138 protein-coding genes and 2 pseudogenes are annotated in these 170,308 nt (G+C 62.8%); 80 read left to right on the forward strand and 60 right to left on the reverse strand.

The annotated features are described in order from the left end of the window. The 3 genes from NF876_RS03065 to NF876_RS03075 form a co-directional block, all read right to left on the reverse strand. Positions 1–1,374: M10 family metallopeptidase (locus NF876_RS03065; protein ID WP_262267382.1), on the reverse strand; the 1,374-nt coding region annotated here is incomplete at its 3' end. Positions 1,375–1,625: 251 nt separating this feature from the next. Further along, entirely contained in the window at positions 1,626–2,714 is a 1,089-nt protein-coding gene (locus NF876_RS03070; RefSeq protein WP_262267383.1) for a calcium-binding protein, read from the reverse strand. Between the two features lie 115 nt (positions 2,715–2,829). After that, positions 2,830–3,060: a hypothetical protein gene (locus tag NF876_RS03075; protein WP_210805254.1), complete on the reverse strand. Its 231-nt coding sequence runs from the start codon at positions 3,058–3,060 to the stop codon at positions 2,830–2,832. Between the two features lie 963 nt (positions 3,061–4,023). Here NF876_RS03075 and NF876_RS03080 point away from each other — a divergent pair. Continuing rightward, positions 4,024–7,725, forward strand: a complete 3,702-nt coding sequence (locus tag NF876_RS03080) for a vitamin B12-dependent ribonucleotide reductase (RefSeq protein ID WP_262267384.1) — start codon at positions 4,024–4,026, stop codon at positions 7,723–7,725. Positions 7,726–8,372: 647 nt separating this feature from the next. Continuing rightward, entirely contained in the window at positions 8,373–11,549 is a 3,177-nt protein-coding gene (locus tag NF876_RS03085; RefSeq protein WP_262267385.1) for a metallophosphoesterase, read from the forward strand. Positions 11,550–11,893: 344 nt separating this feature from the next. Here NF876_RS03085 and NF876_RS03090 read toward each other — a convergent pair whose 3' ends face one another. Then, positions 11,894–12,139, reverse strand: a complete 246-nt coding sequence (locus NF876_RS03090; RefSeq protein WP_262267386.1) for a hypothetical protein — start codon at positions 12,137–12,139, stop codon at positions 11,894–11,896. A 193-nt stretch (positions 12,140–12,332) separates the two neighbouring features. On the opposite strand from NF876_RS03090, the gene NF876_RS03095 reads away from it, so the two are divergent. Together NF876_RS03095 and NF876_RS03100 are read left to right on the forward strand one after the other, a co-directional pair. Further along, positions 12,333–12,470, forward strand: coding sequence for a hypothetical protein (locus NF876_RS03095; RefSeq protein ID WP_262267387.1), 138 nt, complete (start codon positions 12,333–12,335; stop codon positions 12,468–12,470). A gap of 197 nt (positions 12,471–12,667) precedes the next feature. Continuing rightward, positions 12,668–13,150 (forward strand): hypothetical protein, encoded by a 483-nt coding sequence (locus NF876_RS03100; RefSeq protein WP_262267388.1) that lies wholly within the window; start codon positions 12,668–12,670, stop codon positions 13,148–13,150. A gap of 150 nt (positions 13,151–13,300) precedes the next feature. Here the strand turns inward: NF876_RS03100 and NF876_RS03105 are convergent, their stop codons facing one another. The 3 genes from NF876_RS03105 to NF876_RS03115 all read right to left on the reverse strand — a co-directional run bounded on the left by NF876_RS03105 (position 13,301) and on the right by NF876_RS03115 (position 15,542). Beyond that, positions 13,301–13,642 (reverse strand): HAD family hydrolase, encoded by a 342-nt coding sequence (locus NF876_RS03105; RefSeq protein WP_262267507.1) that lies wholly within the window; start codon positions 13,640–13,642, stop codon positions 13,301–13,303. Positions 13,643–13,645: 3 nt separating this feature from the next. Beyond that, complete coding sequence (locus NF876_RS03110; RefSeq protein ID WP_262267389.1) at positions 13,646–13,927, reverse strand: hypothetical protein; 282 nt, start codon at positions 13,925–13,927, stop codon at positions 13,646–13,648. A 1,333-nt stretch (positions 13,928–15,260) separates the two neighbouring features. Continuing rightward, positions 15,261–15,542, reverse strand: coding sequence for a hypothetical protein (locus NF876_RS03115; RefSeq protein WP_262267390.1), 282 nt, complete (start codon positions 15,540–15,542; stop codon positions 15,261–15,263). Positions 15,543–15,999: 457 nt separating this feature from the next. On the opposite strand from NF876_RS03115, the gene NF876_RS03120 reads away from it, so the two are divergent. Both NF876_RS03120 and NF876_RS03125 read left to right on the forward strand, forming a co-directional pair. Continuing rightward, a complete protein-coding gene (locus NF876_RS03120; RefSeq protein ID WP_262267391.1) occupies positions 16,000–16,365 on the forward strand; it encodes a TetR/AcrR family transcriptional regulator in 366 nt (121 codons plus the stop codon). Next, the gene (locus NF876_RS03125) at positions 16,256–16,567 is read left to right on the forward strand and encodes a hypothetical protein (RefSeq protein ID WP_262267392.1); all 312 of its coding nucleotides are present in this window, start codon (positions 16,256–16,258) and stop codon (positions 16,565–16,567) included. Before NF876_RS03120 ends, NF876_RS03125 begins: the two co-directional genes overlap by 110 nt. Positions 16,568–17,360: 793 nt before the next feature. On the opposite strand, the gene NF876_RS03130 is transcribed toward NF876_RS03125, so the two are convergent. Further along, on the reverse strand, positions 17,361–18,293 hold the full coding sequence (locus tag NF876_RS03130; protein ID WP_262267393.1) for a LysR substrate-binding domain-containing protein: 933 nt from the start codon (positions 18,291–18,293) through the stop codon (positions 17,361–17,363). A gap of 73 nt (positions 18,294–18,366) precedes the next feature. Between NF876_RS03130 and metC the strand changes: the two genes are divergently transcribed. From metC to NF876_RS03155, 5 genes are all read left to right on the forward strand, one after another. Next, a complete protein-coding gene (gene metC / locus NF876_RS03135) occupies positions 18,367–19,572 on the forward strand; it encodes a cystathionine beta-lyase (protein ID WP_262267394.1) in 1,206 nt (401 codons plus the stop codon). 234 nt (positions 19,573–19,806) lie between these two features. After that, the gene (locus NF876_RS03140; protein ID WP_373696616.1) at positions 19,807–20,793 is read left to right on the forward strand and encodes an amino acid ABC transporter substrate-binding protein; all 987 of its coding nucleotides are present in this window, start codon (positions 19,807–19,809) and stop codon (positions 20,791–20,793) included. Positions 20,794–20,859: 66 nt separating this feature from the next. Beyond that, complete coding sequence (locus NF876_RS03145) at positions 20,860–22,068, forward strand: amino acid ABC transporter permease (RefSeq protein ID WP_262267396.1); 1,209 nt, start codon at positions 20,860–20,862, stop codon at positions 22,066–22,068. 232 nt (positions 22,069–22,300) lie between these two features. Continuing rightward, on the forward strand, positions 22,301–23,170 hold the full coding sequence (locus NF876_RS03150; RefSeq protein WP_262267397.1) for an amino acid ABC transporter permease: 870 nt from the start codon (positions 22,301–22,303) through the stop codon (positions 23,168–23,170). 11 nt (positions 23,171–23,181) lie between these two features. After that, positions 23,182–23,925 (forward strand): amino acid ABC transporter ATP-binding protein, encoded by a 744-nt coding sequence (locus NF876_RS03155; RefSeq protein WP_262267398.1) that lies wholly within the window; start codon positions 23,182–23,184, stop codon positions 23,923–23,925. A 471-nt stretch (positions 23,926–24,396) separates the two neighbouring features. Here NF876_RS03155 and NF876_RS03160 read toward each other — a convergent pair whose 3' ends face one another. The 3 genes from NF876_RS03160 to NF876_RS03170 form a co-directional block, all read right to left on the reverse strand. After that, positions 24,397–25,719, reverse strand: a complete 1,323-nt coding sequence (locus tag NF876_RS03160) for an MFS transporter (RefSeq protein ID WP_262267399.1) — start codon at positions 25,717–25,719, stop codon at positions 24,397–24,399. A 224-nt stretch (positions 25,720–25,943) separates the two neighbouring features. Beyond that, positions 25,944–26,963, reverse strand: a complete 1,020-nt coding sequence (locus NF876_RS03165; RefSeq protein WP_315974989.1) for a 2-hydroxyacid dehydrogenase — start codon at positions 26,961–26,963, stop codon at positions 25,944–25,946. Then, the gene (locus tag NF876_RS03170; RefSeq protein WP_262267400.1) at positions 26,960–27,187 is read right to left on the reverse strand and encodes a hypothetical protein; all 228 of its coding nucleotides are present in this window, start codon (positions 27,185–27,187) and stop codon (positions 26,960–26,962) included. The genes NF876_RS03165 and NF876_RS03170 overlap by 4 nt, the downstream gene beginning before the upstream one ends. 322 nt (positions 27,188–27,509) lie before the next feature. Between NF876_RS03170 and NF876_RS03175 the strand changes: the two genes are divergently transcribed. The 13 genes from NF876_RS03175 to NF876_RS03235 all read left to right on the forward strand — a co-directional run bounded on the left by NF876_RS03175 (position 27,510) and on the right by NF876_RS03235 (position 43,471). Next, positions 27,510–28,613: an NAD(P)/FAD-dependent oxidoreductase gene (locus tag NF876_RS03175; RefSeq protein ID WP_262267401.1), complete on the forward strand. Its 1,104-nt coding sequence runs from the start codon at positions 27,510–27,512 to the stop codon at positions 28,611–28,613. Positions 28,614–28,635: 22 nt separating this feature from the next. Then, complete coding sequence (locus NF876_RS03180; protein WP_262267402.1) at positions 28,636–30,114, forward strand: aldehyde dehydrogenase family protein; 1,479 nt, start codon at positions 28,636–28,638, stop codon at positions 30,112–30,114. Positions 30,115–30,416: 302 nt separating this feature from the next. Beyond that, complete coding sequence (locus NF876_RS03185; protein ID WP_262267403.1) at positions 30,417–31,085, forward strand: haloacid dehalogenase type II; 669 nt, start codon at positions 30,417–30,419, stop codon at positions 31,083–31,085. Positions 31,086–31,394: 309 nt separating this feature from the next. After that, positions 31,395–32,672, forward strand: a complete 1,278-nt coding sequence (locus tag NF876_RS03190) for an NAD(P)/FAD-dependent oxidoreductase (RefSeq protein ID WP_262267404.1) — start codon at positions 31,395–31,397, stop codon at positions 32,670–32,672. Between the two features lie 24 nt (positions 32,673–32,696). Next, the gene (locus NF876_RS03195; protein WP_262267405.1) at positions 32,697–33,641 is read left to right on the forward strand and encodes an ABC transporter permease; all 945 of its coding nucleotides are present in this window, start codon (positions 32,697–32,699) and stop codon (positions 33,639–33,641) included. Further along, positions 33,631–34,542 carry an ABC transporter permease gene (locus tag NF876_RS03200; protein WP_262267406.1) on the forward strand — a complete coding sequence of 304 codons (912 nt, stop codon included), beginning with the start codon at positions 33,631–33,633 and terminating at the stop codon, positions 34,540–34,542. Before NF876_RS03195 ends, NF876_RS03200 begins: the two co-directional genes overlap by 11 nt. Positions 34,543–34,577: 35 nt before the next feature. After that, positions 34,578–35,273 (forward strand): GntR family transcriptional regulator, encoded by a 696-nt coding sequence (locus tag NF876_RS03205; RefSeq protein WP_262267407.1) that lies wholly within the window; start codon positions 34,578–34,580, stop codon positions 35,271–35,273. Between the two features lie 38 nt (positions 35,274–35,311). After that, on the forward strand, positions 35,312–36,379 hold the full coding sequence (locus NF876_RS03210; protein ID WP_262267408.1) for an ABC transporter ATP-binding protein: 1,068 nt from the start codon (positions 35,312–35,314) through the stop codon (positions 36,377–36,379). After that, complete coding sequence (locus tag NF876_RS03215; RefSeq protein ID WP_262267409.1) at positions 36,376–37,485, forward strand: ABC transporter ATP-binding protein; 1,110 nt, start codon at positions 36,376–36,378, stop codon at positions 37,483–37,485. The genes NF876_RS03210 and NF876_RS03215 overlap by 4 nt, the downstream gene beginning before the upstream one ends. 346 nt (positions 37,486–37,831) lie before the next feature. Continuing rightward, positions 37,832–39,331, forward strand: coding sequence for an ABC transporter substrate-binding protein (locus tag NF876_RS03220; RefSeq protein ID WP_262267410.1), 1,500 nt, complete (start codon positions 37,832–37,834; stop codon positions 39,329–39,331). 723 nt (positions 39,332–40,054) lie between these two features. After that, positions 40,055–41,554: an ABC transporter substrate-binding protein gene (locus tag NF876_RS03225; protein WP_262267411.1), complete on the forward strand. Its 1,500-nt coding sequence runs from the start codon at positions 40,055–40,057 to the stop codon at positions 41,552–41,554. Between the two features lie 119 nt (positions 41,555–41,673). Continuing rightward, entirely contained in the window at positions 41,674–42,399 is a 726-nt protein-coding gene (locus NF876_RS03230) for a cupin domain-containing protein (protein WP_262267412.1), read from the forward strand. Between the two features lie 16 nt (positions 42,400–42,415). Continuing rightward, a complete protein-coding gene (locus NF876_RS03235; protein WP_262267413.1) occupies positions 42,416–43,471 on the forward strand; it encodes a tartrate dehydrogenase in 1,056 nt (351 codons plus the stop codon). Between the two features lie 68 nt (positions 43,472–43,539). On the opposite strand, the gene NF876_RS03240 is transcribed toward NF876_RS03235, so the two are convergent. The 5 genes from NF876_RS03240 to NF876_RS03260 form a co-directional block, all read right to left on the reverse strand. After that, the gene (locus NF876_RS03240; protein ID WP_262267414.1) at positions 43,540–43,884 is read right to left on the reverse strand and encodes a RidA family protein; all 345 of its coding nucleotides are present in this window, start codon (positions 43,882–43,884) and stop codon (positions 43,540–43,542) included. 3 nt (positions 43,885–43,887) lie between these two features. Beyond that, entirely contained in the window at positions 43,888–45,399 is a 1,512-nt protein-coding gene (locus NF876_RS03245; protein ID WP_315974990.1) for an FAD-dependent oxidoreductase, read from the reverse strand. Next, on the reverse strand, positions 45,396–45,704 hold the full coding sequence (locus NF876_RS03250) for a (2Fe-2S)-binding protein (RefSeq protein WP_262267415.1): 309 nt from the start codon (positions 45,702–45,704) through the stop codon (positions 45,396–45,398). Before NF876_RS03250 ends, NF876_RS03245 begins: the two co-directional genes overlap by 4 nt. After that, complete coding sequence (locus NF876_RS03255; RefSeq protein WP_262267416.1) at positions 45,685–46,800, reverse strand: NAD(P)/FAD-dependent oxidoreductase; 1,116 nt, start codon at positions 46,798–46,800, stop codon at positions 45,685–45,687. The genes NF876_RS03250 and NF876_RS03255 overlap by 20 nt, the downstream gene beginning before the upstream one ends. Positions 46,801–46,914: 114 nt before the next feature. Next, complete coding sequence (locus tag NF876_RS03260; RefSeq protein ID WP_262267417.1) at positions 46,915–47,814, reverse strand: LysR substrate-binding domain-containing protein; 900 nt, start codon at positions 47,812–47,814, stop codon at positions 46,915–46,917. 160 nt (positions 47,815–47,974) lie between these two features. Between NF876_RS03260 and NF876_RS03265 the strand changes: the two genes are divergently transcribed. Next, positions 47,975–49,429 (forward strand): NAD-dependent succinate-semialdehyde dehydrogenase, encoded by a 1,455-nt coding sequence (locus tag NF876_RS03265; RefSeq protein ID WP_262267418.1) that lies wholly within the window; start codon positions 47,975–47,977, stop codon positions 49,427–49,429. Positions 49,430–49,552: 123 nt separating this feature from the next. Here the strand turns inward: NF876_RS03265 and NF876_RS03270 are convergent, their stop codons facing one another. From NF876_RS03270 to NF876_RS03285, 4 genes are all read right to left on the reverse strand, one after another. Further along, the gene (locus NF876_RS03270; protein ID WP_262267419.1) at positions 49,553–49,738 is read right to left on the reverse strand and encodes a DUF1127 domain-containing protein; all 186 of its coding nucleotides are present in this window, start codon (positions 49,736–49,738) and stop codon (positions 49,553–49,555) included. A gap of 666 nt (positions 49,739–50,404) precedes the next feature. Continuing rightward, positions 50,405–50,857, reverse strand: a complete 453-nt coding sequence (cueR, locus tag NF876_RS03275; protein WP_262267420.1) for a Cu(I)-responsive transcriptional regulator — start codon at positions 50,855–50,857, stop codon at positions 50,405–50,407. Between the two features lie 22 nt (positions 50,858–50,879). Next, positions 50,880–51,899 carry a 2Fe-2S iron-sulfur cluster-binding protein gene (locus NF876_RS03280; RefSeq protein WP_262267421.1) on the reverse strand — a complete coding sequence of 340 codons (1,020 nt, stop codon included), beginning with the start codon at positions 51,897–51,899 and terminating at the stop codon, positions 50,880–50,882. 14 nt (positions 51,900–51,913) lie between these two features. Continuing rightward, the gene (locus NF876_RS03285; protein ID WP_262267422.1) at positions 51,914–54,448 is read right to left on the reverse strand and encodes a heavy metal translocating P-type ATPase; all 2,535 of its coding nucleotides are present in this window, start codon (positions 54,446–54,448) and stop codon (positions 51,914–51,916) included. A gap of 185 nt (positions 54,449–54,633) precedes the next feature. On the opposite strand from NF876_RS03285, the gene NF876_RS03290 reads away from it, so the two are divergent. Continuing rightward, the gene (locus tag NF876_RS03290) at positions 54,634–54,894 is read left to right on the forward strand and encodes a heavy-metal-associated domain-containing protein (RefSeq protein WP_262267423.1); all 261 of its coding nucleotides are present in this window, start codon (positions 54,634–54,636) and stop codon (positions 54,892–54,894) included. A 114-nt stretch (positions 54,895–55,008) separates the two neighbouring features. Here the strand turns inward: NF876_RS03290 and NF876_RS03295 are convergent, their stop codons facing one another. Next, positions 55,009–55,509, reverse strand: a complete 501-nt coding sequence (locus NF876_RS03295; RefSeq protein WP_315974991.1) for a MerR family transcriptional regulator — start codon at positions 55,507–55,509, stop codon at positions 55,009–55,011. Beyond that, a complete protein-coding gene (locus NF876_RS03300; RefSeq protein ID WP_262267517.1) occupies positions 55,497–55,667 on the reverse strand; it encodes a hypothetical protein in 171 nt (56 codons plus the stop codon). Before NF876_RS03300 ends, NF876_RS03295 begins: the two co-directional genes overlap by 13 nt. A 24-nt stretch (positions 55,668–55,691) precedes the next feature. On the opposite strand from NF876_RS03300, the gene NF876_RS03305 reads away from it, so the two are divergent. The 6 genes from NF876_RS03305 to NF876_RS03330 all read left to right on the forward strand — a co-directional run bounded on the left by NF876_RS03305 (position 55,692) and on the right by NF876_RS03330 (position 64,483). Beyond that, positions 55,692–58,310, forward strand: a complete 2,619-nt coding sequence (locus NF876_RS03305; RefSeq protein ID WP_262267511.1) for a heavy metal translocating P-type ATPase — start codon at positions 55,692–55,694, stop codon at positions 58,308–58,310. 339 nt (positions 58,311–58,649) lie between these two features. Next, positions 58,650–59,495, forward strand: a complete 846-nt coding sequence (locus tag NF876_RS03310; protein WP_262267424.1) for a GNAT family N-acetyltransferase — start codon at positions 58,650–58,652, stop codon at positions 59,493–59,495. A gap of 36 nt (positions 59,496–59,531) precedes the next feature. Continuing rightward, positions 59,532–60,917 (forward strand): aminotransferase class III-fold pyridoxal phosphate-dependent enzyme, encoded by a 1,386-nt coding sequence (locus NF876_RS03315; RefSeq protein ID WP_262267425.1) that lies wholly within the window; start codon positions 59,532–59,534, stop codon positions 60,915–60,917. 126 nt (positions 60,918–61,043) lie between these two features. Further along, on the forward strand, positions 61,044–61,538 hold the full coding sequence (locus NF876_RS03320) for an Lrp/AsnC family transcriptional regulator (protein ID WP_262267426.1): 495 nt from the start codon (positions 61,044–61,046) through the stop codon (positions 61,536–61,538). Positions 61,539–61,876: 338 nt separating this feature from the next. Then, positions 61,877–63,007: an acetylornithine deacetylase gene (gene argE / locus NF876_RS03325; protein WP_262267427.1), complete on the forward strand. Its 1,131-nt coding sequence runs from the start codon at positions 61,877–61,879 to the stop codon at positions 63,005–63,007. A 147-nt stretch (positions 63,008–63,154) separates the two neighbouring features. Then, positions 63,155–64,483 carry an NAD(P)/FAD-dependent oxidoreductase gene (locus NF876_RS03330; protein ID WP_262267428.1) on the forward strand — a complete coding sequence of 443 codons (1,329 nt, stop codon included), beginning with the start codon at positions 63,155–63,157 and terminating at the stop codon, positions 64,481–64,483. Here the strand turns inward: NF876_RS03330 and NF876_RS03335 are convergent. Genes NF876_RS03335 through NF876_RS03350 form a run of 4 tightly spaced genes read right to left on the reverse strand, consistent with a single transcriptional unit; the run spans position 64,443 to position 66,613 of the window. Further along, complete coding sequence (locus NF876_RS03335; RefSeq protein ID WP_262267429.1) at positions 64,443–64,673, reverse strand: YqaA family protein; 231 nt, start codon at positions 64,671–64,673, stop codon at positions 64,443–64,445. The genes NF876_RS03330 and NF876_RS03335 overlap by 41 nt on opposite strands. A gap of 56 nt (positions 64,674–64,729) precedes the next feature. After that, positions 64,730–65,395 carry a transmembrane anchor protein gene (locus NF876_RS03340; protein WP_262267430.1) on the reverse strand — a complete coding sequence of 222 codons (666 nt, stop codon included), beginning with the start codon at positions 65,393–65,395 and terminating at the stop codon, positions 64,730–64,732. Positions 65,396–65,422: 27 nt separating this feature from the next. Then, on the reverse strand, positions 65,423–66,172 hold the full coding sequence (locus NF876_RS03345; RefSeq protein ID WP_444939746.1) for a HupE/UreJ family protein: 750 nt from the start codon (positions 66,170–66,172) through the stop codon (positions 65,423–65,425). Positions 66,173–66,229: 57 nt separating this feature from the next. Beyond that, on the reverse strand, positions 66,230–66,613 hold the full coding sequence (locus tag NF876_RS03350) for a hypothetical protein (protein WP_262267431.1): 384 nt from the start codon (positions 66,611–66,613) through the stop codon (positions 66,230–66,232). A 272-nt stretch (positions 66,614–66,885) separates the two neighbouring features. Between NF876_RS03350 and NF876_RS03355 the strand changes: the two genes are divergently transcribed. After that, on the forward strand, positions 66,886–67,101 hold the full coding sequence (locus tag NF876_RS03355) for a hypothetical protein (RefSeq protein ID WP_262267432.1): 216 nt from the start codon (positions 66,886–66,888) through the stop codon (positions 67,099–67,101). Here the strand turns inward: NF876_RS03355 and NF876_RS03360 are convergent. Together NF876_RS03360 and NF876_RS03365 are read right to left on the reverse strand one after the other, a co-directional pair. Then, positions 67,090–68,418, reverse strand: a complete 1,329-nt coding sequence (locus NF876_RS03360; protein ID WP_262267433.1) for a Mef(A)/Tet(V) family efflux MFS transporter — start codon at positions 68,416–68,418, stop codon at positions 67,090–67,092. The genes NF876_RS03355 and NF876_RS03360 overlap by 12 nt on opposite strands. Before the next feature lie 9 nt (positions 68,419–68,427). Next, positions 68,428–68,673, reverse strand: coding sequence for a DUF1289 domain-containing protein (locus NF876_RS03365; protein ID WP_262267434.1), 246 nt, complete (start codon positions 68,671–68,673; stop codon positions 68,428–68,430). Between the two features lie 86 nt (positions 68,674–68,759). Between NF876_RS03365 and NF876_RS03370 the strand changes: the two genes are divergently transcribed. Together NF876_RS03370 and NF876_RS03375 are read left to right on the forward strand one after the other, a co-directional pair. Next, a complete protein-coding gene (locus NF876_RS03370; RefSeq protein ID WP_262267435.1) occupies positions 68,760–69,038 on the forward strand; it encodes a metal/formaldehyde-sensitive transcriptional repressor in 279 nt (92 codons plus the stop codon). A 59-nt stretch (positions 69,039–69,097) separates the two neighbouring features. Further along, positions 69,098–70,249: a HoxN/HupN/NixA family nickel/cobalt transporter gene (locus NF876_RS03375; protein ID WP_262267436.1), complete on the forward strand. Its 1,152-nt coding sequence runs from the start codon at positions 69,098–69,100 to the stop codon at positions 70,247–70,249. 926 nt (positions 70,250–71,175) lie between these two features. Here NF876_RS03375 and NF876_RS03380 read toward each other — a convergent pair. Then, on the reverse strand, positions 71,176–71,535 hold the full coding sequence (locus NF876_RS03380; protein WP_262267437.1) for a hypothetical protein: 360 nt from the start codon (positions 71,533–71,535) through the stop codon (positions 71,176–71,178). Positions 71,536–72,140: 605 nt separating this feature from the next. Beyond that, entirely contained in the window at positions 72,141–72,725 is a 585-nt protein-coding gene (locus NF876_RS03385) for a cytochrome b/b6 domain-containing protein (RefSeq protein WP_262267438.1), read from the reverse strand. Positions 72,726–73,038: 313 nt separating this feature from the next. Between NF876_RS03385 and NF876_RS03390 the strand changes: the two genes are divergently transcribed. From NF876_RS03390 to NF876_RS03445, 10 genes are all read left to right on the forward strand, one after another. Continuing rightward, positions 73,039–73,440, forward strand: coding sequence for a hypothetical protein (locus NF876_RS03390; RefSeq protein ID WP_262267439.1), 402 nt, complete (start codon positions 73,039–73,041; stop codon positions 73,438–73,440). 200 nt (positions 73,441–73,640) lie between these two features. Then, entirely contained in the window at positions 73,641–73,898 is a 258-nt protein-coding gene (locus NF876_RS03395; protein ID WP_262267440.1) for a hypothetical protein, read from the forward strand. Positions 73,899–73,973: 75 nt separating this feature from the next. Continuing rightward, on the forward strand, positions 73,974–75,464 hold the full coding sequence (locus NF876_RS03400; protein ID WP_262267441.1) for a TolC family protein: 1,491 nt from the start codon (positions 73,974–73,976) through the stop codon (positions 75,462–75,464). Between the two features lie 19 nt (positions 75,465–75,483). After that, positions 75,484–76,893, forward strand: coding sequence for a multicopper oxidase family protein (locus NF876_RS03405; RefSeq protein ID WP_262267442.1), 1,410 nt, complete (start codon positions 75,484–75,486; stop codon positions 76,891–76,893). A gap of 33 nt (positions 76,894–76,926) precedes the next feature. Next, positions 76,927–77,418, forward strand: a complete 492-nt coding sequence (locus NF876_RS03410) for a cupredoxin domain-containing protein (protein WP_262267443.1) — start codon at positions 76,927–76,929, stop codon at positions 77,416–77,418. A 41-nt stretch (positions 77,419–77,459) separates the two neighbouring features. Beyond that, a complete protein-coding gene (locus NF876_RS03415; protein WP_262267444.1) occupies positions 77,460–77,750 on the forward strand; it encodes a copper-binding protein in 291 nt (96 codons plus the stop codon). Between the two features lie 77 nt (positions 77,751–77,827). Next, a complete protein-coding gene (locus NF876_RS43080; RefSeq protein ID WP_315974992.1) occupies positions 77,828–78,805 on the forward strand; it encodes a copper-binding protein in 978 nt (325 codons plus the stop codon). A 113-nt stretch (positions 78,806–78,918) separates the two neighbouring features. Then, positions 78,919–79,464: a hypothetical protein gene (locus NF876_RS03435; protein WP_262267445.1), complete on the forward strand. Its 546-nt coding sequence runs from the start codon at positions 78,919–78,921 to the stop codon at positions 79,462–79,464. Positions 79,465–79,508: 44 nt separating this feature from the next. Continuing rightward, a complete protein-coding gene (locus tag NF876_RS03440) occupies positions 79,509–80,810 on the forward strand; it encodes an adenylate/guanylate cyclase domain-containing protein (protein WP_262267446.1) in 1,302 nt (433 codons plus the stop codon). Continuing rightward, a complete protein-coding gene (locus NF876_RS03445) occupies positions 80,807–81,244 on the forward strand; it encodes a YqaA family protein (protein ID WP_262267447.1) in 438 nt (145 codons plus the stop codon). Before NF876_RS03440 ends, NF876_RS03445 begins: the two co-directional genes overlap by 4 nt. Before the next feature lie 163 nt (positions 81,245–81,407). Here NF876_RS03445 and NF876_RS03450 read toward each other — a convergent pair whose 3' ends face one another. Both NF876_RS03450 and NF876_RS03455 read right to left on the reverse strand, forming a co-directional pair. Then, a complete protein-coding gene (locus NF876_RS03450; RefSeq protein WP_262267448.1) occupies positions 81,408–83,972 on the reverse strand; it encodes a cation-translocating P-type ATPase in 2,565 nt (854 codons plus the stop codon). Between the two features lie 868 nt (positions 83,973–84,840). After that, positions 84,841–85,026, reverse strand: a complete 186-nt coding sequence (locus tag NF876_RS03455) for a hypothetical protein (RefSeq protein ID WP_262267449.1) — start codon at positions 85,024–85,026, stop codon at positions 84,841–84,843. 311 nt (positions 85,027–85,337) lie between these two features. On the opposite strand from NF876_RS03455, the gene NF876_RS03460 reads away from it, so the two are divergent. The 6 genes from NF876_RS03460 to cls all read left to right on the forward strand — a co-directional run bounded on the left by NF876_RS03460 (position 85,338) and on the right by cls (position 92,988). Next, entirely contained in the window at positions 85,338–87,344 is a 2,007-nt protein-coding gene (locus NF876_RS03460) for a DUF3141 domain-containing protein (RefSeq protein ID WP_262267450.1), read from the forward strand. A gap of 14 nt (positions 87,345–87,358) precedes the next feature. Next, positions 87,359–87,667: a DUF2933 domain-containing protein gene (locus NF876_RS03465; protein ID WP_262267451.1), complete on the forward strand. Its 309-nt coding sequence runs from the start codon at positions 87,359–87,361 to the stop codon at positions 87,665–87,667. A 3-nt stretch (positions 87,668–87,670) separates the two neighbouring features. Next, positions 87,671–88,336, forward strand: coding sequence for a methyltransferase family protein (locus tag NF876_RS03470; protein WP_262267452.1), 666 nt, complete (start codon positions 87,671–87,673; stop codon positions 88,334–88,336). A gap of 36 nt (positions 88,337–88,372) precedes the next feature. Then, positions 88,373–90,763: a heavy metal translocating P-type ATPase gene (locus tag NF876_RS03475; RefSeq protein WP_262267453.1), complete on the forward strand. Its 2,391-nt coding sequence runs from the start codon at positions 88,373–88,375 to the stop codon at positions 90,761–90,763. 115 nt (positions 90,764–90,878) lie between these two features. Beyond that, a complete protein-coding gene (locus NF876_RS03480; protein ID WP_262267454.1) occupies positions 90,879–91,391 on the forward strand; it encodes a hypothetical protein in 513 nt (170 codons plus the stop codon). A gap of 160 nt (positions 91,392–91,551) precedes the next feature. Continuing rightward, positions 91,552–92,988 carry a cardiolipin synthase gene (cls, locus tag NF876_RS03485; protein WP_262267455.1) on the forward strand — a complete coding sequence of 479 codons (1,437 nt, stop codon included), beginning with the start codon at positions 91,552–91,554 and terminating at the stop codon, positions 92,986–92,988. 205 nt (positions 92,989–93,193) lie between these two features. On the opposite strand, the gene NF876_RS03490 is transcribed toward cls, so the two are convergent. The 8 genes from NF876_RS03490 to glgP all read right to left on the reverse strand — a co-directional run bounded on the left by NF876_RS03490 (position 93,194) and on the right by glgP (position 105,358). After that, the gene (locus NF876_RS03490) at positions 93,194–94,450 is read right to left on the reverse strand and encodes an MFS transporter (protein ID WP_262267456.1); all 1,257 of its coding nucleotides are present in this window, start codon (positions 94,448–94,450) and stop codon (positions 93,194–93,196) included. A gap of 244 nt (positions 94,451–94,694) precedes the next feature. Beyond that, positions 94,695–95,735 carry a type II glyceraldehyde-3-phosphate dehydrogenase gene (locus NF876_RS03495; protein WP_262267457.1) on the reverse strand — a complete coding sequence of 347 codons (1,041 nt, stop codon included), beginning with the start codon at positions 95,733–95,735 and terminating at the stop codon, positions 94,695–94,697. Between the two features lie 70 nt (positions 95,736–95,805). Beyond that, positions 95,806–96,810 (reverse strand): hydroxyacid dehydrogenase, encoded by a 1,005-nt coding sequence (locus NF876_RS03500; RefSeq protein WP_262267458.1) that lies wholly within the window; start codon positions 96,808–96,810, stop codon positions 95,806–95,808. A 67-nt stretch (positions 96,811–96,877) separates the two neighbouring features. Continuing rightward, positions 96,878–98,116, reverse strand: coding sequence for an efflux RND transporter periplasmic adaptor subunit (locus NF876_RS03505; RefSeq protein ID WP_262267459.1), 1,239 nt, complete (start codon positions 98,114–98,116; stop codon positions 96,878–96,880). Between the two features lie 3 nt (positions 98,117–98,119). Beyond that, positions 98,120–100,483, reverse strand: coding sequence for an ABC transporter permease (locus tag NF876_RS03510; protein ID WP_262267460.1), 2,364 nt, complete (start codon positions 100,481–100,483; stop codon positions 98,120–98,122). 4 nt (positions 100,484–100,487) lie between these two features. After that, positions 100,488–101,195 (reverse strand): ABC transporter ATP-binding protein, encoded by a 708-nt coding sequence (locus NF876_RS03515; protein WP_262267461.1) that lies wholly within the window; start codon positions 101,193–101,195, stop codon positions 100,488–100,490. A gap of 52 nt (positions 101,196–101,247) precedes the next feature. After that, positions 101,248–103,641, reverse strand: a complete 2,394-nt coding sequence (locus NF876_RS03520) for a phosphoketolase family protein (protein WP_262267462.1) — start codon at positions 103,639–103,641, stop codon at positions 101,248–101,250. A 25-nt stretch (positions 103,642–103,666) separates the two neighbouring features. After that, a complete protein-coding gene (gene glgP, locus NF876_RS03525) occupies positions 103,667–105,358 on the reverse strand; it encodes an alpha-glucan family phosphorylase (RefSeq protein ID WP_262267463.1) in 1,692 nt (563 codons plus the stop codon). 141 nt (positions 105,359–105,499) lie between these two features. On the opposite strand from glgP, the gene glgX reads away from it, so the two are divergent. Further along, positions 105,500–107,629 carry a glycogen debranching protein GlgX gene (gene glgX, locus NF876_RS03530; RefSeq protein ID WP_262267464.1) on the forward strand — a complete coding sequence of 710 codons (2,130 nt, stop codon included), beginning with the start codon at positions 105,500–105,502 and terminating at the stop codon, positions 107,627–107,629. Then, entirely contained in the window at positions 107,626–108,807 is a 1,182-nt protein-coding gene (locus NF876_RS03535; RefSeq protein WP_262267465.1) for an acetate/propionate family kinase, read from the forward strand. Before glgX ends, NF876_RS03535 begins: the two co-directional genes overlap by 4 nt. Here the strand turns inward: NF876_RS03535 and NF876_RS03540 are convergent. The 3 genes from NF876_RS03540 to NF876_RS03550 are packed head-to-tail and all read right to left on the reverse strand — an operon-like array spanning position 108,777 to position 112,587. Continuing rightward, positions 108,777–109,688, reverse strand: a complete 912-nt coding sequence (locus NF876_RS03540; protein WP_262267466.1) for a ribose-phosphate diphosphokinase — start codon at positions 109,686–109,688, stop codon at positions 108,777–108,779. The genes NF876_RS03535 and NF876_RS03540 overlap by 31 nt on opposite strands. After that, positions 109,685–111,226, reverse strand: a complete 1,542-nt coding sequence (locus tag NF876_RS03545; protein WP_262267467.1) for a thymidine phosphorylase family protein — start codon at positions 111,224–111,226, stop codon at positions 109,685–109,687. The genes NF876_RS03540 and NF876_RS03545 overlap by 4 nt, the downstream gene beginning before the upstream one ends. Then, the gene (locus NF876_RS03550) at positions 111,223–112,587 is read right to left on the reverse strand and encodes an MBL fold metallo-hydrolase (RefSeq protein ID WP_262267468.1); all 1,365 of its coding nucleotides are present in this window, start codon (positions 112,585–112,587) and stop codon (positions 111,223–111,225) included. The genes NF876_RS03545 and NF876_RS03550 overlap by 4 nt, the downstream gene beginning before the upstream one ends. A 212-nt stretch (positions 112,588–112,799) precedes the next feature. Here NF876_RS03550 and ftsH point away from each other — a divergent pair, with 212 nt between their 5' ends. The 5 genes from ftsH to NF876_RS03575 all read left to right on the forward strand — a co-directional run bounded on the left by ftsH (position 112,800) and on the right by NF876_RS03575 (position 119,243). Beyond that, positions 112,800–114,650, forward strand: a complete 1,851-nt coding sequence (gene ftsH, locus NF876_RS03555; protein WP_262267469.1) for an ATP-dependent zinc metalloprotease FtsH — start codon at positions 112,800–112,802, stop codon at positions 114,648–114,650. Between the two features lie 146 nt (positions 114,651–114,796). Beyond that, positions 114,797–117,184, forward strand: a complete 2,388-nt coding sequence (locus tag NF876_RS03560) for a heavy metal translocating P-type ATPase (RefSeq protein ID WP_262267470.1) — start codon at positions 114,797–114,799, stop codon at positions 117,182–117,184. A 174-nt stretch (positions 117,185–117,358) separates the two neighbouring features. After that, positions 117,359–117,832: a hypothetical protein gene (locus tag NF876_RS03565; protein ID WP_373696617.1), complete on the forward strand. Its 474-nt coding sequence runs from the start codon at positions 117,359–117,361 to the stop codon at positions 117,830–117,832. Between the two features lie 134 nt (positions 117,833–117,966). Then, positions 117,967–118,209, forward strand: coding sequence for a DUF2933 domain-containing protein (locus NF876_RS43390; protein WP_262267472.1), 243 nt, complete (start codon positions 117,967–117,969; stop codon positions 118,207–118,209). Positions 118,210–118,526: 317 nt separating this feature from the next. Then, positions 118,527–119,243, forward strand: a complete 717-nt coding sequence (locus tag NF876_RS03575) for a Spy/CpxP family protein refolding chaperone (protein ID WP_262267473.1) — start codon at positions 118,527–118,529, stop codon at positions 119,241–119,243. Between the two features lie 136 nt (positions 119,244–119,379). Here the strand turns inward: NF876_RS03575 and NF876_RS03580 are convergent, their stop codons facing one another. The 3 genes from NF876_RS03580 to NF876_RS03590 form a co-directional block, all read right to left on the reverse strand. Continuing rightward, positions 119,380–119,901, reverse strand: a complete 522-nt coding sequence (locus tag NF876_RS03580) for a DUF305 domain-containing protein (protein WP_262267474.1) — start codon at positions 119,899–119,901, stop codon at positions 119,380–119,382. Positions 119,902–119,981: 80 nt separating this feature from the next. Continuing rightward, entirely contained in the window at positions 119,982–121,502 is a 1,521-nt protein-coding gene (locus NF876_RS03585; protein WP_262267475.1) for a calcium-binding protein, read from the reverse strand. A 140-nt stretch (positions 121,503–121,642) separates the two neighbouring features. Continuing rightward, positions 121,643–121,975 (reverse strand): four-helix bundle copper-binding protein, encoded by a 333-nt coding sequence (locus NF876_RS03590; protein WP_262267476.1) that lies wholly within the window; start codon positions 121,973–121,975, stop codon positions 121,643–121,645. Between the two features lie 703 nt (positions 121,976–122,678). On the opposite strand from NF876_RS03590, the gene NF876_RS03595 reads away from it, so the two are divergent. The 3 genes from NF876_RS03595 (at position 122,679) to NF876_RS03605 (ending at position 125,409) form a co-directional block, all read left to right on the forward strand. Next, positions 122,679–122,936 (forward strand): heavy-metal-associated domain-containing protein, encoded by a 258-nt coding sequence (locus NF876_RS03595; protein WP_262267477.1) that lies wholly within the window; start codon positions 122,679–122,681, stop codon positions 122,934–122,936. 10 nt (positions 122,937–122,946) lie between these two features. Then, positions 122,947–123,420 carry a DUF411 domain-containing protein gene (locus NF876_RS03600; RefSeq protein ID WP_262267478.1) on the forward strand — a complete coding sequence of 158 codons (474 nt, stop codon included), beginning with the start codon at positions 122,947–122,949 and terminating at the stop codon, positions 123,418–123,420. A 492-nt stretch (positions 123,421–123,912) separates the two neighbouring features. Continuing rightward, positions 123,913–125,409 carry a multicopper oxidase family protein gene (locus tag NF876_RS03605; protein WP_262267514.1) on the forward strand — a complete coding sequence of 499 codons (1,497 nt, stop codon included), beginning with the start codon at positions 123,913–123,915 and terminating at the stop codon, positions 125,407–125,409. Positions 125,410–125,472: 63 nt separating this feature from the next. On the opposite strand, the gene NF876_RS03610 is transcribed toward NF876_RS03605, so the two are convergent. Beyond that, the gene (locus NF876_RS03610) at positions 125,473–126,786 is read right to left on the reverse strand and encodes a type II restriction enzyme NmeDI-related protein (protein WP_262267479.1); all 1,314 of its coding nucleotides are present in this window, start codon (positions 126,784–126,786) and stop codon (positions 125,473–125,475) included. A 2,138-nt stretch (positions 126,787–128,924) separates the two neighbouring features. Here NF876_RS03610 and NF876_RS03615 point away from each other — a divergent pair. Beyond that, entirely contained in the window at positions 128,925–129,611 is a 687-nt protein-coding gene (locus tag NF876_RS03615; RefSeq protein WP_262267480.1) for a lytic transglycosylase domain-containing protein, read from the forward strand. A gap of 166 nt (positions 129,612–129,777) precedes the next feature. On the opposite strand, the gene NF876_RS03620 is transcribed toward NF876_RS03615, so the two are convergent. Further along, positions 129,778–130,122, reverse strand: coding sequence for a hypothetical protein (locus tag NF876_RS03620; protein ID WP_262267481.1), 345 nt, complete (start codon positions 130,120–130,122; stop codon positions 129,778–129,780). Positions 130,123–130,647: 525 nt separating this feature from the next. Here NF876_RS03620 and NF876_RS03625 point away from each other — a divergent pair. The 5 genes from NF876_RS03625 to NF876_RS03645 all read left to right on the forward strand — a co-directional run bounded on the left by NF876_RS03625 (position 130,648) and on the right by NF876_RS03645 (position 136,487). Further along, the gene (locus tag NF876_RS03625; RefSeq protein ID WP_373696618.1) at positions 130,648–130,989 is read left to right on the forward strand and encodes a FixH family protein; all 342 of its coding nucleotides are present in this window, start codon (positions 130,648–130,650) and stop codon (positions 130,987–130,989) included. After that, complete coding sequence (locus tag NF876_RS03630; RefSeq protein WP_262267482.1) at positions 130,989–132,515, forward strand: efflux RND transporter periplasmic adaptor subunit; 1,527 nt, start codon at positions 130,989–130,991, stop codon at positions 132,513–132,515. The genes NF876_RS03625 and NF876_RS03630 overlap by 1 nt, the downstream gene beginning before the upstream one ends. Next, positions 132,512–135,673 (forward strand): efflux RND transporter permease subunit, encoded by a 3,162-nt coding sequence (locus NF876_RS03635; RefSeq protein WP_262267483.1) that lies wholly within the window; start codon positions 132,512–132,514, stop codon positions 135,671–135,673. Before NF876_RS03630 ends, NF876_RS03635 begins: the two co-directional genes overlap by 4 nt. A 246-nt stretch (positions 135,674–135,919) precedes the next feature. After that, positions 135,920–136,042, forward strand: a complete 123-nt coding sequence (locus NF876_RS03640; protein ID WP_262267484.1) for a hypothetical protein — start codon at positions 135,920–135,922, stop codon at positions 136,040–136,042. Between the two features lies 1 nt (position 136,043). Then, positions 136,044–136,487, forward strand: a complete 444-nt coding sequence (locus tag NF876_RS03645) for a c-type cytochrome (RefSeq protein ID WP_315974993.1) — start codon at positions 136,044–136,046, stop codon at positions 136,485–136,487. Between the two features lie 97 nt (positions 136,488–136,584). Here the strand turns inward: NF876_RS03645 and NF876_RS03650 are convergent, their stop codons facing one another. Beyond that, positions 136,585–137,310: a cytochrome c biogenesis CcdA family protein gene (locus NF876_RS03650; protein ID WP_262267485.1), complete on the reverse strand. Its 726-nt coding sequence runs from the start codon at positions 137,308–137,310 to the stop codon at positions 136,585–136,587. A gap of 870 nt (positions 137,311–138,180) precedes the next feature. Here NF876_RS03650 and NF876_RS03655 point away from each other — a divergent pair. Continuing rightward, complete coding sequence (locus NF876_RS03655; RefSeq protein ID WP_262267486.1) at positions 138,181–138,849, forward strand: transglutaminase-like cysteine peptidase; 669 nt, start codon at positions 138,181–138,183, stop codon at positions 138,847–138,849. A 37-nt stretch (positions 138,850–138,886) separates the two neighbouring features. Here NF876_RS03655 and NF876_RS03660 read toward each other — a convergent pair whose 3' ends face one another. Beyond that, on the reverse strand, positions 138,887–140,029 hold the full coding sequence (locus tag NF876_RS03660; RefSeq protein WP_262267487.1) for a L,D-transpeptidase family protein: 1,143 nt from the start codon (positions 140,027–140,029) through the stop codon (positions 138,887–138,889). Between the two features lie 545 nt (positions 140,030–140,574). Between NF876_RS03660 and NF876_RS03665 the strand changes: the two genes are divergently transcribed. The 4 genes from NF876_RS03665 to NF876_RS03680 all read left to right on the forward strand — a co-directional run bounded on the left by NF876_RS03665 (position 140,575) and on the right by NF876_RS03680 (position 146,348). After that, a complete protein-coding gene (locus tag NF876_RS03665) occupies positions 140,575–141,309 on the forward strand; it encodes a hypothetical protein (RefSeq protein WP_262267488.1) in 735 nt (244 codons plus the stop codon). Between the two features lie 204 nt (positions 141,310–141,513). Next, positions 141,514–142,542 (forward strand): Vgb family protein, encoded by a 1,029-nt coding sequence (locus NF876_RS03670; protein WP_262267489.1) that lies wholly within the window; start codon positions 141,514–141,516, stop codon positions 142,540–142,542. A gap of 47 nt (positions 142,543–142,589) precedes the next feature. Next, entirely contained in the window at positions 142,590–142,934 is a 345-nt protein-coding gene (locus tag NF876_RS03675; RefSeq protein ID WP_262267490.1) for a c-type cytochrome, read from the forward strand. Between the two features lie 1,278 nt (positions 142,935–144,212). Further along, positions 144,213–146,348: a calcium-binding protein gene (locus NF876_RS03680; RefSeq protein WP_315974994.1), complete on the forward strand. Its 2,136-nt coding sequence runs from the start codon at positions 144,213–144,215 to the stop codon at positions 146,346–146,348. Positions 146,349–146,510: 162 nt separating this feature from the next. Here NF876_RS03680 and NF876_RS03690 read toward each other — a convergent pair whose 3' ends face one another. The 8 genes from NF876_RS03690 to NF876_RS03725 all read right to left on the reverse strand — a co-directional run bounded on the left by NF876_RS03690 (position 146,511) and on the right by NF876_RS03725 (position 157,987). Beyond that, complete coding sequence (locus tag NF876_RS03690) at positions 146,511–147,611, reverse strand: sensor histidine kinase (RefSeq protein WP_262267491.1); 1,101 nt, start codon at positions 147,609–147,611, stop codon at positions 146,511–146,513. Positions 147,612–147,927: 316 nt separating this feature from the next. After that, the gene (locus NF876_RS03695) at positions 147,928–149,568 is read right to left on the reverse strand and encodes a copper amine oxidase (RefSeq protein WP_262267492.1); all 1,641 of its coding nucleotides are present in this window, start codon (positions 149,566–149,568) and stop codon (positions 147,928–147,930) included. 479 nt (positions 149,569–150,047) lie between these two features. Next, positions 150,048–151,790, reverse strand: coding sequence for a hypothetical protein (locus NF876_RS03700; RefSeq protein ID WP_262267493.1), 1,743 nt, complete (start codon positions 151,788–151,790; stop codon positions 150,048–150,050). A 336-nt stretch (positions 151,791–152,126) separates the two neighbouring features. Continuing rightward, the gene (locus tag NF876_RS03705) at positions 152,127–154,748 is read right to left on the reverse strand and encodes a tyrosinase family protein (RefSeq protein ID WP_262267494.1); all 2,622 of its coding nucleotides are present in this window, start codon (positions 154,746–154,748) and stop codon (positions 152,127–152,129) included. A gap of 2 nt (positions 154,749–154,750) precedes the next feature. Continuing rightward, positions 154,751–154,987 (reverse strand): hypothetical protein, encoded by a 237-nt coding sequence (locus tag NF876_RS03710; RefSeq protein ID WP_262267495.1) that lies wholly within the window; start codon positions 154,985–154,987, stop codon positions 154,751–154,753. A gap of 929 nt (positions 154,988–155,916) precedes the next feature. Continuing rightward, positions 155,917–156,504, reverse strand: a complete 588-nt coding sequence (locus tag NF876_RS03715; protein WP_262267496.1) for an RES family NAD+ phosphorylase — start codon at positions 156,502–156,504, stop codon at positions 155,917–155,919. A 41-nt stretch (positions 156,505–156,545) separates the two neighbouring features. Next, positions 156,546–157,487, reverse strand: coding sequence for a hypothetical protein (locus NF876_RS03720; RefSeq protein ID WP_262267497.1), 942 nt, complete (start codon positions 157,485–157,487; stop codon positions 156,546–156,548). 272 nt (positions 157,488–157,759) lie between these two features. Continuing rightward, positions 157,760–157,987, reverse strand: coding sequence for a hypothetical protein (locus tag NF876_RS03725; protein WP_262267498.1), 228 nt, complete (start codon positions 157,985–157,987; stop codon positions 157,760–157,762). 172 nt (positions 157,988–158,159) lie between these two features. Here NF876_RS03725 and NF876_RS03730 point away from each other — a divergent pair, with 172 nt between their 5' ends. From NF876_RS03730 to NF876_RS03740, 3 genes and pseudogenes are all read left to right on the forward strand, one after another. Next, a complete protein-coding gene (locus tag NF876_RS03730; RefSeq protein WP_262267499.1) occupies positions 158,160–158,348 on the forward strand; it encodes a DUF1059 domain-containing protein in 189 nt (62 codons plus the stop codon). A 1,107-nt stretch (positions 158,349–159,455) separates the two neighbouring features. Then, complete coding sequence (locus NF876_RS03735; RefSeq protein ID WP_262267500.1) at positions 159,456–162,116, forward strand: galactose oxidase-like domain-containing protein; 2,661 nt, start codon at positions 159,456–159,458, stop codon at positions 162,114–162,116. A gap of 512 nt (positions 162,117–162,628) precedes the next feature. After that, positions 162,629–162,832: pseudogene (locus NF876_RS03740) on the forward strand (L,D-transpeptidase); the annotation flags it as partial. A 100-nt stretch (positions 162,833–162,932) separates the two neighbouring features. Here the strand turns inward: NF876_RS03740 and NF876_RS03745 are convergent. Then, positions 162,933–163,349 (reverse strand): ASCH domain-containing protein, encoded by a 417-nt coding sequence (locus NF876_RS03745; RefSeq protein WP_262267501.1) that lies wholly within the window; start codon positions 163,347–163,349, stop codon positions 162,933–162,935. 115 nt (positions 163,350–163,464) lie between these two features. Continuing rightward, positions 163,465–163,815 carry a DNA-binding transcriptional response regulator gene (locus NF876_RS03750; RefSeq protein ID WP_262267502.1) on the reverse strand — a complete coding sequence of 117 codons (351 nt, stop codon included), beginning with the start codon at positions 163,813–163,815 and terminating at the stop codon, positions 163,465–163,467. A gap of 907 nt (positions 163,816–164,722) precedes the next feature. Here NF876_RS03750 and NF876_RS03755 point away from each other — a divergent pair. The 5 genes and pseudogenes from NF876_RS03755 to NF876_RS03775 form a co-directional block, all read left to right on the forward strand. Further along, positions 164,723–165,715, forward strand: a complete 993-nt coding sequence (locus NF876_RS03755; RefSeq protein ID WP_262267503.1) for an ornithine cyclodeaminase family protein — start codon at positions 164,723–164,725, stop codon at positions 165,713–165,715. Then, positions 165,715–166,692, forward strand: a complete 978-nt coding sequence (locus NF876_RS03760) for a threonine/serine dehydratase family protein (protein WP_262267504.1) — start codon at positions 165,715–165,717, stop codon at positions 166,690–166,692. Before NF876_RS03755 ends, NF876_RS03760 begins: the two co-directional genes overlap by 1 nt. Before the next feature lie 770 nt (positions 166,693–167,462). Beyond that, positions 167,463–168,785: an NAD(P)/FAD-dependent oxidoreductase gene (locus NF876_RS03765; protein WP_262267505.1), complete on the forward strand. Its 1,323-nt coding sequence runs from the start codon at positions 167,463–167,465 to the stop codon at positions 168,783–168,785. 24 nt (positions 168,786–168,809) lie between these two features. After that, positions 168,810–170,039, forward strand: a complete 1,230-nt coding sequence (locus tag NF876_RS03770; protein ID WP_262267506.1) for an aminotransferase class V-fold PLP-dependent enzyme — start codon at positions 168,810–168,812, stop codon at positions 170,037–170,039. A gap of 33 nt (positions 170,040–170,072) precedes the next feature. Then, positions 170,073–170,308, forward strand: a pseudogene (locus NF876_RS03775) (GNAT family N-acetyltransferase); the annotation flags it as partial.

Genomic DNA, 170,308 nt, shown 5'->3' on the forward strand with positions numbered 1-170,308 from the left:
GTCATTGCCGGCGCCGCCGAAGAGATAATCGCCGCCGGCCTTGCCTATGAGGCCGTCGTCGCCGCCTTCGCCGTAGAGCTGCACGCCGTTGCCGTTGCCGCGATCGATGCCGATGAGCATGTCGTTGTGGTTCGAGCCCTGCAGCACTTCCACGTTCATGATCCTGTCGCCGGCGGCCGCGCCAGCATTGACGTTGGTGGTGAGATCCACCGTCGCGCCACTCGAAGCGGTCTTGTACGACACCACGTCCCAATCCGCGCCGCCATCCATCAGGTCGGCCCCGGTACCGCCATCGAGCCAATCGTTGCCCTCGCCGCCGATGAGCGTATCGTTGCCGGAAGCGCCCGACAGGCTGTCTTTGCCGTAATCGCCATCAAGACGGTTATCAGCGGCGTTTCCGATGATTCTGTCGTTTGCAAACGAGGCGATGACGTTCTCGATCAGAGAGCGGGGATCATCTTTGTATTGCAGCGCATTGAAAATATTGCCCTGGGCAAATTTATCATCGCCAAGCGGCGCGAGTTGACGGGTTGAAACGATCGACCACGCTCCAGGATTTAGGTCGATCGTCATCCCCTGATCGAAGCTGCTGAAGTCGTAAGTGTCGATGCCGCCGCCGTCCCACACCGTCATGAAAATATTATAGGCGTGGCCGACTTGGACACCATTGACGAAGGTTTCTCTCTCAGGCGTCCATTTGTAGACGGTGTCCGTGCTGTTGGTGTCGAAGTTGGCGCCATAGAGGTGTTGCAGGGCCGCGATGTCATACATCATCAAGGTTTGAGGAAAGATCGCGGCCTTGGTCCCCTCGGGAGTCTCGTCGCCGACATACTCTCTATAGGTCATGACGGAGAATTCTATAGAGTCGCGATCGGGGGTGAGAACGAAGGGATTGTTGGTATTAGCCTGTTCATGACCGTGCTTGAGCCCGAGCGCATGACCCAGCTCATGCAGAAGCGTGTGGTAACTATAGGTTCCTACCCCTCCTGACGTGACGCCGTCGTGCAGCCAAACGTCGCCGGCGTGCCCATCGGACGGGGCCAATTTCGGATAATAGGCTGTCGGCCGTTCCAGTTCTGACGATCGCCCGACCGCGATATCAGAGCGTGAACTGCCTGTTGAATAGAAAACGAGATTGGCCACGGCACTCGCGGAGGTGAGCGTCATGTAATCCCCGGATTGGGGCGCGGACGTAGGCCCTTCCAGAATGTTGCGGACGGCTTGCTGGATTCCGGCTCCGACGGGTGCGAAACCATCCATGAACGAATATTTGTAGCGATAACCGTCGAGGGAATCCGGGAAGTAATAGCCTATGACCGGCGTGGACCAGGAATAACCCGAGAGAAGGGCGTAGGTGTTGTTAAAGAGGGTCATGGGCGTTTCCTTGTGCGTCGTATCTCAGAATTTTACACATTATATCGTATCGTTTCCAGCACCTAATACGTGTCGGACCGCTATGTATCGTCAAGCCGATTCCGTTCACGCACAGGAAAGGCGCAGCTTTCGCTGCGCCCTCTCCGTCTCATACGTTTCCTATGACGAGACCATGAGGTCTCTGGCACTGAGGGCTGGGCCCGGTGCAACTGAGGCAAACCTCACCCCAGCCCCGCACCCTTGCCGCTCCCTTACCAGATCAGGAAGTTGGCGGCGCTCAGCTGCGCATGGTTGGCGAGCACCGCGACCTTGATCTGCGCCGCGCCGCCCACACCGTCGGCATCGTAGAACAGATCGCCCGTCGCCTGATCGTACACGATCCGGTGCGCCGTCGTCGTGGCCGCCGTGCCGAGCTTGAACGCCGTGCCGGCCAGGTTGTACGACCCGGCCTGCGCGAACACCGCAGAGCCGAGCGCGATGGTGTCGCCCGCAGCAAAGTCCTGGATCGTGTCGACGTTGCCGGTGCCCAGCGCGCTGGTGAAGGCAAAGGAGTCCAAGCCCTCGCCGCCGTTCAGGACATCACTGCCGAAGCCGCCGTCGAGCCAGTCGTTGCCGCTGCCGCCGAACAGGTAGTCGCCGCCACCCCAGCCGTACAGGGTGTCGTTGCCGCCCTCGCCGTAGAGCTGCGCCCCCGAGCCGCCGCCGCGATCAACACTCGTGAGCGTGTCGGCGTAGTTCGAGCCCTGCAGCACTTCGATGTTGAGGACTTTGTCGCCGGCGGCCGCGCCGGCATTGGCGTTGCTGGTGAGATCGACCGTGATGCCGCTCGTGGCGCTCTGGTACGAGGCCACGTCCCAGCCCTCGCCGCCGTCGATCAGGTCGGCCCCGGTGCCACCGTCGAGCCAGTCGTGGCCCGTGCCGCCGTTGAGAATGTCAGCTCCCGCACCGCCCGCAAGATCATCGTTGCCGGCACCGCCCTTGAACACATCGCCGCCGGCACCTCCATTGAGCGTGTCGCTGCCGTCATTGCCATTTAGGTAACCACTGCCATGAAGGACGTCGTCGCCGCTCGAGCCTGATACAATCTCTATCGCGTAATCGCCGGTATCATCGTGAACTTTCAGCTGGAGCCTGTAACCAGGATCTGGGAACTTGCCGTCCGGGCCCCTGGGCGCCCAGTAGGTATTTTCGTCCGGGCCCAGGACGAAGCCGAATTCGCGACCGTCCAAGAACTTTAGAATCCACTGACCATCCACTCTATCCAAAGTGTAGATGAGCTGATTGTTCTCGATGCCCGCGTAATGACTTAACCCGAGATACATAACTTCAGGGTTGGCCATCGCCCACCCCGAGGGAGGTTGCCAATTACCTGCCGTAGGCGGAGAGGCTGGGAACGGAAAGAAGCCCCCCTTGATCCCGTATGGTATGCCGTTCTCGGTCACGCCGTCGACTTCGTCACCGCTTGGCCTCGTAAAGAAGGTTTTGAAGATCATATTCGACGCCGTCATCCTCCCCAATCGAGGTGAAGATGGACCCGAACAGCCAGGTGGTGATTGCAGTCATCGCCTCATGGAGTTCCTCGTCGCTCAGCTCGTCCTCTTCATCATCCCCTGATCTCCCAGTGGAGCCGCCGCCCGAACTGCTGCCTCCTGAGCCGCCGCCCCATGCACCAACCTGAAACTCCAAGGAATTAACCTGAACCGCCGTAGCCCCCCGAGGACCATGGCCTCAAGCATCTCTATCGCTCTCGACAGATTGTCTGCCATTGATTTCTCCTGGTCTGCTTGCTGCAGTGGAGATCGCCCCCCATTCATGGACCCGTTGAACAGTCCTTCGAGCGTCCCACGGGAACAATGTTACAATATTCCTAGGTAGACGCAAGAGGCGCATGATGTCTCCGAGAGCACAAAGAATATTTCAACTTGTGAGGGAAAATACCGGTAAACTTTCACATGATTTCGAGAGCTTGAGGCAGGCGATTTAGGATCAAGTCTCCCGCCTCGACAGCCCTCTCCTCCACTAGACCGCTTCACGACTCACTCGCGTCTTCAAGCTTCGCGACTTGTCGGTTCGATTCGGACGGAAGCGCTGCAGTCACGAATTATCCCGGAAACCAGGGATTCCCTGGATTTCGGTGCTCTCAAGGACCTTTCCTCGGTTCCTGCCCCCTGCCCGCCCGATTGATGCGCCGGCACAACATCTGGGCTCCTTTTGACGGGACTCTCAGCCGGCGAAGCTTGGCCGGCCGAAAAACCCGGAACGGATTCTCAGAGGAGTCTCTGTGGCTTAGCTAGTTTTCCACATTCTTAACACTCTCCACACTATATATAGTTGGAACCGTGAGCCACGACACAAGTTCTTGACGTAAGGCTCGCAACACGACTAGCTTGCCGGGGTACCGACCAGAGACCGGTGACCGACCCGAATAGGCCGGTTGAAACTCCCCAGAGTGAGCGTCAGAGCCCCGTGGCAATCGCATTGCCGCGTGACCTGTGGCGCCTCGGGAAGGCCGTAACTCAGGCGTGTTGCGAGTGGCGATCCGGGAACAACGGATCGTTGGGGCGTCGAACAACAATTGTGGGCTGATGAGCTGCGGGGCAAATCGCGGCCATGGGGATGTTTTGTCCCCAGAACTTAGGAATGTGACCTATGCGGATCGAGCGGCGTTATACGAAAACCGGCCAATCGCCTTATTCCTCCCTCGCCTTCCGGCTCGCCACGAGCGAGATCCGCAATCCGGACGGCTCGGTCGTCTTCCGGCTCGAGAACATCGAGGTGCCGGAGACCTGGAGCCAGGTGGCGTCCGACGTGCTGGCCCAGAAGTATTTCCGCAAGGCCGGCGTTCCGGCCCGGCTGAGACGAGTCGAGGAGAACGACGTCCCGTCCTGGCTGTGGCGCTCCGTGCCCGACGAGGCGGCGCTGAGCGAGCTGCCGGAGGACCAGCGCCTCGGCTCCGAGATCTCGTCCAAGCAGGTCTTCGACCGGCTCGCCGGCTGCTGGACCTATTGGGGCTGGAAGGGCGGCTATTTCTCGTCCGAGGAGGACGCGCAGGCGTTCTACGACGAGCTGCGCTTCATGCTCGCCAACCAGATGGTGGCGCCCAACTCCCCGCAATGGTTCAACACCGGCCTGCACTGGGCCTACGGCATCGACGGTCCCGGCCAGGGCCACTTCTACGTGGACTACAGGACCGGCAAGCTGACCAAGTCGAAGTCGGCCTACGAGCACCCGCAGCCCCATGCCTGCTTCATCCAGGGCGTCGAGGACGACCTGGTGAACGAGGGCGGCATCATGGACCTGTGGGTCCGCGAGGCGCGCCTGTTCAAGTACGGCTCCGGCACCGGCTCCAACTTCTCCAAGCTGCGCGGCGAGGGTGAAAAGCTCTCCGGCGGCGGCCGCTCGTCCGGCCTCATGAGCTTCCTCAAGATCGGCGACCGCGCCGCCGGGGCCATCAAGTCGGGCGGCACCACCCGCCGCGCCGCCAAGATGGTGGTGGTCGACGTCGACCATCCGGACATCGAGAGCTACATCGACTGGAAGGTGAAGGAGGAGCAGAAGGTCGCCGCCCTCGTGACCGGCTCCAAGCTCGGCAACAAGCACCTCAAGGCCATCATGAAGGCCTGCGTGAACTGCGAGGCCGAGGGCGACGCCTGCTTCGATCCGGAGAAGAACCCGGCCCTCAAGAAGGAGATCAAGCTCGCCCGCCGGGTCATGATCCCGGACAACTACATCAAGCGCGTGATCCAGTTCGCCCGCCAGGGCTACACGGACATCGACTTCCCGATCTACGACACGGATTGGGATTCCGACGCCTACCTGACCGTCTCGGGCCAGAACTCCAACAACTCCGTGTCGCTCACCGACGACTTCCTGCGCGCCGTGGAGAACGATGCGGACTGGCACCTCACCGCCCGCAAGGACGGCAAGGTGGTGAAGACCCTCAAGGCCCGCGACCTCTGGGAGCAGATCGGCCACGCCGCCTGGGCGTCCGCCGATCCGGGCCTGCACTTCAACACCACCATGAACGACTGGCACACCAGCCCGGCCGGCGGCCGCATCCGCGCCTCGAACCCGTGCTCGGAATACATGTTCCTGGACGACACGGCGTGCAACCTGGCCTCCGCCAACCTGCTGCAGTTCTTCGACCGCCAGAACCACAAGATCGACGCCGAGTCGTTCGAGCATGCCTGCCGCCTGTGGACGATCGTGCTCGAGATCTCGGTCATGATGGCGCAGTTCCCGTCGAAGGAGATTGCGCAGCTCTCCTACGAGTACCGCACGCTGGGCCTCGGCTTCGCCAATATCGGCGGCCTGCTCATGACCATGGGCCTTCCCTATGACTCCGACGCCGGCCGCGCGCTCGGCGGCGCGCTGACCGCGATCATGACCGGCGTGTCCTACGCGACCTCCGCCGAGATGGCGGGCGAGCTCGGGCCGTTCCCGAACTACAAGGCCAACGCGAAGCACATGCTGCGCGTGATCCGCAACCACCGCCGCGCCGCGCACGGCGAAGCCGCGGGCTACGAGGGCCTCGCGGTCGACCCGGTGCCGCTCGATCACGCCTCCTGCCCGGACCAGGATCTCGTCGCCCACGCGAAATCCGCCTGGGACAAGGCCCTGCAACTCGGCGAGAAGAACGGCTATCGCAACGCGCAGGCCACCGTGATCGCCCCAACCGGCACGATCGGCCTCGTGATGGATTGCGACACCACCGGCATCGAGCCCGATTTTGCCCTGGTGAAGTTCAAGAAGCTCGCCGGCGGCGGCTACTTCAAGATCATCAATCGGGCGGTGCCCGATGCCTTGAGAGCTTTGGGGTATCGCGAGTCGGAGATCGCCGAGATCGAGGCCTATGCGGTCGGCCACGGGTCGATGAAGCAGGCGCCCGCCATCAACCCGGGCTCCCTGCGCGCCAAGGGCTTCACGGACGAGAAGATCGACGCGGTGGAGAAGGGCCTGAAATCGGCCTTCGACATCAAGTTCGTCTTCAACCGCTGGACCCTGGGCGAGGACTTCCTGACCGGCACGCTCAAGGTGCCGGCGGACAGGCTCAACGATCCGTCCTTCGACCTCTTGTCCTTCCTCGGCTTCTCGAAGGCCGACATCGAGGCCGCGAACATCCACATCTGCGGGGCGATGACCCTCGAGGGAGCACCCTTCCTGAAGACCGAGCACTACGCGGTGTTCGACTGCGCCAATCCATGCGGCAAGATCGGCAAGCGCTATCTGTCGGTGGAGAGCCACATCCGCATGATGGCGGCTGCCCAGCCCTTCATCTCGGGGGCGATCTCCAAGACGATCAACATGCCCAACGACGCCACCGTCGAGGACTGCAAGAACGCCTACATGCTGTCCTGGAAGCTGGCCCTGAAGGCGAACGCCCTCTACCGCGACGGCTCCAAGCTCTCGCAGCCTCTGAACTCCGCCCTCATCGCCGATGAGGACGAGGACGCGGAGGATGCGGCGGAAGCCGTCGCCGCGATGCCGGCCGCCGCGAAGGCCGCGCATGTGTCCGAAAAGATCGTCGAGAAGGTGATCGAGCGTGTGGTCGCCATCCGCGACCGCGAGAAGATGCCCGACCGCCGCAAGGGCTACACCCAGAAGGCCGTGGTCGGCGGCCACAAGGTGTACCTGCGCACCGGCGAGTACGACGACGGGCGCCTCGGCGAGATCTTCATCGACATGCACAAGGAAGGCGCTGCCTTCCGGGCCATGATGAACAACTTCGCCATCGCGATCTCGCTCGGCCTGCAATACGGCGTGCCGCTCGAGGAATACGTGGAGGCCTTCACCTTCACGCGCTTCGAGCCGGCGGGCTTCGTCCAGGGCAACGAGCGCATCAAGTCGGCGACCTCGATCCTCGACTACGTGTTCCGCGAGCTCGCGGTCTCGTATCTCGCCCGCAACGACCTCGCCCACGTCGACCCGTCGGAGGCCGGCCCCACCACCATCGGGTCGGGCGAAGCCCAGTCCAAGGCCCCGGAGCCGGCGCCCGCCACCGCGGTCGTCTCCCGCGGCTTCACCCGCGGCTCCGTCGACCGCCTCATGCTCATCCCGGGCGGAGCCGGCAGCGCCGGAAGCGCGACGCAGCGCTCGCCCGGTCTGACGGTCGGCGCGAATGCCCTCAAGGGCGAACTCGCCCCGGCCGGCGCCCCGGTGGAGGAGACGGTCGGAGAAGCCGAGATGGCCAAACTCGCCTTCGCGGCCCCGTCCGTCGCCGACCGGCGCGCCGAGGCCAAGATGAAGGGCTATGTCGGCGAATCCTGCCCTGAATGTGCGAACTTCACGCTGGTCCGGAACGGGACGTGCCTGAAGTGCGATACGTGCGGCAGCACGACCGGGTGCTCGTGATTATTCCGAGGGGTGTGGCTATGTGTGAAGACGGGCTGAGTTTGGCACCTCAGCCCGTAAAGTGGCAGCGCAGCGCGGAAAGTTTGTCACTTCGCTCTCACTCTTGCTGGATTTCTCATTGAGCTGGTTGTGGGTCTGATCCTCTGGGCCCTCGACCACAACGAGGTCAGACCGAGGGTTCAGCAGTGCAGGAAGGTGCATTGAGTGCCAGGCCTGAGGGAGCACAACTGAGATGAAGCGATCCGCGTTCAGACGGATTGTGAAACGTGAGGCGAAGCTCGGCCCAATTGAGCTTTGCCTTCCGCAAATCTGATGTGATGTCTCCGGAATTTTCCCACTTCGGGCGAGTTCCATGGGCCATATCCATCAAGGCACCGGGTTGCCGCAGCATCACTAAAGCTGCAGCACTATCACCTAGAGCACGCGTCTGGCGGCGAGCATGTTGTTCGCCGCCAGACGCCTAGCCGAACGAAGCATGAATCTCGGCCGCGCCCGGTCACTGGGTCGCCTGACCAGATTCTCAATCCTTCTCACAGGTTCGGTATTCAGCACCCAAGGGATTTCTCCCTCACCTGCGCTCGCGCCTCTCACTGACTGGCCAGTAGGGCCCATCCTCAGGAAGCGGCCACAGGAAAGCTATAGCCAATATGAACCGCCCCGTTAACATTCTGCACCTCACGGATTTCCACTACTCGAAGCGCAATGAGGATGATCAACGCATGATCATCGACGCGCTCCTGGCCGACGTAACGAAGCTAAGTGATGGCTCGTTGAAGCCTGACCTGATCGTGTTCTCCGGCGACCTCGTCGACCGGGCCGATGATCCAAACGTGTACGATTACTTCTATGACCTGCTCCTGGACCCACTCACCAAGGCTGCGCGGTGTGGGGATTCCCGCGTTGTTTTCACTGCGGGAAACCACGACACCCATCGCTCTGTGGTGCAAAAGCAGAAGCACCGCCATGATGGCCTCATCCGTGATCTGAACTCGCGCGAGAAGTTGAACCAGATCTATCGAAGTGGCGAGCTCGATGATTTCGTCGTTCCCCGTTTCAAGGGCTTCCTTGATCTGCGCGATTACATCGTCAGCGAGTCCGGCGTCGCCTTCCGGAACGCATTTGCCAGCGTGCAGACCTTCCCTGATCTCAGCTTGGCGACCGTCGACCTGAACAGTTCATGGATGGGCTATGCGGGTGTTGACAGTATCCGTGACGAGCGCAAGCTCCTCATCCCGGAAGCCGCCATCAACCAAGCCCTTAGCCATGTGCCAAATGGGTTTGCGGCGGTCTTGGTCACGCATCATCCCTCAGATTGGCTCATGGAATGGAACGAGGCTGACTTCCTGGCCACCGTGGATGGCAAGTTCAGCGCGAAGCTCTTCGGGCATATGCACGAGGCACGCCCGCACCACATCGGGTCCTTCAAGGGCACTTGCCTGTTCAGCCAAGGAGGTGCCCTCTACGCGACCAGAGAATGGTATATCGGCTACTCGCTTATTCGCCTGGACCCGGCCACAGGCCATGTCGAGGCTCACCTCCGCACGTGGTACGAGAAGCGCCGCGAGTTCGATGCCGCCGTAGACCTCGTTGACCGGGGTATCTTCCATTCCTCCGACGCGGCCAGGGCCCATTTCTATAAGTACGCGCGCGCCGTGGACCGGTCCGCATTGCGTATTTGGTGTCAGGACGTCGCCCGTCCGGCAATGGAAGCAGAATTCAATGAAGGGCTGACCAACCGCAAGCTGAGCGATATCTTCGTGGCTCCGCCTCTGTACACCAAGCCGACTTACGAAGAACGGGAGGGCGAGGACGTCGCCGAGCACGTCGAGATCAGCATCTCGTTCGAGGAGATCGCCAAATCGAATGGTAACTACGTTATTACAGGCAGCCCTGAATATGGGAAGACAACCCTGTTGCGGCAGATGGCTCTTAAGCTTGTCCAGGTGCCTGATCGAGCGGCGACCCCTACCGTTCCGGTCGTCATCAACTTCGGAAAGATACGTCCTGGCGAAGGCCGCATCGAGGCGCTAATCCGGGAGGCCCTTCCAGAGCTGCCGGCGGGTTGCCAGCTTCGGGAACTCCTGAGCGAAGGACTCATAACGCTTCTCGTCGATGATGTAATTATCAGCGACCCAATGCGCTACCCGGCCCTTCGCCGCTTCATCACGAACAATCCCAAGAACCGATTCATCTTTACGGCGCCGGCGAGCCGCAACGAGCGCTACCTCTCGGCGATAGACGCCGACCTGCCGGTTTCTCTCGAACGGGTCTCCATCCGTCCGCTCGGCCGTCGCGAGATGCGGACCTTGGTCGAACGCTGGGATTCGGAGCGGCGGTTCGACTGCGATGAGGTGCTCGACCGGGTGCTTGCGGAGATCCGAAACATCAACATCCCCGTCACCGCAGTGAACGGGACCATTCTGCTGAGCATCCTAGAGGACAACACCAATTTCACGCCGATCAACCGGGCGGTCCTGATCGAGCAGTTCATCGAAGTCCTGCTCGAAAAGCGTGCGCCGGAGGAATCAGAGCGCCGGCACTTCGACTTCACAAACCGGACCCACTACTTGTCCCATGTGGCCGCGCTGATGGCTCAGACGAACACCTACGTGTTCGACGTCGGCGAATTTCACAGGATCACCAAGGACTACCTGAACCAATTCGGATTGGCGCAGGATCCTGAAGATCTCATCACCCTGTGCCTCACGGCCCGCATCTTTGTGAAACGCCCAGACGGCAATATTTCGTTCGGCTATCGGGCATTTTTGGAGTTCTTCATTGCAAGGCACATGAAGGACAACGACGCGTTCAGGTCATGGGTGCTCGATGAAACAAGGTACCTCAGCTTCGTGAACGAAATCCAGTTCTACGCCAGCATTGGTCGCAACGATGAGGCGCTCCTTGACCTGATCGGGTCACGGCTCGACAAGCTTGCCGACGACCTCTTTGAGACGAAGCCCGACCTCCGCCTCGTTGACAAGTTCAAGGTAGAGGTGTCCGGGACGTCCGATGAGATCCTCGATGCGGTTGGAGCTCAGTTGCAGGCTCCGCCGCTGACGGACGAAGAGCGCGACGAGTTGCTGGAGGCAGACCTTCCACAGGACGTCGAAGGGCGGCAGGAGGTGTTTCGTCCCGTTCCAGGGGACGCCGCATCCCGCTATTTCACGTGCCTTGTCATCTATTCGAATGTCCTGCGGAACCTGGAACTCATCCCGGATCAGATGAAGCGGCATCACCTTGGCCGTGCATTGGAGGCTTGGGGCAACCTGTTCACGGCCTCGTTGATCGCAATCCCCCTTCTCGCGAGAAACAGGCGCATGCGGCTGAACGGGGTCGCCTATGAGATCGTCGTTCCAAAGCATTTCACCGAGTCCCAGGTGGCGCGGATCATCTTCCTCGATTTCCCAAACGCAATGAGCAAGCTGCTCTTTGCGACCGTCGGGACGGAGAAGTTGCAACGTCAGCTCACCGAACCTCAGCTAGCCGAGTCCGGTGAGCCCAAGCTGATCAAGTTCTTCCGCCACTCGCTGTGCATGGACCTCCGGCTGGGAGATTGGCCTACCCAGCTCGAAGCATTCGCGGCAGATCTCCGGGATAACCGCTATCTTCTCGAAGGCATGCTCTGGAAGGCAAACGAGATCTATACGCTGGGATCGATGCCGAAGCTAAAGCGGACAAAGCTGGCGCAAGTCATGGCTGGCATACTGGGTAGCATCAGGGGCGCCACCCGAGTTGATCGAGCCAAGATCGCGAACGATCAACTGAATGCTTACAAACGTCAGGACCTCGTGCGGCGTCTTCAAGCCAAGCAGGTTGCTGAATAGGTGCTCCAGAAACGCCCGCGGTTCCGACACTAGAAGAGAAGAGCCCAGGCTCCCGGGCGAACGGACAGGATGCCTTCGGGCCGCGCCCCTCGCCAACCTGTCCGCCCTTCCGGCGGCCGGGCGCGCCGGGATTCGTGAGGTAGCGTTATGAGTGCATCATCTTCCAGAACCACGGCTCCGCCGATCACCCTTTTCGAAGGGGCGAAGACCGTGGAGCCGATCAGGATCCGAAACCGGGGCGATCACCGCTGTCTTCACATTAGGCTGCACCATCGGTGTTCTTTACCTGCCGCTCTTCTTGCGCTGAGCGGCTGCTTGATGACGGCTCCTGCTTGGCCCCTGCCCTATCCGGTCGGCATTGTCACCGTCACATCCGTTCGGCCCATCCGCCGCTGCAACTCATTACAGTCCCGTGCCCTTAGCCCCTGAAGATACTCCAGGCCCTGCCCCTCCCGGCCGTCGGTGACATGCACGGTGAGACCGTCGGCCCCTCGCGCAACCGTGGCGATCGTCACAAGGCCGGTGAGCGTCTCCCGCTCGATCCGTCCACCCAGAAGGTCGTCACATTGCAGGCGCAGTATGACCGCCATCGGAGCCTCCTCAAGGTTCCTCAATGCTAATAAATGGAGACCTCACACGGGTCCGATGCGAACATCTCACGAGCGTTCTAATCGCCCATCAGCAGATATCCACGCATTCCACAGCTATAGAACAAACAGGGAGCAATTCTGTGGTGACTCAGGGCAGGAGGCCGTACCATTGCGACCTCCAAAGGAGGTTGCGATGACTGAACAGGAACAACCACATTGTAAGACCGATCCGATGGAAGCGGATGTCACGGCCGTGATCGAGGCCTGCGGTGGCGATCCCAGGACTGCCATCAAGGCTCTTCTCGTTGAGCAACTCATTCAGGAACAATGATTCGAACGCTCAGCCTCAGCCCTGTCATTCGGCTACGTCTGGGGACGGATCAGCGTGAGATGAGCGCGGCCCAATCCCACGCACCTTGAGGCAGGTCGCTCCCCTTGACCCAATTCCTGCCCGACCAATCAACTGAAGAACGTTTGAACTTGGAATATTTGTTGATGAAAGATGGCTTGATCGGTGAGGAGTAGCAGATGAACGTTCAGGCCCGCTTGGAAGCCAATGCGATCCTCGATCGTCTCGTTGCGGACGGCCATACATTCGCCCGGCATGACGCGCGCCGCCTGATCGAGCTGATTCCTGTCACTCCCGCTTCCCGGTTTTCGTTTACGGGGATCTTCAAAAGGCCAGGCTCCAGTCTCCGGGGACAAACGCCTGGCCTTGGCAACATCGAACTTCAGGAAGAGAGCAAGGAGAAGTCGATCACGCTCAACGTACCTGCCTCGCACAGGATCGGTGGCTATGTGGTGACGCACACTCCCGGATCAATCGACATTGAACTGATGTGGGCTGAAACGAAGATGGATCAGACAGGGCTGAGCTGCCTGCTGGTATACCACAGCACCAGCAAGGAACCTGAAGAATTGCGGATCGCCACGCAGAAGTCACTGTCGTTGCTCTTTCTCACCTTCAATTACATCTCCTACATTCCCTGGAAGCAGCCTGAGCCGGCCTGAGGACAGCGCCGGAAGCGACCCGAGTGTTCGTTGTTACGCTCACGTGGGCTACTGATCGTCCCATAACGCAGCTGACGGGCCATCATCGACTGTGTGATCGACTGTGAGTTCATCCAGCCAAGCCCTACCCTCCACCAGACTAAGCAGTGGTCAGAGGCTGGAGCCTTCGACGCGAACCATCATTTGGGAATTATGCGCCAGATTGTGTTTCATGGAGGCCTCTGATTCTGAAATCAACATGGCGGGCATCCCGATTGTACCGGGGCCTTCAATGTCGGCCGCCGGCGTGTCTCCCACGAACAGGATTTCGGCCGGCTGACATCCCAGTTGATGACAGACCAGACGGAAAATGGCTGGATCCGGCTTCACCAGCCCCACTTCGTAGGAGAGGATCACGGCGTCCGGAGTATCTGGCAAGGCAGACAGAAGGGGTGGCCCATACGGAAGCGCCAAGTTCGAGCAGACGCCAATCCGTAGACCTTTACCGCGCAGATCTCACCAGATCGCTGCAATCCCAGGTCGGAGACGGACTGAAGCGCACTCAGCCTGCAGATCTTGTTCCAACTCCAGGAGATCGCCCTCCCCGAACTCGTGGGTCAGCCTCGCCACGACTTCTCGCAGTTTGAGCGGCCGGGTCAGGATCTCCTCGGCCGAGATGCTCGTCACAGCTCCCTGCAGTAAGGTCCGGAATGGCTGCCGTTTGTCGGTGATCGCGACCAGCGTCCCGAAAGCATCGAAGCCTACTGCTCTGATCTCATGGATCGGAACTTGTGCCATGGCGCCTCTCGGTCAACGAGTGCGATGTCTGTTGCATGAACCCGAAGGGCCCCCAACAGGTAGGGAGCGCCAGACTCGAATCTGACGCTCCCTGGGATGTTATCCTAGACTCTGCAGGACCCGAGCAGGTGGTTGCAACACCTGTAGCGACCCGGGTATCCGCGATTATAGGACCATTTGGTCTTCAGTGTAGAGGTGTGCATGGAAGAGTCGGCTGATAGTCCCTTCAGAAAGATGCAATAACCGCAACTAAATTACAAATTTTGCGTAACAAACATTATGGAACTAAACCTCTCCTTTTCGGGCTCTAGCAGCTAGAAGGTTCCCAAACCGCTGTGCTCCTTGAGCATGGCCGACCCTGTCAAGAGTATCCTTGGCCAATCATAGCCCCAGCTTCGGCTCACCTTACCTAGACGCTGGATGAAGGCGCCGCTTCCAACGCTCGGAGCGCGGAAGTTGGGCGGCTTCGGCCAGCCGCTTCGTCCGTCTGCGCTGGATCGCGTCCGGTGACGGAGGCATCAAAACCTCAAGTATCACTGGCTCTCGCACTCGCTGCGGTCGTGATGTTGATTCAGGCGGTATCACCTGTTCAATGACTCCGGGGCTCCTCTTCCGAGGCTTTCGCTCCCTCTTCGAACTCTCCCCCAGCACGGGATGCACATCGTGGATGGGCGCCGTATTTGCCCCAGCGTCAGCCACATCGGCCTGCACCACAGCTTCGGCAGCTATCGGCACGGCCGAGTGCATATCTGACGCGGCTACGGTCAGATCCAGTTCCATCTGTTCCCGATTGTCCTGCTTTGGAGAAGCCTCGCGGCCAACAGGCTCAGTGCTGCCCCAGACGGGCTTGACGATGCTCTGCAGGATGCGCGGAGCGGGAGCTAATTTGGCCGGCGCTTGAGGCCCTTCTTTCTGGACGATCGTGGCTGGCTCAATCGATGTCAGCTCAAACAGGCGCCCGGGCGGAGGTTGATGACGCTGACCAGGAACGCGGGGTTTCTTGATCTCGACAGAAAAGGGCTTGGTGTTCCGTTTCATTTCATATGCTGAGTATAAACTGGAAAAGATGTTGCACTAAGATTTTGTGCGCAGGAGGTCAATATTAAGGGCACATAAGATGCGGCACCTGGAGTTTGCGAAAAGTTAATCAATTCTAGGATGGTTTCTGCACCACTATTTCTTCGAGGCGGCGCTTAAGTGATTAACGCATATCATGTGGTGAGCCAGTGGCGTTCGTTGGGAGCTGATCTGGCAGAATTTGCAGATCGTCATGTCCTTGCGGTCCCCCTCGCTGGTCGAGTTCGGTCACTGGAGCAGGCTCAGGAGCTTTGGGCTAAGCTGCCAGTTCCGCGCGCGCGTCGGTGATCTGAAACAGGTAGAACCCGTTGAACCGCACACCGGCTCGGGCAGCCCGTTCCTCAAAGCCCGGAGGGCTTTTGTCCGATGGTCGCAGCGCTCGCTCATACCGCCAGCCACCTGGATCAAGAAAGCCCGGGACCGGGCGGTCCTCGGGCACGGCACAGAGAAGTTCGGGCCGCAGCCTGTTGCGGAACAGGTTATAGGTGCAATCCCGTCCGCGTGCTCTGGCCGGAGCCAGGTACCGAATGGATGACATGAGGACCCCCGAGCCGGCGCCTGCAATCAATTGCTCATGCACCGTGTCTGAGGCCTGCTTTACACCAGACACAGGAATTTAATATTGCCCTTGCGGGGTATCGATTGCAGGCGGATCAGCCAGAGGCACAAGGTCCAAAGCCTCTGCAGAGGGCCGTCCAGCCAGTGAGTGCGATCTCTGAAACACTGATCTGGTCATAAAATCGCGAACTCGAATCCTCACGCAGATCATTTTTCCGCACTGGATCCGGCCACGGGTGGTCGCGCGTAAACCAGACGCCTATGCTAGGGGCACCAGCTCGAACCCTCCTGCGTCTCCCCTCCGCAAAAGACTGCTTTGGACTGATCGTCCGAGACGATGAAGCGGCATTGCCGAGCCGCTCTCGGCTCGACACTGAAAGGCTGGGCGCTATATGGCGGATGTGTTTCGGCTGGACGGGTTTATCGCAAGGATAGCGATGTCGGGACATGTTCGAGGCCGGAAGAGCTCCCGCGAGAGGATTCTCGACGCGGCTGCGGAGTTGGTAAGTGAGATCGGTTCCGGACGGCTGACGCTGGACACCGTGGCCGAAAGGGCGGGTCTCAGCAAAGGCGGGCTTCTCTACAACTTTCCCACCAAGGACGCGCTGCTCCAAGGCATGGTCCAGCGCATCGTCGACGAGGTTGCGGCAGAGCGGGGAGGCACTCCGCGCTCAGGCCGAGCCCGGTCACAACTTGGAAGCCCGCCTGTGTACGGCGGCGTTGCTCAAGCTGCGTCAGGGCAGGACGAAGGAGGTCGCCAATGGCATCCTGGCCGCCTCGGCCGAGAGCCCGCACCTGCTTGATCCGGTGCGCGAGGTCATCAAGGCGACCCTGGAGGACCTGAAGGCGACATCAGACGATCTGGACGCGGCGCTTCTCGGCTGGCTGGCCATTGAGGGCCTGAACAGCCTCGAGATGCATGACCTCAGCCCGTTCTCGGAGAAGGAGCACGAGCGGATCGTCGACGCGGTCAACCGCCTGCTCCTCAGAGGAATCGCTGAGTAGAGCCCCCAAGTGCACGGCGGACGAGCCGGATTGGAGTCGCGACACCGATCTTTCATGCTGCTTGAGGTGGCACAACGCGGTCTGCGTAACATCACGCCGGACGCCGAACCATCCAGGAGCTGAACACTGCCTGGAACAGCACAGCGATCCTCCACCAACTGCTCAGAGGTCAGTATAGCCCATGCGTCGCCGGGCTTCTGCCCAGCCTTCCAGCGCCTGCGCGGCGTGAGTCTCGTCGGAGAAGATTTCGACCTCTCCTGACCCTTGGAGCCCACCAGGCCCCAGTTCCGAACCAGCCGGTTGAATCGGGCCTGAAGCGGTTTGGCTCGGCTGTCCAGATCTTGCAGATTTAGCCCCAGAGGTGTTTGTTGGCTCACGTCCACATCCAGGCGAAGCAGTCGCTTCAGCCATCGATCTGAAATCCAAGCAACAGCTGAATATCTTCGTAGCACCCAATAACGGGTGGAGCTGCTGGTCTGCAGTTGAAAAAAGCCGGGCCAACGGCCCGGCGAAAGGTGAGGTCCGACAAAAGTCAAAACCTTCCAGAGAGAACGGCCGACACGGCAGTGCCGGGAGGAAGATGGCGACACCGCGTTAAAATCAGCCACTGCTGGTGATATCAGGCGCGATCCCTGCGTTCACAAGGCAGCGCTCCACATGAGAGACCTGCGCTCAAAACACGGCAATTAACCTGCGGCGCGGCCGTACTATTATCGGCGCGTGGTCGTGAACGAACTTGATGAGGAATTGGAAATCTACCGTCTCTCAACGCAAGGGATCCATCGATCTCTCGTTATACTCCGGCCCTGCCCAGCAGCTTTTCGCGGTATTGGTTCATCTCGACAATCAATTCGTCGACGAGCCTCGAGCGAACGCGCTGGGGAGGCAGGATCAGAATCGTCTTGAACCAGACCGGAGGCTCGAAGGGACGCGCTACCAGACCCCTCTGCGCGTAACCTTCAGAGAGAAATGTGACAGGATTGGCTAACCCAACGCCGACGCCCTCCAGCGCGAACTGGCAAACGGTCGCTGAGAACGGAGTTTCAATCAGGATTCGCGGCCTTACGCCCGCTTCAGCCAGCACCCGATCAAACGCCTGACGAGCGGTATCCTCAGGGGATAGCGCCACAAATGCAGTGCCATCAAGGTCTGTGGGGGCAATGGTGGTTTGGCTGCTGAGAGGATGGTCCTGCCGCATCACACATACGCCACGGCTACTGACAAAGGGCTCAGCGACAAGGTTGGACCTGTCAACCTCGTCCGCACACAACCCGATGTCGTACGCACCACTGACGATGAGGCTGCGGACGGTGGCCGACGAGGCGATCTCGAACTTGATCACCACGTTAGGATGCCGCTGGAGAAATCCTTCGATCACCTTTGGCAGAAAGGTCAGACCGAGAGCCGCGGAACTCGCAATCTTGAGGGAACCGCTTCCCACATCCCTAATCCTGACGACCGCCTGTTTAAGCCGATCCAAACCGACATGGATGTCGAGAATTTCCTGATAGAGGAGCTTGGCCTCGGGAGTTGGAGTCAGCTTGGGACCGGAACGCTCGAACAGCTTCAGCCTCGTCGTGTCCTCAAGCCGCCGCATCGCCCGGCTCACAGCAGGTTGAGAGATCCCCAGGATGGCAGCGGCCTTGGTGGTCGAGCCCGTCTTCATCACGGCACTGAAGGTTTCGATCAACGTGAGGTTCATCGATGGAGTATAACCGAAACGCATAGAAACTACATCTCTATGCAGTAGCGTATTACGCCCTGCCCCCAGTATTTTTCTGGAAATGAAGGGCTGACCCATGGACGACCAGACGAAGTGTGTTCACCTGACCGGAGATTGGGAGCGTGAGTTCCACAGTCTCGTTCCCCCCGTTCATCGCGGTTCCACAGTGGTGTTTCCCACCGTCGATGCGTACCAGCGGCGACGGGAAAGCTTTTATGATGGCTATTCCTATGGGCTGTATGGTACTCCCACCTCGCGAGCGCTTGAGGCTCAGATTGCCGCCTTGGATAACGGGAGCAGGGCGCTCCTCGTCCCCTCGGGTCTGGCCGCCATTGCCCTGACGACCCTCTCCTGTACCCGTTCCGGCGATCGCGTTCTCCTGCCGGACAACGTTTACGATCCGGTCCGGACGTTTGCGCAGACCTTCCTGGAGCCGTTTGGTGTCAGCGTGGCCTATTATGATCCGCTGATTGGCCGTGGGATCGCCGACCTCATTGACGACAAGGTCCGCCTTATCTGGGTCGAGTCCCCTGGCTCCGTCACGATGGAGGTCCAGGATGTCCCGGGCATCGTCGAAGCGGCACATGCCCGTGGCATCATGGTCGCAGCGGACAACACGTGGGCGACGCCGCTGCGCTTCAAGCCTCTCGCCTATGGTGTCGATTTCGCGGTCACAGCCATCTCGAAGTATTTCGCCGGGCATTCCGACGTCCTCATGGGCGCCATTGCCGTCCGGGACGAAGGCCTTTACCGCCGCCTGCGGGATGTCTCGCGTGTCTTGGGTTATGGGGTGTCCCCTGAGGATTGTTCTCTTGTTCTACGTGGGATCGAGACGCTGTCTGTGCGTCTCGATCGCGCCGAGGCGTCTGCCCTCATCCTCGCCCGTTGGTTGGAGCAGCAGCCGGAGGTCTTGGAAGTCCGTCATCCGGCTTGCGCGAGCCACCCCGGTCACGAGCAGTGGCTTCGTGATTTTAGCGGATCATCGGGTCTCTTTTCTGTCATCCTGCGCCCCGCGACCCGACCACGTTTGGCCTCCGTGATCGAAGCGCTTGAGTTCTTTTCAATCGGTGCGAGTTGGGGTGGCACCAAGAGCATCGTGGCCGTCATCGATCCGGCACCTCTGCGCACGGCGGTGGCGCCGGACGATCGCGGGCCTATCGTCCGATTCAGCCTCGGATTGGAGAGCATCGATGACCTGAAGCGGGATCTGGAGAATGCATTTCGTCTGTTTGCGGCCGAAAAACCTCCTGAGGCGTTGCCGCCGCTGCGCCAGAGAGCCTGACTGACAAGGAAAACGGCGATTGAGTTACAGCAGACCGGGAGGATCAACAGATTGGAGCAGCAAGGAGGGCGCAACGGTCCGCTCTCAGCACCAGTCGGTCACGTATCACAATCGTTGGGCTGTGCCGGGCCTCCACAGCTCAAATCGAAGCAGAACGAAGGCCACAAGAACCAGAGACGGGACAGGACAATGCGAGTTGGATCACCAATCATAGCGGCGCTTGTCGGCGCAGCGATGTCCACAGCATCGGCGTCTGCCGCTGAGGACGATACCCTAAAGGCCATCAAACAGCGTGGAGAGGTCACCTGCGGCGTGAGTACCGGCGCCACCGTCGGTATGAGCACCCTCGACGACAAGGGCAACTGGGCAGGGCTGGAGGTCGATTTCTGCCGGGCATTGGCTGCGGCGATCCTCGGAAGCCCCGAGAAGGTCAAATTCGTCCCTCTTGAGTTCAAGAACGCCTTTGCCGCCCTCACCTCAAGCAGCGTCGATCTTCTCGCCCGATCAGCGACGTGGACCTACTCCCGGGACTCCGAGATGAAACTCGAGTGGCCTGTCGTCTACATCTACGACGGGCAAGGCTTCCTGGTGCGCAAGGCGCTGGGCGTCAAAAGTGCGAAAGAGCTCGACGGCGCTTCGATCTGCGTCTCCGGCGGGACGACAACCGAGCTCAACCTCGCGGACTACTTCCGGACCAACAACCTGAAGTACACGCCGATCGTCGCGAACAGCCGGGAACAGAACCTGGCCAACCTGGAAGCGGGTCGCTGTGATGCCTACTCGAACGAGCGGGGTGGCCTCGCCGCCAACCGGGCGGCACTTCCCAAGGCCGACGAGTACGTCGTGCTGCCAGACGTTATCTCGAAGGAGCCTCTGGGTCCTGTCGTGCGCCAAGACGACCCCAAATTCCGGGATATCGTCGCTTGGACGTTCTATGCCTGGGTTCTCGCGGAGGAGTTCGGCATCACAAAGGCCAATGTGGCCGATGAAGCGGCCAACTCCAAAAACCCCGAGGTCCAGCGTCTCCTCGGCAAGACAGGAGACTTCGGGGCGAAGCTCGGCCTGGCAAACGATTGGGCCGCCCGTGTCATCGCCGCCACAGGCAACTATGGCGAGATCTACGAGCGCAACCTCGGCACAGGCAGCAAGGTCAATCTGACCCGGGGGCAGAACGAGCTGTGGAGCAAGGGTGGCCTCCTGTATGCTCCCCCAATGCGCTGAAGCGGTGCGAACTCACCCGAGCAGCCGAAGCCGGCTGCTCGGATCTGCGTCGAAAAGGGTGGACTGATGTCGCTTGCCGAAACCCTGGAACCCCGTGTGGAAGCTTCGTCGGAGGGGCGCACAGATCGTCCGCGTATCCCCCCTCGCCTGCGCCGGAACCTTGGCTCGATCTTCTGGCAAGGATGCACACTTATCGCCGTCGTCGCACTGCTGGCGTTTCTTGGACATAATATCGCGCTGAATCTGAAGGCCCGCGGCCTGGCTTCCGGATTCGACTTTCTCTCGAAAGAGGCCGGATTCGCGATCGGGTTCTCCCTAATTCCTTTCACCGAAACAGATACCTACGGACGCGCCTTCATCGTCGGCCTGTTGAACACGATCTTCGTTGCCTTCGTGTCCATGATCCTGGCGACTGTGCTGGGGACTATCATCGGGGTAGCCCGGGTGTCGAAGCATCCGCCGACGGCTGCCGCGGCTCTTGTCTACGTCGAAGGACTCCGCAACATCCCATTGCTGCTGCAGGTCCTGTTCTGGCAGCAGCTTCTGATCAACGGGCTGCCCAGTGTGCGTCAGAGCCTCGATCTCGGAGGATGGGTTTTCCTCAACAACCGGGGTCTCGTCCTTCCGGATGTTACGGCCGGGGCCCTTCCCGTGCCACCATCGTTGATGGCAGCCATCATGGCTGCAACGTTCATTGGTCTCACCGTGACCGCACTCCGGCGGGCTGAACCGTCACGTCAGCGGCAAGTCGCCGTCTGGGGGCTCGGGGCGCTGCTCGCCCTCGAGATCGGACTGGCAATGCTGACCGTTGCCTGGAGCCGCCCTGTCCTGACCGGTTTTAACTTTCGGAACGGGGTGGTTCTCATCCCCGAGTTCGTGGCGCTGGTCGTCGCACTGACGATTTATAATGCGGCCTTCATTGCTGAGATCGTCCGTGCCGGCATCGAATCGGTGAACAAAGGCCAGCGGGAGGCGGCCGCCGCACTTGGGCTCCCGCCGCGTCTGATAATGCGCCTGATTGTTCTGCCCCAAGCCATGCGCGTCGTCATCCCGCCACTCGCAAACCAATACTCGCATTTGCTCAAGGCATCCTCCCTCGCGACGGTGATCGGCTACCCGGATCTTGTGAACGTGTTTCTCGGCACGACACTGAACCAGACCGGGCGAGCCATCGAGATCGTCACGATGACCATGGCGGTGTACCTGGTTCTAAGTGCTCTCGTGGCTGGGTTCACCTCGTGGTTTAACGCCAGAATGGCCCTGGTGGAGCGGTAAAATGGCGATCGTGACGGACTTTTCCTCCAAGTCGGTTGCGCCCGGATCGGCCGTCTCGCCGCTGCTTCGGCGCTATTTCGGCACCCCGGGTCGAGGTCTCTTGAGTGTCCTGCTCACATTGTTTTGGGCCTGGGCAGCTTGGGCAGCCTTTAGGTGGGCGATCCTCGATGCGACCTGGATCGCCGACGACCGCTCCGGCTGTGCGCCCGGGGGAGCCTGCTGGGCCTTCGTGGTGGCACGGATCGACCAGTTCCTGTTCGGCTTCTATCCACCGGATGAGCGCTGGCGACCGGCACTCGTCCTCGTCCTCCCCTTTGTCCTGTTTGCGGTTGCGGTCTCTGATCGCTTCCAAAGCCAAAGGCCGATGATCGGTGGTGCGATCGTTCTCGTTCCCATAGCCAGCCTTACCCTCCTCGCCGGTGGCGTTCCGGGCGTGCCGCATGTGCCGGCCGACAAATGGGGTGGGCTGGCGCTGACGATCGTGATCGCGGAGACGAGCTTTGTCGCCTCGATGCCCTTCGCGGTCTCCCTTGCACTGGCCAGGCGCTCCCAGATGCCTGTGATCAGCATGCTTGCGACTGGATTCATTGAGCTCTGGCGCGGACTCCCGCTCGTGGCAATTCTCTTTATGGCTGTAATCTTGCTGCCGCTCCTTCTGCCGCCAGGGTTTCAGATCGGCCGGGTGGAAATGGCGATTACGGCTCTGACGATCTACTCCGCCGCCTATCTGGCAGAGGTGGTGCGGGGAGGACTGCAATCGGTTCCCGTGGGGCAGTCGAGGGCGGCAAGCGCGCTTGGATTCGGGTATTGGCGGACGCTGGCGTACATCACGCTGCCGCAGGCCCTGGGCAAGGTCTTGCCGGGCATTGTTAATTCTGCGATCGCGCTGGTCAAAGATACCAGCTACGTCATGATTGTCGGATTGTTCGACTTCATCAATATCGTGACCGCTGCGTTGTCGGATCCGAAATGGCTCGGATCGCCGACAGAGGCCTACCTGTTCGTGGCTGCTGTATATTGGCTTGTCTGCTTCGGGCTATCGCGCTGGGGCCGGAGCATCGAAATCAGGAGCGCAAGGGCGCGTGGCGTCGTCAGATCCTGAGGAGAACCGACATGTCTGGCTCGCCCTTAGTTCACGTCAGCAATGTGTGCAAACGCTATCGCTCGCAGGACGTGCTCGCTGGTGTCAGCTTCCAGGTTGCACGCGGCGAGTGCGTCGTCCTGTGCGGGCCGTCCGGATCCGGCAAGTCGACGTTGCTCCGCTGCATCAACGGTCTCGAGGAGTGGCATTCCGGCGAAGTGACCGTTGACGGTGTTGACATTGCTGCAAACGCACACCGGCGGGGGCACATTGGCCAGCTGGTCGGCATGGTGTTCCAGGACTTTAACCTGTTTCCTCATCTGACGGTCCTCGACAATGTTGCGCTTGGGCCGCGCGTCCTCCTGAAAGAGCCAAGCCCGAAAGCTGCCGCGATCGGACACGACCTGCTCGAGCGGGTCGGCCTCTCGGGCCAGATACACAAATTTCCCCACGAGCTGTCAGGAGGACAGCAGCAGAGGGTGGCCATCGCGCGGGCTCTCGCGATGAAGCCGAAGGTCATGCTTTTCGATGAGCCAACGTCTGCGCTCGACCCGGAAATGGTGAAGGAAGTGCTTGATGTGATGCGCGAACTTGCTGCCTCAGGCATGACGATGATCTGTGTAACCCATGAAATGGGGTTCGCGCGCAACGTCGCCGATCGGGTTGTCTTTCTGACGGACGGCTGTGTCTGTGAAACCGCTCAGCCCAGCGACTTCTTCTCCTGCCCCACGACGCCGCAGGCTGTAAAATTCTTGAGTCATGTGTTGGCGCGTTAACCTTATGCCGCAACGTTCCGCGTTCCCGGCATCACGTGCGAAGGCGCGTAGGTGTCTCGTCGGACATCTGGGCGAGCGCCGGGAGAATGACAGAAAGCGCTGAGCAGTCCCGTTGAGGTTGAGCCCATTGACGCCTCCGCCGGCTGGAAGTCATGGTCCGATGACTCGGTCCCGGATCCCTTCTCGAGCGCCGAACAGGCTTCCCCGTCAACGTCCTCAGCGGCGCGAGAGACGGCCTGCACGCATTCGTGATCGTAGTGAGGTGCGCTCGCCGTCCCCTCATGGCGCCTGCCGGGCCGACGGGCCACAAGCAAGCGTACGCCCACGGAGTGTCGCACCGCAGCGGCGTGGATTCGGAGCCGAGCGAGCCAGCCCTGCCCTTCCGTCAAATGCCGACGTCACCGTCGGTTCTGTGGGACCTGCCAGAAGACGCCGGAGCGTGATGCCCCTCGGCCCATCGCCGGACGCAGGTCACCGGTTGGCCGGCCAGCGCTCGTGGAGCTCGTCCAGCACGAACACATGGGCATGCCCGATTGTTCGGCCCTGCGTGCATCCATCGTGCAGGTGTTGGTGGTCTGGTGCGAGGTTGTCATGAACATGAGACAGGATATCTGGATCCTTCCTCGGCCAAAGCCGCAGGGCAGACACGGTTGCCACTAAGGCAAGACCGCCGAGCAACCAGAAGGTCCTCGGCAGGCCGATCGCCGCTCCGAGCCAGCCAGCCAACGGATAATTGATCAACCAGCACACGTGCGTGAATGAGAACTGCGCCGCGAAAACAGTGGCGCGGTCGGCCTCGCCGGACGAACGGCGGATGAGCCGTCCCGCCGGAGTTTGGATGAGGCCGTAGCCCATGCCAAGGATCAGCATGACCGCAAGAATCAGAGCGAAAGTTCCGATGAAGCCTGCTGCTAGCATCCCCACAATGATAAAGCTTGCCCCGATCAGCATGGCGGTCCGATCCTGGATCGCTTCGAGCAGACGCGGGACGCAGAGCGCGGCTACCATCGACCCTGCGCCGTACGTGGCGAGGGCGAGAGCGGTCGCGGTTTGGGTCAGTCCCATGTTCGCCTGAACAAGGACCACTGTGTTGACGATGATCATCGCACTGCCACAGGAGGCAACCAGCGAAAAGGCCAGTAGTCCTCTCAGCCGCGGGGTCCCGATATAGATGCGCATGCCTGTCAGGGTTCTTTTGGCAATCCTGTCCTGCGTGATGATCCGGCGCGACGGGAGGATCGTCACGGCAATGAACGCCGCCGACGCCAGGAAGCCAAGCACCGTCCCGGCGAAGAGCTCGTGAAAGTTGAAGAAGGTGAGCAGCAATGCTGCGATCACGGGGCTGGCGACACTTTCCAAATCATAGGTCAGCTGGGTCAGCGAGAGCGCGCGCGTGTAGTCGCGCTCATCCGGCAGTACATCTGGAATGGTGGCGCGCATCGTCGGCGTGAAGCCGGCGGATGCCGCTTGGAGCACAAAAATTAGGCAGTAGATCTGCCAGACCTCCGTCACGAAGGGAAAGGCGACCATGACGGCTGCGCGAAGCAGGTCGAGGCCCACGAGAATGTTCTTGCGCGAGAAGCGCTCGGCCAAAGCCGCGGCCACGGGCGCGAGGCTGACGCTGGCGATCATCTTGATGGCAAGCGCCGTTCCCAAAACAGACCCGGCTTGGGAGCCCGCGATGTCGTACGCCATCAGGCTCAGCGCAACCGTAGCAAGACCCGTTCCGAGCACCGCCACGAGCTGCGCGATGAAGAGGGAGCGAAAGGTTCTGTTGGCGAGTATCGAGAGCATGAGGGCGGATATTCCTCGGAATGAGTTTCACGCGGAGGGCCTAGGCGCTGGTCCGTGGCTGCAGCCTGAAGCCGGACGGTTGATCCCCGGCCGCGGTCTCGTTTCGGGGCGCCTGGCGTGGTTGACCGGCCGGCAATCCTGCCGCCGATGGCATGGGGCTTCGCCGGCACAGGTGAATGTCATGTTGACGCGAGTGGTTCCGGTCATCGTCTGGTTGGATCTCCTCAGTAACCCCGCCGGCGGTCGATCACGCCCTCCATCGGGAGCCCCGAGCGATGCCGCTCGATGAGCCCGCAGACACGCTCTGCGGCTGCCTGGGGAAGGGTTGCGCTCGCGATGTGCGGAGTGACGATGACCCGTGGGTGCCTGAGGAGGGCATGGTCCTCCGCAGGAGGCTCACTCTGCAGGACATCCAAAATGGCGCAATCGATCCGGCCACTCGCGAGCGCAGCAATCAAGTCGTCCTCGATAAGATGGCCGCCGCGGGCCGCGTTGAGCAGCCTTGCCCCCATGGGCAGCCGCTCAAAGGTGGCGCGGCAAAGAATTCCCCGTGTCGCGTCCGTGAGCGGCAGCAGGCACACGAGGATGTCGCAGCCCGCCAGGAAGGCCCCGAACTGCTCGGGACCGGCAAAGGTGTCCATCCCCTCGATGGTTTTGGGCGACGCGCTCCACCCCCTCAACGGAAAGCCGAAGGGCTTTAGAGACTCCGCCAAAGCCTGCCCGAGGATGCCGAGCCCCATGATGCCGACGCGGCGCTCCGCCGCTCGCTGCAGCCGGCGGTAGCTCCAGTGGCCGGCCTGCTGATCGGAAACGTAGTGCGGAATGTCCCTGTGCAGAGCCAAGACCCCGAAGGTGGCATATTCGACCATGCCCCGCGTCAGATCCGGGTCGAGCATCCGCACGATCGTCACGTGGGGAGGGATCGCGTCCAGGTTGAGCTGATCGATTCCTGCCCCGATGCTGAAGAGGACCTTTAGGTTGGGGAACACGCGCCCTAGTTCCGGAGGCGGCAACCAGGCGATGAGGTATTCCACCGTCTCGCCGGCCCCGATCTCCGGCCACATGCGGAACGAGGCCTGAGGCAGCTTCGATCGGAACACCTCGCTCCAGACCGCACCTCTGACAGGATCAGACTTGTAGCCCACCGCGATGGGTTGCGATGCGGCCTGTTGCCCCGGCTCAGGCCGAGGCCCGCCGGTCTGCTCGATATCGCTTTCGGCCATTCCGGTGCTCTGGCTCATCATGCTGCTTTCTGCTGGGCGAAGCGTCCGATGCGAAAGGCATCGAGCGAAAGGCCGGTGCGGCCCGTGTCAATGAGTTCGGCCATTACGTCGCCCGCCGCCGGCCCGACCTGGAAGCCGGCACCGCAGAAGCCGAATGCGTAGAACAGCCCATGGCGAACGCCATCGATCTCGATCTCGACGGGGCGCCGATCCTGCTCGGCAACCCGGACAAAGCGCGCGGGCATGGCACCTCTCATGACAACGGTGACGACAGTCTACGGAGAGTCGGCCGAGATTCTTCGCCTCTGTCGCGGGCTCAGCGAGGCGATTATTGCGGAGATCCCCGAACCGGCAGCAGTTTCTGCCGTACTGCCCTGCGACCCCTTGCCCTTCGGCGGAGCGCCCTTCCCGATGGATTTGCTCATCCTGCCGCCCGGTGAAGCAGAATGCGCTGTTGCCGCCACCCTTGCGAATATCTTTTGCCGAATGCCCCGGTCACCTCCGTAACATCTGCTCCGCGCCCGGGCTTACGGTTGAGGCTGTAACAGCGAAGGGGCAGGATCATCCATGGCGCGCATCGTCATCATTGGTGCAGGGATCGTTGGACTATCGGTGGCTCGGGCCGCCTTGAAGAAGGGCCATGAGGCTATCGTCCTGGAGCAGGGCCCTGTCCCGAACCCTCACGCCGCCTCCTTCGACCTGCATCGGATGATCCGGTACCAGTATGGGTCTGCCGAAGGCTACACCCGCATGGTTACGAGCGCCTTCGACGCGTGGGATCGGCTCTGGGACGATCTGGGTACCGATCACTTCGAGAATACCGGGAGCATCGCCATTTCCCTGGCACCCAACGACTACGCGGAAAAATCCCTGAAGACGTTCCAGGCCATCGGCCTCGATCACGAGGTGCTCGACCGCGAGGGTGTGGAGCGCCTGTGCCCACACCTGACTTTGCCGGAGGGCGCATGGGGCGTCGTCGCCGCGCGCGGCGGGCCGCTCTTTGCCAGCCGGATCGTCACCGACCTGGCGCAATGGGTGGTGGATCACGGAGCCGAAATCGAGGCGAACTGCAAGGTGGTTCGCGTCGATCCCGAGAACGGCATCGCCGAGCGGGCAGACGGGACGACTGTGGCGGGCGATCTCGTCGTCATCGCCGCGGGAGCCTGGCTTCCGGGCTTGCTGCCGGACCGCTACGGGGAGAACGCGGTTTACCGCCAGGGGCTGTGCTATGTGGAGCCGCCGGCGCGCTACAAGGAGTCGTGGCGCAACGCCCCCGCCATTGCCTCCTTAGGCGACCATACAGGCTACACCCTGCCCGATCGCCGCGGCGCCGGTCTGAAGATCGGCTACAGCGCTCATCGCAGGCTCGCGCGGCCGGAGCAGACCGGCTTCGACTCCGATCTGAAGGCTGAGAGCGGGGCGATCCTAGGGGCGTTCAAGCCCTATCTCAATGAACCGGACGGTTACCGACCCACGCGGATCCAGGTGGGCTTTTACGTTCTCGACCCCTCACGCCGCTTCAAGCTCGACCAGCTCGGCCGAGGCCTCGTGGTGACGAACTGCGATGGCCAGATGTTCAAGTTCGGCCCGCTTCTGGGCGAGCGCATCGTCGGCATGTTCGACGGGGCCGAATCCGCTGCAGACCTCTCCCGCTGGGCCGCCGGCCACTGAACTCCGCAATAGGATAACCGCCATGCTCGACTTCGATCCGAATACCGTTTCCATTCCCAACGGTCACTTCATCGACGGGACGCTCGTCCCCGATCGTGGCGACACGCTGCCGGTCCGCCGTCCGTCCGACAACCATGTCTATGCCGACCTCCCGATCGCCTCCGCCGAGATGGTAGACCAAGCCGTGTTGTCCGCGCAGCGCGCCTTCGAGACGTCAGACTGGGCCTCCGGCGCGCCACGCAACCGGGCCCGCATCATGCGGCGCTGGGCGGACCTCATGGAGGCTAACAGGGAGGAATTGGCCAAGCTCGAGGCATTGGGTTCCACACGGCCGATCAAGGATGTGCTCGCGGTCGACCTCCCCTATGGGGCAGATAGCCTTCGGTTCTTCGCTGAATGGGCGGACAAGCTCGGGGGCGACGTGGCGGCCACCCGCTCCGACCATCTGGGCCTCGTGATTGCCGAGCCCTACGGCGTTGTCGCTTGCATCGCGCCCTGGAACTTCCCCATCACGCAGGCTCTTACCAAGATCGGCCCGGCTCTTGCGGCGGGCAATGCCGTAATCCTCAAACCCTCCGAAATGACGCCGTTCTCGGCCGTGCGTCTGGCTGAATTGGCGATTGAGGCGGGCATGCCGCCGGGCATTCTCAATGTCGTCCACGGCACCGGCGCCGTGACGGGCGACGCCATGTGCCGTCACCCGCTGGTCGGCAAGATCTCCTTCACCGGGTCCACGCGCACGGGCGCCGCCATCATGGCGGCCAGTGCCGAGAGCGGTGTCAAACCCCTCACCTTGGAGCTGGGCGGCAAGAGCCCGCAGCTCGTCTATGCCGACGTGCCCGATCTCGGCCGGGTGGCGCGCGCCATCTCCAACTCCATTCTCGGCAATGCCGGACAGGTCTGTGTGGCGGGCTCCCGGCTGATCGTGCAGCGCAAGGTACAGGACCAACTCCTCGACCGGCTCATCGCCCTGGCGAAGGACGTGCGCCCCGGTCCGACCTGGCGCTCAGACACGTCTTTCGCTCCCATTATCTCCACGCCTCAGCTCGACCGCATCGACGGCATTGTCCGGCGGACCATCGCGGAGGGGGCTGAAGCGATCATCGGCGGGCGGCGTGTGATGTCGATCCAGGACGGCGCCTTCTACGAACCCACCATTCTCACCGGCGCTTCGTCCCAAATGGAAGCAGTGCGCGAGGAGGTGTTCGGCCCCGTCCTAACGGTCCAGAGCTTCGACGACGAGGAAGAGGGTCTAACCCTCGCCGACCATCCGGTGTACGGCCTTGCGGCTGGGGTCTACACCGGCGATGTGAGCAAGGCCCTGCGCGCAGTGCGCACCATTAAGGCCGGCACGGTCTGGGTGAACCGCTACGGACGCACCGCGGACTACATCATTCCGACGGGCGGCTACAAAAGTTCCGGCATCGGCAAGGACCTGGGCCGTCAGGCGGTGGAGGCCAACATGCGGCTCAAGAGCGCCCTCATCGACTTCGCCGCGTGACGTCATGAGCGAGACAGGCCATCCTATCCACCGACCAGTCGGTGTCGTCACGCTGAATACCGTACCAGCAATCCGTGCTGCCGAAGCCGCATCAATCGGCATGATGTTCCTCCGGACACGGCACAAAGCGCAACGCTGTCTTCTTCGACGATTCTACAGTGCAGGGGATGCCACTGGGTGTGCCACTTCCAAGGCCTCGGCTGCAGCGAGCGCAGCCGTTCCACGAAAGCGGGTGTCCAGGGGCAAGTGCCGCTCAAACTGATTCATTCCACGCCGCCAGGAACAAACAAGGGCTGATCCTCATGACCACACTCAGGCCAAAGTACATCTCGTTCGACTGCCACGGCACGCTCATCTACTTCGAGATGGCTCCCGTGGCGCGGAAGGTTTATGCGGACCGGGTAAGCGCAGACAAGTTGGATGCCTTCACCCGTGACTTCTCCGCCTACCGGCTGGACGAAGTTCTCGGGGCATGGAAACCCTATTCCGAGGTGGTGCGTAACTCGATTGCCCGGACCTGCAAGCTCTGGAATGTCGAATTCCGGGACAGCGATGCCGAATTCATCTACAACTCGGTGCCCACTTGGGGACCTCACCCGGACGTGCCTGTCGCGCTCGCTCAGGTCGCCAAGCACTTTCCCCTGGTCATTCTCTCGAACGCCGACAACAGCCAGATCCGCTCGAATGTGGAGAAGCTCGGAGCCCCCTTCCACGCGGTATTCACGGCCGAGGATGCACAATCCTACAAGCCGCGCATGCGTGGCTTCGAGTACATGATGGACAAACTGGGCTGTAGTCCGGAAGACCTGCTGCATGTCTCGTCGAGCTTCCGCTACGACCTCATGACCGCACACGATCTGCACATCACGAATAAGGTGTGGGTGAACCGCGGGCACGAGCCGCCAAATCCATACTACGGCTACCACGAAATCAAGGACATCTCCGGATTGCCGGGGCTGCTCGGCCTCTAAGGAGCGCAGTCCGCTTTGAGGCCGAGCGAAGCGGAGCTTTGTTCGTGCAGAGGGCGAGACGGCTCGCTCTGCCCTGGTTAAACGGGGCAGGTCATTGATACAGTATATCCTATCGATGACCTGCCGAAAGCCGCGATCTGCTTAGATACTGCGCAAAGCTGGGCCGAAAAAACAAGCAATTGTCGATTTTATGATTGTTGACAATCATACAACTGGGTTCATGATGACAGCATGGATGACATCCGCAGCGCTCCTCGGTGCCTTGCCCACGCCGACAAAGGCATGGGCCGATCCTCAGAAGGCCGGATCATGAAACTTGCATCATATTGGCTCGAGACGGCACCACCCTTCAGCGGCGACACCTCAGGCGCCCTCGCCGGCCGGGCTGACGTTGCGGTTATCGGCGGCGGCTTCACCGGGCTCTCGGCAGCCCTCGCGCTCGCCAAGAACGGTGCCGACGTCGTTCTGATCGACGCAGGCCGCGTCGGCGCCGGTGCCTCGGGACGCAATGGTGGGCAGTGCAACAACGGTCTCGCGGCTGATTTCCGCAGCACCGTCGAGCGGCTTGGGCTCGCCCAGGCCCGCACGCTCTATCGCGCCTATGACGCTGCGGTTGACACGGTCGAGCGGCTCGTCAAAGAGGAAGGCATCGAGTGCGACTTCGGCCGCACGGGCAAGATCAAGCTTGCGGCCAAGCCCGAGCACTATGAGAAGCTGGCCCGCACCCACGACGTGCTCGTCCGGGAAGTGGATCCGGACACCAAGCTGGTGCCGGCCGCGGCGATGCGCTCGGAAGTCGGAACGGATCGCTATTACGGCGGCCTGGTCTTCGAGAAAAGCGCCAGCATGCACATGGGGAAGTTCGTGCATGGCTTGGCCAGCGCAGCCGCGCGCTACGGCGTGCGCATCTACGAGAACGCTCCCGTCACGAAACTGAACCGCATCCGCGGATACGAGCATGACGTCGTCACAGGCCGTGGCACGGTCCGGGCCGCGCAGGTCCTGCTCGCCACCGGCACCTCGACGGTCGGCCCCTTCTTTCACTATCGCCGGCGCATCGTTCCGATCGGCAGCTTCATCATCGTGACCGAGCCGCTGCCGATTGAAACCATCAATGCCCTCATGCCGACCCGGCGGATGGCCACCGACTCGAAGAACGTCGGCTCCTACTTCCGCATCACGCCGGACAATCGCCTGTTGTTCGGAGGACGGGCCCGCTTCGCCATGTCGAACCCGCTCTCGGACGCCAAGAGCGGCAAGATCCTCGAGCAGACCATGCACACCGTATTCCCCAGCCTGCGCGGCGTGCGCATCGATTACTGCTGGGGCGGCCTGGTGGACATGACGGCCGATCGCCTGCCGCGCGCCGGCGAGCATGACGGCGTGTTCTACTCGATGGGCTACAGCGGCCACGGTACCCAGATGTCCACGCATATGGGTGTCGTGATGGGCGAGGTCATGAGCGGCCGGCCCGAAGCCAACATCTGGCGTGACATGGACTGGCCGGCCATCCCGGGGCACTTCGGTCCGCCCTGGTTCCTCCCCTTCGTGGGAGCCTACTACCGCTTGCAAGACATCCTGCACTGAGGCGAACGGGGAGAGGACGAGACCATGTGGATGATAGCCCTGCAACGCTTCCTGATCCTCTGCCTGACTTTGGTGTTCATTTCACTGCTGGCCTTCCTGGTCCCCTACATGAGCGGGGGCGATCCGGTGCGCACGATCGTGCAGTCGCGCGTGGGCGACATGGCCATCGATCCGGCCTCCGTCGAAGCGATGCGGGTTCAACTCGGCCTCGATCGGCCTCTCTCCGTGCAATACCTGAGCTGGCTGTGGAGCGCGATCCACGGGGATTTCGGCTACTCGTTCGTCAGCCGTTCTCGCGTTGGTCCCGAAGTGGCGCGTGCCCTGGTGGTCTCGTTCACCCTGGCCATGAGCGCGCTGGGTATCGCACTCGCCGTTGCCTTGCCGCTCGGAACGCTGAGCGCCATGTGGCCCGGCAAGACAATCGACACCGTGGCGACTTTCGTCACTCAGACTTTCGTGGCGGTGCCTGAGTACTGGTTCGCGCCGATGGCCGTCCTGATCTTCTCCCTTTACCTCGGCATTTTGCCCTCCGCCGGCTGGGACGGACCCGCCTCGCTGGTCCTCCCGGCTGTCGTGCTCAGCCTGCGTCCGCTGGCCTACTTCACCCGGGTGAGCCGCGCGGCCATGCTGGATGTGCTGCAGGCCCCCTACATCACGGCCGCGCGCAGCCGCGGCCTGAACATGAATCAGACGGTCGTTCATCATGGGATCCGCAACGGAGCGATGCCGGTCGTGACCCTCTTTGCCCTGTGGCTCGCCGGCCTGCTGGGCGGGTCCGTTGTGGTCGAAGTGATCTTCGCCATTCCGGGCATGGGCCGGCTGATCTACGAGGCCGTCGTCAACAACGACGTGCCGGTGCTACAAGGCAGCTTTGTCTGTATCGTCGCCCTTTCGGTCCTGATCAACACGCTCGCCGATGCTCTCTACATCCTGCTGAATCCAGCCGTGCGGATCCGCCATGTCCATTAATCACCTCGTCCCCTCGGCCCCAACGATTCTCGAGCCGGCCCGTTCAATCGAACCGTCGGCCGTGGCTCAGGCCATCCGCTTCATCCGCCAAAGGCACTGGTCGTTCGCGGTCGGGTCGCTGATGTTCCTGACCATCGCCCTGCTGCTGATCATCTCGCCGTGGATCATCCCGCATGATCCCGCAGCGCAGAGCTTGCTGCGCCGCCTGGCGGGTCCCAGCGCCGAGCACTGGCTCGGCACCGACCATCTCGGGCGTGATCTGTTGAGCCGGTTGTTGATCGGCGGGCGCTTTTCCGTCGTGATTGCTGCGGTCACCCTCATCTTGGGCGCGGTAATCGGCACCCTCCTCGGTGTCATCAGCGCTCGCAAGGGCGGGATCACCGACGAGATCGTCATGCGCGTCGTCGACCTGCTGATCTCGTTTCCAGACGTGATCGTCGCAATCTTCATGATCGCGATTTTCGGCCCCGGCTACGGCACGCTGATCGCCTCGCTCACAATCGTCGGCTGGACGCCGTTTGCCCGTATGGCTCGCGGCTTGACGCTCGAAATCAACTCGCGCGAGTACATCAAGGCGGCAGAGGTTCTCGGGTGCACGAAGACGTTCATCATCTTTCGCCATGTCATCCCGAACGCGATCCGTCCGATTGCGGCCATCAGCTTCCTGCGCTTCGGCCATAAGCTGATCACGGTCGGCGGTCTATCGTTCCTAGGTCTCGGCGTGCAGCCGCCGAATGCAGACTGGGCCCTCATGCTGGCAGAGTCCCAGCCCTACGTGGAGCGGGCGCCGCTGTTGGTCTTCGCCCCGGGGCTTGCGATTTTCCTGACCGCGCTCAGCGTGACCTGGATCGGCCAGGGACTCGAGATGAAGGGACGCAACGCATCCAAGGTGGCTCAATAATGGCTATCAGGGCCATAATGATGAAAGATGAATCCATGAAATCTGACAGCAAGGGGATCAAGCGCCTGCCCCGCGTGACCTTGTCCGGCCGCATCGCTGAGGAGATCCGGGAGGCGGTTCTGTCGGGAGCCTTTCCGCTTGGATCTCAGCTGAACGAGATGGACCTGGCCGAAAAGTTCGGCGTCAGCCGCGGCCCGGTCCGGGAGGCGATGCAGCGCCTCATCCAGGAGGGGCTCCTTCACAGCGAGCCGCACCGGGGTGTGTTCGTACCGGAGCTCACCGATACGGATCTGTCCGATGTCTACTATGTACGCGAAGCAATCGAGGGTGCGGCCGTCCAAAGGATCATGGCTCGTCCGGACCGCAAGGATATCCATCTGGCTCTGATGAAGATCGCCAAGCAGATGGAGAAGACGGTCACTCAGGGAAGCTGGCTGCAGGTGGCTGATATTGACCTCGCCTTCCACCGTGAGCTCGTTGAATCCGCTGGAAGTTTCCGCCTGTCGCGGATGTACGCCACCGTTCAGGCCGAGACGAAGCTGTGCATGCATATGCTCATGGGGGGCTATCGGAGCAGCAAGGCTTTGGTCGAGGAGCACGAGCTGCTGGCGAACCTGATCGCGGGCGATGATGTCGCCGCAACGTTGCGGGAACTCTCCCGTCACTTCGGGGATCCCATTCGCATCCTGCGCAAAGCAAATGCAGCTCGGCAAGGATCAGAGGCTGCCTGACCGAACCACCGCCCGAAAGCAAACCAGAGGAGGCTTTCGTGATCATCGAAAAGAGCACTTCGGCCGCCGAGACCAATCCTCGTCCAGGCGAACCGTTGCTGGAGATCCACAATCTTCAGGTGGCGGTGCCCGACGCTCCGAACGTCAAGCCGATCATTGACGGGATCAGCCTGCGCATCAACGCCGGAGAGGTCGTCGCTCTGGTGGGCGAGTCAGGGTCCGGCAAGAGCATGACGGCTCTTTCGCTGATGCAGCTCCTTCCCACAGGTCTCGCGACGACCGCCGGCACGATCAGGTTCGACGGTGAAGACATCCTCACGATGTCTCAGCGGCAGTTGAATCATCTCCGTGGCGGCCGGATCGCGATGCTGTTCCAGCAGCCTCAGGCGATGCTCGACCCGACCTCACGTGTCGGAACCCAAGTCGCCGAGCCCATCAGAGTTCATCGCCATGTCGATCGCACCACAGCCAGGGCACGCGTCTTGGAACTCTTGAGCGAGGTCGGCATTCCTGATCCCGGTGCCCGTGTGGACTGCTTCTCTCACGAGTTGTCAGGCGGCATGGCTCAGCGCGTGATGATTGCCGCCGCTCTGAGCGCCAATCCCGATCTTCTGATCGCGGATGAGCCGACGACCGCACTCGACGTCACCGTTCAGGCTCAGATCCTCAAGCTCCTAGACGACGAGCGGCGCAAGCGTAAGCTGGCCGTCCTGCTCATCACCCATGACCTCTCCATTGTGTCCGCCTTGGCTGATCGGGTCGCCGTTATGTACTCGGGTCGGATCGTCGAGGAAGGGCCAACCCAGCAGATTTTGAAGGCGCCTCGGCATCCCTACACGAAGGCGCTGATTCAGTGCTCACTCTTGAAGGCGGACGAGGAAGGTCATCTTTTCTCGATCCCAGGCGGTGCGGCCCAAGCACGCGACCTCGACCAGGGGTGCCGATTCCTTCCCCGGTGCGCCACTGCCGCGACAGGCAATCTTCACGAGCGCTGCACCCGTCTCGAACCGGCACTCGATGCCTACAACGACTGCTGCAAGGCGCGATGCTGGGCCGTTAAAACCGATGGCGCCCATTCCGCTGTCCATGAGGAACGCAGGCCATGACCTTGTATGATCCCATCGAGCGCAATCTCTCGCGAGACAAAGGGACGGATCAGACTGAGCCCTTCGTCGTGGTGCAGGATCTGGTGAAGCACTATCCGGTTCCCGGCTTTCCGAGAGGCCGTTCCGTCAAGTCGGTCGATGGCGTCTCCTTCACGATCAAGGAGGGTGAAATTCTTGGCCTCGTCGGGGAGTCCGGCTGCGGCAAAAGCACGATCGCGCGGGTGCTCATGCGCCTGACGCCGGCCACCAATGGCGTTGCCAGGGTGGATGCCCGCAACATCCTGGCGATGAAAGGTGAAGAGTTGCGGCGCATGCGGCGCACCATGCAACTTGTGTTCCAGGACCCGTTTGCCGCTCTCGATCCTCGCATGAAGATTGGCCAGAGCATGGAGGTTCCTTTAGCGCAGCATGGCATTGGTCATGCGCGAGAGCGTCGGGACCTCGTGCTGCGGATGCTGAGTGACGTGGGCTTGGATGCCTCGTTCTACGACCGCTACCCGAAACAGTGTTCTGGTGGTCAGCTGCAGCGCGTCGTGATCGGTCGGGCCCTTCTGCTCAAGCCCTGGTTCCTGGTCTGCGACGAACCGACGTCCGCTCTTGATGCTTCGATGCGGACTCAAATCCTCAACCTGCTGACGGATCTGAAGCGACGATTTTCGCTGACGATGTTGATGATCTCGCATGACCTGCGGGTGATGCGCTATATGTGCGACCGGATTGCGGTGATGTATCTCGGCCAGATCGTCGAGATCGCGGACCGCGACGAACTGTTCGAGAATCCCCGGCATCCGTACACGCGCGCCTTGATCGCCTCCTCCATGCTGGAGGAAAGCGGCCTGAACTCGTCGGCCGGGCTCCTGAAGGGCGAGGCACCGAGCCCGCTCAACCCTCCTTCCGGATGCCGCTTCCACACCCGATGCATCTATGCGCGGGATGTCTGCTCACACAACGTTCAGCAATTCGTCGAGGCAAGCCACGACCATCAGGTGCGATGCCAGTTCTGGGATCACTTGGAGGAAGGTACCGCAACGGCCTCTACCGGGGATGATCCGGGCTTGGACGTGACCCGGGCCCTTCGGCCGCAGGGCATACATGCCACTGCTTGAGGCCAGGCAAGGGGAGGAGTCGCCCTTGAGCGGCAACGACCGGGGGCAAGGAAGGCCATTTGCGGCATCGCGGGCGCTCTGACGCCACTTCGTCAAGCATAGCCGTCCAGCGAAAGCGTGTCCGGCAGCACTTGTCGCTAAGCGACGTAAACGTCTGCAGAATTTCTTGACCTCGCCGGATGGCAAGGTGGCTCGATGACGGCGGTCAGTATGGTTGGGAGAGGTGAGCGTCCAAAACGCGCCACACCAGATTGGCGGCCCAAAGGGGCCAAAAGCGTGGCGACCATGCTCGTGCTCACACCTGTGAATGCAGTGCATTCACAGCAATAACGGAAGGATCGGGAACATGCGTATCGATGCGTTGGCAGTCACTTTGGCCGCACTCCTCTCGGGGCCGGCGCTTGCACAGAACGCCGGCGGGAACACCATTCGCGTCGTCGATGCCTGGCAGGTGAGGACCGGGTGGGACATGGCGTCCGATGACGCCTATCTTGGAAGCCGCGCCGGCTGCTACGAAGGCCTGACCCGCGTCGACTTCGATCTCAAGCTGCAGCCATCGCTCGCGACCTCGTGGACGCAGACCTCCCCGACCACCTGGGAGTTCACCCTGCGCGACAACGTGAAATTCCAGGACGGCGAGCCCCTCAATGCGGCCAATGCCACTAACGCGCTGAACAACCTTCTCAAGGCTGCCACGCCGGCTCGCGCCTTCTCGCCGAAAATGATCAAGTCGGTCGAGGCGGTCGGCGACAAGGTGGTGCGAATCACCACCAATGAGCCTTCTGTGCTTCTGCCGCTGCAGCTCGCAAGCCCGGCCACCACAATCCTCTCACCCGCCGCGTACAAGGACGGCAAGATCAACCCAATCAATGCCTGCACGGGCCCTTTCACCATCACGCAGGTCGACCCCACCCAGCGCATGACCGTCAAGCGTAATGACAGCTATTGGGGCAACAAGCCCGTGCTGGCTGGCGCTGAGATCCGCTTCATCACCGACGCGAACAGCCGCGCGACCCAAGTTCGTTCGGGTGAAACGGACGTTGCGCGCATGATTCCCCCACTGGTGGCCACGACGCTCAAGAAGTCGTCGAACATCAAGCTCGAGCAGGTTAATGCGCCACGCACGACCATGCTCTTGCTGAACAACAAGAAGGCTCCCTTCGACAACATCAAGGTCCGCCAAGCCGTCCAAGCGGCAATCGACACGGCGGGACTCGCCGCCGCAGTCTATGAGGGGCTGGTTCAACCTGCCACGGGCCCGTTCCCGCCCACGGACCCGTGGGGGCCCAAGGACCAGAAGCCCACCTATGACGTTGCGAAGGCCAAGGGCCTGCTGGCCGAGGCAGGCGTGAAGCCTGAGTCGCTGAAGGTCAATCTGCTCGCCTATTCGTCCAAGGTGGAGTTCAAGGACGTGGCGGCCGTGATCCAGGAACAGCTGAAGTCCATCGGCATTCAGGTCGACGTGAAGGTGGCGGAATACAACGCCATCGAGCCTGACATGCTGGCGGGGAACTACGACATGGCTCTCATGTCCCGCGGCTATCTGACCGACGCGGCCGAGCCGGCGAGCTACCTCAACGCCGACTACACCTGCGGCGGCGGGTTCAATATCTCGCATTTTTGCGACCCGGAGATGGATGCGAAGATCAAGGCGATCTATCAGACGGGCGAACCGGAGAAGCGGATGCCGATGTATCAGGAGATCGCCAAGAAGGTGCAGGCCGATGCGCTCACGATCTTCCTCGTGCATGAAACGCTCTACGATGCTTACTCGGCGAAGGTGAGGAACTACAAGCCGCACCCACTGAACTACATTGCGCTGACGCCGACACTCTCCATCAACTGATTGGCAAGTTCACTCCGCGCAACGGCAGGCAGGGCTCTCTGGGCGCTGCCTGTCCTCGTATCTGCCCCGGCGCAGACGTCTCGACGGCCGATCTCCTCGTCCGCGAGGACTTGGTTCAAACCGTTGCCGCGCGGGCGCTCATGCGCCTGACCCCACTGGTCCGTCGCGTTGCCGCGGTGAACGCCCGCCAAGTATGCGCAACGAAAGGCGAAGAGCTGCGGCGCATGCGGCGCTCCACCCCACTCGTCCCGAGCCGGTTCGCACAATGGGTAGGACTTCCTCCGAGCTGGACAGGGCTCCTTGATGCACTGTCAACTCTAGGAATATTTAGGCGGATTGCCGGGAGAGGAGCTGATTTGTGGTCGGCCGATCAGGTGTTTTACCCTTGGCGGCAACACACTTTAGCATAACTGTCTTTCAACCTAGCCCTCAGCAGCAGTTTCAGCTGAATTATCAAGACGATGCTGAAAATACTTGACCTTCCCATAGGGGAAGGTCGCTCAATACCGGCGTTTCGCATCGTCGGGAGAGATAGAAGTTCTGCGAAAAGAACCTGTCATCCGGTGCGCCCCCGCATCCATGCCGATGACGACCTGCGGCGGGAGCCCCGGCGAACAGATGGTCCGACCATCACGGACGCGCTAGAACATTGAAGCGATGCGGTTCACTCACGCCGGGCGGTGCCTCTGGGCATCTGCCGCGACCACAGAAGGAATGGGGAACATGCGCACTCATAGACTCGCGTTCGCAGTTTGCGCGGCAACGCTCTCAACATCAGCCTTTGCTCAGACGGCTGGCTCCAACACGATCCGCTTGGTCGACTGGTGGAGCCCCAAAACGGGCTGGGAGATGGCCTCGGACGATGCTTTCGTCGGCAGTCGCTCGGGCTGCTACGAGAGCCTTGCGCGGATCGGCTTCGACAATACCCTTCAGCCCTCCCTCGCAACATCGTGGACCCAGACCGCGCCGACCACCTGGGAGTTTACCCTTCGGGACAACGTGAAGTTTCAGGACGGACTGCCCCTGAACGGGGAAAGCGTGGCCAATGCGCTCAACAATCTCCTGAAGGCCGCAATGCCGGCGCGCGCCTTTTCGCCCAAGGTGATCAAGTCGGTCGAGGCGGTCGGCGACAAGGTCGTCAAGATCACCACCCTTGAGCCCTCGGTGCTGCTGCCCCTGCAGATGGCAAGCCCTGCCACATCAATTCTGTCCCCATCCGCCTACAAGGACGGCAAGATCAACCCGATCAACGCCTGTACGGGACCGTTTATTTTTACCGAGGTGGACCCAACCCGCGCGACCGTCAAGCGTAATGAGAACTACTGGGGCGGGAAGCCCGCTCTGGACGGTGCCGAAATCCGCTTCATCTCCGACGCAAACACCCGTGCGACCCAGATCCGCACCGGTGAGACGGATATCGCTCGCTTGATCCCGCCCTGGATCGTAAGCAAGCTGAAGACCACGCCGGGGGTCAAGCTTGAGGCGGTCAACGCCCCGCGCACCACCATGCTGTTGATGAACACCAAGAAGGCCCCCTTCGACAACATCAAGGTGCGCCAAGCGATTCAGGCTGCCATCGACACTTCCGCCCTCGCGGCGGCGGTGTACGAGGGTGCAGTGCAACCGGCCGTGGGACCGTTCGTCTCCACGGATCCGTGGGCGCCGAAAGACCTGAAGCCGGCCTATGACGTCAAAAAAGCCAAGGCGCTCCTCGAGGAGGCCGGGGTGAAGCCTGGTACCCTCAAGGTGAATCTTCTGGCCTATTCGAACAAGACGGAGTTGAAGGACGTGGCGGCAGTCATTCAGGAGATGCTCAAGAACATTGGCATCCAGGTTGACATCAAGGTGGCGGAATACAACGCCATCGAGCCCGACATGCTGTCCGGCAACTATGACATGGGCTTGATGTCCCGGGGCTACCTGACTGATGCAGCCGAGCCAGCGAGCTATCTCAACGCCGACTACAGATGCAAGGGCGCTTTCAACATCTCGCAATACTGCACTCCGGAAATGGACGCAAAGCTCGCGGCGATTTACGCAACCCCTGAACCAGAGAAGCGGCTGACGATGTATGGTGACATCGCCAAGAAGGTCCAGTCGGAGGCGCTGACGGTCTTCCTCATTCACGAGACCTCCTACGACGCGTATTCGACCAAGGTGAAGAACTTCAAGTCCCACCCGCTCAACTATTATGTGCTCACCCCATCTCTGTCGCTCAACTGAGCGAGCACGTTAAACGGCCCGGCAGCACTCTTTTGGGGCTGCCGGACCCTCCGATTTCGAATCCGCGTCCGTTCTCTCGGGCGCATTTCCATCGCCCCACGTTCCTGAGGCGCACCGCCATGCATCCCACCTACACCGATCTTCGCGCGTCGGCGCCCAAAGCCACGACGCCGATTGCCCAGAATGATCCCGCCAATCGAGCGGATTCTTTCGCACGCTTCCGTCAGAGCCTCGCCATCGATGACCCGAATCTCGACGTGGGCTGGTATCTGCTTCCGGCTGGCGAAGGCATGTCCGATGATGTTTCGCAGCACGAGTTGCTGGTCGTGCTCGCCGGCGAGATCGACATCGAAGGAAAGGAGGGTCGCGCCAGTTTACAGGCTGGGAGCAGCCTGATCGTGCCGAAGGGTGGATCCTTTCGCTGGAGCGTAGCAGACCATGCGAAGCTCGCTTTTATGCGCTATCGCGCTGAGGAGGGGCCCAGCGGCGCTGACGTCATCTTCGTTGATCCCGACGTCCCGCTCTCCCCTTCCGGGAGCCCTGCGGCGGAGCTTCTCTTGAGCGAAACCCCGTCCTGCCGCAACAACACGCTCTATGCAACGCCGACGCGCCACTGGAGCGCGGGAGTTTGGGATTCGACGCCTTATCACCGAGCGCCGATGGTCTATGCGCATTACGAACTGATGCACATCCTTGAGGGCAGCGTTCGCATCACGGATGATCAGGGACGGGCAACCACGTTCGGGCCAGATTCCATTTTCCTCGTCCCGAAGGGCGCGAAGTGCAGCTGGCTCAGCGAGGAGCAGGTCCGCAAGGTCTGGGGCATTCTGAGAGTTCCTTCGTGACGCCGAGAGACATTGAATGAAATCCTATAAAATCGCGCTGATCCCGGGCGATGGAATTGGGACAGAGGTCCTCGATGGCGGCTGGCGCGTCCTGACAGCCGCGTCCGAACGGTTCGGCTTCCGATTGCAAAGCCAGACCTTTCCGTGGTCCTGCGATTACTACCTCCAGCATGGCCGCATGATGCCGGACGATGGCATTGAGCAACTGCGGGCATTCGACGCCATCTATCTTGGTGCGGTGGGCTGGCCGGCGCGGGTGCCGGACTCGGTCTCGCTGCACGGGCTGCTCCTGCCGATCCGCAAGGCCTTTGACCTGTACGTCAACTCCCGCCCGCACCGTCTTCTCGACGGCGTGGAAGGCCCCCTGCGCGCGGGAGGCTTCGACATCCTGTGCATCCGCGAGAACACGGAAGGCGAATACAGCGGCGCCGGCGGGCGGGTTCATATGGCAACGCCGAATGAGGTGGCGGTGGAGACGTCCGTATTCACGCGTCGTGGCGTGGAACGCATCCTCCGGTACGGATTCGAGATGGCGCGCACCCGCAAGAGGCGCCTCGCGTCGGTCACCAAGTCCAACGCTCAGAAGCACTCCATGGTGTTCTGGGACGAGGTGACGGACGCCCTTGCGGCCGAGTACCCGGACGTGGAGGTCACGCGCTACCATGTGGACGCGATCGCAGCGCGGTTCGTCACTCATCCGCAGACCCTCGATGTGGTCGTTGCCACTAACCTGTTCGGCGACATCCTTACGGATATCGGAGCCGCCATTCAGGGCGGCCTGGGCTTCGCGGCATCGGCCAACGTGAATCCGGAAGGGGGCGTTCCCTCCATGTTCGAGCCGGTGCATGGATCCGCGCCCGATATCGCCGGGCGCGGAATTGCCAACCCCCTGGCCACGATCTGGGCCGGCGCTCTCATGCTTGAGCACCTCGGGGAAGCCTCTGCCGCGCAAGCCATTGTGAGGGCGATTGAGGACGTGACCCGCCAGAGGCGGGTGCGCACTCCTGATCTTGGAGGCCAGGCCACGACTGAGGAAGTCGCCCAAGCCGTGATTGCGGTCCTGAAGACCTAGCGCTCCGGTGCCTGCAAACGCGACAGGCTGCATCAGGCATTCCTGATGCAGCCTGTTTGACGTCGGATCTACTTCGCGGCCGTCGCGGTCATTTCAATCACGGTACCCTTTCCCAGATTCGACACGCCGACGGTCGCACGCGTGGGAAAGGTCTCGGGCGCCAACCAAGCCTTCCAGGCAAGGTCCATTTCCGGCTTCTGATCGAACTCGGTGATGAAGATCGTGACGGACAGGAGACGTGACTTGTCCGTTCCAGCCTCGGCCAGGAATCGGTCGAACTTGGCGAGGATCTGCTCCGTCTGCCCTCGCATGCCGACGGACACGTCATCCGCCGTCGTGCCTGCAATGAACCCGAGGCCGTCTCGCCCGAGGACACGGTGCATGATGGGTGTTTGAATATGCCGATTGATCATGTTCTATTCTTGAGTTCGAGGGTGACTTGCCGAAACCGGCTTCTCGACGAAACCAGCCACTGCCTTGATCGCGCTGTCCGATTGGGGCAGAGCCGCGAGTTCCTTGAGCGTCACGGGTTTGATGGGCGTCCTCACGTTGTAGTAGCCCACCTCTCCCGGCGCGACGCCGCGCTCCTGCGCGATGATTTCGGTGACGGTGAGCCCGCACAGACGACCTTGGCACGGCCCCATGCCGCACCGGAGATAGGCCTTCATCTGATTAGGGCCACGCACGCCGAGGGGCATGGTCGCCCTGATCGCACCGGCCGTCACTTCTTCGCAGCGGCAGACGATCGTCTCAGGACGAGCCGGAATACGGAAATCGTCACCAGGCCGGAACAGTTCATCGATGAAGGACCGTCCACGAAGCGCCATTCGAAGCCTGGCGCGGACGGGCGCGGCGCGTTTGTCCCGCTCCGCCTCGCTCAATCCGCCCGAGCGCCAGGCGGCCGCCAGCCCAGCGAGGGCGCCATGCAGGGCGGAGCCTTCCGCCCCGATAATTCCGCCAGCGTCGCCGGCGATCGCGATGTCCGCCACCGAGGTCTGACACCATTCGTCGATGGTGGGCGTGAACGTTGCCTGGCACTCGTTCCATTGCGAAGCGCAGCCTGAGGCCAAGGACAGGTTGAGGTTGGGAACGATGCCCTGGTGCAACAGCAGCAGATCCGCCGGCAGGCGCTCGGTTTCTCCCCCATGGGTCACCATCACCTCCGCCAGACGGCCATCGCCAGTTGCCTCGAGTGCGGTGACGTTCCGGATCACGCGGGCACGGCGGCGAACCCCCGCGAGCAGCCTCGCGCCTTTCAGCCCATAGGCAGACCGGGCAAAATCGAAGGCATGCGCCAAAGCCCGCCTCCTGTTGCCGTTCGGTGTGGTATCGATCACCGCAATCACGGAGGTGCCCGCGTCGATCAACTGGGCTGCGAGAAGATACAGAAGCGGGCCCGTGCCTGCGATGACCGTCCGTCCGCTTGGCACCAATCCAGCTGTCTTCATAGCGATCTGGGCGGAGCCCGCGGTCATGACGCCCGGCAGCGTCCAGCCTGGGATCGGAAAGGGCCGCTCCAGCGCGCCGGTCGCGAGGATGGCCCGGCGAACCCGGATCAGGCGCGCGGCTCCCGCGAGGGAAACGCCCACCTCCAGGCCCGAGGCCTCACCCACTTCAGGCTCGTAGGGTGCAAGGCTCCACACGCTCGCCCGCGCGGCGTAGCCAGCGGACGATGCGAGAAACCGAGTGATGATCGCCTCACCGGCAGCGTAGTCCTTGCCCAAGCGCGCCTTGGCGGCAGCGCTTGCCTCCATGATGCCCCGGTAGATTTGGCCGCCGGGACTGTTGTTCTCGTCGCAGAGCAGGACGCTCAGGCCGCACTCCGCGGCAACAGCGGCCGCGCTGAGTCCGGCGGGGCCAGCCCCGACGACCAGCAGATCATAGATCTCCGCCAAGTCGGACACGACGTTCACGCAATGCACGCTCATGCGGAGGTCCCCATCGAATATGTGGCGGCTCCGTGCTGCGTCTCCACCCGCATTCCGTCCTCGATCGTTGTAAGGCACGCCTGTCGGTTGCTGCGCCCATCGATCGTCACGAGGCACTCGAAGCAAACCCCCATCATGCAATAGGGGCCGCGCTCGGCCCCTGAGACCGGCGTCGTACGGAACCGCATGACCCCTGCCGCGAGAAGGGCAGCCGCAACGGTGTCGCCCTTGGAAGCCGTGAGGGGTATCCCGTCGAACGTGAAGGTGACGAAATCACCCTGGTGATCAGGCAGCCGCCGAAACATCGAACCGCTCCGAGGAGAACGTGGCCAGGCTCGCGGGGATTGCGCCTTGGGCGATGTGCCCCGCGAGGGTGAAAGCATGGTTGGCGGCGAGGGTGACGCCGGAATGGCAGGCCACCGCGAAGGCGCCCGGGCAGCTGCGGGATTGCTCGTAGATCGGAAACCCATCAGGCGTGATGATCCGGAACGCCGCCCAGATCCGCACCACGTTGAGCTCGCCGATAATCGGAAACATGCGCATGGCCCGATCAGCCAACACGGCCGTGACGGGAGCCCGCGGACGTTGATGATCCATCGTCGCCTCTTTGCTCTCCCCGATGATCACCCCGCCCTCGTCCACCTGCCGGATATTGCCCACCGGATGGTGCAGGAACGGCACCGTCTTTTCCGTCACGATAATCTGGCCGCGGCTCGGCACCAGCGGCACGTTGAGACCGACCATCGGCGCGAGACGAGTATTGCCGATGCCGGCCGCGAGCACGATCCGTCCCGCCGATAGGGTGCCCCACGGACCCTCCACAGTGAAGGCGCCGTCCTGATGGCTGATCCGCTCGACATGATGGTCCGGCAGATAGGCGGCTCCCATCCTGTGCAGCGCTGCGTGAAACGCGCGATACAGGCGCAAGGGATTGGCATGGCCGTCAAGCGGGCTATAGATCGAGCCCGCCACGGTGGGGCCGATCGCCGGCAGGCGGGCTTTCGTCTCGCGATGGTTCAGGATCTCGTATGGATACCGGGTAATGTTCGGCTGGCTCTGCAGGGTGTCCATGGCATCGATGCTACGCTGCAGTTCCACTTCGGTGAGGCGGATGGAAAAGCCTCCGGGCTGACTGAAGCCCGGATCGATCCCCGTCTCCCGCTTCAGTTCGTCCGAAAGACGCGGCCAAAGTGCCGCCGAGGCTTGGGTCCAGTTTGAATATTCCGACTTGCCCAGGCCTTTGCCTTGCACCCAAACAAGCCCGAAATTGGCCCGAGCAGCGCGGAAAGCGGTGTCACCCTCGTCCAGCACGGCGACGCGTAACCCCAAGCGGGCGAGCCCCCAGGCGATGGAGGCACCCAGAAGACCACCGCCAACGATCAAGACGTCCCTGTCGGTCATTCGTTCGCCCTCCTGAAGTGCCATGGCTCATTGTGTTCCCATTGCATCTGCATCCCGTCAATTTTCATTTGCTTCTGCATGCATGCGCGAATGTGATGGCCGGCAATTTCTCTCCTAGGACCGCCATCGGCGGGCATGGGCTGCGAACCCGGCTTGGAAGGTGCTGGCGAGGGCCGAGGCCGGACGCTGCTGCGAGCGGAGGGAGATGAAACCCGCCTCGATCCGTGTGGTGAACGGCCGCGCCACCAGCCCCCGCCCGAGAAATTCCTCGGCCGCGTACGGGCTGACGATGCTGAGGCCCGCCCCCTCGCTCACCAACAGGCAGGCGATCTGCGCGAGCGTCGCCTCCGCGACGATGCGATGGGCGACGTCGGCGAGAGCCGCATCGATACGCGACCGGAACAGCGTTCTCGTCGAGACGCTAATCAGGGCCTCGCCGGTAAGATCGGCGGGCGCAACACTCTCCTGTGCCGCAAGTCTGTGATGCTCGGGCATGATCACGACCGCCGCCGCCTCGAAGCTCTCAATGTCGAGAAGCGGCTGCTCGATCGGCTTGTCCGCATATCCGAGATCCACCTGGCCTGCCGTCACGGCTTCAACGACGAGGTGAGAGGGCAGGCCGACGAGAGAGACGTGCACATTCGGTCTGTCGCGCATGAACGCGGCGACGAAGCGAGGCAGCGCGCCGCTCATCAGGACGGGCATGGCAGCGATGCGCAACGATCCGGCCTGGTTTGTTTTGATCGCCTTGGCCATGTCCGCAATTCGCGAAAGGCCAACAAAGGATCGTTCAACCTCCGCGAGGAGCGTAACGGCGTCGGGCGTGGGGATGACCTGATATCCACGCCTCTCGAAGAGCCGCAGGGCAAGATGGGCCTCGAAATCCCGGATGAGGCGACTGACGGCGGACTGAGTGATGTAGAGCATGTCAGCCGCGGCCGTCATACTGCCGGTGAGCATGACCGCTCGGAATGCCTCGACCTGCCGTGATTGAATGGTCGTCCTGTTGTTCATGAATATTGCACCCGGTCACGGCATGATCGCGTCTTGGCCGTTGCTGAATCTGCTGAAGTGACGTCGATTTCCTCGTGTTCCTACTGTCGTGCGATCAAATTAAGAATCCTCTTTCGTCCGACCTCGGTAGCATGGACAAACCTTGAGGAGCGGGAACGACATGGATATCACTCATACACCCCTATTCCGAACCCAGGCCTATGTCGGCGGACAGTGGATCTCAGCAAAATCAGGCCGGACGATCCCCGTCGACAACCCCGCCACGGGCGAGATCATCGGGCATGTTCCCGACCTTGCCGGCGTGGACACGCGCGATGCCATCCGTGCTGCCGAGGAGGCCTTAGACCGGTGGAGGGCAACGAGTGCGGCGGAGCGAGCCGACCTGCTGTTGCGCTGGAACCAGCTCATCCTGGACAATGTCGAGGAGCTGGCCGCGATCATGACCCTGGAGCAGGGCAAGCCCTTCTCCGAGGCGCGCGGTGAGATCCAGTACGGCGCCAGCTTCGTGCGCTGGTTTGCTGAGGAGGCGCGGCGCGTCTATGGCGAAACCATCCCGGCCCCCACAGCCGACCGCCGCATCATCATGCTCAAACAGCCGGTGGGCGTATGCGCCGCGATCACGCCGTGGAATTTCCCCAATGCGATGATCACGCGTAAGTGCGCGCCCGCCTTAGCGGCGGGCTGCAGCATCATCGTGAAACCGTCGGAGCTGACGCCCTTCTCGGCCCTGGCTCTTGCGGCCCTGGCTGAGCGGGCAGGCATTCCGGCCGGCGTCTTTAACGTCGTCACCGGCATGCCGCAGGAGATCGGTGCGGAGCTGACGGGCAATCCGACGGTGCGCAAGATCTCGTTTACTGGGTCAACCAAGGTTGGCCGACTGCTGATGGAGCAGGCTGCGAACAACATCCAGCGTGTGAGCCTGGAACTCGGTGGCAATGCCGCCTTCATCGTGTTCGAAGATGCTAATCTGGATGCGGCGGTGGCCGGCCTGATGACTAGCAAGTTCAGGAACGGGGGCCAAACCTGCGTCTGCGCAAACCGGGTTCTCGTTCATGCCAAGATTTATGATGCCTTCGCCGGGCGGGTCAGCGAAGCGGTCAAGGCGCTTCGGGTTGGAAACGGCCTGAGCAGCGATGCCACGATTGGTCCGCTGATCAACGGTGCGGCGGTGACCAAGGTGCGGGAGCATGTCACGGATGCGCTCGACAAGGGAGCGCGCGCCGTGGTCGGCGGCAGGGGTCATCCGCTCGGCGGCCGGTTCTTCGAGCCCACTGTCCTCACGGACGCCGGATGGGACATGAGGCTGGCGCAGGAGGAAACCTTCGGGCCTGTTGCGCCGCTGTTCCGCTTCGAGACGGAGGACGAGGCGATCCGCATGGCCAACAACACGCCCTATGGCCTCGCCTCCTACTTCTACACCAACGATCTCAACCGCTCCTGGCGCGTCGCCGAACGCATTGAGGTCGGTATGGTCGGGCTCAACACGGGCTCCGTGTCGATGGAGGTTGCCCCGTTCGGAGGAATCAAGCAGTCGGGCATTGGCCGCGAAGGGTCCCACCTTGGGATCGAGGAGTATCTGGCGACGAAGACTTTTCACATCGGCGGTATCTCATAGGCCGCCGCACCCTTTCGAAGGCCCAGAAATAAAATGGGAGGCTGATGGCGGATCAGCCTCCCGTTCGTTGCTGAGAACTCTATTACATACGGGCTCGGCGGAACCCGAACCCAAGGTGCCGGATTAGCGGCTTTCCAGCACGATCTGCTGCAGGCTCTTCCATGCAGCACCTCCGGCGTAGGTCTGAGAGCTCCCCCGGGTCAGACCGAGTTCCGAGAGCTCACGGCAGTTGAGGCTGCGCAATTCGCGAGCTGCCTTCCAGCGCTTGGCCGAGGTGCGGATCCTGCCGAGGATGACCGAAAGAAACATGATGTCTGCTGCCTTTGATAACGCTGCATAACCTGCGGCGGACCTTGCCGGAACACCGGGTAAGGGGTTCGGATCTGCCGATCAGGACCAATGAATTGTTGAACAGACATCTACTCGCTGCGGTGCAAAAAAGAAGCGTCCAGGATGCGGCTTGCTTATGCAAGCAGCACATGGCTTGAACAATTTAGGCACATCGGCAAAAACCGCCCATATTTTCACCAGATCGGGAACCTGTAGGGTAGCAAGGGTCTACGTCCGTGGTGCCGCCGCGTCCAAGCCAGACCCTGCCACGTCCGTTACATCTGCGGATGATGCCCGTTGAGCGGGTTCATGCATGGTCTGCGCCGCGGGAGAATGCCCTGTCCCGATTGTCTTTGTCGCAGTGAAACGGTCACTGACGCGGTCGGACAGACCTGAACCCTGTCGCGGGATTCTTCCGCTGCAGCCTAAAGCAACAGTCCGCCGAGAGAGTTTATGTCGAGCGCAGCAGAGAACCGGAGGGCTCGGTGTGAAACGATATTCTATCGAGTGCGCGTCTGGCCCTGGGAGGATCGCCGCTGCACGCGGCTCGACATCACCTTGCGGGACCTTCGTGAGGGTTCTCAGGTCTTCAACAGGAGGGGCCGCCCAAGCGCCTCCTGCCGTTCGCGAACAGCAATTGGCGTATCAGTGCGAATGGTTGCAGGTTGGCATGGCCTTCGTGCGTTTCGCCTCTTTCTTATCGCCGGGCCCGAAGGCTGCGATGTCGTCCAGGATCGGACAATCGGGCCGGCTATCGCCGTGGCAGTTGCCTGCCAGATGCCGGAGCGTCCGGCACATGGACTGCAGGGACTCGATCTTGGCCTCCAGATCCCTCACATGCTTAAGTGCAAAGGACTTCACGTCCGCGCTCGCGCGCTCCCTGTCGCGCCAGAGGGCCAATAGCTCTGCCGTCTCCTCTATCGAGAAGCCTAGGCCTCGCGATCGCCGGATGAACCGCAGGGTATGGACATCCTCATCGCCGTAGACCCTGTAGCCGCTCTCCGTCCGCGTCGCGGGACGGATGAGCCCGATCCTCTCATAATACCGCACCATCTTGGCCGATACGCCAGAGGCTTGTGCTGCTTCACCGATGTTCATCGCCTACACTCGTCATCAGACATTAGGAAGCTTCTAGAATGCTTGCCTTCTCGGCCGCTGTGAAGAAGGCATCGGCATGGCAGTGCTCAGGGGCGAGCCCTTGGCGCACGAGGATTTCCGTGACCCCGTCCACCAGTTGCGGCGAACCGGCGAGGTACGCGAGCCACCCGCGGAGGTCTGCCAGCTCCTGCTCGAGGATCCGCCGCAGGCGCTCCCGGTTTCCGCCCTCGCCCTCGTTGGCTACGACCGGCGTATAGACGATGTTCGGGTGACTCTCTGTCAGGGCTCGGATCTGCTGCTCCCGATAGAGGTCCTCTCTTGTCCGGGCTGCAAAATACAGACGGATGGGTTGGCTCAGCCGGAGGGAGGCGGCCGCCCCAAGGATCGACAGGATCGGTGCCAACCCCGACCCGCCGGCCACCGCGACAATGGGCCCAGTCTGGCGCGGACGCAGATGAGCCGTGCCGATAGGGCCGCGCAGGAGGACCGGATCGCCCGCCGTCAGGTCTCGAGCCACGTAGCTGCTGGCTGAACCATCCGGAACATGCCGGATGTGGAACTCGAGCGTGTCCGAGCCCGGCTGGCTGGCCATGGAGTAGTGCCGTGGCGGACAGCCCGGGAACGTCAACTCAGCGTACTGTCCTGCGGAGAACTGGAGCGACGCTTCTGACTCGAGCTGGATCCGGACGATTGTGATGTCCGGCGCTGCGCGCTCCAGAGAGATCACCCGTCCCACCTCCTGGCGCAGGGGATGGTTGGCCGTGTCACTTCCGAGCCAGGCAACGGTGCAGTCGGAGCGCGGTCGGGCTCGGCAGGCGAGAATAAAGCCTGATTGTTTGTCCTTCTCCGTCAGGGAGAACGGGGTATGCGGAAGGAGATCAACCTCGCCCTCGATAAGGCGGGACTTGCAAGTCCCGCAGCGGCCAACCTGGCATCCGTACGGATAGGCGACACCGGAGGCTACGGCGGCCTGGATGATCGTGGTGTCCTCAGCAACCTCCAACGTTGAGGAGGTGTTCGCGACGGTGACGGTGAAACTCATGACGATCTTGCCCCTTACTCGGCCGGCATCGGGCGCAGGACCGTCCGCCGCTCCTCCCCGGTCTTCACGGGCGGGGAGAAGCTGCGCAGGCGCAGGGCGTTACCGAGCACACTCACGCTGGAGAGCGCCATGGCCAGGCCGGCCACCATCGGGGAGAGCAGGATCCCGAACGTGGGATAGAGCGCTCCCGCGGCCACAGGGATCAGCACGGCGTTGTAGCCGAAAGCCCAGAACAGGTTCTGCGCGATGTTGCGGATTGTCGCCTGTGAAAGGGCGATGGCGTTCGGCACGTTGCGCAGGTCGCCCGACATGAGCACCACATCCGCACTTTCAATGGCGATGTCGGTGCCGGTGCCGATGGCAAGGCCCACATCGGCCTGAGCGAGCGCAGGCGCATCGTTGATGCCGTCGCCCACGAAGGCCACCGCCGCGCCGCCGCTCTGCAAGCGCTTGACCACATCAGCTTTGTCGGTCGGCAGCACCTCGGCGACGACTTCGTCCACACCCAGGGTCCGTGCGATCGCATCAGCCGTGCGGCGGTTGTCGCCGGTGATCATGACGATCCGCAGCCCAAGCCCGCGAAGCGCCTCAAGGGCCGCCGGGGTGGTTTCCTTGATGGGATCGGACACGGCGATGATGGCGGCGAGGCGCCCGTCCACAGCCGCGTAGAGAGGCGACTTGCCGTGCCCGGCCAAACGCTCAGCCGTTGCGGCAAAGATGCTGAGGTCGTGCCCGCGCTGAGCCATGAGCCGATCCGCGCCGACCACCACCTCGCGTCCGCCGACATTCGCCACGACACCGAACCCGGGTTTGCCCTCGAAAGCCTCGGGCTCGACGAGAGCAAGGCCGCGCCGGTGGGCCTCGGCGACGATCGCCTCGGCAATGGGATGCTCGGAGCGGGTCTCCACGGAGGCCACAAGGGTCAGCACGTCGTCCTCGGCGAAGCCAGCGGCCGCCTGGAGGTCCGTGAGCTCCGGACGACCCTTGGTGAGGGTTCCGGTCTTGTCGAGGGCGATGACTTTCGTGTTGCGCAGGGCCTGCAGGGCCTCGCCCCGGCGGAACAGGATGCCCAGCTCCGCAGCCTTACCGGTCCCCACCATGATCGAGGTCGGCGTCGCCAAGCCCATGGCGCAGGGGCAGGCGATGATCAGCACGGCCACCGCGTTGACCAGCGCGAAGCTGAGAGCCGGCTCGGGACCGAAGGCGAGCCAGACCAGGAATGTGACAACGGCCAGCGCTATGACCACCGGGACGAACCACATCGTCACCTTGTCGACGATAGCCTGGATCGGCAGCTTGGCGCCTTGGGCGGCCTCAACGGTGCGCACGATCTGGGCCAGCACCGTATCGCTGCCCACCTTCGCGGCTCGGAACTGGAATGCGCCGGTCTTATTGACCGTGCCGCCGACGACGCTGGCGCCGACATCCTTCTGAGCCGGGATGGGCTCACCGGTGATCATGGACTCGTCGACGAAAGAGGAGCCGGAGATCACTTCGCCATCCACGGGCACGCGCTCTCCCGGGCGAACCACCACGATGTCGCCGACACGAACGACATCGACCGGCACGTCCTGCTCCCGGCCATCCTTGATCACCCGCGCGGTCTTGGCCTGCAGGGTCATGAGACGCCGGATGGCATCGCCCGTACGGCCCTTCGCCCGCGCTTCGAAGAAGCGCCCGAGCAGAATCAGGGTGACGATCACCGCTCCAGCTTCGTAGTAGGTGTAGTCCATGCCGATTGGCAGCACGGAGGGTGCGAAGGTTGAGACCACCGAGTAGCCATAGGCGGTGGTGGTGCCGAGCATGACCAGGGAGTTCATATCCGGAGCCCCACGCAGGAGAGCGGGCCAACCCTTCACATAGAAGATGCGTCCGGGACCGAACTGAACGACCGTGGCGAGGACGAAGCAAATGAGCTTGATATTGTCTTCGCGGATGTGAGCAGCCAGGAAATGGTGCAGGTCTTCAAACAGATGCATGCCCATTTCGAAGACAAGCAGCGGGAGGGTCGCGATGGCGGCAATGATGAGAGAGCGCTGCAACCGCTTGATCTCGGCCGCGCGGGCTTCCTGCTCCCGGTCGCCTTGAGCGGCGTCGGTGCGGACCGGCTCGGCGGGGTAACCGGCCTTCTCGGCCGCGGCAAGGACAGCGGCCATCACGTCAGTTCCGCCCGCGTAGCGGACATGCGCCCGCTCGGTCGCGAGATTGACGGATGCGTCCAGCACGCCCGGCACCGCCTTCAGCGCGCGCTCGACACGCCCGACGCAGGATGCGCAGGACATCCCCTGAACCGATAGGTCAGCATTCTCCTCGCGCGGTTCATAACCTGCGTTCCGGATGGCATTCAGAACTGCCTCGGGCTTGGTGCCTGGGGCAGCGGTCACTTGGGCCCGCTCAGTGGCGAGGTTAACCGCAACGCTCTGGACGCCCTCGACGGCGCGGATAGCTTTTTCGACGCGTCCCACGCAAGAGGCGCAGGTCATTCCCGAGATAGGGATGCCGAGGGTTTGCGAGGTCGAGGCAGTGAGGGATGACAGCTTGTCCGCCACGGGAATAATCCTTTGATCACGAGACGGACATATCCATAAAGCTTCCCACCAGGGGAAGGTCAAGCGGCGATCGGACGAAATTTGGCGCCCCGAAAGTTTCAGCCTCCACCGCCGAAAAAGCCCTTGACCTTCCCATGTGGGAAACCTGCAGTGTCCCGGCATCGCCCTTGCAAAGGAGTAGTCCCATGTGCAGCAGCCACCAGCATTCCAACGACCAAGTTTCCACGGCCGCGACTGGCGCCGGCCTGTCCGTCCGGGTTGAAGACATGACCTGCGGCCACTGCGCTGGCACGATCAAGAGCGCCATCGAGAGCTCGATTCCGGGCACCAAGGTGACGGCCGATCCGGAAGCCCGCCTCGTCTCTGTCGAGGGCGCTGCCGATCTGGCCCAGATCAGCAACATCATTACGGTTGCCGGCTACACCCCGACCCCGGCTCACGCCTGATTACACTACCCCAACGCTCCGCGTATCAGGGGGCAGATCCCTGACCGTGCGGAGCGATGTGGTCCTCTGAGACCCACTCGGGTCACTTGCTGCAGGCTTTGGCCTGCAGCTTTTTTATGCCCGGGACCGAACCTTGCCGCCTCCGTCCCCATGATCGCAGTGGCTGTGTTCGGCCAGCACCTCCATGACCCGGCAATCCGCGATCCGCTCTCCGCTGCAGCTTGCCACGATGCGCTCCAACTCGTCCGCCAACTGGGTCAGCCGGGCGATTTTGGACCGAACCAACAGGAGCTGTTGACGCGCGATCTCGTCCACCTGCTCGCAGGGTGCAGCAGGATTTTCGCTCAATGAGATGAGCTGCCGAATCGCCTCGACAGCCAAGCCAAGTTCTCGCGCATGGAGGATGAACCTCAGGCGCTCGATATGCCTGGTAAGATAGCGGCGCTGGTTGCCTTGCGTGCGCTCAGGTTCAGGCAGCAGGCCGATGCCTTCATAGAAACGGATCGTTTCCACCTTGCACCCGGTCACCGATGAGACATGGCCGATTGAAAAAGTTCGCTCCGGCATGAAATTCCCTCTTGAACCTGAAGTTACTAGAGGAATTAGGTTGGGCATCCGATGTCAACCCGCAACCAATCGCATTCATGAGGTATCGGATGAAAACCCCTCACGATTACGCCGCTCACACGCATGATCATGCCGACGGCGCGTGCTGCGGCCATGATCACCACGAGCATCATGACCATCGCGGCCACGCCCATCAGAAGGAGCATGTCGCTCTCGCCGCGGCTTCTGCGATGTGGAAGGTTGAGGGAATGGATTGCGGCAGCTGCGCGGCGACAATCCGCACCGCGATCGAGCGCCTACCGGGTGTCTCCGGGATTTCCTTGTCCGTCACAAATGAGACGTTGACGCTGGTCCTCGACGAGACAAAGACCAAAGCCGCCGAGATCGAAAAGCGCGTGTCCAAGCTTGGCTATGTTCCGAGCCGCTTGCAGACCAAGAAGGCGGCTCCGTCGGCTGTGACTCATGCCGTTCACGGCCACGATCACCACGACCATTCGACGTGCGGCCACGATCATCATGCGCACAGCCACCATCATGATCACGGACATCGCAAGCCCGACCATACCCATCACGATCATGGCCACCACCAACATGGTCATGACCATGGGGCGTGCGGGCACGACCACCATGCCGCACATGAGCATGCTCACGATCAAGCGCCCTCTGCGGATGCACAGGTCTGGAAGGTCGGCGGCATGGATTGCGGCAGCTGCGCCGCCACGATCCGCACAGCCCTGGAGCGTCTGCCGGGCGTCTCCGGCCTCAAGGTTTCCATCACCAACGAAACCTTGTCCGTGGTGCTCGACCAAACCCAAACGAAGAGTGCCGACATTGAGAGCCAGATCCGAAACTTAGGCTACCAGCCAAGCCTCCTGCGCACCGGTTCGGCTCCGGTCAAATCCATCGCTCCGAAGGACAAGGAAAAGCCCGCTCCGCGCTGGTGGCAAACTCCAAAGGCTCAAGTCGCTGCGACCTCGGGTTTGCTGGTTGTGCTGGCCTATGGTGCAAGCGTGGTGGTGCCCCAGGCCTCTTATTGGGTCTTCATTCTCGCGACCGTCGTTGCCGCCGCCTCCGTTGCCAAGCGCGCTGTTATGGCGGCCTTGGCTGGCGCTCCCTTCACGATCCAAATGCTGCTGACCATCGCTGCCATTGGAGCTCTGTTCATCGGCGCAGCGGAAGAGGCCGCCATCGTCGTGTTCCTCTTTGCCGTCGGCGAAGTGCTTGAAGGCGTCGCCGCCAACAAGGCTCGAGCGGGCATCAAAGCGCTTGGCGCTCTTGTGCCCAAGACCGCCGTCGTCGACGATGCGGGTCAGCTGCGCGAGGTCTCCGCAGAGGCTCTGCGGATCGGTCAGATTGTCCTGGTGCGGCCGGGCGATCGGGTGCCGGCGGACGGCAAGGTGATCGACGGCATCTCGAGCGTGGACGAATCGCCCATTACCGGCGAGTCGGTACCGAAGCTCAAGGAGCCGGGCGCCGAGATTTTCTCCGGCTCGATCAATCACGACGCGGCGATTCGCGTGCGGGTGGAGCGCACGGCGCAGGACAATATGATCTCGCGCATCATCGCTCTTGTTGAAGAGGCTCAGGAATCGAAAGCGCCGACCGAGCGGTTCATCGACAAGTTCTCCCGGATCTACATGCCTTTGATCGTCGGGCTCGCCGCCCTCGTGGCCATAGCCCCTCCCCTGCTTCTCGATGGCGACTGGGCGACCTGGATCTATCGCGGCCTTACTCTGCTGCTGATCGGGTGCCCATGCGCCCTGGTCATCTCGGTGCCGGCCGCGATCGCGTCGAGCCTCTCGACTGCAGCCCGCCATGGCCTGCTCGTGAAGGGCGGCGCCGTTGTGGAAAGCCTTGCCAAGGCCCAGGTCGTCGCCTTTGACAAGACGGGCACCCTGACTCTGGGCCGCCCGTTCGTGACAGACGTGGTGCCTGTGGGCTCTACGGAAACCGAACTTCTCGCCCTCGCGGGAGCTATCGAGCGCGAGTCCAGCCACCCCCTCGCCCAAGCCGTCACGGCACGGGCTGAGAAGGATGGGATCTTGCTCGTCGACGCCGCCAATGTCCGCGCCCTGCCGGGCCGAGGCATGGAGGGCTCCGTCGGAACCGAAACCGTTTTCATCGGAGCGCCGCGCTTTGCAGCCGAGCGCGCCTCCGTTGATGATGCCTTGGCTCGACGCATCTCCGACCTGGAACAGCAGGGCAAGACCGTCGCAGCCGTCGTGAAGGGGCGCGCAGTCACTGGCCTTCTTGCCTTCCGTGACGAACCTCGTGCTGATGCACAGAAAGGCCTCGCTGAACTCCAGGGCCTTGGCGTCGACGTTCTCATGCTGACCGGCGACAACATCCGCACGGGTCAGGCTATCGGCCGCACCCTTGGCGTGAACGTCCAGGCCGAGATGATGCCCAGCGACAAGTCCGAGACGGTCCGCAAGATCGCGCAGAGCCGGCATGTTGTGATGGTGGGCGACGGCATCAATGATGCTCCTGCCCTTGCGGCCGCTCACGTTGGCGTCGCCATGGGCTCTGGGACTGATGTGGCCCTGGAGGCTGCGGATGCCGCCTTGTTGCGGAACCGTGTCACCGACATTGCTACCCTCGTCCGCCTCTCCCGGGCCACGATGGCCAATATCCGCCAGAATATTGGCATCGCTCTGGGTCTGAAGACGATCTTCCTGGTGACGACCGTGACTGGGACAACCGGGCTCTGGATGGCGATCGTGGCGGATACCGGCGGAACGGTTCTCGTCACCTTGAACGCCCTGCGCCTCCTCGGCTTCTTTGGTACATGGCGGGAGAAAACTCCCGCCGAGCCGCCGCAGGTGCAGGTAGCGCTCAAGACGGCGTGATCCTTGGTTGCGCGAAGATCAGGGTCCCAGCGCATGCGCTGGGGCTCCAACGCGGCGACCGCTCCTCCTGAAACACAGTCCGAGGCGTTGAGGCTTGCCGCGCCGGGCGAACGGGGCCGCAGCAGGTCACCGATTCAACCCCCGGTTCGCCCTGGGGCCTTTATGAGGCCCTCGCCCCCCATCAACTGACTTTCAAGGCCCGAGTCCTGGCAGAATATGCGGCGGCCCCGGTGCGGCGACACGAAATATGCTTTTGTCGCGTGAACTCCGGAAGAATGTTTTTCAGCCGTTTCGTATCATCTGGGGAGCCACCCTCATGTGGAGAAAGGCCCCGGATATATGGCAAACCTCATCTATCGCGCCCTTGGACCTGCAGACCTGGAAGACGCCCACGCGCTGTCCAAGGCTGTCGGGTGGCCGCACAGGTTGGAAGACTGGAAGTTAGTCCTGCAACTCGGATCCGGCATCGGCGCCATCGAGGACGGTCGTCTGTGTGGGACCGGATGCTGGTGGCCCCAGGGTAACGCATTCGCAACCGTGGGGATGATCATCGTTTCGCCCGAACTGCAGGGCCGCGGCATCGGCCGCGTTCTCATGGACCGTGCCTTGTCCGATGCGGGCGAACGGTCGCTCGTCCTCAACGCAACGCAGGTGGGCCTGCCGCTCTATGAGAAGCTGGGCTTTGAAGCGGTCGGCGCCGTGCGCCAGCATCAGATTGCCGGAAGCAAGCCGCAGGACGTCTTGGTCCCTGCAGGGTCCCGGCTGCGCCCTTTGGCCAAAGACGACCGTCCCGCTCTTCATCGGCTTGATGTTCGCGCGACAGGCATGGATCGGGCGGCTGCCCTTGATGCCCTCATGGAAAGCGCTGTGGGCTTGGTGCTGGAGCGGGACGGACAGGTAGAAGGCTTCTCCTTCTTCCGGCGCTTTGGCCGGGGCTACGTCATTGGCCCGACGATCGCGACGGGAACTGACGACGCCAAGGCGTTGATTGGCTCCTTCCTGAACGAGCACCATACGGAGTTCCTGCGAGTGGACGTCCCGGTGGAGACCGGCCTCTGCGAATGGCTGTCCGAGCAGGGCCTGCCGCAGGTCGACGAGGTCGTCACCATGGTGCGGGGACACAAGCCTCATCGTGAAGAAAACGGGCCGCGCGCCTTTTCCCTGATCAACCAGGCGCTCGGCTGATCCCATCAAGCGTCATTCCAGCAGAGGTCAAACCCCATGCTCAGCAACTCTCTTGTCGAACTTGATCGCCAGCATCTCATTCATCCTGTGGCGCCCTACCGGGCGCATGAGGCGCGTGGCGTCACCGTCATTGCGTCCGGCGAAGGCGCCTACGTGCGCGATGCCGCCGGCAACCGGCTGCTCGACGGCTTCGCCGGCCTGTGGTGCGTGAACGCCGGCTACGGCCAGCCGACCATCATCGAGGCCATCAACCGTCAGCTCCAGGAGCTTCAATACGCAACCGGCTATTTCCACTTCGGCGCGGAAACCCCGATCCGGCTTGCCGCGCGACTGGCGGAGTTGGCGCCAGGCGATCTCAACCGCGTCTATTTCACTCTTGGCGGATCAGACGCCGTCGACACCACGATCCGGTTCATCCGGTACTACTTCAACGCACTCGGCAAGCCGGAGAAGAAGCAGTTCATTACCCTTGAGCAAGGTTACCACGGCTCATCGTCGACCGGCTCTGGATTGACCGCGCTTCCGCTCTTCCACGCCGGCTTCGACGTTCCGCTCGCCTGGCAGCACCGCATCCCTTCGCCATATCCCTACCGCAATCCGGTCGGAAGCGACGGTCCGACCATCATCGCGGCGTCACTGGAAGCGCTCAAGGCGAAGGTCGCCGAGCTCGGAGGCCCCGAGAAGGTGGCCGCCTTCTACTGCGAGCCGATCCAAGGTTCGGGCGGCGTGATCGTTCCGCCGGAAGGGTGGGTCAAGGCCATGCGCAATCTTTGCGCCGAGCTCGACATCCTCTTCGTGGCCGACGAGGTGATCACCGGCTTCGGGCGAACCGGCCCGATCTTCGCCTGCGAGCACGAGGGCATCGTGCCGGATCTGATGACCATGGCCAAGGGCCTTACCTCGGGCTATTTGCCCATGGGCGCGGTGATGATGCGGGAGTCCGTCTATTCGGTCATTGCGGATGCCTCCGCTCGGAGCGGCATGGCGGTCGGTCATGGATTTACTTATTCCGGCCACCCGGTGAGCGCTGCTGCCGGACTCGCGGCCATTGCGCTCTACACGGAAGGCGGACTGATGGAGCAGGGCCGCCGGTCTGGAGAGGCGCTTATCGCCGGGTTGAAGACTCTTGAGGCCCACCCGCTTGTCGGTGAGGCCAGAGGGCGCGGCATGCTTGCGGCGCTGGAGATCGTCAGCAACAAGAATACGAAGGCCAAGTTCGATCCTTCGGTCAAAGTTGGCGAGAAGCTGTTCGACGCAGCCTATGCCAACGGCCTGATCATTCGCGCCTTCGGCGATGGCACCCTGGGCTTCGCGCCTCCGCTTTGCTGCTCGCAGGATGACATCGCCCTTCTCTTGGAGCGGACGAGAAAGACCCTGGATGACCTCCTTGGCGTCAGCGAGATCCGCAAGGCGGCGGCCTGAGGCGGCAAAGGACCAGGATCCTATCAGAAGATGGCGCCAGTCCGGGTTTCGTCCCTTTGACGAGACCCGGAACCCCGGCTAAAAACGGGTTTCCTGTCTGGCGTGCCATAACTGAAAGGTATCTGGATGCCTCCGTCGCATGGTCTCGACCGTATCGATATCAAGATCTTGGCGGAGTTGCAGAAAAACGGGCGGATCACCAACGTGGAACTCGCCGAAGCTGTTCATCTTTCGCCGAGCCCATGCCTCATGCGGGTGAAGCGATTGCAGCAAGCGGGGTTTATCACTGGCTATCATGCCCAGCTCAACCTCGCGAAGCTCGGTGGGGCCTTGATGGTCTTCACGGAGGTCACGCTGAAGGATCACCGTCATACCGACTTCAGCACCTTCGAGGCAGCCATTCAACGCGTCGATGAAATCATTGAATGCCATCTTGTGAGCGGTGGCTACGACTACATGTTGAAATTCGTCACCCGGGGCGTCGTGCACTATCAGGAAATTGTCGAGCGGCTTCTGGAGATGAATATCGGGATCGAGAAGTACTTCAGCTATGTCGTGATCAAGTCACCGTTCATTAAGCAATACTATCCACTTTCATCGCTCTTCAGCGCCGAGGAATAATCGGCCTTCCTCGCGGGAGCCGGATACTCAGGAAGCACTCGGATCCCAACGTGGTCGCTCCTGCCCGTCACCGCGGCCCAGGGGCACCATCTGCCCTGAGCGCCGTGGGGCACCGGTGATTTCTGGCGCTCCTTCACGGCGACTTGGTATCACCGAGCGTCTCTAAGGGGCCCCTGCACGGGATCAAATGGGCCTCAGCAGGAACGCACTTCTCGCCCCACGTGCTCGCAGAAGCATATCCTACCGTTCATAGCCGACACTTCAGCATCGTTTGCCGCACGAACACACTACGCTGAGGCAACCCCGCACAACGGCGCGTCGCGCTGGAGGATGTCTGGATGAATGCGAAGGAAATACTCGCGCAGCTTGTCGCCATCCCATCCGTCGTCGGAACCGCCAACAGTTCAATCGTCGACTTTATTCGAGGTTGGCTTGCCGAGCGCAATGTCTCATCCACCATCATCGCCGGCCCAGAAGGCGATCGCTTCAATCTCTTTGCCACCATAGGCGATGCTTCTGTTGCTGGCGGCTATGTCCTCTCGGGGCATACGGATGTGGTACCCGCCCAGGAAGCCACGTGGACGAGCGATCCGTTTGCCCTCAAACAAGAAGGCGAGCGGCTGATAGGACGAGGGGCCGTGGACATGAAGGGCTTTGTGTCCTGCATGCTGGCTGCAGTTCCCACATTTCTGGAAAAGCGTCTGGATAAGCCGCTCCATCTTGCATTCTCTTACGATGAAGAGGCTGGGTGCCGCGGCATGCCGCACCTGATTGAGCGGCTGCCCTCGCTGTGCGCTCCACCGGCCGGCTGCATCGTCGGTGAGCCCACAAACATGCGACCTGTGCTGCGGCACAAGGGCAAAATAGCGGCCCGCCTCTCCATTACTGGGCGATCGGGGCACTCCTCCAGACCCGAGCTTGGATTGAATGCAATCCACGGCATGGCCGACATCATCGCCTGCATCCGAGACGAGGCTGCGCGTCACACAAAGGAAGGGCCGTTCAATCCTATGTTTGAGCCTCCATGCTCAACGCTCCAGGTGGGGGTCATTTCCGGCGGCTCAGTGGTGAACGTCATCCCTGCGCAGTGCACATTGGACATGGAGATCCGGGTTATCCCGGGTGTTGATCCGATGTCTCTGTTCGGGCCTGTCGAGCGAGCGGCCAGGCGCCTGGTCACCGAGGGAGGCTACCAGGTGGAGACAACGATCCTGTCGAGCTATCCGGGCCTCGATCTGCGCGACGATAACCCACTCGTAGGGTTGGCGGAGAGCATCAGCGGCAAGCCCAATGCAGGAGCCGTCAGCTTCGGGACGGAGGCCGGACTTTACCAGCAGGCTGGCATCCCTGCGGTCGTTTGTGGTCCTGGCGATATTGCGAGGGCACATCGGGCCAATGAGTTTATGTTGGAAAGCGAGTTGGCCGAGTGTCAGGCGGTTCTCGAGAGGCTGGCGGAACGCCTATGTTGACCCGCTCGCAACCCAGGAAGCTGTCGAACTGTCCCTGCAGGCAGCCTGTTGGAGAACCGGAAAGAGGCTCCGCAAGCACTGGCGGACCATGCCGACAATGGCGGTAGTGATATCGTCGCAGCATCGGATACCAGGATAAATTAGGTCATGTCACCTCTCGTTCACCGAATCCCCAGCGATGAAAAAATCCCCGAGACAGTTGATGTCGTCGTGATTGGCGGAGGCATCATCGGCGCTGCCGCCGCATATTTCCTGTCGAAGCGGAAGCTCACTGTCGCACTCGTCGAGAAAGGCTGGATTGGTGGCGAGCAGTCGAGCCGGAACTGGGGATGGTGCCGGCAGCAGAACCGTGACCCCCGGGAACTTCCGCTCGCCATGAGGGGGATGCAGCTTTGGGATCGGTTGGGGGAGGAAATCGGCCAGGATCTGGGCTTCCGTCGCAGCGGTCTCGTTTACGCGACGACGTTGCCCGAGAACATCGCCCAATGGGAACGCTGGAGAACAGTCGCACGTCAGTTCGGCGTCGATACCAGGATGCTGAGTGCGGCCGAAGCCAAGGCCATGACACCGGGAAGCTCAGCAAACTGGATCGGGGGCGTCTATTCCCCAACTGACGGAAAGGCAGAGCCGTCACTCGCAGCCCCGGTTCTGGCACAGGGCGCCCGCAGTAACGGGGCTGTCGTCTTACAGGATTGCGCCGCTCGCGGATTGGATATTACCAACGGCAAGGTCACCGGCGTCATCACCGAAAAAGGGCTGATCCGGACGAACGCGGTTCTCTGCGCGGGCGGCGCATGGGCCTCGATGTTCTGCCGACGGCATGGAGTCGATCTGCCGCAGGCCGGCGTACGAACGACCATCCTTCGAACTAAGCCAACGACCGAGATCGCCCAAGGAGGCCTCTACACGCCCGAGGTCGCCTTCACCCGGCGCCTGGATGGCGGGTACTCGATCGCGATCAGCGGTCGGGGAACCCTTGAGGTCACACCACAAGGAATGCGGTATGCCCCTCAGTTCATCCCGATGTTCCGCAAGCATGTGAAAGCGCTGCATTTCGGGATCGGGCGTTCGTTCTTCGAAGGGCCTGAGGCGATCGCCCGCTGGAGCTTCGATCAAGTCTCCCCCTTCGAACGCATTCGTGTGCTCGATCCTGCGCCAGACAAAAAGATGGCCCATTTGACTCTCGCCCGTGCGAAAGCTCTCTACCCGGCCCTTGCAAATGTAGAGGTCGCCGAAACGTGGGGTGCATGGATCGACAGCACCCCCGACGCCACTCCGGTGATATCGCAGGTCCCATCATTGCCTGGGTTCTTCGTTGCTGCCGGCTTCAGTGGTCACGGCTTTGGATTGGGTCCGGCCGCAGGTCACCTCGCCGCCGATCTCATCTCCGGCGATACGCCGCTGGTCGATCCCCGACCGTTTCGCTACTCCCGTTTCAGTGACAAGTCGGATCTTGGTCCCCCGGGCGGCCTCTGAAGCGGCCCGGGAACCAGTTCACGCATGAGCCCAGGATGTTGCCGACGCTCGCGGCGAGCACCAGCGGCCAAACCTCGTAGTGCTCGGCCATCAGCATGCCGAACAGGACCGCCTCCGACTGGAACGGGAAGATCGTCGCTGACAGGAAGGCGGCCCCGGCCAGGCCGAGGTATTCAAGCCAATGTTCCATACGCATCCTCGACGGAGTCCTGCGCGTCCCGGGAAGGGACGCGCAGGGAAGCCCGCTTACTTCGCCTGCTTGAGGCTGCCGAAGTCGCCGCTCGCAGTCAGCTTGACCGTGACTGGGGCGGAGCCGCGGTTGCGCCAGAACCAGCCATGGCCGCCGTCGAAACCCGCCGTGAGCTCGCCCTCGTCGCCCGGAACACCACGGCCCTTGGAGTAGGAGACCTCCTTGCCGCCCGGGCCTGCGCCGTGGGTGTCGTGGTTGACGGTGCCGCCCTCGACCTTCCACGAGTAGGTCAGCTTGGCCCCCTGCTTCATGTCGGCCTTCACCTCGGTGCCCTCGCCGGGCTGGAGGGTGACCGAGATCTCCTGCGACTTGGCCGCGGCCGGGGTCTGCGCCTGCGCGGAACCGATGAAGAGCTGGGCGAAGATCGAGCCGAGCAGGCTGGAGCGCTGCTCCGGAGCCGGCGTGGACGGTGTCATGGGAGCCGAAGGCGCCTGATCCTTGGCCCGGTCGGCTTCGGCTTCCTCGGCGAGTTGCGTCTTGATCTCACCCATCTCGGTGAGGCCGAGCGCCCGTCCGACGCCCGTCGGATCGATGCCGTACTCGGACGGCAGGACGACGGTGACCAAGAGGGCCGCGGCAACGCCGGCGGCAATCAGGGTGGAGCGCACGAGCTGGGCCGAGGACGGGAGCTGGGCGCGGGTCGGCATGTCGGTGTTGTACATCGGTGGGTTCCTTGCGATCGGAGCAGGTCAGGTTGCAGGGGCCGCGACGAAGTAGCCCGTGAGCTGCATGCCGATCAGCACGAAGCCGGCGCTCATCATCGCGACGTTGGCGGTGTAGGCGTGGCGGAAGAAGCCGTCGGTGCGGCGCCAGTAGCCCATCAGGATCAGGATCCCGAACAGCGCGAGAAGCTGGCCGATCTCCACCCCGACGTTGAACGCGAGGAGGTTCGGCAGCAGCCCGTCGGGCGAGACGTCGTACTCCTGGATCTTGGCCGCGAGGCCGAAGCCGTGGAACAGGCCGAAGATCAGGGTCGCCAGCTTGGTGTTGGGCTGGAACCCGAACCAGCGCTGGAAGGCGCCGAGATTGTCGAGCGCCTTGTAGACGACCGAGAAGCCGATGATGGCGTCGATCAGGTAGGCGCTGACGCTGACCCCGTAGAGCACGCCGAAGATCATCGTCACGGAGTGACCGAGGGCGAACAGGCTGACGTACAGCCCGATGTCCTTGGCCCGGTAGAGGAAGAAGATCACCCCGAGCAGGAACAGGATGTGGTCGTAGCCGGTCACCATGTGCTTAGCGCCGAGGTAGACGAAGGGGATCAGGTGGACGCCGGTGATCTCCTGGATGTAGCCCTTGTCGCCCTCGGCGACGGCGTGGGCGAGCGCCTCCAGGCCGGAGAGCGACAGCATCAGGAAGGCCGCGGCGAGCATGAGGAAGGCGGTCGGCGGGCGCACGGCAGGCGGCCACGACCAGCCTCCGGGAAGAGGTCTGTGCATAGGGAATGGTCCGTTGTTCGTTCGTCAGGAATGGCCGCGCTCAGGCGGCCGGCATGATCACGCGACGAACGACAGACACGGGGGTCGGTCGAGGCGGAACGTTAGATAGGATGGCGGACGGCCCTCCTCCCACTGGCGCAGGAGCTTGCCGTCCGGGGCCTTCAAGGATGCCGGCGCAGCCGCGAGCCCCATCGTGACGTGGGAGTGATCCTTGTGCTCGGGGCCGTGGCCGGGCCGATGATCCGGATCGAGATCATCGTCGTCATGGCTATGCCCGTGCCCGAGCTGGTCCACCAGACCAGCGGACGTGAGGCCGTCCATGACCTGGGCCGTTGCAACCCCGTGCATGGACGGCGCCCCGCGCAGGAACGGCAACGCGCTCAGCATCACCGCGAGAGCGATGAGGAGGCGAAGGCCATTCAGGAGGGACGCTCTGGTCATGAAGAGGATTTAAGGATCGCGGTGTTGATCGGCGGTTAACGGACGCAAGGAACAGGACAGCCTGAGTTAGGACGCGATCCGCCTGATGCAAGTCGCACGGCCTAGGTGTCCGTCATGGCATTCCTGAGACAGGCGACGTGTCTCTCTCCGTCCCCTGCCTCGCCGCGAAGTGATTCCCGCTCGGCGGCGGCACGGATTATCCTGCGATCCGCGCTGAACGGGCCATGCACGCCCAGCTGGAGAAATCGTCCAACCAGGGGAGAGTCCGTGACATGACCGACCGATATGACGACCTCAAGCGCATCCTTGCCGAAGGCATGGAGCGGGAGGCGGGTCTCACGAACACCCTCAGACAGGTCATGGATCGGTACCCCGACGCGACGGCGGCTGAGATCGCTGAGGCCTTGCGACCCTTGAAGGAGGAAGCCAGAGACATCGAACGGCCGAGTGGCCCCTATGCCAAGCCCTATCATGGCTCACCGCGATGACGGCCAGCGGCGGTGAAGGTCGTCAATCGTGAAGGCATGGGCGTGGCCATGGTCCCGATGTTCCCGCAGATGCGGATGGTCCGGCGGTAGGTCGGGATGAGCATGGGCGATCTCCTCCGGATCGTGCGCCGGCCAGAGCCACGCCGCCAGACCAAAGCCAATTAGGGTGACCAGTCCAAGAACGGCCAAGGTCACGGAAATGCCAACCTCACGCCCAAGCCACCCGGCCAACGGATAGGTCAGAAGCCAGCAGGCATGCGAGAGGGCGAACTGTGCCGCAAAGAGAGCTGGACGATCCTCAGCCTGGGCCGAGCGCCGCAACAGGCGTCCCGTCGGGGTCTGCACGGCTGAATAGCCAATCCCCAGCAGCGTCCAGGTGATCAGCAGGGCCGGCCATCCGATCGTCCCGCTCCACGTCGCCACGGCAAACGCCAGGAGCACCACGCCCAGCAGGGTCGCCGCCGGCAGCATCACGGCTCGGTCGGGCAATTTGTCGAGGACGCGCGGCAGCAGGAGCGCCGCCGCCATCGAGCCGCCGCCGAAGCAGGCCAGGGCCACCGCGACATCGTCCTCCGGCAGGCCCAGCACACCGCGAACAATCACGACCGTGTTGACGATGACCATCGCTCCCGCCGCCGCGACCGAGAGGTTGAGGGCGAGGAGACCCCGCAGGCGCGGCGTCTTGAGATAGATCCGCAGGCCGCGGGTGGTCTTGTCGTAGATCCCGCCCTTACGCTCGGAGGCAACCGGCTGCGGCAGCCGCACGGACAGGACGAGGGCCGCCGAGCAGAGGAAGCCGACGACCGTCCCGCCGAACAGCCAATGGAAGCTGATGACGGTCAGGAGGGCAGCTGCCAGAGCGGGGCTGAGCAGGCTCTCCATGTCATAGGCCAATCGGGAAAGGGAAAGCGCCCGGGTGTAGTCCTTCTCGTCCGGCAGGACATCCGGGATGGTCGCCTGGAAGGTCGGCGTGAAGGCCGCCGAGGCCGATTGCAGCAGGAAGATCAGGACGTAGATCTGCCAGACCTCGGTGATGAACGGCAGCAGCAGGGCGACCGCTGCCCGCACGAGGTCCATCGAGACAAGGAAGGCGCGGCGGGGAAGCTGGTTGGCGAAGGCGCCGACGATGGGCGCCACGCCGACATAGGCGACCATCTTGATGGCCAAGGCCGTGCCGAGCACCACCCCCGCGTCCGCCCCGGCGAGTTCGTAGGCCAGGAGGCCCAGCGCCACGGTCAGCAGGCCCGTGCCGGCAAGCGCGATGGCCTGGGCCGCGAACAGGTGACGGTAGGTGCGGTTGGCAAGGACATCGAGCATGGCGGCACCTCAGGCTGTCGGGGATGATGACGGTCCAGGGAGAAAGTTCCCCCGCTTCCCAGGTTTCGGATTCGGTTGGCCGTCCGTCCGGACCTGTTTCACGCGCCGGGGAAGCTCGCGCAGAAGGGCCGTGCGACGATACGGCGTCAGCTTCCGCCATTCCCGGATCTCCGGGATCGTCCTCCCGCAGCCGAGACACCAGCCCGTGCGCCCGTCGAACTCGCACACGGAAATGCAGGGATTGTCTTTCTTCACGGTTCTTCCTCGCCTGCGGCAAACATTGCGCTCGACACAAATAGGGTAGCCCCCTATATCACGCAAGCCATCAAGCAGGAGGCCACATGTCCCATACGATCAAGGAAAAGTCGAAGCTTCTCGGCCGGGTCCGCCGGATCAAAGGTCAGGTCGAAGCCATCGAGCGGGCGCTCGAGGCCGAACTCGGCTGCGCCGACGTGCTCATGCTGGTCGCCTCGGTGCGCGGGGCCGTGAACGGCCTGACGGCGGAGCTGATGGAGGATCATATCCGCAACCACGTCGTTGATCCGGCGCATGAGCCGGACCCGGAGCGGGCCAAGGGCGCCGCCGAGCTCATCGAGGTGGTCCGCACCTACCTGAAATGAACCTGTTCCCGGCGGACTAATGACTGCCGCCGCAAGACATTCCTGGAAAATCAAAAACAATGCCTGATATTGCTCAACTGCTTCAGTCCGGCGGCAACGGCTGGCTGTATCTTCCCTTTGCCGTGCTGCTCGGCGCCCTGCACGGGCTGGAGCCCGGCCACTCCAAGACCATGATGGCCGCCTACATCGTGGCGATCCGCGGCACCATCGGCCAAGCGGTCCTGCTCGGCGTCTGCGCCGCGCTCTCCCATTCCCTCGTGGTCTGGATCGTGGCCATGCTCGGCCTGTCGCTCGGGAAGGAAATCCTGAACTCGCACTTCGAGGCGTGGCTGCTGATCGCGTCTGGCGTGATCATCCTGGGCATCGCCGCCTGGATGTTCTGGCGCACGGGCCAGAGCCTCGGCTGGTTCCGGCGGTCTCAACATCATGGACATCATCACCATAGCCATGGTCACGATGATCACCACCATCATCATTATGACGAGGTCCGGACCATCGACACCGGCCATGGGGTCGTGGAGCTGTCGATCTTCGAGGACGGCGTGCCGCCCCGCTGGCGCCTGCGTACCGTCAGCGGCAACGCGTGGAAGGCCGAGGACGTGACGGTCGCGACCGAGCGCGAGGACGGCTCGGGCGAGCGGTTCCAGTTCGTCGAGCGGGACGGCTACCTCGAATCCGCAGGCGAGATCCCTGAGCCGCACGCGTTCACGGCCCGGGTGCGGCTGGCGCACGGCGACCACGCCCACACCTACACGGTGACCTTTGCCGAGCACGATCACGGGCACCATCATGATCATGCCGAGCACGACGAGGACGCGCACGAGCGCGAGCATGCTGAGCAGATCGCGCGTCAGCTCGCGGCCAACGGCGGCAACGTCACCACGGCCCAGATCGCGCTGTTCGGCATCACCGGTGGCCTGATCCCCTGCCCGGCCTCGATCACCGTGCTGCTGATCTGTCTCCAGCTCGGCCAGGTCACGCTCGGAGCCGCGACCGTGGCCGCCTTCAGCCTGGGCCTGGCGATCACCATGGTGTCCATCGGCGTCGCCGCCGCCTGGGGCATCCAGCACGCCTCGAAGCGGATCAACTTCTCCGATCGCCTGCTGCGGCGCCTGCCCTTGGCATCGGCCGGTCTCGTGGGCGTGCTCGGCGTCGCCATGTTGGTGCAGGGCTTCGTTGATCTTTCAGCACCCGCAACAGTCCTGTCGTAGGGTTAGAGACGAATGTGCTGACGTACTCAATCCATGCACATACCGCGTATCAGCAGCCACAAAAAAGGGGCACCCCTGCGAACGTTGCGCTTTGTGCGTGGCGATTAGACATTGCAATGCGATATGGCGATTGGCGTCGCTTTATCTTAGCCCTTCTTGGGCGTTCCCTCCCTAAACTTCGGGCCGCTGGCAACAGTGGCCATTTTTCTGGGACGAGGAACTTTAGCAACTCCAGCATGCTGGGATCCGCGCAAGATCTGGTCCTGATCGAGCGCTCCGAGAGAACGGATCGACAATCTTTTGAGTTGAAGCCTGACCCTATGCTTTAGGCGACACCAACTCGTCGTGCCTCGGGGAGCCAATGGTTATTTTGGTAGCCCTGTTCGCGAAGCTCGCCAAACAGAGTCAATCGCTGTGGCGGATCGCCTGGGCAGCTACATCCTTTCGGTCAACGTGTTCGCGACGGCGTTATGGCTACTAAGACACCCAAGCCAAGTCGTATTAGTTCGTCGGATAGCTCGAACGTCCGCGTGGCAGAGCCTGTCCCTGCGACTCCTTTTAGCGCTCGAGCAGGAAAATTAGATCATGTGCTCTTGTGCTGATCCCATTTGGAAGCCTCAGGTACTCCAAAGATAAAGCATAGACAGGATTGCGACACAGAGCAGAACGCCGCCCACAAGTCCGGGCACAACTCCCCTGGCGCGTAGAAAGCGGGCGAGCGGATCCCTTGAGACGCCGGCGTGTCTCAGGCGGCTCCTTTCTGCGCGACGAGCCTTCCGATTGATGTTTTGTCGGCCGTCAGACTCAAAGGGCAGGCTCATTCTGGTTCTTATTCTGGGATCAACCTTCCTGAGCACCAAGCCCCTCCTCTGTTCTTGCATTCCATTTCCGCATGGCGGCAAATTCGACCGGCTTGACCCAAACCATCAGCTGTGTGCGATGCTTGCCGCACAGGAGACTGCTGTCTCCTCCATGTACAGGACCCCTCCCCGCCTCGAAATAGCGAAGTTTTTCTCAAGTCCACTGTCGAGCAAGATGGTCACCGCACCGTCATGAATCGAGTAGTGGCCGTGGTCGGTCCACAGCCCATCATAGGAGTAGTGACCGTCCTTCCCAAAAGCAAAAGTGGCGCCCACCCTCGACGTACAGACTTTCCCCTTCAACGCACGCGTAATCTCATTGGCCCGGATCGGGGCGCCTGCCGGCTCGATCTGGGCCAGAGCAGTGCTGGCAACTACCGTTGCAGCCGCTAGGCCCATCAGTCCAACAAAAGGGGCGTTCCTCATTGTTTCCTCCTGGAAACTACTCCTCTACTCTGACAATTCTCCGTCTTCTTCTGTCGTGCCGACCAGCATATTTCCAATGTGTCGGGCCACTTCAGAACTGCCCAGGATCTTACCACAGATCAACCAAGCATGCCTTCGCGCATTATGCGTCAACAGCCCCTTAGGAGGCGGCGTTTTGCCATTACCAGTTTCGCAAGAATGGTCGGAACACCACGATAAGGGTGTGAGAAAATTGCTGCCGGGCTTCAGGGTGTGGCCCGCTCCTGCTCACTGATCCCGCTTGACCTTCCAACGGTGACAAAGTGCATAAGACTTAGCGCATATACCCCAGGCGGAGCCCCTATTTGACCTGCGTCTGACCTGTCTCGCGTCATGTGAAGGTGAACCATGACTGCTCGCCACTCGCTTGAAGGAAAGATCTTGGCAGCTCTCAAGACGGCCTTCGCCGAGGGCCGCCTTGATGTCGCCGAACATCTTGTCCGCGCGCTCGAGATCCTCGAACCTGAACCAAGCCCTGGCTCTGCGCTGGGGCAGGCCTATGCAATGATTGTTGGATCTAAAAACAAGCAGAGGCGCTCACGACGGATGTCCTGACGGAGGGCCGCTCATTCGGATCGTTTGCGCCCGGTTATCATTGCCACGATTAGGTTTTCACGATGGGCGAAGCTGGCCAGGACGACGCCCGCGACATGGAGGACAACCAGGGCGAGAGTGACGTTCGCCAGCACTTGGTGAACCTCGCGGATCAGAGGTGGAGGCCGCCGCTGACCCAACGTGCGCGGGAAGGGAACCCTCTCAACAACGGCCGAGAGCGGCCCATGTCCCTCCATTGCCGCCAAGCTAGCCATCCCTGTGCCCGCCGTGGCCGCAACCATAACCAGAAGTGCCACGATCATGGCGCCGCCAGCCGGACTGTGACCGATGTAGCGCTGGGATGACAACCGAACGAGCCCGGCAAGGTAGCCGAAGACAGCGTACGGCCCACGAACAAAGCGTCTGAAACGGGCATTCTCCGGACCGATGAACCCCCACAGCACACGCAACGCTATAAGGGTAGCCGCTAGGTAGCCGCTCCAGGTGTGAAGCCACAATGGGCTGTCCGCGAGCCAGTTGAGCAGGACGGTCGCAGCGAGCAGCCAGTGGATCGTGCGGATAAAAGGGTCCCAGACCTGGATTTTGGCGAGTGTCATGCGGCTGTCCTGGCTCTCCGTTGCTGCGGAAGTCAAGCCGGCAAGACATGCCCCCTTCCCAATGGCCCAACGCGTTGCGCCAGGCTTGGCTGCAGATTGTCGCAGATCCAGCGAGATTCCCTATCAGACCCCTTGACCTTGCCACGATGGGAAGCCTTAAGCCCTTCGTGAACGTTGCAGAGTGAGGATTTGGATGCCCTGATGCGCCATTCCGCCCAGCGGGGTTCGGGTCCGTACCCGGCCGGTTCCCGCTTGTCGAATCCGGACTTTCGTGACACATATCGAACCCCCGATAAACTGGAGCTCCCCTCTCTTGCGACTGATGGGCACCATCATTGTTGCGCTGCTTGCGATCACCATGGCGATCCTTCCGATCTCCGGGCCGCAGGGGGCTGCACAAGCTGCACATCAGCACGTGGCGGTGACTACGACCGGGCACGCGCATGGAGAAACGGACGGAAATCATTCACATGCTGATCTGCAGGTGTCTTCGGACACTGGAGCTTTAGGCATTTCCGGCGATCATGACTCCGACACCCACGACTGCACGGGTGTGATCTGCTGCAGCATGGGCACATGCCATGCCTTTCAGATCACGGCACCTCCCGCCCTTTACTCTCCGGCCGTCTCGCGGGTCTCGATCGCGATGAGCCGCGACGAGCAGGTTGAGGAAATCACTATCGGCGGCCTCGACAGGCCCCCACGAACCATCTGAGCCAGGCGCGGGCGGCTCACGCCCGCACGCATCGGCGCGCCTGCTCGTGAGGGCCGGCGGCAGCCAACCTGAAACTCAAACCGGTCATCCTCCCAGTTCGCGATCCGAACGTAAGGCCTGTGGTGAAGGACGAATTTATCGTCTGCACGCCCCTGCTCGATTCCAATTGCGCTGTGAAGGTCCGCCCGGAGATGAACCCCATGATCAAGCTAATACCACTTGCCGCCCTTGGACTCGGCCTGGGCGCCTGTATGCCCAATACTCCTCCCGCGTACTTGGCCGCTCCCGCCGATCCGAGCGTCGGCGTCCGCAGTCCAGGTTACGCCGCCGTGACAGCAGGGGTGCGCAGCTATGATGTCGTCGACCCTCTCGATTGGCGCGAGCTCAACCGGCGCGTTGCGCCCGGCGTCAATCCGGAGCGCGGCGATTCGAATGACGCCGCCCGACGTGGGCGGTGACCCATGGGTGGAAACAAGGACATACCAGCCGCCCGGGGGGCGGCGCGGCAACGCACGCGCAAGGGATGCAACAGAATGGATCAACAGAAGTGCAAGGCGGCGGCAACATCCCGTTTGGGCCTGCTCGGCAGCGTCGCCCTGACCGTGATGCTGGGCGGCTGCGTCTCCTTTTCGGCAGACGGCGGATTATCGACAGCGCAAACGGTCGCGTACGCTGAACTGAACAAAGACGTCGTCAAGGTCAGCACCGAGGCTGAGGCTCTTGGGATTCAGCAACGGGTCGAGGAACTGCTGCGCCGCCCGCTGACGCCGGACAGCGCGGTCCAAATTGCACTGCTGAAAAACCGCGGGCTGCAAGCGGACTTCAATGAGCTCGGCGTCTCGGAGGCCGAGTATATTCAGACGAGCTTGCCCCCGAGCCCGACGGTCTCCTTGTCCCGCCTCGGCGGCAGCCTGGAACTGGAGATCGAGCGCCAGATCGTCGTCGGTCTGTTCGAACTCGCCACCCTGCCCGCCCGCACCGCGGTGGCCGAGCAGCGCTTCCGCGCCGCCCAGTTCCGCACCGCCGAGGCCGTGCTTCGGCTCGCCGCCGAGGCGCGCCGGGAATACTACCGGGCCATCGCGGCCAACCAGCAGGTCGCCTTCATGCAACAGGCGCTCGGCACTGCCGAGACTGCCTCGGAACTCGCCAAGCAGCTCGGCGAGAGCGGTTCGCTGAACAAGCTGGAGCAGGCACGCGAGCACGCCTTCTACCAGGAACTCGGAGCCCAGCTCGCCCGGGCCCGGATCGAGCAGAAGGTCGCCCGCGAACGCCTGATCCGGCAGCTCGGGCTGTGGGGCCGGGACATCGACTTCCGCCTGCCGAGCTCGCTGCCACCCCTGCCCGCCCGTATCGCCTCGGCCCAGGACATCGAGCGCCGGGCTCTGGAGCGGCGTGTCGACCTGCAGGCCCTGCGCCACGACCTGGAGGCGACCGCCCGCCAGTACGGCCTGACCAACGCCACCCGCTTCGTGTCAGACATCGAGCTCGCCGGCCTCTCCAGCTACGAGCGCACGACGTCCGTCTTCACCGAGGACGGCCAGACCGTGGTCGAGAGCGAGCGGATCAAGCGGCGCGGGCTCGAGATCGCCTTCACGATCCCGATCTTCGACTTCGGCGCGGTGGGCGTCCGCAACGCGCAGGAGACCTACATGGCCGCCGCCAACCGCCTGGCGGAGCGGGCCGTCAACGTGCGCTCCGAGGCGCGCGAGGCCTACCTGCGCTACCGCGGCAACTACGATCTCGCCCGTCACTACCAAAGCCGGGTCCTGCCTCTCCAGAAGACCATCCAGGACGAGGCGACCCTGCAATACAGCGGCATGCTCGTCGACGTGAGCCAGCTCATCATCGACGCCCGCACCCGTATCCTCAGCAACGTCGACGCCATCAACGCCCGCCGCGACTTCTGGATCGCTGCGACCGACCTCAAAGCCGCCCTGATCGGCGGCGGCGGCGGTGGCGGCGAAGGCGGCGGAGAAACCACCACAGCTGCGGCCGGCGGCGAAGCCGGCGGCGGCGGTCACTGAACCTTTGAGGAGAACACCAATGACCGTATCGCGAAGAGGATTCCTCGGCGCCGGGGGATTGGCCCTCGCCGGAGCCACGATGATCAGCGGGCGCACGCAGGCGGCCAGCCTGCCCGAGGCGCCGATCATGAACGAGGCCACCATGCAGCCGCCGCTCTATCCGAAGAGCGGCCCCGACTACCAACCCGTCGTCACCCTCAACGGATGGACCCTGCCCTGGCGCCAGAACGGCGACTGGAAGGAGTTCCACCTCGTCGCCGAGCCGGTGGTGCGCGAGCTTGCCCCCGGCATGAAGGCGCACCTGTGGGGCTACAACGGCCAGTCCCCGGGGCCGACCATCGAGGCGGTGCAGGGCGACAAGGTCCGCATCTTCGTGTCCAACAAGCTGCCCGAGAACACGGCGGTGCATTGGCACGGCCAGCTCCTGCCCAACGGCATGGACGGCGTCGGCGGTCTCACGCAGCCGCACATTCCGCCGGGCAAGACCTTTGTGTACGAATTCGTCTGCCAGAAGTCCGGCACCTTCATGTACCACCCGCACTCGGACGAGATGGTGCAGATGGCGATGGGCATGATGGGCTTCTTCGTCGTGCACCCGCGCGATCCGGCCGAGCGCCGCGTCGACCGCGACTTCGTGTTCCTGCTCAACGCCTTCGACATCGAGGCTGGAAGCTACGTGCCGAAGGTCAACACCATGCTCGACTTCAATCTCTGGTGCTGGAACTCGCGCGTTTTCCCCGGCATCGATCCGCTCGTGGTGCGCCAGGGCGACAAGGTGCGGATCCGGTTCGGCAACCTGACGATGACCAACCACCCGATCCACATGCACGGCTACGACTTCAAGGTGACGGGCACCGACGGCGGCTGGGTGCCGGAAGGGGCAGCGTGGCCGGAGGTCTCCGTCGACGTCGCGGTGGGGCAGATGCGGGCCTTCGAGTTCGTGGCCGATGCGCCGGGTGACTGGGCGATCCACTGCCACAAGTCGCACCACACCATGAACGCCATGGGCCACGACGTGAAGACCTACATCGGCGTCAACATGAACAAGACGGCTCCGGCCATCAAGAAGGTGGCGCCGGGCTACATGCCGATGGGCGGCACCGGCATGGGTGAGATGGGCTCGATGGAGATGCCCCTGCCCGACAACACGCTACCGATGATGACGGGATATGCACAATTCGGCCCTGTCGAGATGGGCGGCATGTTCTCGGTCGTGAAGGTGCGGCCGGGCCTCGCGGCAAACGATTACAAGGATCCGGGTTGGTACAAGCACCCGGAGGGCACCGTCGCTTACGAGTGGAAGGGTGAGCAGCTCGCCGAACCCGCGCGTGCGACGTCGCCCGACAGCGGCGTGAAGGCGACGGAGTTCCGCGCCATCGATCCCCGCAAGCGCCCGGTCCGTACGGCCGGCGGTCACGAAAACCACTGATCTTGACCAGAACCATTGCACAAGGAGCAATCAATGACGGTTCGTCTTTCCACCCTCGCAGGCGCGCTCGGAGCGCTTGCCCTTTCGACCACGCTGGCGTTCGCGGGCCCCGGCGAGCCCGGCCACAGCCACCGGACCTTCGCGGCCGGCGAGCCGGGCGACGCGAAGAAGCCCGTGGCCAAGACCATCGAGGTCACCATGAAGGAGACCGAGGACGCGAAGATGCTCTTCGAGCCCAATCAGGTCGAGATCAAGCGCGGCGAGCAGGTGAAGTTCGTGCTCAAGAACGCCGGCTCGGTCGACCACGAGTTCATGCTCGATAGCGTCCAGAACAATGCCAAGCACAAGGTCGCCATGCAGCAGAACCCGGACATGGAGCACGATGACCCGAACGGGAAGCGGCTCGCGCCGAAAGGCTCCAATGAGATCGTCTGGCGCTTCACCAAGGCCGGCACCTTCGAGTTCGCCTGCCTGATCCCGGGCCACTATGAGTCCGGCATGCACGGCACCGTCGTCGTCAAGTGACAGCGCAGCCCCCTCACCACGATCCGAAATAGGAGTTTATCATGAAGCGTATTGCCATCAGCCTGATCGCCACCCTCGCCCTGTCGGGCGCTGCCCTTGCCCAGAGCTTGCCGGTCGTCTCCGGCACCGTCGAAAAGGTGGACACGTCCGCCGGCAAGATCACCATTGAGCATGGTGCGATCCCGAACCTCAACATGGATGCCATGACCATGGTGTTTCGCGCGCAGGATCCCGCCCTGCTCAAGGACGTCAAGGCCGGCGACAAGGTGCAGTTCACTGCTGATCGCGTGAACGGCCAGATCTCCGTCACGTCTATCAAGAAGGGCAAGTAAGCCTCAACCGCCCCGCATCGGTGCCCGAGACCCACCGGTACGGGGTGGTTCCTCCCTCCGTCCAGCGAGAGACTGCCATGAAACGCCTGACCACCACCCTCGCCGCCGTCGGTGCCTTGCTGGCCATCGTCGGCTTTGGCCCGGACCGTCTCGCACACGCACAGCCCTCCAAAGGGGCACCGGCTGCCTATGAACGTGTCCGTGAGGTCATGAACGACCGCTTCAAGGACATGAAGCTCGCCGGCGATCCCGACAAGGATTTCGCGGCGCTTCTCATCGCCCACCACGAGGACCTGATCTTCCTCGCCCGGACGCAGCTTGAGCACGGCGCGGACGAGCAGCTCCGCCAGGTGGCGCAGAAGATCATCGACGAGCAGCAGAAGCAGATTTCCGAGCTGAAGGAATGGCAGGTGCGAAACCGTCAGGCGGACTACCGCGCTAAGGCGGACCAGCCCCCGCACGGATCGGGACCGCTCGACCGGTCGGGCGTTTCCGCCCCTGCCCCACAGGCTCAGGCCGCCCCGGCGCAACCCGCGGTTCAACCTGCCGCGGCGAACCTCCCCACCGTATCGGGCACGGTCGAGAAGGTGGATACCGGCGCCAGCAAGATCACGCTCGATCACGGCCCGATTCCCAACCTGAACATGGACGCCATGACGATGGTGTTCCGGGTCCAGGATCCCGCCCTGCTCCAGGGCGTGAAAGCCGGCGACAAGGTGCAGTTTCAGGCGGATCGCGTGAACGGCCAGCTCTCTGTCGTGAAGATCGACACCGGCAGTGGGCAATCGGCTCCGGCCCGGGCCGCGGCCCAGCCGGCCGCAGCGTCGAACCTCCCTACCGTCTCTGGGACCGTCGAGAAGGTCGACACCGCGCAAGGTAAGATCACGCTCGATCATGGCCCGATCCCCAACCTGAATATGGACGCGATGACGATGGTGTTCCGCGCCCAGGATCCGGCGGTCCTGAAGGGCGTGAAGGCTGGCGATAAGGTCCAGTTCCAGGCCGATCGCGTAAACGGACAGATCTCTGTCGTCACCATCCGTAAGGGGCGGTGACGCCCAAGAATTCCCGTCCGGACCTAACTCCGGGCGGAGGGTCGTCGGCCACCGCGTTTTCGGAGTCGCCGCGGTGGCCGATGATATCTTAAAACAACAGCCAGGATATTTTGATGTTTTCGATGAAACGTCTCGTCGCCGTTGGGGCGACTGCGGCGACTATTGCAGCTTATTCCATCCTCCAGCCCTGCTCGGCAAAGGCCGATGACGAGGGTGGCGTCTTTGGCGATGTCACGGTCACGCAGGTCGGCGCAACCCCCGCCCGTGCCGGCGGAACCACTATCGTGACCTTTTCGGTCGAGAACTCCGGCAGCGACCGTGCGCTCATCACAGGCCTGCGCCTGCCTGGAGGTGAACCATCAAAAGTCATGGGCGCCTTTGGGCAAGGTCACAGTGGCGAGATCGGCGTTCTCTCCATCCGGCCAGGAGGCACCGAGCACCTGGACGGCGGCAAAGTCTGGATCGAAGTCGGCCCGCTCGCTCAAGATCTGATGCCAGACACAACGGTCCCCGCGCGTCTGGTGCTCGGCTCCTACGAGAGCCCGTTGACCCTGCATGTCGGACCGATCGCGACCGGTTCGACTAAGATCACAGACCGGGAGGCAGCGAAAGCCGCCAACCAGTCGCCCGTGAAAACCCACAACGCCACCGGATGCTGAGCCTGGCCCGCCGCTCGAACGAACGGGTGCCGGGGAGCGATGGCTTGAGAAATGGTGCCAAACCGGTAGTCCCTCGCCCAGGACAGCCCGGTTGGCTTCCCCAGCAACTGGAAGACGACTTCGACCGGCGGGCCCTGGTGCCGCGACTTCTGGTGCTGACCATTCTCGGCGCCGGCGCCTTCCTTGAATACGGCCATGGCCATCGGGAAGGCCACTGGATCGTGTTGGTGGTCTATTGCCTGACCACGGTCGTGCTCGCGTTGGCGTCGCGCTTCGGAGCTGGCCGATCATGGCTGCCCTGGGCTGCTACGGTGACTGACGCGGCGCTGGCGGTCTATGTCATCGCCGACCATCTGCCGCGTGATGCCCACGACCTGTTTCTTGCAACTGACGCGGTCAGCCTGCTCCCAGCCATTCTTCTCCTCATCCAGACCGGCATGAGGTTACGGCGCGATCTGGTCGCCACCTTCGCCGGCATCGTGGTTGGCGGCTGGCTCGCGTCCCTCATTCTGTTCCAGCGGTTCGGACTGTTCCCGACCAGCGGGGCTACGCCTGCTTTCGGGTTCCGCCAGACGCTCGGGTTTCTGTCATTTACTGTTGCGGCGGGCTTCGTTCTCTACGCGGTGCATCGAACCCGGCTGGCATGGGCGGCCGTCCTGAAGGCGAGATGGGACAGGATGCTCCTGTCGCGTTTTCTGCCCGAGGGCATTGCAGCCGACGTGGTAGCAAGCGAGGAAGCAACGGAAGTCGCCGAGCGCCACGCCTGTTTGCTGGCCGTCGACATTCGTGGTTTCTCCGCACTCACTCGCGAGAGGCCCGGCCGCGATGTTGTCAACGACCTCATGGCGTTCAGGCGCTTCGTTCACGACGCGATCTCACGTCATGGCGGCATCGTCGACAAATACCTGGGAGACGGTGTGCTCGCTGTTTTCCTCGACGGCACGCCCGAAGAACAGGCCGCCCGGGCCTTTGACGCATCCGATGAGATCATGCGCCCTCTGAATACCTGGCGCAGCCACGATGAGATGCCGTCCGGCACGCACGTCATCGCCACGCTCCATTGCGGCTTCGTCCTCGCTGGCGTCTTTGACGACGGCCGCCGGGCCGAGTTCACGGTGCTCGGTCCTGCGATGAACGCCCTTCCCCGCATGGAGCGGCGGTCCAAGGAAGCCAACTTGGGCGTCGTGGCATCGAAGAAATTCCTGCGCCTGCTGACGCCTGACAGACGCGCCCGGCTTGATGCACGGCGCGTCGAGAGGCGGCCCGGGGACGACGACCTGCCGGACATCCTATCAGTTCGCTTCGTTGAACCGGAGGCTACCGCTCATGAGGGATTGGCCCGTTGAACCATCTTCTGGAGTATGGCGGCCTGTTTGCGGCAGCGTTCCTGTCGGCGACGGTCCTGCCGTTCCAGTCCGAGGTGGTGCTGTTCGGGCTTCTGGTCTCGGAGCACTACACGTGGTGGCTCCTCGTGCTTGTGGCGAGCGTCGGCAACACCCTCGGTTCGGCAGCGAACTGGCTGCTGGGACGTCTCCTCGCCACTTTCGAGGATCGCCCTTGGTTTCCGGTCAAACGCGTGACGATCAGGCGGGCCGAGGCCTGGTACCATCGCTACGGCCGCTGGTCGCTGCTGCTGAGCTGGCTGCCCTTCATCGGCGATCCCCTCACGATTGTCGCCGGGGTCCTGCGCGAGCCGTTTCCAGTCTTCATCGGCATCGTGGCGGTGGCGAAGATGGCCCGGTATTTCGCCGTGGCCGCGCTGACATTCGGATGGTTCTGATATGCCGCATCGATTGGAGCCAAACAGCACGACCAGCAATTCCAGAAACCGCCGCATGGCTGGAAAGAAAACGGTGAGGTTTCGCCTGCAGCCCAAACATGGGCTCAGCGAATTGGTGCATCAGCCACCAGGGCGAAGCATTCCCGCGGCTTTGAGTCGGGACCTATCTTCCCCGGAAGCGTCTGACGAAACCGAACCAGCCTCCGGCAAGCACTGCAGCTGCCGCCGCGATTCCGAGCCAGTGCGGTGTCGGCGGTGACATCCGCAAAACATCCGCGAGCACCGGGACATACAGGGCGGCTGCCACGATCAAGGCGGCGCCGGCACCGATCCCCCAGAACGCCAGCCGTCTTCTGTCAAAGAACGGGGTTCCCGGCTCTGCGGCGTCCGCGAATGCAAGCACCAGGTTGCCAAGTACCAGAGCGACGAAGGCGGATGCCCGCGCTTGGTTCTCACCTACGCCAGTGTTCAGTGACCACACATAGAGGCCGAAGACGGCCGCGAGAACAATGGCTCCCTGGAGAAACCCGAACGCAATCTGAGACGCTCCGAACAGCGACTCGGTTGCTGGCCGTGGCGGTTTCTCCATCGTATGCCGCTCGCTGGGTTCCCCTTCGAAGACGAGCGAGCAGACGGGATCGATCACAAGCTCCAGCAGGATCACGTGCATCGGATACAGGATCGGCGGCAGGCCCAGAATGATGGGCAGCAGAGCCAACCCGGCGATAGGCACATGGATCGCCGTCACATAAGTCAGCGCCTTGCGCAGGTTCGCGAAGATGCGCCGCCCGAGCCGCACGCCACCGATGATAGATGCGAAGCGGTCATCGAGGAGCACGATGTCCGCGGCCTCCCGGGCAACATCCGTGCCGCGCTGCCCCATGGCGATGCCGATATGTGCTGCTTCAAGCGCCGGCGCGTCGTTGACGCCGTCGCCCGTCATCGCAACGACCGCGCCGTTGGCCTTCAAGGCCTCGACCAACGCGAGCTTCTGCTCGGGCATGATGCGGGCAAAGACCCGGATCCGCCGCACCCGCTCCCGCAGGCTCTCAGGGTCGAGTTCCGCCATCTCCTTTCCGGTGAGCACGCCAGCGGTCGTGTCGATGCCGGCTTGACGGGCGATCTCCGAGGCAGTGGCGGGATAATCGCCCGTGATCATCGCGACGGTGATCCCGGCTCGGTTGGCCTCGGCGACTGCCTGCGGGACATCGGCCCGGACAGGATCCGCAAAGCCGAGCAGGCCCTCAAAGGTGAAGGTCAGATCCTCGGGAGCTGTCGTGCAGTCACGCTCCTCGCGTCGGGATGCCGCCCCCAGCACCCGAAGGCCTCGGCTCGCCAAGCCGGCAACGACCCTGTCCATCGCCGCGAGTTCGTCGCCGCTCATGCGGCAGAGGCGGAATATGGCCTCCGGTGCCCCTTTTGCGGCATATAGAACACCACCGTCCTGATCCGGCCATACCTGGATGAAGGCCAGAAGCTCGGGACGGAGCGGATAGGTGCGCAGCGGGGCTACTGCCCCACCCGGTTCGGGCGGCAGCCGCCCACCCAATTCGTGGACGGCACGATCCATGGGATCCACCGGGCGCACAGCCGAGGCCCGCATAGCGATCCGCAATGTTTGGCGGTCGCGCTCGGGGAGCATGGGCCCGTCAATGAGATCCCGAAGTGCGCCGTCACGCCACATCGTGGTAAGAACCATCCGATTTTCGGTGAGCGTGCCGGTCTTGTCGACACACAGGAACGTGGCCGCCCCAAGGGTCTCGATCACGGCGGCCCGGCGCACCAGCACCTTGTCGCGGGCAAGGCGGAAGGCGCCAAGCGCCATGAAGATCGCCAGCACCATCGGGAACTCTTCGGGCAGAAGCGCAATGGCCAGCGTAATGCCGGACAGCGCACCGCCGACCCAGTCGCCCCGCAGCACGCCATAGGCCACCACGACAATGGCGCAGAACCCCAGTGCGAGGATGCCGAGTTTGGCAATCAGCGTGCCGGTTGTCTTTTGCAGCAGCGTCGGCTCGTCCTCGATGGCGGCCAGCGAGGCGCCGATGCGCCCCAGCCGGGTTGAGGCGCCGGTCCGCACGATGTGGACCATGCCCTGGCCACGCACGTTCAAGGTCCCAGCAAATAGATACGGCGTGTCGTCTCCCCCGGGCTCAGGATCGCCGCCATCCGTGACCTGATCAGCCGATGGCCGTTTGGAGACCGGCACGGACTCCCCCGTGAGGGCGGACTCGTCCACCGTTAGCGCGTCGCCGGCGATCAGGACACCATCGGCGGGCAGACGCTCCCCTTCTCCGACAAGGACGAGATCGCCTGGCACGAGGTCGCGCACCGGAATGCGCCGCTCGGTCCCGCCCCGGATCACCCGGGCGAAGGGCTCCGCAAGCTCCCGCAGGGCCGCCAAGGCCCGCTCGCTCCTGGCTTCCTGCAGCACCACCAGTCCGATGGTCACGATGGCGCCGGCCACCATGAACAGGCCCTCGCCGATGTCGCCCAGCACCAGGTAAAGCCCTGCCGCGGCCAGCAGGAGCAGGAACATGGGCTCGCGGAGAATCCCGCGGACGATGTCAAGGATGCCGCGGGAGCGCTTTTCCTGGACTGCATTGGGTCCATGCTGGGCAAGGCGGCTTTGCGCCTCGGCCTCGTCGAGACCTGTCAGCGTCGCAGCCATGCCGGCCGTGGCGCCTGCCTCACTGTCGTTTGATACGGCTCGCGCCTGCACCGGCATGTTCTGCTCCCTGAACGGTTGATATGGCTGACGGACGCGAAGGCTTGCCCACGCTCCAGCCGAGCTTCATCCCAGGGGCTCCCGTCGAGTGCATCTTGATGTCATTGAACATCGCCATCTCGCCCCTGCGCGTGCCCGAACACAGCTGCCTTCCCCGGAAGCACCATTGGCCATCATGTGGTCGGAATAAGGGTCGGCGCTTTGATCCGGAACAACCCACTCGAGACATGCGCTGGTTCCTCCGCTTTTGAAGCGGCCACTTAAGGAAGAGTACGGGCCGTTATGGTCGTGTCGCCTTGATCTGCCGCAATATCTTAACAGGAGTGCAAACATCCGTCGGATCCACGGCTCCTGCCACTTTCGCCTGCGTGCCCGCCATTTTTGCAATAACCTGATCACCGCGTATCCCGCAGGTTTTCTCAGGGACGGGACATCCTGGACGATGAGCAGGAGGCCCTCCGGCAGGAACTCGATGCCAAACACCGGGAGGAGTCACAAGGCGCTGGACAGGATCGGCAGCACCCGATGGGGATACGGATCCAGTGTGAGCCCGGATCGCGCAGCCACCTGAGGATCCGGGTGACACGATCCGGCACCTCGTCTTCAAGTCCTCGATAGGCCTGCTCTAGGATTTCTGTCCCTCGCTGTCCATCCGGGGAGCTCCATGTGTCAAGCGGGGCCCAAGGCAGCAACAAACAGTCCGCTACGTCGCCGATAAAGCCGTCGCGCAGCCCATCGTGCAAAGAAAGCGATCTATAAAAAGTCCGATTTGATTGAGATCAATGTAAAGAGGCCAAGCAAAGCCGATCTTGTAGCCCTTATTGCAATTCAGCGGATTGCCGTTGTGCGAACAAGGTTCAAGAGCCCGCTATCTGAACTGTGCGCCCTGTCCGCGCGCCGGGCTCTTATTCTCGTGTTCCTCGTTGGTCTCTTCGGCCTCATCGGTGGGCTGGCGCCCGCCAATGCACATGCCCCGGGTGCGGCAGTCGCTCGCCCCCACGGTAGCGTCACGGCCCCTCAGGCCGATGTGGCGCTTGGCGCGGCGGAGCGTCATGCCCCCCCTGCGGCGCTCATCTCAAGCCGCTTCAGCTCAAGCGATGCACCAGACAATAGCGGCGTCGAACTTTGCTTCTCCGGATGCTGCTGCGGCATGATGTGTTCCGCAGCCCTTCCTGGGCTGGCACCATCGTCTTCGCCCGGGTACCTCCTGCATGGACGCCTGGTTGCGGCGCGGGAGCTTGCTCCCGAAAGCGCGCCCACTCACGGCATGCTCCGACCTCCAAAAGCCTGACCTCGATCTGCAAGACAGCGGCCCCGCGCACGCTGTCGACGTCACCTGATGGTCATCATTTCTGGAGGCGAGCCATGCACGACGTGCACCGCCGCAACAAGCAGGCCCCCGTTCCCGCGCAAGCGTTCCATGGGCCCGAGCCGGCCGCGCCTGCGCCCTCCGCCGGCCCAGTTCCAGCCGCCGACGTTAAAGGGGCCGAGCGCCCGACGATCGGCAGCCAGGTCTCGCACGGGTCGCAACTCCCCGCAGGCGATTTCGCGGAATACATCCGAGACACGTTCGAGCGCACCATCCTGTTCTGGGACACGCTCAGGCAACGCGCCGACAACATGCTCGCCCACGAGCGCGCCGGGAAGCCCCCGCTCCTCGACTTCGACTACGAGGTCATCCTGGATGGACGACGGTTCGACCGTCCGGCGAACTATGCGCTGCTTCGCATCACCCGGGTCGGGGAGGATTGCCTCGACGACTGCCTCGACCCGGAAAAGCCGCCGGTGATGATCGTCGATCCCCGGGCCGGCCATGGCCCCGGGATCGGAGGCTTCAAGCGCGAATCCGAGGTCGGCATGGCGCTGCATGAAGGCCATGCCGTCTACTTCGTCATCTTCTATCCGGAACCGGCGCCGGGTCAGACACTCGATGATGTCCTCCATGCCTTGCGGCGCTTCGTCGAGGAGGTTGCGGGCCGCCATGGCGGTCGGGCGCCGGTCCTCTACGGAAACTGCCAGGCCGGATGGGCCATGGTCCTGCTCGCCGCCGACTGCGAGGGGCTGGCCGGGCCGGTGGTGCTCAACGGATCGCCGCTGTCCTACTGGGCGGGCGAATCCGGCGTAAACCCGATGCGGATCGCAGGCGGTCTGCTCGGTGGTGCCTGGCTGACAAACCTCTTGACCGACTTGGGCGACGGGCGCTTCGATGGCGCATGGCTCGTGCAGAACTTCGAGAACCTGAGGCCCGAGGGGGTCTGGGACAAGTACGCGAACCTCTACGCCAACATCGACGGCGAGCGCGAGCGCTTCCTGGAGTTCGAGCGGTGGTGGAACGGCTTCTACTTCCTGAGCCGCGAGGAGATCCTCGCGATCGTCGAGAACCTGTTCGTCGGCAACAAGCTTGAGGAAGGGCGGGTGCCGATCTGCGACGGATGCACGGTCGATCTCCGCCGCATCCAAAACCCGATCGTCATCTTCTCGTCCTACGGCGACAACATCACGCCTCCTCACCAGGCGCTCGGGTGGATCCCGGTGGTCTACCGGGACACGGACGACCTGAAAGCCTCCGGCCAGAGGATCGTCTATCTGACGAACCCTCACGTGGGGCACCTCGGGATCTTTGTCTCGGCGAAAGTGGCCCGCCTTGAGCACCGTGCCATCTTGGAGAGCCTCGGCGACGTCAACCGGCTCCCGCCCGGGCTGTACGAGATGAAGATCGACAATCCGACGGGCGATCCCGACTGCCGCAAGCCCAACTATTCAGTGCGGTTCGAAGAGCGCGATATCGCCGACATTCGCTTTGAATACCCCCGATCCGGTTTCGAGCGGGTCCGCACCCTGTCCGAGTTCAATGCTGAATTGTACTCGAAAACTGCTGGCCTCTGGATCAGGGCCTTGGCAAATCCTTGGTCGGCGGCAGCCCTCGAATGGCTCCATCCGATGCGCACCTCCCGTTATCTACTGTCGGAAAGCTTTCTCCCAGGGCAGCGGATCGTGGCGGCCCTCGCCCGGATCGTCGAAAGCGACCGCCACCCTGCGTCCTCGGGCAATGCGCTCCGTGACGCAGAGCGAAAGCTCTCCGACGCCGTTTCCGAGACCCTCTCACAGGCACGCCGCGTTCGCGACACCGGCTTCGAGCAGTTATTCAGCGCTCTCTACGAAGGGCCGTGGGCGGAGGCGTGGAGCCGATGGCTGGAGAGCACTGGTCGACCCGTTCCGAACTCCGCCCCGACGTGGATCCCTGCGGCCGAATCGACGCAGATCGAACGTGAGATACGGCCACGGAGCAGAGCGACCACACCCGCACAAACCCGCGTTGCCGCCAGAGGGTCTCGCACGCCCATGTCACGCAAGAACCTTGGTCACTCTTGAGGGATGCCAAAGCAATGTCTGCAAACGATCACTCCCACCACCTTCCACCCGCCGCCAACAGCAACGGCGATCCTGAACAGGATCGCCCCCAGAGAGGCGCCGGATTCTGGAGATCAAAAGCAGGCCTGGCGGCGATCGGCTTCTTGCTGATCGCAGCCTTCTTCCTGCTGTCCGAGCACCGGGCCCATGCTCTCGGACTGCTGCCGTTCCTCTTCATTCTCGCGTGTCCCCTGCTGCATCTCTTCATGCACAGGGGACACCGCGGGCATGGAGGGCGTGACGGCCGCCCGACCACCGGGCAACACACACATGAAGGAGCGTGAGCCATGGACACCTCACCTGCCTACGGCCTCTGGAGCCTGGTCATTCTCAACTCAGCCGTCTTCATCTTCTTTGCGTTCAGTTTCTTCAAGCCGCGCACGCCGCGGGACTGGCGCTCGTTCGGTGCCTTCAGCGCATTTCTGGTGGCCCTTTTCGCCGAAATGTACGGCTTCCCGCTCACGATCTACTTCCTGTCGGGCTGGCTCCAGAGCCGGTATCCGGGGGTCGACTGGTTCTCGCACGACGCGGGTCACCTTCTGGAGATGATGTTCGGCTGGCGGGCGAACCCACACGTCGGTCCGTTCCATGTCCTGAGCTTCATCCTGATCGGCGGCGGTTTCCTGATCATCTCGGCCGCCTGGCGTGTCTTGTATGCCGCCCAGCGGAATGGGCGGCTCGCCACTGAAGGGCCTTATCGCTACGTCCGTCATCCGCAGTATGTGGGCTTCGTGCTTGTCCTGACGGGCTTTCTCGTGCAGTGGCCCACGCTCCTGACGCTCGCCATGTATCCGTTCCTGGTGGCCATGTATGTGCGCCTGTCACTGTCCGAGGAGCGGGAAGCGCGCGCTGAGTTCGGGGCGGCGTATGACGCTTATGCGAAGCAGACCCCTCGCTTTCTGCCGCGGTGGTCCCGCCTGCTTGAGCAGCGGGACAGGCCGAAGGCGACCTGAGTGACCAGCAGGCCCCCAAAACAAGGAAGTCTCGACATGCAGACAACGACACTTGAAGTCGGTGGGCTCTTCGACGAGCTGGATCACCTCGCCATTGAAAAGCAGCTCTCTAGGCATCCGGGGGTTACCCAGGCGAGCGCCAACCCCGCTTCCGGCAGCGTCACCGTTGAATACGACGAGGCCACCACGAATGCCGAGGCGCTTCGAGCCACGGTCAACGAGTGCGGTTTCCATTGCCGCGGCGAGCGTGTCCCGCGCCATGTGTGCGTGGCCGACGCCACCGCGGTCCCGCCCTCGCACCCCCGGGCGCCATCGCACGGGCACCATGCCCATCCCGGCGCCACGGCGAAGGCGGCTCCGGCGCCGGCTCACGACATGATGGCGCACGAGATGGGCCACGGTGCAGGCATGGACATGCAGGACATGGTGCGCGACATGCGCAACCGTTTCCTGATCAGCCTGGTGTTCACGATCCCGATCTTCGCCATGGCCCCGATGGGCATGGGCGAGCCCTGGATCAGGCCTCCCTTCGGCCTGAGCGAGAACGTGGCGATGTTCATCCTCGCGAGCGCCGCCATTCTCTACCCCGTGTGGCCCTTCCTGACTGCGGCTTGGCGCGCGTTGCGCAACGGCATCCTCAACATGGCCGTGCTCGTCGTGCTGAGCGTCGGCACCGGCTACCTGTTCAGCGTCGGCAGCACCTTCCTGTGGCAGGGCGAACAGTTCTACGAGGCCTCCGCGGTCCTTCTCGTCTTCATCCTGCTCGGCCATTGGCTTGAGATGCGGGCACGTGCCGGGGCGTCCGCGGCCATCCGGGCCCTTCTGGACCTCGCGCCGCCGAAGGCCGTCGTCGTACGCGACGGCCAAGAGGCGGAGATTCCCACGGCCGAGGTCGTGGTCGGTGACGTCGTGGTCCTCCGGCCCGGCAACAAGATCCCGGTGGACGGCGAGGTGATCGAGGGCGAGTCGGCTGTCGACGAGTCGATGCTCACCGGCGAGTCGATGCCGGTGGCGAAGAAGGCCGGCGACGCCGTCGTGGCGGCCGCGATCAACAAGAGCGGCACCCTGCGCTACCGGGCGACGAGGGTGGGCGCTGACACCGCGCTCGCCCAGATCATCAAACTCGTCCAGGAGGCGCAGAATTCGAAGGCGCCGGCCCAGCTCCTCGCCGACCGGGCCTCCCAGGTGCTTGTGCTCGCGGCCATCGTGATTGGTCTCGTCACCTTCGCGGCATGGTACTGGTGGCTCGGCCAGTCGCTGCTGTTCGCGCTCACGCTCACGATCACGGTGTTCGTGATCGCCTGCCCGGACGCCCTCGGGCTCGCCACGCCCATGGCCGTGATGGTGGGCACCGGCCTCGGCGCCATGAACGGCATCCTGTTCAAGAACGCCGGCGCCCTCGAGGAGGCGACCAAGCTCAACGTGGTCGTGTTCGACAAGACAGGCACCCTCACGATGGGCCAGCCCAAAGTGGTGGAAGTCGTCGCGGCATCGGGCGGCTCCGCGGACGAGGTTCTGAGGGTTGCCGCCGCCGTCGAGCACGGGTCCGACCATCCTCTGGCCCTGGCCATCGTCGAACGGGCCAAAGACCTCGCCGTGCCCGCGATGGCGAACTTCCTCAACATCGAGGGCAAGGGAGCCCGGGCCGAGATCGATGGCGCCCCGGTGTTTCTCGGCAACCGGCGCCTTATGGAGGAGCAGTCCATCGACTTCACCGGCTTGGCGGAGAAGGCCGAAGCCTTGAAAGGCGCGGGCCGCACGGTGGTCCACGTTGCGCGGTCGGGCAGGCTTCTCGGGTTAATCGCCATCGCCGACGCACCGCGTCCGAGCGCGAAGGTGACCATCCAGCGCCTGCGCGAGCGCGGCGTCAAAGTGGCGATGCTGACTGGCGATAATGCCGGCACCGCCCGTCGCATTGCCGAGGAACTCGGGATCGACATCGTCTTGGCCGACGTGCTGCCGGGCCAAAAGGCGAGCAAGGTGAAGGAGCTTCAGGGGCAGGGACACAGGGTCGGCATGGTCGGGGACGGCGTCAATGACGCGCCGGCGCTGACGCAGGCGGACGTCGGCTTCGCCATCGGCGCGGGCACGGACGTTGCGATTGAGAGCGCGGACGTGGTTCTCATGAAGAGCGACCCTTACGACGTCGTGGGAGCCATCGAGCTGTCTCGGGCAACGCTGAGGAAGATGCACCAGAACCTGTGGTGGGCGGTCGGCTACAACATCGTGGCCTTCCCGCTCGCGGCAGGGGTATTCTATCCGTTCCTGCTCAGCCCCGAGATCGCGGCCCTTGCAATGTCGGGCAGCTCGGCCCTCGTTGCCATCAACGCCCTGCTGCTGAAGCGGACAAAACTGCACGAGCAGGGGCCGGACATATCCGAGCGCCGTCCTGCGCCCGCTTCTCGCGAGCACGAGGCGGCCGCGTAGGGGCTCGGGCCAGCGGAGTCCCGCTAACGGCCGGTTGTCGCGTCGACGGGTGGCGCTCATAGCCTCGTCCGTAATCCGATCGATCCGCACCCGGCCAACTCTGGAGATGATGGAAATGAATGCTTCATCCAAAGGAACTCCGCATCCGGCCGCGCGCAGGGCCTTCTGGTCCAGTCTCGCCCCGCTGTTTCTCGGCGTCTCATTGGCCCTGCCAGCAGCTGTCCATGCACAGGTGCTGGATCCGTTCCAGAAGGTTGACGGTCTCGCCGTGTACCTTGGGGTCATGCCAGCGCAGATCGTACGTGGCCATCCCACGGGACACACGGAGGCCGCCATGCACGGCGGCCCTCCGCATGATCCGGACACCTACCATCTTGTTGTTGCCCTGTTCGACGCGACGAGCGGGGCCCGGATCGAGGACGCTGACGTGTCGGCGGCTGTCTCGGGGCTGGGACACGTCGGCATGCAGCGCATACGGTTGGAGCCGATGTCGATTGCCACGACGATGACCTATGGAGGATTCGTCCAAATGCCACCAAGGGATCGCTACACGATCAACCTCGAAGTTCTCCGCCGGGGAGCGGCTCCCGCAAAAGCCGACTTTGTATTTGCGGGAGCCGCGCGTTGATGGGGCGCATACCGAGCCATGGCTGACGGCGGGCCTGCCGCAAACCTCTGCTGCGATCACAGGAGCAGGGCATAGGGCATGATGCTGCACGCGCAAACCACGAAGTGCAGCATCCCAGGGTATAGTTCCTCATCACGAATTCGAACGGTCGGTCTCACACATGCTTCTCAGCGAAAGCGCAGCCTGGGCTGGTGCCTACCTCGCCCTTGAGTGGGCCATCCGCGTAGTGATGCTCGTGGTGGTCCCGTTCCGGCGCTCTCCCGATGCGGCGCGCAGCTGGCTCACCCTTGTGTTCTTTCTGCCCATTCCGGCCTTGGCCATTTATCTCGTAATCGGCAGGCCGACATATCCACGCTGGCGGCGCGACCGCTTCGCCAAACTGCCGAAGCTTCTCGCCGTGGCGACGAGGCAGATCACGCACTCCCACTTCTGCCGCCGGCCGTCCCTTCCAGGCAATCTCGAGGATCCTGCGCTTCTCATTGAGACGCTCGGAAAATTTCCGACCCTCGCCGGAAATGACGTGGAGATCTGCTCCGATTACGAACAGCTCATCGACGATATCGTGTCGGACATCAATCGCGCGAAGCGCAGTGTTCACCTGCTGTTTTACATCTTCGCGGATGACGCTACGGGCCGGCGGGTCATGGAGGCCCTCGGCCAGGCAGCCCGGCGCGGGGTCGCCTGCCGGGTCCTTATCGATGCCGTCGGGTCACGGCGGTGGTCGCGGCAGGTCGTCAAGACCCTCACCTCCCACGGGGTGCATGTTCGGCTCGCGCTTCCAGTTGGACTTCTTCGCCGCAGGTCCGCGCGGGCGGACCTGCGCAACCACCGCAAGATCGCCGTGATCGACAGCCGGATCGGGTATGTTGGCTCTCAGAACATCGTCGACGCCGACCTTGATCCAGACGTGGTCAACGAGGAACTCATGGTCCGCGTGACAGGCCCTGTTGCCCTTGAGCTGCAAGCCGTCTTTGCCGCCGACTGGTTCATGGAGACGGATCAGGTGCTTGACGCACCGGTGCTGTTTCCCCATCGCGCGCCAGGGGACGGGGTCGTCGCGCAAGTCCTCGCAAGCGGTCCCGACTATCCCGACGCGGGGGTTGGCCTCCTCGTGGTGGCGCTGATCCATGGCGCCCGTGAAAGGGTTGTCATCACGACGCCGTACTTCGTTCCGGACGAGGCTTTGCTGCAGGCTCTGAAGACAGCTGTCCTGCGGGGGGTCAACGTCAGCTTGGTGGTGCCCGACGAGACGGACCACCTGATCGTGAAGATGGCACAGCGGTCCTACTACTCGGAACTGCTGCATTTCGGGGTTCGTGTTCACTCCTACAAGGGCTGCTTCCTTCACGCGAAGCACATTACGATTGATGGGGAGATTGCTCTCATCGGGTCAAGCAATGTCGACATCCGCTCATTCGTGCTGAATGCGGAGGTAAGTCTCATCGTCTATGACCGCAGCACCGTGCAGCGGCTCCGGCTTGAGCAGGATCGGTACTTTGAGACGAGCACGGTTCTGACGCGTGAGGCGTGGGAGAATCGCTCGATCCTGACCAAGACCTGCGAAAACCTGGCGCGGCTGGCGGCACCACTTCTGTGATGGTCCTGCGGCTGCCGGCGCAACGGCCTTCTCCGTTCCGGCCGGTTCAGCCGGACCCCACGAAGTTGACGACGTAGTCTGTTGCCAACGAGCGAAATTCTTGCCTCGTTGGCGCCCGTTGAAGGATTTTCCGCTGGGCCGGACACATACCGGCGTTTGCCGGTTGGAGGAGGCAGGATGTGTTCGGCATGCCTCAATCCGCGGTCTACAGGGAGGGCACGACCTTGGGGCCCGCGATAAGCTGGCGCGCCAGACGATGGCTTGTGGCAAGACTGGCCACAACAGCTGCCGCAGCAAGCGTGAAAGACGCATTGGGAATGACCGCCTGGCTGAACAGCAGGCCACCAAGGGCTGAGCCAACGGTCTGCCCGAGGCTGGCCGCCGCCGTCTGAAAGCCCAGTTCCGTCCCCTGCTTCTCTCCGGCCGTGACGGAAATCCAGTAGACCGCGATGGGCGACAAAACCCCTGCAGCCGCGGCGACCACGGCCACGGCGACCGTCATCGGAACATAGCTGGTGGTCAGAGGAACGGCGATAAGACCTCCGGCCAAGGCGATCAAGGCCGGAGCGATGAGCCACCGCGTCCAGTCCGGCTTCACCAGAGGCGAAAACACGACTGCCTGAACGAGAAACATGATCAGACTGCATTCGGCGAACATCATCCCGATGCGATAGGTGTCCAACCCGAGCACCTCTTTTCCGCGTAGCGCGAGGCCGACTTCAAATGAACCGACCGCCAGGGCAGTAGTGAACGAGATCCCGAGCAGGCGCACAATCACAGCCCGGCTGTATTGCGGTTGGACCTGTGCATCCGCGTTCTGACTGGCACTGACGGCCTGAGGCAGCAGACACCACACACTCAGACCTGCTGTGATGGCCAAGGCCGATGTAGCTAGCGACGGTGCCAATAGGCTCGCCTCTCCTCGCCCCATGAACATCGCCTGGGCCGAGGAGAATGCGGTTGCCCCCAGCAGCGGCCCGACGAGGAACCCAGCGGTGCCAGCGATGTTCAGGAGGGTATACTGGTGGGCGCGCCATTCTCTCGAAGGTGCGTGATCACCTACTAACGCATAGGATGCCGGGGCCACAGCCGAGGAAAACAGACCGGCGAAGAACCGGCCGAAATAGACCCCTGGCAAGCTGTCGACGAGAGCCGACCCTGCCGTGACGACGGCGAAGCCGCCCAAGCCAAGCAGGATCACCAGTCGGCGGCCATAACGATCCGAGACCTTGCCCCATATCGGTGCAAAGAAAAATATCGCCAGCATATAGGCCCCCATCAGGAGGCCGGTGTGCTGAGACAGTGTTGCGGCGTCAGATGTGCCGGCAAGGCGCTCAACAAGTGACGGCAGGATCGGCAGGATAACGCTGTAGCCCAGCGCGATCGAAAACATGGGCAGGAGCAATGAGGCCAGCGACTTCCACGGCAGTGGCTCAATCTGACGCGTTCGGGCGGGATCCATTCGCTCCTCTTTCATTGAGGCTCAAGTGTTCGGAGGACTCGCTCCGAGCCCGAGCAGATTGTTGCGCATGGGTGCTAGTTTATGCCTGCGGAACTCCGTGTGACTGCGCCCTTTCGGATGGCGTGGCCCACGTCGGATGGTGCGGTTCCTGGCTTCATCCGCAAGAATTCCGGATTGGACAAACGCCAGCCATTTGCGGGGGCGCCGGAAATCGCACTGTCCGGTGTCGGCCGTCGCTGGCGCATCAGACGAACAGGCTCCCGATCCCAAGCGCGGCGTCGGTTCTACGGATAGAGGCCGAGGCTTCGGGCTCATGGCCGGCCAGTGCCCGGACAGCGTCGATTGTCTCCGGAATGACAATGGCCTGATTGTCCACCATGTAGGCGTAGAACAGTTCGTCGCCCTCGACACGCAGCATGTCGGCCCAAAGCGCGACTTCGTAGAGGTTGTCGTGCGGCCGGCCGATGTCGGCCATCATCTCCTTGACGACATTCAGGGCGGCCAAGCCATCGCTCATCTGGATCAGGGCAATCCGCGAGGATGCGCGGAAGGCGTCGAGCACCTCCTCCTTGGCGGCGGGGCGGGTCATCTGCACGGACCAGTAATGGAGATGTGCCAAGGTCTCCGGCACCTTGACGGCCATCGTGATTTCGTCGAGCCCGGGGTCGACGCTCTGGGCGTCCGGCCCCTGATGGCTTGGGATCTGCCCCTCCGGCACGAGCGTGTTCATGATCCCGCCCTGATGGCTCTCCCAAGGGTCGGTCGCCCGACGCAGCAGCGTGCCGCGGGCGCGACGCAGAAGGCCCGCCTTCTTGAGGGCCGTCAGCGTGCGCACGATGGACGTGGTGTTGCAGGAGACGACTCGCGTCGAGTCGCGGCCGACCGCGCTGGCATAGTTCGCCTCGGCCACAAAGGAGTGTCCGGTCGCCTCGTGTTTCTCCCCGCCCTGCAGGATGAACTTGCGGCCGAGGCGCCGATAGAGCTCGACATTACGGGCCGCCACACGCTTCGGCGTGCAGTCGACCACGACGTCGACCTCGCCGAGGAGGTCGTCGAGCGTGCCCGCGACGTCCATGCCGGCCTGCTGCATCGCATCGGCATGTTCCGCTGTTGCACCGAACAGAGGGAAGCCATTCCGGATGGCCATGCGAGGACGCCAGTCCGTGCCGATGTCCGCCACACCTGCCAGGATCATGTCCTCCTGCCGGGCGACGCCGTCCGCCACACGCTTGCCGATCACGCCATACCCGTTGACGGCGACGCGGATCTTGGTCGGGGTGCTCATGGTCCTTCTCCTCTTGGCTGGAACCCGAAACGTGAGGCTGCGAGCACGGCACGTAAGCGCCGGGTCGGTTTCAGGCGATGGTGTTCTGGGGCTCTCCCCTGGCAAAGGCTTCGATGTTGTGGAGCGTGGTCTCAAGGATGCGCCCGATGGCGCCGTCCGTGTTGTATGCCGTGTGGGGCGTGACGATCACGTTGGGAAACCTGAGGAGTACGTGGTTTGCCACCAGCGCCTTCAGATCATAGGCCTCGGGCGATGCCTCGGCGCGGAAGATCTGAGCCTCCTCCCGGATCACCGGCTCGTGCGGCAGCACGTCGAGGCCAGCAGCCCTGATGTGCCCGCTGGTGAGCGCCCGCACCAGGGCGGACACGTCCACGATGTTGCCGCGGGCCGTGTTGATCAGCACTGCTCCCGGTTTCATCAAGCCGAACTCGCGGTCGGACAGCAGACCGATGGTCTGTGGTGTGGCCGGCAGATGCAGCGTCACCACGTCCGCCTCGGCAAGGGCCGCATCAAGAGATGCGTAGCGGAAGCCCATCTCCTGCGCTGTCGTCTCGTCGGGCCGGACATCGAATGCCACCACGTCCATGCCGAACCCTTTGGCGATCCCAATGACCCGGCGCCCGATCCGGCCGGTGCCGATCACCCCGAGGACCTTGCCATGGAGATCGAAGCCGCGCAGGCCGCCCTGCGAGAAATTCCCGCGGCGGGTCCGCTCGACGGCCTCCGCGAGATGGCGGCTCACGCCGAGCAGGAGGGCGAAGACATGCTCGGCGACCGTATGGTCGCCGTAATCGGGAACGTTGCAGACCGCCACCCCGTGGGCGCGGCACCAGGCGAGGTCGATGTGGTCGTAGCCCGTCGAGCGCGTCGCCACGAGCTTCAGGTTCGGCAGTCCCGCGAGGACGCCCGCGTCGAGCTTCGAATAGACGAACGGGCTCACGACCTCGGCATCGGCGTACTGCGCGACGGTGTCCTTGGTCAGCGGCTCACGGGTGCAGGCCACCGCGTGCTCGGGCTGGAGCCTGAGGCATGCCTCATGCTCCCACTGATCGGTCTCGAACACGGCTACCTTCATCGCCCTGTCTCCTTCGGCAAGGTGGTCGAGCCTTTGATGGGATATGACGTCACGCGGCTGCCCCTGCTCACCCGCCGTCCCGGTCCACGACCGCCACGCCATCCCTGATCCTGTCGCTGGGATGCAGCACGACCATGTCCCCCGCCGACAGCCCGGAGGTCACCTCGGCCAGCCGGCTGTTGCGGTGTCCGATCTTGACCAGGGTCGTCCGCGCCCGTCCGTCGCCGACAGTGAACACGGCCCAGTCCTCCCCGTTACGGAAGAGGGCGCTCACAGGCACGGTCAGGGCGTTGTCGGCACTCCAGGTCGTCACATGGACCACGACCCGGAAATCGTGTCCGAGCGCGCTCCAGGCCTCGGGCGGATCAACGAAATCGATTACGGTGCGGACCCGCTGCTCCTCGATGCCGAGAGCGGACACTTTGACGAAGCCGGCCGGGTCCACGCGTGTCACCCGTCCACGCAGCGGAGCGCCGCCCCAGCCGTCGATCCGCACCGGCGCGCCCGCCTTGATCTGCACCGCGTCGGTCGAGAGGAGATCAGCCGCCACTTCCAGGTCCGAGGGGTCTCCGACGTCGAGCAGCGGCGCCCCGGCCGGAACGACCGCCTCGCTCTCCTGGACGACCCGGAGGACGCGCCCCGTCGCGGGGGCCTTGACCTCGATGCAGCAGCCAGCAGTCGCCGGCCCCGAAGCGCCCGAGGGCTCGATCAACCGGGCGGCCGCGATCGCGTGCTCGCTGCGGCGTACATCGAGCTGGGCTCTCGCGCTCGCGAGCGCGGCCTCGTTGGTCTCGACATCGAACCGGGCCTTGTCCAGAGCCCGGCCCGAGATCGCCGCGGTGCGCGCCAGCGCCTCGGCCCGCCGGAGCTCGTCGCGCGAGAAGTCGAGCGCGGCCCCAATCCGGCGGACTTCCGCCTCGGCCAGCTTCACGGCCGCATCGGCGGCCGTGGCCGCTGCCTGCAGTTCCTCCCGGGACCGGATGTCCAGAAAGCTGGGAAGGGTCGGCTGCATGACCGCCACGACCGTCTCGCCTGCGGTGACCCGATCCCCAATGTGCTGGGAGGTTTCCTGGTGTCCGGCAGGATGGGAAATTCGCAGGACTTTCCCCGGGATCGGTGCGGAGACCGTGTAGATGTGGCGGACGCGCGTCCGGGCCTCGTCGTCGACCGTCGCCTCCATCGGCCCCAGCGACGCCCGTGCGAGATCGACGGCGATCGGCCGCGGCCAGGCGAACCAGCCGATCCCCGCCGCCGCCCCTGCGATGACGAGGCCTCCGGCCACACGTTTCAGCCAAATCCCACGCATGCTTCAATCCCGGGTTTTGAGGACGGCCACCAGGTCCAGCTGGTGAACCCGTCGGCGGACAACGAGCGCGGAAAGAACCGCGGCCACCAGCACGACCGCGCTGGCGAGGACATAGGTGGAATGCCCCACCACCAGACGGACCCGCATCAGCTCGCCCGCCAGGTTTGTCCTCATGATCCACGCCAAGCCATAACCCATGACCCAGCCCGGAATCTGCGCGACCAGCGTCAACAAGGCCAATTCCAGGAGAAGGATACGCAGGACTTCGGCCCGGGTGAAGCCAAGGACGCGCAGGCTCGCCAACTCGCGGGCCCGCTCCGACAGCGAGATCCGGGCGCTGTTGTAGACGACGCCGAACGCGATGATCGCGGCCAGTCCCGTGTAGATGCTGGCCATCGTCGTGATCAGGATGGCTATCGTTTCACGGAAGTTGGCCAGCGATGTACGCTGCAGGGCCAGCCCGCTCACGGCTGGGGTCCGCTTGATCGCCAGGTAGAGGGAGCCGAGCTCGCTCTCATCGACCGCCACGTGGACGCCGTTGACTGCGGGGGCCTCCCGCATCAGCCGCGACAGGGCGTCGGCGTTCATCATGCCTCTGATGCCGAAGTAATCTTCGACCAGTGCCGCAACAGGCAGGATCACGGTCCTGCGCTGCCCTTCGAGCAGGTCGACTTCCACGTCGTCGCCCACCCGCACGCCCAGGATCTGCGCGAGCATCGCCGAAATCGCCAACCCGCTCTCCGGGAGAACCACAGGGCGCAGGTTCTCATCGATGATCCGGCTGAGGTCCGCGCCGGGCGGCCGGCCGCTGATCATGATCCGCCGCTCGACGTTGCGGTGCCTGACCCGGATCGGAATTTCACGGTATGGTTCGGCCGTGATGACTCCAGGCAGGCGGGCGACCTGATGCACGACGTCCCACGGACGCTTTTCGGTGAAGCTCACCGTCGCATCCTGCCGGTCGGCCAAAAAATACGTGACGTCGATCAACTGCTCCATCGTGTCCCGCGTGAAGAGCGACACGATCAGGATCGCCGTGGCGAGTGCCATGCCGAGCACCGTAAAAGCCGCCCGGAAAGGATGGTGGGCGATGCTGCGCAGCATCATGACCGCCGGCTGGGACAGGATGCGGTTCAGGTAGAGGCCCAACGGGAGGACGTGGCGGAACCGCGGAGGCGCGGGCGGCTGCATGGCGACCGCCGGCGGCAGGGCCGCGACTTCGCGGAGGGCCCGGAGCGCCCCGACGGCACCGGCCGCCAGGCTCAGCAGCGCGGCGGCAATGTAGAGATCAGGGCTCTTGCTGAAGATGAGGAATGGAAAGCGGAAAAACTCACTGAACAGGTTCGTGACGACGGCTCCGAGCCAAGTCCCGACAACGCTGCCGATGGCGATTCCGATGAGGACAAGCGCCGCCACGAACTTGAGGTAATGCAAGGCGACCGCAAAATCGCTGTAGCCCAGTGCCTTGAACAAGCCGACCTGCTCCCGCTCGAGCGCGATCAGGCGGCCAAGCGTCAGGTTCACCAGGAATGCCGCGACCAACAGAAAGATCGGCGGCAGGGTCCGGCTCATGTTGCTGAGCATGTCGAGCTCATGGTCGAGAAAGGCGTGCGAGGTCTGGTCCTTCCGCCCGTAGGCCGCCTGTCCGCCGTAGCGGTCCAGCAATGCGTCGAGGCGCATGATCACCTCGCGTTCGGACGCATCCCGCAGCAGTTTCAAGGTGACCGAGGAAAACGCGCCCTCAAGATCGAAGGCGCTCGCCAGCGCCTTCTCCGACATCCAGACGATGCCGAAACGGCGGTCATCCGGCATGACGTCGCCCGGGCCAATGGCGTAGATGAACTCGGGCGACAGCACGGTTCCGACAACCAGGAGGTCGCGCTTGCGGCCGTTGAGCACCGCCGAGAAGCGTGCGCCAGGAGCGAAGCCGTGGGCCTTCGCAAAACTCTCGCTGACGGCAACCTCCTGGTCCCGCCCTGGCGCGGGAAGTCGGCCGGACCGGATGTAGAGCCGGTTGAGAGCAGGTTCGCCCTGCTCCGGCAGCGAGACGAACTGTCCGGTCGCGGGCTCCGGAAAGCCTGGGATGTCAAGCAGCGCGAGCTTCGCGACGCGGGCATCCACTGCAGCCACACCGGGAATTTCCGCAATGCGGTCGACCAGACCCATCGGCGCGCGCCTCACCAGCGCAAAGATATCGGCGAACTGGTGGCGTTCGTAATAGGCCGTGCGGGTCTCTTCGAGGGACCGGTACGACCCCATGGACATCAGGAGCGTCGCGACCCCGCCGGCGACCACGAGCGCAATGGCGAGCGCCTGGGCCCAGAGCCGTCTCAGGTCTCGAAGCAGTTTGAGGTCAAGCACCCGCATCGCATCACCAGGTGAGTTCGGCCGCAGCGCGGCGCGCTTCGTTCCTGACCTCGCGGGTGATCTGGCCGTCTGCAAAGTAAATCACCCTGTCGGCGACTTCTTGGATGCTCGCGTTGTGCGTGATGATGATCGTGGTGGTCCTGAGTTGGGCGTTGGCGCCCAGCAGGGCCTCGACGACGCGGATGCCCGTCTTGGAATCCAAAGCGCCGGTCGGCTCGTCGCAGAGCAGGACCTCCGGCCGCTTGGCGATGGCCCGCGCGATGGCCACGCGCTGCTGCTCGCCCCCTGAGAGCTGCGCGGGGAAATGATCCATCCGATCCTCCAGACCGACCAGCGCGAGGGCTTCTTCGGGACGCATCGGATGCGCGGAAATCTCCGTCACCAAGGCGACGTTCTCGTAGGCCGTGAGGCTCGGGACGAGGTTGTAGAACTGGAACACGAAGCCGACATGGCGTCGGCGGTAGGCGGTCAGGCGACGGTCGTCGAGCGAGGTGAGATCCAGGTCCTTGAAGAGCAGGCGTCCGCTCGTGGCTTGGTCGAGCCCGCCCATGATGTTGAGCAACGTCGACTTGCCGCTACCGGAGGGGCCCAGCAGGACGACCACCTCGCCTGCTGCGATCTCGAAGTTGAGACCCCGAAGGGCACGCACCTCGACCTCGCCGGTCCTGTAGACCTTCGTCAGATCCTGAGCCGTGAATACGCGTCCGTCCATCGCTTCCTTCGCTCGCCGGCCCGCGGCAGTTTGGGCCGGCAACTCAGTGCTTTCAGTCACCGGCCTCGGCCGCAGTCCGGTACGGCCAGCCCCAATCGCGGATCTCCGGCATGTCCTCGCCGTTCCGCGCAATGTACTCGCCGTGCTCGATCAGCTTGTCACGGACGGACTGCACGACATAGGCCGCCTGCGGCGCCAGCTTCGGCACGTGCCGGGCCACGGCCTCGACGAGGTGGAACCGGTCGAGCCGGTTCAGGACCACCATGTCGAAGGGCGTGGTCGTGGTGCCCTCCTCGCGGAAGCCGTGCACATGGAAGTTGCCGTGGTTCGCCCGCTTGTAGGTGAGCCGGTGGACCAGGTGCGGGTAGCCATGGAAGGCAAAGATGACCGGCTTGTCCTTGGTGAAGAGCAGGTCGAACTCCTGGTCGCTCAAGCCATGCGGGTGCTCGTCCGGCGACTGCAAGGTCATCAGGTCGACGACGTTGACCACCCTCACCTTCAGGTCGGGCGCATGTTCGCGAAGGATGCTGACGGCCGCAAGGGTCTCGAGCGTCGGCACGTCGCCGGCGCAGGCCATGACGACGTCGGGCTCCGCGCCGCGATCCGTGCTCGCCCATTCCCAGATCCCGATCCCGGCGCTGCAATGGGCGACCGCCTGGTCCATCGTGAGCCATTGCGGCGCCGGCTGCTTGCCGGCCACGATGACGTTGATGCGGTTGTAGGTCTGCAGGCAGTGGTCGGCGACATACAGAAGGCAGTTCGCATCCGGCGGGAGATAGACGCGCACGATCTCGGCCTTCTTGTTTGCGACCACGTCCATGAAGCCGGGATCCTGATGGCTGAAGCCATTGTGGTCCTGCCGCCAGACATGGGAGGTCAGCAGGTAGTTGAGCGACGCGACGGGCCGGCGCCAGGGCAGCTCCCGGGCGACCTTCAGCCACTTGGCGTGCTGGTTGAACATCGAATCCACGATGTGGATGAACGCCTCGTAGCACGAGAAGAAGCCGTGGCGGCCGGTCAGCAGATAGCCTTCGAGCCAGCCTTGGCACAGATGCTCGCTGAGCACCTCCAGCACCCGTCCCTCCGGTGCGAGATGGACGTCCTCGGGCAGGATCGGCCCCATCCAGGCGCGGTCAGTCTGCTCGAACACGGCGTCGAGCCGGTTCGAGGCGGTCTCGTCCGGACCCACGATACGGAAGTTGCGTGCCGACGCGTTGAGGGCAATCACATCCCGGAGGTAGGTTCCCAGAACACGGGTCGCCTCCCCTACCACCTTCCCCGGCGCTTCGACCGTCAGCGCATAATCCCGGAACTCCGGCAGCCGCAGCGGCCGCATCAGCGGGCCGCCATTCGCATGCGGATTGGCGCCCATCCGGCGCTCGCCGGCAGGCGCCAGGGAGGCGACCTCGGGGCACAAACTCCCGGCGTCGTCGAACAGCTCGTCGGGCCGGTAGCTCCGCAGCCACTCCTCGAGCTGCTTCCTATGGGCGGGGTTGCGGCGGGTCTCGGCGAGCGGCACCTGGTGCGACCGCCAGAAGCCTTCCGTCTTGAGGCCGTCGACCTCCTTGGGCCCTGTCCAACCCTTAGGGGTCTTCAGGACAATCATCGGCCAGCGGGGACGCTCGCTGACCCCGCCTGTTCGGGCGGCGCTCTGGATTGCGGCGATCCGGCCGAGAACCGTGTCTAGCGCGCCCGCCAGGGCCTGATGAACTATCTCGGGTTCGGTCCCCTCGACGAAATAGGGTTCGTGCCCATAGCCGATGAGGAGCTTCTCAAGCTCGTCGTGATCCATCCGGGCCAGGACCGTGGGGTTGGCGATCTTGTAGCCGTTGAGATGGAGGATCGGCAGAACGGCGCCGTCACAGGCGGGATTGAGGAACTTGTTGGAGTGCCAGGAGGCCGCGAGCGGTCCGGTCTCGGCCTCGCCGTCGCCGATCACGCAGGCGACGATCAGGTCCGGGTTGTCGAAGGCGGCCCCGTAGGCGTGCAGGAGGGCGTAGCCCAGCTCCCCGCCCTCGTGGATCGAGCCGGGCGTCTCCGGGGCGGCATGGCTCGGGATGCCGCCGGGAAACGAGAACTGGCGGAAGAGCTTCCGCAGGCCCTCGGTATCCTGTGAAATCTCCGGGTAGATCTCGCTGTAGGTGCCCTCCAGGTAGGTGTTGGCCACCATGCCGGGGCCGCCGTGCCCGGGGCCGCAGACGTAAAGGACGCTGAGGTCCCGCGCGCGAATGGCCCGGTTGAGGTGGGCGTAGATCAGGTTCAATCCCGGCGTGGTGCCCCAGTGGCCGAGCAGGCGCGGCTTGACGTGCTCGGGCTTCAACTCCTCCCGGAGCAAGGGGTTGTCCAGGAGGTAGATCTGGCCGACCGACAGGTAGTTCGCGGCCCGCCAGTAGGCGTCGATCCGGTCCAGTTCCTCGGGGCTCAGCGGCTTGTCCAACGGTTTCATCGTCACTCTTCCTGGAAGTCGCGGTTCAGGGCCGGACATAGGCCTCGGTCGTGTAGCGGCGCATCATCCGCTGGCTGTTGAAGTAGGACGCGATCTTGGAGACGCCCTGCTTCATCATGCCGATCCAGCGGGCGCGGTCCTGATAGTACAGGGGCAGGACCTGCCCTTCGAGCTTGTCGTAGAGGTCACGTCCATGCTGCTCGGCCCCCTCCGCGCCGTCCCGGCCAATCGACCAGCCGGTGACGCCGTCGATGCAGGCCTCGATCCACCAGCCGTCGAGCACGCTGAGGTTCAGGACGCCGTTCAGGGCGGCCTTCATGCCGCTCGTCCCCGACGCTTCGAGCGGGGGCAGCGGCGTGTTCAGCCATACGTCCGTCCCGGCCACCAGGGTCCGGGCCAGCGCCATGTCGTAGTTCGGCAGGAACGCGATGCGGATGTCAGGGGAAAGCTGGCGCATCCGGTCGTGGATGTCCCGGATCATCTGCTGGCCCTGCGTGTCCCGGGGATGCGACTTCCCCGCCATGACGACCTGGAACGGAAACCTGGCGCTGATCGAACGGAGCCGCTGCAGATCCGAGAACAGGAGATCCGGGCGCTTGTAGCCCGTCATGCGCCGGGCGAAGCCGATCAGGGGCACGTCCGGCTCCATGGTGATGCCGGTACTTTGCCGGATCTCCTCCAGCAGGTCGCGCTTGGCCGCCTGGTGGGCGGTCCAGACATCCTCGTCGCGGAGCTGGTCGGCCCGAACCAGAAGCTCCGGCTCATGGCCCCAGTTGGGCAGGATGTCCTGGTAGAGCTTGGCGAAGGCCTTGTGGGTCCAGGTCGGGGCATGCACGCCGTTCGTGACCGCCGCGATCCTGTAACCCGGAAACATCCGCTGCGTCGTCTCGGCATGGCGGCGTGCGACGCCGTTGACGTAACCGCTGAGGTTCAGGGCGAGCCGGGTCATGTTGAGCCGGTCCTCGCCGGCCAGGGGCTTGAGTTCGTCGAGAGGGACGAAATCGGCTCCGAGGATGCGTTGGACGTCCTCGTAAGCGAAGCGGTCGTGCCCGGCCTCGACCGGGGTGTGGGTGGTGAACACGCACATGTCTCGGACGTGATCGACCTCGTGGGCCAATCCGTTGCCGCCGGACCGGCGCCTCCGCCGCAACAGCTCGAGCGTGAGGAAGGCCGCATGGCCTTCGTTCAGGTGGTAGGTCCCGATGCTGAAACCCAGCGCCTGGAGCAGGCGAACGCCTCCGACGCCAAGGACGATCTCCTGCTTGAGGCGGTACACGTCATCGCCGCCATACAGGTGGTCCGTGATCTTGCGGTCCTCGGGAGCATTCTGGTCGAGATCGGTGTCGAGCAGCAGCACCGGAACCTGATGGCCGATGGGGCATGTCACGACGTAGAGCCAGGGCCGGATCCAGACGGACCGGCCCTCGATCCCCACGGCGACCATGGCCTCGAGCGGCGTAGCCCAATCCGCCGGGTTCCAGGGATCGTCATGCCCGACTTGGGAGCCGTCGGCGGCGATCTCCTGGCGCAGGTAACCGGCCCGGCTCGCCAGCGTCACGAAGACCACCGGCAGTTCGAGGTCGGCGCAGGACCGGGCCGTATCCCCCGCCAGGATGCCGAGACCTCCGCTGTAGCTGTGGATCTCCGGCCGCAACGCGATTTCCATGGAGAAGTACGCGATGCTGGTGCGCTGGAGATACGGGAGGATGGCGGCCACGGCGACACTCCTGCTTGAAGCCCAACCCTGAGCTTTGCCTAGGAAGACTATCCATTATGCTGCATTCTGCCTTGATGCGGATCAAGGCGGCCCCTGATCCTTGTGGCGTAGGTTGCGATCCAAGCCCAAGCAGCGCGAGCCATGGCCATCCGCCGGCGGATTCTGGCGGTCGCCTGCGGGCGCGAAGGACACTCGATGGACCAGGAGGCTCTGCGACACAGGATCCGGAACCTGCCGGCCGACCCAATCCGGATTGAGCGCGGGGAGCCGCTTCCGCTTGGGCTTCATGATTGCCGTGGTGGGATGAACCTTGCCGTGTTCAGCCGGCATGCATCCCGAATGGCGCTGCTGCTGTTCGAGAGCGTCGACGCGACCTCCCCCTTCATGAGGGTTGAACTCGAGCCGAAGCGTCACCGGACAGGCGACGTCTGGCATGTCCGGCTTCAGGGCGACCTAGAGGGCTTGCTTTACGTCATGCAGGCCGACGGCCCTCGCGGGCTCGCCCAAGGGCACCGGTTCCAGCCGGATCAGCCGTTGCTTGAGCCATACGCCGCCTTGGTCGCGGGCGGGACCTGGAGCCGACGGCCCGTAGCCTTGCCGCACCCAGCGGACCGAACGCGCCGCTGCGTGATCACCGACCAAGGGTTCGACTGGCAGGACGACGTTCGCCCCCGGCACCCATGGAGCAGGACGATCATCTATGAGACCCACGTGCGCGGGCTGACAGCCCATTCCTCGGCAGGCGCCGCTCACCCTGGCCAATTTCTCGGCGTGGTCGAGAAGATCCCCCATTTCCAGCGGCTTGGCATCACCGCCGTCGAATTGTTGCCGGTCCAGGCCTTCGACCCGTACGCGAGACAAAGACGGGATCCGGTGACCGGAACGGCGCTCAGGGATTACTGGGGCTACGATCCCGTGGCCCTGTTCGCGCCGATGCCAGGCTACTCCAGCGACCCGTCATCAGATGCCGCGGGAGCGGAATTCAAGACGATGGTGCGCGAGCTGCACAAGGCGGGGATCGAGGTCATTCTGGATGTCGTGTTCAATCACACGGCGGAAGGCGACGAGACGGGGCAGACCTACAGCTTCCGCGGACTCGACAACGCGATCTACTACATCCTGGCACCCGACCGGAGCCGGTATCTCGACTTCTCTGGCTGCGGCAACACGCTGAACTGCAATCACCCAGTCGTGCGTAGCATGATCATCGACTGCCTCCGCCATTGGGTCGTGCACATGCACGTGGACGGGTTCCGGTTCGACCTCGCCTCCATCCTGGGGCGTGGCACGGACGGCACAATCCTGGCAAACCCGCCCCTGCTGGAGCAGATCGCCGAGGATCTCCTGCTCCGGGACGTTAAACTCATCGCCGAGGCCTGGGACAGCGCCGGCGCGTTCCAGGTGGGGAGGTTCCCCGGCATCCGCTGGGCGGAATGGAACTGCCATTACCGTGATGACGTGCGGCGGTTCTGGCGCGGCGATCCCGGCATGACAGGCCGGTTCGCCACCCGCCTCTGCGGGAGCGCCGATCTTTACCAGCGGGACAAGGACGGCTCTCCCGTCAAGAGCATCAACTTCGTCACTTGTCATGACGGCTTCACCCTGAACGATCTCGTCTCCTATGCGACCAAGCACAATGAAGCCAATGGCGAGGGCAATCTCGACGGCATGAGCCAGAACTACAGCGACAACAACGGAGCCGAGGGAGCGAGCGATGATCAGGCCATCGAGGCCATGCGCCTGCGCCAGATCAAGAACATGCTCGCCTCCCTGTTCGTCTCGCGGGGCGTTCCGATGCTGCTCGGGGGCGACGAGTTCCGCCGCACGCAGGGCGGCAACAACAACGCTTATTGCCAGGACAACGAAACGTCCTGGTACGACTGGAGCCTTGCCGATCACAACCGAGACCTCGTCGACTTCGTCAGCAATCTGATCGCTCTTCGCAAAACACACCCGGCTCTCAGCGCTGACCGCTTCTACGCTCCTGAGGAGATCGAGTGGTTCGGTCCCGACGGCGGCTCGGTGCATTGGGACGGTCCTGACAACCAGGTCGGCTGTGTCGTCCGTTACAACGGGAAGGCGGCGCTATGCCTTATGTTCAATGCCGCCCGCACCTCGTGCCGGTTCGTGATCCCGCCCGTAGCGGAGAGATGGCATGTCACCGTCGATACAGCCGCAACTTGCCCGGAACCTGTGGACGCAGCGTTGGGCGAACTCCTCCTTGAGGCTCGCACCACGAAGGTTCTCGTTGCCAAGGATCCGATGCCATGACCGTGGCAATCCTCGTTCTGAATGCAGGCTCCTCCAGCCTAAAGTTCGCATTGTATGAGCCCGAAGAGCTCGCTCTCCTCTGCCGCGGCACGATTGGCGCGATCGGCGGCGAAACCTACCTGAAGGTCGCGGGACCCGAACAAGCGCTCCTTTCAGGGCAGCAGCCACCAGCTCATGCAAGTCACGAAGCGGCCACGGCATGGCTTCTGTCCCTCGTCGGCGACGTTTCCGATCTAGACCTCGCGGCGGTCGGACACCGCGTCGTTCATGGCGGCCCGCGGTTCAGCTCACCCGTCCTCATCGACAACAGCATTCTTGCGGAACTCAGGGCTCTTATCCCCTTGGCTCCCGGACATCAGCCACACAATCTTGCTGCCATCGACGCGGTCGCAAAGACCTGGCCCGGGCTGCCGCAGGTGGCGTGCTTTGACACGGCGTTTCACCGGACCATGCCCCGGTTGGCGCAGCTCTATCCCCTTCCGCACGACATCATCGACGGCGGGACGGTTCGCTACGGTTTCCACGGGCTCTCGTACGAATACATCGCCGGCGCCCTGCCGGACCAAGCGGGTGAGCGCGCCTCCGGCCGCGTGGTCGTGGCTCATCTGGGTCACGGCGCTAGCCTGTGCGGGATGCTGAACCGCCGGAGCATCGCGACCACGATGGGCTTTACGGCGCTGGACGGCATCATGATGGGAACCCGCTGCGGAGCCATCGACCCGGGCATCATCCTGCACCTGATCCAGGCCAGGGGCATGGCTCCCGACGCGGTGGCCGACCTCCTGTATGCCCGCTCCGGTCTCCTCGGCGTGTCCGGGATCAGCGACGATGTCCGCATCCTTGAGGCCAGCGATGACCCGCGTGCAGCCGAGGCCCTCGACCTGTTTGCCTACCGGATCATCCGCGAAGTGGGCTCATTGGTAGCAGCCCTTGGCGGGCTCGACGTCCTCGTCTTTACGGCAGGGGTCGGCGAGCACTCGGCCGGCGTGCGCGACCGTATCGCTCAGGGTTTGGCCTGGACCGGCTTGACGCTGGATCAGGAGTGCAACGCCCGTTCCGCGGCCCGGATCAGTGCCGTCGGATCACCCGTGGATGCATTGGTGATCCCGACGAACGAAGAGTTGCCGATCGCGCGAGCGGCGCGAGGTTACCGGCGCAGCGGTACGCCCGGCTCGTGAAGGACCCCGCGGACGAGATCGACCAGTACCGGGGTCACATCGATCGCGTTGGACTCATGCAAGACGGTGTTGCTGGTGCTGACGGCGGCGGCAACGTCCTTGAGAGACTGATGGACGCCGTCCGCGAACAGAGCGTGGACTGCCACGCATACCGGAGCCGCGAGTCCTCTTCCCCTGAGCTGTCTTGCTGTCTCCAGCATCGTCTGACCTGATGAGATGATGTCGTCGACCAGCACCGGTGTCAGATGGGAGACCTCGCCCAGATCGGGCACTGTGATCTTGACGTCCCGGTCTCCGTGCCGTTCCTTCCGCAGAACACGGAAAGGGGCCCCCGCACGTGCTGCGACTTCCGCAACCCACTGCTCGCTTTCAACATCAGGGCCGATGATTACGGGACGATCGACATGGGAGTGGATCCAATCCGCCAGAAGAGGAGCTGCGTGCCCGACGCGGCTTGGGATCGGGTAGACCTCGTCGAGCGCCTTGTGGCGATGGAGGTGCGGATCCATGGTGACAAGCCAGTCGATGTCGGAGGACAACAAACGTGCGAAGGTCATGGACGTTATGGCTTCGCCCTCATGGAAGCGTTTGTCCTGGCGCATATAAGCGAGGTAGGGCGCGACAAGACCGACACTTGCCGCCCCCAAGTCCCGTGCGGCCGCGGCCGCGAACGCGAGCGGGAGGAATTTCGGGTCGGGATGGTCCAGCCTGCAGACGAGGATCAGCGGACGTCCTCTCAGAGCTGTCCCGAAGCGGACATAGGTCTCGCCGTCCGGGAAACGGCGGGTCTCAAGCGCCCCAAGTCCGGCACCAACTTTCTGTGCTAGCGCCTCGGCCAGCGCCTCATTGCCCGGTAAAGCAATCACGAGAGCGTCGGTCATGCCTTTACCTCGATGATGTCGCTCGTGGATGCTGCGTAGTCGAGCGCATACTGCAGTTCACCGACGGTGTTGGCGTGCAAGGTCACCAAGGGCTCGCCGGCCTGAATCGGATCTCCCAGACGGACGTGAAGTTTGACGCCAGCGGCTTTCGTGTCCGGCGCACCGGCAAGTTTCGCCAGCTTGGCGATCTTCCGGTTGTCGATGGCGGTCACCCGTCCGCTGGCCTGGGCCAGAAGAGGACGGTGCTGAGTCGCGACAGGCGGCGTTCTCAGCCCACCCTGCGCCTCGCAAATGCGTTGAAACTTTGCCCAAGCCCGTCCATCCTCGAGCGTCTGGGCTGCGAGAGCCGCGCCCTGGCCCTTCGGAGCCTTGCCGCCGAGTTCAAGAAGCGCACCAGCCAGCGCGCAGGCCCTCTGCTTAAGATCCGTCGGAGCATGGGCTTCCTGGCGGAGAACGGCGAGGACATCATACGCTTCGAGCGCTGGACCGATGCCGCGCCCGATCGGCTGCATGCCATCCGAGCGGACAACTGTGACGGCCAGCCCGAACACGCGAGCGACCTCCACGAGGCGGCGTGACAGGACCTCAGCGGCCTCTGGACTCCTGACTTTGGCCGTAGGGCCGACCGGCATGTCGAGCACCAGATGCGATGAGCCTGCCGCGATTTTCTTGGACAGCACGGAAGCAACAAGCTGCCCCTCGCTGTCGACATCAAGCGCGCGCTCGACCTGAATGAGGATGTCGTCGGCCGGGCTGAGACGGACCGCACCGCCCCAGACGATACAACCGCCTTCAAGCTCCACGACCCGCCGCATGGACGGCAAATCAAGGTCAACGGGCGCCATCGTTTCCATGGTATCCGCCGTGCCGGCGGGGGAGGTAATCGCCCGTGAGGAGGTTTTGGGCATCGTCAGCCCATGGGCGGTCACGATCGAGACAACGATGGGTGTCGTCCGGTTCCCCGGCAGGCCACCGACCGAATGCTTGTCGAGGATGGGACCGTTCGACCAGGTCAGGCGGTCGCCGACATCAATCATGGCGCGCGTCAGGCCGATCGTCTCAGCCTCGTCGAGAGGCAGGGCCGCGCAGGCCGTGATGAACGATGATAGCTCGATATCGGAGTATCGCCCTTTCACGACGTCGCCAATGATGGAGCGAAGCGCCGGCTCGTCCAGCCGGCCGCCGTAGATCCGGCGCCTCACGCTGCGCAATGACTCGACGGGGCCGGGGTGGCGGACAACGAGTGGATCACCCTCCGCGACTTCGAGGCGCTGCCACGCCGCTTCGGACAAGCCTGCCTCGTTGGGAGCGAGGAGATCCGCCGACACTTGGTAGAGTGTCGCAATCGTCTCTCGGTCTCCGGCCCTGAGCAGGACGCGCGCGTGCGCTGAAAGCCCCTCGGAGCGGCAGACATGACAGTCGGTCCGCATGAACACGACCGCCTCGTGATGGGTATGCACCCCGAGCCGCCGTGCCCTGAGGAAGCTGCTTTCGACCTCTGCAGGGGTTGCAAGAGAGGTCCGTGCGTTTGGGCTCATGGCAGTTCCGCCTGTTCCAGATGTTCGGGGACGGTGCAGGACCAGCCGATCTCGTCCTGGATGCGCAGGCGCAGGGCATCCGATGCCGAAGCCTCACCGTGGGTGATGAAGGTCTTTCGCGGCGGTCGACGGAAGTTGCCCAGCCATTTCAGGATCTCGTCGGCATCCGCGTGGGCCGAGAGCATGGACAGATTGCGAACCTCCGCCCTAACCGGAATATACCCGCCATGGATCTTGATCGTCTCGGCGCCGGCGACCATGGCCGCCCCCCGCGTCCCGGCCGCCTGAAATCCGGCGAAAACGATGCTGTTGCGAGGATCGGGCGCATAGCGCTTCAAGTGATGCAAAACGCGTCCGCCGGTGGCCATGCCGCTCGCGGAGATGATCACCTTCGGGATGGGGTTTTCGTTCAGGGCCTTGGAAGCCTCGACACTCCGCACGTAGGTGGCGATCCCACAGGCCGCCCGGCATTCGGCGGCCGACAGCTTCTGATCCTCCACGTGCCGGCACAGGATCTCGCTCGCATCCACCGCCATGGGGCTGTTGAGGAAAATTGGAACGTTGGCCAGCCGACCCGCAGCCTTCAAACGCTCCAAATGATACAAAAGGGTTTGGGCCCGTCCGACCGCGAAGGCCGGGATGATGATGGTCCCACCCCGGCCAACCGTTCGCTCGATGATGTCGCCGAGTTCCCGCTGGGCATCCTCCGCGGCATGGTGACGGTTGCCGTAGGTCGACTCGACGACGAGATAGTCCGCTTCCTCGATCGGGCTCGGGTCGACCATCATGGGATCGTTGTAGCGTCCGAGGTCGCCCGAAAAGACGATCCTCCTGCCGCCCCACTCGCATGCGACGCTCGCGGCGCCAAGAATATGGCCGGCCCGGCTGAACCGGATCCGGGCGCCAGACGGGAGTTCGTGCCAGGTGCCGAATGAAACCGGCGTCAAGTGCGTGAGCGCCCGTTCGGCGTCTTCGGTCGTGTAGAGCGGAAGAGCGGGCTTGTGCTTCGAGAAGCCGCGCCGGTTGGCGTATTCGGCATCCTGCTCGAGAAGATGGGCGCTGTCCGGAAGAAGGAGATCGCAGAAGTCTTTGGTCGCATCCGAGCAGAGGATCTTGCCGGCGAAGCCGTCCCTGACGAGGGCGGGCAGGTACCCGGAATGATCCAGGTGGGCATGGGTGAGGATGACCGCGGAGATCCTGCGCGGGTCTGCCGGAAACGGCGCCCAGTTGCGGAGCCGCAGCTGTTTCAGGCCTTGAAAGAGCCCGCAGTCAATCAGGATGCGCCGATCCCCGCTTTCAAGGAGATACCGCGAGCCCGTGACCGTGCCGGCTCCGCCGAGAAACGAAAGCTTGAGTGCCATTCAGGATCCTCCGGCAGACACGTCATGCGCCTGAAGGTCGATACTTAACGCATCCGCAACGGCTTGACTTTGACTTGGCGCAATCCTTCCGGTCCGCCGGATTGTAGCCCAACTGCTGTGCTTGGGTTGATCCGCATCAATGTCGGCCCGGGGAGGCAAGGCCATGTTTGGCTGCGCCCGCCGGAGAGCTGGTGCCTGACCGGAGAGGCGAGATGCAGATCAAGCGCGAGCACCAGATCAACTTCTGGTACGTGATCGTGGCCGTGATGGCCGTGTTCCTGTTCCAGGACCTCCTCAGCCAGTTCGGGCACACCCGCGAGATCTCCTACAGCGAGTTCCAGAAACTGGTTTCCGAGCGCAAGGTGACGGATCTTATCGTCGGGCCTTCGCAGATCTCTGGAACGTTGACCGAGCCGGGCCAAGACGGCGTGAAGCACTTCTCGACCGTACGGGTCCCTGAGGACATCGCCGCGAAGCTCTCCACAGCCGAGATCCCGTTCTCCGGACAGCCGGCCCCCGGTCTCCTCCAATCCTTCCTGAGCTGGCTTCTGCCGATGATCGGCTTCGTGGTGCTTTGGATGTTCCTCGTGCGGCCGATGGCGATGGGCGGCCAGGCCGGAGGCCTCATGTCCATCGGCAAGTCGCGCGCGAAGGTGTACGTCGAGACCGACACCAAGGTCACCTTTGCCGACGTGGCGGGCGTGGACGAGGCCAAGGAGGAGCTCAAGGAGGTCGTCCAGTTCCTCAAGGACCCCAAGTCCTACGGCCGGCTCGGAGCCCACGTGCCCAAGGGCGTGCTGCTGGTCGGTCCCCCAGGGACCGGCAAGACGCTTCTGGCCCGCGCCGTCGCCGGCGAGGCCGGGGTCCGCTTCTTCTCGATCTCGGGCTCCGAGTTCGTCGAGATGTTCGTCGGCGTGGGCGCCGCCCGGGTCCGGGACCACTTCGAGCAGGCGCGGAAGCAGGCGCCCGCCATCATCTTCATCGACGAGCTCGATGCCCTCGGCCGGGCGCGCGGCGGCGTCTTTCTCGGCGGCGGGCACGACGAGAAGGAGCAGACGCTCAACCAGCTCCTGACGGAGATGGACGGGTTCGATCCGACCAGCGGCATTGTCCTGCTGGCGGCGACGAACCGCCCGGAGATCCTCGATCCCGCGCTGCTGCGGGCCGGGCGCTTCGACCGTCAGGTGCTCGTGGACCGCCCCGACAGGAAGGGCCGCGTCGACATCCTCCGGGTCCACGCCAAACGCGTGAAGCTTGCGGGCGACGTCTCCCTGGAGAACGTGGCTGCGCTGACCCCCGGGTTCACCGGGGCGGACCTCGCCAACCTCGTCAACGAGGCGGCGCTGCTGGCCACCCGGCGGTCGGCCGAGGCCGTCACCCTCGACGACTTCACCCAAGCCATCGAGCGGATCGTCGCCGGCCTGGAGAAGCGCAACAAGCTCCTGAACCCGCATGAGCGCATGGTTGTGGCCCATCACGAGATGGGCCACGCCATCCTCGCCATGGCCCTGCCTGGCGTCGATCCGGTCCAGAAGGTCTCGATCATCCCGCGCGGCGTCGCGGCGCTCGGCTACACGATCCAACGGCCGACGGAGGACCGCTTCCTGATCGACCGGTCCGAGCTCCTGAACCGCATGACCGTGCTCCTCGGCGGCCGGGCGGCCGAGCGCCTCGTCTTCGGCGAGGTCTCGACGGGCGCGGCCGACGACTTGGCCAAGGCGACCGAGATCGCCCGCAGCATGGTCACCCGGTTCGGCATGGACCCGGAGCTTGGCGAGGTGTCCTACGAGCCCGAGCGGCCGGCCTTTCTCGCGCCCATGCCGGAAACCGGCCTTGAGCCCCGGCGTTATGGGGAGGAAACGGCGGCTGCCATCGACGGAGCCGTACGCAAGCTGCTCGAGGAGGTCTCAAAGCGGGCCGAGACGATCCTCCTGCGCAATCGGGCCGCTCTCGACCAGGCAGCTCAGCTTCTTCTGAGCAAGGAAACGCTCCAGGGCCCGGATCTCGAGGCTCTCGCCGCGAGCGTCACCCGTGAGGCCCCGGCGAAACAGGCCGCCGAATGAAGCTGTGGAGAGGCGTTTCGCCATCGCTGGCGCGGTTCAGGCGACGGACCGCGCCATCCGTCCGGCGCCAGCCAAGCTGGCTTGACCTTCCCACGGTGGCAAGCTCCAGACTTCCCGCCGCAGAGAGATTGGACCAGAGAACGTTCATGAACGACACCCAAGCCACCAAGGACCATGGCCACGCCCATCACGGGCACGGCCATCATGAGGGCCATCACCACCACGGGCCTGCGGCAGATGCCGATAAGGTAAAGGATCCGGTCTGCGGGATGATGGTGGATCCGCATGCGACCAAGCACCGGGCCCAGTACGAAGGCAAGCCGTATTACTTCTGCTCGTCCGGCTGCCAGTCGAAGTTCATGACAGACCCTGCCAAGTATGCCGCGCAGCAACCTGAGCTGAAGGCGGAAGCCGTTCCCGAAGGCACGATCTACACCTGTCCGATGCATCCGCAGATCCGGCAGGTCGGCCCGGGCTCCTGTCCGATCTGCGGCATGGCGCTCGAGCCCGTCCTGGCCACCGCCGAGACCGGCCCGAGCCACGAGCTCGTCGACATGACGCGCCGGTTCTGGATCGGCCTCGTTCTGTCCGTGCCGGTGGTCGCGCTGGAGATGGGCGGCCACCTGACGGGCCTCAGCCACTACCTCAGCCAGCAGTCCTCGAACTGGATCCAGATGCTCCTCGGAACTCCGGTTGTGCTGTGGGCGGGCTGGCCGTTCTTCGTGCGGGGTTGGCAGTCCGTCGTGACCCGCAACCTCAACATGTTCACCCTGATCGCCATGGGCACCGGGGTGGCCTGGATCTACAGCATGGTCGCGACGCTAGCCCCCGGGGTGTTCCCGGAGGCCTTCCGCGGCCATGAAGGCGCCGTTGCAGTCTATTTCGAAGCGGCGTCCGTCATCACCGTCCTCGTTCTGCTGGGACAGGTGCTCGAACTCCGGGCCCGCGAGACCACGAGCGGCGCCATCCGCGCCCTGCTTGACCTGGCCCCCAAGACAGCACGCAAGATCCTGCCCGACGGCACCGAGCAGGAGGTCCAACTCGATACCGTGCAGGCAGGCGATCGCCTGCGGGTGCGCCCGGGCGAGAAGGTGCCGGTCGACGGTGTGGTCGTCGAAGGACGTAGCGCGGTCGACGAGTCGATGGTCACCGGCGAGTCGATGCCGGTCACCAAAGAGGTCGGGGCCAAGGCGATCGGCGGCACCATGAACCAGTCGGGTGGACTGGTGATCGAGGCGCAGAAGGTCGGGCGCGACACGATGCTGTCGCAGATCGTCCAACTTGTGGCCGAAGCCCAGCGCAGCCGCGCCCCGATCCAGCGCCTGGCCGACCAGGTCTCCGGCTACTTCGTGCCGGCCGTGATCGGGGTGGCGGTGCTCGCCTTCGCCGCCTGGATGATCTGGGGTCCTGAGCCTCAATTCTCCTACGGCCTCGTCGCGGCCGTGGCGGTGCTGATCATCGCGTGTCCCTGTGCTCTTGGCCTCGCCACCCCCATGTCGATCATGGTGGGTGTCGGCCGTGGCGCCGGAGCCGGCGTGCTGATCAAGAATGCCGAGGCCTTGGAGCATATGGAAAAGGTCGACACCCTGGTGGTCGACAAGACCGGGACGCTCACCGAGGGCAAGCCGGCCGTGACGGCCATCGTGCCTGCCCCTGGCTTCACCGAAGCCGAGGTCCTGCGCCTGTCGGCCAGCGTGGAGCGGGCGAGCGAGCACCCGCTGGCCGTGGCGATCGTCGCCGCCGCCGAGAAACAGGGCATCGCCACCGCTTCGGCCACCGACTTCGACTCGCCGACCGGCAAAGGGGCGCTGGGGACGGTCGAAGGGCACCGCATCGTTCTCGGCAACACGGCCTTCCTGGCCGAGCACGGCGTCGATGTCGCTCCGCTGGCGGAGCAGGCCGACAGGCTGCGCGAGGACGGCGCGACCGCGATCTTCGCCGGAATAGATGGCAAGGTGGCGGGCGCCATCGCCATCGCCGACCCGGTGAAGGCATCGACGCCCGAAGCGCTCGCCGGCCTCAAGGCGGAGGGCGTGCGTGTTGTGATGCTGACCGGCGACAACTGGACGACTGCGAAGGCGGTCGCCAAACGGCTTGGGATCGATGAGGTCGAGGCCGAGGTCCTGCCGGACCAGAAGAGCGCCGTGGTCAACAAGTTTAAGGGCGCGGGCCGGGTCGTCGCTATGGCCGGCGACGGCGTGAACGATGCCCCGGCGCTGGCGGCGGCGGATGTCGGCATCGCGATGGGCACGGGCACCGACGTGGCGATGGAGAGCGCAGGCGTGACCCTGCTGAAGGGCGACCTGACCGGGATCGTGCGGGCGCGGCGGTTGTCGCGGGCCACCATGCGCAACATCCGCCAGAACCTGTTCTTCGCCTTCATCTACAACGCGCTTGGGGTGCCGGTCGCGGCAGGGGTGCTGTATCCGATCTTCGGCATCCTGCTGTCGCCGATCATCGCGGCGGCCGCCATGGCGCTGTCCTCGGTCAGCGTGATCGGCAACGCCATCCGCCTGCGGACGGTGCGGCTGTGACGGCCTGACCGGACGGAGCCTAGGGAAGGTTCCGATAACCTCGACACGTGGGAGGCGGGCGGCGCCCGCGTGGCGACGAGTTGAAGAATGTGGTAGCTTTGCAGAGTGGGACACACGCCTTTCTGCGGAGGGCAGGCCGTGACACCCTCGATGCACCCGTCGGCACCGCACTCGTTGCCGATCTTCATCTCGTCGCCCGGTGGCACAGATTATCTCATGGTCGGGATGGCGATCCTCCTGGTCGCATTCGTGCTCGCGATCGGTCTCCTCTACCTAAGGCTGCACCACCTCCCCGATCACATTGCTCATAAGTCCCAGAAGGTTCAGTACGAGATCGTGGCCGTACTGGGCTTGCTCGCCATGTTCACCCACATCCATGCCTTCTGGATTGCAGGGCTGTTGCTGGCGCTGATCGACCTCCCGGACTTCAGCACCCCGTTGGGGCGCATTTCCGGTGCACTCGAGAAGTTGGCCGCCGATCGCCGCCGAGGAGCGGGAAGTGGCGTGGACGGAGAGCGGCCGGAAGCATCAGGGATGATTTTCCTCTCTCGGTCTCCTGCCCCGTCAGGCCGTGACAGAGAGCGATTCACCGCCGCCTCCGGGGCGAGCAATCAGAGCCCGGTCGACGAGATGACGCAGCCGCGCTGAATGGCGCTCGGCACGCCATCGCTGCGGCCAGAATGCCCCGTCACCCGTCAGCATGATCGATGTTTGAGCGAGATCAAGGCCGGTGGTCCGCAGAAGGTTTAGAGTTGCCCCTATCCTGATCGGGAGGCCGAGCCATGAATACCCCCAACGCTACGCCGAACCATTCGTTGCCACCGCCGAGGAACTGGCGGACCACTTTGGTCGGCACACCCCTGGGCTGGGCTGTGACGCTCGTCCTGGCGGCCCTCGGCATCTACCTGTTCGCGACTCACACGGGCCATATCTTATCTGCCCTGCCCTTCTTGCTGCTGCTGGCCTGTCCGCTGATGCACCTGTTCATGCATGGAGGCCATGGCCATCACGGAAAGCGCGAGTGATCATCGCCGGACCTGCTCGCACGCGGCTGGCCGAGTTCACGTCAGGCGTCGACGCGGTTGTCCTCGGCTTGTGAATCGGTGCGGCGCTTCACGCCCGGGGTATGTACGACGAACATCGTCTGGAGCGCCAAGTCGACATCCGGCCCCCTGGTGGAAGCCCGTGGCCGACCGGATCTGCTGGGGCTCCCGACCCTACTCGCGGTCGGTTTCCTTGCCAGCTTGGAGGGCAGATCTGATCAGCTCCATCCCGTTTGAAGCGGATAGCGGTCGCCCATTCGTCAGTCTCGGCCAACCGAGGCCACAGAGGAGAGCCTGCCATGAAGACCTCCATTTTCGCCGCCGCTCTGATCACCCTCGCGGGCCCCGTCCTGGCCCAAGCGCCGGTCGACCACCAGCAGCACCACCCAGGCGGTACCGCTACGTCGCAAGCCCAATCCACGGCCCCTGCACCGTCTCCGGCGCCCCCCTCCCAATCCAGCATGCCGATGCCCATGGACCAGATGATGCAGGGCCGCATGACACAAGGCCAAGGAATGCAAGGGGGCATGATGGGTGGTCCCGGCCGGGGCATGATGGGCCGGCTCACGCCTGAGGACATGAGCGCGTTCGCGGACGCTCACATCGCCGCAATCCATGCTGGGCTGAAGCTGTCAGCCGAGCAGGAAAAGCTGTGGCCACCGGTGGAGGACGCCATGCGCAATCTCGCCCGCGTGCATCACTCGCACATGCAGGCGATTGGCCAAACCCGGCGGATGACGGCGACTGATCCGGTCGGCCTGCTCCGCACCATGGCCGACCGGATGAGCCAGGGAGCGGAGGCGATGCGGAAGCTCGCTGACGCCGCAGCCCCACTCTATGCGACCCTCGATGAGGGCCAGAAGCGGCGGCTTCAGGTTCTCGTCCGCACAGGATCGCCGGGAATGATGGGTGGCCTGAGGGGGATGATGGGTCCTGGCATGATGGGCTCTGGCGGAGCCATGATGCGCGACAATGCTGATGACGATGACGATGACAACGGCCAGGACAACCGCTAGGGCGGCGTCGCCGCCTTAGCGGGAAAGCCGCGACCGTTGCCACTCAAGCGGATCGCACCAGCGACATGATGCTTTTGAGTGAGGTGCGGTCGCCCCTGGCCTGAAAGAGCCCCCGTCGTGACGGGGGCCAGTGGCTTTACTGGTTGCCTTCCTTCTTCGCGTTCTTGGACAGCCATTCCTTCATCTCGGCGATCTCCTGGCCCTGCTCCTTCTTCGTCTTCTCGGCCATCTTCTTGGCCTCGGCGTTGTCGCCCGTCTTGAGGACGACGTCAGCCATGTCGATGGCGCCCTGGTGGTGGGCGATCATCCCGCAGATGAAGGCGACGTCGGAGTCCTTGATCATGTGGGCGGCCATCATCGGGCCGTGCATCTTCATCATGGCCTGCATGTAGCCCTTCTGGGCCTCGTTCATGCTGGCCATCATGCCCTGCATGCTCTGCATCATGCCGGACATGTCCATGCCCGGCATGTTCTGCATGTTCTGCGTCTGCCCGCTGGCCTGCACCGCAGTCCGACACTCCTCCGGCAGGCTCTCGGCCGACATGGTCATCTGGCCGCCCGAGGGATGCTGCATCTGGGTCTGCTGGGGGGTCTGTTGGGCCAGGGCCGGGGCAGCCAGGGCCAGCATGCCGGCCGTGATAAGGGTCAGTGCTTTCATCTCTATCTCCTTGCAGTTCGTGGATTGGACAAGGGCGGCAACAGGGCCGCCCTTGAGGAACGATCCTCACCGGTCGAAGGTCACACGATGGTCTCGGGGAAGATGTAGTAGGATCCGACGGTGCTGATGCCGTCGACGAAGCCAGGCTCGTCGATGAACATGAAGTCGCTCTGGCGCAGATCGGCTTTGGCGACGCCCTGAAGCAGCACTGATCCCTCCGTCGTGGGATCCGCGTCGGTGTTCCAGCTGACAAGAGCCCCCCGCGTCGTGTCAGTGACTGTCACTTGGTCGGGACGGATGTCGCGCAGGGCGATGTGGTCGAAGGCACCCTGGGCCAATCCAGTCGCCTCAAAGTCGCGCACAACATCGTTGCCGCTGGTCGGAGAGACGATGAAGGCATCCGCCCCTGTTCCTCCCACGATGGTGTCGTTGCCTTCCTCGCCCTCGATCATGTCATGGCCGGCACCGGCGTCGAGGTAGTCGTTGCCTTTGCCACCCATCAGCTCGTCGGCCTGATCGCCGCCGTAGAGCCGGTCACGGCCTGCTCCACCATCGAGGCGATCCGCGCCGGCATCGCCATAAAGGTGGTCGTTGCCACCGTCGCCCTGCAGGATGTCCTCGCCGCCGCCGCCGTGGAGACGGTCGTTGCCGCCGCGGCCAAAGACGTGGTCCCAGTCGTCGCCTCCGCGGAAGGCGTCCCGATTCGCGCCGCCAACCTCAACGTTGTACTTGGCGAAGTCAAAGCTTACGTCGCGGTTATGCCGCAGCAGGAAGTCGGAAAAGACGTCGCAAGATTCCTGACGGGCGGTCGTCGTTGACGAACCGATATCCGGCCCCGGCTCGCTTGGTGTTGCACGCTCTGCGGTCGGACCGCTCGGGGCGCGGGTGCCGGGCGGCAGGTCGGGCTCCATGGCGAACATGAAGTCGTCCTGCGCCAGCTGGCTCCGGGCGACCCCTTCGAGCAGGACCGAGCCGCCGTTCCAGCTCACCAAGGCACCGCCGGCCGTGTCGGTGATCGTCAGGTCCTCCCAAGTCAGGTCCCGAAGCGCAAGGTGATCGAACATTCCGGGACCGGCCGTGAAGTCCCGGATGACATCGTTGCCGCTCTCGGGATCCACCGCGAAGGCGTCCGGACCCTGGCCGCCGACCAAGGTATCGTTGCCCGGCCCGCCTTCGAGCATGCCATGGCCGATCCCTTCATCGAGGAAATCATCGCCCTCATGCCCCATGAGGCTGTCGGCCTGATCCCCGCCGTAGAGACGGTCCGCATCCGCTCCGGCATCGAGCTTGTCCCGACCCGCGCCGCCGACGAGGAGATCGGGTCCCGCATCGCCGTAGAGAATGTCATCCTCGTTGCCGCCGGCGACCTGATCGGCACCGCCGCGGCCCCATAGGTAATCTCTGGCAGCATCACCACGGAGCGTGTCCGGATCGGAACCGCCGATGGCAACCTGATAGCGGTGCTCGCCGGCGCTGAAGTCGAAGTCCAGCCCCCCAAAGCGACTGAGGTAGAAGTCGGCAACGGCGTCGCCGGCCTGGCCGCCATGGCCCTGCCACACCTGTGGGAGCCATGAATAAAGGCTGTAATTGTGCTGTGACATTTGGTTATTCCATTGCTTCTATCGGGTGCCCGACGGTTGTGGGCGGTGCCGTCAGAACCGCGCCAGACCTGTTCAAGCCACCCCTGTGAGAGGCGGGCATGAGGGTTCGCTCCGGGCCCGCGGCGGAAAGGATTGCTGGCTCAGGCTGCCATCCTGCGGCAGCTCTCGGCACAGCGGCGGCATTCGTCGACGCACTCCTGCATGTCGCCGACCTGCTCGCAGGACTTGGCGCACTCCTCGCAGATCTCGGCGCACTCGCGGCAGGTGTGCTTGTGGTGGGGCGTGCCGATCAGCATGAAGTGAGCCGACGTCCGGCAGATCTCGGCGCACGCCATCATGAGGCGAAAGTGATCCGGCTCAACGTGCTTGCCACCCTGCTCCAGGCAGTGGCTCATCGCCATGCCGAGGCAGGTCTGATAACAGCGCAGGCATTCGTCGATACAGGATTGCATCTCAGAGGACATCTTGTGCATGTCCGTCTCCAATACCGGTTGGGGTGTCCGCAGGTACGGCGGCAAGGTGGCGGGGACACCGGTCGCTTACCAAGCCGCTCGGGAAAGGGTCCGGCTGCGCCAGCCTTCGAAGTGGCGGCTGGGCGAGCACGGGCAGGTGCTCACGCCGCTGGCGCAGGTGTCAGACGAGATTCCAGGACTCCTTAGGCGGGCGATCGGGACCGGATGGGCTCTCCGGCACAGGCATTGGATCGCCGGCCACGCGCGGGGGAACCGAGAGGGGAAATTCCTGCATCGGTTCGGTCGGAAGGGGAAGGACGGCCATCGTGCAGGCGGGATGGCAACATTTCTGGGCCGCCGTCTGGGTTTTGCTTGGGGCGGGGTGCTTATGATCAGCTTGGCCGTGTGCCCCGTGCTTGTGGTCGACTTGCGCGGCGTGTACCTGCGCAGCGGGAGCATGGCTGGCCGCCAAGGCTACGCCATGCCACGTCGTGCTCGCGAGGCCAAAGGCGACCATCGCAACCAGCAAGCGGCTGAGCATGAGGCGGAGCAGACGAGCCACGGCATCCTTCCGTTAGGGATCAAAGCCCCAACGACTGCCCTTGGCATCTGTTCCCCTCATGGCCCAATGCCAAGGCACCCCGGAATAAAAAGTCGCTTGACCTTACCATCGTGGGAAGGTGCAGGGTGCTCGTATCATCCTTTTGAAACGGAGATGTGAACCATGTGCGGATGCAGCACCCACCAGTCCCAGCCTACTCAGACTATCGAACGTGATCCGGCCGCCCTGACCCTGCGGGTCGAGGACATGACCTGCGGCCACTGCGCCGGCACGATCAAGACGGCCATCGAGACGGGCCTTCCCGGCACGAGCGTCGACGCCGATCCGGCCTCCAAGCTTGTCTCGATCCGCGGCAGCACCGATTTGAGTTCCATCAAGGCCCTCGTGACCGAGGCCGGCTACACTCCGACCGCAGCCTAAGGAGACCCTCATGCTCGACCGCCGCCGCTTCCTGACCGTCCTCGGAGCCTCGGGTACTACCCTCGCAGCCGGACGGGCCTTCGCACAGGCTGCCCTGCCGAAGGTCGTCGTCACCAAGGATCCGAACTGCGGCTGCTGCGGCGGCTGGGTCGAGCACATGAAGGCCGCCGGCTTCCCGGTCGAGGTCGTCACCACGCCCCAGGTGAACTGGGTCAAGGTTCGCCTGGGCGTGCCGGACGCCCTCGCCTCCTGCCACACGGCCGAGGTTGGCGGCTACGTTATCGAGGGCCACGTGCCGGCGGACGCGGTCAAGCGCCTGCTGGCCGAGAAGCCGCAGGCCAAGGGACTGGCCGTGCCCGGCATGCCGGTCGGTTCGCCGGGCATGGAGGTCAAGGGGGTCGAGAACGACACCTATGAGGTGGTCCTTTTCGGACCCTCCGGTCAGACCACCTTTGCTCGCTACCAAGGTGTGAGCCCGGTCTGATCCCTCGTGCCGGTTCGCCAGGAGCCGCTCGGGATGGAGCAGGGCTTGACCTGCATCAAGGCCCTTGAGCCGAACCCATGTGAGCCTGAGCCATCGTTGGAGTGTTCCTAGTGGCGGCGCTGTTGCAAGCCTTTGTGTTGGCGGTTGGTTTCCTGATGGTCGTGGTCGGCCCTGCGGCGGCCGAGCCGTGCCACCATACTCCCCCGTTCGCGATCACAATCAGTGATCCCAGTGTCCACGACGCGGCCAATCATGCGCCCGCCGCGGCATGCCCCTCGGGCATGGCGGGGTGCTGGAGTCATTGCCAGCAGATCACGTCAATCGCCTTCAGCCCCGCCCCTGCGGCCGCCGTGCCCCGTCCCCCCTTCATCCGCGACATCACAGGCCGTGCTCAGGACGGCCCGACGCGCCATCTTCCGCCGCCCAAGCTCCTCTCCTGATCGCCATCACCCTCAATCCCTGTGCGAACGGAGAAGACAGATGTCCCTGCACATGAACCGCCGTAGCTTCCTTTCGATGACTGCTTTCGCCTCCCTGGCGGCCACCCCGGTCGGCCGTGCCCTGGCCCAGACGCCGGGCGCCCCCTCCGCCATCACGCCGCTTCGGGTTGTGAAGCGCACCATCGAGGTCAACCGCCGGACTGCCAGCGTGTATGGCCTCGTCGGCCCCGATGGCAATCCTGGCCTGACCTTCACTGAAGGCGACGAGTTCCGCGTCCGGCTCGTGAACGAGTCCGGTGAGCCCACCACGGTGCATTGGCATGGCCTGACTCCGCCCTGGGCCGCAGACGGCGTGGCCGACGCGCCTCTGCCGCTGATCGGGGCCGGCGAAACCCGGGAGTACGGCTTCCCGGTGGGTCCGTCCGGAACCCACTGGATGCATGCCCATACTCTGCAGGAGCAGGCCCTGCTCGCGGCGCCCCTGATCGTGCGCGATCGCCGGCCAGCGGACGAGCAGGAGGTCGTCGTCCTGCTGCATGACTTCTCTTTCACACCCGCCGAGGAGGTGCTTGCACGGCTCAAGCGGGGATCCGGCCACGGCATGGACCACGGTGCCATGAGCCCCATGCCCGCCATGTCGGGGCACGCTGGGCATGGGGCGACGGCCCAAGGTGCTTTCGCGGCCCTGAAGTCCATGGGGCCGGTATCCGGCCACGCCGGCCACGGGGCACCAGCCATGGCGATGGATGTGAACGATATCGAGTATGACGCCTATCTCGCCAACGACCGCACCCTCGATGACCCGGAGGTCGTGCGGGTCGAAAGGGGCGGGCGCGTACGGGTGCGGATCATCAACGGCGCCACCGCGACCGGTTTCAGCATCGACACCGGACGCGTCGAGGCGCGGCTCGTGGCCGTCGACGGGCAGCCTGTCGTCCCGGTTCCTGGCCGCCTTTTCCCCGTGACCATGGGCCAGAGGATCGATCTCGTTCTCGAGATGCCGGCGGAGGAACAAGCCGTGCCGGTCCTGGCACTCCGGGAAGGCGCTTCAGAACGGACCGGAATTGTTCTTGCAACCGTGGGCGCACGGGTCGGGAAGCTTGCCGCCGTCGGCGACCGCAAGGGGCCTGTCCTGGATCTCGGCCTCGAACGGCAGCTTCGCGCGGTCACGCCCTTGAGCGTCCGCGCCGCTGACCGCACGATCAACACTGAGCTTCAGGGTACCATGAACGGCTATGCCTGGAGCCAGACCGGCTTCGACAAGCCCGTGCAGGTCCGCAAGGGCGAGCGGGTCGCAATCACCATGCAGAACACGAGCATGATGGCGCATCCGATGCATCTTCATGGGCACCGCTTCCAGGTCATCGGCATCGATGGGGCCCAACTGACGGGAGCAGTCAGGGACACGGTCCTAGTTCCGCCGGGCAGCTCGGTGACGGTCGCATTCGATGCCGACAACGCCGGAACCTTCGCGTTCCATTGCCACCATCTCTACCACATGGCGGCGGGCATGATGGGCTTCATCACCTATGATGGCGTTGCCGGATGAGCAATGGGAGATCGGGCGGCCGGGGTTCATTCCGAACCCGGGCTGCCCGCTCCAATGCTGATCTCAATCGGTGCCCGTCCGGGCCAAGCCGGATCCCTGCCGTAGTGGGCGGGCGATTGCCAGGACGCCCTTGAGGCCGCTGCCGAAGCGGGCGATGGCCTCGCGATGGGAGCGGAGCTCGCTGTACGGCAGATAGCGCAGGTCCAGCTCGCCGACCCGGGAGAAGGCTGGCCGTGCGAACTGCGCCCGGACATCGGCCTCGCGGTCATCCGGCGCCACCAGGAAGAAGTTGCGGGCGGTTGCGCCCTCAGTGCCGAGCGCCAGGTCGAGCATTCGCACGATGCCGGAATAGATGCTCGTCGTGTGCTCGACCTCGAAGGCTGCCGCGACGGCGTTGGTGGACGCGTCCACCCAGAGCACGTCGATGAGGCGGACCGCGTCCGCAGCAGGGCCTTTCTCCAAGATGTCAGGCAGACGGCCCAAACATCCATCGCCGAGCCGGCCAGAGCCATAGGGGCGACCGCTGTCGTTGGCCGCGATCCAGACGTCGTATCCAAGCGACCGGCCGAGGTCCCGCAACCAACCTTGGATTTCGGTGTGGGTATGGTCGGCCTCACGGGCCGCCTGCGCCGCCTTGGTGGCGGCGGCCGACTCCGCTCTGACCTGCTCGAGATCCTGGTGCCAGCGCTCAAGCGAGCCGGCACCCTCCCGGTCTGGAAGCGGGTAGCGGCCAGACCCGACATCGAACAGGAACGCCGTAACGGCGCCGAGGTCATTCGACAGCAGCGCACGGTGGGTGGCGTTGAGCTCCAGGATACCCTTGCGCATAGCGAGGTATTCGTCCCAGCGCCCGAGCTTGACGTTGGCGCCCGTGAGTGCGTTGTAGCCCTTCACGATGGCTGTGTTGAACGGCGGCGCAAACGTCGGGTGCAGGAAGTACAGCAGGTTCGCCGCCGCTGGACCGAGCCCTTTGATTTTCTTCGCATCGAGCGCATGGATGGCGCTCACGACCTGGGCCTCGGCGTTGCAGCAGAGGCAGACGTCGAGGAAGTGCCCGAAGGCGAGCTGGTTGTCGCGGTTCTCGTAAATGTCAGGGATGCGCAGCTTCGGCTTCCACATGAAGGCGTGGTCGGCCCCCTTGAACACCTGCCGCTGCTCCGCAATCGAGTCGAGCACTGTCTCCAGGGACGAGCCCCGGTAGGCGTTGCCGAAACGGTCGGTGCGGATCTCCTCGATCACGGCTTGGATGCCGCGCCGGATCGAGCGAAAATTCTTAATCCGCTCCTCCCAAAGAAACCATGTGCGGTAGGTTCCGCCCGGATCATCGCGCCAATACCGGATGAGATCGCCTGTCCACTCCTGCCTTTGCTCCACCACCTGCATATCCTCACTCTGGCCACGCGGCACCGACCAGCGCCCCAACATCGAAGCCCGAATCCCGCCCCTCAACCATTATGAATAAAGGCCTTTCTGGTGAAGTCCTACCTCGGTCGCAGGGACGCCCTCCACCGCACGGATGCGCAAGCGGTGAGGCTCGAGAAGCCTCTTGTCACGCCGCCGACCACCGTGAGCTGGACCGTCTGCGCTTGCCCGCTTCGTGGTCTGCGCCAAGGGTGGACTGGGGTTTCCACCTGCGTTCGACAGCGGGTTTGTTGTCAGTTCCGTCTCACCAGCCGCTGACTGAAAAGCCTCAGGAGAAAGGACGGGTTTGTCCCTGGCAGCCCAGTTGGCTCGCCAGACATCCATGACGTCGCGCGCTTCGGTCCGTTCGGTCAGTCGGCCTTTACGCGGTACCAGGGGAGTCAGGCGCTCTGACACTGGCTTCCGAATGCAGGCTTCAACCTGGCTCCTCCGATGGAGGCCGCCGAGGTTGATCTATTCTGGAGCGATGCCTGAGCTTCCATGGTCTGTTTCCGGTCGCCGCACCAAGTGATTGCTCATGGTTCAAGGCTCTTGCGGTGGTGCTCGGATCTCCTATGGTAGAGGCGACCCACAAGAGGAGCAGTTCAGTGGACCCTGTGTGGACCCACGTCCGTCGGTTCGTCGCAAGCCTCATGCTTGCGGCCATGACGGCGTTCGTGTTGCACAGCGGGGCTATGGCTGGTCTGGATCATCACCCGGATCGCAGTGAGATTTCTCAGATTGAAGTGTCGCATGACTGCCATCCGGATGATTTTGCCTGTGGCCACACCTCTCACTGCAGCAGCGTCTGCGCACAGTGCTTGCCCGCCGTCGGGACTGAGCCCGGCGATGTCCTACCTGAAGCGATCAAGTTAGTCCTCGTCAGCCAGCATGGCTCCGGGATTAAGCCGATGAGCCTTAAGCGGCCGCCACGAACGCTCGAGTCCATTTGAACATGCGTTTGGCCCACGCCAAGTGCTGCGAGGTCGCGCTTGTGATCTGCGGTTCCCGTGGTTGTGTCTTCGACCGCCATCCTGGCCACTGTCACTGAAGGTTCCGGGACTCCATGGCGCGGGAGCAATCCATGTGCCGCATCGTGCATGCGTCTCGATGAGGATCCGGTGCATGCAGCCTAACCGGTGATCAGCACGACTCGGAACCGCATTCGGTAGGCCCCGGGAACGTCAGACATCACGTCGGCCAACTCTCTAAAAAGCCGATTGAAGAAGCTGGGCATTTTCGGGCCTGACCGCAGCAGAGGTGCGGGCCGTTGGACCTTTGTCTTCCGTCCGGAGTGCAGCATTGGCAGATAAAACCGATAGTTCCCGACGACGAAAAGCCCCGGCCGGCTCCCGTGGTGCTGCTCGCAGACAAGCAGGCGTGCCCGGTCGCCAGGAAGTAGTAGACACCATAGACCCCGTTTTGGGCTCTCGGCCCCGGAGTAACCGAGCAAAGTCGCGAGGAGGGATCGAGGCCCAATCTTATATTGTCTTCGAGGCTCGGTTCGCGCGGGACCTGTTCTGTGCTGTCCGAAAGAGCAGCCCCATCCCGGACTTCCTGATTGGAGCAGGTTGGAGCTTCCGCGGTACGCTCAGTCGGCATTGGAGCAGTCTGGGAGGCTTCAAAGCGGTGGAAGCAAGAGCGGCCATCGAGCGGGAGGGATTTTACCTGTTCACGGCCTCTTTAGATGCGACGTGAGACCTGCAAGAATGCCATCATGCTGGATGTACTGATACAGACTTGCGACGACGCATGCTGTCGCAGACGAGTGGCACCAACGTGCGCTTGCGATGGGGCATGCGAGCACCCTACCCTGTCCTGTGCCGATCACCATTTCCGCTTTCCGAGCCGGTGTGTTCAGGCGCTGGCGTCAACGTTTCGGCGCAGGGATGTGGATGTTGGTCCCAGAGTACATTCGATGCGCTTCCCAATCGGAGGATGATGTGGGTCGACGACGACATGGATTCACCCCTTATGTTGCTGTCCTCGTGGCTGCCTGCGCGCAGCCTGCACTCGCGTCGCACCACCAGGACAATGAGAGCTCTGAGTCAGAACGAGTTGAGAGAACGATCCTGTCTCTGCCAAAGCCGCCTCCGATCGAAGGGCTCATCGGATTGGACCCCTACCGGCCCAAGGGACGCGGTTCCTACCTGCCCCTGATCGCGAAGGAGGCCGAGCGGCACGGATTACCGACGGCTGTCGCGGATGCCGTTGCCATGGTCGAAAGTGCCTACGATCCCTCCGCCGTTGGTGCGGTTGGAGAACTCGGGCTTATGCAGGTCCGTCCTGGCACCGCAGCCATGCTGGGATTTGCTGGCCCTCGGGAGGCCTTGACCGACGCTCAGGTTAACATCCGCTATGGTGTTGAGTACCTTGCCAAGGCCTGGCGCCTCACGGGGGGTGATCTATGCCGGACGCTCATGAAATACCGGGCAGGTCATGGAGAGGAGCGAATGACGCCCCGCTCGGTTGAGTATTGCCGGAGAGCCCGGGTTCATCTCGCCGCCATCGGTTCGCCCTTGGCAAATCAGGGGCCTGACGATCCTGCAGGGCTTGTCGCTCTACCGGTGCAGGTTGCCTCCGCCCAGTCCCTTCCACTGGAGCGCGAGCCTCGCTTGACGATCCAGGCGCAGCGCAACGCGGCTCTCCAGCGTGAGCTCATCCGACGTTTCATTATTTCGGTGGCCAACGTCGGCTCGCAAAGCAAAGCCGAGGTGCTCAACCGCGCAGGCAGGCTGTCCAAGGCCGCGGAGGCTGACCTCCGGGCGAAGCGGGCAGTTCCGTTGAAACGGAAGCCGTAGGTGCGGTGCACGCAACCGCCATGGCGCACTGGACACCCACTGAATGGGCTAGCGGCATGGCCGTAGCAGCGCTCGCGGCTCGTCACTGCAGGAAGCGCCGGATGCCGTAGCAGCCGCCGGCACTACCCTGACAAACATCGCCGGTTCTCAGGTTGGGCGTTCGCGGTCAAAGAGCCACATCGAACGATGACGGGCAGCCGTCAGCACCGCCGCTGGGAGTTGTGATGGCACGATCAGCTTTGCTGTTGGGTGCATAAATGCCCTTGAAACCCGACGCGGTATCGATCATGTGATCCGAGGCGGCTGTTCTGAGCGGCCCTGATGTGAAAGTGTTGGGTATGGCACTTTGGCTGACCCTGTCCCGGTTGCTGACGATCCTGGCGGTCGTCAGCCTTGTTGTCGTCGGCGGCTCGTCCGCCGCGTCGGCAGGAGCTGGGCCAATTGCGTCCGCCGTGACGGCAGCGGATGATATGTCCTGCTGCGACCAGCCGCCGCCCGACTGCAGCGACATGAAAGCCTGCCCCTTCGCGGTGCTTTGCATCGCCAAGTGCCCTCAGAGCATGCCGACGGCTGACTGGGTGGTGGCTCGCGCTGCGCTTGCCGTTGAGCTCGTTCCTTATTTCGCGCAATTTGGCGACAGCCTGCCCGCGCCGCCTCCGGATCATCCCCCCAAAGCCTAGTTCCTGCACCGGCCTCCGTGCCGGCTCGTGTCGCCGCGTGACCGTGCGTCACGGGGCTTGATCGCGCATTGATTGGCGTTCCTCGGCAGCGCCTGCGATGCCCACGCCATGCATGACTGGGTTACAGACAAATGATTCTCCTCACCAAAGGACGTGCCCGTGTGGCTGCGTTCCTAGGGCTGGCCATGGTCGGAGCGGCCATCCTCGGCCTCATGACGACGGATCAGGCGGCCCTGCCGGCCTGGATCCCACCGTCCGTGGTTCAGGCCCTGCCCAACCGTTCGATTCTCCCGGGCTGGATTTTGCAGTCTTGGGATCAGGTGAAGGCGCAAGTCGGGTTCGCCGGGAACAGCACGTTGCCCCCCGTCTCGGCCGCCGAACTCAAGGACCATGCCTTTGAGCTTGTCCGAGACGAGGTGAAGCAGGGTGAAGCCACGGTGGATGTGCGCCTCGTTGAGGAGCTTTCCGGGAGGTCCGTCCCGGATGCGGTGATCTTTGCGCAGCGGATTGACATGGCTCCCGATGGGATGCCGACGATGACAGCCCCCATCGAGTTGATGCCGTCTCCTGAGCCCGGGATCTACCGGTTCAAGACCAACCTGACGATGGAGGGCGGCTGGCAACTCTCCCTGGCCGCAAAGGTGCAGGGCCAGACCGGCACCGTCCAAAACCGTCTTGTGTTTAAGGCGGTGCAGTGATGGATCAGATGACCCGATTTCGCGACTTCGAGCCACGCGAGCACCGGCCCGCGGACGGCAAGCGGTCATCCAAGCGCCTTCTGAACGCTGCTTTGGTGCTCCTGGCCCTGGGAGCCGGCATCTGGCTCGGCCTTCGCGCGGGCCAAGGCCGCCTCTTGCTGCCTGGCGGCTTTGCGCCACCGGGCTGGCTGGCCGCCGCGGGAGGCAACGGCTCCCCTCCCGCGGTGTCCGGCCCGACGGTCTATTACCGTGACCCGGACGGTAAGCCCTTCTACTCCGCCGGGCCAAAGAAGACCGAGAATGGCCGCGACTACGTTGCCGTTCGAGCCAGCGAGGACGTGAGCTTCGGCGACAGGCCGAAGAATGCTGCGGCTAGCCCGACCGAGGCCGATCAGAGCGGCGGCAAGAAGGTCCTCTACTACCGCAACCCCATGGGGCTGCCGGATACCTCGCCGGTTCCCAAGAAGGATTCGATGGGCATGGACTACCTGCCCGTCTACGAGGGGGAGGCGCAGGATGGCTCGACCGTCACGGTTTCCCCCGGCAGGCTCCAGCGCACCGGCGTCCGGTCCGAGCCGGCTGAGCGCCGTGTCGTCACCCGGCCGGTGCGGGCTCCCGGCACGATCAAGCTCGATGAGCGTCGTGTGGCAGTCATCGCCTTGCGCTCGGAGAGCTTCATCGAGAAGGTCGAGAACGTCACAACGGGCGAGCGGGTGCGCGCCGGTCAGCCGCTCCTGCGACTCTACTCGCCAGAGATCTCCGCCGCCAGCGCCCAGTATCTGAGCGTTCTGAACGACGGAGGCGGCGTTGCCGGCGGCCGCGCCGCGGTCCTCGAAGGAGCTCGCCGACGCCTGGAAAATCTCGACGTGCCGCCGGAGGCGCTGGCTGAGATCGAACGCGGACGGAAGGTGCCAACCACGATCACTTGGTCGGCCCCGCGGGACGGTCTCGTTCTGGAGCGCAACGCGACGGACGGGATGCGGGCGATGCCGGGGGATATCCTGTTCCGGATCGCCGATCTCTCTACGCTCTGGGTGCTCGCCGATGTGCCCGAGCACGATCTCGGCGCCGTCCGGCCGGGCCAAGCCGTCACGATCCGTGTGCGCAGCCTGCCGGGCCAAGCTTTCCCTGGCAAGATCGGCCTGATCTACCCGCAGGTGAACCCGGAGACCCGGACGGCCCGGGTCCGGATCGAAATCCCGAACCCGGATGGTCTCCTGCTGCCGGACATGTACGCCGACGTTGAAATCGCGACCGGGGCCGCCAAACCCGTTGTGGCCGTGCCGGACAGCGCGCTCATCGACACAGGCACGCGCCAAGTCGTGATCGTCGATAAGGGCGAGGGCCGCTTCGAGCCGCGCCAGGTCACGGTGGGCGCCAGCGGGAACGGCTTTGTCGAGATCCGCGAGGGCGTCGCGCCAGGAGACCAGGTGGTCGTGTCGGCCAATTTCCTCATCGATGCCGAAAGCAACCTGAAGGCCGCGCTCCAGAGCATGTCGGCTCCTGTCGCGGAGAAGGCCCAATGATCGCCCGGCTCATTGCGTGGTCCTCCCGCAACCTCATGCTTGTCCTGATCGGGACGGTGTTCGCGGTTGCGGCGGGTCTGTATTCCCTGCGCAGCCTGCCGCTCGATGCCATCCCGGACCTCTCGGACGTGCAGGTCATCGTCTACACAGAGTATCCAGGTCAGGCGCCTCAGGTCGTGGAAGACCAGGTCACCTATCCGCTCACCACGGCCATGCTGACGGTGCCGAAATCGAAGGTGGTGCGGGGTTTCTCGTTCTTCGGTGTCTCGTTCGTCTACATCATCTTCGAGGACGGAACCGACGCGTACTGGGCCCGCTCACGCGTGCTGGAGTATCTGAATGCGGCCGCACGGCGTCTGCCTGCCGGCGTCACCCCAAGCCTGGGGCCGGACGCCACGGGCGTGGGCTGGGTCTACCAGTACGCCGTGATGGCCAAGAACATGACCTTGGCCGAGCTGCGGTCACTGCAGGACTGGGTGGTGCGGTTCGCGGCCGCGAAGGGAGAAGGCGTCGCAGAGGTCGCAAGCGTCGGCGGGTTCGTCAAGCAATACAATGTGGTCGTGGACCCACGGCGGCTGCGCGCCCAGGGAGTGTCCCTCCAGGCGTTGCGAGAGGCGATCCGCACCAGCAATGCCGATGTCGGCGGGCGCACGGTCGAACTCTCCGAGTTTGAGTTCATGGTTCGGGGCCGCGGCTATCTCAGGAGCATTCAGGACATCGAGAGCATCGTCCTCAAGACGGATGCCGGGACGCCATTGCGTCTCGGCGACGTCGCGCGTGTCGAGATTGGGCCTGACGAGCGGCGCGGCGTCACCGAACTCAACGGCGAGGGTGAGGTCGCGAGCGGCATTGTCCTGCAGCGGTTCGGCGCCAACGCACTCAACGTGATCGAAAGCGTGAAGGCGCGGCTTGCTGACGTCGCTTCGAGTTTGCCGAAGGGCACCGAGATCGTTCCCGTCTACGATCGCTCGCAGCTGATCGAGGCGGCGATCGAAACACTTAAGGGCACGCTGATCGAGGAGAGCATCATTGTCGCCTTGGTGTGCGTCGTATTCCTGCTCCACCTGCGCAGCGCGATGGTCGCCATCCTGATGCTGCCCGTCGGCATCCTCATGGCATTTGGCGCCATGAGGCTCCTTGGGCTCGGATCCAACATCATGAGCCTGGGTGGCATCGCCATCGCAGTCGGTGCGATGATCGATGCGGCCATTGTGATGATCGAGAATGCCCACAAGCATTTGGAGCGGGCACCACCGGACCAGCCGCGGGTCGAGATCCTCGTCAAAGCAGCGATCGAGGTCGGACCGGCCCTGTTCTTCAGCCTGCTGATCATCACGGTCTCGTTCCTGCCGATCTTCACGCTGGAGGCGCAGGAGGGCCGCCTGTTTGGTCCGCTCGCCTTCACCAAAACTTTCGCGATGGCGGCGGCGGCCATCCTGTCCGTGACGCTCGTCCCTGCGCTGATGGTGATCTTCGTGCGCGGGCGGATCGTCCCGGAGCACCGCAACCCGATCAATCGCTTCCTGATCTGGATCTACAGGCCGATCATCCGTGGCGTACTCGAGGCTAAAGTCCTCACCATTGTGCTCGCCCTCGTGGCGCTCGGCGCAACGATCTGGCCGGCCCGCCAGCTTGGCTCCGAGTTCATGCCGGCTCTGGACGAGGGCACCTTGATGTACATGCCCACCACCCTGCCGGGCCTGTCGATCACCAAAGCGGCCGAGCTCATGCAGACGCAGGACCGGATCATCAAGTCGTTCCCGGAGGTGGCCTCCGTTTATGGCAAGGCGGGGCGGGCCCTCACCGCGACCGATCCCGCGCCGACCGAGATGTTCGAGACAATCATTACCCTGAAGCCGAAGAGCGAATGGCGGCCCGGCGTCACCATCGACAGCCTCAAGACCGAGATGGACAAGGCGCTGCAGTTCCCAGGCGTGTCGAACGCCTGGACCATGCCGATCCAGGCACGCATCGACATGCTCTCGACTGGTATCCGCACGCCCGTCGGCATCAAGGTATTCGGCACTGACCTTGCCGAGATGGAACAAATCGCACGCCAGGTCGAAGCCGTGGTGAAGGCGGTGCCCGGCACGTCGAGTGCCTACGCCGAGCGCGTGATCGGAGGCTACTTCCTCGATATCGTGCCGGATCGGATCGCCCTCGGACGCTATGGCCTGACCGTCGGCGATGTGCAGGACGTGATCGCCACGGCGCTCGGCGGCGAGATGGTCACCAACACCGTCGAGGGTCGCGAGCGCTACAGCGTTAACGTGCGCTATCCACGCGAGCTGCGTTCAAATCCGCAGGCCATCGCCACCGAGGTGCAGGTGCCAATGCCAAACGGGGGTGCGGTGCCCTTAGGAGAGGTGGCGAGCGTCAAGCTCACCCGCGGTGCGACCTCGATCCGGACGGAGAACGGCCAGCTCGCGGTTTACATCTTCGTCGACATCGTTGGACGCGACCTCGGCGGCTATGTCGCCGAGGCGCGGCAGGCGGTTGCGAGCGAGGTCAGGTTCCCGCCAGGCTATTACGTTCAGTGGAGCGGTCAGTTCGAGTACCTCGAACGTGCCGAGGCGCGACTCAAGATTGTGGTGCCGGTCACGCTGCTGATCATCTTCCTGCTGCTTTACTTGAACTTCCAAGCCCTGACCGAAACGCTCATTGTGATGCTATCGCTGCCCTTCGCGCTGGTCGGCGGCATCTGGCTGATGTGGTGGCTTGGCTTCAATATGTCGGTCGCAGTCGCAGTCGGATTCATCGCGTTGGCCGGTGTGGCGGCCGAAACCGGCGTCATCATGCTGATCTACCTCGATCACGCCCGGCAGGAAGTGCGGGAGGAGCGGGAGCGCCAAGGCCATCCGTTCACCCGCACTGATCTCTATACGTCGATCATGATCGGTGCAGTGGATCGCGTACGGCCCAAGATGATGACCGTCATTGCCATCATGGCGGGCCTGATTCCGATCCTGTGGAGCAGCGGCACCGGCTCCGAGATCATGCAGCGCATCGCCGTGCCGATGATCGGCGGCATGATCTCATCGACGGTACTGACGCTGGTGGTCATTCCGGCGATCTACGCGCTGATCAAGGGTCATGGCCTGCCCCGCACGGCTGACCGCCAGGAGGTTGCACCGGACTGGCCCCGTGCCGCCGAATGAAGGCCGAAGGCACACTCTATGCCTTCGTAATCGGGCGGTGTTTGGTGAAGGCCGGAGAGCCGCCGGTCGGTCTTGAAACCACCAGCAATGGCTTTGGGGATGGATATCTGCTCCATCTGGCGGCCGATCCCGCCAATCAAGCGTGTATTCGCCGTCACGAATGGCGGGAAGCTTCTCGGCAGCGCTGACCAGGGATGCACCTGGACCGCGCTTAGTCAGCCTCATTCGTGAACAAGGGAGGCAACAATGGGCATGATGGACGGCGCAGGTTGGATGATGGCGGGAATGGGATTGGCGTGGCTCCTGTCCGTCATCGTCCTCGTTATCGCGACGGCCGCGCTGCTCAAGTATCTCCGCGGCAGGTCGTGACGTGGGCAAGGTTCTGGCTCGGGGAGCGCTCTTGATAATCATCGGTGCTGCCGCCTTTGCGTGGCTCGGTCTCGAACGATTCGAGAGCCAAGGCGGTGCGGCTCAACTTGCACTCGGCGCCAGGCTCTATGCCGAGCGGTGCGCCTCGTGCCATGGCGCGAAACTTGAGGGCCAGCCCAACTGGCAGGAAGCCCTGTCGAACGGTCGCATGCCCGCACCACCACATGATGTGAGCGGGCACACGTGGCATCACAGCGATGAGGAGTTGTTCACGATCACGAAGAAGGGTTTGGCAGCGATCGTGCCAGGATACGAAAGCGACATGCCGGCGTTTGAGAGCTCACTGTCGGACGGTGAAATCCAGGCGATCCTCGCCTTCATCAAAAGCACGTGGCCGAAGCCGGCGCGCGAATACCAGCGGGCCCGCAACAGGCCCGGGACATGAGGATGACACAAGCCTTCGGACAGCCCGACGATCGACTCGAATGGGATCGAGGTCCGCACCAGAGCTTATCGTCGCTGGACCTGGGCCGTTTCGTGTCTCAGCCGAGCGTCGCGAGAGCCGGGAACGCCTCCAGAATCCAGAACGACATGTCAGTGATCCATCCGGCCAGGAAGGCTATGCCGGTCAGCACGAGGAGTCCCCCCATCGTCTTCTCCACCAGCGCGAAACGCGAGCGCATTCGCCTCAGCAGGGCAACAAACGGCTTCATGGCGAGTGCCGCAAGTACAAACGGGATGCCAAGACCTGCAGAATAAGCTGCAAGCAACAAGGCTCCCTGCGCAACGCTCTGCTCAGAGCCGGCAACAGTCAGGATCGCCGCTAATACCGGTCCAATGCAAGGCGTCCACCCGAATGCGAAGGCAAGGCCCATCGCATAAGCACCCCAGAGGCCGACCGGCTTCTCGATGTTGACCCGGGCCTCCCGATAAAGGAGCCGGATCCGGAAGATGCCCAGGAAATGCAGGCCCATGACGATGATGGCGAGACCTGCCACCGTGCTCAGCACATCGACATGTTGCCGGATCACCTGCCCCAAGGCCGAGGCCGTCGCGCCCAGTAGAACAAAAACCGTCGTGAACCCGGCCACGAACAAGAGCGCGGCCAACACCGCTCGTCCGCGGACGGCACCGTCACCGGCGCTCAACCGGTCGAAGGTGGTGCCGGCCAGGAAGGACAGGTAAGGCGGCACCAGTGGCAGGACGCAGGGACTCAAGAAGCTGATGAGGCCGCCGAACACGGCGGCCGGGAGGGAGACACTGAGCATAGGGGCTTCACTCTAGCCGGCCTCTGCGGTTGGAGAACTCCACAGCGGCTCAAGGTGGTTGTCAATGCAAGGCGCGGCATCTGGCCGTTCTTTGGGGATGGTTTCGCGTGGCGAGATCTTTGCCCTTGTTCGAACCTGTGTCTCGGTAATGCGGAGAAGGGCATAAGAACCTTGTGGGCTTGATTGCATCACGTTCACTGCTTGCCGCCGGGCGCGATCGATCATCGGGCTGCCAATATCAGGACGTGCCACGTGCGCAGTCAATGCGCGATGCAGTCGGGTCGGCACACACTTTTGTCATGTGTCCATCGTCGTATCCGTTTTGTCTTCTCGCCGCATCTATGAATCTGATGAGACGGTGTGCCGCCATGTTCACTCTGCTCCTTCCGTTGCCTGCCGCCGAAAGCCCATTGGTCGGCGTGTCCGGGTGGTATTGTAGCCTCATGAAGCCGGATTTGCGGCAGGCTCAGTCCGAGCTTCGGATCTAAGAAACGGCTTGCACAGCCGAGGCCGGCCTCCACTTCTGGCCCACCGCACCCTTGGTGAACTGCGAGGTTACCAGGCCGCACCATCGTTCCGGATCGGAGTTGATCGCTATGGGCGGTGTGCTGCTTGAACTCTGTGACGCTACGCTCAACGTGACGAGGTCCATGTGGACGGTGCTGACGTGCACGACGCCCTCCCGGTTGATGGCGTCAGCGGCAACCTGAGATCACGGCTGCGACACTGCGCCCGGGACAGGCGTGACAGCTCTGTCGGAACGAACCAGGGTGCGACCTGTTAACCTTTGTTTAACTTCTGCCTTGAGCGCTTCCCCACCGCTGTGCCAATGAAGATGAACAAATCCTTAACGGCACAGCGGTGGGGGCAATGCGCCAACCTCTCTTCGAGCTTCTGAGCGTTCGGCCTTTTTCCAGGATCACGTCCCGTTTCGCCGCTGTCTCCCTCGCTCTGACTGTCACTGTTGCCGCTGCGCAGGCGCAGACCCAGACGGGCAGCATCCTGCCGACCGTCACCCAGCCGGTTACCAAAGTCGGTGCGGCCAAGCCGATCATAGGCTGGGTCCGCTTCTGCGAGCAGAACCCGACCGAGTGCGCCGTTGACCCTGACGAGCCCGCTACCATCGAGCTCACGGCGAAGGTCTGGCAGACCCTTAACCAGGTCAACCAGCAGGTGAACGCCACAATCAAGGCTAGGACCGATTTCGATCACTGGGGCGTCGAGGACATCTGGGACTTTGCCGAGGACGGCTACGGCGACTGCGAGGACTACCAACTCGTCAAGCGCAGGCGCCTCGGCGAGGCGGGCATCCCGCGCCGGGCGATGCGCATGACCGTGGTGATCGACGAAGAGGGCGCAGGCCACGCAGTCATGATGGTGCGCACCACCCGCGGCGACTTCATTCTCGATAACAAGCGCAACGCGATCCTGCCCTGGCACACGACGGGCTACGTCTACATCAAGCGCGAGGGTGACGCGGGCTCGACCTGGGTGTCCCTTGGTGGCCGCACGTCGCCGACGATAACGGCCAATCAATAAGTCGAAGCCGCGGAGAAGCCCGGCACCCGGGTTGCGGTCAGCCTCCGAAGAGCGACCGCATGCGTCCTAACACCGAAGATCCTTGGCTATCCGCCGGCCCGGCGCTTGGCTCGGATACGCTGCCCGCCTGGGACGCGATTCCTGTGGCACGGCCCTGCCCAGCACCTGACCTCTGCGAAGCGTAAGCCGCCGGAGCCGAGGCACCCTGCGCGGGCTTCCCGCTTGCGGTGAGAACGACCTCCTGCGGCCCCGCTGCCAGGGCCTCGGGGCGGCTGATGTCACCGAGGCGCTTGCGGGCATTGGTGTCCACCGCAAGCGAGCCGCCCTGCCCTGCATTACCGTACAAAGCCTGCCGGAAACTCTCGTGTTGTCCGCCGTCCGCGTACACCAGCTTGACCGGCTGCATGCCATTGGCCGTCAACGCAGTCACTTGCTGATCGTCGGTCTGCCGCTTCTGCGCGACGGCCGCCATTACCGAGGGATCGCCGTTGAAGGCATACTGCTGGTTGGCAACGGACACGCGTGGCTCGTCCTTGGCGATCTCAAAGTAGTCGGAGCCTTCCTTGAGGTTCCGCCAGAAGGCGATGTTCGGGTCGAGACGGTGCCTTGTCAGGTTCTCCGCCGTAATCCGGAATGGATAGGACTGGAACTGGAAGCCGCGCTGACCGCCGGCGAAGGCCTCTCGCGCCAGTGCGTAGACTTCAGAGATGGCCTCATCCGTCATGGCGAAGCACCCCTGTGACGAGCACGAGCCGTGCACCATCAGGTGCGATCCCGTCCGGCCATGGGCGCGGTCGTACTCATTCGGGTAACCGAGGTTGAACGAGAGGTAGAGCTGCGAGTTCGGGTTCATCTGCGCGGGGGTGATCGTGTAGAAGCCCTCCGGCGCCTGGCGGTCGCCCTCACGGATCTTCGGCCCGAGTTGGCCCGACCAACGACACATGGGATAGGTCTTGAGCAGGGCGTATCGGCCGTCGCGGCCACGCTTCCAGACCTCGATCTCGGATTCCTTCTTGTAGGCCCGCATCAGGATCGGGTCGTTCGGCGACAGGCCCTTCGCTTCCATCAGCGCCATGGTGGCGGGCGGGATCGGCGCCAGGTGGCGCGTGGACATGTTCTGGCCTTGGCAGGCGGCGAGCGCAAGTACAAGGCCCGCCGCCAACACGATACGCTTTGTCATGGGGATCCCCGCGATCTGATCTGTCCGAGCGTTGCCGTCAGACAGGACCCGATTTTCTTAGATCATTTGCTTTAACTCTGTCTTACAGCGGGAATGCCTTCCTACAGCAGTCAAGCTCGTTCCAGGGTAGAAGTTGCCCTGAACTCTGGCAGGATTGAGGCGGTCCCGGTTTCTGTCAGCGCAGTCTGCGAAACAGAATCCGACTTGCGGCCTGACCGGAGGCATTGCGCTACCCTGCATCAGAATTATGAAACTGGGACGGCCGACGGTCAGCGCAGCTGATCCGCCTCCGTGGACCGTATCGATCACGCACTTCCATGATCTGCGCCAGGATCGCCTCATGCGGCTCGCGTTGGAGGGCGCGGCGCTTCTTGTTCCTCCGATGTGCTCTGGATCGACCTCTCTGATCTCACCCGCGGGGAGACGATGGGCGAGACCCTGCTTAGGCGTTCGATGCCGACGGGGCAGGAGAGACGCGAGGCGGACCGATGCCCGCTCGAGTCTTCCCGGAAGCGGGGGCAGCAAGCAACCGTCGGGCAGCGTGAATGCGCCGCGTCAAGACCTACGTCGGCCCTGGAAGGTTGGCTCTGCACAATGGTCGCGCAGCCAGTGCCGAGTTCCTCATAGAGGCACACATTCGAGAGCGTTCAAAAGTCTGCGAGCAGGATGTCGCAGCGGTGCCTTCGATCAGCCTTGATCCTTGCTCGAAAGAGCGAATGACTCCATGGTTGGAGCCATCAGCTGATAGACTGATTCCCAAACAACAAGAAACACACATGTGCAAATGGATGCCGGGACGTCACGACTGTGATGTAGTCGAGAGCGATGTCGCACGGGCAAAGTCACTGCTCATCGGGCTTCGCGTGAAGATCGACAATGGGGGCGATAGAAGGGCTCAGGCATATGGGCAGGCGCTGGTGCATGTTGCTGGTCTGCTGTCCACGTCTTTAAGTATCGCAGCATCCGACGCGTTGCTGGCACGCGGGATCCGCGCGGACGATCTGGACCATGCGTTCCGAGATCTTCAACGCAGTGCCGCGCGTTGTCGGACTTTTCTCGATCAGCCGTCCCCGATTGGCGAGATCGCCGACAGTCTTGCGGTTGCTTGTACGATTCTGTCAGAGCTTTACCGGATGAGGTTTCATGCGCTGAAGGCCGGCCACCCTCAACGGAGTGCGGCGGCAGATCAGGCCAGGATATTCGTTGAAGTAGTCGAAGCTCTGGTGCATCCGATCGAATGGAACGGCCCGATTCGTAGAGAGAGGCCGTTGGCAGCCTGAAAGGCGCATCCACGCTGAAGAGTTTCGCTTCGATCCTGTGGCCTCGCCCCGGGTCGAAGCGGATCACGGTCCGGCTCCGCACGTGAGCAAAGGTGTGATTGGGAGAATTCCCAATCTTGGCTACCCAAATACGCCACAACTGCGCTGATTGAATTGTGGCGTTGGCATCCCAGAAGGGTCAACTCAGGCGACTCGGACAGCGCAATGGCGACACAAGTTTGGCGCATGGTTCCTGCTGCTCAGGAGAATCTGGCCATGCCTTATGCCTGCCGCCTTGCTGTTGCCTTCGTGGCGATCGTCGCGCTCAGCGCATCCGGTGCAGCCCAGCAGTCGCAACAGACTTTTCCATTGCCCGATGGCGCCTATCCCCATGACGTCGCGCCTGCACCTGATGGCAAGATCTGGTATTCCGCGCAACGCAACGGCGCCCTCGGGATCCTTGATCCGAGCACAGGCCAGAGCCGCGAGGTCAAGCTTGGGCCGAAATCGGCACCGCACGGCGTGATCCAGGGCCCCGATGGCGCGGCCTGGCTCACCGACGGCGGACAGAACGCTATCGTGCGGGTTGATCCCGAAATCGAGCAGGTGCAGGTTTGGAAGCTTCCCGAGGGCACCGGATACACGAACCTGAACACCGCCGTGTTCGACAAGGACGGCGTGCACTGGTTCACGGGGCAGAACGGGTTCTACGGCCGGCTTGATCCGAAGACTGGAGATATGAAGGTCTGGAAGGCGCCGCGCGGCCGCGGCCCCTATGGCATCACGGCCACGCCGGAGGGAGACGTCTATTACGCCTCGCTCGCCGGCAACCACATCGCCCGCATCGACAAGGCCACAGGCGAAGCGACAGTGATCGAACCCCCGACGAAGGGCCAAGGCGCCCGTCGCGTCTGGTCCGACTCGAAGGGGCGCATCTGGGTCTCGGAGTGGAATGCCGGCCAGCTCGGGCTGTACAATCCGAAGGCGAACGCCTGGCGCGAGTGGAAGCTACCGGGTGACAAGCCGCAGGCCTACGCCGTCTATGTCGATGACAACGACATCGTCTGGGTGTCCGACTGGGGCGCCGATGCCATCCTGTCCTTTGATCCGGCCACCGAACAGTTCACGAGCTATCCGATGTCAGAGGCCGACGCCAACGTGCGCCAGATCCTCGGGCGACCCGGCGAGGTCTGGCTGCCGGAGTCGGGCGCCGACCGGCTGATGGTGATCCGCACCGCCCGGCAGTCGCAGTGAACTGGCAGCTTATCCCCGCCGCTGCCCTCCTGCTTGGGGTCCCTGCCATGGGCGCACGGGCTGACGGTGGTGACCCAGTGAGGGGCGAGACGGTGTTTCAGTACTGCTACTCCTGCCACTCCGTGCAGCCCGACGAAACGAACCTGCAGGGCCCGAACCTGCACGGGGTTGTTGGCCGCAAGATCGCGTCGCAGGAGGGGTTCGCCTACTCCCCTGCCCTGCGAACCTTCGCCCAACAGGAGGAGAGGTGGAGCGAGTCCCTCTTGGACCGTTACCTGGCTGCTCCCTACAAGCTGGTTCCAAAGACCAGCATGGCCTTCCCCGGCATTGAGGCGCAGGACGAACGTGCCGACCTGATCGCGTACCTGCGGTCAAAGGGCGAGAGCCATTGAGCCATCCCACCCTCGGTCAGTGTGTCTGCGGTGTCGGCCTCTCGCGACCGCTTGGCCCTCGTGTTCATGCTCGCCGATGGCGGCCATTTCGTTGTCCTCCCGTTCTTCTGACTTCCAGGCGACGATTCGCGGAAGCTCGAGAACGAGGATCGCACTGTGTCGGCACCACAGCTTCAGGAATTGGGCCAGCATTCGTCGTTGAGAAGTGATCTTCAGCGCTGTCCGCCCCCGGTCGCTCCCTGGTCCTCTGCGGCCAATTACTACAACCGATCTTGCATCGGGTTCTCCTACTACCCATGTCATTGAAGCCTTAGCTGATTGTAATCTGATGAGTGTTCATGAGGATGCGTCGGTGAGTGATTGGGTCGATTTCGACCAATGGCAAAACTGCGTGCGTTTGGAGCGACCCGGCTTTGTGTTCGAAGTCCGGAACGCCGAGGGACGGAGTCTGCTGACCACCTGTACTGTTCCTCTCCAGGTGCCATTTGATTGGAAATCACCGCCTGTGCATTTTCGCCTGGTTGAGGCACCCAGGCCGCGTCATTCAGATCCGATCCCGAAGCCGCAGATCTAACAGATCCGATCCCGAAGCCGCAGATCTAACAGATCCGATCCCGAAGCCGCAGATCTAACGGTACCGACCGGAAACTCATAGGAAGCTCTGCCGTAAGCCCTGTTGCGCAGGCGCGCTGCGGCCGGTCCGACCGTTGGTTCATCCCATGGGCGCCCTGCTGGTAGGTGAGCATGTCGACATAGCGTGGCGTACTGTGAATCTGGTACGGATGCATCTGCCCAATGAACTTGGAACACATCTCTGTCCGGATATTTCCAACCGAGCTCACCTCGCCCATGGACGGGTCTCTCATGTCATGCTCAGCATCTCCAGTCTCATGTGAGGCCGTCGGGGCGTCTACGTCATCGGAAGCGCCTCGGCCGTCCGGATCCGGGAACGCTCCAAGTGGGGAATGAGGCCCGCAGCGCGACGGGCGTGAACATCTCCTCAAAGAAGACCACAGCCCTCCACTATGATCCAAGTGGGAGAGCGACTGATGATCATGTGAAGATCGCTATCATTTCCAAGAACCTGATGATGGTCCGCCAAGGGTTTCCTGCTCATTTCAGTAACGTACGGACTTCATGAGTCTTATGCGCCTTGGGCTAACCATATATTTCTTGTCTTAACCAAATGAGTTAGTTCAAGCGCCAACGAGCTAATTGCGAACTCCAAGTGGAGCGTTATCCCTATCTTGGCGGAGTTGTATCGCTGGTCGGGGCAGTATGGCTGTTATCAATGGTTCCGGATTGGTTCAAGGTGGCTGGGAAAACGATTCGATTACCGGATCGGCCCAAAATGATACACTGATCGGTGGGAACGGCGTTGATACGCTGATCGGCGGCAACGGCAACGACCGGCTGATCAGCGGGGTGTACTCTCCGCCCACGCAAACTCTGCCTGAGTCATACTCCGATGCCGACGCAGGTGAGCGCCTTGAAGGCGGCTTGGGCAGTGATACCTATGTTGTCGGTGCAGGGGACATTGTTATCGAGACGGCGGGGGATGGCGGCACTGACACAATCGAATTTCGACCCGCTTACAACTACAACCAGTCCGATCCCAACCCAATCGAAAGCTTCACGCTTGGGAGTAACGTCGAGAACCTGATTTTTTACTCGGCTGGGGGTGGCGTCGATTTCTATGGTGTCGGCAACAATCTCAACAACGTGGTCAAGATCGCCACCGAAATGGAAGGTGCGCAGTACTATGTGGTTGCCACGCTAGACGGCGGCACTGGTGCTGACACCCTGATCGGCGGCAATGGGTCGGACACTTACCATGTGAACAGCCTTGACGATGTGGTGATCGACAACGGCGATCCAGGTATGGGTCACGACACGATTGTCACGATATTGAGGGAGTATCGGCTTGGAGCCGATATCGAAGCCCTCGTGTTCTCCGGATCAGGCAGTTTCGTTGGCTACGGCAACGAAAACAATAACACCATCGCGGGCGGCAACAGCAATGACACTATCTATGGCGGTGGCGGTTGGGATTATCTTTCCGGTGGCCTCGGAAACGACTATTACATCATCGACAACAATGGCTCTGCTGCCATTGAAGAATACGCCAATGGCGGGGTCGACACTGTCGAGTATCGCGGAGGCGGCGACATCTTCCTGAGCGAGAATGTCGAGAATGCCATCTATGCCGAGATGGGCAGCATTTTCATTACGGGAAATACCAGCAGTAACTTCATCGCAACGGATGACGGTAACGACACCCTCAGCGGTGGCAACGGAGACGACGGGCCAGATACCCTGTCGGGCGGCGGCGGCGATGACACTTATTGGGTCAGCCAAGGCGACATTGTGATCGAAGGGGATCGCCTTGGGACTGATACTGTCGTCTCCTTCGTGACGAACTATACCTTGGAAACAAACGTCGAAAATCTGATCCTTGAGACGGGCAGCACCGGCACCGGCAACGACCTCAACAACACCCTGACCGGCAACAATGGCAACAACGTTCTAAATGGGAGCAGGGGCGAAGACACGATCTCCGGCAACCTGGGCAACGACGTGCTCAACGGCGATGAGGGCAGCGATGTCATCTATGGTGGCAGCGGGAATGATCAGCTTAATGGTGGGATTGGTAGCGACACCCTCTCCGGCGGGTTCGGCAACGACACCATTAGCGGCGGGGAAGGTTATGACTACGTTGAGATCAACGGTGCGCGCGTAGACTTCACCATCACCAAGAATGCCGATGGCTCAATCACCATCGCGGACACATGGTCACTCGATGGCGATCTCGGCATAGACATCATCAGCGGGGTTGAGGCCTTTCACTTCCGCGATGGAAACGTGGCACTCGAAGACCTCTTGCCTCGTCATTCGGAGCCTCATCCATTGGTGCCTGTCGTCCCCTCCCCGCAGGCAATTTTCACTGGCGACAACGGCAGCAACTCTCTGATCGGCAATGAGGTTGCGAATGTTCTGAAAGGCCTCGGCGGCAGTGACGTGCTTAAAGGGCTTGACGGGAATGACACGCTCTACGGCGGCCTGGGACGTGATAAGCTCTATGGAGGAGCAGGGGCAGACATATTCGTGTTTGATACCAGGCCCAATGCCAAAACCAACAAAGATGCGATCCAAGATTTCCGGGTTGTCGATGATACACTTTGGATCAGCAACTCTGTCTTCACGAGAGTCGGAAGGGATGGTGATCTGAAAGCGTCTGCGTTCAGGGCCAACAACACGGGTATGGCACATGACTCGTCAGATCGGATCATCTACGACCGAGATAGCGGCATCCTCTATTACGATGCAGACGGCACGGGTAAGATTGCTGGAGTGGCGTTCGCAACGATCTCCAAGAAAATTGCGCTGACCTACAAGGATTTTCTCGTTATTTAGCTGACTTGCATAGAATTATGAGCCTGTATCACGTTAGAGCATCATAGGTTATGAGTGTGTGCGCACGATCCTCACGTGCGACAGAGTTGGGAGCGTTCCATGCCCCGCCAGAACGCCTAACGCCCAAAGGCTCGACCCCTGAGCCGGAGAACCCTTATCAGTTTAGGCGTGATCCATCCGGTTGAACCCGAGTGGCAGGGTGGCTACGACCAATGTTCCCCGGGCATCACTCAACAGCCGCAGGCTCCCCCCGAAGCGTAGAATGCGGGCCCGCATGCCGGTGATCCCCACCCCCAGCAGCGGTCCGCCCGTAGCCGCCTTACGGACGCCGTGGGCCAGCCCGCAGCCATCATCGAGAACCCGGAGCTTCAGCGTCTCGGCTCCGAACCGGAGGTCGATCACGACCCGGGAGGCTGCCGCGTGCCGGTGGGTGTTGGTCAGCGCCTCCTGGACGACCCTGAGGAGCGAGCGCTGGATCTCGAAGGAAAGGTTGTCGGTCGCCTCCGGCATGCGGACAGAGGTCTGCACGCCCGTCCGGCGCGTGAACCCCGCCGCAAAGGCTCGCACCGTCCCGGCGAGGCCGTCGTCCTCCAGGCCCGGCGGGTGCAGCAGGTAGGTGAAGGCGCGCAACTCCCTGGCGGCCTCCCCGGTCGATTCCTCCGCCTCGTCGAGCACCTTGTGGCCCTCGGGTTGGACGAACTGCCGCAGCCGCATGAGGTGAAGGATCACGGCCGCGAGATGCTGGGCCGTCGAGTCGTGCAGCTCCTCGGCGATCCGCTGCCGCTCCTCGTCCTGGAGGGTCAGGAAGCGCCCGGCGAGCTCGTCCAGGGCCGCCTTCGCAGCATGACGTTCCGTCACGTCGGTGAAGACGACGCTCAGTCCGCCCGTCGAGGGGCTGACATGGAGATCGAGGCAGTGGCCCGGTCGCAGGCCGGACATCACCTCGCGCCGGATGCTTTGACGTGCTTCCATGCCTTCACGGATGACGAGGCTGCACTCGGCGCGAGGGTCGCAGAGATCCCAGAGGCATGCGCCCAGGACCCTGTCGGGATCCGGCCCCACCCAGTCCCTCGCCGCCTCGTTGAGATCGGTGATGCGGTAGGTCCGGTCCAGCGTGAAGTAGCAGTCGCTGACGCTGGCCAGGACTGATCTGAGCTGCTCGCTGGCATTGTGGACCTCATCCGGGGCCGCTCCGATACAATCCTGCGGGGCACGCTGCTGCCATTTCTCCGATGCAGTCTGCGGCGAGGACAGGCTACCCATGGCTCAGCTCCAGAACGAGGGAACGACCGGATGGTGGAGATTTCGCCGTGCCACCGGCAGGTCTGACAGGGCAATCTGCGACCGGTCAGGGCAACAGTTTAGCATGGATTAAACGATCAAGCGCCGGGCCACCCTGTATGACCGGCGCGGAAGGCTCGTTGGCTCAGGTGTCCCTCGACAGCTACCCTGGGATCGAAGAAGTCCCCTACACGAGATCGGAACCTTAGCCGTTCTCAGTGATCATCCCTGCGTGGCAAGCAACCTGAGAAATCAGCCGAGTAGATGTTGAGGCCGGCGGCCAGGCGCCGCCCATTCTTTAACGTGGCCAATTCACGGGCACCAAGTCGGGACCCACAACATGACCGTGCTGAGCCGGGTCCTCATGCGCGACATCATGCGTAAAGTGCGCCCCGTACCAAATCACCACATCCCGTCCGATGATCGCCTCACCGTTGATCCATTGATCAATCTTGGCGTCACTGTTCGGGCTTGTAGTGGTGTTGAACCCATCATCGATCTCGTTGCCATGGTATCGCAGCACCCACACGTCACCCCTGCCGTAGGGCCAGTCCGGCAGCTGAGAGGCAATGCCGTCATCCGGCCGCGGCACGACATCATATGCGGCGCCGGATGCCGTGTTCTCAACCCGCCATTTCCGTTTGTGTGTAGGATCACGGGGCCGCCGGATCTCAAAGTGCTTTTCGTGCCAATGCTGGTTCTGGACAACGGGAGGATCGTTGAACTCTAAAACCCGGTTATTGCTCGCAGTAACTATGTCAAAATCGAACCGCCAGTACACATGGTGGTGATGAACGTTGCAGACGCACGGGCTATCCGTGGCGGCAAACCCAAAGCGCGGTCGGATCGTGCCGTTGGCATGGAGCCGCCACTGGCTGACATAGCGGTACCATCCGGCTTCCATTTCACTGACCAATACAACCTCCTGGCCTTCGACATAGATCCCGACCCCTAGGAAGTTACCCACATCCGAACCTGTGTCCATGATAGTCTTGGCGGGGGATGAGCATAAGCGGAATCCTGGAGCTACATTCGTTCCATTCGCCTGGATCTTGCCTTCCTGCCACTGCCAGTCGCGGTACGGCCCACAGGCGTCCCGGTCGTAGCGGACGTTCAGGATCGGAACATGCGCTCGGTACAGGACACGCTTGCCACGGTAGTCAACGAAGCGAAGCTCCACGCCTGAGCCCCGCAATCCAGATGATGCAGCCGGCCGAACGGCCAGAAACCGCCAGAGGGTCTCCCGACCTCGCTTAACAGTCACCCACACCTGCCCGGCGGTCCCCTTTGACGCTGTGGACTCGCTGGCAGATCCAGGTGCGCCACAGATCGAATTATTTTGCGGCCGTGATCCCTCCGGAGCGCGGTGACCAAAACGGTGTAAGCGGCCGTGACCGATTTCCACCCCAAGGATCTCCTCGGGCCGCCTTTGTCTCTTATCGAATAGACCGAGCGCGATCACACGTCGTGTCCGTCCGTCTAGCTCCTGCAGATCAAGGAGCGGCATCGGCCGATAGATGATCAAATGTCCTTCCGAAATGGCTCTTGCTATCTCAGGGATGTCCGGGTGACTTTTTACAAAGTCGGCTGCTTCCCAGAACTCCTCATCCGTCACCGGCGGTTGCTCGGCCGACTCGGACATCGTCAATCTGCCAAGGTCACCAATACGCCCTTCGACCAGGAGGACCCGATCAGCAGCATAATCATAAATTGTAGCCCGGAAGTCCTCAGGCTCCCGAGGCTTGGATCTGCCCTTTTCCCGCTCCTTCGGCTCTACGGCCTCGATCCCGAGTAGGCGATGCTTCCCTCGGCCAACGGCTTTCCTGATTTCGTCGTGCTGGAGAATTTCCTGGCCAATACCTTCCAGGCGCTCCACCGTGGGCCCAAACGGAACGATATCCAAGCGCAGATCACCTAGACGCGGGTCACTGGTCGTCATGGCCGCCTCCACTCGCACAGGTCAGCTTCAGCTCTCTAGGCGTGACCACGTGCTCAATCAAGCGATCCGGGGCATTCCCGGATGGGGTGCAATCGAGAAGGGGCGGCTCGCGTAAGAGCGCCCGTCCCTTCAGTATGCAAAGTGTCCTGCGTCATCAGCTTGCTGGATCCTGCTTCTCACTTTCCAGTCCCGAGAGCGCTGACCCAGCAAATGACGTTATTTGGACAATCCAAAGTAATCCGGGTGTGTCGGAACAAACGGGGCTGGGCCAGCATCAATCGGAACACCGTCAGGCGACGGGGCAAGCGACGGAGTACTTGCCGGGGGGAGCCCTGCACAAGCGCCAGCATCGGTCGGAGTTCCCTCACTCGCAGTGCTCGTCATCGTAGGCGGCGCCTGTTTCATCTCTGATACGGGGATCGCCGCGGCGCCGGTTACCTCTGTAGGATCGATATCAATCGTGATCTTCATGACTTACCTCATTTCAGAACAGCATATTTTGCTTCGAAGTTCGTTGCTCCGGTGCCGACATTGGTCACCGTCAAATGGTAGGTGTGCGTATTGTTGGCAGCACGTTCGACGGCTACATCCCATTTTATCTTGCCGCCGTTGGTTGTCGGCCGGAGTGACCAAACGACAAACCAATCAAGAGGCCAGCTATGGGTAAACCACGTGTGTGTCTGTCCCGGATTGAGTGATCCCGTGAATTGGGTCGTAACGACTTGGAGGTCATTCGAGCTGATCTTGTGACGATGAAGAGCGGTGTACCCGCCTCCTGTCAGTTCGGCGATCTGCGATGGAGTAATGCGGCCGGGACGGGCATCGAGAACCGTATCTATCCGCCCTAGTCCCTTGGTCATCCCTGGAAAATCAAGTTCCCAACGCAGGCGCAGGAAGTCGATCGTATCGACGAGATCATGTACCTTATGGATATCCTTCGTGAGCACGATAAAGGCTTGGCGCCAGTACTTTGGTGCGGCCGCGGCTCCAGGAATACGCGGGCCTTCCTGAGCGATGAAGTTTTGGATGTTTAACCGCGCTGGCGTTGCGGTAAAGGTAGTTGTCGACCCACCGACGGGCTGAGGATTGCGCAACAACGTGAACTCGCCGACCTCATTCGCGCCGAGCAATCCCATGAGATACAGGTCGAGATTGCAGTAGGTACGTTCCTCGTCAGTGAGATTGACTTTCTGAAACTGTCCGTTCGACAGCTCAATCCAATTGTTGAAATCGTAGTCCATCGGCGATTTGTCGTCGTCGAGGTTAAGCGCCCAATGTCCGAGTACACCGTTGAGGAGATGATCCGTCATCGTGGCATTAGTCACCGGGTCCCTGTAACGGACAAACGCCGCGAACTGGTGGCAGAATTCCTGCCCCATAACATAGCGCCAGAGCGGAAAATGGCCTTGGTTCATGAAGTGGAAGCCCTGCAGGCGATTGGTGCCCCAGGATCCGCGGCTGTTAAAGGCACCAAGACCTATGCCTTGCACGTTGTTATAGATGCCTGACCAGAACGATGATCCTCCTTGTGGCAGCATGCCACTTGCAGTGTCGGTGAAGAAGGTAACGAAGTCGTAGTCGTCTCCGTGCAAGGTCCGGAACAGTTGATATCCGCGTACCCAGTCAGTGTACTGCTCTCCGTTGGCCGCCGTTTTTATGAGAGTCCCATCATCCTCAATGACACAGATGTCACCAAAGTCTTGAACTTTTACTGGATGCGGAACGATGGGGCCTTCGTGGCGCATGGTGAGATCATGAAGACGTCCCCAGTCAATAGAACTCATGTCGTGCATGAGCTGATGATCAACCTGGTAGTCAACAGCCGTCTTCGGGGCACTGGGCGCAAGTGGTTCAACGACGTCCGTCTTCAGTCCCATAAACTCCTTCGGAATCAGCCGTGCTGGACTGAGAGCGCTCTCGGGGAGCTTCTGCTGAACATAAATAATGAGTGCGAACTCGCCTGGACGGGTACGGTGATTGACGCGACGGGGACCGAGGCCGACCCCGATTACATTGTCGTCTTTGTAGAAGGCATTCCGTGCTGACCGCAGAATCTCTTGGACATTGGCATCAGGTGGAATGACATACGCGAGTGATCTTTCACGGGGCGCGATCAGGACATCCTGTAAGTCCTTGTTCGCCAAATTCGCATACGCACTTTGCCTTTTGCGTGGAACCTTTTCTTGCAACAAGTCGACTGCGGCGGTAGATTTCCTTGCCATGATAATCCTCCTTGGCGTCGTATTTGCTAGGTGGACCGCAAGAAGTTTACCGTAGCGGGCTATGACAAGGTGTGCGACAAGGCACATTGAAATGATGCCGGAAACAGATAATACTTTGGAGTCGCAAACTGACAGCGCAATGGTTTCTGCTGATGCTAGCTTATGTTCATCGGAGCCGGCATCGCATCATCAGATTACCGCAATGGTGACCACTGCGAGCCAGTGTGAGTGATGCACTCTACTCGCCATCTCCACGGTGCTCGCCACCACTTCTCGGCTGAATTGATCGGCTATGCTGTCCGATTCTATGTCCGATTTCTCCGTTGCAAGCCCAAACTACTTGATTACGGGGCCCGGTGGCGGCTGCCGCGGACAGAGTTCCTCAAGGCACTTGCGTAGGCGGTCCACGCGTATGCCCTGCTCTTCCAGGCGACGAAGCAAGCGGCCGGACATGACACTCTCGTCGAACAAACAGTGCAGCACGTCGCACCAATCCACTCCGCCGCTTGGGCCGCCATCCGGCCCACCAGGCGGCTGGCTCGTGCGATGGCCGATCACTGCGGTCAGCAGGCTCTCACGCGTGAACGCGCTGCCGCGTGTGGAGAGGCCGCTCGCCTGCACAAGGAAACGATAGACCCCAGATTGTGTGGCAACCACCGATGTCTCGAATTCGCCCGACGACGTCTCGACGAAACCCAGCTGCGTCGTGGTCGCATCGGGCCGCTTCATCTGGGAGACGACCATGGGATGGGTCTCGATCGCCTGTCCGTACTCGGTAATCACCGCACGCAAGTGTAGCGTTGCGCCGGGCTCAAGCATCGTCTGGTCGATTGTCGCCCGCAGCCGGAGGTTGGAGCGCACGTGCATGAGTGCGTGGAAACGCAGCGCCGCGGTGGCAGCTACCGCTGCAATCCCTGTAACGACATGCGTCGGGGCACCTCGGAACTGCAATGCGAGCAGGAGTTGCCACTCCCCCTCCCAATGCTCGACGCCGTCCACAACCAGTGGAAGCGTGATACGGTATCCGCTCGAAGTAGCCCCGGTGCGAAAGCCGCCGGCTGGCACCTGCGTCTGATTGACCACAGTACCATCGGGCGTCTGCAACGCGATGGCGAGAAACTGCGAGGCTCTCGAAAGAGCTAGCGCGTCAAACTCGATGTCCGAGCGTGTGAGGTGGAAAGGCACACGTGCAATCTGACCGGGGACGACTACACCCTCGGGATCGCGCACAATGTTGCGGTTGACGACTCCCGCGAGGATTTGGATGAAGAACTTCTCGAGCAGAAACTCGTCGTCCTGCGGAATTTCTCCCGTAACCAGCATGAAGCCGCCGCTGTTGGCGGCAAGGGCACGAAGGACGTCGTTAGCCACGTTGGCTGCATTTGCTACGCCTACCGCGTAAACCCGTTCGCCGATTGTGAGATCGCGAATGAACGGCGCGCGATCCTCAATGCCGTCGGTAAAGACTACCGTCGATTGCACGTCGAAATTCGGCGCGAGTGGCGAAGTCGCGTACACATTCGCGGCCTCCTGGATTCCTGCACCGATCGCCGTGTGCGGGAACTGATCGGGAGGCCCGTGCTGTCCGATCTGCGACCTTGCGTTGTCCCGCTCTGTTGAGTTGAGCGGCCCCGCTACCTGCAGGTCAATTACCCGCGCCGCGGTATCGGCGAAGGAGACTATAGCAAGGCCGTTGTCGTCGTAGAGATGGTCGACGAGCGTGATGGCCGCCTGCTGCAGCACCTGGATGCGCGTTCGCCCGTTTCCCGCCTGAGCGAGCATGCTTCCTGATTCGTCGAGCACGAGCGCCACCGCGGCGCGCGGGCGGCGCACCGAGTTTGCAACGATTTGAATGTCAAATCGGCCGATCTCTCCGCCAAACTCATCGTGTGCGACAATCGTCATCGATCCTGCGTCGCTGGTGTTGGGCGCCCGCCCTGTGAACAGCAGCCAGATGCGAAGCTCGCTTTGTGGCAACGGACCGGAGGGAAACATGAAAGGACCCGGCGTGAGCAGCGAAAACGGCGCAGTCGGGCCTGCGGTGACCATGAAGCTCACATGATCGCAGCCCAAAACGTGGAACAAGGCGGCGCGCCGCGTGGTATCGCCTTCGGGGACGTCATTGAACACCACGGTGGGGGTCACGAGGTTGATCGTCGTTGGATCGCCGCTGGCCATCGCGGGCAGGCCGCGTGCCAGCACGCGCTGCTCGAAGAGGTCGTCGGTGGGATATGTGTAACCGAGAGCGACGTGGTCGAGCATCGACGCAGGCGTGGCGCCGCCGATCATCGGATCGTTTAGAGGCACGTACGCTTCCGAGATGCGCGGACAGACGCCGCCGCAGATCCCGCCTGGTATATCGTCCAGTGTGTACTGTGCGACGCCTGAATGGTTGCGTTGCCAGATCGCCCACAGCCGGTCGATGTTACAGTGGTGTAGGTAGAACAGGGGATCGAGTGGCGACCTCACGCTTTCCATTGTGCCGCCCGTCCAGGTGTGGCCCGGTACGTGGCTGCCGAATTCCATCCCGCGGAACTCCGCATAGGTGCCGCGCCGCGCTTCGTCTATTACGCTGTCGAGGCTCGGCAGCACCCGGCCCGGTGCAGGCGCGGCATCGCGCGTGAACGACCAGCTCGAGAAGCGCCCGCGCCCGGTGCGGCCGCCGAAGAAAGAAAGCCATGGCTCGACGTCGAGGTCGCGCGAGTCGGCCCGCGTCCAATCCCAGTACGGAATCGTGGCTCGCGAGTCGAATTTCCGCATCTCCGCCTCGACCCCGAGCAGGAAGTAGCGGTGCCACGGCAGGAAGGCTGGGCCGCGATGAATACCCGTGTTGAAATGGTGCTCGTGCTCATCCGAGAATGTAGTAATGAGCCCACGCGCGAAAAGATCGTTGAAAGCGCCCGCGAGCAAATCGCGCTCGTCGTTGGTCAGGTCGAGGAAGTTCTTGCGGCAGGCCACAGCTATTTCTCCCTGCCGGTCACGTTGCGGCGCTCGAGGAATGCCGTCACCGCCTCTTGCAACGATTTGTATGGGGGGTCGTAGGCTGCATCGTGGAGATTGTAGCCGTCCGGCGTGACGAAGAATTTCGTTCGGACGCCATCAATGCGTAACTCTTCACGATGGTCGATCCGCCTGATCTCGACAGTGTGGCCTGCGATCTCGTGAGTTTCGGTGTCAGGTCGACGCTTAGCGTTCATGGTGTGCCCTCGCCGGGATTACACAAACTGCGAGTCGACGATGCCATGCATCCACGCTCCTGCGTCTCCGACGACCTTGGGAAACACCGAATCCGAGCGTGGTCTAACACGCCGCCACTTCACTGCTTTACTCGCGATGGTCCGTTCGGCTCGAGCGTTTAACGTGCGCTACAATCATGCACACGTAGACGCCGGTGTGTCGAGGACATGCTTAACGCGGGAACACGGTGACCTTAGCGCGAAAATGCGTTCGTCTGGCAGCGTCGTTGCGATGACCTCGTTGCTTGCTATTGCCGGTCCCTCGCCTCACTCCTTCAACAGACTAGCTGCACGGGTCAGGCGCACGATGCTTTGGCCTGTCCCAACTCGACTCGCAACACTGAATCGAAACGGACTAGAGTGCAAGTGGACTGAAGTATAATTCAAAAACTCCTGCACTACAAGCCGCAATACTCAGAGCGTAAGGTGAAGGCTTTGCCGCATTAACTTAAAAAGGGCGCTACGAACCCAGTTCAACGGTTCGCTCAGGCTGCAAGATGAAAGACTTGATTGGCGATATGGATTTCACCTGTCATGCCGAGTTGCGGCGGGGCGCAGTGGCCACATCAGATCTGGTTAGACGTTGAAGCCTCTGATCATCGCAAAGGCTCTTCGCATGGTTTGAAAGTCGTTGCTCGCAAGGATCACGCACCTCAGCGCACCTTGATTCCCTTCGATGACATTGTTGAGATATTTCGATGTTCGGTGCGCGACAGCGATCGAGGGCAGCCTTCGGTTTCAAGCGTCGGAGCGCCTTCGGGTCCGGTGCCCGTCTGTCAGTGATGATCGGGAATGGCAGATCGTCCCTCATCGTCTTAGGGGCCGTGCGCAGGGAGCGACAAGGAACAGATTTGGTCCAGCCCCTTTTGCCGTAGCCGTAAGCTTTAGCCTCAGACCGTGAGGACGATCCCTGCCCGTTTGCCGAGCGCGCGGATCTCTTCGAGCCAGGCGGCGCTCGAGACGATGTGGGTGGACGCCACGACCTCTAGGTCTTCGGAGGCGACGCGGGTGCCAAACAGAAGGAGCACCTGTTCGGGGTCATACTTCCGTGACGTCCAAATCATGCCGTCCAAGGTGCTGTCGCAGTCGTGGATCGCCGCCGACCAGAGCCGGGTTGCCGGGTAGGTGCTCGGCGGGGTGTCGATCAGGTTCTGGCGCGAGTGTCCCCAGCGGTTGAGGTCAGGCTCAAACAGGCGGGCCAGCCGTAGGTCGCGAACAAGACGGATCTCGGAATACACGAGAGCCGAGATGGCCCGCATCGTGACGGTCTTGAAGGGAGCGGCCGGGTCGATGTCATGAAACACGGACTCGAAGGCCGCGCAGGCGAATGAGGTTCCTGCATAGCTCGTCGGAATGGCAGAGCCGTCACCTGAGGAAATCGGCGCAAATCGGGTCGCACCGAAGCCCGGATTAAAGGTGGTGGCGCCAAACCGCTGGTCGTGGAGGCGATGGATCGTCCGGCCCGCTTCCAAAACCATAACGTTGCACGATAGGCGTAAAGGTGGAGCCGGGACGGTGGTCATCCGACGACGGCATCCCCTTCGGCTCTAGCCGCACGCACAAGAACGTCGTCATCTCCGAGGCAGTCGGCCGGAGATTTTCCGTCGAGCCAGCGGTTAGATGACACGAACCAGAAGGCGATCTGCCATGGCGACAGGTCCTCTGGGAGTTCCGCCAAGACCTTGGCGATCACCGGAAGCGGCCGCCCATCACGGAACTGAAACGCCGGATAACGCTCTGTTCCCTTTACGGTGACCGAGAACACTTTTCCGTCAGCTTTCCAGCGGCTGCCGGTCGCGCTTTTGTTTTTGGCGCCGTGGCCGACAAACTCCGCGAGTTCAGCATTCGTGTAGCATGGCACGGTTTGGACGAAGCGGACACGCGCTTCAGCGTTGTCACGATCGATCGACGCTCGGACGGCAGCCACTGGATCATGGGAGGGCAGCATCACCTCGACCAGTTTGCGGATGTTCTCCTCTGACGTCTTAGCTTGGACATCTTGAACGATGCTGCTGATCGGGCCAAGGATGGCTTTCAGCGCCGGATCGAGGCCTTCAATGATCGTTTTACCACCGTCGCGGACCATCTCGTCTATTACTTGATGAACAGCCTTGGCCAGTTCGGGCCTGCTAAGTTCCCCAGCGGCGCGATAAGATAGCCGGCTATGCGCTTTCAGATACGGCTTCTTCCCTGCACTCCGCCCTTTGCTGTGGGGGAGCGCCAGCGGAGCGGAGAGACGGCTTTTCAAGCCCCCCTTCCGCACGCCCTTAACGAGCTTGGCATTACCCGGCAGATGTTTCTTCGTTGGCTGTCGCACCTGGACCTTGGCCATGACGAGGTTACTCGCCCTCCGGCGCTTCAGCCGCATGGCGATCTGTTTTTCCAGCTTTGTCAGCAGTTCAGCTTCGAACTCGTCGGTTTGGACAGTCCGAGCCAACTTGCCAGAGGGAGCGATCGCCATGTCAAGCTCCAATGAGATAAGTGAGACGCACACTGACTAACCTATTTCACTAAACGTCGTTCCGCAAGGGCGACGGGACTGTGTCTGATCAATGCGCCTCCCTCAGTGCTACCTAGGGAGATAAACGTAACAGAATAACGGACGCCTCAACGGTGAAGGAAAGGCTGTAGCCCTGCTACGGGTACTCAATGAGTTGATACGCGATGACCAGAGGCTATGGCTTGGCTATAGAAGGCTGATGGTAGACCGCTCTGCCGGGCACAAGCCGCCAGCTACCTGCTCTCTGACGCCTTGCGCAGGCGGAAGGCTCCCCGGCGCTCCTCGAAGGCCGCATGCCGAAGGTCAGGCGGCGGCTCCCAAGGGCGCAGCTTCGTCCGCCGCCCAGCAAGCCAAGCCGCTTTGCGCCCGAGAGTTGCGATGGCGCGTTCCCGGGCCATGACCCAGCGATCGAGGATCTCGGCAGGGGCGAGGAACTCCGATTGACGGGAGATCCGGATCATCAGCCCATCCGGCATGGTTCACGCGGACAGCATACCCTGCTGGAGAACGGCGCCGTAACGGAGGTCGCGTCCCCGCCTGCACCACGCGGACGACTGTGGCAGCGGTGGGCTGGCGTGAACTCGATCATGCGTATCGTTAGGGCCAGTTTCAGCCCCGATCCGGGAGGCGGCCATGAGACGCAAATTCATCGACGGCCGTGCCGTTTCCAGCGAGATGAACGGTTCGGTCACCATCATCGCCGACACCGAGGCTGAGCTGCTGGAGGCGGCTGTGCAGCATGCGGTGGCGGTGTACGGGCACCAGGATACCTTGAGCTCCGCGAGCAACTCCGGGGCGCGATCTCGACGTCTCCGACCCTGACCTCTTTGTCGGTTCGCTCCATGTCGTACGCGCGGCGGTTGATGCCGTGCATGCCTATGCCGCCACCCATCGTTCCGCCCATACCTATAGTCATGGCGAAGCGCCGCCAGCCGATGGCGCGCGATGCATCCGGACGCTCATGAGCCACGACACGCTCCGGCTCCTTCGCTCCGGTCGCCTCCCTGCCCTGAGGCTCGAACCTGAGCACGGGTTCCCGTCCATGGCCAATGAGGTCCGAGGCATTGGCCAGCATGCCCATCATCATGGGGGCATTGATATCCGTTCCTTTCGAGCGCGATGGATCGGCCGTCTGCGAAATCGACAAGGATCTCGGCCCGTTCGCCCGCCGCAAGGCTCAGGGACCGCAGCTCGCCCGGCCTCTCGAGAAGGCCGCCTCCGAAGCAATCCAGTGGAACTGGTCGATCATCCCCCGAACGCGAGACCATAGATCCGTGCGTTCAAGCCGTTCACCAGGCGGAGCCGAACCAGCCGGCGCGGCACGCGAGCCACCGAATTGGCGGTCCGTTGACCAGCAGCGTGTTACCCCGCCGTACGTGCATGAGCGTCATCATTCCCTCGGGAAAGATGAGCCGGCCGCTCTCGAATTGCCGGTCGCGCAATACCAGGAGCAGGTCATCGACGCCGATTCCGACAGCAGTCCGAGGGTCTTCGTCTCACTATCTGTGGCGAGCAGGAGCCCTGGATGCCGGCATAGACCTGCTCTGCCGTGCGGCCATGCATGTGCGAGTGGTACCAGAGGGTCGATACGGGAGAGACAACCAGAGCCCCGTCTTGACTTGCGGAATCTTAAAGAGGGCCGGCTGCCAATCTTCCTTTTAACCGGCGTCCAGCCACAATTCCGCGCCCATCCATCGGCATATTTACCCAAACATTAGCTCGGTTTGGACACGGGGCCCGCTGCCGCCGGGGGCTGACGAGTTCCGCAAGGAGACGTCGATCGAGGAGACTGTCACAGAGGAGCTGATCATCATGGAAATGCAGGTGAAAGCCCGTGGAAGCCTCAACATCCCGCCGCGCGTCCATCGCAGGATACTGGAATTCCTCAACTCAGCCGGCCGACCCGGCGATCTTATGGAGGCCACTCAAATGGCCTCGCATGGCCGTGGTCGACACTGCGAGCCTCGGCCGATTTTCGACGAGCACCTCGCACGGACGGTTTTCGACTACAGGGAGTCGCTGGGCGCCTATGGCTTCCATGATCTTCGCCAGCTTCTCGAAATCGACGTTCTAACGTCGGTACACATCCATGCCCTTCATGAGCACTTCGGGCCTGCGGCCTACGGGCAATGGCATATCCTCGATTACAACACGCGGCACCCTGACGGACGTTCCATGGACGTGGCGCACGCAGCCCTTCTGCACACCGGCAAGGTTCTGTTCATTCCGGCCGACTATCAAAATCAAGGTTGGCCCACGCCGATCTGGGATCCGACCGACGAGTCGAGCCCCAAGTTCGAGTACCCCATCTCAGGTCCCGACTATGCCCTGTTCTGCGGCGGCCATTCCTTCCTTTCCGACGGCAGGCTGCTGGTCGTCGGCGGCGGCGGTGATCGCAATGTGACCCCCACAGCGGTAGCAGGCTTCAAGTTCGATCCAGTGGCATTGACCTGGACCCGGACGGCAGGGGACATGCATCACGGGTACCGGTGGTATCCCACCGTCGTGACGCTTGGCGACTTCCGGTCCCTCATCACCTGCGGTGATGGCCAAGGCGACATGGAAGTCTACAACGAGACGACGGACCGCTTCGACGACGTCACCGGCGACTCCCGCGGCTTCCCGAACCTGTACCCAGGCTTCCACCTGCTTCCGAACCACACCCTGTTCTACTCCCGCACCGGCTGGGGCAGCGCCGGCGCCCAGCCTGCCACTCCTGACAATGAGTCGGGGTTCTTCTCGTTCTCAGCTCCCGTCGCGGGTTCGCAGTCTGGCACGTGGACGAACATCACGCCGGCCGCGACCAACCGCGTGAAGGGCATGTCGGTCACGCTCTTGCGGGCCATGTCGACCAACGTTCGTGTTCTCGTCGTCGGCGGGGCGGACAGTACGGATAACGACACCTACGAGACCATCGATGTGACCAATCTCTCTCCGTCTTCCACATGGACCATGCCCAAGCCCATGCCCGACAACGAGGGCAGACGGCAATGCAATGCGGTGCTTCTCCCCGATGGTACCGTGTTCGTCAGCGGCGGGATCGACACGCAACTCTCACCCTGTGCCCTGTACCTTCCCGACCAGGATGACTGGCTCCCGATGGACGCGATGCTCTACATCCGCACCTACCACTCGGTGTCGCTTCTCCTGCCGGGCGGGAAGGTGATGGTCGCAGGCGGGGACGGCAATCCGCGGATCGAGATCTTCAGTCCGCCGTACCTGTTCCACGGCCCGAGGCCGGTCATCGCGTCCGCCCCGCAGACGGTCCACCACGGGGAGATCTTTCACATCGATACAAGACAGGCCGACACCATTGCGAAGGTTGTGCTGGTGAGGCCCATGGCCGTCACGCACCAGACCGACACCGAACAGCGGGTCATCGAGTTGGCCTTCTCCCGCGTTCCAGGCCACGGCGGCAGGCTCGAGGTGACGGCGCCGGACGGGGGCTTTCCCAACTCCCTCGCGCCCCAAGGATACTACATGCTGTTCATCCTGAACCGCGATGGCATTCCATCAGAGGCGAGCTGGATCGCACTGGCTTCGCCCCATCGGTTCACCGTTCTCGACCGCACGCCGATCGCATCTCACAAGCGCCATGACGACCACATGGAACTGTGGGTGGTGGATGCATTCGGCACGGTCCGCGGCAACTGGTGGAACGGCGCCTGGCACGAATGGTATTCCCTGCCCAACCCCCGCGTCCGGTTCCCGCCCCGTGGGCATCTTGCGGTGCTGGGACGGCACGAGGACCACATGGAGGTGTTCGGCATCTCCGAGGACGGCGTGCTCCGGCACATCTGGTGGGACGGCAACTGGCAGCAGTGGGGCTCGCTCGGGGCACCCGCCCCCGGTCTGCCTCCCGGGGCCCCGCTCGCCGTCAGATCCCGCTTCAGGGATCATATGGAGGTCTGGGTCGTGGCTGCCGATGGCCAGGTCCATGCGATCTGGTGGGATGGCACCAACTGGCAAGGCTGGTATGCGCTGCCTGGGGCGACCTTCCCGGCAGGCGCTCCGCTCGCGGTGCATTGCCGCCACGACGATCACATGGAGATTTGGGGCATCGACGGGACCGGCACGCTGCGCGGCAACTGGTGGAACGGCAACTGGAACGGCTGGTACTCGCTCCCGACACCGTCCGGAGGTTTCGGCTTGGTGCCTGGTGGGCATCTCGCGATGTTGGGTCGGTACGAGGACCATATGGAGGTCTGGACCATCGGCACCGACGACCGTCTCCATGGAGTGTGGTGGGACGGCGGCAACTGGCAGCCTTGGTACACCCTCCCGGGACCGTTCTCGTTCCCGCCTGGCGCACCATTGGGGGCTTTGTCCCGCAACGATGACTACATGGAGGTTTGGTGTGTGGGGGACGACGATCGGCTGCATGGCGTGTGGTGGAATGGGTCCTGGGAGCCCTGGTATACGGTTGGATCAATGCCGATTGCCGATCGAACGCCGCTTGCGACGCTATCCCGCAATGACGATCACATGGAGGTCTGGTGCGTAGCTCCCGATGATCCGCGGCCGTTCATGAGGACCGTTCACGGGGTTTGGTGGGACGGTTCCTGGAAGCCGTTCTACCGATTGGGATAGACTAGAGGTGGCAAGTGACCGCGGTTACGTCTTCATTGCACAAGTCGAAGGGCTGCCCGGGCACAGCCGCCTCTTGAACTTACCATCATCGGTAGCCCCACGGTTCCTCCATAGTCACTCTGACGTGGAGAAAATGCGATGCGCGCATGCAGAACTCACAAGACACTTAAGACCTTTTGCGATGTAACACGGCGATTGACGTCGCAGCGTTGCTGCCCTTCTTCGGTGTTTCCTTCCTAAACTTCGGGCCGCTTTCCAGCGGCCTTTTTCTTTCGGAGCCTGTTCCAGCGAAAGCCGCAGACGACCTGCAAGTAGACTTCCGCCTCACAACAGTGGCCCTTTCCCCTTTGACGCGTCACCACTTGTCAATCATGGCACACCGCATGTGTCTGTCTGAAAGCTGACAGATCCAGACCCCAACGGCAGGTCAGGCGTGGCGAACAATCAGCCTTCGCGGAAGATTGATCCTTGGATTACTCTGCAGTGGTGTGGCCATGCACATTCTCGCTTGCCGCGTTACAGGGGCTGGCCCTGGCAATCCTCTTGGAGCCCGTGCCCTGTATCTCGGCTCGTCGACGTACCGGATCCATGGCTCGAACGACCGGGAGACCATCACCGATGCCGTCTCCTCAGGCTGCATCCGCATGACGGACGCCAATGTCACTGATCTCTACAATCGCACAAGGGTCGGAGCCAAGGTGATCGTCATGCAGTGACGAGTGACCTGAATCGCGCAGGGGTCACCGCCGACGTGCCGGAGCCCATAACAGATGGAACTCCGGCCACAGGTTGGCATAGAAGTGCCACACCTGCCGATCACACGTGCCCGTCGGGAGAACTCTCATCGACATCGAAGAAGCGGAGTGCACCGGGCAGCGGCTTGAAGGGAAGCAGGCGGGCATTCCGCAACACGAAGCCATACGGACCCGTGAACCAAGGCGACGAATGCTCGGTCACGCAATCGGCGATCTCCACCTCCCCGATAATCCCTCCTCTGAGAAGCTCGCTCTTCTGTGGCAGGCCACCACCGAGTGCGATCGCCTGACACAACCAGTGCTCAGGGTCACGGCACGCCTGCTGAAAGATGCAGTAGTCCTCCTGCCGCACGATCGCTGGAGCGTGGATCAGAACGCGCCCGCGCTGCTGGGTTGGCCAATCCCGGTTCTCGATATCCATACCGGCGCGAAAGATCGCCCAGGCAAAGGGCTGGCGCACAGAAAGGGCAAGCGTCATGCAGGTTCATTCACCAGGTCCGAGGTCTGCCGGGGATGACGCCCCACGGTCTATCCGGTTCCCTGTCCTGTCATGCTCCAAACAAAGCGCCCCAGCCTCTCCCTTGCTTTGATGCTCAGGCCGCGTATGCCCCAACCTCCTCTGTCGGATGCCGCCGAACGAGTTGACTGATTACGCCAACCAGTTGGTGCGGGCGATAGGGCGTGCGCACGCAAGGAGCCCCGCTGACTCTCTCGGTCTCCCTCAACTTGAATGGCATCCGTGATGTGTAGATTACCTTGAGATCAGGATCGGAGGCACGGGCGCTCTTGGCGAGGGAAAGGCTGTCGTCAACCTGACCGAGATCCGTATCGACGACCAGAACGCTGATGCGTCGGTTCGTGCGCAGCATATGCCGTGCCTCTTCCACGCTGCTGGCCGTGATGATCTCGACACCATAGCCGGCGAGATGATCGGACGTCGTCAAGCCAGTCAGTCGATCCGGGGGAACAAGCAAAACAAGCGGCGGTCGGCCCATGACGGAATAACCTTGTACGGAGCGCGCGAAAACGCACCCTAAATTGGAAAGGTTATTGGGAAATCAGATACCTGTGAAGACTTCCACAGGACCGGTCGAAGTCATCGTCGGACAACAGAGTTAACAGGGCGGCAGGCAACCGGCTCGACCGTGGCTATCGTGCCTGATGCTGGTGAATGGTGCGCTGATGGCCCTGAAACCCGGCTTTCACAGCACGGCTGCCCGGCCACGGTGGCGCTGAGCAGCGTGCAGCGGTCGCCGAGTTCACCCAGCACCAGGCTCATCAGATTGCGTCCGATGCGCATGCAGCAGAGGCCTGAGCCGGCGTAACATCGAAACGACAGCGGCATCATGTTCGCCAGAGGGTCGTAGCATTAGCTTTTGCAGGCGGGGCTGGAAATCATCGGAAATTATGTATTTGGGGAGTATCCGACATTTTCTGCTGCGTATCCGATGCAATACTGCGTGCACGTAGATTCAGGTAGTGCATTCCGGGAGACGTGCGAGGAACATGAGCATCAAATCCCGTTCGATCGTCGTGACCACGTTGTTGTCGATCCTGGCGCCCCGTATCGGCACGCTGGGCACGCTCGCTGCTGCGCAATTTGGCTACTTCCTGATTTGCCACATCTATCGTGATTGGAGAGGCGAGCCGGACGAGACCACCGGCGAAACGGGATGGCGGAAGTGCGATAGAGGAGGCAGACCGAGGGGCTGTTCCCTGGCGTCTCCCGACTCTACAGGTCCTGCTCGACTGTCGAACATGCGCCCTCTTGAATTAATCTAAGCAGCGTCAAGCTGCCAGCCGCGGGCATATGGCGGATGCGTTGAACTTAACAATAGAAAGACAATGCAAATGAAAACACTGCTGCTTAAGAAAGGGGAAATCGGCAGATTAATCTGCATGAAGGAAGTCATTGGTGCGGTCGAAGAGGCATACAAAGCCTTCAACAGTGATCAGGTGGAGCAACCTGACTATATCGGGATACATCTCCCATCACCTCGTGGGGAAATCGACTTCAAGCTTGGCTACCACAAAGCCAATGAAGTGATCTCCATGAAAGCGTCCTCTGGAGGGTTCATCGATAACCCAACGGCGTACGGTGTGCCTAGTGGCATGGGGACCATTCTCCTGTTTGATGCCAGGAGCGGTGCGTTGATGTGCGTCATGGATGGAAGTTTGATCACGGGTCTCAGAACCGGGGCGGCTGGAGCCGTTTCCGTCAAAGCACTGGCAAGGAAAAACGCCAAGAAAATTGCATCGGTCGGGACAGGAAATCAGGCAAGAATGCAAATCCGGGCGATCAACGAGGTCATGAAGATCGAAGAGATCCACGCTTGGAGCCGCACTCCAGATACACTTTCGAAATACAAGACAGACATCGAACGCGAATTCGGCATTCCTGTCATCGTCGCAAGCTCCAAAAAGGGCGCGGTTGCGCAGGCCGATATCTTGATTACGACGACCCGGGGGAAAGGGGAGCTTGTGGAAGTCGATTGGGTAAAGCCCGGCACACACATCATTGCAATCGGCACAGATCAACGTGGCAAACAGGAACTGGATCCAGAGCTCTTCAGGACCGCGAAGATCGTCGTCGACTCGATCACGCAATGCACCGAAAAGGGCGAGACCTGGCATCCGCTGAACAGTAACATCATCGCCAAAGACGACATCCATGCGGAGATTGGCGAAATATTGTTGGGAAGGAAGCCAGGACGGGAGAGTGATGAAGAAATCACAATTTTCGATTCTACTGGGATGGCCATACAAGACAGTACGACTGCAAGTAAAATCTATCAGAACGCGGTCGATAATAATGTTGGCACCTTCTTTCAGTTTTTCGAGTGATGGCTATGCGCAACTACCCCACCATCCAGGACATCCGTGAGGCTCAGGAACGGCTGAAATCGCATATCAGGCACACGCCGCTGTTGCGTGCGGAAAAAATAGAGAATGCTGTTGGTTGTCAGCTATATCTCAAACCCGAAACCCTGCAAATTACCGGCGCGTTCAAAATTCGCGGCGCCCTGAACAAGGCCCTTTCGCTCTCGAGGGACGAGATCGCAAACGGCATTATCGCCACGTCGTCGGGCAATCATGCCCAAGGGCTTGCTTATGCCGCCAGGATGCTGGGCGTAAAAGCGATTTTGGTTCTTCCGGTTACCACGCCAAAAATCAAAATCGAAAACACAAAGGCCCTCGGGGCAGAAGTCATTCTTTTCGATGGCGACACCGCCGCCAGATGGAAGAGGGTGTACGAAATCGCTAAAGAAAACAAATACGCGGCTGTACATGCTTTTGAGGATCCCGTGGTGATGGCCGGCCAGGGAACGATAGGGTGTGAAATACTGCAGGACCTGGATGATGTGGACACGGTCATTGTTCCCGTGGGCGGCGGGGGCCTCATCTCGGGAATCGCTACTGCTATCAAAGAAACGAAACCATCGGTGCGCGTTATCGGGGCAGAGCCTGCCTTGACACCGAAGTATTTTTACAGCCGGATTAACAAGGAGCGCACATCGCTTCCCTTGAAGAACACGATTGCGGATGGCCTGAGGATAAGCGTTCCGGGTCAAAACCCGTATCCAATTATCGAAAAGTATGTGGACGAGATCGCTCTCGTTGAAGACGAGCACATCATCGCGGGGATGCGTACCCTTGCCAAAGACGCGAAATTGATCGCTGAACCGGCCGCCTCGATTGGTATTGGAGCTTTGTTGGCCGGCTCCATAAACGTCAAACCGGATGAAAAAGTTTGCGCGGTATTGAGCGGAGGGAACTGGGACTTAGGCGACCTTGCCGAAATATACAAAGCTGCTGAGTAAAGTTTTTCAGAACGGATTTGAAAGCTCCCCGGGAATAGAAAAGTTGAACCCGCTTGTAAAAGCATTTCAATGTGTACTCGTCAGGGGATTTTATCGAACGACGAAGCCGAAGCATCCCGAGATGACGGCCAGTCGGGGATTGCCGGTTGACGGCTCGGGAGGCTTTGACGAACTTCACCAATGACTTCGGTAATCGGCAAGAGCAATCGAGCCGAGTGATGCCGGTTCCCGCCTGCCGAGCCAGCCATGCAAATGAGCCAACCCGAACGTATTGCTGCGCAGCGTGTAAGGCGAGCGGCGATAGACAGCCAGGCGCTGAAGGTAAGATGTTATATCGGGGCGACCTCCTCGTTGGCGTCAGCGACACTGAAATAGGATGGCGCCGTTCCACCCAAACCCAATTGAACCGCTATCTGGATCCGCCTCGGCGTGTTCCGACGATGTCCCAGTTTATCAGTCCGGAGTGCGATCTAGCAAAAAGCACGAGATGAGGCTTGCGCCAGCCCGAAGGCGGGGACCATCATTGTTGACCCTGAGGACGCCAAGCGATCCGCCTGGATCAGACCTCGCTTTCCCCGAACTCGGTGTTCATGGGATGCCGAGGCGAGAAGAACAGGTCCATGCTAAGGTTTTCCTGCCTGCAGCAACTGCCGAAAGGCACCCCTTCTTCGGTGTAAAATTCCGAATTCGACACCTGCTCAGGCGCATTCTGTGGCGGATGTGTCGGATACTGGCAGCTAGCGAACTGTCATCATCTCAGGTCTTATTCCGTGTCGCCCTCGATCCTGCGCATTCCGAGTGACGAGAAGCTTCCCGCAGTCGCCGATGTTGTCATCATTGGCGGCGGCATTGTCGGTGCGACCGCCGCGTATTTCCTCGCCCGGCGCGGCCACTCGGTGGCCCTTTTGGAGAAAGGGTACATTGGCTGCGAACAGTCGAGCCGGAACTGGGGCTGGTGCCGCCAGCAGAACCGCGATGCCCGCGAACTGCCGCTCTCCGGCATCGCCCTGCGGCTCTGGGACGAACTCACGGCGGAGATTGGCCGAGATCTTGGATTCCGCCGCTGCGGCCTCATCTACGCCACCGATGATTCCAAGCAGCTCAGTGATTGGGAGAAGTGGCGCGAGACGGCGCTCCGGTTCGGCGTCAATACGAGGATGCTGAGCGCGGAAGAGGCGACGAACGCAATGCCGGCTGCCGGGCGTCGCTGGCTCGGGGGCGTTCACTCGTTGGAGGACGGCAAAGCTGAACCGGGACTTGCCGCACCGACGATCGCCGAGGGCGCGCGCGCCCATGGTGCCACGATCCACCAGAATTGCGCCGCACGCGGCCTCGACATCACCCACGGCGCGGTGACCGGCGTGGTCACTGAGAAGGGGCTCATCCGGGCCAACGCGGTCCTGTGCGCCGCCGGAGCTTGGGCGTCCGCCTTCTGCCGTCGTCACAAGATTTCCTTTCCTCAGGCGAGTGTGCGCCAGAGTACCCTGCGCACCCGCCCGGCCCCGAACGTGGGGGAGGCGATCTATACGCCGGACTGCGTGCTCACGCGCCGCATCGATGGCAGTTATACCCTGGCCATTAGCGGAAAGGCGGTGCTGGAGATCACCCCACAGAGCCTCCGCTACGCGCGCTCCTTCATGCCCATGTTCGTCAAGCGCCTGAAGGCCGTGGAGATCGGCGTTGGCAGGTCCTTCTTCGCAGGGCCGGAAGCTCTGGAGAGATGGCGCCTGGACGAACCCTCCCCCTTCGAGCACATCCGCGTCCTCGACCCCTCGCCCAAGCCTCGGGCAATCGCCGCAACCCTGCAGCGCGTCAAAAAGCTCTTTCCTGCCCTGGCCAGTGTCGAGGTGGCGGAGAGCTGGGGTGGCTATGTGGACTGTACCCCCGACGCGGTGCCGGTCATCTCCTCCGTGGAAGGGATCCAGAGCTTTTTCTTGGCTGCAGGGTGTTCGGGCCACGGCTTCGGCATCGGACCAGCGATCGGGCGTCTGGCTGCCGACCTGGTTGCCAACGATATGCCTTGTGTTGATCCCACTCCCTTCCGCCTCTCGCGCCTGCTGGACGGCTCGAAGGTGGATGTCGGGTCGATCTGATTTGCCGCTGCGAAGGAGCAGAGCATGAGTTTACCCGCCATCGAGCGTCGGGGCACCGGCCAAGGGACGACACCGGGGCCGATTGCCGGCGCCGATGCTGGGGAAGAGGCGTGGCATCGGGTCCGCGCGGCCTATCCGCCCCAGCAGCCGCTGCTGAACCTGAACAATGCAGCCGTCAGCCCGCCGCCACTCGTCGTCCAGCAGGCGGTCATCGACGCCTATCTGTTCATCGGCCACAATCCCGATGTCAACATGTGGAGCAAGCTGGATGCGGCACTCCCCGACATCAAGAAGCAGCTTGCTGAATTGGTCGACTGCGCGCCGCATGAAATCGCCCTGAACCGCAATTCGTCGGAGGGCCTGTCCACGGCCATTTTTGGCATACCGCTCACGCTTGGCGACCAAGTGCTGTTGTCCCCGTGGGATTACCCCAGCGTGCGCGCGGGCTGGCTCCAGCGGCAGCAGCGGGACGGCATTGAGGCGGTGACCTGCCGCTTCGATCTTATGGCCAGCGACGACGACATCGTTGCCGCCTTCGAAGCGGCGATTACGCCGCGCACCCGCGTCATGCAGCTCACCCACATGTTCCACTGGAACGGGCGGGTTTTGCCCGTCAAACGACTGTGCGCTTTGGCCCGCACACATGACATCGTCACGGTCGTCGATGGTGCCCAGACCTTCGCGCAAATGCCTGTCAGCTTTCGTGAACTCGGTTGCGATTTCTTCGTGGCAAGCCTGCACAAGTGGTTGGGTGCACCGGTGGGCAATGGCATGCTGATCGTCAAGGAAGCTCAGATCGACCGCACTTGGCCGCTGCTCGCGCCCTTCGACCCGCCGCCGTTCGGGATTGACAAATTCGATCACTGGAACCTCGGTACCTACAATTCAGCGATACAGGCCGGAATCGGGCCAGCGATCCAGCTCCACAGAGAAATCGGGGTTCGTACGATTCATGCACGGTTGCAAGAGCTGACCCGCTACTGGGTGAGCCTCGCCCACGACATTCCCGGTTTCCGGCTGCATACGCCGTTGGACACCGATGACCTCGGCGCCGTAAGCCTGTTTTCCATCGACCATGTGGATTCCAAAGCCCTTGAGCGAGAGCTCCGAGAGAAACACCAGGTTCATGTCAAATACCGCAAGGTCGAGCATGTGGAGGGGCTCCGCGTCTCGCCTCACGTCTACATGCTGAGAGCCGACCTCGATACTTTCGTGATCGCGCTAAGGAATGCCGTAGAACGCGTCGGTCACTGAGACGAGGCAGACCTCCGAACAATAGGTACGATCATGCTGGACGATACATTTCTCCTTGATGCCTTCACCGTACAACTCCGCGACATCATGGATGCGGATCTCGATGCCCTCCATGTGCTGTCCTTGAGCGTCGGCTGGCCTCATCGGCCCGAGGACTGGGAGTTCCTGCGCGAGGTGGGACAAGGCGTTGTGGCGCTGGACCCTATCGGCCGGGTGTGTGGGTCGGCCATGTGGTTCCCGTTTGGCGATGATTTCGCCACCGTCGGCAT

Source organism: Microvirga yunnanensis (assembly GCF_025460875.1).

Coding starts and splice junctions, on each gene's coding strand:
- NF876_RS03305 (WP_262267511.1), top strand. CDS start 55,692: ATGTGGAAGGTTGAGGGAATGGATTGCGGCAGCTGCGCGGCGACAATC.
- NF876_RS03280 (WP_262267421.1), bottom strand. CDS start 51,899: ATGAGTTTCACCGTCACCGTCGCGAACACCTCCTCAACGTTGGAGGTT.
- NF876_RS03650 (WP_262267485.1), bottom strand. CDS start 137,310: ATGCTCAGTGTCTCCCTCCCGGCCGCCGTGTTCGGCGGCCTCATCAGC.
- NF876_RS03310 (WP_262267424.1), top strand. CDS start 58,650: ATGGCAAACCTCATCTATCGCGCCCTTGGACCTGCAGACCTGGAAGAC.
- NF876_RS43080 (WP_315974992.1), top strand. CDS start 77,828: ATGAAACGCCTGACCACCACCCTCGCCGCCGTCGGTGCCTTGCTGGCC.
- NF876_RS03405 (WP_262267442.1), top strand. CDS start 75,484: ATGACCGTATCGCGAAGAGGATTCCTCGGCGCCGGGGGATTGGCCCTC.
- NF876_RS03350 (WP_262267431.1), bottom strand. CDS start 66,613: ATGACCAGAGCGTCCCTCCTGAATGGCCTTCGCCTCCTCATCGCTCTC.
- NF876_RS03360 (WP_262267433.1), bottom strand. CDS start 68,418: ATGCTCGATGTCCTTGCCAACCGCACCTACCGTCACCTGTTCGCGGCC.
- NF876_RS03115 (WP_262267390.1), bottom strand. CDS start 15,542: ATGTCATCCATTCGGTACCTGGCTCCGGCCAGAGCACGCGGACGGGAT.
- NF876_RS03600 (WP_262267478.1), top strand. CDS start 122,947: ATGCTCGACCGCCGCCGCTTCCTGACCGTCCTCGGAGCCTCGGGTACT.
- NF876_RS03505 (WP_262267459.1), bottom strand. CDS start 98,116: ATGCGTGGGATTTGGCTGAAACGTGTGGCCGGAGGCCTCGTCATCGCA.
- NF876_RS03340 (WP_262267430.1), bottom strand. CDS start 65,395: ATGTACAACACCGACATGCCGACCCGCGCCCAGCTCCCGTCCTCGGCC.
- NF876_RS03140 (WP_373696616.1), top strand. CDS start 19,807: ATGTCCACAGCATCGGCGTCTGCCGCTGAGGACGATACCCTAAAGGCC.
- NF876_RS03295 (WP_315974991.1), bottom strand. CDS start 55,509: ATGCCCAACCTAATTCCTCTAGTAACTTCAGGTTCAAGAGGGAATTTC.
- NF876_RS03560 (WP_262267470.1), top strand. CDS start 114,797: ATGAACGACACCCAAGCCACCAAGGACCATGGCCACGCCCATCACGGG.
- metC (WP_262267394.1), top strand. CDS start 18,367: ATGGACGACCAGACGAAGTGTGTTCACCTGACCGGAGATTGGGAGCGT.
- NF876_RS03380 (WP_262267437.1), bottom strand. CDS start 71,535: ATGAGGAACGCCCCTTTTGTTGGACTGATGGGCCTAGCGGCTGCAACG.
- NF876_RS03110 (WP_262267389.1), bottom strand. CDS start 13,927: ATGGCACAAGTTCCGATCCATGAGATCAGAGCAGTAGGCTTCGATGCT.
- NF876_RS03760 (WP_262267504.1), top strand. CDS start 165,715: ATGGCTATGCGCAACTACCCCACCATCCAGGACATCCGTGAGGCTCAG.
- NF876_RS03315 (WP_262267425.1), top strand. CDS start 59,532: ATGCTCAGCAACTCTCTTGTCGAACTTGATCGCCAGCATCTCATTCAT.
- NF876_RS03640 (WP_262267484.1), top strand. CDS start 135,920: ATGGGCATGATGGACGGCGCAGGTTGGATGATGGCGGGAATGGGATTG.
- NF876_RS03710 (WP_262267495.1), bottom strand. CDS start 154,987: ATGAACGCTAAGCGTCGACCTGACACCGAAACTCACGAGATCGCAGGC.
- NF876_RS43390 (WP_262267472.1), top strand. CDS start 117,967: ATGAATACCCCCAACGCTACGCCGAACCATTCGTTGCCACCGCCGAGG.
- NF876_RS03225 (WP_262267411.1), top strand. CDS start 40,055: ATGCGCACTCATAGACTCGCGTTCGCAGTTTGCGCGGCAACGCTCTCA.
- NF876_RS03480 (WP_262267454.1), top strand. CDS start 90,879: ATGAATGCTTCATCCAAAGGAACTCCGCATCCGGCCGCGCGCAGGGCC.
- NF876_RS03490 (WP_262267456.1), bottom strand. CDS start 94,450: ATGGATCCCGCCCGAACGCGTCAGATTGAGCCACTGCCGTGGAAGTCG.
- NF876_RS03670 (WP_262267489.1), top strand. CDS start 141,514: ATGGCGACACAAGTTTGGCGCATGGTTCCTGCTGCTCAGGAGAATCTG.
- NF876_RS03470 (WP_262267452.1), top strand. CDS start 87,671: ATGGACACCTCACCTGCCTACGGCCTCTGGAGCCTGGTCATTCTCAAC.
- NF876_RS03205 (WP_262267407.1), top strand. CDS start 34,578: ATGAAATCTGACAGCAAGGGGATCAAGCGCCTGCCCCGCGTGACCTTG.
- NF876_RS03465 (WP_262267451.1), top strand. CDS start 87,359: ATGTCTGCAAACGATCACTCCCACCACCTTCCACCCGCCGCCAACAGC.
- NF876_RS03290 (WP_262267423.1), top strand. CDS start 54,634: ATGTGCAGCAGCCACCAGCATTCCAACGACCAAGTTTCCACGGCCGCG.
- NF876_RS03715 (WP_262267496.1), bottom strand. CDS start 156,504: ATGGTTTTGGAAGCGGGCCGGACGATCCATCGCCTCCACGACCAGCGG.
- glgX (WP_262267464.1), top strand. CDS start 105,500: ATGGCCATCCGCCGGCGGATTCTGGCGGTCGCCTGCGGGCGCGAAGGA.
- NF876_RS03230 (WP_262267412.1), top strand. CDS start 41,674: ATGCATCCCACCTACACCGATCTTCGCGCGTCGGCGCCCAAAGCCACG.
- NF876_RS03100 (WP_262267388.1), top strand. CDS start 12,668: ATGAACGTTCAGGCCCGCTTGGAAGCCAATGCGATCCTCGATCGTCTC.
- NF876_RS03385 (WP_262267438.1), bottom strand. CDS start 72,725: ATGACACTCGCCAAAATCCAGGTCTGGGACCCTTTTATCCGCACGATC.
- NF876_RS03510 (WP_262267460.1), bottom strand. CDS start 100,483: ATGCGGGTGCTTGACCTCAAACTGCTTCGAGACCTGAGACGGCTCTGG.
- NF876_RS03400 (WP_262267441.1), top strand. CDS start 73,974: ATGGATCAACAGAAGTGCAAGGCGGCGGCAACATCCCGTTTGGGCCTG.
- NF876_RS03655 (WP_262267486.1), top strand. CDS start 138,181: ATGCGCCAACCTCTCTTCGAGCTTCTGAGCGTTCGGCCTTTTTCCAGG.
- NF876_RS03695 (WP_262267492.1), bottom strand. CDS start 149,568: ATGACGACCAGTGACCCGCGTCTAGGTGATCTGCGCTTGGATATCGTT.
- NF876_RS03260 (WP_262267417.1), bottom strand. CDS start 47,814: ATGAACAACAGGACGACCATTCAATCACGGCAGGTCGAGGCATTCCGA.
- NF876_RS03155 (WP_262267398.1), top strand. CDS start 23,182: ATGTCTGGCTCGCCCTTAGTTCACGTCAGCAATGTGTGCAAACGCTAT.
- NF876_RS03170 (WP_262267400.1), bottom strand. CDS start 27,187: ATGCCCGCGCGCTTTGTCCGGGTTGCCGAGCAGGATCGGCGCCCCGTC.
- NF876_RS03395 (WP_262267440.1), top strand. CDS start 73,641: ATGATCAAGCTAATACCACTTGCCGCCCTTGGACTCGGCCTGGGCGCC.
- NF876_RS03665 (WP_262267488.1), top strand. CDS start 140,575: ATGCGCCGCGTCAAGACCTACGTCGGCCCTGGAAGGTTGGCTCTGCAC.
- NF876_RS03095 (WP_262267387.1), top strand. CDS start 12,333: ATGACTGAACAGGAACAACCACATTGTAAGACCGATCCGATGGAAGCG.
- NF876_RS03090 (WP_262267386.1), bottom strand. CDS start 12,139: ATGGCGGTCATACTGCGCCTGCAATGTGACGACCTTCTGGGTGGACGG.
- NF876_RS03085 (WP_262267385.1), top strand. CDS start 8,373: ATGAACCGCCCCGTTAACATTCTGCACCTCACGGATTTCCACTACTCG.
- NF876_RS03725 (WP_262267498.1), bottom strand. CDS start 157,987: ATGATCCGGATCTCCCGTCAATCGGAGTTCCTCGCCCCTGCCGAGATC.
- NF876_RS03070 (WP_262267383.1), bottom strand. CDS start 2,714: ATGGCCAACCCTGAAGTTATGTATCTCGGGTTAAGTCATTACGCGGGC.
- NF876_RS03180 (WP_262267402.1), top strand. CDS start 28,636: ATGCTCGACTTCGATCCGAATACCGTTTCCATTCCCAACGGTCACTTC.
- NF876_RS03595 (WP_262267477.1), top strand. CDS start 122,679: ATGTGCGGATGCAGCACCCACCAGTCCCAGCCTACTCAGACTATCGAA.
- NF876_RS03680 (WP_315974994.1), top strand. CDS start 144,213: ATGGCTGTTATCAATGGTTCCGGATTGGTTCAAGGTGGCTGGGAAAAC.
- NF876_RS03575 (WP_262267473.1), top strand. CDS start 118,527: ATGAAGACCTCCATTTTCGCCGCCGCTCTGATCACCCTCGCGGGCCCC.
- NF876_RS03545 (WP_262267467.1), bottom strand. CDS start 111,226: ATGAGCCCAAACGCACGGACCTCTCTTGCAACCCCTGCAGAGGTCGAA.
- NF876_RS03620 (WP_262267481.1), bottom strand. CDS start 130,122: ATGTCGCTGCAGTCGGGCGGCGGCTGGTCGCAGCAGGACATATCATCC.
- NF876_RS03250 (WP_262267415.1), bottom strand. CDS start 45,704: ATGTTTCGGCGGCTGCCTGATCACCAGGGTGATTTCGTCACCTTCACG.
- NF876_RS03255 (WP_262267416.1), bottom strand. CDS start 46,800: ATGACCGACAGGGACGTCTTGATCGTTGGCGGTGGTCTTCTGGGTGCC.
- NF876_RS03475 (WP_262267453.1), top strand. CDS start 88,373: ATGCAGACAACGACACTTGAAGTCGGTGGGCTCTTCGACGAGCTGGAT.
- NF876_RS03460 (WP_262267450.1), top strand. CDS start 85,338: ATGCACGACGTGCACCGCCGCAACAAGCAGGCCCCCGTTCCCGCGCAA.
- NF876_RS03235 (WP_262267413.1), top strand. CDS start 42,416: ATGAAATCCTATAAAATCGCGCTGATCCCGGGCGATGGAATTGGGACA.
- NF876_RS03690 (WP_262267491.1), bottom strand. CDS start 147,611: ATGGGTAGCCTGTCCTCGCCGCAGACTGCATCGGAGAAATGGCAGCAG.
- NF876_RS03755 (WP_262267503.1), top strand. CDS start 164,723: ATGAAAACACTGCTGCTTAAGAAAGGGGAAATCGGCAGATTAATCTGC.
- NF876_RS03770 (WP_262267506.1), top strand. CDS start 168,810: ATGAGTTTACCCGCCATCGAGCGTCGGGGCACCGGCCAAGGGACGACA.
- NF876_RS03200 (WP_262267406.1), top strand. CDS start 33,631: ATGTCCATTAATCACCTCGTCCCCTCGGCCCCAACGATTCTCGAGCCG.
- NF876_RS03245 (WP_315974990.1), bottom strand. CDS start 45,399: ATGAGCGTGCATTGCGTGAACGTCGTGTCCGACTTGGCGGAGATCTAT.
- NF876_RS03535 (WP_262267465.1), top strand. CDS start 107,626: ATGACCGTGGCAATCCTCGTTCTGAATGCAGGCTCCTCCAGCCTAAAG.
- NF876_RS03455 (WP_262267449.1), bottom strand. CDS start 85,026: ATGACGCTCCGCCGCGCCAAGCGCCACATCGGCCTGAGGGGCCGTGAC.
- NF876_RS03130 (WP_262267393.1), bottom strand. CDS start 18,293: ATGCGTTTCGGTTATACTCCATCGATGAACCTCACGTTGATCGAAACC.
- NF876_RS03345 (WP_444939746.1), bottom strand. CDS start 66,172: ATGCACAGACCTCTTCCCGGAGGCTGGTCGTGGCCGCCTGCCGTGCGC.
- NF876_RS03720 (WP_262267497.1), bottom strand. CDS start 157,487: ATGGCGATCGCTCCCTCTGGCAAGTTGGCTCGGACTGTCCAAACCGAC.
- NF876_RS03330 (WP_262267428.1), top strand. CDS start 63,155: ATGTCACCTCTCGTTCACCGAATCCCCAGCGATGAAAAAATCCCCGAG.
- NF876_RS03630 (WP_262267482.1), top strand. CDS start 130,989: ATGGATCAGATGACCCGATTTCGCGACTTCGAGCCACGCGAGCACCGG.
- argE (WP_262267427.1), top strand. CDS start 61,877: ATGAATGCGAAGGAAATACTCGCGCAGCTTGTCGCCATCCCATCCGTC.
- NF876_RS03580 (WP_262267474.1), bottom strand. CDS start 119,901: ATGAAAGCACTGACCCTTATCACGGCCGGCATGCTGGCCCTGGCTGCC.
- NF876_RS03240 (WP_262267414.1), bottom strand. CDS start 43,884: ATGATCAATCGGCATATTCAAACACCCATCATGCACCGTGTCCTCGGG.
- NF876_RS03185 (WP_262267403.1), top strand. CDS start 30,417: ATGACCACACTCAGGCCAAAGTACATCTCGTTCGACTGCCACGGCACG.
- NF876_RS03410 (WP_262267443.1), top strand. CDS start 76,927: ATGACGGTTCGTCTTTCCACCCTCGCAGGCGCGCTCGGAGCGCTTGCC.
- NF876_RS03450 (WP_262267448.1), bottom strand. CDS start 83,972: ATGCCGGTGCAGGCGCGAGCCGTATCAAACGACAGTGAGGCAGGCGCC.
- NF876_RS03540 (WP_262267466.1), bottom strand. CDS start 109,688: ATGACCGACGCTCTCGTGATTGCTTTACCGGGCAATGAGGCGCTGGCC.
- NF876_RS03220 (WP_262267410.1), top strand. CDS start 37,832: ATGCGTATCGATGCGTTGGCAGTCACTTTGGCCGCACTCCTCTCGGGG.
- NF876_RS03175 (WP_262267401.1), top strand. CDS start 27,510: ATGGCGCGCATCGTCATCATTGGTGCAGGGATCGTTGGACTATCGGTG.
- cueR (WP_262267420.1), bottom strand. CDS start 50,857: ATGAACATCGGTGAAGCAGCACAAGCCTCTGGCGTATCGGCCAAGATG.
- NF876_RS03145 (WP_262267396.1), top strand. CDS start 20,860: ATGTCGCTTGCCGAAACCCTGGAACCCCGTGTGGAAGCTTCGTCGGAG.
- NF876_RS03520 (WP_262267462.1), bottom strand. CDS start 103,641: ATGAAACCGTTGGACAAGCCGCTGAGCCCCGAGGAACTGGACCGGATC.
- NF876_RS03435 (WP_262267445.1), top strand. CDS start 78,919: ATGTTTTCGATGAAACGTCTCGTCGCCGTTGGGGCGACTGCGGCGACT.
- NF876_RS03335 (WP_262267429.1), bottom strand. CDS start 64,673: ATGGAACATTGGCTTGAATACCTCGGCCTGGCCGGGGCCGCCTTCCTG.
- NF876_RS03675 (WP_262267490.1), top strand. CDS start 142,590: ATGGGCGCACGGGCTGACGGTGGTGACCCAGTGAGGGGCGAGACGGTG.
- NF876_RS03370 (WP_262267435.1), top strand. CDS start 68,760: ATGTCCCATACGATCAAGGAAAAGTCGAAGCTTCTCGGCCGGGTCCGC.
- NF876_RS03120 (WP_262267391.1), top strand. CDS start 16,000: ATGTCGGGACATGTTCGAGGCCGGAAGAGCTCCCGCGAGAGGATTCTC.
- NF876_RS03195 (WP_262267405.1), top strand. CDS start 32,697: ATGTGGATGATAGCCCTGCAACGCTTCCTGATCCTCTGCCTGACTTTG.
- NF876_RS03215 (WP_262267409.1), top strand. CDS start 36,376: ATGACCTTGTATGATCCCATCGAGCGCAATCTCTCGCGAGACAAAGGG.
- NF876_RS03265 (WP_262267418.1), top strand. CDS start 47,975: ATGGATATCACTCATACACCCCTATTCCGAACCCAGGCCTATGTCGGC.
- NF876_RS03745 (WP_262267501.1), bottom strand. CDS start 163,349: ATGACGCTTGCCCTTTCTGTGCGCCAGCCCTTTGCCTGGGCGATCTTT.
- NF876_RS03270 (WP_262267419.1), bottom strand. CDS start 49,738: ATGTTTCTTTCGGTCATCCTCGGCAGGATCCGCACCTCGGCCAAGCGC.
- NF876_RS03500 (WP_262267458.1), bottom strand. CDS start 96,810: ATGAAGGTAGCCGTGTTCGAGACCGATCAGTGGGAGCATGAGGCATGC.
- NF876_RS03515 (WP_262267461.1), bottom strand. CDS start 101,195: ATGGACGGACGCGTATTCACGGCTCAGGATCTGACGAAGGTCTACAGG.
- NF876_RS03550 (WP_262267468.1), bottom strand. CDS start 112,587: ATGGCACTCAAGCTTTCGTTTCTCGGCGGAGCCGGCACGGTCACGGGC.
- NF876_RS03300 (WP_262267517.1), bottom strand. CDS start 55,667: ATGCTCCTTCTGATGGGCGTGGCCGCGATGGTCATGATGCTCGTGGTG.
- NF876_RS03735 (WP_262267500.1), top strand. CDS start 159,456: ATGGCCTCGCATGGCCGTGGTCGACACTGCGAGCCTCGGCCGATTTTC.
- NF876_RS03495 (WP_262267457.1), bottom strand. CDS start 95,735: ATGAGCACCCCGACCAAGATCCGCGTCGCCGTCAACGGGTATGGCGTG.
- ftsH (WP_262267469.1), top strand. CDS start 112,800: ATGCAGATCAAGCGCGAGCACCAGATCAACTTCTGGTACGTGATCGTG.
- NF876_RS03590 (WP_262267476.1), bottom strand. CDS start 121,975: ATGCACAAGATGTCCTCTGAGATGCAATCCTGTATCGACGAATGCCTG.
- NF876_RS03730 (WP_262267499.1), top strand. CDS start 158,160: ATGAGACGCAAATTCATCGACGGCCGTGCCGTTTCCAGCGAGATGAAC.
- NF876_RS03660 (WP_262267487.1), bottom strand. CDS start 140,029: ATGACAAAGCGTATCGTGTTGGCGGCGGGCCTTGTACTTGCGCTCGCC.
- NF876_RS03635 (WP_262267483.1), top strand. CDS start 132,512: ATGATCGCCCGGCTCATTGCGTGGTCCTCCCGCAACCTCATGCTTGTC.
- NF876_RS03355 (WP_262267432.1), top strand. CDS start 66,886: ATGACCGACCGATATGACGACCTCAAGCGCATCCTTGCCGAAGGCATG.
- NF876_RS03700 (WP_262267493.1), bottom strand. CDS start 151,790: ATGGCAAGGAAATCTACCGCCGCAGTCGACTTGTTGCAAGAAAAGGTT.
- NF876_RS03415 (WP_262267444.1), top strand. CDS start 77,460: ATGAAGCGTATTGCCATCAGCCTGATCGCCACCCTCGCCCTGTCGGGC.
- NF876_RS03605 (WP_262267514.1), top strand. CDS start 123,913: ATGAACCGCCGTAGCTTCCTTTCGATGACTGCTTTCGCCTCCCTGGCG.
- cls (WP_262267455.1), top strand. CDS start 91,552: ATGCTTCTCAGCGAAAGCGCAGCCTGGGCTGGTGCCTACCTCGCCCTT.
- NF876_RS03190 (WP_262267404.1), top strand. CDS start 31,395: ATGAAACTTGCATCATATTGGCTCGAGACGGCACCACCCTTCAGCGGC.
- NF876_RS03320 (WP_262267426.1), top strand. CDS start 61,044: ATGCCTCCGTCGCATGGTCTCGACCGTATCGATATCAAGATCTTGGCG.
- NF876_RS03080 (WP_262267384.1), top strand. CDS start 4,024: ATGCGGATCGAGCGGCGTTATACGAAAACCGGCCAATCGCCTTATTCC.
- NF876_RS03375 (WP_262267436.1), top strand. CDS start 69,098: ATGCCTGATATTGCTCAACTGCTTCAGTCCGGCGGCAACGGCTGGCTG.
- NF876_RS03165 (WP_315974989.1), bottom strand. CDS start 26,963: ATGATGAGCCAGAGCACCGGAATGGCCGAAAGCGATATCGAGCAGACC.
- NF876_RS03160 (WP_262267399.1), bottom strand. CDS start 25,719: ATGCTCTCGATACTCGCCAACAGAACCTTTCGCTCCCTCTTCATCGCG.
- NF876_RS03585 (WP_262267475.1), bottom strand. CDS start 121,502: ATGTCACAGCACAATTACAGCCTTTATTCATGGCTCCCACAGGTGTGG.